Raw genomic sequence first — 230,686 nt, 5'->3', positions numbered from 1 at the left:
ACGAGCACTACCATGATAACGAATGGGGGCGGCCTACTTATGACGACCAACAACTATTTGAAATGCTCATGTTAGAGCTTATGCAGTCAGGATTAAGCTGGCTAACTATCTTAAAAAAACGAGAAGCGCTTCGAACAGCATTCGCTAGCTTTAACTGGGAGTCATTGGCCCGTTTTACAGAAGAAGATGTAGCACGCTTAAAAGAAATGAAAGCGATCATTCGTCATGAAGGAAAAATCCGTGCCGTTCTTACAAATGCGGCTGTAGCTCGTACACTTGCAAACGAGCACGGCTCCTTTGCGAATTTTATCTGGTCCTTTGCTCCAAATGAACGGGACAACCTTTCCGAACAAGCTAAATCGCTCAGCAAAGTGTTAAAATCTGCTGGTATGGCCTTTGTCGGGCCAACCACTTGCCAGTCTTTTATGGAAGCTGCTGGCTTAGTGAACAGCCATGAACAAGGCTGCTACCTTTATCAACCAGCAAAATAGCAGCTTCTAATTTAGTAGGCAACAAACAAGGTTGTCGGCAAATGCCGACAACCTCCACTGACTGGATCACTTCGCGCCTTGGTCTGTTTGCTTGGCTAGTACTTCAAGTGAAGCAGTATAAACAGCTCCTTGGTATTCATTGCCTGCATTCTCATCTAATTTAACGCCGAAATTAAGATCGATGTATTGGCCTTCATCCAGTTGCCAAAACTCGTTATCAGCTCCTTGCAAGCTGCCATCGCCAAGCACAAATTGATCTGCATTTTCGTCATAAGCTTGTTCATCAATTAAGGCAGCTACAACTTCAACGCCATTTGGCTCGGCAGTATGTGAAAAAGACTGGACTTCATTAGTAATGCCATTAAACAATTGGTCTAACTTATATTGTGCATCTTCATACACATCCCTACCTGGCGTTGTCGTATACTTAATCGCAATGTAGCCAACTTTATACGCATCGATTGGTACATTCAAGTCGACAGAGTGGTCATAGGTTGCTTGCAAATGAGTGTCGAGGGTGCCTGTATTTTCAATTGAAAGCCAATCGCCAAAGATCAGCTGTGAAGGAGCAAAACTTTCCGCTTTGACGATGTTGCCGTCAATGTCTTCGCCATGGTTAATTTCCAGCGTTCCATTTTTAATTTCCCCAGTAGCGGACGTTTCCCCTGTAAACCATGAAAACGACCCTCCTGATCCGAGAACAACAACTAACGCTCCTACAAAAGCTGTAGCGATCATGGCTAATTTCAATGATTTTACTTTCTTCATCAAGAAGCCTCCTTACGTTTTTTTTGGATGGTTTCATAGCACGACAACACCAAATACCCAGCAATCGGCACGACAATCAGCAAACCATAACCGATTGGTTGATTGATTTTTTCAGCAACTAAACCAATTTTAGGAATGGTTAACACATGGGTGCCAACAATTTGTTCTTTTACGATCGGGTTTTCATCTATAACGTTGTTGTTATCGCCTTGCGTCTTATAATACGTCTTTCCATCGCTTTCAAACTTCTCAACAATCCGGTGTGTGAACAAGCGCCGTTCAGGAGCCATAAACGTCACAACATCGCCAATGCTGGGCTCCTCATTCTTTTTCATGATGACTACATCTCCGGCGGCAAACGTTGGCTCCATGCTGTTGGACAAGATGGTATAGCTTGTCCAGCCAAACAGCTCAGGTCCTCTGCCGTCACTGCCTTTTCCTTGAAGGACAAAAAAGAGAACGAGGAAGAACAAAAACGATGCAATCCCGGTAATCGCCAATTTTCCGATTGTCCTCCACATGTTGACCATAAATAAACCAGCTTCCTCAAAAAAAGGGGAGCACCCCTTCTTTATTAAGATGCAAAATCAAAAGCATAGACGGGTGTGCCAATTGGCTGAGCAACCAATGCTTCTTCTGAAACATAAGTGCCAAACGGAATTCGATATACTTCACTTTGGTCATCGACGTTTGTCAACGTAATGTACCCTCCGTACAACCCTTCTGCCGCCGTTTTCGGTGCAATTAAAAATGCATTGTTCTCGACTGTCTCACCGGCAGGAACTGTAATCGCTGAATTGGTTTGCAGAGTCAGGCCATTCTCTCCAGCTGGAAGCGTGCCATTGACGGTGTGGAAGGATGCATGTACATTGAATGTCTTTGCTTCATCGCCGTTATTTATTAAGCGTAGGCTGTGACGCTCCCGAATATTGCCTGCATCCGTACTAACGAAACCAAAGCTTAGCCCGCCTGTTTTGTCTTGAATCACGGCTAAAAGGTCGTCCTCAACATGGTAACTGTCAATCGATGCCTGGATCATAACCGTTGATTCGATAGCAGCAACTGGGTTGATCCGCCCTGCCCCTATTTCAAACACATTGTATTCCTCTGTCATTGGCACAGCCGTATTCATTAATTTGGTCTTAATGTCGGCAGGCGTCTGTTCTGGATTGGCTTGAATCATGAGCGCCGCAACCCCAGCCACGTGAGGGGAAGCCATCGACGTACCTGACGAGCGTCGATAGGCAAACTCGTAATCGCCAGTAAACTCTGGTCCTGCCATATAGCTTGGCACAGTTGAATGGACATCGACCCCTGGAGCAACCACTTCTGGTTTAATTGCCGCTGTGTAGTTGACTGGCCCCCGAGAACTAAACTCAGCTAGCAAATCACCAGTAGTCACACTGCCACTCATTTCGCCAAACGTTACCGTTGCCCCGTCTTCCAATAATGAAGCGATAGCCTCTCCGTCCTCATAGGTTAAAGAAAAACTAGGGATATAGTTGTGGTCCGCGCCGGCATAAATCGGATTATGGCCATCCCCTGGAAGATTGTTATAAATAATAATGGCTTCTGCTCCAGCGGCTTTGGCGTTTGCGATTTTATCGACAAATGAAAGCTCGCCGCGTATGACAAAAGCGACTTTTCCGTTTACGTCTACTTGTTCAAATTCTGCGACGGTACCAAGACCGGCATCAACCAGTTCAAGCGTTTGGTCGCTGAAATCCTCTAGATTGCCTGCAAAAGATTCGGCAATGACACGGAGGTCGCCTGTCAGCTCTTCCTCCCCTAATTGATACGTACTCGAAAATTCAGGAATGGTAAGAGAAACATTGCTTGCTCCTACTGAAATAGGCAACGCTGCTGCCCCAGGAGCCCCCACAGTGCCGAGCCCATTACGGCCATTATTTCCTGCTGATGTCACGACCGTCACTCCAGCCAAAGCGGCATTGTTTGTCGCAATGCTCGTTGGTGCTATTGGATCGTTGGAATTGTTGCCGAGTGACAAATTGATCACATCCATGCCATCAATTACTGATTGCTCAATCCCAGCAATCACATCAGCCGTTGTTCCTGAGCCATACGGGCCAAGTACACGATAGGCGTACAAATCGACTTCAGGAGCCACACCAGTGACAGCATATTCTGAATCATTTTCTGCTGTTCCTGCCACTGTACCGGAGACATGTGTGCCATGGCTCGTATAGTATGAACTTCCATTGGCATTAAACTCTGGCATTCCTGAGTTTTGCCAGTCCTCATAAGTCGCTTCCATTGGGTCATCATCATCGTCGACAAAGTCATAACCGCCTTTGTAAACAGCTGTTAAATCAGGGTGTTCATAGTCAATGCCTGTGTCGATAACGCCGACTTTTACACCTGCTCCTGTTAGTCCATGTTCATGGAGCTCATGAATACCAAGGAAAGGAATGCTGTCCACCATCATCGCTTCCACAGGCTCATCAATGGCCTTTTCTTCGACGGGCTTGATTAACTCCACCACATCATTGCTATAAATTGCTTTTACGCCTTCACGTTCAAGCAACTCTTCCACTTTGTTTGCTGGCAAGTTGACAGAAACTCCGTTAAAAATTGCTGTATATTCCCGTTCTACATAAGAAGAAGCGCTTCTGGACGTATCCAGCACATCCGCCAATGTTTCTTTAAATTGCTCATGCGATTCTTGTACATTTTCCCGTGCTTCTTCCTCTGTCAAATCGTCTTCAAGTTCTTTCGAAACAGCAAGGGCTACTTGTTCTGGAAGTTCATCCAACTCGACAATAACCGAAACGTCTTCTTTACTGGCCAAATCAATATCATCAGCCAAAAAGAGCGATTGCGCCTCTCCCCTTTCAGCGATTGCCAACTGGGGTGCAACCGGTACAGAGCTTGCCACCATGCAAAGGGACAGCGCACTAAGGTACATCGTTTTTCGGCCGCTTAACGTACGCACTTTTTTCAAATAAAAACACCCTTTCTGAATCTTTTTGTCGTGCATAACCGAATTATATCGAAAATGCAGAAAACAACAACAAAATTCATAGGGCTTTTGTCTATTCTAAAAATCGGCATTCCTGTGAGAAAATAGAACTATTTTTTCATTTTCAGGCTCCATAAAAGACTATGCCAATACCCTTTACTATTTTCCCAACTCATCTTTAATTTTTAACTAAAAGAAAAAAACAAGTCCTTTTCCCTATTTATAAAACCCGGTCAAATGCATAGATTAATGGTTTTATTATCCAAATGGATATACCTTTGCACTCAATTCCGGGTCTACCCTCTACTTTCTCCCCTGCTCACGATACCCGCATTAAAAAAGAGCCTACCTTTTAGGCTCTTTTTTCTTATAAAATCACGGATTTCCGCTCTTTCCCAACAAAGAAAACCATCTCTTTAAATCCAATCTCCTTTAACATACGTTGAACTTCATGATAATCATCAGCAACACGCTCAGGCGTATGGGCATCTGAGCCAAATGACACAGGCACGCCATAATGGTGGGCACGCTCCAATATTTCATGAGAAGGATACCAACCACCACAATCTTTTGTTTTTCCAGACGTATTGACTTCGATGGCGACCTGTTCATCGGCAATCACTTTAAGCGTTTCTTCAATAATTGGTGTTTCAATTGCCGAGAACGCTGGATAAAATCCTTTCATGGCATCAATATGGCCTAGCACTTGAAACATTCCGCTTTTTGCAGATTGTTGAATCAGTCGATAATACGCCTCTTTCACTTCGACACGCTCTGCATGATTTAAGCCTTCCCAACGTCCTTTTCGAAAAATGTTGACCTCATTTACATAATGGACGGAGCCAATAATGTAATCAAAAGGGTATTTCGCATACATACGTTTGTACAGATCCTGGTGATCTGGAAAAAAATCGCTTTCCATTCCTAGTAGGACATGGATTTGTTGCTCGTACTTTTTCTTTAACGCCAGCACTTCCTCGACGTAGTTAGCTAATTCGCTTTTCCCCATCGCAATGCCAGGATACAGTTGGTCTTCGTCGCTATAAAAATACGGCGAGTGATCAGCAATGCCAATATAGTCCATCCCTTTTGCAATCGACGCCTTTATGTAATCCTCTATCTCTCCAAGGGCGTGGCCACAGCGATGGTGGTGTGTATGCAAGTCAAATACAACAGTCATCAAATCGCTCCTTTTCTTATTCTGCAGCCTTATTATACACAACTTTCCTTTCTTACGGTTTAGCTAAAAAGACCGCCCTTCTTAGAAAAGGGCGGAATAACTGCTCTATTTGTTTTCCAGGCCGGTGTATGGTCATTCGTTTATGATCACAAGTTTGCCAATCATGTTTCCTTGCTCCAACAGACGGTGCCCTTCTTTGAGCGTTTCTGCATTCATCGGTGAAAGCGTTTTTGTCATTGTCTGTTTTAACTCACCGCGATCAAACATAGCAGCTATGTTGGCTAACAAGCGATGCTGTTCGATTTGATCTTCAGTTTGGAAGATAGGACGCGTAAACATAACTTCCCAAGAAAAAGTGACGCTTTTCGAACGTATTTTTGTCATATCAAGAGTCCGTTTATTTTCGACGATCGCACATATGGCGCCTTGAGGCTTGATGCAGGCAGCCATCCCATCCCAATGTTCATTCGTATCAGCCATGCAGAAAATATAATCAACGTCTTTATAGCCAAGCTCTTGGAGTTGGGGAAGCAATTCCTGTTTATGGTTGATCGTATGATGGGCGCCCATGCTTTTGCACCATGCCGCCGTTTCCTGCCTTGAAGCAGTCGCAATCACATTCAGTTTCGCTTTAGCGGCCAATTGGACCGCAATTGAGCCAACGCCTCCAGCCCCGCCAATTAGCAAAATCGATTTCCCTGCATCCCCTTCGCTAATCCGCAAACGGTCAAACAATGCTTCCCAAGCTGTTATAGACGTTAAAGGCATCGCTGCCGCTTCTGCAAAAGATAACGATTTTGGCTTTGGGCCTACAATCCGTTCATCGACTAGTTGAAATTCGGCATTCGATCCTTGCCTCGTAATATTGCCAGCATAAAAAACTTCATCGCCTATATCAAATAACACACAGTCTTCGCCTACAGCCTTCACAACCCCGCTAGCATCAAAACCGAGAATGCGAAGGGCCTCCTCCGTTTTGTCTTTAGGAGCTCTTACTTTCGTATCAACAGGATTGACAGACACAGCCTTTACTTCGACCAGTAAATCCCGACCACTTGGCACGGGGTCTGGTACTTGTTCTTCTACGAAACTTTCCTTGTCTTCAATCGGCAAATAGCGGTATAACCCAACTGCTTTCAAGTGGACCAGCTCCCTTTTTGAGTTTATAAAACCATTCCCAGAAAAGCGAGTAGCAAACGTTTAGCTAATAGGAAAAGGAATCGATTCGTTAGCGCTCAACTGTCATTTTCTTGATCACTTGCTCTTGCCCGACAACTGGCCTGCCCTCTTGTGCTCCACCTGTTTCTGTCTCTGTCTGTTCGGCGATCTCATCGACAACGTCCATGCCGTCAATTACCTTTCCGAAGGCAGCATAGTCGCCATCAAGATTTAGAGCATCTTCATGCATAATAAAAAACTGGGAGCCAGCTGAGTCCGGTTCTTGCGTTCTTGCCATCGAAATGACGCCACGCTCATGGGAGAGGGGGTTATCAATACCATTACTTGAAAACTCGCCTTTAATTTCATAACCTGGACCACCTGTGCCATCTCCATTTGGATCGCCACCTTGAATCATAAACCCTGGTATAATCCGATGAAACGTCAGGCCGTCATAAAAACCATCTTCCACAAGCGCGACAAAATTATTGACTGTTTGAGGAGCAATCTCTGGATAAAGCTCTAATTTGACAATGCCGCCATTTTCCATTTCCATTGAGACAATTGGTGTCTCTGTCTCTTCCACAGACACGTCCGGTACGCCCTCTTCATTTTGTCCTTGCTCGCTTCCGGTTCCTCCGCACGCTGCAAGCGTCAACAAAAAGCAAGCCACAATGAACATGCCGATCCGTTTGTTACTTATCACTCATTTTCATCCCCTGTATCGGCAGAGCCCGTTTCCTGCTCATCCGTTTGATCATCTTCATCTTCTTCCGTTTCCTGCTCAAGGCTCTCTAGCTCTTCTTTATCCTCATCGACGACGACGACACGGGCAGCATCTGCTTCCTGTGGAATGCTTTCCTCTACATTCCCTCTCGGCACCACTTCTACGACGAGGCCACTCTCTAAGTCTTCGGATTTTAATGGTTCATATTCATCTTCATCGACAAGCTCTAGTACTTCCGTTGCTACGTCGTAATGAAAACGTGTGCCAGATTCATAATGGCCGTCTTCCCCTAAAACAAAGAATGTGTTTTGCTCCTCATTGACATTCGATACAATTCCTTTAATTGAATATTCTTTTGTTAAAATGACAATTTTTGTCGCATTCGTTTCTTCTGGCTGTTGAGACGTTGTTGGTTCCCCGTACACTTCTACTTCTAGCTCAGGCTTTAGAAAGGACTGATCGACACGTAAATAATCATTTAAGTGTTTGACATATATTTCAGTTCTTCTATTTATAAGGACATTCATTTGCGGATTTGCGTCTACATCAAACGAAGTGATCGTTGGTGCAGGTTCGCCGTTTTCACCAGACACGCCTACGTTTTTTTTGGCGTCTGCATTCGCTTGGTAATCACCCTCAAATTCGACGTCTACAATCGTCCCTTCCGTTTGAACAACATCATCTTCTGTAAAAGAGATGCCGTCATTTTGTCCGCAGCCTGCCAAACACCATAGCGCACCTACAGCAAACAGGACTTGCTTCAACGCATTTCACACCCCTCTTGCTCCTTTTTACCTAGTATAACCGATTCTATATTTGATGTAGCTGATTCAAGCAGATTTCATTAATATCACACAACCAATTTGACAAAAGCCCATAGTTTGCTTTCTGTTGGTCGTTGACAGTCACCATGCTATACTGTTTGTTAAACAAAAGCAATCACAATGATTTAATAGGAGTACATATGGAATTTACCGTTCAATATTTATCTTTTTATGCCGTTCAAGTCGACCATGAGACGGATACAAAACAATATAGCCATTACCAAACATTAGACACCAATGCTTTTGAAAAAAGCCCCCTTTCCGCCTTTTTAGAAGGGGAGCTAAAAAAAATCGTCAAACGAAAAGCACAGCACCATCCAAATTCAGACGCAGCGCCGACTAAAATCGGCCGCTTTGTAGCAGAGCCTGGCCATCCTTTAAGCTCTAATCCAAATTATAACCTCTTTCAACGTGCCTTAACGGCCGACTCAGTTGCTGCTTTCCATAAAGAAAGCGAAGCATTTGTCAAAACCTACCTACAGACAAGCGCCGTGCGCGGAGGCGTCTTTTTAGTTTGCAAAGCTGTGCCCAAAAAGTATTACAGTGACTTATTTTTATTCGTGCTCAAATGCGATTTTCAAGAGAACGTCGCCACGCTTGCCGATTCAAAAACACTGATTAAAAAAGTCGAACGGGCGATTACAACGAAAAATATGAAATCCATTCAATACCCACATATGATTGAGGAAGGCATGGTGGAACAAGCGGAAGTCAAAATCCACCAGTCTTCCCACGCCCGATATTTCGAAGATTTCCTTCCTTACGTCGAATATGGAGATTCAATGCCGCAAATTTTGCGGACACAGGTACAAACGATTATGGAAGAACACGCAGAGGAAGCATTTGCCCACTCTGTAGAAGAACGCAACGCTTTCTCCGAAAAAATCGAACTTTGGGCTTCGAGCGAAACGAGAGAGCTGCAAGAACAGTTTTCTACCCATGAAGTGATGGAAGCCTCTGCGCAAATCGCCGAACATGCTCCTGATGCTTCGACACGAATGAAGCTCGGCGATACAGACATTAAAGTGCCCATTGCTGAATTTGGTGAAACCGTCCATTTAGCAAAACTTGGCGACCGTTATGTGCTACTTGTGGAAGCAGATCAAGTCCAGTTTGATAAACATGTATCGCCAATTGAGTTTTTAAAGCCAGAAGATGTACAAACCGTGTTTAAGCGCATGAAAGCCAAGTCCTTGTCTATCCACCAATAAGGGGGGTTCTAGATGTTGACACATGAACTGGCCAACGAAATTGTCACACGGACAATGCAGATCGTTCCTTATAATGTAAACATCATGAATGCAGAAGGGGCAGTAATTGCAAGCGGAGAAAAAAAGCGGCTTTTTGACATTCATTCAATTGCGGTCGACGTTTTGCGAACAGGGAAAACGATCTCTATCAACCCAAATGGCGACTGTCCTCCAGGGACAAAACCTGGGATCAATTTGCCGATCCGTTTTCAAGGAAAATCAGTCGGCGTCATCGGCATAACGGGGAATCCCTTGGAGGTGGCGCCGTATGCTGAGCTTGTGCAAATGGCGGCCGAATTGTTAGTCAACCAAGCTTATTTAAGTGAGCAGCTTCGGCAAAACGAACGAATTGCCTATCAGTTACTACGTGCCTTAGTTGTTGGCGAAGTCGAAGACGAGCGTGCTTTTACAGAAAGGCTACAGGCAACTGGTCTTGACTCCCTTTTTCTGCCGTTGCGTGTTTGGGCGTTGTCAAAGGCGTTCGACCAAACCTTCCCGAAGGAACTTGGCCATTTTTTTCAATACGAAGAGCGAGGAGAACAGTTCTTTTTTGAAACACGACCTGAAGAAAAACGGTTCGAATCGTTTTTACAAAAAAACAACTGTCTGCTAATCGCCACTGCTGGGCCAGTCGCCGATTCCTTTGGCACAGTTGCTTCCTCATGCAACTTAGCTAGGGCAGCACTGTCTCTTTATGAAGAAGCCAGCTTCTCTGGAAAGCTGCTCTACTTTGAGGAAACAATGCTCGAAGGCCTTACATTTGAGTGGCAAAAATCAGGAACGATTCAACCTTTTTTGACGCTGCTCTCTCCACTGCTCGCATCCAATCAATCTGCTGAACTGATGGAGACAATCAAACAGTACTTTATCCACAATGGTGATATTAAGAAAATCGCCAATCACCAATTTGTACACAGCAATACAGTCCACCACCGTTTAAATAAAATCAAGGCGCTGACTGGAAAAAACCCAAAAGTAATTCGTGATTTAACTGATTTGTATATCGCCTGTGTGCTGTACCAATTAAATTGTCTACAAGAACAAGGAAAACTCTTGTAGACGCGTTTCCTTTGTGCTTCGCCACAGTGATTACAGGTCATCATTGCTTTATAATAGAGATTGTAACCGATTTCAAAAAATTGAATTGAACGCAACAGCGCCTAGCGTAACTGTGAAGTGGAACGTTGCTGACAGTGTAATGCCCCTTCACATGGTCTACTTGGCGCAATTGCATCTCAAAACGGCTGCACTCGCTAAAGCCCAACAGCGAGGGGCGTTTTCCACGATTCCATTCACGAAAGGAGATAACGATGCAGAAAATTTCAATTGCCCCTGATTCGTTTAAAGAAAGTTTGACTGCGCTCCAAGCGGCACAAGCGATTAAAGCAGGATTTAAACGGGTTTTCCCCAATGCCATTTACGAATGCATCCCTATGGCCGACGGAGGAGAGGGGACGGTTCAATCACTTGCCGATGCACTTGGTGCTACGATTCGTACTGCCACTGTAACAGGACCGCTCGGTAACCAAGTCGACGCAGCCTATGCTTTAGCCAAAAACGAACAAGTAGCAGTCATTGAAATGGCGGCAGCGTCTGGCTTGCATCTCGTGCCAAAAGATAAACGCGATCCTCGGCAAACGACAACATTTGGAACAGGCGAGTTAATAAAAGACGCACTGGAACAGGGCGCTAAACGGATTATTCTCGGTCTAGGTGGCAGCGCCACTAATGATGGCGGTGCAGGTTGTGCACAGGCACTTGGCATCCGCCTCGAAGACGCTGAAGGGAAAGAGCTTCAACGAGGCTGTAGCTCCCTTAGCAAGCTTGCTCGCATTCGTACAGAAACAAAGCACCCCCTGCTTGCAGGTGCTTCGCTTGAAATTGCCTGTGATGTCGACAATCCGTTGCTTGGGCCAAAAGGAGCTTCAGCCGTTTATGGCCCACAAAAAGGCGCTACTCAAGAAATGATCGCAGAAATGGAAAGAGCGCTCTCCCATTATGCCGCTGTCATTGAACAACAGCTCGGCAAACAAGTTCAGGACATTGCTGGCGCTGGAGCAGCAGGCGGTTTAGGAGCAGGATTGCTCGCCTTCTTTCAACCAAGAATCGAGTCTGGCGTTACCCTCGTTTTAGAAGCAACCGGTTTCCACAAGCGTATTGCTGGCTCAGAGCTCGTTATTACAGGAGAAGGGCGGCTCGATTCGCAAACCCCTTACGGCAAAACACCAATTGGCGTTGCGAAAGCAGCCAAAGCACAACAAATCCCCGTCATCGCTGTAGCTGGGCAACTAGGCGATGGTTATGAAGCGATCTTCGACCACGGAATTGACGCGGCCTTTTCTCTTGCCCCAGGCGCGATCCCATTGGCCGACGCAATTGCCAATGGTGCCGCCTACCTAGAAGCCGTTGCAGAGCAAATTGCTCGAACATACGCACTGCCCTTGGAAAACAACCGGAACGACTAATTTACATTGCATTCTCCCCTTCCTGTTTGCATACGTTGTAAGGAAAGGGGTTGTCTGTTTCTATGGCCATTTTGAGGCACTCATTTAACGCTGTAGCCGGCATCTTAGTTTTTCTCGCGTCCCTTTATTTAAGCTCCCATACAGAAAACGCGGAAGGCACCAGGCAATTCGCTCCTGCCTACTTGTTGTTATTTGTTGTATGGGTGTGCGGCTTCTCCCTCCAATTTCGCCAATCTACACGTCTTGCTGGCATTGCAATTACGCTCGTACCACTGTTTTTTTTGTTGTTTTCCTTTTTCTTTCATATTGAACAAGGCGGGCTTTTTTGACGATAGGAAGCAGGAAACAAAATAGAAAAAAAGGGTTCTGACTGTTCAATCAAAACCCTTTTCCCATTTTTTCAATGTGCATTCTTTTTCAGTCTGCAAAAAAAGGGAGCCGTTGCCATTTTGTCCTCCGCACCGAGCCCCCGACTAACGCTTGCACGTTAGATTTTTTTATACTTTCCTTCATAATAGACAAGCGGCTCTCGGTCTGTAACGAGCACATCCCTCACTTTGCCGAAAAACAACGTATGGTCACCTTGCACGACCGTATCGTGGACATCACAGGCAATGGTCGCAATGGCCCCTTTTATCGCGGGAATGCCCGCAAACTCGCTAAAGTCGACATGGGCCAACTCTTTCTGCCCTGCAAAATGCATGGACAAGTCTTCATGGCCTGTGGCCAATATATTGACCGAATAATTTCCGGATTGTTCGATAATCGGTTTCATTCTTGCTTTATTAGCAATTGAAACGACAATCAACTTCGGCTCTAGGGAAACAGACATAAATGCATTTGCTGTCATGCCATGGTTGTCATTTTCCCACTTCGTCAATACAACAGTGACGCCTGTAGCGAATTTTCCCATCGCCGCTTTAAACAAACGATCATCCATCGATATAACCTCCTCTAGCGCCAATTGCTGTATACGCCTTTCTTTCCAATCCATAATAGCCAGAAAGATTTAAACTTTGCAAGGATAAGGTCTTCTGCATTAGTAAACGAATTGTCAGTGAAACCCGCTCTTCTCCTATCATGCAGCGCATGTTGCCTGCCTACACTTACGTGTATGCAACATACAGGCTATTTACAACTCGTTTACGGCGTGAACGCTCGTTTAATCATTTACAGAAACATCGATGTTGTTCCCACAAAATTGGCAAAAACGCCCTCTCTGCTACCTACTTTTGCAAAAATGCGTTACACTATTGAAGAATGCATCGATGTTGTGAACGTGCCCAACCATAAGCACATATGTTAAGAAAGAAAGTAGGCGATACGATGATAACACTTAAATCGAAGCGTGAAATTGCGCTAATGCATGAAGCGGGGAAATTGTTGGCCGACTGCCATCTAGAAATTGCGAAACGGATCAAACCTGGAGTGACAACAGAAGAAATTGACCACTTCGTTGAATCCTACTTAAAAAAACATGGCGCAACCCCGGAACAAAAAGGCTATAACGGTTATAAATATGCCACGTGCGCGTCGATCAATGATGAAATTTGCCATGGGTTTCCACGAAAACAACCTTTAAACGAAGGGGATATAGTCACGATTGACTCGGTTTTTAACCTTAATGGCGCCCTTGCCGATTCAGCCTGGACTTACGCGGTAGGGACCGTATCCAAACAAGCTTCAGATTTGATGAAAATTACCCATGAAGCCCTTTACAAAGGGATTGAACAAGCACACGTAGGCAACCGCCTAGGCGACATCGGTTACGCGATCCAATCTCATGTTGAGCAAGCAGGTTATTCCGTTGTCCGCGACTTCACTGGTCATGGAATTGGACCGACGTTGCACGAGCCTCCACAAGTGCTCCATTTCGGTGCTCAAGGCAAAGGACTACGCTTACGAGAAGGAATGGTCATTACAATCGAACCGATGGTAAACATCGGCAAGTACAACAGCACTCTTGATGCTAACGGTTGGACGGCGCGGACAGTTGACGGTACGTTGTCTGCACAATACGAGCATACGGTCGCGATCACAAAAGATGGCCCACTGCTCTTGACTGACCAACAAGAAGAACGCCCGTTTTAGTCTGAGTGATAAGATTGACTTTGTCGACAACACAAAAGGCAGCGAAATTCGCTGCCTTTTTTGCATCTATATGTCTTGAGACAAGCGGATCATATCTACACATGGCAAACCATTTTCTTCAATTGGCTCCTCGTAATGGCGCACAAAGAAATCACGGTCCACATGAGTGATGCGAAACCCACATTTTTGATAAAGCATTAATTGGTTGGCTCCTGAGTTCCCTGTCCCTACTTCAATCGTTTTATAACCCTCTTTTTTGGCCGTTGCAACCGCATGAGATACAAGCTGTTTCCCGATTTTTTTGCCTTGGTGGGCCTCTTCCACAGCGACGTTGACAAGTTCAACCGTGTCTGGGCGGGTCGGCACTAACACATATTCGCCAATAATTGTACCTTCTTCATCCTCTGCTACATAGCATGTACCACGACGGCAATAGTCTTGGACAAGTTTTTCAGACGGGTCTGCCAAAAGCAAGAGTGACCATGGCAACGGTTCACCCGCCTTTAGCCTCCTAATTTTCATGCAGCTAATAACTTCTCCACAGAAGCCAGTTCGACACAAACAGACACGACTTCCATTGCTTTTTTCAACTCTTCAACAGACGGGAATGTTGGTGCAATCCGAATGTTGCGGTCACGCGGGTCCTTTCCATAAGGAAATGTTGCTCCAGCACCTGTCAAAATAACACCGGCTTCTCTCGCCAAAGTGACAACGCGCTTTGCACAGCCATCTAGCGTGTCAAGGCTAATAAAATAGCCTCCTTGCGGTTCGGACCACTCGGCAATGCCTTTTCCGCCTAACTCCTCTGTTAATGTGTGGTTGACTTGATCAAATTTTGGTTTGATCAGTTGGGCATGTTGTTTCATCAGCTCGCCAACGCCACCAATTTGCTCAAAAAAGCGAACATGGCGAAGCTGGTTGATTTTATCGTAGCCAATCGTTTGCACTGAGAGCTGCTTTTTAGCGTAAGCAAGGTTGGCTTCTGAGCTAACAAAGGCAGAAATGCCTGCTCCAGGAAATGTCACTTTTGATGTGGAGGCAAACATATAAACGCGATCAGGGTAGCCAGCCTGTGCACAAGCAGCAAAAATATCGGCTAGTTCATCTGGTGTATCTGTCAAATGGTGAAACGCGTAGGCATTGTCCCAAAAAATCCGGAAATCTTCAGCCTTGGTTTTCAATGCAGCTAGACGTTGAACGGTTTCATTTGAATAAGTGACTCCGCTAGGGTTGCTATATTTAGGCACGCACCAAATACCCTTAATCGTTTCATCGTTGGCCACAAGCGCCTCTACTTGGTCCATATCGGGCCCTTCTGCGGTCATATTAACGACAATCATATCGATATTAAATAATTCACAAATGGCAAAATGACGGTCATACCCAGGGGAAGGGCATAAAAATTTCACTTTCGGCAGCTTTCCCCACGGCGTCTGCCCCTCACCTGTCCCAAACAACACCGCACGGGCGACTGCGTCATGCATGAGGGATAAGCTCGAATTGCCGCCGACAAATACGTTGCTTGCTTGTACGCCGAGCAACTCGCCAAAAAGCGCTTTTGCTTCGGGAATTCCATCCAGTTGGCCATAATTGCGAATATCGCCGTTGTGGTCAGCTTTTACATCTTCTTCCGATAAAGCATGGAGGAGGCCATGCGAAAGGTTAAGCTGTTCTGGCCCAGGTTTTCCCCTTGACATATCCAGCTGTATGTTTTCCATTTTGTACATGTTGTATTGCTTTTCCAACTCTTCTTTTCTTAACTCAAGTTCGGCCGTCGACAAATTTTTCAAATCGCTCATGCTGTCCAACTCTCCTCGTTTTAACTTCTGTCTATTTCATTGTAGACCAGCTTTATTCAAATGTTCAACTGCATGATGACACTTTTATAAAAATCGAAAAATGAAAGTGCGATTGCGCACTTTAATCGGGAGAGGCTGGGCAAAGGTCGGGGATGTTAAAAAAACATGTACAGCGTTTCCATTACGATCATCTATGACATGTGAATAAATAGACCTTAGCAAACGCCTACTAGATGCCTTGCTTTTCATACACACCTATGTTATTTTTAGAGCGCTTTTTCATAGCCTGTTCCCATTATTAAAATAGGCTTGACGTATTCCCTAATAGAGTGGAGTGACATCCGATGATTCGCCAAGGTACCCTTAACGATTTGCCACAAATCGAGCAAATAGCCATCCGCGCAACCAAGCAAATGAACCTAGAAGGCAGCGATCAATGGTCGAGTGCCTATCCAACAAGTGCTCACTTTCAAGAAGACATCGAGCAAGGCACTCTTTACGTTTATCAAGAAAACGCACATATTGTTGGTTCCATTTCCATTGATCAAAACCTTCCAGCAGAATTTAATGGAGCACAGTTATGCTGGCAAACGCAACACGAGACAGCTGGAACGTTTCATCGTTTAGTTGTCGACCCAGCCGCACAAAAAAGTGGTGTTGCTGTAAAACTTATTGAATTCGCCGAATCGTATTGCCGCAAGCAAGGCTTGGTTTCTTTGAAAATGGATACTTACTCGAAAAACAATAAAGCGCAAAAGCTGTTTGCCAAACTCGGGTATAAACCAGTCGGAACATTTTACTATCCTAATAAAAAAGACCCGTTTCTTGCTTATGAAAAAGAATTAGTATGAATCTAGCAACTATAGAGGAAACAAAAAAAGAAGGGCGTCCCTTCTTTTAATGCTTTTCCAGTTTACTCATATCTAGCTCGTAGTCGCCCTCTTCTGCTTTAGCTGGTTTAGCGTTAAAGATGCTGTCGCGGTTAATGTTCAACTTTTCTGCTGCACGGTCAGCGTAAGGGTCGATCAACTCCGTATCTTCATTCAACACGAATTCCAATGCATTGATTTGCGTGCGCAAACGTTGCATCGTCCGGTCTAGGTAAATGTAAACTTGCTGCTCATGTTGGCTCATGTTTTTAAAACTTTGTTCGTCGACTTTCATTTCCTTTACCTTATTGATACACTTGCCTAGTTCTTCTCTTAAAATATTACGTTGTTCTTTTACGGTTAGTACGCTTCTCATTTCTGTCATCCTTTCAGAATGCCATTCGTTTTTTTGGGAAAGCCCATAGTGCATTTACTACAGTATAAATGTTTTATTCAAAAATATCAGCTCATTGCAGACATTTCCTTATAGATTTACAAAATCCGTAATTGACAGCCACCAAGAGCTGCGTTATTATAATTTCTAATTCGAGATGGTTAATTTCGAGGTGAATCCATTGAACCAAAGTCAAACAGACTCGCTGAAGCTGTTTACGGTGATGACGAAAGCGCTTCAATCTGTGCGCATAAAAGCGATTGCCGATATAAAAAAACACGGTTTTAATCCAACCGAATTTGCCGTGCTAGAGTTGCTTTATTCAAAAGGTGAACAGCCAGTCCAAAAAATTGGCGAAAAAGTGTTAATTGCTAGCAGCAGCATTACCTATGTTGTTGATAAGCTTGAACACAAAGGGATGATTGTCCGCAAGCCATGCCCAACAGATCGGCGTGTGACGTTTGTTTCTCTTACTGAAAAAGGGCATGATTGGATGTCTGACATCTTTCCCCGCCATGCTGAAGCAATCGACACCATCTTTGCTTCCCTTGACGAGGCGGAAAAACGCCAGCTCATTGAACAATTAAAGAAAATCGGTTACTATGCCGCTCAACTTCCTTGATGGGGCGGCATGAAAGCCCGCTTTTCCAAACAGCTCACAACAACACCCCGTTCCTCGTCAAGACTCGTCTTTCTACCACGTTCGTTTGCGCAAAATGGTTCTCTGCTTTCTTTTCCTGTTCTCGCTTTCTCTTTCATTCCATTTCCATTGCCTTTTCCGATTTTCAACAAAGAAACGATTGACATTGCCGCTTAACAGTTGTAAAGTGAAGCATGCAAGAAAACGATATATTCCTCGTTAGGTGAGGCTCCTGTGCAGGAGATACGCTGCTACCCAAAAATGTCCAAAGACGCCAATGGGTCAACAGAAACCATCGACATAAGGTGGTTTTTAATGTAGCTGGCAATAGCCTATGCCGCACAGTGCTAAAGCTCTACGAATGGAGGCTATTTTTACACATGCGCGATTATTCGCGTTTATTTATCATGTGTTCTAACACCTCCATAGAGGTGTTTTTTCATTTTCTTAAAAAGGTGGTGGTGTGGGATGGATAGTTTGCCCAATCCGAGGTTAGGCTGTTATCGAATGATCATTAAAAAAATAATGGAGAGGGTTCCTCCTGCGCCACAAGGAAGCAGCCCTCTCGTTTAGGGGAGGGATAACCATGGATCAATTAAAAACCGATCGGAAACGAAATGAATATAAAAAACAAATCGTTAAACACCTCGTCTCCCGGAATCTCCGCGCTTTTCGGGAAACCTTTCTAGAGCTTCATCCTGCAGACCAAGTCGAGTTGTTCCATGAAATTGAAGTGGCACAACAAAAGCAAGTGCTGCTATTTTTAAGCCCGGCGGAATTCGCCGATTTGTTTGAAGGGCTTGAGCTTGAAGACCAGCTCACGGTATTCCAAGGCCTAAGCTATCAATACGCCGTTTCGATGTTCAACAACATGTCTGCCGACGATGTTGCCGACTTCCTCGCTGAAATTGAACCGGAGCGGGCAAAAGACATTTTAAGTTCCATGGATATGGAAGAGGCAAAACGAGTCGAAGAACTAATGGCCTATGCGCCAAAAACGGCAGGCGCAATTATGACAAAAGAATTTGTGCGCTTGTCAGTCGAATCAACAGCCAAGGAAGTCATTGAAGAACTGCGTGAATCAGCCCCTGATGCGGAAACGATCTATTACTTGTACGTAGTTGATAAAGACCAACGTCTTGCTGGCGTTGTTTCATTACGTGACCTCATTATCTCCGTCCCAGAAATGACCGTTGACGAGATTATGAGCACACAAGTGGTATCAGTCAACGAAACTGAAGACCAAGAAGACGTCGCCCGTCTCATCCAAGAATACGATTTTCTCGCTGTTCCAGTCGTGACGCCAGATAAGCGCCTCGTCGGCATTATTACCGTCGATGACGTGATGGACGTCCTCGAGGAAGAAATCACGGAGGACTTTGGCGAGTTTACGGCTTCCCGGGGCGCCACCGATTTGTCGCTGACCGCCTTTACTGCCGCCAAAAAACGAGCGCCGTGGCTGATCCTTCTCATGTTTTTTGGCTTGATTACGGCTAATATTATTGGCCAGTTTGAGCAAACACTCGAGCAAGTCGTCTTATTGGCAGCCTTTATGCCGATGTTAATGGGCACGGCCGGCAACACCGGCACACAGTCCCTCGCTGTAGCCGTCCGCGCGATCGCCACCGGCTCTTTTGAGCGAGGCGGCGTTATGAGAACAGTGAAGCGGGAACTTGGTACAGGCGTCATGCTTGGCATTACATGCATGATTGTCCTCATGGGCATCATTAGTTTGTTTTATAAAGGGAACTTTCTACTTGCTTTCATTGTCGGCATCTCTCTTTTCTTTGCCTTAAGCGTCGCAGCCGTCATTGGCGCCACCGTCCCTATTATTATCAACAAGCTGAAAATCGACCCTGCTGTTGCGTCTGGCCCGTTCATTACCACAATGAACGACATCGTTAGCTTGCTAATTTATTTTACAGTAGCAACGACATTGATTGACAAACTGTAAAAACAATCTAGGTTTCTGCTTTTTCAAATGTCGAGTGAAAATGAGCATGACAACAACTTACCGTCCTGAACAAGGGCGGTTCTTTTTTATCCTTTTTGCCCCTAATTCGGCTCCTGTTCTGCCTATCTTAACCACCCTTTTTTCTTATAGTACGAAATCGCTTCAATCCGGTTGCCGACTTCGAGTTTATCGAGAATAACGGACACGTAATTACGCACCGTTCCGTTTGTTATCTTCAGCTCGTCAGCAATTTGCTGGGTCGTACGTCCTTCGGCAATAAGCTTAAGTACTTGCTCTTCTCGCTCCGTAAGCGGCGTTTCATTGTGGTAGACCATATCAATCAATTCAGGTGCGTAAACTCTACGCCCATCCATAATTGTACGTATCGCAGCAGCCAAATCTTCACTTGGACTATCTTTTAGCAAGTACCCCTCTACACCTGCTCGCCGTGCCCGTTCAAAGTAGCCGGGCTGTGCAAATGTGGTCAGAACCATGACCCGGCATGGGTGGTCTTTCAGTTCATAAGCAGCATCTAGCCCATCCATGACAGGCATTTCAATATCCATAATACATATATTCGGTTGTAACGCTTTAACTAATTTAATCGCTTCTTCGCCGTTGTGTGCCTTGCCAACCACTTTCATATCGTCTTCAAAATCAAGAAGCGCTCCCAATGCCCCTAACATCATTTGTTGGTCTTCTGCTATGACAATTTCAATCATTGTACACGTCCTTTGTCTTTTTTCCTGTACTAGGAATCGGAACACGCATCGCTAACAAGAATCCATCTTGTGACTCATAATATAAGTTTCCATTAATAAATTCTAGCCTTTCTTTCATTCCTTGGAGTCCGCCCTGTTTCGCATCTGCCTTGCTACTGAGGCCGTGTCCATTGTCTTTTATCTCCATACAAAACTCTGTCGGTGTCTGGGCAAACGTAATCGTACACCTATCCGCTCCGCTATGTTTCACAATGTTGGTGACCGCTTCTTTAAGGCACATACATAGAACATTCTCGAGAAGAGGTGGTTTTTTTAACAATGCATCATCCTCCCCTTTTATCTCCAACTCCACTTCCGCCGCAGCAAGAATTTCTTTTATCCGTTCTATTTCCTCACTTAAACGGCTACGTTTTATGTTAGATACAATCTCTCTGACCTCATTAAGAGTGGTTCGGGCGATCTTTTGAATTTCCTGTAGCTCTATATTGGTTTTTTCCTGATCGATCGGTAGCCATTTTCTCGCCAAGTCACTTTTAATGCCGATCAACGAAAGCTTTTGGCCAAGCGTATCATGAAGATCACGGGCAATCCGCTGCCGTTCTTCCGCTATTAACAGTTGCGATATTTTTTCATTCGCTGTCTCAAGCTGACTTTCAAGTCGCTCCCGTTTATGGCGGTTGGAAATGGTAAACGGCAATAAGAGAACGCCAATTAACGCAATGGCTATAAACGGGAGCTGGACCATAAACGTCTCATTCTGAATGTAAAAGCCAATTGTTGTGGCGGCGGCCGTAGTCGTTACATGTGCAGCATATAAAGCAAAGAATCCTTTTCTGTTTTGGACATTCCCGATGAAAAAGGCCAAAAACAAAGCGAAATAAATATACCCAAAATAAACCGTCATCCCAATGTTAATGGCCATTTCAATTGCCACCGACACATACATGGTCCAGCCTTTTTTAATGAAAGACAGTCGATATGTTGTAAAAAACAGCATGATCATGATGCTGCCGATTGTAATTTCAATAAACGTTGCAGATGAAATCACAAAATAAAAGGGCAAGACACAAAAGATAATCCAAACATAGAGGCTTAAGCCCGTATTTTTAGGAAAAATATGAAACCAATTTTGCATTGTATTCCCTCCTTGCCATAGTATACCAAGTAGCACGTTGAATAGCCTTCCCCGCAAACAAAAAAGGCTATTCTAATCGAACATTAGATAGCCTCTACACGGATTTGTTATAAGGAACGATTGGCCGCCAGCTTCATCTTTCTCATCTTTTTAAAGTCTCCGAAACTAACGAACGTCTTATTCTTCTCATCAAACAAGCGAAACTTTAGTGACGCTAAGCTTGTCGCAAGGGTGATGGTTGTGGCTTTTTGTAATGGTACAACTTGTTGGTGTGTCTTTTCCAGATTGTAATTTGGCACTTTAGGGCTTAAATGATGGACATGGTGGAAGCCAATGTTACCCGTTATCCACTGTAAAGGTTTCGGCAACTTGTAATAAGAGCTGCCCTCCACAGCCGCCTTCACAAAATCCCATTCGGCTTCATTTTCAAAATAGGAATCTTCAAACTGATGCTGAACATAGAAAAGCCAAATGCCGGCTGCACCCGCAATAAACATAAGCGGCCCTTGTACCAAAAGAAACGCTTCCCAGCCAAGCAACCAAATGCCGGCTGCATATAGCGCCACTATTGCAACATTGGTGACATGTGTATTGAGACGTTCCTTACGTTTCGCCCCTCTTTTATTTAAACGATTTTCAATTAAAAACAAATAGAGTGGCCCAAGACCAAACATGATAACCGGGTTGCGGTATAACCTATAAGCGGCTTTTTTCCAAATGGAGGCTTGTTCATACTCCTCAATCGTTAACAACCAAATATCGCCTGTGCCTCTCTTATCGAGATTTCCGCTAGTCGCGTGGTGCATCGCGTGGCTCCGCTTCCACTTTTCAAAAGGGAAATGGGTAATGATGCCCAAAAATGTCCCTAGCACCCGATTGGCCTTGGCGTGTTTAAAAAAAGAACCGTGTGTACAGTCGTGGAAAATGATAAACAACCTGACAACAAATCCGCCGCCTATTACCGAGAAAAGCAGCGACAGCCAAATAGACAGAGACAGGCTTTGATAAGCAGCCACCCATAGAAATGCTAGTGGAAATACCGTGTTACAAAGTTGCAGAAGACCAGCTCTTGTATCTGCTTGCGCGAATGTCGCCGCTTTACGCTTAAGGTTTATTTGTTTCGTTTGGCTCTTCATGGCTCACTCCTCCAGTCATTCTGTATGGATTCATGATATTAAAATCAATCAGCCATTTACAGTCACATCTGTCAGGAGCCTCACATGACAAATGTCATGTAGGTTAGGAAGGTTTGAAAAAAGCACGCGACAGCTAAGTGCGGATAATAAAGAACCATGCTCATAGAAACAGCAACATCATTCAAGTCTACTGTCAATGTTGCCTTTCTTACCACTCTGTGACAATGTAATCAATTAAATGGTTGTCTTCGTTTTTACGAAATTTGCTAGCAGATACGCCTACAGTCTTTTTAAAGACTTTTGTAAAATAATTGGGGTCATCCATTCCGACTTGGTAAGCCACTTCCGCAATGGTGTCATCGGTTTGCGCCAGCAAAGATGCCGCTTTTTTAATGCGAATAATCGTCACATAGTTCATTGGCGTAATGTTTAATTCTGTCTTAAACTGCTTAATAAAATAATATTTCGACCAGCCTGCTTCTTGTGCGATTTCCTCTAATGTCAGCGGTCTTGCATAGTTCGCTTCAATATAACGAATCGCTCTTGCAAGGGGTTCTTTTAATACTTGTTTCGGAGGAACTTCTAGAAACCGGAAACACGACAGTATAAATTCATACGCTTTTTGTGAGCCTGTATAGGAGTCTTGGATTTCTCCAGCAGCCGTTTCGGCATACAATTTAAACAAACGGCGGATTGGTTCGCTGTCTTTTTGCAAGGAAAAAACGGGCCCGTACTTGTTCTCCATATGCTTTTGCATGCGCAACGCTTCTTTTCCTTCAATCGTGACATAAAGAAATTCCCACGGCTCGGATCCCTCTTCTGGATAATAATAACAATGGGCACTTGGCAACGAAACGAAAAAAGCTTGGCCCGCTTCCACTTTATAAAGTGTTCCTTCATGGACCAATTCTCCGTAGCCTGAAAGCGTATATTGAAACACAATTTTTTCTCGTTCCATCCGTTTCGTGCCATCCCAACGATAAGCTTGATCCGTTTGTGTTTCCCAACCGATATTCCATAAATTCATAACAAACGGATAGGGCTGTTCCTGAAAACGAAAGCCATAGGACACGTTTTCATTCGTTTTCCGCAATGCGCTCCCCCCTTTTCCCCAGTATAAAGACAACCGTAATGAAAGCGCAATATTATCCATAAATCAAACAGCAATTTTCTACTGTTTTTTCAGTTGCCTCACTATACTATGGATAAACGGAACAAAGGGGGAAACGTCATGAAAAAGATTACGTTTATCGGCGCAGGCAGCACCATTTTTGCAAAAAATGTACTCGGTGATTGCATGCATGTGCCGGCGCTGCAGCAATTTGAATTCGCGCTCTATGACATTGACAAGCAGCGGCTTTCAGAATCAAAAACATTGCTTACACACTTAAAAAATAATTTAAACTCAACGATCATAATAAAAGCTTATGACGACCGCAAAGAAGCGCTGCGCGGCGCCTCGTATGTCATTAACGCTATTCAAGTTGGCGGCTATAAACCAAGCACAGTGATTGACTTTGAAATCCCTAAAAAGTACGGCTTGCGCCAAACAATTGGCGACACCATTGGGATTGGCGGCTTGTTCCGTTCATTGCGTACCATTCCAGTTTTGCTTGATATTGCTCAAGACATTGAAGAAGTGGCGCCAAATGCCTGGTTTTTAAACTATACAAACCCAATGGCTGTCTTAACTGGTACACTTTCACGCTACACAAACGTACAAAACGTCGGCCTTTGTCACAGCGTTCAAGTGTGCACACGGGATTTGTTTAAACATCTTGAGATGGACCACACGGGGATTGAGGAAAAAATTGCCGGCATTAACCATGTCGCTTGGCTCCTTGAAGTGAAAAAAGACGGCAAAGACTTATATCCTGAAATTAAACGGCGCGCTAAAGAGAAAAACAAAGAAAAACACCATGATATGGTGCGATTTGAGCTAATGGAACGGTTTGGCTACTATGTGACCGAGTCTTCAGAGCACAATGCTGAATACCATCCGTATTTCATTAAATCAGCCTATCCTGAGCTGATCGACGACTTCAATATCCCTTTGGATGAATACCCGCGGCGTTGCGTCAGCCAAATTGAAAGATGGGAGCAAATGAAGCAAGACCTTGTCGACAATGCTCAGATTACCCATGAACGTTCGATCGAATATGGGTCTCGAATCATCGAAGCAATGGAAACAGGTGAGACGTTTATGTTCGGTGGAAATGTCCTCAATACAGGTGGCTTAATCGCTAACCTTCCCGATAAAGCGTGTGTAGAAGTTCCATGCGTTGCCAACCGTTCTGGCATTTCGCCTACCTATGTTGGCGAGCTTCCTGAGCAACTGGCTGCCCTAAACAGGACGAACATTAATACACAGTTATTAACGATTGAAGCGGCAATAACCAGAAAACGCGAGCATATTTACCATGCCGCCATGCTTGACCCCCATACGTCTTCCGAACTGTCCATCGATGACATCGTCAGCTTATGCAACGATTTAATCGAAGCACATGGCAATTATTTGCCTGAATATCGGTAATGCAAAAGACGCGATTTGCAACATGCACAATCGCGTCTTTTATTTCCTTTTCTTGCGCAAGCGAATATACCATATTAGGATCGCTATCCCGATCATTGCTATTCCTACATAAACGACATCTGAAAAGACACTCATCGCCTCAACAATATCATGCCAGTTCTCACCAACAGAAGCCCCTAAATGAACAAGAATGGTATTCCAGACAGCTGTGCCAAGTGCCGTTAAGCATATGAATAGCCAAATATTCATTCCTGACATGCCAGCTGGAATCGATATTAAACTACGGATAAGGGGAATCAAGCGACAGAACAACACCGTCCACGGACCATAGCGATCAAACCAACGATCCGCCTTCTGTATATCCTCCTTCGTCAATCGCAATACATGCCCGTACCGGTCAATCAGCGCTTCCATCCGCTTCACATCAAGCCATTTGCCAACAGCAAACAAAATGAGCGCCCCGCACAACGAGCCGCCTGTGGCAGCGAGGACGACCCCTGTTTTACTAAGTTCCGTTTGCTGCGTCATAAACCCGCCAAATGTCAAAATCACTTCCGAGGGAATCGGCGGAAACACATTTTCCAATGCAATTAACGCAAAAATTCCCAAATAACCGAATTGTTCCATCAATTGAAGCAGCCACTCTTCCACTTCATCTCCTCCATCTCGTTCCTTCCTAAAAAAGTATAGCACGCCCTTTTCAGATTCTTTGTAAAAAATTGTGGTACAGATTTCCCAATCGAAAACGAATTGCATTAAGAACACTTGTTCGTTATACTCGATTATACGAAAGCACGTTCGCCTTTTTTCTATTTTCCTTTGATTTTTTCTGGATCGCTTTCTCTTTATACAAAAAAACTGACAAGGAGGCACTTTCATGGAAACGTATGAAGAAGAACTTTGCCGCAACCCGATCATTTCCAGGTTTTTAGAAGATCCGGAAAACAAACGGCTTTACATTCAGGCAGTTAACGAACCAACACTTAAAAACAAGCAAATCCTTGACGATGCTTTTAAACATTTTTTCGTCCGTGTTAAAGTAATCCATTATATTAGCCGCTTAATAGCTGGCTATTCTGTTGATTTTGACAAGCGTATCCGTAAAAACGAACAACAATTGCTTTCCTTAGACGCCCTCTTCCATAATGGACAAACGACATTGCTTGATATGTTGGCAGCTGGCGATGTCATTAAAGATGCAGAACTCGTTCAAGAAGAGGACGGGCAATATGGGGAGCTTTTTGAAAACGAGGTGCTGCAACAGGCCTTCCAAGAACTAAAGCCACTGCAGCGTGAAGTGCTCGTTTACTCGTTCTTTTATGGCTACCGGAATAAAGACATTGCCAAGCGGCTAGCTATATCGGAACAGCGTGTTTCTTACAACAAAAAACGGGGCCTCGAACTGCTGAAACAAAAAGTTGTAGGGCAAACGAAAAAACAAGGAGGCATGCCCTAATGGCGAAAGAATACCAGGACTATGAAACCATTTTGGCGGCCTTTGATTTAAAGATTAAAAAAAGCCTTTATTCAACAGACCCGGCTAACCGTGAAGATTTAGAACAGGAAATCAAGCTCAAAATCTTTGAAAAAATGCCTGTGATTGAAAACATGAATGCTCCTGGCTTCTACGAATTCGTCCATGGCGCTAATATCGCAGCGGAAACAAAAGCGCTGTATACGCTAAAAAAAGACGGGCGCCAATAGCGTCCGTCTCAGACTGTAGACAACCGCTACTCTTTTACCGAGCCAAGCACAATCCCTTTGACAAAGTACTTTTGCAAAAATGGGTATACGATGATAATCGGCAGTGCGCCAATAAAAATTTGAGCAGAACGGACTGTCCTTTCAGACAATGCTTTCACTTCGTCAGGATTGACATTGAGCTGGGAAAAATCATTTTGAACGATAATCGTTTGCAAAAATGTCGATAACGGATACTTGGTGGAGTCAGTCAAATAAATGAGCCCATCAAACCATGAATTCCATTGGCCCACCATGGTGAACAGCCCAACTGTGGCCAAGGCTGGCAAAGAGATAGGCAAATAAATTTTAAATAAAATTTGGAAGTGTCCCGCTCCATCTATAAAAGCCGCCTCTTCCAGTGACTTCGGCACGCCTGTTCGGAAAAAATTTAACAACAAAATCAGATTAAATACATTTACAGCTCCAGGTAAGACAAGTGCCCAAATCGTATTGATCAAGCCAAGATTTTGGACGAGGATATATGTGGGAATAAGACCGCCATTAAAAAGCATGACAAACACAAGTGCATACATGTACATTTTTCTGCCTTTAAACTCCCGGTCTTCTTTTGAAAGTGCATAAGCGGCAAGTGTAATCGTGGCGAGGCTGATTACCGTGCCAAGGACTGTCCGAAAGACGCCGTTCCATAACGCACGCAAAAAGTTTTGATTGCCAAACGTCTGCTCCCAGGCAGACACTGTAAAGTCAACTGGCCAAAAGCGGACAAGATTGGCATTGGCGGGAGCGGGCGCACTAAATGAGACGGCGAGTATATGGATAAGCGGCATAATGCAAATGGCGCTAAGCACAAGCAAAAAGACAATATTAAACACAGAAAAAATGCGGTATGTCCGGCTGTGGTAATGCATGCCACCCCTCCTAAAAAATCCGGTAGTTTGCGTATTTGTAGGCAAGGCGATATCCAATCACAATCAAGATGAACGCAATGACGGATTTAAACAAGCCTACGGCTGTTGCATAGCTAAAATTGCCGCCAATTAACCCTTGCCGATACACATACGTATCAATAATATCGCCTTTGTCATACACAAGCGGATTATATAAGTTAAAGATTTGGTCAAATCCTGCATTTAAAATATTGCCTAGCGCCAAAGTCGCTACTACAATCGTAATAGGCAAAAGCGCAGGCAACGTAATATAAAGCACTTGCTGAAAACGATTGGCCCCGTCAACGACTGCTGCTTCATACAGACTCGGGTTAATGCCTGCAAGCGCAGCTAAAAAGACAATCGCCGAAAAACCGAAGTCTTTCCAGACATCACTGGCAATGACGGTTACGCGAAACCAGTCGCCATCGCCTAGAAAGAAAATTGGATTGATGCCGATGCTAGCAAGTACTTGGTTCACTAAACCGCCGTCGACTGACAACAAATCGAGCAAAATGCCGCCTAAAATCACCCAAGAAAGAAAATGAGGCAAATACACGAGTGTTTGGATCGAACGTTTTAACGCCATAACCCTTACTTCATTTAACAGCAGGGCAAACATAATCGGAATTACCAGTTGAAAGACAATTTTAAAACTGGAAATAACAAGCGTATTCCAAATTACTTGCCTGCCTTCACTAAATGCAAAAATTCGCTGAAAATGTTCGAATCCAACCCATTCTGATCCAGCAAAGCCAAACCAAGGCTTGTATTCTTGGAAAGCCATAATGATGCCGCCCAATGGGATGTAGTTAAAAACGATAGCAAGTAAAATGGCAGGCATGACGAGGACATGCAACGGCCAATTCCGTTTCATGTCCCATGATTGTTTTTTCTTCAACAAAATCGGCAGCGGTTGCCCTCCTGTCTGAGCTGACTTCACGCAATTCACTCCTTTACCTGCTTCTAAACTCTTGTGGGGTCATATGAAACTCTCTCTTGAATACTTTGATAAAATAAGATGCATCTTTGTATCCAAGTTTTTTTGCGATTTGCGAAACTTTCATATTTGTCTCTGCGAGGAGTTCCACCGCACGATCCATGCGCAAACGATGGATGTAATCGCTAAACTTCTCGCCTGTCTCTTCTTTAAACCGCTTTGATAAGTAAGCCGCGTTTAAAAAGAGGTGGTCTGCTACTTCTTGCAAGCTAGGCTGTTCAAAAAAGTGTGCTTCTACATATTCATAAACGCGAACGGCCAGCTGTTCTTTTTTATGGCGTACTTCCTGAACCAATGGCGATGTTCCTGAAAGGAAGCTTTGGTAAATCTTAGGACCTTCTTCCCAGAACAAGAATGGCAGCGAGGTAGTTAATGTGATAGGTGCTTGGCATTGTTTTCGTAATTGCGTTTTGAGCGACAACATGTGCGGTTTCACCACGTTTAAAAGCGATTTATCCTTCTGCGAGCTCAATGGATAAAGCAAAACGGCATAGAGGTTTTTGTATAAATTGAACGTTGCTGTCGCCGTTATTCTCGTTAGATTACTGGCCATAACCGATTTAATCTCATCAACATCCTCCGTTGATGGCTCCTTATGAATATGAACGAATAACCATAGTGCTTGCACGTTTATATCTGTTGGCAAGCCGTAGCTCTTTAGCTCTTGTTCCGTTTCAAAAGTGCTCTTTTTGCTGGACAGCCACGGTGTTATGACCTGTTCAAAATAATCGCCAATGTTGTTGCGAATCGCTTCCATTGAACGCTTTTGCAACTGCAACTTCTCCAGTTCGCTTTTCCGTAGCGACAGAGCGCGGCTAACCGCTTGCATTAATTGCTCATCGCTGACTGGCTTTAGCAAATAATCGACTGCTTGGGCTTGAATGGCTGCTTGCGCATAAGCAAATTCTGCGTAACCAGATAGCAATAAACATTTTGGCGCATATGGACTCTTTTCCATTTCAGCGAGCAAATCAATTCCTGATTTCCCTGGCATTCTAATGTCGGTAACAACGACATCTACATTCCCTTTTTCCAAAGAGGCTAGCGCTTCGCTTGCTGAACATGCGCAATGTACACGGTCGATGCCAAGCGTTTCCCATGGCAAAGCCGATAAACCAAGCACCGTCGCTTCCTCATCATCAACAAGTAGCAATTCGAACGATTTCCCTGCATCATCCATTCAGACGACCCCCTGTTCGAATAAAATCTCGACTTTTAAACCGCCGAGCCCTGATTCCGATAGTACGAGGCCAGAGCGGCCAGCATATGTCTGTCTTAAACGTTGATGAACGTTGCGCATGCCGTAACTCTCAGAAAGGACGTCCTCTTCAAGCATCCGTTGTAATTGGTTGATTTTGCCCGTGCCAAGTTTCGGGCCATTGTTTTCTACTGTCAGGCGGCAGATGCTATCCCCACTTATTTCACCGGTAATATGGATGTATCCATCGCCTTCGATGTTTTCAATGGCATGGACAATCGCATTTTCAACAATCGGCTGTATAATGAGCCTCGGAATCGTGATCGTGTTCATTTCATCAGGCACCACAATATCATAGTGCAAACGCCTTTTTCGCAACGCATGGATCGCTAAAAAATTTTCAACAAGTTTGATTTCTTCTGCTATCGTTGTTTTTTCTTCCTCCACTTTTACACGATAGCGGAAATAATCACCTAAATGCAGGGCCATTGCTTCCACAGCATTGGTGTTATTCACTTTTGCCATATTTTTAATATAAAACAAGCAATTGTACAAAAAATGAGGATCAATTTGTGCTTGCAACAGCTTCAACGATGCCTCTTGAGAACGGATTTTTTCAGCAAGCACCTGTTCAATCAATGTCTGAATTTGTTCGGCCATTTCATTGAATCCATTCATGGCAATGGCGAACTCTTTTTGCTTAGGCACTTTCATCCGCACGCTATAATCGGCCCCTTTAAATGCCAAAATCCCATCTTTTAACCTATCGATTGGCCGATGGATTTGCGTGTATAAGAGCCAAGCAGCAGCAACCCCAAAGAGCAATAGCATTGCTACAGTCACATAAAACCACAGCCGCGTCGTTTTAATCGGCTCTAATACATTTTCCATAGGGACAACGTCTATTAATGCCCAGCCGAGTGAAGGGGATTGTACATAGGTGACAACGTATTCCTTGTCATCTTCTTCATACGTGAACATTCCGTCCCTTTGATTGCCGCCATGTTGGTTAAATTTCTCAATCACGGCCTCGTGATTACCAGCCGAGACAATCGCATGATGTTCTTTGTTGTAAAACAAAGCGGTTTCTTCCCCAGATGACTCCAGTGAGAGCAAATGGGCTCGAATGCTTTCTGCATAAAGTCTTGCTTCAATGACAACATTGTTGCCAACGGGTTTTCCTTGGCTAGGATATTGAAAATGTTGGATGAAGTACGGTTTGACGTGATCGATATTCGATCCAGCCTCCACGTACGTCCACGAAGGCGATAACGCTCTAGGCTGTTTTGGCAATTGCGGCATCGTTGAAATGGTTCGTTCGCCGTCGGGCAAATAAACACTTACATCGACAAGCATGTTACTAAGTTGCTGGTAAAGAAGGAGTTTCTGCTGTACGGCATCTTTAATCACAACCGCCTCGTATGGACGCATCAATTCGACATTGCGAAGCTTGTCTACATCTGAATCAATACTGAGGGCGATTAAAAACTGCGAAAGCTGCCAGATGTCTGCCTCCAGCCTGTTCATTGTGACTTCAAGACGACTTAAATTACGAGAGTGCACTTCCTCACGGACAACTTGTTCGCTCACATAATAAAAATACGTATAAAGAGCTATAACCGGAAGCAACAAAAAAACAATACTGGCCACCATTTTTTGGAATAGAGATAAATGCTTCATTTTATCGACTCTCCTCCTTCGCTTTTAGGATACAACCCATTTCGCTTGCAGAGGAGAGCTGTTTTTTTACTCTTGGTTTTCTTGAACCGATTTAAACCATTCATTCACTTCGGCTGTTAAATCATCGCCGCCTGAAGCTTCCCATTGTTCAACGAGCGCCTCAAAATCATCGATTGGTTTTTCTCCATAAATCATTTTGCTAAAGTTCTCCTTCAGCAACGTATCAAGGGTATCGCCTTTTTGCAGCATGGTTGCAGTAGGAGCGCCAGTAAACATGCTTGGAATTTGTGCATCCTGTCCGTCTACAACAATCCGTGCGCCCTCCCAGGCTTGTTCTGGATACTGCAAATGCATTTTCTGTTGGAACGGCGTTTCTGGCTCATGACCCCGTGCAAAATCAGCAAGTGTATTGATATAAAGAGATGGTATCCGCGCTCCATCAAATGTGAGTGTATATTTCACAGGATCAATGCGCCCGCCAGGAATGTCATCATCGCTGTACTTCACTTCTCCGTCTTTTATGACGTAGTCGTAGCCTTCTGCAAAGCCATATTCAAACTCGCTTCCTTCAGTTGGGTTGGCAAAATGGTCAAACAGATAATTTTGATAAACAAAGAATGCTTGGATTTCATCTTCTGTAGCGTCTGCATTAATCATCACTGCCCCATTGTGTGAAGTAATCCCGGTGGAACGCCCTTTTTGCCCGTCTGGACCACTTGGAATGTCATAAGCCCGGTACTCAGCGCCCTCTACATTTTGCTTTAGCTCGCTTAAAGGCCAGTCAGGCATCCAATGAGGACCAGCAATGATGCCGGCTCGCCCAGATGTGAACAGTTCTGCCGCTTTGCCCTCATCCCAAAGGCCTGACTCTGGATGGATATAGCCTTTTTCCATCCAACGCCTCATCGTTTCCAGCCCTTCTTTTATTTCTGGTTGAACCGAGCCATGTTCTAAAGTACCATCGGCAGCTAAATTCCACTGGTCAGGCATGCCGCCATAAGCGCCAAACACCCAATCAACTTCAGACATCCATGTGTTTAAAGCATTGGCAAATCCAACAGCTAGGCCATACGTTTTCTCTCCAGTGCCAGTCGGATCTTCATTGACAAATGCGTCCATCAATTCCTCGATATCATCCAGCGTTTCCGGGGGCTCGAGCCCAAGGGCGTCCATCCAGTCTTGACGGATAAACAAGACCGAATCGCCATTCATTTCGTAATCCAAAATGGGGATAGCCATCCGCCCTTCCTCGCGAATATAGGGATCCCAAGCGTGAGGATCAGCCGCCATCGCTTCTTTCCATGTGTCTGAGGCATACTTGTCAAACAGTTCACCAACTTCCATCACACGGCCAGAATCAATGAGATCTTGTGTAATATCGCTGCGCAATGCTAAAATCGACGGCAATTCTTCATTGGCTGACATGCTTAGCTGTAGCTTTGTATCAAAGGTTTCTCCTGGCCCGCTCGTTGTCCATAAATAATTCAAGTCAATATTAAATGTTTCTTTGACCCAATCTGTGTGGACATTGTCTTCTATCGTTTCCCCGTCGCGAAAGAAAATATCGCCCGACACATGCTTGATGACATTAAGCGTCACTGGCTCTTCAAACGTTTGCGGCAACTCATTTGCGGTTGCTACTGGTTCAACTGAGCTTTCCTTTTGGTTTGACTCTTCGCTACATCCAGCAAGCACCAGTGTGAGCATGCCAAAACACAAATAGGTGATTTTCGTCTTCATGCTTGCTCCCCCCTTTATTAATGAAAACCCTTTCATAAATGAGTGTACGCGCTTTTCTCGTTCGCATAAATAGGAGTTTTTTAAGCTTTACGGTATTTCTTTGTGGATGATCGTGCCCGCCTGCGTAAACGGAAAAAAGCCCCTAAGAGGGCTTTCAGATTAAGACAGTATATAGCAAAACCTTAAGTCTGATGGAGAACATTGCCTTTTCGTTATAAAGGTTATCTTTAGAAACAGAGCACTACTACAATAAGAAACTGAACCGCCCCGACAGTTTCTAGAATGCCAACTTTCATTGGTTTCATGCTTGTACCTGAAAACTTGAGGGCGCGCAGCAGCGGAAATAAATACGCCAGGCTCAGCCATGGATTGCCGAACAACAATGGCACCGCTAAAATGACAGCATGATAGATCTTCGAGTAGTATGTATACCGCCTGTTCTTCCGCTCACGAAACACAGATTTCACGAAAAACACCGTCCCGGTAAAATACAGGAAATTAAACAGAACCACTGCCGTAAGCCCGTTATCGAACCCACCTCCGCCTAGGAAATAAGCGGCTGCACCTCCAGTGCAGAACAGCAGAATCGCACAAATATCATTGAATAGCGCGCGTTCCGCTTTTCGGCGAACATGCCATATATGGACCATCATGAATGCAAGCAGAACAGGCGCGAATCCTAGTACCCAAGGCTCCATCAGCACGACCGGAATGAGAAAGGCAGCAGCGCTGGCGGCATAGCCGCCCCCCCATTTTAACCAGCTTTTTTTCTTGTTCCCTCTCCTTAAAGCTTGCAACAACGGATAAGAAGCTAAATACAGCAACAGCCAGGCAAGGAAGAGCGGCAGATGGAGCGCCACTGGCTGTGCTGCCATCATGCCGATAATATAAGGCACGCTGATCATCGCCCAGCCGCCATGCTCCCGGGGAATGACCACTTTTGCTTTTTTCATTTCATCGCCCCCTTTTTCAGCTAGGTTTAAGCGCCCATTCTCCAGTCGCCCCGATTGGCAGACCACCATGCCTATGTCTTGCTGCCATCGGTCGTTATACGAGAGCGTCATTTGCCCCCGGCGGGCGAGCTGTAATATCGCTGAACGTGCCGACATAATGAACGATGTCCCCCGTTTCATCTTTTACAGCATTGATGGTTAACAGTTCAAGATACTCTTCCCCATTCTTTCTGCGATTCCAAATTTCGCCTTGCCAGCTGCCCTTCTCCATAATCTCCGTCCACATGATTTGATAAAATTCCAATGATTGCCGCCCCGATTTAAGCAGGCTTGGATTCCTTCCTATTACTTCTTCTTCTTTGTAACCCGTCAATTTGGTAAATGCGGGGTTCACAGCATGAATGCGCTTTTTGGCATCCGTCACCAAAATGCCCTGACCAGTGGAGTTGAACACCTGGGAAGCAACAGTCAATTTGTCCTGATAATACATCCACACCACTAGCACAAAGCTCGCAAGCGCAACTTGGGATAAAGCCATGAACCCAATCGAGTATTGACCTGTCACTGAATGGATGAACGAGAGCATCAACGGCGGGAAAAATCCGCCCAAACCGCCCATCATCGATACGATTCCATTGACAATGCCTGCTTGTTTATTAAAATAAAACGGCACCAACTTAAAAATAATTCCGTTGCCAAGACCTGCACAAACGGCTATCGTCAGACATCCAACCGTATACAAAGCGAGTGATGGGGAAAACGCCAGCACCACTGCGGCCAATGTCAATCCGATAAACACCCCCATCAGCAGAAACAATGGCTTGAATTTATCCGCAAGCCATCCTCCCACGGGACGGAGAAACGTCGCAATCAGGATAAAGCCTGCGGTCCGCAGTCCTGCATCCACTTTCGGCAGTTCGAAATGGCTGACCAAAAAATTCGGCAAATATACAGTGAAGGCCACAAAGGATCCGAACGTGATAAAATAAAACAGTGAAAAATACCATAGTTTATCATTTTTATATACACCTTTGATCTGCTCCATAATCGGGGTTTTGACCTTCGTTTCTTTGCGGTCCCCTAAAACGGCGTTTAAAGCAACAAATAGCAGCAGCAGAATCAAGTATAGCTGAACGGTAGCTGACCAGCCGATCTGGGTAGCAACAACTGGCGCGGCAAATGTCGTTATTGCCGTCCCCAAATTGCCCATTCCATATATGCCGTTTACTAGCCCTAACTTTTCCTTCGGATGGTATTTGGGTAACGAGGTGACGCCTACCGAAAACACGGCTCCCCCGATGCCAAGAAACAATCCCCCGATCACGAGATGCGTAAAACTTGTCGCGATGCTGATAAAATAGACCGGGAACAACAGCAGAATAAAACTAGTGATAAACACCATTCGCGCGCCCACCACGTTGGCGTAATAGCCGAGGGGAATCCGTAGAACAGATCCGAGAACTACAGGGATCGCGGTCAGGATAGCAACCCGGTCGGCGGGAATCGCGATATCTTCCCGTATAAAGGGCAACAGCGCCGAGATAATTACCCACACCATAAACCCCAGCACTAAATTCATCGTTTGCAGCGGCAGCTGCAGCTTCTTGATCATTCTCATCACCTTTTCTGTGCAAAATGAATGGCTCTTCCGATTGATCCCCGTCTCTAATTGTAAGTGAAATTATTCACAAAAATAATAGGGAAGTTCCCTGATCCTTGCCAAGGAACTTCCCTATGATTGTATCAACAGACTCCCTAAAGCCCTTTAGAAGATTCTGCAAAACTTGTAGCTTAATCAATAGCCGTGTAGCACACGACTCTAAAAATCTAGCAATTTTTTCTTCAGTGCATATTCAACCAACTCCGGCCGGCTCTTCAGATTTAGCTTCTCCATGATCTTGGCTTTATGGGCCTCGACGGTTTTGACGGATACATACAGCTTCTCGGCAATCTCTTTGTTCCCGAATCCCTTCGCAATCAATGGCAATATTTCAACTTCTCGTCGGGACAAGCTGTTGAACGGATCTTGCTCGGCACTTTCGCTGTCTTTTTTGATGAATTCCCGCACTAAAGAAGTAGCCATTTGAGGATGAATATAAGTGCCGCCAGAATGAACCATTCGTATAGCCGATAGGAGTTCGTCATCAGGCGCGTTTTTGAGCACATACCCTGCTGCTCCATTTTTCAAGACATGGAACAGGTAATCCTCGTCATCATACATGGTCAAAATAATAATTTTCGTGTCTGGAAACTCGCTGCTGATTTTGCCTGTGGCAATGAGCCCACTTTCCCCGGGGGGCATGCTTAAATCCATTAGCAGCACATCTGGACGATGCCTCGCCACCATTGCGTAGGCCTCCAGGCCATCGGCTGCGGTGGCCACCACCTCCATATCCGGCTGATAGTTCAAAATCATAGAAAACCCGCTTCGAACGACAGCATGATCGTCTGCAATGACAATTTTCATGCCTCCACCTCCCGTTTCTCCTCTAGCCTCGGCAGCGGGATGCTTAGCTGAACGGTAGTCCCTTCGCCCACGGCGGAGTGGATTGTAAACTGGCCGCCCACCAGCTCGGCCCGCTCCCGCATTCCATATAAACCGAGCCCGGTTCCCTTTGCCTCGTTAATGACCATATCAAATCCCACGCCCTCATCTCTGACCACCAGTTGAAGTTGGCCGTGCTCCTCGCACAGCCGCACATATACCTCATCGGTTTCTGCGTATTTCAAAGCATTAAGCACAGCCTCTTGACATACACGATAAACAACGGTCTCGATCTCGCTGCCGTAGCGAGCTGCGGCAAGCTCTGCTGAGAACTTCACCAGCAGTCCATAATTCTTCTCCATCCACTTGAAATGGGAGCGAAAGGCTGCTTCCAGCCCGAGATCATCTAGCGAAGAGGGGCGCAGCTCCACCGACAAATGGCGGATATCATCCAGCAGCCGTGTCAAAGATTGCTCGGTATGCTGGAGCTTCTTCAGCACATCTTCCCCGACATCCATATATTTGACGACGCGCAGGTCGACGAGTGAGCTTAACAGTTCCTGGGCTACGCTGTCATGTAACTCTCGAGAAATCCGTTTACGCTCGTCCTCCTGTGCTTTGATGACATATTGAAGCATATGATTGCGCTGTAGCATCTCCTGTGTTTTCTGTTGCTTCGTCAAATCCAGCAGCATGAGCACCCGCACGCCACCTTCCTCGTCAATCGTATGGTAACTGGCAGCAAACGGAACGACACCCCCATCCTTTGTCTTAAGAAACAATTGAAAAGAGGAAAACTCTCCTTGGGGATAATTGAGATAGCAATTGGCACAAGAGATCAGTTCTTGCTCATCGGTGTAACCTTTGCAAGTTTGACAGAACGATTCGTCAGTTCCTGCGCGAATTCGCCTAATGACTTGCGGGTCAATAATCTGCTCCGCCGCGGGATTCATATCAATCACGTTGCCCTCTTCATCGATGAAGATCATAGCCTCCATGCTATTCCGGTACAGCTTGTTCATCAATTCGCTCAAGTGTGCTCCGGTCATCGCTTTCAAGGCTGTGACACCTCCCTGATCTGAAAAGCTCCAAACGTCGATCCTAAGCTTTCTTGGAAGCTCGCAAACGATGTTGGATTTAATCGATTTTCCTTGCGGAAGCCTACCAGCAGCACGCCTACGACACGGGCCCCTTCCCAGAGCGGCAACGCTCCGAGGCTTTTTAACTGTTCTGACACAATAATAGGATAATTGAACAAGTCCCTTGCGCCGATATCGCTGTTCACATTTTGGAGCAGCATCGCTTTTCCTGTTTTAAAAACGATCCCGGCAACGCCTTTGCCTGAATGGAGCACAATCCGCTTGTACCGGTCATTCATGTTCCCAGACACATACTGCCACGTTAATACAAACCGATCTTCGGCCGGCTGTACGAGAGCTAGGGATACAAAGTCAAACTTCCATCTCTTCCGGATGCCGTCAATCTCCTGTTGATAATCAATTGAAGGGAGATCCGCCATTGTCATAACCATAACTCCTCTGGCGTAGAAAAGAAGGCTGCTTTAGCCTTCTCTTAGCTACGTTCATATTTTACGGTGCTTTCTATAAAGGATATATCGTCTGCCGATATAATTCAACGGCACACTCCATACATGGACAAGTCTAGTAAACGGCCATAAAGCAAAAATGAGCAGGCCAGCAGTAATATGAATTTTAAATGACAGCGGCACGTCTGTCATTAAGCCTGCGTCCGGCTGGAAGAGAAAAAGCTGGCGGAACCAGACCGACACCGTCTCCCGGTAATTGAAGTCCGGCTGCAAAGCATTGGTGACAAGGGTGCTGTACATGCCTACCGCTACAATAAACAGCAGCAGTACATTCACAATCATATCTGAGGCGGAGCTGAGCTGGCGCACATTCTTCATCGTAAATCGTCGAAACGTAAGCAGTACCATGCCAGCGAGTGTCAAAAACCCGAACGCGCCACCAATATATACGGCTCCGATATGGTATAGATGTTCATTCACACCGACTGCCTCCATCCAGGACTGGGGTATGCCCAGTCCTGCCACATGGCCCATAATGACCGGGATGATGCCTAGGTGAAACATCAGGCTGCCTGCCCTCAGTCTTTTTTTCTCAACAAACTCACTCGACTTCGCCGTCCAGTTAAACTGGTCAGTTCGATACCGGTAGATATGTCCGACGACAAAAACGGAGAAACATATATAGGGGTAAATCACCCACAAAAACGGATCCATTATGCTCATGTGCCGGGAGCCTCCTGTATGACGCATGCCTTAAACGTTTCCCGCAGTCCCTTGATTAGATGAAAATAAGGGCTGTCTGCTTTTTCCAAAGCATTCAGCAAATGATAGGTTCCATCTTCCATTACCGCCAGCATCAAATCCAGGCTGCTTGCAGCTTGCTGCTCATGGCCCTGCCAAGGGGCGGCGTAGAGAAATTCACACATGAGCGGCAAGTAATCTGAGAGCTCGGTGCCTTCGATGGCAAGGCCGAACAGCTCATATGCTTGTTTGAGCCGTACGAGGAGCGCTCCCCGTTCCCGGCTGTCCTCATATTTGTAAAAGGTCATGTACAAGGTCGTGTCTTTTTGAAAATCAAACGTCTGAACATACATCTCTTCAATTTGCTCGAAGCTGTATTTCTGCATGAGATGCCAGTATTTCTGGAGCGAAGGATGGGCCGGATGTCCGGCAGTCAGGGCTTTCGTCCAAACATCAGGATGAAAATCCAGCTTCTCTGGGTACATAAGCTGTCGGGCAAAAAAGGCGAATCGTGACTTTTGCTCATGTAGTTTCTCAAGATCAATCACGCCAAATCCCCCCGTAGAAATTTTCTTCATACAGCTCTTTGCCGCTTTTGCCACTAAAGCCCGCTGGGCCGCAGCCCGTGCAACCGAGCCCGAAGCCTTCATCCCCTTGGGAGCGGTACACGTCCATGTGCGCTTCCTTATGCGAAGTGGGGATGACAAACCGATCTTCATATTTGGCAATTGCCAGCAACCGATACATTTCTTTCACCTGAGTCGAAGTGAGCCCCACACGTGTTAAGCGGCGTTCGTCAAAGTCAGCGCCAGAAGAGACGGCTCGCATCATCGATCTCATCATGGCCATTTTCTGAAGCGCTTCTTTTACCGTCTCGGTATCCCCTGCCGTAAGCAAGTTCGCTAAATACCGAATCGGCGTGCGCATCTCCTCGATGGCAGGGAATATTAAATCTGGATTCCCGATCGAATCCTTGCCTTCAAATAGATTCATGATCGGGCTGAGCGGCGGTACATACCATACCATCGGCAGCGTCCGGTACTCCGGATGAAGTGGAAACGCCAGCTTGTATTCAATCGCTAGCTTATACACAGGCGACTTCTGTGCCGCCTCAATCCATTCCTCGGGAATTCCGTCCGCCTGAGCCTGCTCGATAACGGCCGGATCGTTCGGGTCGAGAAATAAGTCACACTGAGCTTGGTACAAATCCTGCTCATCCGCTACGGAAGCCGCTTCTTGCACACGATCGGCGTCGTAGAGCAGCACGCCGAGATAGCGAATCCGTCCAGTACACGTTTCGGAGCAGACAGTCGGCAAACCGGCTTCGATTCTTGGGAAGCAAAATGTACATTTCTCCGCTTTATTCGTTTTCCAGTTGAAATACACTTTTTTGTAAGGACAGCCTGTCATACAGTACCGCCAGCCCCGGCAAGCTTCCTGGTCAACTAGCACAATTCCGTCCTCATCGCGCTTATACATCGCCCCTGACGGGCAGGAAGCGACACAACTTGGATTAAGGCAGTGTTCACACAACCGCGGCAAATACATCATAAACGTTTGCTCAAAGTTGAACTTAATTTCTTCTTCGATCTTTTCAATATTCGGATCGCGGGGGCCCGTTACGTGGCCACCCGCGAGATCATCCTCCCAATTGGGTCCCCACTCTAGGTCCATCGTGTCCCCGGTCACTACCGACTTCGGACGCGCTACCGGCTGATGCTTTTTCTCCCCGGCGTTTGTCAGATGTTCATAGTTATAAGTCCACGGTTCATAGTAGTCCTTCATCTCCGGCATATCGGGGTTGTGAAAAATGCTGCCGAGGGCGATTTTGGACAGCTTGCTGCCAGATTTCAGTTCCAGCTTGCCGTTCTTAAGCGTCCAACCCCCTTTGTATTGCTCTTGATCCTCCCAGCGAACCGGATATCCGATCCCCGGTTTTGTCTCCACATTGTTGAACCATATATATTCCGCCCCTGGTCGGTTGGTCCATGTACTCTTGCAGGTCACGCTGCAAGTGTGGCATCCAATGCATTTGTCTAGATTCATCACCATGGCCACTTGCGCTTTAATCTTCAAGCCAATCCACCTCTTTCATTTTGCGGACAGCCACGTACACATCCCGTTGGTTTCCGATCGGTCCGTAGTAATTAAATCCATAGCTGAGTTGGGCATATCCCCCGACCACTTGAGTCGGCTTGACATGAATTCGAGTCGGGGCATTGTGGCTACCGCCGCGGTTTTTCGTAATTTCGGAGCCTGGGACATAGATATGTTTGTCTTGGGCATGGTACATGTACATTGTCCCTTTTGGCATCCGGTGGCTAACGACAGCTCTGGCGGTGACCACTCCATTCCGGTTGTATACCTCGAGCCAATCGTTGTCCTGAATGTGATGAGCGGCCGCGTCGTCATTGTTCAGCCATACTGTCGGCCCGCCCCGGAACAGTGTCAGCATGTGCAGATTATCCTGATACGTGCTATGGATATTCCATTTCCCATGTGGAGTCAAATAGCGTAGTACGAGCGTTTCGTCGCTGCCGCTCACCTGACTGTCACGAGGCCCGAATACCATCGGCGGTAGCGTCGGTTTATACACTGGCAGCGCTTCGCCGAACTGCAGAAAAATCTCATGATCGATATAAAAATGTTGTCTACCGGTCAATGTCCGGAAAGGAACCAAGCGTTCAATATTAGTGGTAAATGGGGAATACCTTCTTCCCATCTTATTGGACCCGCTAAACACCGGTGTCGGAATGACCTCCCGTGGCTGGGCCGTAATGCTCTGGAACGTAATCCGCTCCGCTGCCCGATCGGCAGAAATATCCGTAAGCTGGACGCCGGTATCCTGTTCGAACGACTCCCAGGCACGCTGGGATACGCGGCCGTTGGTAGCGGACGATAGCGTCAATATGATCTCCGCCGCATGAGATGCCGTATACAATTTCGGAAGTCCTTGCTTAATCGTGTCATCCTCATAGATGCCGTTGATTCGCTTCAGTTCCTCGTATTCCTCGGCCACCGGGAAGCTGACGCCGTGCGCTCCTACCTTGCCATTGGCCAGCCCTGGCCCCAGTGAAATGTACTTGTCGTAAATTTGTGTATAGTCCCGTTCCACAATCGTTAGATTCGGCATCGTTTTGCCAGGCACCGCTTCAACCTCGCCCTTGCGCCAATCCTTGACGACACCATAAGGCTGGGCAATTTCACTCGCAGAATCATGGGCGAGTGGAGTAGCGACCAAATCCTTGTATACGCCAGGGAGATGCTCTTTGGCCATCTCCGAAAAGGTCTTGGCAAGGGTTCTGTAAATATCCCAGTCCGAGCGCGATTCCCAAAGAGGATCAACGGCCGGATTAAACGGATGGACGAACGGGTGCATATCGGTTGAAGAGAGATCGGTCTTCTCGTACCAAGTCGCTGCAGGCAGGACGATATCGGCATAAATCGGCGTCGCAGTCATGCGGAAATCAAGAGCAACTAGCAGGTCCAGCTTGCCGACTGCTTCTTCCCGCCAGACCATCTCCTCCGGCTTCTGCTCCTCGTTCGGAGAAGAGAGCAAATTATCCGATGTGCCTAGCAGATGTTTCATAAAATATTCCTGTCCTTTGGCCGAGCTGGAAATTAGATTAGAACGCCATACAAACATTGTGCGCGGAAAATTTTCCGGTGCATCGGGATCTTCGGCCGCAAATGTGGTTTTGCCAGAGGTGATCTGCTCATAAGCATGCTTGACGATGTCCTCATTGTTTGTTTTTCCCTGCTGCTTCGCCTCCTCCGCAAACGCTAGACTGCTCTTGTTGAACTGGGGATAGGACGGGAGCCAGCCGAGCCTTGCAGCCAGAACGTTGTAATCGGCAGGATGGGTGTAACGAGTCTCGCCACCGGTGGGCGATTTCAGCGATTCGGTGTCCATCTCCTCATACTTCCATTGATCGGTGGCGAAGTAGAAGAAGGAAGTCGCGTTTTGCTGCCGCGGTGGCCCTTGCCAGTCTTTCGCAAATGCTACGGTCGACCAGCCTTCGATTGGACGGCATTTTTCTTGACCGACATAATGGGCCCATCCACCTCCATTGACACCTTGGGAAGCGGTAAGGATAACCAAGTTCAGAATGGCCCTGTAGATCGTGTCGCTATTGAACCAGTGATTGATCCCAGCTCCCATAATGATCATGGAGCGTCCGCCTGTATCGAGCGAATTTTGGGCGAATTCCCGGGCGATTTGTACGACAACGGAGGCTTTCACACCGGTGATGCCCTCCTGCCAAGCAGGCGTGTACTTCGAGGTTGCATCCTCATAGCCGTCAGCCTCCCACTCGCTTCCTATACGCCTGATACCGTACTGGCTCAGCATCAAGTCGTACACGGTTGCAGCCAGACGCTTCGTTCCGTCGGCCAACTGGATCGTTCGGACAGGAATCACCCGTTTAAATGTGCCGCTGCCGGCGTTATCAAAGAACGGGAAATAAATCGTTTGAAACTCCTGTCCATGGGGTTCCACCGAGAGCGCAGGCGATATCAGCGAACCGTCTTCGCGCTCCAAAATCAAGTTCCACTGCTTCCCTTCTTCCCAACGCTGTCCCATCGTCCCGTTAGGTACCAAAACTTCTTCTGTTGTTTCATCAATAAGAACCGGCTTCCATTCCGCATGGGGGGACGTTTCCCCAAGATCACTTGCCCGGAGGAAGCGCCCTGCTTTATAGCCATCTTCAAACTCCTCTAGCAAAATTAGAAAAGGCATATCCGTATACTGCTTCGCATAATTCAGGAACATTGGCTCCTGGCGTTTATGGTAATACTCGTCTAAAATAACATGGGTCATTGCCTGAGCGATCGCTGCATCAGTTCCAGGATTGGGCGCCAGCCAGTTATCCGCAAACTTAACGTTCTCGGCGTAATCTGGAGCAACGGAGACTACCTTTGTTCCTTTATAGCGTACCTCGGTCATGAAATGGGCATCTGGCGTGCGTGTCAGCGGCACGTTCGACCCCCACATGATAAGATAGCCGGCGTTGTACCAGTCGCTCGATTCTGGCACGTCGGTTTGCTCTCCCCAAATTTGCGGAGAAGCAGGAGGCAGATCGGCATACCAATCGTAAAAGCTGAGCATCTCTCCTCCTAGCAGGGAAATAAAGCGGGCGCCGGAGGCATAGCTGATCATCGACATCGCCGGGATCGGCGTGAATCCAGCAATCCGGTCTGGACCGTATTTGCGTATCGTATAGATTAACTGGGCGGAGATTAGCTGTGTCGCATCCTGCCAGGTTACGCGGACATGGCCGCCTTTTCCCCGTGCCTGCTTGTATGATTTAGCCTTCTCTGGATCCTCAACAATGCTGGCCCAAGCGTCTACTGGATCATCGTGCTGCTTGAGTGCCTCGTTCCAGAGCCGCCACAGCCGTCCGCGCATATAAGGATATTTCACGCGCAGCGGACTGTACTCATACCAGGAGAATGACGCTCCCCTCGGACAGCCTCGCGGTTCAAATTCGGGCATATCCGGCCCGCAGGAAGGATAATCAATCTGCTGATTTTCCCACGTAATGATGCCACTCTTCACAAACACCTTCCAGCTGCAGGAGCCGGTACAGTTAACCCCATGTGTAGTTCTGACAACCTTGTCATGGGACCACCGGTTTCGGTACATGTCCTCCCATTCCCGGCTCTTCTCCTCGAGAATGGACCAATTGTCCGAATAGCTTTCTACTTTTTTAAAGAATGTCAATCCCTTGTTTCGTTTCATAGGACGCTTCAACTCCTTGTGCTTGAATGACGATGATTGGCGGGGAATCAATGCGTCGTCCATTCATATACCTTTATTATGAAGAAACCACCCCGGCCGCTCCTATTAGGGAAACTCCTATATTGCTTCGTGAACTCCCTTGTTTTGCGGCATGATCCGTTCTAATCAAATGCTTTTCAACAAAAAAACGCCGCTCGGATCTTATCGATCCAAGCGGCGTTTTTTAACCATTCTATTTTTAATTGCGTTTTTAGGCGTCACATCACTGTACGGACATTCCGAAATAAAATGTTGTTTTCCAAATGAATATGATCATACGTATCTTGTTCAAGGTGGGCAAGGCGCTGATACACAAGACGATAGGTGCCGCAAGCATCATCCGGAAGCTCAAAATCGCTCGTGACTTCCCGCAATTCTTTGAGCAAACAGCCAGCCGACTCGTGTTCATCCTCAAGCTCAGAGATATGCGGCCTCAACGCTTCCGTTGTTTCTGGATTGGGCTCATTCATAAACCGGGTGATTAATGGAAATACAACCTTGTCTTCATCATTCGTATGCTCCAGCAGCTCCTGCTTTAAATCCGTGAACAGTTCCTGAACGCGAAGCAGCTCGGGATGGGAGCCACCATGGACGCGGGCCAGCTTGGTTACATATGGCACAAGCGCAGGCAACTCTTCTTTTAGAAAAGCATGGTGCTTCTTTTGAATATGGTCGATCAGTTCCAGTTCTGTCAGATCAGCCGGGCGACTCTGCTCATATTTGGCAAACTTGCTTTCTACCAGTTTTACCTGTTCCAGCACCTCGTTTGGATCCAGCTCCCGCTTTAAAGCTGCCTGTTCCAGTGGGACTTGTCCACCGCAGCAAAAATCAATGCGAAGCTTGCGGAAAACATCCGCCGTCTGCGGTATAGCTGTCACAATATCGGCTACTTGAGATTGAAGTGTGAGTGAACTCATGTTGACTCCTCCATTCATATGGCTGTATGTCTCGCTTACGATCAAGTATATCGAAGCAAGCTCCATTGCAGCCATCCCAAATCGAAACGATCTGTGACAAAGTGGCTAATGACTCCATTAGAAAAACCCATCTTCGGCCGTCGGATGACATGAGCGAACTGTGTTGTTAAACAAATAGACGCGGCAAAAGTTCCGAAGGCAGATGTCTATTCCATGGCACCGCAGTACACAACCACCGCATCAAACGCCCGTTTTGCTTAGAGAAGCACTTCCCCACCATTCAGGCAGCATTGCTTATTTTGCTCGCTGAGCAACAAGATTGGCGATATTGACAATCACATGGACTGCTTTTTCCATATTGTCTACTGACACATATTCATAGCGGCCGTGGTAATTTTCTCCTCCAGTAAAAATGTTCGGTGTAGGCAACCCTTTATAAGAAAGTTGCGATCCATCGGTACCACCGCGAATTGGCCCTACTTTCGGCTCAATGCCAAGCTTCTCCATCGCCTCCAACGCGACCTCGACAATTTCCTTCTGTGGCTCTATTTTTTCCCGCATATTGTAATATTGGTCACGAAGCTCGATGGATACTTTTCCCTTTCCATGCTTTTCTTGCATTTCCCAGGCAATGGCCTCCATTTTCGCCTTTCTATTTACAAATTGCTGACGGTCAAAATCACGAATAATATAGTGGAGTTCAGCAAAATCAGCATTGCCTTCCATAGAAAGCAAGTGGTAAAAGCCTTCATAGCCTTCCGTGAATTCTGGCGCTTCGTTCGCTGGAAGCTGTGAATGGAATTCGATCGCCCGTTTAATCGCATTCACCATTTTATTTTTGGCCGTTCCAGGATGAGTGCTAACGCCATAAAAACTGACTTTTGCTGCCGCCGCATTGAAACTCTCATATTGGAATTGACCTAAAGGTCCGCCATCAAGCGTATAAGCAAAGGCAGCGCCAAAGGCGTCAACATCAAAATGGGCCGGTCCCCGTCCAATTTCCTCATCTGGCGTAAAGGCGACACGAATTTTCCCATGCTCTATTTCTAGATGCTTGATCAAATAATCCATCGCTGTCATTATCTCAGCAATTCCGGCTTTGTCGTCGGCGCCAAGCAGCGTGGTTCCGTCTGTGGTAATCAACGTATGACCTTTGTACCCTGCTAGTTCTGGAAATTGCTTAGGCGAGAGCACGTAGCCATGGCCAAGCTCAATATCGCCGCCGCTGTACTCGTGTACTTGCGGATTGACGTTCTTACCTGTAAATTCTGTCGCCGTATCAAGATGGGCAAGAAAGCCAATAGTCGGGACTGCCTTATTTGTATTGCTCTCCAATGTCGCCATCACATAGCCATTATCGTCCATCGTCACTTCTGTTAAGCCAAGCGCTTTCAACTCTTCTACAAGGAGGCGGCCAAGTTCCAATTGTCCTTCTGTTGTCGGAACAGCATTGCTCGCCTCTGTGGATTGTGTATCCACTTTAGCATAGCGAGTAAAGCGGTCAATGATTTCTTGTTTCATGTTTTGCAATCCCTTCACCGATTTGGTTTATTTCCTTCCATTATAGCAAAACCCCAGAAGAAACAGAAAAATGCACGCTACATTATTTTCTGGCTAACTGGAAACAGTAGCAGTGACCCCTACTCAAGTATTCAACGTACAGATGATAGAAGCTAGGGATAAATCGTTTAAAGCTGAGGAAAAATGAATTTAGCAAACAACAAAATCACCGCCACAGTTACATCAAAACAACTTTTCTTCTCATTCATCTATGAAAGAGTCAAACCGCTTTCATTTATTTCCATTGCCAAATCAGGAAAACAACTATATAATCTTTGTAAATAATTTACCTTAAAGGAGTGAAAATGATGAGTGTTTTCTTTGAAAAAGCACAACGGTTCGGAAAATCGTTTATGCTTCCCATCGCCGTTTTACCTGCCGCTGGTTTATTGTTAGGCATTGGCGGCGCTTTAAGCAACCCGAATACGCTTGTCGCCTATCCGTTTTTGGACCAGCCGTTTTTGCAAGGCTTATTTACTATCATGAGCTCAGCAGGAAACATTGTCTTTGCCAATCTTCCGCTTTTATTTGCGATTGGCCTTGCCATCGGTCTAGCACGGGCGGACAAAGGTACAGTCGGCCTTGCAGCCGTTATCGGCTACTTTGTCATGAATGCGACGATTAATGCCATGCTAACGATTACCGGCACACTCGCTGAGGACTCTCTTGCTGATGTCGGCCAAGGAATGAGCGTAGGCATCCAAACACTGGAAACAGGCGTTTTTGGCGGTGTGCTCGTCGGAATTATGGCGTATGTTCTCCATAAACGCTACTATAAAATTGAGCTCCCTCGTTTTCTTGGTTTCTTTGGCGGCTCTCGTTTTATTCCGATTATTACCTCTGTTGCTGCGATGGTTCTTGGTGTCCTATTGTTTTATGTATGGCCGTTTATTCAACAAGGGATATTCTCACTCGGTTCTTTAGTAGAAATGACCGGCTATATTGGAACATTTTTATACGGCTTTATTCTACGTTTGTTAGGGCCATTCGGCTTGCACCATATTTTTTACATGCCATTTTGGACAACAAGCCTTGGCGGCTCTATGATTGTCGATGGCACACTTGTCGAAGGCACACAGCGAATTTTCTTCGCACAGCTCGCTGACCCAAGCGTGACTCAATTCTACGAAGGAACTTCGCGCTTTATGTCCGGGCGTTTTATTACGATGATGTTCGGTTTGCTCGGTGCATGCTTAGCCATTTACCACACAGCCAAACCTAAAAACAAAAAGATCGTTGCTGGACTTTTGCTCTCAGCAGGGCTCACTTCCTTTTTGACAGGCATTACCGAGCCAATTGAGTTCTCATTCCTGTTCATTGCTCCTGCTCTTTATGTCGTTCACGCCTTTTTTGATGGTCTCGCCTTTATGCTTGCGCACATCTTTTCGATTACAATCGGGCAGACATTTTCTGGCGGCTTCATCGATTTTATTTTGTTCGGCGTGCTTCAAGGCAACGATAAAACCAATTGGGTGATCGTCCCGCTTATTGGTATTGTCTGGTTTTTCCTTTATTATTTCACGTTCCGCTTTATGATTAGGAAATTCAACTACAAAACGCCAGGCCGTGAAGACGAGGAAATCGCTGCACAAACTGCATCTGGCACAGAGAGGGCTGCCGCCATCGTCGCTGCACTGGGGGCTGCTGCAAACATTAAAGATGTCGATGCCTGCGCCACCCGCCTACGCGTTAGTGTCCATGATGGTGAGAAAGTGGATAAAGACCAATTCAAAGCGACAGGCGCCAAGGGCGTTATTGTGAACGGCAACGGCGTACAAGTGATCTATGGACCGGAAGTGACGGTTATTCGCAATGAAGTTGATGAACTGTTAGGAGATAAATGACATGCATGCTGTGTTAAAAAAAATTGAAAACAAACTGGTTGTTTCCTGCCAAGCATTAGAAGAAGAACCGCTCCATTCGTCCTTCATTATGGGGCGTATGGCTCTCGCCGCTAAACAAGGCGGCGCTTCAGGGATTCGTGCCAATTCGAAAGAAGATATACTTGAAATAAAATCAATGGTTGACCTGCCTGTCATTGGAATTGTGAAGCGCCATTATCCAGAAAGCGACGTTTATATTACAGCGACGATGACGGAAGTAGACGAATTAATGGAAGCCAAAGTGGACATGATTGCCATGGATGCGACCAAACAAAAGCGTCCCAAGCAATCGTTGGCAGAAATGGTAGCAGCAATCCGCAGCAAGTATCCGACCGTTGCCCTTATGGCGGATGTCTCCACATTGGAAGAAGCAATGGAAGCAGACCGCCTTGGCTTTGACTGCATCTCGACAACATTAGTAGGCTATACCGCTTATACGGCTGGCGCATCTGCGTCAGACAATGATTTTGCTCTTTTAAAAGAGATGACCCAAGCGGTTAAAGCGCCAGTCATAGCAGAAGGGAAAATGAACACCCCTGCCCTTGCCAAAGGCGCCCTTAAAGCAGGTGCTCACAGCGTTGTCGTCGGTGGAGCGATTACCCGTCCTCAGCAAATTACAAAGACGTTTGTGGAAGCCTTGCAATAAAATTCATTTATAGACAAAAAACGCCTCTGAGATCATTCTCAAAGGCGTTTTGTCTATGATAGCAGCTGTTAGATCTTTTTTAATTGGCTGAGCGCGTGAAGTGTTTTCCGGCGCGCTTCCGCTCGTTCTTCATTTTGGGCGAGCACAAGGCTGATTAAATCAAGCACGTGGACGATGGAGAGCTGGGCGTTGAGAAAGCCACGAGCGTAAAAAGGTTTAGGGCTGAAACTTAAGAGCAGCAAGTCTGCCATTTCGCTTAATGGGGTATGTTCATGGTTCGTCAACAAAATGATCGTTGCCCCATTTTCTTTTGCTAACGCCACCGCTTCCTGAATATCAACCGTATAGCCAGAATTTGAAATGGCGAGAACTACATCTGCCGCTGTCAAAAGCGAGGCGTTCATCACCATCGTATGGGAATCGATATGGCAGTCAACGCGCATCCCCATCCGCATTAGCCGAAACTTCATTTCCTGACCAGACAAGCCAGAGCTGCCGATTCCATAAATTTCAATCCGGTTCGCGTTCTCAAGCAATGTAGCAGCTTGGACAATGTCGTCCTGTTTAATCAGCTCCCGACTTCCGCCAATAATCGCTTTGTAAATCGACTCCATTTCAGCGATCAGCTCTCCGCCCTCTTCTTCTGTTCGAGTGCTGTCCCTTATAGACATTTTAAATTCAACGAAATTGGCCGCTCCGACTTTTCGGCAAAAACGGGTGATTGTCGCTACGGAAACACTGCATTTTGCCGCCAAGTCTTTAATATGGATATTAGCAAGTTCTTTTGGCGCGCTCATCACATAATCGGCAATACGTTTCTCCGCAGCGCTGAGCGCATGATAATTCACTTGGATTTGTTGCAGCATTGGTAACATGAGCGAAACCTCCCTGCCGTTCTTTCTCTATCATACACGATTTTTCGTCGTTTTACCCTTTATATCTCTAGTAAAGTAAACGTTAAAAATAGTGTACAGCCTTCCACACTGAAGAAACCTAGCAAGAAAAGAAGTGTTTCAATCGGAGACTCATTTATACGAACGTATATTCTTATCTACTTGAATATGGTATACTAAAACAAGGCAATTGAATAAGGCTTTGGAGTGGTCGTTCGCCCCCTTGCATGTTTTTTGCTAACGAAAGGGGGTGAGGCCTTGACAGTATTCGAAACGCTAGTTGTCACGTTTGCAGCGGCAAACCTACTCGTTGCCATACTGTCGTATAAGAAAGACAAATAACCACTCCTAAGCCCGGGAAGCTAGAGTGGTTATTGGAATCACTTAGGCGAACGCCCCTTTAGGGCATTCAATTGCCACTGGCCTCGGTGTTCGCGCACCAGGCCTTTTTTATCCTATGTCTTTGTAGTCTTATTATACCGGCGAATTGGCCTAAACGCAAACAGAGCTTATCAAAAAGGCGTTGTAGCGGCATTTGCCGTTCTAAACAGCTTCCCTCTAAGAAAGAGTTGATAGAGAAGAATGATCGAAGACCATCCACCCACCTTTACGAAAAACTCCGATTTGCTACTTGGTTGATCCAGTTCAAATCTGCTTCTAAATGCAGCAACATGCCTGTAATTAATAAGTACTTGTTTTCGTCCCCTTCAAGCAAGAACGTTGTTTTTAATTTCGTTAACTCCATTACTTCTTTAATCACTAATGCTTTTTGTTGTTCCAGCATGTTCTTTTCTTGGGCAAATTCGATTTTTCGCGCACAACTCCATTTAAAGAAAAAATCATCTTTTGTTGAATCGTACGTTACTGGTTCCAGCAACCATTTTTTTAGCTCTTTTTCACCGGCGGGCTCTAAGGCAAATAACTTCCGTTCCTGCTCATCCGCCCCAGGAGAGGAAACGAATTGATCCCGAATTAAGCGATCAAGGGTCGTATAAATTTGGCCAGGATTGATCTTTCCTTTAATCCCTAATAGCGAATCGAGTTCTAATTTCAATTCGTATCCATGGCGATGTTGCTGGCACAATAATGTTAAAATCCCATATTTAACTGACAAACGATCACCCTTCTTTAAGAGATGACTGTATATCCATTTTACTTGCACTGTGACTAGATATCCAGGCTGCACTAAGGCTTAACCCAATTCCGGCAATAATAGCTAAGATCATATTGCCGACAGGCAACTGAAAAGACATAAAGCCTTCCATTATTTCAGATTGGCTAGTAACAAAAATCAAGAGTACACCAATCGCCATCCCTATCACCACGCCTGCTAAACCAATGAGGAATCCTTCAGCCATGATCATTTTTCGAACTTGTTGCTTGGTGAAGCCAAGTGCACGCATCGTCCCAATCTCCGTTATCCGTTCCATTGTATTCATCACTAACGTATTCGCAGTGCCAATACTCGCTAATCCGATCATCATAAACAACATAACAGAAATCAGTTCATTCATGCCAGAAACCGCTGATGTCGTCGAGCGAATTTCCTCTTCTACCGTTTCCACTTTTGAAAGCTGCCCGCCAAACTCAGACCATGTCTGTTCGCGAATCGTAGTATACGCTTCCTGCTCAGCCGTAAGCAACAAATCAAAGCTATTGGTCCAGCCAAATTCGTGCTGAAGGTGGCTCTCATCCATAAAAGCGACATAGCCAGAATAGTGGGACGTCTGCACGACTCCAACTACTTCGAAAGATTGCCGGCCGTTTGGCGTGTTCATTTGTATATGCTCGCCTATCTGTCCGTCCCATTCTTTAAAAGCACGCTCCCCAAGCAATATAGAAGGGTTCCCGTTTAATTGCTTAAGCAGCTCTTTTTCATGGGGATCGGCAAATAAGGCAGGGCCTTCTTCACTGACAGCAAGAACAGAAAATTGCCTGCTCTCTCCGCTCGTCGTTTCCCACGTTATCGGCGTTGCTTCAGTAAACGGCTCAACCGCTTCAATCTCTTCATAAGAAAGGAGTTTGGCACGATCTTCCTCTGACCATGGCGCTTCAGACGTCATTTTCAAATCTCCGCCATACGTGTTTCGAATGTCGTTCTCGAAACCTTCTGGAGCAGATTTTATAACTGCACCAAGCAATAAAATAACCGAAATGCCGATAGCAAGAATCGCCGCTGTATGGGCATTGCGATTTAGCTGCTGGCTTATATGGTTGGCAGCCATGATCCCTGGATACTGAAAAAGCTTTTTCAATAGCGGTTTAAGTAGTTTGTTCAACCCTAATAACAGCAGAGGAAACAAAAGAATCACACCAGCTATGATAGCAGCGTAAGCGACGGGATGGTCAAAAAAACCTAAACAAAGAAGACCAGCTCCAACTACCGCCCGTTGCCACAACCGTTTCGATGATTGATTCGTTTCCGTTTCCATTTTTAATGTCAATAAAATCGACGTCTTGCCGGCGTGGTAAATGGGGAATAGCGAAAAAGCAATCGGGAACAGCACACCAATGATGAACGCTACCAATGCCGGCAGCTGCCAGTTTAGCGTATAGACCATATCAAAATCAAAAACACCAAGAAGAACATCCATGAATACATCCCCGAGCCATACCCCAAGCGGCACGCCTATTGCCGTGCCCAACAACGACAAAAGCAACATTTCCATAAGCACGAGTTTAGAAACAGCCCGTTGTGTGTACCCTAAGCTTTTCATAATCGCAAATTCTTTTCTTCTTTCAATAACGCTCGTATAAATCATATTAAATACAATGAACCCACTGATAAACATCGACAAGCCTGCAATTAAATAAAAGAACGTATAAAGTCCGCCAATATCATTGCTTTGAAGGTCATCGGCCACTACAGGTTGAATAAATACATGAGTATCTTGAAATTGTTGTTGCAATGTTTTAAACAAATCCTTGCCATCGCCTTGCACTTGAAAACGCATATAGGAAATGTCATGGTCGTTTCCTGTCCACTCTCTTAATAAGTCAAGTGGAGCCATAATCCGAAAACTAGAAGACTCGGCGCTTTCCCAATTATTAGGGCTTGCTAGCAGTTGCGTATACTCAACGACCGCAGAGACTTGCGCCTCTCCCATATTAGCTAGGCGAACCGTATCGCCAACCCCTACGCCTAAAAGATTGGCGACGTTTTTGGGTACGACCAATCCTTGATTGTCTAGTTCCCCTTCTATAACAGGCAGTTTCAGCAAAGGACTGTTTTGGTCACTGACACCTGTAATTCTTACAGCCCGTTCATTTAAAGAGCGGTCGCCCTCAAGCTCAAAAAAAGCGTGCTTGTCGAGCGCTTCCAATGTATGGGTGACAATCGGGTCATTTTGGATGGACGCAATCATTTCCTCAGGATACGTATGTTCATCGCTTAATACCCAATAATCAGCATTGCCGACATACATTTGCTCGTAGTAGTCAAAAACGTCATCTGTTGTTTTATCGGCTACTAGCATAGCCGTTACAAAAGACGTTCCAAGCATAATAGCGAGCAACGTCAAGCCAAACCTTTTTTTGTTATCGGTGATATTACGCCATGAAATTCGCCAAGTATTTAGCATAGTCACGATCCTCCCTCGAAATAACTTGGTCGATGACTCCGTCCCTAAAAAGAATGATGCGGTCTGCAAAACCAGCAGCAAAAATGTCGTGTGTCACCATCACAACCGTTTGTTTGTCTTTGCGGTGGAACGTTGACAGCAAGGCCAGTATTTCTTCTGCTTTCGCTCGATCTAAATTTCCAGTTGGTTCATCCGCCAACAAAACAGTCGGGTTATGAACAAGCGCCCTTGCTATCGCCACTCGCTGCTGTTGGCCCCCACTGAGCAAGTTCACCCGTTTGCGGTTTAGTCCCTTTAACCCAACTGAATCAATCAAATTATTGACCGCTTGGCTATGTTCACTCGTCCACTTACCGTCCGCATGGAGGGGAAATGCGACATTTTCTTCAACCGTTAACGTAGGCAACAATTGATAATTTTGAAACACAAACCCTGCCTTTTGTCGCCGAAAGATCGTTCTTTCTTTTTCTTTCATCTGATGCAACGGTTTTCCGTCTATCTCTATTTCCCCAGCAGTAGGGACATCCAGCCCGCCTAGCAGTTGAAGCAATGTGCTTTTGCCAGAACCACTCGGCCCCATAATTGCCACGAATTCGCCTTCCTTTATCGTAAAATCAACCCCTTTTAACACTTGCGTAGCCTCTTGCCCTTGCATAAATTCTTTCGTCAAATTGCTCACTTTAATCATTCTGTTCCCTCCTCTTAACAATCTCACTCATTATATACTAAGTATATATAAAAAAGGAAGTTTAAATTGTAAAATCTATTTCCTTCGCGTAATATACAATACCATTGTGTTAAAATTATTATATACTAAGTATCTATAGCTGGATTTTGAGTAGTGGTTTATCAAAGAGGACAAGAAAAAGTTTGCTTTCAAGCCAGTTGATAAAAGAAGAGTATCCTTGTGCGATCTTTTAAAACATCGGCTAGTTCTCATATAAAAGAGCCCCTCGAAAAGCATTTTACGCTTTAGCAAAGAGCTCATCACCATACTTATATGTCGTTTTAGTACGTTGCTTGTATTCTCGGCTTCTATCAGTGTCGATGGGCAAAGCGAAAACCAAACAACGACAGGACTTACGCTTTTTTAAATCTATCTCTCCTTTATTTCTATTAACCTCAACTAGTTACTCAGATCCGATCTCGACTATTTTGGTTCAAGTAATTGAAGATAACTCAATCGTTCAACACGAATATATAATTAAATTAAAACCGTTAAAAACACCATTACATTTTTGACATCCTCCCTGAGTATAAAATGAAGACAGTTATATATACCTGACTGAGCAACACAAAGCAGACATCTTGGTTGAAATCGATTTGCTGTATGCCCTAACTGTGTATGAAACATATCTCGTTGAGCCACTTGAAGAAACGGGCTTATATCAACATCTAGGCAATACACAAACAGAACAAACTGTATCCTTTCAAAATATCGAGACGTCCTTTGTCATTGATTTAAACGAATCAACTAGTAAATTTACATAACTTTGTCCATAGCGATATTAAACCATTAAAGACGTATTAGAAACCATAATGAGTTTCTCCACCAACGCAAGAGCAGACGTTATCCCTTTTATCAAAAAGACATGGCTTTTTGATAATGCTTCTTTAGTAATTTCAGGCACTAAAAAACGTAGCGGAAGCATCGCTACGTTTTTCCATTTACCCTTAAAGCGGTACGCAAAGTCTTGATTGCATACGGTCATATTACACATGAACATGGTATCTCCCTTTAGGTACGACCATAGGTGAGTGAGATACGGGATCTTGAACGACTTCGCAGTCAAGGCCAAAGACGTCTTTTACTAGTTCGCTTGTAATAACTTTGGATGGATCTCCCTCTGCGATAAGCTCCCCTTGACGAAGGGCAAAAAGATAGTCGGCATAACGGGCGGATAAGTTTATATCGTGGAGAACCATAACAATCGTTGTCCCGTGTTTCCGGTTAAGGTCTGTAAGCATGTCCAGAATTTCAACTTGGTAGGTAATATCCAAAAAGGTGGTCGGTTCATCCAGAAATAAAATATCCGTTTGCTGGGCGAGAGCCATGGCAATCCAGACTCGTTGCCTTTGCCCGCCGGAAAGCTCATCAATGTGACGATTGGCGAGCTCTGTAATGTTCATCATCTCCATTGCTTCAGCGACGGCTTCATTATCCTTTTTCGTCCATCCTTTGAGCAAAGATTGATGAGGAAATCGCCCTCTGCCAACTAGATCAGCAACAGAAATGCCCTCTGGAACAATAGGCGATTGGGGAAGTATGCCAAGTACCTTCGCTAGTTGTTTTGGCGGCATTTTATTAATGGCCTTGCCATCAAGCATGACGTTCCCCGAGGTGGGCCTGAGAAGCCTTGCCATCGTTTTAAGGAGTGTCGACTTTCCACACGCGTTTGCTCCAATTATGACGCTAATCCGGTTATTAGGAATGACCAGGCTTATCTCATTGAGAATGGTCTTTTGATCATACCCTGCTCTAATTTGTTCAGTTTGGAACGTATGTGACGATGTCATGATAAACTTCCCTTTCGATTCATGCGGATGAGTAAGTAGAGCAAAAATGGCGCTCCGAGCAAACCAGTAATAATGCCCACTGGAAATCTGACTTCAAAAGCAAACTGTCCAATTAGGTCAGCTGCCAAAACCAAATTAACGCCCACGAGTCCAGCGGGAATAGCATTCGAATAGCCAACTCCGACTAACCGTTTGGCGATTGGCCCTGAAAGAAAAGCAACGAACGCAATTGGTCCAGTCGTGGCAGCAGCGAGCGCAATCATAGCAACCGAACTGACAATTAGCATGACTCTCGTCTTATCTGTGTTCAGCCCGAGAGAAGAGGCTGACTGTTCTCCAAGCTCCAAAAGGTTGAGCTGCCTTCCAAGGGCAATGACAATAGGGGCACAGACAAAAACCGTAACGATAAGAGGAAGCAACGCATCCATTTGTGAACCATTAAGGCTGCCGCTGAGCCACCTGAGCGCTGCAGGGATGTCTTCTTGCGCGCCTACCATCAGAAGGTAAGAAATCAACGCACTTAGCATTGCCTGTATGCCAATGCCAACTAAAATCAGTCGGCCTACTGAAAACGATTTCCCCCGTGATAACCCATAAATAAGTGCGACTGTCGCAAGTCCAGCAATCACCGAAACAATGGAAACAACCGTATTGCTTGTTTGTAAAATGAGAATGCAACATAGTGCCGCGACGCTGGAGCCAGTAGTAATTCCAAGAACGTCTGGATTTGCTAGTGGATTACGCAACATTGTTTGGAACGTATTACCGGCCATACCAAAAGCAAAACCAGCAAATAAACCAGCTAGCATTCTAGGCAGACGGATTGTATTCACTGCAAAAGATACCCCGTCAAGCCGCTCACCTAATAATGCCCGGATGACATCTTCAACGGGATAAACTGTGCTCCCAAGCATGAGCATCGCGCAGCATAGCACACAAGCGAGCAACAACAGCAATATATTCATGACGATCCAGCGACGACGCCTCTGACGACGTCCGGCAATCATGATAGCAATGGTATTCTTTTTCATAGTGAACGCACTTTCATTCTCGTAGCTAATAGGATAAGGAACGGAGCTCCAATAAAAGCCGTAACAACGCCAACTTCAAGTTCTCCGGGACTGCCGATGAGCCTGCCGCTTACATCGGCGATTGTTAAAATAACAGCTCCTGAAAGGGCTGACATTGGAATGAGCACCCGCAGATCAGGGCCAAGTAAAAGACGGTTGAGATGAGCAGCTAACAGTCCAATAAAACCAATCGGCCCTGCTAACGCGGTCGCCGCACCGCACAAAATCACACCAGCAAACGCAGCGGTGAGCCGTAGCACCCCCGTCCGTACCCCCTGGCCGGTGGCAACATCATCGCCCAACGCCAACGCATTTAGTGCTGAAGCCGAGAGAACGGCAAGTAATAGCCCAATGAGCAAGAACGGGAGAAATGTCATAATCGCATTCCAGTTTCCTGAGCCAACACTTCCTACTTGCCAAAACCGAAATTGGTCCATGACATGAGTACGGGGGAGCATGATCGCACTAACTAGCGAAGAAAGGGCGGCGCTTGTAGCAGCGCCTGCCAAAACAAGTTTAAGCGGTGTCGCCCCCGCACGCCCCATAGAACCTATCCCGTAAACAAATACAGCTGTCACCATAGCTCCTGCGATCGCAAACCATATAAATTGGCTCGCTGTGCTAATGTTCAAAAAGGCAAGCCCAGCAACGACAAACAAAGCAGCGCCAGTATTGACGCCCAATATGCTTGGATCAGCAAGTGGATTGCGGGTAACCGCCTGCATCAATGCCCCTGAAACACCAAGTGCCGCGCCACAACATAAACTAAACACAGTCCGGGGGATCCGCTCACGAACGACACTTGCCCCATAAGAGTCCAAATCCGGATAAAACAGTCCGGTGATTAGTTCATTCCAGGTCACAAGCCGGGACCCTAAAAGAAGAGAAGCCAGTACACATGCAACAAGCAACATAACAGAGATGACAAGCACCTTTGGCAAATGCTTCGAAGAATACACACCTGGCCTTTTGATCATTTTCAACACACTACTCATCTAGATGACTAAGCGCTTCTCCAATTTGTTCTAAGTACTCATCGATCGTATAAGAGATGGAAAGGGGATTTGGCGTTCCAGAAGCGCCTAAAGGCGTACCAGCATCAATAAATACAACAGCCCCTCTTTCGATCGCTGAAATTTGGCCTAGTCGAGGATCGGCTTTTACAGCTTCGTAAAGGTTTTCATCCCCATATCCAATAATAAGATCGGCCTCATTAAGCACGTCAGCATTCTCAGCACTCAAACTCAAGGAATAGTCAGCATCGTTTTCTAGCAATTCAATAACGCTCTCTGGATAATCCATTCCTAGCTCCTCTGTTAGGAAAGACACGCGCGTATCCGCAGGCGTATACAAATGCAATCCAGACATGTCATTAGCGGAGAAGTTCACCCAAACCACTTTCTTCCCTTCCAATTCAGGGTATTCAGCTACTTTCTCTGCAATTAAGTTTTCGGTGTCCTCAATCAGTTGTTCGCCTTCCGCTTTCATACCCATCCCTTCTGCACTCAACAGAATATGTTCACGCCATGGCGTTGTCCAAGGCGAACTCGGATAGGCGACAACCGGCGCAATTTGCGTTAATAGATCGTAATCCTCCTGGGTGATGCCCGAATAAGCAGCAAGAATCACATCTGGATCGCTATCAGAAATGGCTTCAAAGTCTAGGCCATCTGTATCTTGATAAACATTGGGATCGCTAACGCCCAGTTCGTCCAACTTTTCAGCTGTCCAAGGCAAAAGTCCGCTTTCGTCCTGAACGCCAAAGTTTGCCGCTGAGAAGCCCACCGGCACAACGCCTAGCGCAAGAGCGACATCCTGGTTCCCCCACTGGATCGTTGCCACTCGTTCAGGCTTTGAATCAATAACGGTTTCGCCTAAAGCATGCTCAATTACAATGGGATACTCAGCATCCGTTTTTGTGCTAGCCCCATCGGCACTTTCCGATTGATCTCCGGCGGATGTATCGGAAGACTGGCCTGAGCAAGCAGCCAAGGCTGCTAACAGCGCAGCCGAAAAAAGGACTTTTGTTGACGTTTTTTGTCTTTTGAACATATCCATATCCTTCCTTATCTAATCTGTTTTTCACATCTGTCTGATTAATCGCGTAAAAAAAATATGTACCATGCCACCTTAGACAATAACGATAATCATTCTCAATAAGTGTATAGTTCTTTTCCTGTGTTGTCAATTAGACAGACAGGAAAAATGTCCATTCAGGGGCGATATAAGAGGAAATGAATGTCTCTCGCTAAGAAATGTTGTGAATAGCAGTTGCCTAGGATGTCTCATTGGGGGAAGTTTGTCCAAATTGATAAAAGCACTTGAGACGCTCGATTATATGGTTTTGAACCGATTCGGAAGACTAGTAAAAAAAGTTGTTGCCCTTGTTGGCGTTTGCAACAGCAATCCCTACTGTTTGGTTTGCTTTTGGTTTTCCTCTGTGAAAAGTTGGTCTCTCTTAACCATTGCGATTTGGACAAAATAAAACAAACCTCTATGGGCGTGTTCTCGTGTTTTGCCCACTGCAAACAAAAGCCACTTTTTTCCCAACTGTTTTCTCTTGTTTTCTTTTTTATAATGGGCATAGAAGCTTGATAACAGCCAAGTCTAACACCATTTTTCTTTTTAGGAGGATGGCTGATGAAGAAGACTATTGGTGCGTTGATTGTGGTGACTATGATGGCAGTGGGGATTTCATCTGAAGTCGATGCATCAAAAAATTCTGTCGAACAGGAAGGGTGGAGACTCGTCTGGAGCGATGAATTTGACGGCAATACTCTTGACGAGAGCAAATGGCGATACGACATTGGAAATGGCTATCCAAATTTGCCTGGTTGGGGAAACGAAGAGTTGCAATATTATAGTGATCACCCGAAAAATGTACGCGTAGAGAATGGCAAGTTAATTATTGAAGCCCATCAAGAAACGGTTTCCGACCAATATGGTACCTATGGCTATACATCAGGAAAAGTGTTAACAGACGGCCGCTTTAGCCAAACATACGGGCGGTTCGAGGCAAGAATGCGTTTGCCTGCCGGACAAGGGTTTTGGCCCGCTTTTTGGATGATGCCTCAACATGACCGTTATGGCGGTTGGGCGGCATCAGGCGAAATTGATATTATGGAGAACGCAGGCGCGACGCCACATAAAGTCGGAGGAGCAATTCATTACGGCGGTCCTTGGCCCGATAATCAATTTTCTGCTGGTGATTACTATTTCCCAAATGGGACAAACGCGACCGACTATCATGAGTACGCGGTCGAGTGGGAGCCAGGTGAAATTCGCTGGTACGTCGACGGGAACTTGTACCTAACACTAAACGATTGGTACACGGTTGGAGGCCCTTACCCTGCACCCTTTGACCAAGAGTTCTATTTGATTCTCAACCTTGCTGTTGGCGGTTGGTATGGCGGTAACCCAGATGGCTCTACCCCATTCCCTTCATCCATGGCCATTGATTATGTCCGCGTGTATCAGCGATAGTTTTAAAGCTAGGTAGCTTAAATGAGTTGCCTGGCTTTCACTTTTGTTTGTGGATAAACATAAGATGTCCTTGGTTCCGATTTATTTATTCAATGATCCCTTTTTCCTTTAAAAAATTTTCAAAGTTGTCTTCTTCTATATTCCATTATGGACATACAAATAAAGGCTTTCCGTTCCGCCTACCTCTTCTCCATTTGAAAGTACAAGAGGTACACTTCGCATTTCTCCAAAGCTTCTAGTAATTTCTTCATATACTTTCATCCAATTTCCTTCCTCTACCTCTTTCAGAGGAAAATCAATTGTAGGGAAACCTTTAGAAACGGCCTTCCAACTTTCCATCATCTCTTTTGTCCGTTTTGTAGGCGTTAACATAATATCATCAACATTTTCTCCTTTTCCATAATCACTAAAATCAATTTCCATACGTAAAAAGTCCGTTGTTTGAACATAAACTTTTAATTTACTTTCTTCTAACCACATTTGCTGTTGTGCTTTCTCTTGCTGTTGTAAATAAAGAAAAAATAAGGAACTTACACTTATAACAACGATTGTCACAAGGACTATCCATTTCGTCTTTGTCATTCAAAACGCCCCGTTCCGATTACTTCTTCAGTTTCTCACGTTCTCCCCCCAAGCCTAAAAGACGGACGCCTCGTTACGTGCAGCTCCATTTTTGAGAGGACCAGCTGTCACTTTTCCCTATTCTTAGTTGATGGTCGATCCTCTCTTGCCCAGCTTGATGCCTGCTCATTCGTTCGAGAAATTCCTACGGCAAACTCCTTTAACGCTATTCCTATGTAATATCGGATTCTCTCAAGACAATGCTTGTTGATGACTTAAGTTTCCTATGTTAAAAGAAGTAGTCTGCATAGATCGCTTCAACGATTTCCGCATCATTGATTTTCCATTCTCCATCCTCTTTTGTCATTTCGATGTCGACAAAATGGATGTTTTCATGAAGTCGATTGGTTGTTTGAGGGTGCAGTCGATACTGAACGGTTCCCTCTTGTCGATTGACTTTTGTAAAAAGCACACCATATTGACTATTTGCAGTCAATCCATCTTCCGTTCCTAACAAAAAGAACAACTTTAATGAGTTGCCGGATTCAATGCTTTCACTAACTTTGGCTTTGTACTCTTTGGTAAACCAATCACTAAATTCGTGATCAACAATCTCTAGAATCGGTTTATCACTACCTTTTTCTCGTAGCATTTTTCCATGTTCATGAGCTGAAAAAAATGCTTCTAAAGCTTCTAAACTATTACGTTCTGCAGCTTTTGCATTTACAATACAACCTGTTGCAAATAAAGCGATCACTGCGACTGAAAAAAACAACAGTATTCGTCTCACTTGAACCCCCTCTTCCCCCTCTACATGTACGATGATTGATCCTTGGTAAAACGATAAATCATAAAATTCCTTACTATGTTCTTTTACAACCCGATAGCTACTCGATAATCCCTTTTTCCTTTAATAGCTTTTCAAAGTTATCTTCCCTTATTGCTCCGTCGCGAACGTATAAATAAAGTCTTTCCCTCATTATATCTTCTCCTTCAGGGAGGTTGACTGAAAGAGCGCGTATTACTTCTCCCATCTCACCTTCGCTTTCAATTAACTTCTGATATACCTCAACCCAATCCTCTTCTTCGACTTCTTCCTCAGGAAACTTAATTGATGGGAATGCTTCAGAAACGGCTTTCCACCTTTCCATCGTGTGCTCAGTTTCTATGGTAGGCGTCAACTTAATATCCTCCACATTCCCTGATTGCTCATATCCTCTGTAATCAATTTCCATGAAAAGTGTATCCGCTGCACGAACATATTTTCCTAGCTCTCTTTCCTCGTTTTTCAACTGTGCCTTCTCTTGCTCCTGATGAGACCAATACCAAACTAACAGCGTTCCCACACTGATAACAGCTAGTGCTCCAAGGAGTATCCTTCTTAATCTCATCACTACTCCCGCTCCATTCTAATTCTTATATTCCTCATGATATTGTTTGTTCTCTTTCACTAATTCTTCCACTGTGGCATCTTCTCCCCTTTGATTACGAATAATATAGTCTTGCAAATCCGGATAAATGGTCGTCGTTGAACGATCACTGCTTCCTCTCAAACTATCGCTCACCGTTGCCCAGTCTTGATTTTGAATCGCTGGAAACTAGCACTTTGTCGTTTAGACGTGCTTGCAAAACCCCTATTCTCTAATTGCTCACGCTTTTCAATTGATTAATGCACTAGATTATAAAACTACCGTTCAAATTTCCAATGAAGTAGGAAAAAGGAAGCCATCTAGCCTCCCTAAGTTGTGTTTCTTATTAAAATTCGTTCTTCCCTCTACAAACATCTTTTCCTCATGTAGCACTAACAATCCCCACTACTCTAACCTTCTCTAGTCTGGCGCCTCAACTCCATTTTCTTCAAGAAATCCACGGAAATCGTCATTGTATACAGATCCTACATCGATGTAATCATTAATGACCATTGAATTCGCGGATCCATACTCTTCTCCTTCAGTAATCTCCTCTGACACGTCCATTGCTTCAAATCGATTATGCTCCAATGTTTTATAAACCTCAATTGCTTCTTCAGGATAATCAATTGTGGGAACCACTTCAGAGATCGCTTCCCAACGTTGTAGCAGATCATAGGTAAGGTCCGTTGGTGTTAATTCAATGTCATGGGGATCGCCTGTTTCATCATACTTACTGGTTTCTGCCTCCATATGCAAAGCCCTACCTGCATAGTTGTATTCCTCAATCAAGGCATACTTTTCCTCCAATTCCTTTTGTCGTTGCTCTTTATGCAAAAAGTAGAAGGTTATGTAGAGAATGATGGCAATTACAGAAGCTATTACAATTGCCTTTTTCGGTTCATTACTTCGGCTCCGTTTCGTCAGGCAGGTGTTTTTTGCTTGTCGTCCTAATAGTTCCTCAATTGTTTTTCCTCTTCTGGTAAACTACCATCGATGATTTTGGATAACCCTTCTAGAAAAATCATTAAAAGAAAAAGTCCGCATAGATCGCTTCAACGATTTCCGCATCATCGATTTTCCATTCTCCGTCTTCTTTTGTCATTTCGATATCGATATAATTTATTTTTTCAGGTGGTTGTACTTTTTGAGGATGGAGCCGATACTGGACCGTTCCTTCTCGTCGATTGACTTTTGTATGGAGGACACCGTATTGACTATTAGCAACCACTGCATATTCGGTTGTTCGTATTAAAAATATATTCATGCTTGGGGATTGACCAGCTTCTATTAATTCATTTATTTTATTTTGATAGTCTTCGGTAAACCAAGCGCCGTACTCCCTTTCAATTACTTCCTGTATTGGTTCACTACTGCCGTGCTCTCGAAGTATTTCCCCATCCTCATGGGATGCCAGTAGCGTTTCTAATGCCTCTAAACTTTCTCTTTCCGCGGCTTTTGTATTCACAATGCAGCCTGTGGCAAACAAAGCGATTGCAGCTAATAAAATAGGCAACCGTATTCGTCTCACTTGATCACTCTTTTCCACTTATAGCGTAAAGTATGAACTTTCATATCAATTTGCCTTCATCATGCTTATTCAATAATTTCTTTTTCCTTTAATAACGTTTCAAAATTTCCTTCTCGTATAACCCCGTCACGAACATATATATATATACTTTCTGTTCCCCCTAAATCTTCTCCTTCTGGTAATTCTTTAGATAGAGCGACTACTGTATCCTGCATGGTCTTTTGACTTCCAATCAGCTTTCGATACACCTTAATCCAATCTCCTTTATCGACTTCATCCCAAGGAAATTCGATTGAAGGAAACGCTTTAGACACAGCTTTCCACCTTTCCATCGTATGTTCTGTCTCTTCTGTAGGCGTCAGCACAATATCTTTCACGTTTCCTCTCTGTTCATAGTTACTATAATCGATTTCCATGCGAAGGATGTCTGCAGTAGTAGCATACATTTTCAATTCACTTTCCACTGCATGCATTTGCTGTCGTTCTTTTCCCTGATATTGTAAATAACAAAAAACTAAGACTCCTACACCGACAACCATTATTGTCACGAGAACTCTCCATTTCCATTTTGTCATTCTTAACGCTCCGTCCCCATAACTAATTTTCCTCATTATATCGTTTGTTCTGTTCAACTAATTCCGAAACCGTGACATCTTCCCCAATTTGGTTGCGAGTGATATATTCCTGTAAAGCAGGATAAATTGCCGTATTAGAATCATCGCCGCTTCCCCTCAAACTTCCACTGATCGTTTGCCAGTCTTGATTTCGAATCGCTTCTTCTGGATACTCAATAGTCGGATCAATTGCTTTTACTTCTTTCCATCGTTCTAGTATTTCATATGTTGCTTCGGTTGGTTGAATTTCCACAACAAATTGACTCTTCCCGTAAACATTTCGCTCTGAAATAAGCAACTCCATACCTAAATTGCCTGCTGTTACCTTTGCCTCTTTCACTGTTAACTGATTATCAAGCTCCTGTTTTCCCGTTTCGTGCCTAGTAACTACATCAGCTATATTAACCACTCCACCGACTCGCTTACTAAATTCCTCTAGTACTAGCTGCTGTATTTCTTCCCCAATAAAGTTTTCTGTATAATTTGCACGCTCTTTCATCAGTTCTTCATGCTCTTCCGCTTCTAAACTGTTTACAGCATCCGCACCAATATAATAGCTCACTGTCGATTCATTGATTCGGACTAAAACAGGGTACTCCATGTTAAGAAACTCTTCCCTTGTCATATCGCCGGCATATTGCGAGATGTTTAACGTCAGCTCTGTTTCAAAGGTATGAATATGCGGATCTACGTTTCGTTTATATGATAAATGGTCAACTTTGGCAAGGAAAGGGATATCGACACCGCCTGTTTTAGCCTCTGCTTCCAAATCCAAAATAGCAGTTTTGTATTGGGTTAACAACGACAAATATGCTCTCACTTTTTCAGTATTATACTTTTCCTCTTCACCACCAAAATGAGTGTTTGGCCCATTATTCCCCAAGTACAAATACGCTTGTAACATCGCTATCTCTTGATCAAGGGCTTCTTTGGATACTAACACTTTATCATTTAAACGAGCCTGCAAAGCCTCTACACCTTCGTTGCTAATCATGCTTTCGATTTCTTTAATTTCGGCGATGGTGGCCTCGTCCAACACCTCACTCTGTATATACTGGTACAGCAACTCTCGCTCAGCATAGTTGAGGGCTTCGCCGCTTTCCATTTTGATGAGCAGGCTGGTAATGAGGTTTTTGTCTTCGAAGATGGCTTGTTTTAGCTCATCCACGTTTAAGGTGGCGAGGCCTTCGCCATTTTGGCCGAGTCCGTTTGTGAAGGCGTTGAGGGAGGAGTCGAGGGCACTCAAGCCGGTTTGCGCGGCGGAAAAGTCGGCTTTTGCGGTTGAGTCGGCTGCGACCATGCCGTCCCAAAAGCGGTGAATGGCTTGGAGGTCTCCGTAAATGTCACCTTCTTCTACGACTGTAATATGCGGAGGGGAAAAGCCTCTATTTGCCAATAGTTCTTGCGTGCCTATACTCTCGGATTTTATACGCAACACGCTATCCATGTACTCCGCCATAATCTGTTTGTATTCCTCAATTAACCGGTTTAGTTCCTCGCGGTCGGCGCGATGGTTGCCCATAGGATCACCTTCCTCCTATTGATTTTATAGAGCACGGAGCTTGCTTTGTGTACTAGCGATGTTGGCTTTGACAGAGTGTATCGACGCTTCGTTGGTGGCGATTAGGCGCTCTAGTTGAAGGGTCGCCGCCCGTTGTTGTTCGATTTCCCGTTTGATCTGTTGGGCTTGGTGCTCTAGTTTTTCGATCATTTCTTGGATGTTTTGTCCTGTCGTTTGTTGGGTCATCCGCCGGGATTGTATTCGTTCTTGGATCTTTTCTAATGCTCGGCTTTCTAGTTGCCCCGTTTTGACGAATTGGACTGTGGCCATGGGAGATGCTTCGCCGCTAGTCAGTTCCTCGAGTCGTGCTTGTTCAAATGCGACGTTTTGTTGGTGTTGCCGAAGTTCTGCTAGCTCTTGTTCTAGTTTTTGGATGGCCATGATGCCGCTGTCGTAGCGTTGCTGGTAATCGGCATTTTGCCGGTATAACGATTGTAACTGGGACTGGTTCGCTGACAAGTGCGCGTTTAGTTTTGTCAGTTCTGCCTGTTTGTCCATAGTACCCCCTCTTATTGGCTTATTGATCGGCTAGATAATGGTTGACTTTCGTTTCAAATTTGCTGCTAATGTCTTCGTCTGTCTCGTTCATCTGCTCGATGGCTTGGTCGAGTGTTGCTAGCATTGCTTCCATCAATGCCTGCGTTTGCACAAGCGCCTTTCTCAAGTCTGCGCTTGCGAGGTCGTGCTCGGCCTTGGCATCTCCTTTCCAATCGGACACAGTATCGATTAAAGCGTCTAGTTTGCTAATCGCTTCTTCCATCCGTTCGCCTGGGATTTGTCTCGCTTTCTCGATTAGGCTTTGTACGGCAGCGGGGTCGACTTTGATTTCAAGTGACATGTGTTCACCTCACCCTGTAAATGGTTCAACTTCATTGATTTTTTGTTGGAATGTCGCAGCGGCTGCTTTTAATTCTTCTAGCGACAGGGAAAAGCGGGTTAGGAGATACTCTTTGATTAGCGCACTGCTTTCCGCAAAAGCGTCAGCGGACTCGCCTGTAAAGATGCCCTCGCTTTGCATCAGTTCAAAAGGGGTAAAAAAATCAGTCAATATGCTGGTGACTTCTTCTAACAGCTCTGCATACGTGTCGTTTAACTTGTTTAATTGCTCGTCGCTTATTTCAATTTTGTCTGGGCCGACCAACATCGTCTCTTCACCTCTATTCTCGCTTGCATGTCCGTATTTTCTGTTTTGACAAAAACATAGTTATTCGTTCATTTGCGCGGTTTTAGGAATAATATAAATCAATAAAACAGAAACGAGCACGGTGGCCACAGCTGCTAATATCCATGGCAGCACGTTTACTTTTTCTTCTGCCTGCACCACTTGGCGGGCCAACTCTTTTTCCTCTGTAAACAGCCCGGCGCTTGCGGCGAGGTTTTCCTCACGGTTTGCATCCGCACTACTCGCAAACAGGCTGTCTTGTAGTTCTGCGTATGTTTCTTCCAATGGCTGAGTAAATGTGAGTATTTTCTGCTCTTCAGGCACTCTGATTTCCCTCTGCTCCGCTTCTGGTTTGTATTGGCGCAGCTCTAACAGCACTTCCCGCTCTTTATAAACACCAGGTTCCACTCGTTCTTCTTCGGCAAAGCTTGGAGTTACCAAGGACAGGAGCAGCGTTACGCATGCTCCTGCCCCGGCAATGATGGCCTTACATTTCATAAACGTCATCCTCTTCTTTTCGGCTGTTAACGACCACATGGCGAATGATTGGCAAAGCAATCGTTGCCGCTGCAATGAGAGCTAATGGGATCATGCCTGCGAGAAACGCATTTTGCGGGCTCGCTTGAATGGAAATATACAGCTCCGCAATTGGGTTATTTGTACGGAAGTTTGGCATGGCCATATCAAGGAGCGGGCTTGTAAAGAATAGAATGAACGCGACACTAAGCAGCCATCCGACCCACGGGCCAGCCATAAAGGCAACGCGGATAAGGCCAGCTGTCGCTAAAATCAAGAGAACGGTAATGATCGTCCATTGGATCGACTGGCTCTCGCTCATTGTGTAAATCGTTAATCCATAAATGCTGATTACCAAACCAACAATGATCGATAAAATGCTAAACAACGCGATATTGACCGCAATTGGCACAGAATTATAATGGTGTGTCAAAAATCCAATCAGCAGGCTCGACAGCAGCACAATCACAAGAACGATGATTGGCGGTGTCATTCGTTCAGCAGGTCCTGTTACTTGCTCGCCGCTTACATCAACAGGGCTAGAAAGATGGTTATAGACATAGTCATTATGGTGCCCGTCTGACAGCGCATTGCCAAGAATCGTGTGAATGTCCTCGTATACTAGTTCAGTTGTTTGGACGTTGTCTGACCATCTCGTATTTAAATCATCAGATTTGGCTTGGACTGCCGTAACATTGCTGTGTAAGTCTTCCGTTTGGGCAATGATATCGTCTTGGCGGTTGCTAAGAGATTCAACTGCTGCTCCCAATTGTTGGACTTCGCCTAATGATGTTTGTTGATTGGTAACGACCATTTGCCCATTTAACCCTTCGACAGGCGCTGGGTCTGTTTCGATTGCTCCATAGCTTTCGGATAGGTTCGCGCCAATAGCGTTGCCCGTTTCCGCAATCGCCGCCACTTCTTCGCGAATGGCTTGTTGTTCTTCGGCAATTGCTTGTTCTAACTCGTTTAGCACGTTGTTTGCATCAGCGACAAATTGATTAAATTCCGCTTCTGCTTCTTCAACGGATTGTTGGGCTTCTTCCAATTGGGTTCGCTTGCCCATAAACGAATCGACTGATTGCCGCGCCTCGTCAATTTTTTCTTGAACCTCGCGGACACGGTTGTCTTCATCGACAATTTGCTTAATCCGGTCTTGATTCAAGTAGCCTTGCTGGCTGTATGCCCAATCCAATTTGGCCAGCTCGCCGTAATAGGTAAGCAGTTCCCGTACATTTGTCGACTGAATCGGACTGTTAATCACGGACGGAGATGCGCCTATTCGGTTGAAAACGGCTTGTTCTTGCTTGTGAACTTCCTCGATGACTGGATCAATCACTTGCGCTTCCAGTTTCTCAACATACTTTTCCAAACGTGTTGCATAGCGTTCCAGTTTTTCTACATAATCAAGGAACGCATCGGTCACTTCTCGATGGTCATCGATTTTCCACTGTGCCACTTCTAACGTTGGCTCCATACTATCAAGGAGCTCCATTGCTTCTTCCCACACGCTTTGCAGTTCTTCAGGAGTAAAAGTGACAAGCTGGGCATGGTACGGCGTAAAGGAGAGTGCTTCCTCTCTGTCTTCTTCTTGTTCGCTTTCTCCTGCTGGTGGCTCTTGCTCAGGATCCCCGTCGCCATCGCCATCTCCACCTCCATTGCCGTCTCCGTCGTTATCTTCATCTTCAGGAGGATCTGTTGGCTCTGACGGGGGTTCCTCTCCGCCGTTTCCATCGTCATCGCCATCGCCATCTCCTGGTTCAGGTGGTGTAGGCTGTTCATTATCGTCGCCGTCACCGCCATCTCCATCTCCATCTCCGTCTCCATCGCCTGGCTCAGGTTCTGGTGGCGGCGGCTCTGGAAATTCAATTTCTTCAGGATTTAACTTGCCGACTAGCTTTTCAATCTCGGCAATCGTTTCTTCTGCGTCTTTCAGTAGGTCTTCGTCAATTGGCTCTAGCGCTTCCTCTGGTTGTTCAGGGCGAAGGATGTTCGGTTGTGGCCGCTCCTCCTTTGACAAATGCCGGCGCACACTTAACGTTTGCCGGAACTGAGCTTCTGCCTGTTCTCCTTGCGTCGCATTTGCATATTTTCCAATTAGCTCTGCCTGTGCATTTGGCAGCCGATCGACGGCTAAATCTTGGGCAGCATATACTTGGTTTATTTCGCTATTAAACCCGTTCATGTCGCCATTAAACTTATAGGCGCCAATTGCCCAATCGTCAAACAAAGAAACCACTTTGTCGCCTTCATTGGAAAGCTGTGGCGTAAAAGCATGCTGGCCTTCCTGGACGTTGCCGCTTCCTGCCTGCAATGTCTGCTGGTAGTCAGCCACTGCTTGGTTGACAAGCTCCCCATTTTGAGCGTTCGCCTGCACCATCATCTCCGTTTGCTCATTGTGGTAAGCCATGTAGGTATCAATCGCATTGGTGAGTTCATCAAAGCCTGCTTGTGCTTCTTCTAAACTAGTGCGAGAGCTTTCCGACAAATTGACTGTGTCCGAAGAAGTGGCAAATAACTGGTCCAGACGGCCTCGCTGCGTTTCAATTTCATCTGCCAATTCTTGTGAGCTTGGCGAGTAAAATGAATACATTTCATTTAGGAAATCGACTTCCTTTTGTAGCACTTCATCAAAGTTGCTCCGGACTCGGTCGACTTCCTCAGACACATAGCGCCAATATTGGGTGCTAATTTGCTGGTTCATTTTTAGCTGCGCACTCTCTAGCTCTTTTTGCACCCGCTCTTGGTTTTCTGCATTTAAGTTATTATAAATTTCATATTGTACACTGGCCCGGTTCGGCAGTGAATCTTGAAAGGACATAATGTTCTCGGAAAAAGAGGAATCAATATAAACGATCGCATCATATTCCTGATTGGCTAGTCCTGCTTGGGCAGAGGCTCTGCTAGCCACTACCCATTCGTATTCCGAGTCATCTTGCAATGTTGGCACAATATCATTTCCTAAAATAAGTGGTTCATACTCCTCATATTGGTAGCCTTTGTCCTCATTGACAATCACGATCTTGCCAGACGCTTTTTTTTCTTCACGCATCGGTTCTTTCCCGATGTACTGAAAGAAGGCAAACGGTACGGCGATAATGATTGCCACAAGCAACAACAGTTTTAACATATGTTTTTTCCGCAATTAAACCACCTCGCTTGTTCTTTCGTTTATGGAGCTTCCGGTATTTTGATTTTCGTCTCGATTCCATTGACGACATAGTAGCCAAAACCTGGGGCAATCTCTTCTTCATTTCGCGTGAACGAAAGATTGACAAGGGTTTGGTCTGACTTTTTCATGACGATGATATAGTGGCGCACCAACTTCAATTCTGCAGTAAGAGGATCGAAGCCTTTCGTAAATTCTACGGAATTGCCACACACAATCATACGAAAGCCTAGATGGCTCGAATTTTTCATAAGCTTCGCCAACTTATCTTGAATGGCCGCATCAACCGTTTGTTGGAAGCGGATCAGGCTGTCGATTAATAACAGCACTGGCGCAAAAGCTGGAACCGTTTCTCCATTGTTTAACGCATCCATGTAAGCTTGTTCCCGAACAGCCATTTTTTCTTCAACCGCTGCCACCCAGTCTTTAATCTGTTCTTTTTGGTCTATATAGGAAATAAGCTTCTGTCCGACAAAAGCAGAGAGCTTGCGGTCTGTGCCGTCAAATAGCCCAATCTCGTCAACTTCCTGTTGCAAATAGTAGTTTAATAGTACTTTGGCAACGTTCGTCTTTCCTTTCCGCGGCTGGCCGACAACTAACAGATGAGGCTCTGACTTCGTTTGTAGGAATACTGGCTTGACCGTATCTTCGTCAAGAGCAAAGGGAATGCTGTCGCCTGGGTCGCCAACACGCGTTTGGAAAGAAGCCAGCGATAGCTGTGTAGGCAGCATCGCAATTTTTTCCGGCAGCTTGGCGTCTTGATAACGCTGGCCTAAATCGGCAATCGCTTTTCTTGTTGCTGCCATCATTTCCTGATCATCTTCACCGGCTTCTGGCAAATACATTTGCGCAAAATAGTGGCTGTCTTTCGCTAAAATGGCGCGGCCAGGTATCGGTTCGATTTCGTACTTGCTGCGGCCGAGCAGCGTGATGACATCGTTTCGGTCGTTCATAAAGTGGACAATCTTTGTTTTCATTGTATTCATGAGTGGCTGGCGCAAAGCATTCGCCCGCGTCGCTGTTAGACTTACATAAATGCCTAGAGACTGGCCATCTCGGGCAAATTGGATAAACGTTGATTCCAACTGCTCGTATTCTTCTTTGATCAAATCAAAGTTGTCAATGAACATAAACAGAACAGGCAACGGCTCTGTTGCTGTTTGGTTATACATCGTCAAACTATTGACTTCTTGAGCCAGGAACCGTTCGCGGCGATCGTCCATCTCCGCTTTTAGCAAGGCAATGGCCTTTTCGATTTTGCGTTTTTCATCGATTTTAAAATAATCAGCTGTATGAGGAAGTTGCCTAAACGGCAACAACGCACCATTCCCAAAATCAAAAATGTAAAAGTGAAGTTCTTCTGGGCTAAACGACTTTGCAAACTGGAGCATCAATGCCATAAGCGTTGTAGATTTTCCGTACCCGCCAGAGCCAAATACAGCAATATTGCCGTCTTTTAGCCATTCATAATAAACATTGAATTGCCTTTGTTCTTCTGGCTCATCAGCAAGCGCCAACGGAAACTTGTCCGCCTCTGTATCTGTTTGAACAGGGGGGAGCCATTCTTCAAGGGGGTCAAGCCATGGGCTTGAGGCTTTTTGAATGGACAGACGTTCAGTTGTCGCTTCAATCTCTTTAACAACAGCTTCAATCTCAGAGATGCTCTTTTGTTTTTTCCCAGTAGCAGCTTGGACGTTGGAAATGGGCACTAAGCCTGCATCAGTGACTAATGCAACATCTTCCTCGCCTTCATGGGTTTCGCGCAAATACGGTGCCCCGCTCCATGCGGACTGGAACAATTCATACAGCTCGTTATTGCCGACTTGCAAATAGGCGCGCCCTGTTACAGTCAAATTGGCGGCATCGGGATTTTTCAGAATTTCTTTAGAATCTAGAGCGTCTTGCACTTTTAATGCGACTCGGAAGCGGGCGTTACTCCAAATTTGGTTGTCAATAATTCCGCCTGGCTTTTGTGTGGCAAGAATGAGGTGGACGCCAAGGCTACGCCCGATCCGCGCTGCACTTACGAGTTCTTTAATAAATTCAGGTTCCTCGTTTTTCAATTCCGCAAATTCATCAGATATGATAAACAGATGTGGCATCGGTTCCAATACCTGCTTCTGTTTATACAACTCCATATAGTCATCGATATGGTTAACTAAGTTTTGGTCAAACAGCCGCTGCCGCTTGCGCAGTTCGCTTTTGATCGACGCCAACGCCCGCATACTAAAGTTCTTGCTGTCGTTGATGTTGGTAATGGTGCCGAGCAAATGGGGAATATTTTTAAACGGCTGTGCCATCCCCCCGCCTTTGTAGTCAATGAGAAGAAAAGCAACTTCGTGGGGATGGTAATGGACTGCTAACGATAAAATATACGTTTGCAGAAATTCACTTTTTCCCGAACCTGTTGTCCCTGCAAGCAAACCATGGGGCCCATGGGCCTTTTCATGGATGTTCAGCTCAAGAAGTTCATCCTTTGCTTTAAATCCGACGGGCACAGCGAGCGACTCGGCGCTGTTTGTCGTTTGCCACCGTTGTTCAATTGCAAGTTCTTTTGTATGCTGGACGCCAAACATTTCGAGAAAAGACGCCATTTCTGGTATAGAACGGCTCATGCCTCGTTGGTGGTTCAATGACGCCAGCAAGCGGGCATACCTTTCATTTGTCGTTGCATCCTGAGGGTCAAAGGTAAAGCGTTTATGTTCCGCTTTCCGTTCTCTGATGACAATCTCGCCTTCTTTTTGGTTGACGGCCTTGACGATCGTATGGACATATTCGGTTAAGTTTTCTTGTGCATCGGTGAGAAAAATAACCGACATGCCAAGAACTTTATCCGGCCCTTCCAAATATTCCATGATAGCATGGTCGCTTATCAAACTGCGATTGGCGACTAAAAAGACAAAGTGAGGGATGAAACGCTTTGGCTTGTCTTGGCTTTGTTCCAACTCCCGCTCCCGCACCATTTCATAAATCGATGTCAATAGTTGGTCTCGTGTCCGCTCATTGTAAATAAACCCTTTCGCGTACATATGGGGCAATTGAAAATGAGGGAGCCATTTCATCCATTCCCAATTTGCATACTGGTCTTCGCTGAAAACAGCAACGAAACGAAGGTCATGGTAGCTTTGAAAAAAGGCAAGTTGCCCAACCATTTGAGCGACTTCCCGTTGTACCGTCTTCAGCTGGCCGACATAGCCAATGGAACCGCTCGCTAAGCTAAGGCTAAGGGGCGCATCATTAATATGAGAATAGTGCTCTTTTAACTTTTCGCCTTCTTCTAGCAGCTCGTCACGATCTCGATTCGCTAAATCGCCACCTGGATCGGCAATATGAAAACTTATCGGGATCGACGATTTCCCAACACGGACATGCATAAAATCATCGTCACCAACTGTTTTCTCCCAGATACGGCCATTCAAGTTAGCTGCCATATATTTATTTTCCTCAAACGACGGAAAATGGTAATCGAGTACATGCCGTTGTTTGTCAGCCATTTCCTGAAGTTCGACGCGCTTTTCCTTCAAGTAGCGTGTATAAACACGTTGCCGTTTTTCCTCTTTTTGCTTGCGGATTTTCCGTTCGCGGAAATAGTTGACGGTCGAAGTGATCAGCGTTACGGTAAACATTGTGGCCGAAATAATGATAAAAATGCCCCGAGGGATGAGCAATGCGACAATTCCCATGACAATGAGCATCGCTAACGGCGGCAATACGATGAGCCAGAGGGCACGATGATTATCGTCCAACTCCTGGCCTGGAATGGAAAAAGTCACCCGGTCTTTTGGCTCTTCATAAATAATCCGCGGCGTTCGCCGGTACTCAGGGTATTTTTTTTTGCTTTCTGAAGTAGGAACCGCTATGCGCGCGAGTCGCGTTTGCAAAGGATCGCTTGATTCAATTGCCAATAAGTCGCCTTCATTAATGACAAGTGCTGTATAGCCAAGCAATAGCACATCGCCATTCTTTAATGGTTGCTTGTTTGTAAGGGCTTCGCCATTTACAAACACCTGACTGTGCTTATTTGGATAGACAAACCAATTGCCGCCTTTCTTTATGAGCGTACAAGAGGCAGAAGGCTTCTCACTAGGCAAAACAATATCGGCTGACTCCTCAGGCCCAATGGAAAGGAACGTTTCTTTACCAATAAAATACATCCGTTCGCTTACCGCTTCGTCTTTATACACAAATGTGACGGCAGAGTCATTTTCTTTATACTGGAATGATTCACCGGCCGCTAAAACTTGCTCGCCTGCTCCCTCTATGTCAAGCACACATTGCTTTTGGCCGCTAGCGATTTTAACGCGGATTTTAGCATGCAGAGGCGGAACGAGCAAATCAACGTCCTCGCTTGCGCCTAACAAACGCTCTGTTTGGCTTAAGTCAAGCTGCTGTACATACGAATCATAAAATACCCACAGTCTATCCATTGTTCCATCTCCTACGTGCGCACTTACTCATCTGCGTTCTCCTCTTCCTCGTTTTGCTCAGGCTCGTCCTCGTTTTCTTCGCCATCTTCCGAACGCTCTTCGCTTTGCTCTGGCTCTTCTTCAGGCGCATTGTCATCAGCAGCGGCGTCCGCTTCTTCCTCCGCTTCCCGTTCTTGTTGCTCTCGCATATAACGGTCAATATCAGCTTGAATATCGTTAAGCAATTCTTCACGCTCATCTCCTGACAAGCTGAGGTCTTGGCGAACGGCATCACGCCACTTTAAATTCGCATACATTTCTAGCTCTCCGTCCTGCAACTGGCGAGCGATTTCATTGGCTTCCTCATTTTCACCACGGCCAATTGCAATCCAATATTGGAAATAAAGCTCTTCAGCTTGAAGCGTCAACGTATTTTGCACATTTGCTGTCTGATCCACGTTCAAGTCTTCATTAGCAACATAGGATTGAGCCAACTGGTACTGGACAACGCGGGGCATTTGGCTCGGGTTATATGGTTCCAATGCAGTAATGACATCACTTGGCTTGCTGTTAATATAGGCCTCATTGCTGGCAATAAAGGCGTCGTGACGCGGATGAAGGAAAAAAAGCGCATAGACGGTAAAAACAATAGCCGGTATAAGCAGTCCTGTAACAGCAAAAAACAAACTTTTTTGCAAGCGCCATTTTTGCTTTGGCACCATATGCATCTGGCTAGCGCGTCGCTCTTCTTCTTGGATCCATGTCTCTACACAGCTCAGAAGCGCTTCAATTGAATCAGCCTCTAGCAATTTTTTTGCCTTTGCCGACAATTTCATTGTGTCAGTAAAATTCATGTACTCCACAAAGCGATGCTCGCCATCAAGCAATACAAGCAACGTTGTCTTAAGCTCAGCAAATAGCTTTTCCTCATTCTTTTCATAAGGTGGGAGGCTTTCTTTAATGCCATAATGGATAAAGTGAACATCAAGCCCCTCTGTTACTAGTAAATTTTCCGGACAGACAATTAAATGCAGCCTGGAACTGTGATGCTCGGCAACCGCGCGAATAAGTGAGTGGCCAATGATTTGTTTTGCGTAATCGCCTTTTTTCCGAAACTTGCTAAAAGGCAGCATTGTTTCTTGCGGATGAATGGTAATGACAAGCTCATCTTCTGCTTCAGCAATTGTACGCTCGAGCAGCGGGTCTTGTTGTTTTAACAACTCCGCTTCTAGCGAATTAGACAGCTTTATTTCTGCGGTTTGAAATGTTAATGTATATGTATTCGATTCTGCGTCCCTGTAAAAAGCTGCACCCGTTTGTTCTTCTAAATAAAATCGCTTCTTCTCCATTGCATGTCCGACCCCTTCAACCAGTGCTATAAGATTTCCAAGCGGTCTCCATTTGTTACACCACGTTCAGCAAGTATTTGGCTGCCGTAGACATGAGTTTCTTTGTTTTGGACACGGATCCAGCTCCCATCACGCCGTGGAACTTCCAGCTTCTCAATGCCCCAAACGAGATCAATGACTTTTTTGGCTGTATATTGATCAGAGAGGCGCAAATCAAACCGTTTCCCTGAGTATCGGTTCATGTCAACTGTTACAGTGATGTACATCAAATGTCACCCTTTCATAAGGAAGGACGCAATTGTAAGGAATTGCGTCCCAAAATGTTTCTATTCGTCGCCAATTAACCGCGAATGTTGCCCGCGATTTGTTGGTCTGTTTCTTCAAGTGTCCGCCCGCTGTTGCGAAGTTGTTCAGATACTTCGCCAAGCAAGTCGCCCATGCGGACAAAGGATGGCTTTAATTCATCGTACTGTTGAATGAACGCCTCTGAAGCTTGGCCATCCCACATTCCTTGAAGCTGGTCTCTGTAACCATCTAATCTGCCCACGAGGTCATGTATCTCACCACTTGAGCGGTTGTAATCATCAGCTTTTTGGTAAAGTTCTTCTGGAGTAACGCGAATAAGTCCAGACATAGTAAATCCCTCCTTAATGGTTTATATTATCATGGTAGCCAGTGGAGATTTTACCAGTCAACCATGATCTTACAAATTTATAGAAAACAGTTATATAGTACTGATATTATCAATTTTCACACACTGTAGTTAAGACCTTCTTCCTAGAACAACTTGGCTAGTTTTTTGCCGTTCTAAGGCTCAAGCCTTAACGATTTTGTTGTTAATTTCAAAATTATCCCATAAATATGAATAATCTTTTTTGTCATTGGCATCAACGCATCGAAAAACCCAGCCTGTTTGAGCTGGGCTTCACGAAACTTCGAAGCTATATTTCACTAAACTGACTGTTTAGCCTTTTACGCCAGTAAGGGCAATCCCTTCAATGATTTGCCGCTGAGCAAAAAAGTAAACAATCAGCACAGGCACGACGGAAATAGTCGCACCGGCCATCATTAGCGGCCAGTTTGTAACATAAAGCCCTTTAAATGTTGCTAATAGCAATGGGACAGTAAACAATGTCGTATCGCTTAAAAACACGAGCGGCTGGATAAAGTTATTCCAGATGCCGATAAATGAAAAAATAGCGAATGCTGCTAGTGCCGGTTTAATGAGTGGCAGCATAATTTTCGCATAAATATACAGCGGGTTGGCGCCGTCCATCACCGCCGCCTCTTCCATTTCTTTTGGTATCCCCATCATAAATTGCCTTAACAAAAACACGCCAAACGCATTAAATAGCGCATTCGGAACGATAATTGACAGATGTGTATTGACCCAGCCGATGTTATCCATAATGATGTACAGCGGAATGAGCGTTACTTGCATAGGTACCATCATCGTTGCCAAAAAGGCGATGAACAGTACCTTAGAGCCTGGAAATTTCAATTTGGCAAAAGCGTAAGCTGCCATTGAACAAGTAATGACTTGGCTGACGACAACAATGGTTGAGATGTAAAAGCTGTTAAAATAGGCACGCCCAAAAGGCATTGCTTGCAAGGAATCGGTGAAGTTGCTCCATACAAACGGATCAGGAATCCAAACAGGCGGAACGGCAAAAATTTGTTCAAATGACTTTAAGCTGCTAAGCGCCATCCAAATAAACGGGCCTGCCATAACGATCGAGCCAATGACTAAAGCCAAGTGCAACAAGATTTGTGAGATGCGGATCCGGCCGCGTTTTTTTTGCTTAACTGGCCCTGGGTTAAGAACTGGATTATCTGCCGCCGTCTTCATAATGCACCCACTTTCTAGATACAGAGAATTGGATTAAGGTAAAAATGAGGATGATCAAAAACAAAATCATGGCTGAGGCTGTACTTGGCCCAAATGCCGTACGTGTAAACGCCATGTCAAAGATATGGTACACAAGTGTATAACTCGCTTTCCCAGGACCGCCTTGAGTCATGACATAAGCTTGGTCAAACACTTGGAAGGAAGCAATCACAATCATGATCGCCACGAAAAAAGTCGTTGGCGATAATAGCGGAAATGTAATATGCCGGAATTTTTGCCACGGCGTCGCCCCATCAATGTCAGCCGCTTCATAATAGCTGCGGGAAATCCCTTGCAGCCCCGCTAAAAAGATAACCATGTTTGTCCCAAGCCCCCACCAAATGCTGAGCGCTGCAATCGAAGGCAACACAAGCTTTTGATCAGTCAGCCAGTTTGGTCCGTCAATGCCGACCATGGCAAGAAGCTGGTTGATTAAACCAATATCCCCATTTAATAGCCACATCCAAATAACTCCGATTGAAACAGAACTGGTTACAACAGGCATGAAAAACAGCATTCGATAAAAATCTTTGCCTTTGACTTTATTTAATGCAAGCGCAGCACCTAGGGCTGCAATGATGCCTCCAGGGATGACGAGCAACGAGTAAATCGTCGTATTTCGCAAAGCAGTCCGAAAAACAGGGTCTTGAAATTGTTGAATATAATTATCTAAGCCGACAAACGTCTGCTCCCCAAAACCGTCCCAACTCATGAAACTGAGGGCAAACGCGAATATGAGTGGAAGCAATGAAAACACAATCATGCCCAGCAGCTGGGGAGCGATGAACGCATAGCCCCACCATTTTTCCCGTTTTGTATACATCTCCAGCTCCTCCTTAATCGATGCGCAAGAATATCAAGGGGCACAAGGGGCCCCTTGGCTGTTACTCTTCTAACGCAGCTTTCGCAATTTCCGTCGCTTCTTTTAAAGCGTCTTCAGGCGTCTTGTCGCCAAGTAGCATCAATTCATACACATCATTTAAGTCCCTATGGAGTCCCGGCGATGTATACTCAAGACTGACGACACGCCCTGCTTCGCGGGCATCGAGTAAGTACTGGCCATGCTCTGGTTTTTCTTGGTTTAATACCACCTCATCAATTCCAGTAACGGAAGGAACAGCGTTGCCTTCACCATCGAGGCGTGTTTCCTGGCCTTCCTGGGAGGTGTAAAACGAGATAAACTTCATTGCCTCTTCGACGTGCTCACTTTTTGAGTTTGCAGCCATATACGCAGTAGCAATATTCGCCGTTTCTAACGTATTTTCTGTATTAGAAGGCCATGGAATATAATCAAAGTCAATGCTTGTTTCCAAAAACATTGGTGTCAGCCAGCGGCCTGCCCCTACAAAGCCGACTTGGTTGGACATAAACATGGCATCCATGCCCTGCCCTTCTGGCAGTGTGCCAGCAAAAATAAAGTTGCCTTCTTCAACCATACGATGGACAAACTCGAACGCTTCAAGCACTTTTGGATCAGTGTCGCCTATGACTTCATCATCTGTCGCAAATTCGCCACCATTTGTCCAAATCCAATTTAGTAAATGCGGGTGGCCACCCTCTTGCACAAATCCGTATTTTCCGTAATCACGTAATTTTGCCGTCACTTCTTCAAACGCTTCCCAGTTCCAATTGCCTTCTTCATAATATTCTTGTGGCGACTTTGCGCCGGCTTCTTCGAGCAATGTTTTATTGTAGTACATTAAATACGGATTACAATCAACAGGCAGTCCGTAAATGGTTCCGTCTTTCCTTGACGCTCCCCAAATGTCATCGGTAAACTCATCTGCTTTTACGTAAGAATCTTCTGTCTCTAAAAAGTCGGAGAGCGGTTCGATTGTTCCGTTTTCGATTAACGTAGAGATGTCCTCTGCCCCAACGTAGAAAATATCAGGCGCTTGCCCTCCCTGGAGGCGTGTTGTCAACGTTTGAAAGTAATTGTCATTCGGAATGCCAGTGAGCGTAACTTCAATATCGTCTTGCATGTCATTAAAGGCATCGACTGCACGATTGTACACTTTTAGCTCAGCTGGATTGCCCCATGCCGAAAATGTCAGTTCTACCTTTCCTCCAGCTCCTCCACCGCCTGAAGTATTACCGCTACAGCCGATGAGCAAACCAGTCGCAAGTGCAACAGACAGAGATGAGCATATAACCTTTTTCATTGAAAAGCCTCCTTTTTCACTTTAGAGTAAACGTTTACATAAACAATCGAGAACGACCAATTTTCTGACGCGTTCTTCTATACATCTGCGAAAGTTGGTATATAATAAGTATACAATGTTAGCGCTTTCTTTTGGCTAGTAACATTTTTGCGAAAGAGGGTAATATTTTGCGGTATAGACCATAATAAGGATGTATAAGGAGGCTCCCAAATGAATAAACAACAACCATTTACAAGAGGGTCCCATTCTTTTACCTTCCATTTATTCCCTGATACTGGCTTACTCAATTTATGGAACGTCGGGTGGGAAGTGCAAACCGACACAAGTTACTACTGGGACGGGAACAAGCGCGCCAGAGATAATGACAGCATCATTTTCCAATATACAATTGCCGGTTCAGGCGTGCTGGAAATCGGCAAGGAGCGTTACACCGTTGGCCAACATCAGGCTTTTATTGTATCTGTACCAAGTGACCATCGCTACTACTACCCTGAAAACGCGAAAGAACCATGGGAATTCATTTACATTTCTTTGCAAGGAGCATCTGTGCAAGAAATATGGAAACGGTTGATCCAAAAGTCAGGTCCGATTGTTTCACTGCCGCCAAACTCACCGCTTATTCGCTCCCTATATTCGATTTATGCGGACACAAAAGCGGACGGGCTGCGCGATCCTTATTTAGCTGCAACGCAAGGGTACCAATTTTTAATTGAATGTTTTCGGGCCATGACAGAAGAGCGGCCGCAAAATGAACCATACCATTACCAGCGCGCCCTCGCTTATATAGAAGCCCATTATCATGAACAAATTTGCCTTGACAATATCGCAGAGGAAGTAGGTGTTTCCCGTTATACACTAACACGTCTATTTAAAAAGCAATTACACACAACGCCAATCTCCTATGTGACAGACTTGCGCATGCGCAAAGCTTGCTCTCTTCTTCTTCATACAAACCGGACAATTAAACAAATTGCCGCTGACGTCGGCTATCCAGACGATAATTATTTCCATAAAGTATTTAGGCGCTACACCGGTTCAAGCGCAACCCAATTCCGGCGCAACGGCGATTTATCGCAATTATATGCCAGGAAAATCGTCAAATAAAAACAGAGGCTGCCAAAGATCGCGCAAAACGTCTTTGGCAGCCTTTGTAAGTTCTTCTAATGAAACGACTTTCTTCATTAAATATCGCAACGTTTTCTCAATCTCCGTTGTCTAGTCCGTTTGCAATGAGGTTGTTGCTTTTACCCATGGCCGTCCATTTGCCCATTCTACCGTAAGAGGCAGCCCTAACGCCTCACTTACAAGACTAGCTGTCAATACTTCTTCTTTCCTGCCTGCAGCTAGGACTCTGCCCTTTTTCAGGAGCAATACGTGGCTGATGGACGGAAGAATTTCTTCTGGATAGTGGGTCACATAAAGCAACGTTGGTGCTTGTTTTTTTGTCAACATGCGCTCTACTTCAGCGAGCAACTGCTCCCGTGCAGACAAATCAAGCCCGCTTGTTGCTTCATCCAAAATTAGCAATTCTGGCTCATTGATTAACGCTCTCGCCATAAAAGCTTTCTTGCGTTCCCCTTGTGATAGCTGGCTTAGAGGCGAAAAAGCAACGTGTTCTAAACCCATTGAGCGGGCTAGCGCTAACGCCCTTTCCCCATCTGCTTTTGTGATCGCTTCGTGAACACCAATTGAGGCATGTACACCACTGACAATCACATCTGCACACGGCATCCCTTCATGCATTTGATAACGCTGATCAAGAGAGGCACTGACCCAGCCAACCCTTTTCCGCAACTCATGGATGTTGACGGAGCCAAAAATAGACCCTAAAACCGATATCCTTCCAGCTGATGCCCATTCATATCCTGTAATCAGCTTTAATAACGAGGTTTTTCCTGATCCATTTGCACCTAATATCACCCATTGCTCCCCAGGCCTAACTTGCCATGAGATGTCCTGTAAAATGTGTTTTTTGGCTTTTTGAAACGAGACATTCTCTAAATCGATAACCATCTTTCTCTCCCCACCTCTTGTCCTTTTACCATTGGCACCACTTTACAAACAAGCCGATTTGGCCGCAACTGCTCGGCTTGCGTCAGGCAATTAGAGACTCCGCCTGAGCGTGGCCAGACGCAAAGTTTGACATGATTATATTGCTATTGGCCATTAGCACGATTATACAATAAAAAAGACAAATGTTTCCGAACAATTGTCCTTTAAGGGCGTAGCCAAACGCGTCAAGAAACGAACTTTTAAAAAGCATCCTCATAGCGGACAAGAAAAGGAGACCGGAATAACTCTCGGGCCTTGAGTGCGTCCACTTTTAAAACGGGCCTCCTTCGCATCCTTATTTGAATCAGTTTAAGTACGATCGATCTGCGAGATCGTGAAAAAGAAAGGGGAATCGACAAGGCCCTGTTGCTAGTGAATATTACGTTTTCTGAAATTGCCGCCCCTCACTTCTGCTACATCATATACAGTAACAAAAGCATCTTCGTCAATTTCTTGAATAATTTCTTTCATTTTACTTTCTTCCAAGCGGTTAATGACACAAGTGATTTCCCTAAATTTTTCTTTCGTATAGCTGCCGTACACTTCATTGTACGTTGCACTTCGGCCTAAGCGGTCACGTATCGTCTCCCCCATTAATTCAGGTTGAGTTGTAATAATCTTAAAGGTTTTAGAACCGCTTAAACCAACTTCAACGACGTGAATCACTTTAGAAGCAATAAAGTAAGCAATACCGGATAGAATGGCGCCTTGCAGACCAAATACGGTTGAAACAAAAATAAATACAAACAAATTTAAGAAAAGAATTAGGTCGCTTGTTCCAAACGGTAATTTTCGGGAAAGCAGCACAGCCAGCATATCAATTCCATCTAATGCTCCACCATTGCGCAACGCCAGTCCCATCCCAAAACCGAGGACAATACCACCAACAACGGTAACCAACAACGTATCCCCTTCAATAATCGTTGGAATATGGTGCATAAGACTGGTACTAACAGCTAAGGAAGCGATCCCGATAATCGAATAAATGGCAAAACTTTTGCCAATTTGTTTATATCCTAACCAAATAAAAGGGATATTGATGAGTGCTATTAGAACTCCTAGCGGCAATCCGAATAACTGTGAACCTACGATACTAAGGCCAGTAACGCCCCCATCAGAAACGTTGTTCGGGATTAATACCGCTTCCAGTCCGTATGCGGCAATAAATCCACCAATCATGATGGCCATTCCCCGCAAAATCTGTTTTAGTTTTTTCGCCTTATGATTTTTCATCGTGCTCATATGAAACCTCTCTCCACTATTTTTTCTCCGCTTTCAATAAAATGACGTTTTCTGTCCTGTTTTATAAAAAGGGATAAACTTAAAAAACCTTTCATCAAAGTTATGATATTTTTTATATCAAACCAAGCAAAGAATTTAAAGCAATATGTACTTTTTGTTATAATTTTATTACGGCAAGGAACCAATGTCCTTAGCTATTTTAATCTAAAAAGAGGGATAAACTATGGCAAAAGTAGCAATTGTAACTGGTTCTGCAGGCGGCTTAGGTAAAGGGATTGCGGAAAGATTGTGTAAAGATGAATTTAGCGTTGTTCTCCATGATATTAATGAATCATTATTAAATGAAACCGTCTCAGAGTTCGGTAAAAAAGGGTATAACGTGATCGGCGTAAAAGGAGACGTGGCTAAACGAGAGGACCAATTCAATTTGGTAAAAGAAGCCGTAAATACATTTGGTCGTTTAGATGTGTTTGTAAACAACGCTGGTATTGATGCTGTATCTCCATTTTTAGAAATTACCGAAGATCAGCTCAACAAATTATTCAGCATTAATGTAAATGGTGTTGTTTTTGGCACTCAAGCAGCGGCTGAACAATTTATAAACCAAAAATCAAAAGGGAAAATTATTAATGCTTGTAGCATAGCTGGACATGAATCTTTTGAAATGCTTGGAACCTATTCTGCAACAAAGCATGCTGTTAAATCTTTTACTCATTCAGCTGCTAAGGAATTAGCCAAACATCAAATTACAGTTAATGCTTATTGTCCCGGCATAGCTAAAACAAAAATGTGGGATCGAATTGATGAAGAAATGGTTAAGTATAGCGACGATCTAAAACCAGGTGAAGCATTTGAGCAATACTCCTCACAAATCGCCTTGAAGCGATACCAAACGCCGGAAGACGTAGCAAACTTAGTGTCTTTCCTTGCATCTGATGAAGCTGATTATATTACAGGCCAAGCAATCCTAACGGATGGCGGCCTGGTTTATAGGTAAGAACCCAAATGAAAGGCCTGCGGCTACGAGTCCCCAGGCCTTTCATTTTTTAAAGTCGCGCACCATTTTTTCCATAATCCATATGATAAAGCTTGCGATAACGTGCATTGGTTTTTATAAGCTGCTCATGTGTTCCATGCATCATGATCTTTCCTTCATCAAGAAAAAGGATGTGATCCATATTTTCAATTCCAATTAAATGATGGGAAATCATAATCACTGTTTTATCTTTTAATGTTGCAAACATAGTTGCCAATAAGTCTCTTTCTGTTGCCGGGTCAAGCCCTACTGTTGGTTCATCCAAAATGACGATTGGTGTATTTTTCAATATAATCCGTGCCAAAGCGATTCGCTGCCTCTCACCGCCTGAAAATCGCTGTCCGGTTTCTTCCATTTGTGTGTTCATGCCATTTGGAAGCAATTCGATATAATGATCCAGCTTAACTTGCTCAATCACCTTTTGGATTTCCTTTTCGCCCGCACTTTGATTGCCAAGACGAATATTATTAGCAACAGTTGTGGCAAATAAATATGGTTTCTGATTCAAAAAACCAATTCCTGAAAAGATATCATCCCCATAGTTTTCAGGGGAAATATGACCGATCTCCACCGTTCCAGCAGATGGTGTGATAACCCCTAATAAAAGCTGTAATAAGGTTGATTTTCCCGCACCACTCTTCCCCAAAAGGGCTATTTTTTTCCCAAAAGGGATCGAAAGGCTGATATCTTGAAGTGCTGGATTTTTCTCATCGGGATAATAATAGGTGACGTTTTTCAGTGTAATAGACGGCTGAACGGCTGTAAATGGCTGTGCGATTGTTTCCGGTTTCTTTTCCGCAAACTGTCTAACTTCCTCTATTCTCTGTATAGATTCTTGATAGGCAGGTGCTTTTTCAATCGCTTCCGATAGTGGAATCAGCCCCTCCAAAATAGGAAACACGACCAATGTAAACGCAGCTATATATGTTGGCATGATCTCCCCTTTAGCAGCTGCCGCTCCCGCCCATAAGCCAACGAACAGTAAAATGAATCCGGCTAATAATTGCAATTGAAAGGTACGAGATTGTTGCCAATACACGATCTCTTTTTCGATTTCACCGCTATCCATCGTTGTTTTCATAAATTTTTGGATGAACGCTGCCTTTCTTCCACTGACAATCCAATCATGTAGTCCGAATAACGCATCTGTTAATAATTGATAGGATTGCTTCCGTTTGGCCTTTAGCCTGACTTGTCTTTTCTTGAGCAAAAATAGTGATAGTAACGGATAAACAAATATGAAAAAACTAAGCAAAAACGCCATCCAACATGCAAACTTCCAATCAAATAAAGCCAATGCGCTGATGGAATAGATACATATAAACAGTGCCGTTGCCGTCGGAAAAAGGGTGCGAATATAGACATCCTGCAAATGCTCAATATCATCTGCTAATGTACCCAATAAATCACCTGTTTGGAAACGGGAGCGGACTAAAAGAGCCTGTGGTTCCAGCATTTCGTATAACGCAACACGCATATCTCCCAATATTTTTAGTACAGCATGATGTCCAAGCAAGCGCTCTGCATATCTTGTCACAGCTTTTGATATTCCAAATGCTCTTACGCCAACAATCGGGATATAAAGCAACAAAATGGTTTCAGGGCGTTCTGATGCTCTTGTAATTAAATAGCCGGACGTAAACGTGAGGAGTGAGGAAGCTAAAACGGTTAAAATACCTAAAATGACCGTCGCGAGCATCACTCCTTTGTATTGCTTCAAATGGGGTATAATATAGGAATAAAAAAGCTTCAACCTTCAGCTCCTCCTTTATGCGCTTGTTGGAGCCGCAAGTATGCCCCATTCTGCTTCATTAACTCTTCATGCTTACCACTTTCCACAACCTGGCCATTTTCAATGACAAGAACCAAATCCATATCGTCCATCCAGTGCAATCTATGTGTGGCAAAAAAGACGAGTTTCTGTTCCATTAATGGCAACATCGCTTGCTTCAGTTCATACTCCGTCTCTATATCCAAATGGGCTGTCGGTTCATCGAATAACAAAATCGGCCGATTTTGCAAAAGCCCTCTTGCCAAAGCGATGCGCTGTTCCTCTCCCCCACTTACATTCCGCCCTCCTTGGCCGATTTTTTCATGAAGGCCATTGGGAAAACGAGCAAGTAATGGCGCTAATCCTGCCTTCTTTGCTGCTTGCTCAATTTTTTCAAGTGATGAATCTGGCGCATACCAGCTTATGTTTTCCGCAATCGTTCCAGTAAATATATAAGGGTGCTGCGGAATATACGTTAGTTGACTTTGCCAATCCTTATAAGAAAGATGCGGGAAGACCTGTTCTCCTATTTGGATGTTTCCCCTTGATGGCTTTGAAAATCCTGATAGCAGATCAATTAGAGTCGATTTCCCTGCACCGGACGCACCGACAATTCCAACCTTTGTAAATCCTTGAATGGTAAAACTTATCTCTTTCAGGCGAAACAATCCTTCTTCTGACTGTTTATGAATATCGTTCATTTGTAAACTACTTGACTCTGTCCAGTTTGGTACAGCTCTCTCTTCCTGGAGACTGTCCAATGTTTCCATGGCGATGAGCCGGTGAATGGTATCTCCTGCTTCTTTCCCATCCATTGTGGCATGATAATCATTACCCAGTTCACGAACTGGCAGAAAGTACTCAGGGGCTAACATTAAAATCAAAAGGGCAGACCCTAATAAAAGATCGCCATGAATTAAGCGCAAACCTAGCTCTACCGCAACAATGGCAACAGAAAGACTTGCAAAAAAATCTAATGAAAAAGTAGATAAAAAAGAGACTCTTAATGTTCGGTTTGTCGCAATTCGATATTTATCGCTAACGGTTTTGATCGACTCTTGGTGAGCTTTGCTTTTCCCTAAATATGTCAACGTCGAAAGGCCGCGCAATGAATCAACAAAATGACGAGAAAGGAGTTGATAGGTTCCCCATTGCGCATCCATTTGTTTTTTGGCTGCCAGTCCGAGCAGTATTAAAAAAATAAGCATGATGGGCATCACAACAGCTAATAGGATGCCCGATTGTAGATCAATAACGGCTATATAAATCAACAAGCAAATCGGAATACAAACCATTGCAATCATTCTTGGGATAAACAAACGTAAATAAGTGCGAAATTGCGGAATTCCTTCCAAAGCTAGCGTGACTAGGTTGCCTGTCCCTTCCCTTCCGATCACCCTTGGCCCCATTTCAAAAAGCTTTTCCAACAAAACGTTTTGATAATGAGCAGCAGTTTTGTCTGCAAATTGGTAAGCCCATTTTTCTTTAATCCATTGTAAAAAATGCCGTAAAAAATAAGCAGCAAGAAAGACCGCAAAGGAAAAGAGGACTGCCTGCCAAGCAGTCCCTTTATACATTTTTACAATCGCGTCAGATAAAAAGTTGGCTTGCACAATCAAAACCATTGCTTGGATCACGGTAAGAAACCCAATCATAAAAATGAGGCGTTTACTTCCTTTATATTGAAGGAGATATTTATCCATCAGTATTCTAAATGCTCCTTATGAGAAACTCTTTTTCGGAATACATAATAGCTCCAAATTGTATAGCCCAAGACAATGGGAACCATCGTAGCTGCGACAATCGTCATTAACTTTAATGAATAATCACCTGATGCCGTACTATAGACGGTTAAATGATTGAGTGTGTCTGTCGAACTGATCATGACGTTTGGAAACAACGCAATAAAGAAAGAAGAGGTCAGCAGGATTAAGATCAACCCGGTTGCCGTAAAACTATAGCCTTCTTTTTTGTTTCGCAATAAAGGATATAGGAGTAGGTACAAAATAAGGACAAATCCATAAAGAGGATATAAAACCCACCCTTTTTCAGCAAATGCTTCCGTATAAATGGTTGTTAATATCATAAACAAAGCGACAACGAAACCTGTTGCCAAGTACATCTTTAAGCCAGCCCGCTTAGATTTTTCCCGCAAATGCCCAGTGGTTTTTAATGAGACAAACATTAAACCATGTAAATAGGACAGCATCACAAACACAAGGCCCCCAGCAATTGTATAAAGATTAACAATGTCGAAAAAGCTGGCGTGCATATTCATATCAGCATCAATTGGAAGGCCTTTAATTAAGCTTGCAAACATCACTCCCAATAAAAACGGTGGTAAAAAGCTGCCTAGAAAAATGGCCCAATCCCAGACTTTCGTCCACCGTTCTGATTGCACCTTCCCTCTAAATTCAAAACTAACGCCGCGGGCAATTAACGCGAGCAAAAGGACGACAAAAGGAAGGTAATAACCGCTGAATAATGTTGCATACCAATGGGGAAAAGCGGCGAACATGGCTCCACCTGCTGTAATTAACCAAACTTCATTAGCATCCCAAAAAGGACCAATACTATTAATCAGCATGCGCTTTTCCTTTTCATTTTCTGCTAAAAACTTTGTGCCCATCCCGACACCAAAATCAAACCCCTCTAAGAAAACAAAGCCTACAAATAAAACAGCAACAAGCAGAAACCAAAACTCACTCAGCTGCATGCTGTGCACCTCCTACATCAAATGGATCTGATGCTGTGACATCTTCTTTTGGTTTGGCATGAGGTCCTTGCTTAATGACACGAATAAATAAATAAACCATTACGATCGCTAAAATCGTATAGATGACGGAAAACGAAATGAGCGAGAATAAAATTTGCCCCGTCCCCACATTTGGCGATATTCCGTCTACCGTTTGCATCAAGCCATTAACCACCCATGGTTGACGGCCGATTTCTGACATAATCCAACCAAAGGAATTTCCTGCAAACGGTAAAAATATAGCTGGAATCAGCCATTTTAAATAACGCTTGCTCGTCACAATTCTCTTGCGCCATAATAACCACAAACCTGCAGCACTCAATAAAATCAGCAGCCCGCCTGTTCCTGCCATAATCCGGAAGCTCCAAAACACCGTCTTCACCGGCGGGATGTAGTTTCCTTCTCCATGTTTTTCGACCATCTGTTGCTGTATCGTATTCATTCCTTCTACTTTTCCCGCAAACTCATCATAAGCAAGATAACTTAATAGATACGGCAGTTCGAGTCGATGGGTACTCATTTGATTTTTTGTATCAATATTTGCGAAGAGCGTCCATGCCGCGGGATCTCCACTATCTTCCCAAAGCCCTTCAGCAGCAGCCATTTTCATCGGCTGGGCCTCCATTAAATATTGGGCTTGTGAATGCCCCGAAAACGCCAACCCTAAACCTGCTACCATCCCAACAATCAGCGACACTGTTAAAGAACGTTTAAATATTTCCAAGTCCTTTTTCTTAAGTAAATACCAAGCACTAACACCAGCAATAAAAAAGGCACCTGTAGCAAAACTGCCAAAAATGGTGTGGGGGAAAGCCACCAATAGCTTTGGATTTGTAATGACAGCCAAAAAGTCTGTCATCTCTGCCCGCCCATTCGCAATCGTGTAGCCAACTGGATTTTGCATGAAGGAATTGGCTGCTAAAATCCAGAATGCAGACAAAATGGTGCCAATTGAGACGAGCCAAATACAAGCTAAATGTAATTTTTTAGGTAATCGATCCCAACCGAATATCCACAATCCAATAAATGTAGACTCTAAGAAAAAGGCAAGCAATGCTTCAATGGCAAGGGGAGCGCCAAAAACATCTCCAACAAAACGGGAGTAGCTTGACCAGTTCATTCCAAATTGAAATTCTTGAATAATCCCTGTCACAACGCCAACTGCAAAGTTAATAAGAAAAAAGACACTCCAAAACTTTGTCATTTTCAAATAAACGTCTTTTTTCTTTATCACATACAATGTTTGCATAATCGCGATAATAAAAACTAACCCGATCGATAGCGGAACAAAGATAAAATGAAATAATGTTGTTGAAGCAAATTGCAGCCTTGCGAGAATAACCTCTTCCATTTTTGATTCCTCCTAAGTAAAAAAGCGAACAAACCATAGCAAAAAAATCCCCCCTACGGTTTGTGAAATATTGAACAATACGTGGTAAACGCTGCTGTTTTCATCATTCCTCCTTCATCCATCATTCGTCCATAAGAAATTTGTGAATAAGTGAGCATATCATACTATTATCATACTACAAAATGAACACCTAACTTGTTACAAAATCAGGAATGAAATATGATTTTTTTAGTTTTTATTACTATTTTTTATTTAGGAAAGCATGCTGCATTTATCTGCTTATTCCACTTTTTTTTCACTTATAGTAAGATAACTATGAAAGTTGAGGAGGAGTTTCCATGGTGACAATCGGAATTGACTTAGGAACAACCAATAGTTTAGTAGCCTACTGGGATAACGATCAGCCTCGCCTTATTCCTAATGTTTTAGGAGAATACCTTACTCCTTCTGTAGTAAGTGTAGATGAAAATGGCGAGGTATTAATTGGGCAAATTGCAAAGGAACGCCTCTTAACCCACCCGCATTTAACTGCTTCGATCTTTAAGCGGTTCATGGGTACAGATAAAACGTATACGTTAGGCGCCCACACTTTCACCCCTGAGGAGCTTTCATCGTTTATCATCCGAGTATTAAAAGCAGATGCGGAATCCTATTTCCAGAAGGAAATTACAAATGCCGTGATCAGTGTCCCTGCTTATTTCAATGATGCCCAAAGAAAAGCAACCAAACGAGCGGCTGAACTTGCCGGGCTTACAGTGGAGCGGCTTATCAGTGAACCGACAGCTGCTGCACTTGCTTACGGACTAAACCAAGAAAAACCGGAAACGAAATTTTTGGTGTTTGATCTAGGCGGTGGAACATTTGACGTATCCATTCTTGAATTATTCGAAGGAATTATTGAAGTCAAATCCATTGCCGGTGATAACTATCTTGGCGGCGAGGACTTTACCAATCTATTAATCACGTATTTTGTCGATACCCATCAATTAGATAAAAGCACGCTAGATGCAAAAACGATGTCGTTTCTCTATACACAAGCGGAACGATGCAAACTCGCCCTTTGCGAGTCATCCTCCAGTTCGATGAGCGTTACTATTGATGGCAAGATATATGAAACGACGCTTCGCAAGGAAGACTTTGAAAAACTTTCGAATCAACTGCTCTTGCGGCTGCGCTACCCGATTGAACGGGCATTGCGTGACGCGGATTTATTACCAGGCGACATGGACGCAGTCATCTTAATTGGAGGCGCCACACGCATGCCGCTTATTAAATCAGTCGTCTCCAAAATGTTTGGCCGGATGCCCTATACACATATACACCCTGATCAAACCGTTGCTTTAGGAACCGCTATTCAAGTTGCTTTAAAAGAAAGAGATAAAACGTTGGAAGAAGTGATTTTAACGGATGTATGCCCATATACCCTTGGAACACACGTCGTTGAAGACTTGGGAAATGGCAAAACAGAAAGTGGCTATTTCTTTCCGATTATTGAACGAAATACACCAATCCCGGTTAGCCGGGTAGAACAACTGTATACGGTCCAAGACAATCAAAAAGTCCTTAACGTCGAGGTTTATCAAGGGGAAAGCAGGAAAGTCGCCAATAACATCAAACTGGGAGAACTCTCTATCCAAGTGCCTCCAGCTCCCGCCGGGACACAAGCCATTGATGTTCGTTATACATACGATATCAACGGCATTCTTGAGGTTGAAGTAGTAAGTAAAGCGACTGGAGCGAAAAAAAGAGTCGTCATTGAGCAAAATGCTGGAGACCTTTCTAAGGAAGAGATTGAAGCCAGATTAAAGGAACTAAAAAATATTAAAATTCATCCGAGAGATCGGACGGAAAATAGGTTGCTGCTCGCTAAAGGAGAACGGCTTTATGAAGAAATGCTTGGAGAGGAACGAGATAAAGTAGCCTACTTTTTACGGGAATTTGAACGGGTCTTGCTGACTCAAAATGAAAAAGAAATCAAAAAAGCAGCAAAAGTATTCAATGAGCAGTTGGAAACGATTGAAAGGTGGATGTACTCTCGATGACCGCTTGGGAAACGTTAGAAATTGAACCAACGGATAATCTAACAGCTATTAAAAAAGCCTATGCGAAAGGGTTAAAAAAACATCACCCGGAAGAAGATCCCGAAGGCTATCAGCAGCTTAGGGAAGCCTATGATTTTGCCATGAGACAGGCTAAGCAAGGGATTGTACATACACCGATAAAGACGGCTGAACCTTTACAAGACTGGGTATTGGATGAGAAGGCAGTGATTCCAGAACACCCAGTAGACGAATTTATCAAAAAGGTTCAGAACCTCTATGATGATTTTTTCGCACGTCTTGATATTCGCAACTGGGAAACCTTACTACAGGCAGACATTATTTGGAACGTTCAACATTCCGAGCAACTCCAAGATGAGTTAATTGATTTTTTACAGGAACATCCTTATTTACGTTCCTCCGTTTGGCAGCTTCTTGAACAAACATTCCATTGGACAGAACAAAAGGAACAATTGCAAGAACGTTATGGGGAAGAAACGACATCCTTTTTGATCGAAAATATAGCCCATTATCAACAATTAGGCTATGATTGTTTCCAAAAAGAAGTCGATATGGATTATGAGCTCTACCTTCAATTACGGGCGGAAGCACAAGCTTATTTACGTAATGATCAATTAGAAGCCGCCAAAGCAGCAATTGACCAAGCCTGCCAACTGTTTGCCCGTGACCCTGACTTATGGCATTTAAAAGGGGTTTACTATTTACGAAAAAACGATTACCGAGCTGCTTTGCAAATGTTCCAGGAGAAGCTGGCATTATCTCCAGGAGACCCAGATGGACTGCTTTATAGCGCTCAGCTGCATTTTCACTTCAAAGACTTTCAAAAAGTCATTGCGGACTGTGATCAACTTCTTGCCTACCACGATCATCACGTTGAGGGATTATTTTTAAAGATTAAAGGCCATTTAGAATTAAACGATGAAGTAACAGCCCATCAGTGGATTGAGAAGGCGATTGAATTACATCCTGATCGGCCGGAATTTCTTCCCTATAGATCAAGAGTGCTCAATGAAAAAACAAGAAATGAACAAATTGAACTCCCAGAACCAACGTCTAAAAATAAAAGACGATTGAATAATATGCTCTTTTATTTATTTATGGTTCTACGGAGAGCATGGATATACGTATTCGTTTTTCTTATTATGCTTATTCCGCCCATCCCTTTTCACTATACTGCGCTTTTTCTGATCCCAATCCTTTGGGAATTTGGGAGAGTGTTACTGGTATTCCTTAAGCCTGCAGGGATGTTCACAAAAATAAAGAAAAAACGGCAAGCTCTTTATTTCCGATGTCTTTCAGCGGCTTGCATCGAAAGTGATTTTCTTAATCATTATTTTACTGTATACGATTTTGCCTATTTTAGAGATCGCCTAATCGGAAAAAAGTTTTTGCAAAAGGTGTTAGAAAAATGGGAGATTTCCAGTGCAGCCGAGTTAAAACAAAAGATTCAATGGTTGATGGACGTTGGGACCCGCCGGGAATTCGATCACTATCTCGATCAGCTAATGCCTTTATCAGAAGAAGCCAGGATCCGATTCGTCCAATCCTTAGCGAAGGATGATCCCGATTATCCGAAGTTCTTTATAGCGAATCGGGGAATTCATACTTTAACAGAAGCAGGAGTTGCAGCAGTAGACTGGGCTTGGAGTATTTACCTATGTCGCGTCGGCAGACGACTAGGCTGGTTATCAAAAACAGAAGCAAATGAGATGATGTTAAAGGCAGCCCAAGAATCGCAAAAGGTATATTTAAATTGGAATGAATATTTCACTGCCTTTCATTTGGCCAGTTATTTCAACGCCAATGATAGTGAACATGATAGATATGCGAAACATGGCCTTTCCATCATATTTACATTACTAATCAAAGGAAATTCTCCGTTATTAAAGCTCGACTGGAAGAATGACGAGCTTGTCAATAAATAAAAAATAAAGAAACATGCAAGCGTCTCGCTCTTGATGTCACAGACCGTGCAAACCTCGCATGAATCGATGTTTTATTCCTATCTTCCCCGTCTATCAGTTGAGTGCAGTGATTAACTTTGTCAACACAATTAAGCCTGTCAACAACGTTGACAGGCTCACTCAACTATTGAAATAGTAGAAGGTGGCTCCTTCTACTTCCCCGTTAATTCAGGCAAGAAACTTGTACCAAATTCTGGCGTCTGTACGCCTGTAAAATCACTCAGTGTCGCCGCAATATCCGCCATCGTGTCTCGAACACCTAAACATACTGGCCGAACATGTTTGCCATATGCCAGTATAGGGGTGTGCTCCCTCGTATGTTGGGAGTGGCCGCAAGTCGGGTCATTTCCATGGTCGGCTGTAACGATGAGTATGTCGTGTTCTCCCAGTGTCGGCAAAAACTCAGCCAAAAAATGATCGACCGTTTCAAGCACTTCTTTATACCAAGACGGATCTTCTTTATGACCGGCCAAGTCAGTTTCTTGGACATTCACGAGGAAAACAGCATCTTCTTCCGCTTCATTATACATTTTTTTGTATATTGAAAGCAATTCAGGCGTATGGACGACAGGGTTGGCAAAGCCTTGCGCCTGAATGACATCAGCTGTTTTGCCAATTCGATAAACTGGCTTTCCTGCTTGTTCGGCCAAATAGGCAAATTGCTTTTCAAATGTAACACCATAGCCTAAATGGAGCACTTGATACCCTTCGCCGTACACCCCTGTTTTAGGCGCATTAATGCCCCACTGGCCTGGTTTTCCTTCTTCTGCCGCTGCTACAATATCTGTTAGCGACACAGACTCATTTCCAAATACAATCACACGGCTTGTATCAACATGTTTTCTGACTACGGCAGCCATCTTTGTTGCCGCTTCAAAGGAGATTTGGGTCAAATCAGCTGTCATATTGATGATATTGCCGAGCGCTGATTCTAAATTGTCTCCTACGACAACAGCGCCGTCAACTAGCAAAATGGGCTTGCCTTCAATTAGTTCCTCTACCTGGTACCCATTTGCCGTTAAACCGTGGGCGATTTGCTGTCCAACTTCTTTCATGAGGCGCTTAGCTGGTTTTCCTGGCTTCGACCCCATTAGTTCTTGGTGGCCCATAAATGTATCGGCTCCGTGATGGGCAAGTTTGCTTTTGCCATAAGCGGCAATGGCTTCGCCTTCATTTTTGACAATTTTTCCCAATCCCATTTTCATGAGCGTAGGCACCTTTAGTCCGACGGTTTCCTGTAGATGGGCGTATGTGGAGGCGTGGATGTCTTCTGGTTTGGTTTCACGGCAATCTGCCATTGCGCCAACACCAAAGCCATCCAACACGAGCAACGTTGCTTTTCCCATATAGCTACATCCCCCTTTTTTGCTGATGAACAATAACTGGCTTGCCGTTTGCCACACCTCTGACAAAGGCAACGTGGGAACGAGTCACAAATACTTGCGATCGGTAGGCGTACACAACCGTATCACCTGTCTGCATTCCCTGTTCACGTTTTAATGCCCCATAATAATCAATATTGCCAGGTGAAACGAGATCAACTTCCGCTTTATTGAAAATCGTCCTAGGTGAATCACCGTAAAACGCATAAGCCATATTTGAGCGTGGGTAAAATCCCCCTGCAATCGTATAAGCATGAGTGTGGTCCTGGTGTGAAATTTCAGAGACGTAGACCATAGCCGGCAGCTCCGCTAAATCCTCGCGGTAGGCATGCAAAGGCGTTGTGCCAGTTAGGGCATGGCCTGGCTCTGCGTGTGTCGCGCCAAGTTGTTTAAGCATCGGGATCGTATTCACACTCGTCGCGCTTGGCGTATTGACATGCTTCACTTCCACTCCAGCTTGTTGGAGAAGACGGACGGCTTTGACAATCGTTTGCGCATTGCTTGCGTAATGGTAGCTATTGTCTCCAGGGGTATACGCTAAAACGGGAAAACTTGTCACGCCGATTAAGCGAATTCCTGTTAGTGCCGTTAGCTCTTGGATTGCTTCCGGCAATTCTTCCAATAAAAAGCCACCATATTGGCCTGGAAAGACAAAATCTCCTTTGCTTACAACACGGATAATGACATCTTGTACCACTCCAGCTTGTACAGCTGCTTGATTTAATTGTTTAGCCCGTTCAAGTGAGAAGAGCGTGACGACTTCCGGTTTCATTTCTGTTAATACAAATGGCCATTGGTTTTTGCCAGGTTGGACCAAATGCCCTAAGTTGCCGATCGCACAGCCGCCGTCCTTTAGTTGAATCGCTTCATCGATATCGACAGCAACGGCTTTGTGAATGCCGCTCTTTTCAATGTGTTTGCCGACAAAGCCACTTCTACCGATCTGCTTCGTCATGTAATATAACGTCATGCCATGTTCTTCCGCTGTCTTCGCAAGAATGGCGGCATTTCGTTCAAGCGCATCGAGATCGATTAAATGGGTGTTAGGCGCAAGAGCTCCGCTTTGATGAAGGCAGACGGCCGCTTCCACCAACTTCGGGTTACGCTTAGCGATCATGCTAGTAAACATCTCTTGCATTCATCCTTTCTGTGCTTCTTTCACAGCCAAGTGTAAGATGCGCAGAACAGTGCTTGCACTTGATTTCATTGGGTTAACACGCAGGCCATGCTTTTCTAACTTTGGATCTGCTTCCCTAAAGCTGCCAGATGGACGGTACACCATTGGTGCTAATTCATACCGAGACTCCGCGCCGACTGGATAGGTGGCTGCACCAAGACAAGCCGCGTTGGCAATGACTTGGCCTGCAATCGGTTCAGCAAGCTCAATCATCACGTTTTTAGACTGGGCATTGACCATGTAAACATCTTCAACTCCAGGCAAAGCACCATTTTTAATACGTTGGTAAAGTTCTTCGACTTGTTCATTTTGCGTCGCCAACATAACTGGCGCTAGCGTCAAGCTCCGTAAAAGCTCATGAGCTTCATGGCCTTGTACTTGGCCCCCTCCTGAATAATTGCGGGCATGGAGGCGTTCAATCGCTGCTGCTTTTCCAACAATCACGCCAATCCCTTCTGGCCCAAGCAATTTAAAACCAGAAAAAGTCGAATAATCCGCGCCATATTCACAGCCGATTTTTGGCATCTTTAAAGCGCAATAGTTGTCATCGACTACGACTGGCAAATCAGGGCGTATCGTTTTCGCAGCTTCAATAACTTCGCCAAGCTGATACGTATCATGAGGAGCCTGGCGTGCATGCTGGACGTAAACGAGCTTTGCTTCTGTAGCTGCCACGGCGCTCCTAAAAGCAGAAAGATCATTGTAGTCAACCGCTTCTTGCTTCAATCCAAGCTGCCTAAATGTTTCTTTTGTCGTCATATACATGGGCGCTGTATGAACAAGGCATGTATCGCCTGCTGCCACTAATTCTGCTAAAATGAGGCGAATCGCCCCTGTACCGCTACCACGGACAAGCGCACAAGCTTCGCTGTCAAATACTCGGGCTAACACACGCTCTGCTTTAGCTGTTGTTTGCGGGCGCCCAAAATCAGGATGCAGCCCGACATCACCAAGTTGATAAAATTCGTTGTCGGTAAACTCTTTTGTTATTTCATCGACTATTTTAAATTGAAGAGACTGCGCTTCTTCCATTGATCGATTTTTTAGCAGTGCTTCGCTGTATTTCATGATGTCCCTTCCCTCTTTGAAAACGCGTTTGCTGGGTTTTCAATCAAAAGTTTTCGTATTTCTTGCTGCGACAGCCCAGACGCTTCCATTCTCGGTTGAAACTCCCGTAGCGTGTAATCAAAGCCTTGCCCGCCAGCAGCAAAAAGGTGGGAATTTCTTGTGATATCAGTGGATAACATGATTTTGTCCCCATAGCCTGCTTCGATAAAGCGCAACAGCGAAGTGAGACGTTCCTGGTCAGAACGGTAATTTTCTTTGCCAATCGTATCCATAGCGACGTAACAGCCAGCTGTTAGGACTTCAAGCACCACTTCATCGTTTTCATTTAGATCCTGGTGCCCGATGATCACTTGGTCGAGCGGCAACCCTTCCTTAGCGAACAACTCGACTTGCTCAAGCGCCATTGTCCCCAATGTGGTGTGCGTCGCCAACGGTAATCCGCTCTCCTTCGCTGCAATGATTGCCCCATGAAACAGCTCTGTCTCCACCGGTTTGAATTCATTTAAACTGCTGCCGATTTCGCCAATAACACCGGGCTTGCTTGCAGAACCATCAATGCCTTCCTCAATCTCTTGCAACATAAACGCTGCAAATTGCTCCCGGTTCCACGAAAGGGCCTCCGACGGAATAAACGGGTCTTTGTAACAGCCTGTACTGGCCACAATATGCATATCGAGCTCTTCAGATAAACGTCGCATAAATTGGATGTTCCGCCCCATGCCGACATTGGTCATTTCAATAAAGGCTTTTCCGCCGGCTTTAATAAAACGGGCAACGTCTTCTTTTACACGGTCGTAATTGGTTAATGCTGTGTCATTTGACTTTTTAATAGGGCTTAAATCAATATGGACGTGCTCATGGCAAGCACATATGCCAAGTTCTTCGGGCTTAATCGGTCCCCTCACCGTTTCAATCATCGTTTTTCCTCTCCTCTATGCTGGTGGCGTGAAAATCCCTAGTAAGGCTAAGATGTTGCCAATAATTCCAACAGCTATCGCGCCAACAGGGCCTACTGCCATCCGTACAATTGGGCGGCCTCCGGCTTCGTTTAGTAAATAAAATCCGGCGATGGCAAAGAAGCCAAATCCAGGGACAATCGCATTTGCCGCATTGGCGCCGCCGATGAGCAATGCCACTTCAAGAACGCGCGTCATCGCGGTACGAATATTTTCCCCAGAAGCACGCACGCCTGGATAACGGTCAAGAAACTTCGCTAACTTTGATAACATCAGGACTTCAAGCAAGATCACAATCGCACCAATCGCCGCGGCAATAAACGGGTTTGGCGAAAAGATACCAACAGCAAAAACGAGTGTAAACCCGGCTGGGCCATACACGCCTGTAGCAATAGCGGTGCTGGCAATGAGTGGCACAAACCCAAGTGCTTTCGCTAGTGCGGCAATGCCTCCCTCATTAATCCGGCCATCTGCAAGCAAATTTAGTGTGATCGGATCTCCAGATACAATTAACAAGTTTGCAGCTGCAGCAAGCAACGCACCTGATGCCATCAGCACGACCGCAAACTTTTTAATCCGATTCACCCGGTCGACAAACAATGTCGCCATTTGTCCCATGCTCGTGTCTTCAGACTTTTCCTGCATCGCAAACGCCATTAAAAACACCATTCCTACAACGAGGGCAATCCCTTCCGGACTAAGGGTCACGGATGAACCGCCAATTTCAATAAGGCCGTTTTCATTGACAAATACAATCAGCTGTCGGGCAAGCGCTGCCACCAAAAACGTGACAACCCCTTTCTTGACAGAGAACTGCAAAGCAACAGCAATCGCTGGAAAGACCATAAACGCAACAACAACCGGTTCGCCAACCAAATTGAAGCCATCTACAAAGTTCAGCGGCAAGCGAGCAAACAAATCAACAACGACTTGAAGCCCATAATAGATGCCTGCTCCATAAAGTCCCCCTAACACACCTGCTGCCATTGTGGAAAATTTGCCTCTTGCGATCGACAGACCAATGATATCCGTTCCTAGCAAGATGCTATGAATCAAAATAATGCTACCAGCAATGGATATAGGAATGCCGTAGCCAATGACGAGCCCGAAGCTCATTGCAAATGCGGTTACTCCTAATTCTTTCCGTGACATTCGCCCTTCCAAGTTCTCTGGTACAATCGGGCGCAACCCATCATTAAAAACGGCGATTCCTAAATTGGCCATCACTGCGCTTAGCGCACCGATCGCAATGAGCAAAATTACATCTACCATGGTATCCCTCCGTTAGCTCCTTATATTAAGCTTTTAACGCATCGAGTAAATATTCGACCGCTTTTTCTTTATGATCGCCGGTGAAGCCAAACGCTTTGCCGCCTTCCTGCACGGCTTGTTCGACTTTTTCTTTCACAGGTGGTTTTCCAGGCATCGAAATGGTGTGGCAGCTTGCCTTGCCGAGCAACGAAATCGCCATAGCCAAAGCGCCGCCGCCACCAGTATGGCATGCGCCAAAATAGTAATCTGCTTGGCCTTGTTTGAGCAGCATCGCTGCTTCTAAATCAGACTTGATAACGGTTTCAATATCGGGATTCTTCTCTTTAATTAATTTTTCTATTTCCTTCTTTTCTACTTGGCCGCCAATAACAATTTTCATCGAAAACACTCCTTTAGTTTTTGGTTCATTTTCTCACCATACTACTTTACTTATGAAACGGACGAAAATGTGCTGACAAAATGCATATAGAGAAACTGCTGTTCTTCTTTAGGGAGCGGTTCGCCAACAAGGGATTCGATTTTTTCCACAGCCTCCTTAGCAGCAGGCAAGTGTGGGGAAGCAAGGACTTCCTCCATGACCGCATCCCCTGGACCAGTCAATGCTTCATTCTGTTCAATTCTTGTCAACGCCATTGCCAAATGGGTCACTAACATCGCATAATTCTCATGCAAGTCGTCAGGAACTTGCTCTTCCACTACTTGGGTAGTGACACGGTATGCTTTGTCCGTGATCGTCCCTGCTTCTTTTAAAATTTGCAAACGCGTATGCAATTCCATCTTCAACCCTCCTTAATTTAATGTACATTTTTTTGTATATTGAATGTGAAGGAAAGTTCCTAATAAGAAGGAATGATCTTCCCTTCAACGACTTGCTTCTGGATCGTTAACAGTTCTTGTTTGTCTATTAATCCTAGCAAATAAGAAATTGTTTGTTTATCTCCATGGGCGACAAGCGCCGTTTCACTAATCTCCTGCGAGTTTCTTACTGCAAGAGAAGAGGTAAGGTCTTTTGCATAAAGGGTCGGGCGCTGCACTTCATCTGCATTCCACACGGTCGCATCGATCACTCCAGCTTCTAAGCTTTGCAGCAAGTGCATGTACGTCGTATCTACAAATGTTACCTTTTTTCCTTGTGCTTCCGCTTCGGCTAACGTTCTTTGGTCAGCCGATTTTGAATCAATGCCAATTCTCATGCCATCTTCAATTTCGGTCTTGTCGCTGTCAGCAAAATAGATTTTATGCTTGCTGACGTAAGATTGGGCGCCTAGCCTTTTTTCGATCGTGATGTTTGCCTTTTCTACGGCATTTTTTGCAGCCATAAACGAAACAACGGCAAAATCATAGCGTCCTTCTTTGACCCCTTCAAGGCGCGGGTTGCTTCCTCTCATGAAGGCAAGGTTTAAACGAATACCCATGTTATGGAAAACAGTCGTCAGGGCAGTCGCCAAGCCTTCATATTTTTTCGAGTACGGCAACGGCATAACCGCAGTAATCGTATTGACACCGGCAAACTCCAATAATTTTGAGACATCTTTCTGTAACAGGAATGTGCCCAAATGACCACGGGACAGAAGCTCAATCGCGTTCGCTTCTTCAAGCATTTTTAAAGAACTCTGTATAGTGCCTCGCCCTACATTTAGCTCTTGTGCTAAAGATTCGACTTTCGGAATCCGTTGCCCTTTCTCTATCGTGAGTAACAGAGAAGCAACTTTAAGCAATGTTTTTCCTTTTTTTGACAGAAGCGCTTCGTTCATGTTCACCTCCACCAAACCAATATACTGTTTTTTGTATAATGAAACATTATCATAGAAAGCGCTTTTACACAAGTGTTTTTGTGAAGATTTCTAACGCACATTTTCACAGTTGCCGTTTCCCTTATTACAATCCCGTCACATCGCGATTTCAAGTTTTGTAACACTCTTCAAAAATTGCCGCAAACTACAAGCAAATGACTGCACTGCCCTATAGCCCTATGTAAGTTTTGCTCACAAGGTTTTTCGAAAACAGAGGATGTGTATACTAGCATTGTAGAGCCACACCTGGAAGTTGATACAGAAAGGGGTTGCTTTGATGGACAGGCGAATTAAATGGATCGACGCTGCAAAAGGGCTTGGTATTGTTCTAGTTGTTATGAGCCACGCGCCCATCGACGAAACACTTAAAGCCTTTTTGTTTGCCTTTCATATGCCTTTGTTTTTTTATTTGTCTGGGGCCGTATTTCGTCCTCAGTCCATGAGTATTTGGGCCTTTATCAAGAAAAAAGCACGAAGCCTATTGTTGCCATACTTCGTTTTTTCAGCGGTCTCCTATCTCATTTGGTACAGCATGACAAGACATTTTCCTTTCACTGCCGGTGAAGACGTCAATCCGATTAACCCGTTTATCGGCATCTTTTTATCGACACCTGGAAATTATCAACTTACGTACAACCCGGCCATTTGGTTTCTCACTTGCCTATTTGTTGTCGAATTGCTCTTTTTTCTCTACTATCGTCTGTCAAAAGGGAGATTCATTGCCACGTTTCTCGTTGTTGCCGCTATCGCAGGTTATGGGTCGACAATGCTTTCTTTTGCACTGCCTTGGAATGTATTCGTCGCTTTAACGGCAGTTGTGTTTTATGGCCTAGGCCATTTGACAAAACACTTCTGGAAAACGCTGCCATGGTCAAGCGTGCTGCCTATTGCGATACCCTTATTTTTATTGGTATTTTTCATTCAATCGCTCAATACAGAGCGTGTTGACATGCGGGCAAATGTGCTTGGCGAATTCGGCTACTTTTATTTAGCTGCGATAGCAGGCATCGCCGCCTTTCTTGTGCTCATTCCTAAGCTGCAGCACTCGAAGACGTTATTATTTCTCGGCCAAAACTCGATTGTGATTTTGCTTGTACACTTGCCGATGCTAAACTTTGTCCGCGCTGCCCTTTACTATGGGTTCCAAGTTGACTTAAGCACGGCTAACAGTTTGCCTTGGACGTTGTTTTTCACAGGCGTTACGATTGTGCTTGTCATCCCATTTATCTATTTGTTACAAAAATATCCATGGCTGCTTGGAAAAGCACCATTGAAAAAGCAGGGACGATTGCAGGAGCAACATGCCTTACAAGGAAACGCTGTGCCCCGCTAACAGGGCACAGCGTTTCAGACTGTAGACAAACGCTCGTTATTTCACATACGTCGTCGTATGACTTGGTCATATAGCATACAAAATTTTTTGTAATGTTAGCGGTACCCTTTGTATAAAGGGTTCTTTTGCATTTTCTCGTTTTTTATTCATTAAAATACCTTTCTATGGGTATTAATAGGAAAGGCGTTTCCTCTCTTAATAATACAACCTTCCAATTCTGAATACCAACAATCTTTTTGTAGACAAATCATTGATCAGCGTAATCGAATATTTCTCTAACGATTTTAGCTTCATCAGCATTTTGGACTAGCTTTTTATCGTTCACAACTTAACCAAACATTGGCGACCATTCCATTTCTTTAACTCTTTGTGTCATTCCCAATTTACACAATCCAATTTGATCTCTTTCTGAGCTTAGCCCTGTATAAAACATTTTTTCATGGTGTATATCAATGTTTTCCTAACTCTACCCAAAATAATTGGATTGGTCATCAAAAAACGTAATCGGTTACTAATAAAACAAGAAGAATAATTGCCTTTTCCATTAAAAAATATTCAGAAAAAGAAAATGAAATACTATAAATCAGACTGTAGATAAACGCTCTGCATACATCGTCGTTCATCTCGGCAACACGCCCATGAAACCTTGTTACACTCGTATTTTACCTCAATTTTACTTTTCTTTTACAAGCGTTCCCTATCAGTCTGTGTAAGGTTATAGACTTTGTCAACAACCTCTATTAAATTCGATTTATTTTTCAGATTAAATAAATATATTGACATTTAAGCGCTTTCAATATAACATTATTTACGTAACCGGTTACTATAAATTAGAATACTTATTCAGGAGGTAATGTATATGAAAGACAAAGTGAAATGGAGCGGCGTATTTCCGGCAGTCCTTATCCCATTTAAAGACGATTATTCTATTGATGAAGATGGATTTCGTGAATTAGTTCGTTGGGTGGCAAGCCATGAAGGCGTCAATGGTATCGTTGTAAATGGACATACTGGAGAAATTATGACACTGCTTCCTGAAGAACGTACGGAGGCTGTGCGAATTGCTGCTGATGAATTAAAAGGTCGTATACCCGTAATTTCCGGAGTATCTGCTGAGGGCACAATCGAAGCTATTCAACATGCTCAAGCTGTTGAAAGAGCAGGAGGAAATGGAATTCTTCTTATGCCTCCACATTCATGGTTAAGATTTGGTATGCAACCGGAATCACCAGTTCAGTTTTTTAAAGACGTTGCCGAAGCGATTAACATTTCTATCGTTGTTCACCAATATCCAACCTGGACAAAAACCTCCTACACAACTAGTCAGTTATTAGAAATGGCTGAGATTCCAAATGTTGTTTCAATTAAAGTTGGTCAAAGAGATATGGCGCAATATGAAGTAGATGTTAGAGAGTTGAAGAAGCATGCTCCGGATGTTTCACTTTTAACTTGTCATGATGAATATCTACTCCCTACATTAATTCAAGGTATTGATGGCGCACTTGTTGGTTTTGGTTGTTTTGTACCGGATTTAATCGCGGAATTAGTGAAATGTGTTAAAAATCAGGATTTAGTTGCTGCTAATGCTGTCTATGACCGTATCTTTGAATTAAAACATGCTGTATATAAAATGGATGAGCCTTCTTCTACTTCCCATTTACGTATGAAGGAAGCTATGTATCAACGTGGATTAATTAGCAGTTCTCTGGCTAGACGTCCAGTTTTACCTTTAACAGAAAAAGAAAAAGAGGAAATTCGTCAAGGGTTACTAAAAGTAGGTTTGATTGAGAGAGAAATAAACGCATAGTAAGATGATTTAATAAGAAAAAACATGCTCCAGATGTTCAAAATGAACGAGCCTTTCTGTTACGCATAAAAGAAGCAATGTGCCCGTGAGGATGTATTAGCAGTTTACTGAAATTAGGGATTTATTTTTGATAAAAAAGAGACTTTAAGCAACATCCTGCTTTGAAAATTGTTACTGACTTTTTCTTGCCGGCACTCTCATATTTGTTAGTGTACGTCCTACCCAGGAACATAAATGCTTAACAAATGGGAATAATGGAATAAAATATTCTTAAAGGAACAGTTAGGCTTAAATTGATCACTTTGTGTAAGGACCCGGCAAGGGAAAGGATTACTTTCTCAAAGCCTTTTTCAAGATTGAAAGTTTTCATAGTGCTGTTTAACTAATTTTCGACCTGTTCTTGTATCATAAATCTGTCAATGGGGAGATACAATTCATAAGCTTATTCTTCTTTGACCCGTGATGTTTATAGAGTTTCGCCGCAGGGATCCACAATTTACAAGATAAATGTTAGACACCGTTAACTTTTTAAGTTGGTTTTTCCTACTTGACATTAAAGCAGTCAATTTTAAGCAATAACCCTTAAGATTATGCAACAGTCTAATGGCAAATGGTAACATAAAGCTTCCAACATAAACTTTTCAAATAATCAGAAATCTATTTACACCTTTTTTGTCATTAGTTGGTATCCTAATGCCCGTTGATTAGCCAAAATAACGCTCAGGACAACCCTATTTCATTTCATTTAGTAACTTGTGCGAAGCGAAAGGAATGGTATGCTATGAATAAAAGTAGTGTTGCTACAGAAAAGATATCTGCGCAAATCAATGTAAAGAAGCTTCCTTTTAAAGAATTAATCAAGCGTATCGGCCCCGGAATTATTTTAACCGGTGTAGTAATCGGTCCAGGTGCCATTACTACGGCTTCCATGTTAGGAGCACAGTATGGTTATTCTTTACTCTGGATACTCATTCCCATTATCTTTATGGGGATCTCATTCTTATTAACTACTTACCGTATTACCCTTTTAACTGGTATGCCGTCAATTCATGCAATACGACATTTTTATGGTTCTTTTGCTGCAAAAATTGTGGGTATAGCAACCTTTCTTTCATGTGTGTTCTTTACAATAGGAAATATATCAGGGACAGGTGCTGGGGTGAATTTAATTTTTGGAATTGATTGGAAGATAGGCGTAGTATTGATGCTTTGTGTATTGGTGTATTGTTACTTTTCAAAAGGTGTCTATTCAAAGGTCGAAAAAGTATCAATGATTTGTATTTTAGGACTAATCCTTGCTTTTTATGCAACATTATTTACCACAGGCGGACCTGATGTAAGCAGCGTTGCTACAGGTTTTACAGATTGGTATTTTCCAGCTGGAAGCATGGTAATGGCATTAGGGTTTATTAGTACTAATGCTTCTATTAATACAGGACTCTACGGAACTTATTTAAGTGGCGAAAAAAAATGGAAAAAAGAAGATCTTTTCAATGGAGCGATGCTTACTGATTCGATCGCACATATTCTTGGTGTAATTCTTGTTAGTGGAGCAATTGTCCTTGTAGGTGCGATTGTCTTAAACCCACAACAAGTTTCTATTAATTCACCTGCTCAATTGGCCGATATGCTAGTTCCTTTTATGGGAAACGCGGCTAAATATACAATGGGAATTGCGTTGTTAGCAGCAGCATTTTCTTCGTTGTTAGGAAATACTCATCGTGCAGTTGTATTTTTAAATGCAGGCTTTAATAAACCTACTGGACTAGAAGAAAAAAGTATAAAATGGGGTTCTTTGATCGTGCTGGCTGTTTCAGCAATTATCAGTTTTAGCTATGGGGGATCCCCAGTCCAATTAATCTATATAGCTAACATAGCAACTGCAGTAGCCACTCCGGTAGCAGGTTTTTTTATGTGTTTATTATTGTGTAGGAAAGACATTAACGAAGGATATAAACAACCAAAAATTTTGCAATTCTGTATGATTGTAAGTTATGTATTTACTTTATTTCTAACAATCTTTGCTTTGATTGAACTAATTAAGAAGCTCGTATAAATAGATTTCCACGTTTATGTTTATGGTGTTTCAAATATATTGTAAGCGCTATCAAATTCTCTAATAGAAAGTGGATTTCTTCTTATGCCTCCACATTCATGGTTAAGATTTGGTATGCAAGACGTCCCGTTTTTCCTTTAACAGAAAAAGCAAAGAGGAAATTCGTCAAGGTTTACTATCAGGCATACTAAAAGAAAATGAAGTTAAATTATAACAAATTTTGTAGTAGTATTTAGATGGGGCTATATTATAATTATGGATACTTAATATATTTGACCCACGGAGGTATGTAATGAGTATACGTATAAAAGATGTGGCGCTTAAGGCTAATGTTTCAACAGCTTCAGTATCACGGGTATTAAGTGGCAAGCCGGGGGTTAGTGCAGAAACAGAGCAACGAATCCGCAAAGTAATTGAGGAATTGGATTACCGACCGAACGTCAGTGCAAGAGGGCTAGCTAAACGAACTACAGGAAATATTGCAGTAGTTGTCCCAAGAGGATCGTTTATTCTTAATAACCCATTTTTTTCTACAATTTTAGAAGGTATAGCAAAAGGGTTTGATCAAACCGATTATAATATTCTAATGTCGTTCACTTCTCTACAGCAAAAACGGCTGTTAGAAACTCGATCTGTAGATGGTGCCATTCTTTTTTCACCTAGAAATGAGGAACTAAGTTTAGAATGGCTAAAAAGTATTGGTATACCTATGGTTGTAGTCGGCAGTTATTTAGAAGACTCTCCATTTCCTTGTGTCCGTCCTGACGATGAAGATGGAATAAGACAAGCAGTAACAGCTCTTTATCAACTAGGACATCGAAACATTGGAATTATTAACGGACCAATCAGTTCTATGCATAGTGTAAGGTGTTTAAATGGATACAAACGTACACTGCTAGAACTGGGATTAGACTATTCTTCTGAAAATGTTATTGAAATTGATGAATTTGATGGGTTTAAAGCAACAGAAGTGATGGCTTCATTTTTAAGTGATCACAGAAAAATTACTGGTGTTGTCTGCTCATCAGACTATTTGGCGATAGGTGTTATTAAAGCTGCTACAATGATCGGATTATCAGTGCCTGAAGATCTATCTGTTGTTGGTGCAGATGATGTTCCTATTTCAAATTTTTTAACGCCATCTTTATCGTCTGTTCACGTAGATTTAGTGGGTATAGGAAAGAGAGCTACTTCAATACTGATGAACATGCTTCAAGGAAAACAGCTTAGAAAAAGAGATGTAGTATTTAAAATGGAATATATTAACCGATCCACAACTGCGCCTCCAAAGAATAACTAAACTCTCCATTCAAACTCTATTAGTCGAATTTAAATATTGGAATCAGTTTTCATTTTATATAGGGCATTGGAGTAGGCAGTGACGTTTTTGAGGTACTTGACATTATTTTTTAGGTGCAATAGGAGGGAGTTTCAAACATGTATAGAGGTAAAAATATGGAACTGCTAAAGGAAGAATATAATGATTAAAAAAATGGAACATGTAGCTATCATTGTAAATAATATGGATTATACTATTCGATACTACTCAGATACGTTTGGATTTAAAGTTCGGATTCGAGGATCTACTAAAACAAGGGAGCTGGCATTTTTATATCTGGAAGAACAGCCTAATATGGAAATTGAGCTAATTCAAGATATTGACCCTAATGGTAAATATAACAAAAACGGGATTGTTAACCACCTTGCCTTTACAGTAGAGGATATTAATCAAGCAATTAGCTATTATGAGAAAAAAGGAATTAAATTTTTATCGAATCAACCACAATTAACTCTTGAAGGTGGGCTTATGATTTTATTTTATGGGCCTAATGGTGAATTGTTACAATTGATAGAACGAGCAAGAAATTTTGTTTAATATAAAATGTTTTTAGTAAGTAAAAATCGTAACCTCAATATAAACGGAAAATGAAGTAGGAAGGGAGATTTATGGGAGTGTTAGTGAAAATTGCTCACCACATCCTCCAAAACTTTATCACCGTGCAAAATCTGACATAAATTAAAATAAATGGGTAGCAATTATCTGAATAAACATGTCATCTGGAAAGTAATTCAATCATTTTCTATCTATACACAAACATTAGGGTAAAGCCACTTAGCATGGCAATAATAACTATTCAATCGTGCTTTGTCTAGCCTCCTGTTAAAATTAATTAATAATACTGCAAATTTTAAACGACTTACTCCTGTTTTATTGCCAATTTTAATTGGTTCTACTACAAAATGTTCTAGCAACTCATCTTTATTCCAATTTCGTTTTATAAATAATCTTTCCTCTAACATTAGAATAATTACTTTTTTGAGTGAAATCTATTGAATAAAGGATGAAATCTCTACTTTGTTGGTCTAGAGCAGCATTATCACTAAGCCCATCAGTCTGAAGGATTGTTGCAGAAGACTAAAGCTGTGCCCCCGCTAACAGGGCACAGCATTTAACTGTAGATCCGCCTGAATAATGTTGTAGAAACCCTTAACCGATCGGCCAGTTTTCTTGTTTATAGGCCATGTCCCAAAACATATATTCATAGCGGCTTGTATTCATAAAGATCGTTTCAATACGGTCTAGCTCGGCCTCGCTCTTTTCTACAGCAAGCTCGTCTAGCTTTGCAATCAGCCAGTCCGCAATTGCGCCAAACTCAGGCGAGGAGTACATTTTCACCCATTCCCCGTATGCCTCATGTTCTGTGGCGCCAGGAATGTTCGCGAGCGCTGTGCCAATTTCATAATAGCTCCACGCACACGGTAAAATCGCGGCAATGAGTTCGGCAAGGGACCCTTTTTGCGCTTCAGCCATCATCGCGCTGCTATAAGCAAGCGTTACTGGTCCAGGAACTGTCTGTTCCAACTGCTCCCGTGTAATTCCGAGGCGCTTCGCATAAGCACGGTGCAGTTCCATTTCGCTGTTAAGTGTCTCATCAAGCGCTTTAGCAAAGCCAGACATTGTTTCTAAATCAGGTGCCAGTACTGTGCCAAGGGCAATGACGCGGGAATACTCGATCAAATATTTATAATCCTGGCACATATAATATTGAAATGCTTCTAGTTCAAGAGTGCCGTGGCCAATTCCTTGGACAAACGGATGATTGTGACTCGCTTGCCAAATCGGATCAGCGTTTTTACGAATACGTTCTGAAAACTTCATAAGTTATTCTCCCCTTTTTTCGGTATTGCACCATTTATAAATAAAGGCGACAAGCGCTTTCGTATAACGGACGAGTTCATCAATGTCAAGCTGTTCATTCACGCCATGTGCGTGTGCTAATTTCCCAGGCCCGTAACAAATCGTCGGCATTCCATATTCGGCCAACCAGCCACCATCATTCACGCTAGTCGACATTTCTATTTCCAATGGAGCCTCAAAAACAGTCTGATGGACAGTCTTTAAAACAGATAATGCAGGATGAGCTTCATCGATTGAAAAAGCAGGGAATACTTCCCCTTTGTCCTCAATCATAGAGGCGCCGCCCCAAGTAAAGGTTGGAAGATTGTCTTTCAACCACACATCTGCTTTAGCTGTGGCAAGAAGATGGGCTTCAATTTCGTTGGCCACTTCTTCTGCGGATTCATTTGGATAATAATGCACAGTTATCCACAACCTGCATTCATCGGCAATAAACGCTGGATGGCGCCCGCCCTCAATGACAGCTGGATTAATCGTATTGGTACCAGGCGGAAAACCTGGATACGACTTTGTCACAGCCCAGTGGCGCTCAAGTTCTTGTAAAGCAGCTATCAGTTTAGCCATTTTTTCAATCGCACTAGCACCCTGTAAGCCACCACCGGCATGGATCATATCCCGCCGCGTGCCATCATGGTAAGTCGAGTCACTTTTTACGGTAATCCAGCCAGTAATGACACCGCCTTGTCCATGAACACGGCAATTGCTTGTGTCGGCTACAATTGCATAATCAGCCGTATAGCCTCGCTCACAACATTGTTTCGTGCCAGCCTCGCCAACTTCTTCGCCTGTAACTGCTTCAAGTAGGACATCGCCCTTTAGTTCAATCCCATGATCATGCAAAAGACGCAACGCAAACAGACAAGCACCAAGCCCGCCTTTCATATCGGCGGCACCACGTCCATACAGCGTCCGTTCTTCTATCACAGGGGAAAAAGGAGCGTATTTCCATTGGCTTTTTTCTTCCTCTTCGACTGTAGCGACATCCACATGGCCATTTAAAAGGAGGCTATGGTACCTCGTTCTATCTGTGCCTTCCTTCATCGCTACGACATTCCAATCGCCTGGGTACGATTCCCACTTGTCGACAGTCATCCCTGCGGCTCGCAAATAGCCTTCAATATACTGTTGGATATCGGCCGTATTTCGGGCCGGGGGGGCGATGGTCGCATAGGAAATCAAATCAGACACGAGCCGAATGAGCTCATCTTCCCTTTCTTCCACTTGCTTAAGCAACGATTCCACCTATTTGTTGTCCTCCTTTTCCACACAAAAAAACCGCTACTTAAAAAAGAAGCGGGTGGCATGTCCAGAAAACGTGCCCGCTTCCCTCCGCTGGTCCGAACCAGATCAGGTGATAAGGGTTAAGGCTCGTTTGCCTCTCTCAGCTTCCATCATTCGAAGCACCCCTAGCGGTTTTAGTGATTGTGTTGTCATCCTTACGCTATCATATGGGAGCGATGACGGCAAGCTTTGTTTTGTTAAATTTCAGAGTTAGAATTGATAATAAAAACCCTTCTTCCGTGGCGTTTTTCCATTACCTATTATTCTCTTCACCCCTATTTAATTGAGGGAAATTCTCAATTATTAATCGAATATCTTCGACAAACTCTTTCTCTGTATATTGTCCGTCCGCGTGTTTTAAATTATCTAGTTTTCCACAAATAATTTTAATGATTCCCTTTGCGTGCTCTTCTTTCAGGGCGTTTACTTTATGGATCATCTTATCCAACTCAAGCATTCAATCATTTCCTCCTTCTGCTTATTCTTCACGCTAATAGTAACATACCACCCCAATTCGTCTGTTTAGGTGAAGGCCAATCAAATGAAATAGGACAAAATAATCTCATTCTCAATCCTTTCTATACAAGCGCTTTTAAGGCATTGTCTTGTTCCAACCTGTTATTGTCAAAAATAAACATGTATTATTTATTGAAAATACAGTATAGTATAATCTAAATTTATATTTTCATTGGTTCCAACTATTTTGTAAGCGCTGTCATACATGCCAATGATACTTAGAAGGAGGTTCCACCATGAAACGTCTTTTCTTCTTTTTCAGTGTGTCGCTCCTTGTCTGTTCTAGTTGTCAATTTGCCCCTATGTCTGGCGAAACTAAACCGGTCATTACACTTTGGTATTGGAACCGTAGCTTGAGTGATAATGTGATTGCGAAAGCGCAAGAAGCCTTTCCTCATGTGACGATTGATGCCCAAAAGATTGGCGGAGATGAATACAAGACGAAGTTGCATACAGCGCTTATTGCAGGAAGGGGCCCTGATATTGTCGCTATGAATGACTGGGCCTATGAGTATATCGCTTATGCCGAAGAGTTTGTCAATTTGCTTGATTATGGTGCAGATCAATTAGAGCAAGAGTACTTGGATTGGAAATGGCAGGCTGTACAAGACCCAGAAACCGGTGCCCTCATTGCCCTGCCAATAGACACTGGCCCAACTGCCCTTTATTATCGAGCAGACTTATTTGAGGAAGCGGGATTGCCTACTGAGCCTGACGAAGTGCATGCCCAGTTGCAGACGTGGGACGATTATATCGAGGCAGGCATTCAAATGAAAGAAAAAACAGGTGTCCATATGTTTGAATCGATTACAAAACCTTATTTGCAAGTGATTGAGCAGCAATCAGACAAATACTTTGCCGAAGACGGCACTTATATTGGCGATGGAGAAGCGATTCAATATGCTTGGAATACAGCTGTCCGGATCCACGAAGAAGGTCTGTCTGCACGTCTGACAGAAGGGCAAGAAGTCAATGCCGCTTTAAACGGTGGCGATGTCGCTTCACGGGTAGGAGCTGTATGGGAGTCGCAAATCTTACAGGATGCTGCTCCTGATACGGCTGGGAAATGGCGTGTTACGAGAGCCCCTGGCGGAGATGGCAATAACGGCGGTTCCTTTATTGGCGTTCTTGATAGCTCCGCCCACAAAGACGAGGCAGTGGCCATCACAAAATGGCTTGTATCATCAGACGCACAGCTCGACCATTTCTTAGATGTCAATCTTTTTCCTTCTGCGATTGAGACGCTTGAGTCAGAGCTTTTGCGTGAACCAGATCCTTTTTATGGCGACCAAGTAGTAGCGGATGTTTTTGTTGAGTCGGCGAAAAACGTCCCTCCTACTTTCTATGGAGAACATTACGGCAAGTTTCGCGCGATTTTTAATGATGAGATGGTGTTGATCGATCGAGCCAACAAAAATCCAGAGAAGGCTTGGGAGGATGCACAGAAAAAGGCGCAACGCGAACTGTCAAGAATCGATCAATAAGGAGGAATACACAGTGACCAATAAACCTCAAACAGAACTTGGCTATGAGATGCTCCGTGAACATAAGCCTTCTCTCTGGGCTGAAATATGGAAAAAACGCACCCTCTATCTGTTTATCTCTCCTTTCTTTCTATTATTTGCGGTCTTTGGCGTTTTTCCAATCTTCTATTCGTTGTATTTGTCTTTCCACAGTTGGTCTGGTTTAGGCGATAAGACGTTTGTCGGCCTGTCCCAATTTCAATATTTGCTTGGCGATGCTGAGTTTTGGCAAGCTGTCGGCAACACATTTGCGATTTGGTTTCTCTCAAGCATTCCTATGTTGTTCTTTGCTTTAGTCATCGCTTTTTTACTCAATCTCCCTTCCCTCAAAGGGCGGAGCACCTACCAAACGATGTTCTTTATCACGAATGTCACCTCCATCGTTGCCGTAGCGATCATCTTTGAAACCATTTTCAGCAACCAATACGGTTTAATGAACTACTTGCTCTCTCTCATTGGCATCGCGCCTCTCGAATGGCTGAACTCAGGTTTCTTAGTGAAAGTTGTCATCGCCTCAATGGTTGTTTGGCGATTTGTCGGCTATAATGCGATCATTTATTTAGCTGGCTTGCAAAACATCCCGAAAACCCTTTATGAAGCCGCGATAATTGATGGAGCCAATAAAACGCAAATTTTCTTTCGCATTACCATTCCTTTACTGCGTCCAATCATTTTGTTTACGGTCATCATGACAACAATTGGCTCGATGCAGATTTTTACCGAGCCGCAAATATTACTAGGCAATTCCGGCGGCGTTGGCGGAGCTGGCATGACGATGACCCTCTATATGTATAATGAAGGTTTTTTAAATAACCAATTTGGTTATGCTTCCGCGGTTTCATGGGCCATGTTTATCATCATCGCCTTGTTTTCGCTTATTAATTGGAAACTAGTCCAGAAAGCATAAGGAGGAAATCAGATGGCATCCGATAAATTTCTTACGAAAGCATTGACCCATTTTGTCTTGCTCATTGGCGTCATTATCTCGATTTTCCCGTTTTACTGGCTAGTAGTCATGGCCACGAATACAACAAGCGATATTTTAAGATTTCCTCCAAAACTGACTTTCGGCAATGAACTGTTTACAAATGTGAAGAATGTGCTGGCTTCGATTGACTTCTACCAAGCTTTTTTTAACACCTTTTTTGTTTCAACCATCACGGTCATTGGCGTGTTATTCTTTTGTTCCCTTGCCGGATTTACATTCGCGAAATTTCGTTTTCCAGGAAAAAACATGCTGTTCACTGCTTTGCTGTTAACGATGATGATTCCTTCACAAATGAGCTTTGTCCCTTCTTTCCTGTTGATTGCCGAGTTTGGCTGGGTCGATTCGTACAAAGCGTTGATCATTCCCGGCCTCGCCAGTGCATTTGGAATCTTTTGGATTCGCCAATTCTGTCAGGATGCTGTTCCTGACGAATTGCTCGAAGCAGGAAGATTGGATGGCTGTAACACGTTCCGTCTGTACTGGAATGTAGCGCTGCCCTCGCTCCGGCCAGCGCTCACCTTTCTCGGCATCTTTACATTCATCGGTGTGTGGAATGACTATTTATGGCCGCTCGTTACGATCAACTCACCAAGCCGTTATACATTGCAAGTCATGCTCGCACAACTAAACGGGGTTTATGACACTGATTACGCGATCATCATGACAGGCACATTGATGGCGACATTGCCACTCATTATCTTATTCATTATCTTCAGCAAGCAATTTATGAAAGGTGTCGCGGAAGGAGCTATAAAGGAGTAAGATACGGCTTTTAATCGTGCAAAAGGTAAAAAAAAACGGCTTTCCCTTCGTTATGGAGACAATGGGAAGGCCGTTGGCAAAAAGGAATAGAATGCAAGTTCAAGATCAATAAGTTTCCGCTCGTTAAAAATGGCTACTCCTCGCTACATCGTTTTTTTATCGTAATGGATTGGCTCGTTTACCTTTTTTAGCTTCAACCTTGCTAAAATAGCCAATAAAATTAAAATTGCACCACCTCCACTAAATAAACCTGAAATCGGCACAATTGCTACAAGGGCTGGCACTAGCAATAACGAGGATGAATCGCTTGCATAACTTAAGGAGCTTGAAGTGCTAAACACTTTTCCTAACAGATGTTCCGGCAAAGTTTCTTGAAAAAGGATAACCCTCGTCAATCCTTGGGCCGCTTGACCGATCCCTAAGAGCAAGGATGCAAACATAATCACAAGCAAATGTGGAAACATTCCAATCATTAGGAGCCCCATTCCCCAAAGGAAAACCCCTTTAATAAAAGTACCCTTAGGATTAAACCGTTTAGAATTTCCTAATGCAACTGAAGTAACCAGTGAGGAAAAACCTAATATTCCAATTGCATAACTGTAGGCGGTTACGTCTGCGTTTAATTGTGTATTTAATAAAAGTGGGAGCCCTACTCTCCATAAACCTGTATTAATGAATATACAAGTTGCAGATCCGAACATCGGTATAGATATTTCAGGGTGAGTTTTTATGTATTTAAGCGTCTCTTTTATCGCTTTTAGATCAGAAGCGTTTTCCTGTTCAACCGATTTAATCGGTTGATATCTTATAAAACAGTGTGCGATAAAAGTGAGCAAAGTAAAAAATGCCGCTACTGTAAATAGATGAATTTCCGGCATAAAAAGCAAAAAAAAGGCAATGCTTAACGGAACAAATATTTGGGCGCCTCTTTGTATAGAATCAAGTAGCGCATTCCCTTGTTTTAATTTCTTCCTTGGCAATATTTTTGGTAAGATGGAGCGAAAGCTAGGTTCGGAAAGACAATTTAATAAGGTGAAACCAATTGTCAAAAATACCAACCACAAAAAACTCAAGTTATTAAATAAATATAATACTGGTATTAGCAAAAGGATGGGGAAAGCCAACACATCACACAAAATCATTAACTTCTTTTTATTCCATTTATCGGCAAGAACGCCGCCATATATGCCAAATAGTATAAATGGAACCGTTTGGGCCATGGCCGTGATTGACAGATGCAGAGCAGAATTATTTGTCAGGTACATGGTAATCCAAACAACTTCAATGCTAAATAGTGTCATGGCAATAATCTTTAGAAGTCTACCCAGAGACAAAAATAGAAAATCACGCTCATTTAGTAAGCTGCGATACGAATTTTTTTCTGACAAAAGCCTCATCCTTTTCAATAAAGATCAATTATTCTCTCTATACCTTCTTTTAACTTAAGCCAATTTGTAGAACAGTTTATTCGGAAATAATGCTCTCCCTTATCCCCAAAATACTCTCCAGGAATTACTTGCACTCTTTTTCTATTTAACAAATCTATCGAAAAGTCCATAGAATTATTATATTTATCTGGTATTTTTAACCATAGAAAGTACCCTCCTTCAGGGTAAGAACAAGTAATATCAGCTGCTATAAAAAGCTTGGCCGCATCCATTACTTGCTTTTCCACAAATTCTTTGCATTTCTCTTGATAGTCAAGTGAATTTAAAGCACCTATCGCCGCTTTTTGTGCTATCATACTAGTACTTAAATGTATATCCCAATTATATTTTGATATGTACTCAACGCTTTTCTTTTCTGAGCTAACTACAAATCCTATACGAAAATCAGCTAAAGAAAAACTTTTTGAAAAACTAAATACTCTATAGCAATTAGAACACAGGCTCACAATAGGATTGTTATAAAAATAATAATTCTCAAATGAATCATCGCAAATGATTGTTAACTCTTTTTGTAATTCAAAAACCATTTTCCATTCATTTTCATTCAAACTAAGTCCGTTAGGGTTATTAGGAGAACATATAATAATTGCGGCATCTTTAAAGTTCTTCGCTATATATCTGATCTCTTCCATAAATACCTTTTTGTTCGAAAAATCATAGGTTAACCCTTCGATCATATGATATTCTTCTAGTTTAGAATATGGTGGAAATCCAGGATTGGGATAAAAAAGATGCTTTATATTTTTTTCCTTTACTAAGTAATTTAATACTGAATTAATTCCCATTAACCCGCCTGAAACAATTGATATTTGATCAGGTTCCGCCTCAAGGCCAAATTTATTAGTTAGGAATTGAATAATTTTCGCCTTTAATATGGCATCTCCTAGAATAGGTGCATAGCCGTTTTCCTCATTGTTTATATGCCGAATTACTTCCGCTTTTGCTGTAACTGGTTGTTGAAAGGCCGATTCTCCATAATCAAGACGAATGACGAGGCCAGAGTACATGCAGAATACCTCATTTCTTTTTTGTTATTGCAAGACCAAAATCATCGATGTTTAAATTTATTGAGTTTTTAAATTTACCACGATTAGCTATTACTTTTTTATAAGCAACCATATCTTCTTGAAATTTCTCTTCGTTAATATCATGAGCAATTATTATTCCATTAGCTGATATTTTTTCGTACGCCGCTTCTAGAATATCCACATATTTTTTCTTTCCATCATCAATTGTATCTACGTCAATATATAGAATGTCTATACTACCATCATATTGGCATAACCAAGATTCTGCATCAATATTTATACAGTTTGGTTTTGGTTTAAAGTTACTAAAATTATCAACCGCAATTCTTGTTGCTGCAGGATCTATATCTAGAGCATATACAAATTTTGCGTCACTTTCCGAAATAAGCCAGCTAATGGCATGTCCTGTATAAGTACCTGCTCCAACAATAGTATGGCTTGCACTGTTTAAACCTATAGAGTATAGTATTCTAGAAGCTAATTTTGTAATACTCGTTTTTGGTATATAAAAATTCTTTATAAGTTCCTTCTTTCTATAGTAACCCTCTCGATCATAGTATGCAGAATTAATGAATCCTTCTTCACATAACCTCTCTGTTATTTTTTCTGTAATAGTATCAAGCTTTTTTTCAATATCTATAGATTTCATTTTCAACCCTCATTCTTTATCAATTCTTTATTTATATCCCTTTGAGGTTTAAAGGTAAGGTCTAGAAAGTCAACATACGATCTAAGTTTTATACTAGGAAATTCAGGGGATAATTCTTCTTTCTTAACTTCTTTTTTTAAATACTCTTTCAACGACAAAAACCTTTTATTATTGGAGCAATCTCCTATCTTCTTAGATAACTCCAACCCTTCTTGAATATATTTTTCGGACAAAGAAAAATTATTTTTTGATAAACTGTTGTAGGCTAGACCATACAAAATAATTATTGAATCAAAGGAATTTTTCTCTATACGAGATAACTCCAAAGAACGTTTAAGGTAATTTTGCGCTGCTTCGAAATCCCCAATCTTTATATGAATTATCCCAAGACGATAACTGAGTGTTTTTTCTGCATCAATTGACTTAGAGTTTAACATAGGACTAAAAGCTCTTTCCCAAAAACGAATTGCATTTTTATAATCCTTGTTGATTTCTAATAAAAAAGCCATATTTGCTAAGATGTTATACTTCAAATATATATATTTGTATTCAACCTCCTTACTTATAATTTTATAAACTTCCATTTTCTTTTTGAATACTTTCTCAATCTCTTTTTCCTTCTCAATATTTGGTAGCTTCAATGCTTGAATTGTCTCACCTAAACACAAACCATTTGTAATCCAGCCTTCTTCAAATTTTAAATTAGACCTTTCCTCACTGTTTTTTATTTCTGTTAATGCTTTTTCCAAGTTTTTAATTGCAAAATTAGGATCGTCTTTTCTTTTTATATAACATATTGATTTTATATATATATTTCTGTAGTACTCCACAGAGTTACTGCTACTTTTTATTGCATCATTAAAATGCATTATGGCCTGGTCATAATAACCAAGATTAGCAGCAACTACTCCTAAATACCTATGGTAAAGAGAAGTATGAGCAAACCTTAGTGCTTTATTTAATCTTAATTCTTTAAAAGAAATAATGTATGCTAACTCGTAGTTCTGTTCTAATAGTGCAGCATTTAAAACTGCTAAGTCCTTATGTTTTATGTCCAGAACTGAGCTTGGCAGAGAATCATCTTTATTATTATATTCAAGGTCTAAACTATTTTTAACAGCATTAAATAAATCCTGGCGATAAACTATTAATTGACCAGACATTTTCTAGAGTGCTTACATTGTCACACATATTTCTAAAAGGAGTGATAGGAAGGGACTTCTTACTTCTTTTTAAACCAGAGAGCTTGACTAAAGTCCGTATCAAATTGTTATAAACCCTATTTCCCTTCTCCTCCTTTCATTTACATTAAGGAGGAAATTTGAACATCCCCCCTTTCTTGCTGACTGCCAAAAGAAAAAGCTTCCCGTATAGGAAGCTTTTTCAACTTAAACGAACATATTCGCAATTAATAACATAATAAGGGAGATAAACCAGGCAATCGTAGTCGGCACTGACCAGACAAGGATTTGTTCTTTCGCCTGTTTAATGCCAATTGTGCGGTTGACTACCCAGAATAAGCTATCATTAAAATAAGAAAAGAATAATGAGCCTAGAGCTGCTGCTTGTGCAGCAAGCACCATATTTACATCCATATCCGCTAAAATCGGCGCTGAAATCGAAGCGGCTGTAATCATGGCAACAGTACCGCTGCCTTGAATAAAGCGAACAAGTGTGGCGATAACGAAAGGAAGCAAAATTGCAGGAATCCCTGTATTCACTACTATTTCACCAATATGTTCGCCTACGCCTGTCTGCCTTAAGACAAAGCCAAGTGCACCGCCTGCACCTGTGACAAGCAAGACAATTCCCGCTTGCTTAATCCCTTCTTCCATCCGTTCCAATGCTTCTGAGCGTTGGATATGGCCGAACAGGCCGTAAATAGCTAGAAGAACAGCGATACCTACTGCAATGACAGGCGAACCAAAAAAGGTGATATAGTCGACAAATGGGCCTGATGCTTCCATTGCATTCAATGTTGTATTCATAAAAATCAGAACGATTGGCACCACAATAGGCAAAGACGAGCGCAGCAATGAAGGAAGTTCTTTTTGTTCTTTTTCTTCCAACCATTGTTCCACGTCTAGCTGTTTTTCCGGACGGATCCAATCCATTCCGTCCTCACTCGGAACCTGGTAAATCCGCTTGCCAAGCCACTTGGCGTAAATGACCATTGCAATGACCATTGGAATCGCAAACAACATACCGGAAATAATCATCCAACCGATGTCAATATCAAATATTCCCGCTACTCCGAGGGGACCTGGCGTCGGTGGGACAGCACTGTGAATGACAACTGCACCACCCGCAAGAGCAATAGCAAGGGCGACAATCGATTTCCCTGTTTTCTTTGACAACGCTTTCGCAAGTGGACTTAAAATAATAAAAGCAGAATCGACAAAGATCGGAAATGCAACGATATAGCCTGTAATCGCCATTGCCCACTCTTCTTTGCGTTTTCCAAGAACCTTAACGACCGTGTAGGCAAGCCTTTCCGCTGCGCCTGATACTTCAAGAATCCGGCCCATCATTACGCCAAAACCAATTACGATCGCAATTGAACCAAGGGTGCTGCCAAATCCTTCCGTAATGGCGTTCACCACTTCTGGAGGCGCCATTCCGCCGACGAGCCCAGTAATCGAAGCAGCAATAATTAAAGCCAAAAAGACATGAACTTTTGTTTTTACGACAAGAAAAATGAGCACAGCGATTGCCAGCACGAGGCCGACGATCATTTGTGTTTCGGATACTTCCATATATGTTGCCTCCTTCTTGTAAGCGCTTAATAATAAGATGAATAGCTGGGCTGCTCGTCGCAGCCCAGTCGGTTACGCCTGTTTAAAATGAGGCGCGTATTTAGCGGCAAGCTTAATGCTTTCTTCCATGCTGACTGAACTTGCAATTCCTTGACCAGCAATGTCAAATGCTGTGCCATGGTCGACAGATGTCCTCAGGAACGGAAGTCCATTTGTAATGGAAATCGTGCGATGGAAATCGGTCATCTTCGCGGCAATATGCCCTTGGTCATGGTAGAGGGAAAGCACGGCATCGTAACGTCCATTTAATGCTTGGAAAAAGACTGAGTCTGCAGGAACCGGACCGACAGCGTCTATCCCGTCTGCTTGAGCAAGCTCAATTCCTGGCTTGATTTCATCCACTTCTTCATAACCAAACAATCCATTTTCCCCACTATGAGGATTCAAGCCGGCTACAGCAAATTTGCGCTTTTCAACGCCAAGCTTTGCGAGCGCTGCATCACAACGAAGCAAATAGTCGTGGACACGTTCCTTTGTCATTTGCCCAATTGCATCTTTTAACGACAAGTGGCGCGTCAAAAAGAAAATGCGCATGTTGCGGACTTCAAACATCGTAAGCGGATCAGCGACATCGGCTAGGCCAGCAAGCATTTCAGTATGCCCGATGTATGGTACATTTGCCGCTTTAAGAGATTCTTTATTAATAGGCGCTGTTGCCATTGCTTGTACTTGGTTGGTTTTGCAAAGCTCAACCGCATGTTCAATATAAGCAAACGCTTGTGCACCGCATTCGGCGCTAACTTTCCCAAACTGATAATCATCGAGGTTTGGAAAATCAATGACATCGATTGTGCCATATTCACCACGCGCTTCAGCTGGGGTGCTTACTTTATTAATCGTTAAGTCCGCTTTGACTACGGGCAACAGTTTTTCTAGCACTGCTGCATTGCCAATCACGACAGGCGTGCAAAGATCATAAATTTCGCTCTTATTCAGTGAACCAATTGTAATTTCAGGTCCAATTCCTGCTGGATCGCCCATTGTTACCGCAATAATTGGTTTTGACATGTTATCCCTCTCCTTTGTTTACATGGCTTTTGTCTCAATAAATTTGACGCACTCGTAAATCGCTTTTTTATCGCCAATTAAGCCACCCTTTGTCACTACTGGCAAACCGTCAAAATAACCGCCATCAAATGTGCCATATGCAGCAAGGGGCATGACTTCGTCTTTTAAAGCAATGCCATTCGCGCGCCCGAGCGCACAAACGGATGCCGTCACATCACCGCCGCTTGTAAAACAGCCAGCAAACTGGACATGATCGCTTGTAAGCAATTTCCGACTAATCGTTGCCAGCCCATCGGTAATCCGTTTTGCAAGGGCATCACTGCTCTTTCCTTCTTCAACAGCTTTTGCCTTTAAATCGACTAATTCTTGGCCAGGCTTATGTGTTGTCACAATCAAGACGCGGTCTGTTTCAGCTTGCTTTAACGCAGCTTTTGTTGCTCGTTCCACTTCCTGTTTCCAAGAGCTGCTATAACTAGCAAGGGGCTCAGGGTTCACATACACTGGTGTTGAACCTGTTTTTTCAACCAGATACGCTAATTGTGTCCCTGTTAGACTTGTTGCACTGCCGACTGCCACTAAAATGTTTGCTTTTTTCGCATAGTCGCGGGACATCGCTCGAGCATAACTGGCTGTCAGCGGGCCAGGATCAGCACACAACACTGTTCGCCCACTAGACGCAAGTGCTTCGGCTACTTCATCAATCTGTTCATTGGTAATTGCATCAACAACGATGATTCGTGCGCCAGTTTGCAACTGGAGCGAAAGCTCATTTAAAAAAGACTCTTGCCCTTCCATGACCGCGCTTAGCCCGACATAGCCCACTTGATGATGGGATTGGCCCCCAATTAGATCAGGGACATAAGACTTTTTAATTGGTGCTATTGGGTCTTTCGATACATATGTTTCCTGAAGGGGGATGCCATCTAGCAACAAATAGCCCCCTGCCATCGCTCGGCCTGAATCTGGAAAAGACGGCATGACAATACTTATGGCATCTTCCGCCATTCCTTTAAGCATCTCATCGATCTCTGCGCCAATATTGCCTCTTAATGTGCTGTCAATCCGTTTTGTAAAAATAGCAGCGCCCCAGTTATGCAACTGCTCCATTGCCCGGGCAATCCGCTGTTTAGCGACGCTTTCTTCAATGTAACGGCTATCGGTATCCATAATGACCGCATCGTAGAAACTGTTGGCAGGCAAAGTGGCACTATGGACAATTGTTGTCGCTTGAAACCCTTGTCGAACCAGTTTCACGCCAGAAGCATTCGCCCCTGTTAAATCATCAGCAATAACGCCTATTTTCATTGTTCTCCCCCCGTTCGCCTACATCGGCGCCAACCGCATGTTCTCATGGCATGCTTCCATCTCGTGCCCTTGTATTCTCGAGTCGGTAATGATTCCTTCCAACTCATTCAAGCCACAAACACGGGCAAAAGAAGTTTCATCAAATTTTTTCCAATCGCATACAAGCCATGTTTTTGCTGCTGCTTCCATCATCAACTTTTTGATTTTCGCCTTTTCAAGTGTTGGCGCTGTGATTCCGGCCGATGCATGGACGGCATGGGCACCAAGCAAAAATAAATCAACATGAATATTGCGCAATAGCTCTTGGGCATGGGGGCCGTGCAGCGCACCGAGTTCGTGCTGAACTTCCCCCCCGGTTATAATACAACGCGGCTTTGCATCAATCAGTTGTGCAGCTATTTTTATATCATTGGTAATAATGGTTAAATCATTCCGGTCTTTCAATAACTTCACAATCTCGAGCGTGGTTGTCCCTGAGTCAATTAATACCGTTGACCCGTTTTCTACAAGTTGTGCCGCTTCCCGTGCGATTGCCTTTTTCGCCGCCAATTCTTTCGTTTCTTTATGGGCATAAGGCGTCTCCTTTACAAGTGCTTTTTGCAGCACGGCTCCGCCGTGAGTGCGAATAATTTGGTTTTCCGCCTCAAGTAAAGCCAAATCGCGCCTTACTGTCATGTGAGAAACATCGAGAGCCTTGGCCAATTCATCAATATCTGCTTTTCCGGTGGCCGCCAACAACTTTTGAATATGCAAACGTCTTTCTTTAGGATTCATGTTCTTTTTTCACACCCTATACTGTTAATTTAGAACAAAAAATAGCGATTGTCAATCACAAATTGTTCTCTTTTAACATAAATCAGCGTAAATTCTGCACATATCAAACATACTTATGGTTGTCTTCTCATTATACCTGATCGTTTTTCACAAGTGTACTAACGAAAAATCACGAGGGTGAAAAGCCGGTTAACGAGTAAAGAAAGAGAGGAAATGATCAAACGGAGCCATAGATTTGCATTTGATGCCAGAATAATGCGCATAGAAAGGAGTGGGATGTTACATACTACAACTATTCTCACTTCAGGCAGGAGGTGTCCCTCTTATCATGAAACAATCAGCACCGCCTCATGACTACTTAGCAAACAAGAAGCCTAGCTCTCATCTTGCTGATACGGTTGAATTTATTTTAACTACTACCGGACATAGCGACGATATACTCGTACGGCCTTTCTCGTTTGGGAGAAACCAAACGCTAAAAGCAGCTTTTCTTTATGTAGAGGGGCTTTGTAATGAAGAGGCCGTTGAAAAAATGATAAGCAGAGCGAGATTTTTTGCTGAAAAGGAACCTGACGTGTTTGAAAGAGCACAACAGTATTTAGAAGAAGTAGGCCATACAGAAACACTCAATCGTTTCCGCCCGCTAATAGACAAGCTTTTCACCGGCTACGCAATCTGTGTAATCGATGGTTTTTCTACCCCTATCGCTGTCGCTGTTCCCCTTTATGCAGAACGGCCTGTATCAGAACCAATGACAGAAAAGGTGGTCCGCGGCTCACGGGAAGGGTTTGTTGAAAATGTACGCACGAATATCTCCCTATTACGAAGGCGAATAGGCGACGAACAGCTATGGATTGAGACAAAAACAATTGGCACGCGCACCAAAACGAAAATCATGATTGCCTATATGAATGATATTGTTGACAAAAACATGTTGCGTGAACTACATACAAGACTAGATCGCATTTATACCGATTCGGTGTTAGAAGACGGAAACATCGAGGAATTAATCCAAGACCAAACATACACGCCTTTTCCAACTGTGTACTCCACTGAGCGCCCTGATACAACGGCAGCTCATTTATTAGAAGGGAAAATTGCGATACTGAGTGATGGTTCGCCAATGGCTCTTATTGTCCCGGCATTATTTGTGCAATTTTTCCACAACGCTGAAGACCATACACAGCGTGCCGATATCGGGACACTTATTCGTCTGTTACGGTTCATGTGTATTTTTATCGCGATGTTGGCCCCCTCTTTTTATATTGCGATTACAACGTTCCACCAAGAGCTAATCCCTACAGGGCTGCTTGGCAATTTAGCTGCGCAACAGGAAGGCACGCCGTTTCCGACTTTTGTTGAAACATTAATGATGGAAGTCACATTTGAAATTCTCCGTGAAGCAGGGATTCGCATGCCGCAGCCAGTCGGCCAAGCCGTATCGATTGTCGGCGCAATCGTCATTGGCCAAGCAGCTGTGCAAGCGGGTATTGTCTCTGCAGCAGTTGTGATTGTTATCTCGATTACAGCAATTGCCAGTTTTGTGTTTCCATCTTACAGCATTGGCGTGCCAATCCGTATTTTGCGATTTGGGTTTATGGCTCTTGCTGCTTCTTTTGGCCTTTTAGGCATTTGCATTGGCTTTACTGCAGTGCTTTTACATTTGTCTACTTTAAAATCGTTTGGCATCCCTTATTTAAAAGGCCTGTCTCCCTTTGTATGGAAAGACCAAACCGATACAATCTTCCGTGCGCCTAAATGGTTGATGGATGAGCGGCCAGAAGCAACGACAAAGTCTAATCAAACGCGGCAACGCACGCCAAAGCCCAGCCCTAAAGATTGAGTGAACGGAGGAAACCGCTTTGCAAGCAAAAATACAAAAAACGATGATCATTGTCGTCTCCTTTTTTCTTTTAAGCGGTTGCTGGGACCGTTGGGAGCTGAATCAGCTTTCCTTAATTGTCGGCATAGCCGTTGATAAAGAAGGAGATGATTATGTGTTGACGATGCAGGCGATGAACCCTGCAGAAATTGCTTCGCAGGAAACTGGCAGAGGCTATGCCCAAGGTATAGACGTCCGGGAAAAATCGAAAACAATTCATGAATCGTTACGGAAAATGATCCAAAAAAACCCAAGACGGTCATTTGTTTCCCAATTAAAAGTGTTGATTCTAAGTGAAGATGTTGCGAAAGACGGTCTAGACCATGTGTTGGATTTCTTTTATCGGGACCACGAAATGCGCTCTGATTTTTTTGTGTTAATTGCCAAGGATACGCCCGCTGAAAACATCTTAAATGTACTAACGCCATTAGAAAATTTATCTGCGCAAAGCCTTTTTGATTCGATTGAGTTTTCAGGCCGTTCTTATAGCAGTACAAAGAAATTGACAATGGATCGTCTGTTTTACGATATAAAGGCTGAGGGCATTGAGCCTTCAATTATGGGCGTAACGGTTTCCGGGGATTTACAGCAAGGGAGGACGAAGAAAAATGTGGAGCAAAACATGGCAGCTGCCTTTGTCGAAACCAATGGTTTAGCCATTTTTAAAGGCAGCAAAATGATTACTTGGCTTTCTCAACAAAACAGCAAAAACATTGAGTATTTAAACAGTGGAATCGAGAATAGCGTCAAAAGCTTTACTTGCCCTGGTGGCGGCAAAATAGCACTAGAAATCCATTCAATCGAACCAGCTCTAAAAATGGAGCTAATAGATGGGGCTCCTTCAGTGACATACGACCTTTCACTTGAAGCCACCATTTCAGAAGTAGATTGCGTTGATTTAGACTTGTCTGTCACTTCTTCCTATGAACAGGTCGAAAAACAGGCGCAAACCGAGATGGAAACTAACATTCATGAAGCCATTGTCGCAACCCAACAAGCAGGTTCGGACATCCTTGGGATCGGACAGGAACTATACCGAAAGTTCCCTGATTACTGGGAAGAAGTGCGGGATGATTGGTATGCAATCTACCAAGACCTCGATGTAAAAATGAACATTGACATCACCATTTCTGATAGTGGTAGTATTGTCAATTCTTTTTCAAAAGGTGATCATTAATGGTGCTGTCTTTTCTTTGCGTCCTGTTAGGCGCATTTGTGATCACTTGGATCAACTGGCGCGACTTAAAGGGCAATCGCAAGTTGCAGGTTGTCTTTTATACGGTTCTGGCAATTGCCACAACATACGGCGCCCTATACGCTTTGAGATTAGAGGTGCCAAGCATTGCCCGCTGGCTCACTTCACTCGTTAAGTCATTCTAAGTAGCAACGTGTACGGCAAGAAAAGGAGAGTCGGAATTGATGAAAACAGTGGAAACATTCTCATCGCGGTCTTTTGCTACTATGGTCCTTTATGCTACGATTAGCACAGCGATGCTCGGTCTTCCAGCATCAATAAGCTTTTTCATCCAGCAAGATGCTTGGCTTATACCGATCATTGGCAGCATTACAGGCATCCCGATTATTTTTCTTTACACGTTGCTTGCCCGCTGGATGCCTTCTGATGCGATTTTTGACATGAACAAGCGTACTTTCGGCAAAGTCGTAGGTTGGTTTGCTTCCTTTTTCTATATTTTGTTTCCCCTGCTTCATTTCCCAGCCATTATGAGCTATGCTGTCACCTTTATTACTCATTTTTTGTTGCCGTCGACGCCTTATTTTGTATGCTACTTGCTATGCTTGTCCATCATTGTGTTCGGCATCATATGCGGAATTGAAGCAATAGCCCGTACAGCATCGCTATGTTTGCTTTTCTTTTTCGTTCCACTCTTACTACTGATTGGCTTAACTTTGCATGATGTCGATATTGGCTACATTATGCCGATTGCCCATTCGCCAATAGCAGCTACGGCCAAAGCATTTGCGATTTATATGGGCAATGTCGTTTGCAATGTCGTCATCCAGCTATCCATTTTCCCTAAGCATATAAACGATAAAAAAGCAGCCGAAAAAGCGCTATGGCTTGGCTATTCCTTCGGTTGCCTTATTTTAGTGGTGTTTACATTCCTATGCATCACGGTTTTAACACCGCAAGTCGTATCTCGTGATTTTTATCCAGCTCTGTCACTTGCACAGCGAATCGATGTCGGCCAATTTTTTCAGCGAATTGAAGCGACGATCACCGTCGTATGGTTTATCTCGATTTACTTCAATTTACTTCTTTATTTCTATGCGATCTTAACGGGAATGGCTCATTTATTCAATTTGAAAAAGGCGAAACCGTTAGTCTTGCCAATCGCGATGCTGTTGTTGTTTCTTGGCGCCACTTATTTCACAAACATTATCGAAGAACGTGATTTTTTTCTATTCGTAAGCATTCCTCAATCGATTTTAACCGGTTTTTTCCTGCCTTTGTTTCTCGTTGCCGTCGGCCTATTCAAAAGACGCAAAAAGAAACAGCCCCTTTGGCCAAAGCACGCTAAAGAAAGCACAGGACCGCCTACTTCCTAAAAAAAGGCATTATGCCCATCGATTCAACCTCTAACATGAAAAGAGCTGCCCTTTTGTGGACAGCCCTTTTTGTTAGCTATTCGTTTCGAATTTCCCAGATGGCTTGCCCTGACAAGAGCAGCTCTTCAAAACGGCCCATAGTAGTCAGATTCATTCACATCAAACATCACCCTGCTACGTTTAAATTTCCGTTCGCAAATCCCATAGCTCAGGAAAAAAACGTTGCTCAAGGACACTCTTTAAGTAGTTGACTCCAGACGAGCCACCTGTGCCAACTTTAAAGCCAATGATTCGCTCGACTGTTTTCATATGCCGAAAACGCCATTGCTGTAACCAATCTTCAATATCAACTAGCTTTTCTCCTAGTTGATAGAGATTCCAATAACGATCTACATTTCGATAGACGACCAACCACGCTTCTCGGACAGAATCATTTGCCACATAAGGTTTTGAAAAATCCCGTTCTATTAAGTGTTGGTCAATTACTAGGCCGGCATTTGCCAATGCTTGAATGGAAACGTCATACAAACTCGGTGCATGATAGGCTTCGACCAGCTTTTGATGTAAATCATTGTCTTTTTCGTAGATTTTTAAGATCGCTCTCGTTTTATGGCCTAGAGCAAACTCTATGAGGCGATATTGATACGACTGAAATCCTGATGCCTGACCGAGCTGTTCACGAAATTCCATGTATTCAGTTGGTGTCAACGTCGAAAGAACATCCCACGCCTGAATGATTTGTGATTGTGTTTTCGAGACACGCGCTAAGCGCTTAAACGATGATGGCAAGTCATTTGCTTTAATAGAGGCAATGGCTGCGTAAGTTTCATGGAGGATCAGTTTCATCCAAAGCTCGCTTACTTGGTGGATAATAATAAAAAGCATTTCATCATGATGATTCGACAGTCGCTCTTGCGCGGTTAAAACTTGATCAAGTTTTAAATATTCCCCATACGTCATCCTGTTTTTAAAATCGGTATGGATTCCTGTTTCTTCCTGTGGCGCTTGTTGTTGAAAAGGCCTCTGTTCTTTTTTCATCCCCATGCTCCGCCTTCCTGTTTAAATTGCTCGAATGACAGCCCGTACTGGACTACCATCTGCATCTTCCATTGGCAAAGGCAAGGCAATCAACTCATAATCGCCTTCTTCCACCTTATCTAACATAAGGTTTTCTAAAATAGAAATGCCATTGTCTGCTAAAGCATGGTGCCCTTCTAGCTCTTTACTATCTAGTGGATCAACAGAAGGAACATCGACCCCAATGAGTATAATGCCTTTTTCCTTCATATAGGCAGCACCGTCTGCAGTTACATATGGAATTTTTTCAGGAAATGCAGTTGCCTGGTTCGGGACAGCTGTCTTAATCAACAACCTTTTTACTCCTTCTAAATGGAGAGAATGAAGCGCAGTTTGGTCGATTCGTTCATGTTTAGATAGATCAACGACCCTTGCTTTTCCTATAAACACCTCAATATCCAAGTCTGTTATTTTGGCACCATCGTTTTTAAAATGAAACGGCGCATCCACGTGAGTACCAGAGTGGACACTCATCGCGATTTGGCCAATATTAACAGAACCTGTTTGCTGTTTGGAACATGTCAGCTGGTACGAATAAGGCAAGTCACCTGGCCAGTGGGCAAGCTTTTTATTAAGTGGCTGTGATACATCGATCCAGCGGTTCACGTTATTTGCATGATTCATTAAGCAACCACATCCCGTTCATTTTTAAATTTTTTGTAGCGCTCTTCTTTCATAATTAGCTTTAAGACCTGAATGCTATTCCATACTTCCTCAAACGTATTATAAAGGGCAACCGGTGCGAGGCGAATGCCTTTCGGGCTGCGAAAATCAGGGATCACGTTTTCTTCCTTAAGCGCTTTGCAAATACGAGCTGCTTCATCGTGCTCAATGTAAAGATGGCCGCCTCGTCTTTCATCCCTTGGGTTTTGGATCGTAAAACCGTAATCGGAAAGCTCGTACTCGATTAATGTCATCATATATTCAGTCAGTTTTAACGACTTTTTGCGAATTTGTTCGATTCCTGCTTCTGCAAAAATGGCAAGAGACCCGATCAAAGGCGCGATACTTAAAATATGAGGCGTACCAATTTGAAAGGCGCCAGCATGTTCAGCGTGCGTTAACGTATGCTCCATGTCAAATTGTTTTTCTTTGTGTGAACTAAACCATCCAGCCAGTCCTGGGCGCCTACCAAAGTGCTTTTCGTTCACATATAGCGCCGCTACACTGCCCGGTCCGCCATTTACGTGTTTATACGTGCACCAAAAAGCAAAGTCCACATCCCACTTTCCTAATTGGTGGGGAATGGAACCAATCGAATGGCATAAATCAAACCCGATTAGAATGTTTCTTTGATGAGCGGCCTTTGTTAACCGTTCCATATCGAGGACTTGCCCGCTTCGATATAAAACACTCGGCAAAACGATCAAAGCAACCTCTTCTTTCATTTCCGCAATAATGTCCGTTTCATTTAAAATGTGGCCATTTTCGCTTTTCACTTGAATAAGGTGTTTTGCTGGATCCAGGCCTCGAAGGTAGAGCTGGCTCTTTAATGCATAAATGTCACTAGGAAAATTGAGTTCGTCTGCCAATATTTTCGTTTTCTTTCCTTCAGGCCGAAAAAAGGAGCTAACTAATTGGTGGAGATTTGTTGTCGTCGATCCAGTTACGATCACTTCTTCCCCTTTCACACCAACAAGGGAAGCCATCTTTTCTCCCAATGACTCAGACAAATAAAACCAAGGGTGCTTCCCTTTCGTCCAGCCGTCAATTCCATACTGTTTCCACGAATCCAACACGTCAAGCAATGACTGCTCTGCGCGTGTAGATAGCAAGCCGAGTGAATTGCCATCAAAATAAATGCTTTTTTTGTCTATGTAAAACTCATTGCGAAAGCGAGCAAGTGGATCAACTGCATCCAGTTGTTGCGCATAGTCTTTTGTGTAAACGCTATCAAAACAAGGCATAGACGCCCTCCTAGAAAATGTGTCTTCCCACTAATTTTACAGTTCGATCTGAGATCACGTCAATGATATAGCCCTTACCAGTAAACTTGAAAGAGGCGGTAACTACAAATAAATGTGCAAGGGAGAACACAATGGACAATCACTCCTTTATGATTCCGCCTTTAACCAACAAAAAAACCAATCCCGCAACTACAAGCAGGATTGGATTGTTTTTAGTTAACCTTTGCTTTTTTCTTCTCTTGTTTGCTTCTCAGTTGTCCGCAAGCCGCGTCAATATCCGTGCCATGCTCTAAGCGGACGCCGCAATTGATGCCCTTTTTCTTCAATGTGTCGAAAAACTGGGAAATGGCCTCAGGTTCGCTGCGTTGGTATTGGCTATGCTCATCAACTGGATTGTACGGGATCAAATTCACATAGGAAAGATGGCGTTTATCACCAATTAGCTCAGCTAACTGCAATGCCTCTTCTTTATGGTCATTGACATCCTTGATTAAAATGTATTCATAGGTCACGCGGCGGTTTGTTTTTTCTATATAGTAGTCAATCGCATCCATTAATTTTTCAATCGGAAACGCTTTGTTGATTTTCATGATCCGCGACCTAAGTTCATTGTTTGGAGCATGTAAAGACACGGCTAAGTTGACTTGCAGTTTCAAGTCGGCAAATTCATAGATTTTATGGGCAAGGCCGCTCGTCGATACGGTAATATGCCTTGCTCCAATTGCCAAACCTTTATGATCCTTAATGATCTCAAGAAAATCGACTGTGTTCTGGAAGTTGTCAAATGGTTCGCCAATCCCCATTACGACAACATGGCTCACGCGCTCTTCTTTTCCTACTTGATCCAAATGGAACTGGACTTTCATAATTTGCTCGACAATTTCACCACTGGACAGATCGCGGTTTTTGGTCAACAAGCCGCTCGCACAAAAGCTGCAGCCAATATTGCAACCGACCTGTGTGGTGACGCAAACCGAGAAGCCATACTTATGTCGCATTAACACCGTTTCAATTAAATTGCCATCTTGGAGGCGAAAAAGAAATTTAATTGTCCCGTCTTTTGACTCTTGCCGCACATGTTCGCTCATTGTCTCGATGGCAAAGTGTTCCTCCAACAGCTGTAGGCATTCTTTATTGACGTTGGTCATTTCTGCAAACGTCGTTACCCGTTTGCGGTAGAGCCAGTCCCACACTTGTGTGGCACGGAACTTTTTATGGCCACGTTCCATCAGCCAGTCAGTCAACTGAGGCATTGTAAGGCCGTAAATGGATTCCTTTGACATGTTTTTACCCTCATTTCGTTCGTTGCTTGCTTATTCGAAGTTTGCCTCATGACACGGCAAACGGATAGTCGTATTCTCAAACCCTAATTATAGCATAGAACATGAGAGAAAGAAAATTTGTTTTTTTAGGTTCACTTTTCTGGTTCAGGAAGGAGAAACTTACAAATGGTTGCCGCCACCAGCAACGCAATGGAAATATAAATGGCATACTGATAATGACCGTATTCCGAATAGAGCCAACCTGGCAAGTACGCTCCTAGAGCGGAACCAATTTGGTGGCTTAAAAACAGCCACCCAAGAATAAAGCCGACCGAATAGCGTTTAAAATACTGGGTGATTAACATTTGCGTAGGCGCGACCGTGGCAAAGCTGACTAACCCATAGATCATCGCAAATAGAAACAATAAGGCAGGGTTATGACTATTTAATAAAATGAACAACGCGACGGCTCTCGTCAAATACAACAATAGCAAAAACTTTCGGCTGCTAAAGCGGTCCGCGACAACACCTGACGCTAAAATGCCAATGACATTAAATGCTGCTAAAATGCTGACCGCGGTGCCGGCAACTTGGGTGGAAAACCCATGGTTATGGGAAAAAGGAATCAAATGTGTATCCATTAACCCCGTAGTCGTAAAGCCACAAATGGCAAATGGCAGCAAGACAAGCCAAAATTCACGCTTAACGATGACTTGCCTAAAAGAAATATCTGCTTTTTTGCCTTCTTGGCTAGTTTCTTCCTCTTCTTGCCTTTCTCCGCCAACCGGCGACAATCCTTTTTCACGGGGGTGGTTCCGTAAAAATAACATGATGATTGGAAAGACGACGACGATTAAAAACAAGCCAAGTAATACAACCGTCATCCGCCAATCAGACCAATGAATCAATGACAAAGAGACGGGCACGAGAATCATTTGCCCGGCGCCGAAGCCTGTCTCCATAATGCCAAATGCCAATCCTCGTTTTTCGTTAAACCAGTTCGTAATCACAACCGTTGCCGCTACATTGGAGGCACCACCAACACCAAGTGAAACGAACAAGCAATACAAGACAAACAGTTGCCAAGGTTGGTTAACAAAAGCGGTTAAAAAAATGCTGATGCCGACAATGAGCGTGCTGAATGAGAGAACAATGCGTGCTCCCCATTTGTCTACTAGCTTCCCAATAAGAGGTTGGGAAACGCCGTATACAACAAAACTCAACGTCGATATAAGCGATGTTGTCCCTCGATTAAGGGCAAAGTCTTTTTCCCAAGGTTCCACAAAAGCGCCAAATGAAAGGCGTAGCCCTTGAACTGCCAGAAATGTCAAAAAGATAATGATGACAATCATCCATGCGTAATGAACCTTTCTGTTCATTTTCTCCACCTACCTCCGATTCCATCCTACTCTCTTTTGAAAGCACAAACTATTTTTTGGCTATGTACCTGCCTATCTCCTTTTTTCTCCAGCTAAGAATTCATTGCATGCAAAGAAAACGCAACTGACTGCAACCAGCCTGATACGCTAATCAAAAAATGCATGTTTCCATTTAGGGCATCTAAAACACAGGCCACCGCTCATAAAAAATAAGGCCATAAATGGCCAGAAACTGTAGACAAACGGACGACATGGCGGTGTTTGCTTCGCTTATGTGCTTGATTTTGTCGAAGTCGACGACAAAATCAAGCAGCCCTACATGGACCGTTTGTCACTTAACTGTTTCGTTGATTATTTGCTTTAATAAAGCTGTCTGATTGTTCCATCATTCTATTAAATCAGATAACAGCTCAGCTGTAAAGAACATTTCTGAAATGTCCCTTTTTAAAGCGCTGGGCGAATAGCAACAGGAATATCGTCTAGTTGGACTTCTTCCCAGCTATCAACAAATGCTTTTTTTGTCTTTAACCGCAAAAATGCCCCTTTCCGCAAGTTTTTGCTTGCTGTAAATTCGACTGTCCTCTCTTGGCCTTGTTCGTCAACTCCCTGTATTTCATACACGTAGTCGCCCACTTCATTTTTAGTGCCGTCTTCATCTATTTCTACGTACACATCTGTCACTGCTACAAATGGATTTATTTTCAACACGACAACATTGTCCTTAAACAAAAGCCAACCAGCAATGATTAGAATGGCTCCTATACTGAAGGCGATAGCTAGTCTGCGTTTCAATTTGACTCACTCTCTTTCTTTTTTATTCAATTGTCTCGCTTCTCCCTATAGAGAACCATTGATCCGCCTTACAATTCGCGGCGCCTCGCTTACAATTTTGTCACCATCCATATAAATAGCAAAAAGCCTTCCTCACATAAGGAAAGCTTTTTTAATAGGCGAGACGGCGATTGCGAAATGCGGCAAAAAACCAAATCACATTCACAATTATCGACAACAGGCTGCAAACAACTGCCGCGACTCCAGCCCCCGCGAAAAATGTTGAGGTAATAAGGATCATGGATATAGTCAAATGAATAAAGATCCCAAAACCAGAAAGAATCGCCAAGACCACTTTTGAAAACGGCACTCCTATTCGATACAACCCAAGAGGAACCATATACATCCCAGCAACCATGGCTACAGCAAGCCACATACCAATACTATTAAACTCGTTTGCCGCATTCCCATACTCTACTAATGGCGTGAGCGATAGGAGTATCACTTGCACACAAAACAGCAACATCGACAACAACGTCCATCTTGTCACACTACGCTTTTCCATATCTTCCCCTCTCTTCCTCTACCACCTTACAACGAAAACCGTTTTCGTTCATCAGACTACAGTCGGAGAAGAAGCTACTTGAACAAGCAAAAAAGCCAACAATAGCAATTCGCCCTTGTTGGCAACCTAATAGCTGGCAGCAAGATTTAATTTCAGAAACTTGCCTTGTATGCCGTAGAATAGTTGTTTTTCCAAACGCAAATGATGGCTTAAAGACGTTTCCCCGTTTTAACTAAGTATGTTCACTTTTCGCCAAGCATTGCAAACATGCATATTTTTCACCACAGATTGAAAAGGTTATTCGCACTCTCCAAGCAACTTCCATACCCCCCATTCTCCTGTTGTTCCTGGTTCTTCTCCTGTCGTCCACCATTTGGCCTCATATAAATGTCCTTTATGCTGGACTTGGTCTCCCCCAGTGTAGACGGCTGTCTGTTCCCAGTTAGGAGCTGCACACGCCTCACCGCCGTTTTCTGCTTTCGTTGTTACGTTTAAAGCTTGTCCGGTGTGCCGGCTGCCATCTTCATATTCAGCAGAAACAGTAAATGTATACATCGTGCTTGGTTGCAGGTTGGTAATCGTTAAAGACGTTTCGTCTGTCACTTGTTCCTCCGTGCCATACTGAACGATATACCGTGCCGTTCCTTCGCTTGACGGTTCCCACGAAAGGGTGACCGATGTTGATGTAACGTCCACTGCGCGAACATGACGAGGCGCCAATGAAGGCTCTTCAGGATGCTGCCCTTTTCCCGGCTCAAATTCCAGTTGCTCCGCTAATGCTGTAAGGAGCGTTCCATTTCGATCCCCGCTTACCTCCCAAAACATCGAACCTGCCAGATTGTTCGCTTTAATAAAATCGGTCTTATGCTGGAAGGATTCGACGTCATCGTACGTAATAAAGCCGCCGTTTGCAGCATTGTACAAGAAAGGAACTTTCGCAACATCGTTCCAATAGCGTTGATAGCCATTTTTATTTACATAATTGTCTTCAAGGTCTGAGAAGTCAAATACGCCATTTTCCCATGTTCCTTCTTGAGGAGGAGAGCAGTGTTGATACTCGCCATGATTTGCCTCTTCACAATTCATCCAGCCTCTCCCATAAAAAGGCATCCCTAATACAAGTTTATTTGCTGGTACTCCTGCATGCAAATGACCGTCGACAGCGCTTTCAACATTAAATTGCTCAGGCGTTGGAAGCTCTGAATCGGCTGTCGCTGGATCAAAGTAGAGCGGAGCGTTGTGGCCGCTCGTATTTTGCCAACCGCCGTTAAAATCATAGGTCATAATGTTGATCCAATCGACCACTTCGGCAATTTCGGCAAGCTTGTTATTTTCTACATATTCAGGACTGGCTCCCGAGGCGATTGTCACTAAGTACTCTTTCCCGTCCTCTTGGCCCGCCTCGTTTAATTTGTTGCGTACTTCTTGTAAAAGCAGAAGATGATTCTCCTTATCTTCAGGGCGGCGGCTATTGCCTGGAAGCCCTCCACTTACTGGATATTCCCAATCAATATCGACGCCGTCAAACCCATATTGACGGATGAAATCAACTGCCGAATTTGCAAAGTTTTCTCGTGTTTCCTTTGTTGCCGCGACGTCAGAAAAACGGTTCGACCATGACCATCCGCCGACAGAGATCAACGTTTTTAAATGGGGATGTTCTTCTTTCAGTTTTTGCAACTGCTTAAAATTTCCCCGTAGCGGCTCGTCCCAAGTATCGCCTGGATTGGACTTTTGTGCATCGATCCATGGGTCGCCCATAACAATTGACCCGTTCGGCACATCGATGACGCCATTTTCATCTTGACATGACCATGTTTGCGGATTTGGACTAGCAGGGTCTGGATTGCCATGTCTACCATCCCAACAAATATTAGCAAATGCGTAATTAATATGACTTACTTTCGAAGCATCCATCTCCCAAACTTGAAAGTCTCGTCCATAGGCGCTCCAAGATGGGTAATAAGCGACAATTTTGTAAGGATCGTCATCTGACTTTGTTGCAGCATTTGCAGATTGTGCGCCTCCATCCGATACAAGTAGCAAGAAGACAGCAAATAGAGGTGTGAGCAGTTTCCCCAATCGTTTCCATTCCATTTGTACTCCCCCCAGTCCATTTATTAAGTAGCATCAACCACAAGTTGTTACTACTAATCCGATCATAAAGGTAATAACAATAACAATCAATGTCATTATTATAATTTTCGAAAAATAGTTCTTTGTATCTATATTGGACTTGTAAATTCATTGGTCATGCTAGTTACATACAATCGTTTTGCTATTTCATTATCTGATTTTTCGCTGTTACTACCTTTTAAACGTACGCAAATACATATTCATTAGAAAATGTTATAATAACTATTGACATAAAACGTCTTAGCCTTACCCACTGAAAGGAGTAACAACATTGAACGTGAATAAAAAAGGCACTGACCAGTCGCTCCATGCTTACGTTAAACAAGAGTTAGTTACCGCCATCCAACAAGGAGTTTATCCCGTTAAATCCCAGCTGCCAACGGAGGCAGAACTGTGCAAGATGTATGATGTTAGCCGGACGACGATCCGAAATGCCCTACAGCAACTTGTCATCGATGGGTATGTAGAACGTATCCAAGGGCGAGGCACCTTTGTCGCCAGCAGACGGGTCAAGCAAACGTTATCTGCAACGCAAGGGAATTATCGGGAGCAATTGCAATTGCAAGGAAAAAAACCAAAAATACAAGTGATTGATTTGAAAGTCGTTCCTTCTGATGAGTTCTTGTCTGCCATCCTTGAAATCGAGGAAAATGAACCAGTCCACCGCCTAGAACGAATCCGTTATGCAGATGATGCCCCCTTGCAATACGAAATTGCTTATTTGCCTTGGCGGAAGACGACTTGGCTAACGAAAGAAGGGGGAGAACACTCACTTTATCAACTACTGCAAAGCCAGCCGGATCTCTCGCTTCACCAGACAAAAGAACATTTGCATATCGCCCTCGCAAATGAAGAAGTAGCCGCAAAGCTAGGGATTTCAGTTGGTGACCCTTGCATTCAAATTGAAACACACGCGTATTTAGCCGACGAGTCTAAAATTGAATATTCAATTGCATATTTCCATGGAGAAAAAGCTAGTTTTACGATTGAACGAAATTATCAAAAACCGACCAAGACTTATTAAGTCTGAGTCGGTTCGTTTTTTCTAAGCAAGTGTCCTACCGTTTGTTTCACTTGTGTCAAAATCCTAAGCTCCCGGGCACGGTCGTCAATATAGGAAGAGTGTGTTCTTAACGTTTCATCTATGTATGCCGGGTGGCACATCACTTCGATGGTCCCATCATACCCTTTGTATTGTTGGGAGAGTTCAGCAAAATAGTCCTCGTTTACGCCTTCTTTATAAAAGTTTGTATCCAGTAGATCAGACCAGAAGCGAATGCCAGCAGGCGCTTGTTTAAAGCCAGTCCTTACAGGCAGGTCATACGTTTGTGCGAGGTGCTTGATCACTGGGATGACAGGCTCCCACGTATGGATATGGTGGTGGCTGTCAAGGTGCGAAGGCGTGATCCCTCTTGTATAAAATTGTTGAATTTGTGCGTTCCACTCCTTCTCCACTTCCTCCACGTCGATCTCATGTGTTGCTCGCTGAAATTGACTAGTAAGACGAAACTCGCCTTGTTGGTTGATTAATGTAGGGCAGTCCGACGTTAAGGGAGCGCCACAGGTCAAAGTTAAATGAACACCAACTTGCAAATCAGGATAACGCTCCATTAATTGGAATGCATGGTCTGCTGCAGGCATGTTTGTAAGCATAGTCGTTGATGTGACGATTCCTAGTTCATGGGCGTCCACAATCCCGTAATTGACACCCCGGGATAGTCCAAAATCATCTGCATTTACAATCAGCTTCACGGTATGGTCCTCCTTTTACTCTTTGTTTTCCCTTCTCTATTATATCACAAAATTGTAATTACGTATAAAAACAATCTCCAAAATAAGTAGTTACAAATTTAAGTTGATTAGTAATTACAAATGTGATATATATGGTTTAGAGGAAGCGCTTTCTCTGTGATCAAGGGAGGAGAAAACATGTCACTTAAAGTTGTTATCATCGGTGGTGGGTCGAGTTATACCCCCGAAATTATTGAAGGGTTTATTGATCGGTATGAACGAGTGCCCGTTAGTGAAATCGTTCTTGTCGATGTTGCTGCCGGCGCTAGAAAATTAGCGATTGTCGAAGCGTTATCAAAGCGAATGATCGAGAAATCAGGCTATCCCATCCACGTGCGCAGCTCATTTAACCGGCAGCACGCTTTAGAAAACGCTGACTTTGTTACGACGCAAATACGAGTAGGCGGGTTGGAAGCAAGAGAAAAGGACGAGCAAATTCCATTAGAACATGGCCTAATCGGCCAGGAAACAAATGGCGCAGGCGGCATATTTAAAGCGTTTCGCACCATTCCCGTTTTGCTTGAGATTGCCAATGACATTCATAAGATTTGCCCGCAAGCGTGGATGATTAATTTTACCAACCCAGCAGGCATCGTGACGGAGGCGTTGCTCCACCATAGCCTCCATAAAAAAGTAATTGGCGTATGCAACATTCCATTCAATATGAAAACAGGAATTGCAGAAATGTTCTCCTGCCCTGTGGAACAAGTAGAGATCGAGTTTATCGGGATGAATCACTTTGTCTTTGGAAAGCGTGTCTTTATTCGTGGTAAAGACCGCACCGATGAAGCATTAGCAAAACTCACGGCGGACAATGTCCATTACTCTCCTGCAAATATTGTCTCTCTTGGATGGTCTAAGGAGTTTGTTCGGGCACTACAGCTGCTTCCAAACCCGTATCATATGTATTATTTCCAAAAGGAGGAGGTGCTGAAAAGGGATCTTGCAGCCTTTAAAGAGCATGGGACGAGAGCGCAAATCGTCAAACAAGTTGAAGAATCGCTTTTTCTTACTTACGAAAATCCAGCATTGGCAGAAAAGCCAAAAGAACTGGAACAGCGCGGCGGGGCTTATTATAGCGAAGCAGCGTGCAACTTAGTAGAAAGTCTTTATACCAATAAACAAGATATTCAAACAGTAAACACACATAATAACGGAAGTATCCGAGATTTGCCTGATGATGCAGTCGTTGAAATCAATGCTGTCATTACGAGAGAAGGCCCTAGGCCTCTTGCTGTTGGAAACATCCCTCTACAAGTCAAAGGAATCATTTTGCAAATGAAAGCGTTTGAACAACTTGTCATTAAAGCTGCATTGTCTGGCGATTATGACGATGCGTACAATGCGCTTGTTATGAACCCACTCGTTGCCGATGAGAAAAAAGCCAAGACCATTTTAGACAAACTGCTTGAAGCCCATAAAGACCACTTACCACAATTTTATCGTAAAGGAGTTGTTAGCCAATGAATCCAGTGATGCAGTGGATGGAGAAACATTTTATTCCGATTGCGGGACGGATCGGTTCACAACGTCACTTAGTTGCGATTCGCGACGGTTTTGTCGCGATCATGCCGTTAATCATTATTGGCTCATTCGCTGTCTTGATTAACAATTTACCAATTGCATTGTTCCAAAACTTTATGGCCGACCTATTCGGCGAAAGCTGGACAACGCTTGGCGGCAACATCTGGGATGGGTCGTTTGCGGTCCTTTCATTGCTTGTCGTGGCAGGAATTAGTTACAATTTAGCTAAGTCTTATGATGTGGATGCTCTGTCTGCTGCACTTCTTGCTGTTGGCTGCTATATCATTCTGACGCCAACGACCGATGATTGGGGCCTTTCATATGCCTGGACGGGAGCGCAAGGTCTGTTTGTCGGCGTATTGACGGCAGTTATTGTAACGGAGCTTTTCCGGCTTTTGTATCACTCGAAATTTACCATTAACATGCCTGAAGGCGTCCCGACTGGCGTTGTCAAATCCTTCCGCGCCCTTATTCCAGCCGCGGTCACTCTCATTCTCGTCTCTAGCCTGCAAATGTTGATCACGGCATTGACAGACGGCAGCATTCACGAACTCGTCTTTGCCGTCATTCAACAACCATTGCAAGCATTAGGAAATACACTACCTGCCGCATTTATCATTACCTTTTTGAATCAGCTGCTTTGGTTTTTCGGTTTGCACGGCACGAACATTTTAGGACCCGTTATCGATTCGATCTACCTTCCTTTGCTCGAAGAGAACATTCGTTTATTTGCAGAAGGGACTAGTGCAGCCGATGTCCCTTATATTGTGACGAAACCATTTTTAGACGCCTATGTATTCATGGGCGGGTCAGGTACAACACTTGCCTTAATTGCCGCCATCTTTCTTGTAAGCGCGTCCAAACATTATCGAACGATTGGGAAATTATCCGCACCTGCAGGGGTGTTTAATATTAACGAGCCCGTCCTGTTCGGCTTGCCAATCGTGCTAAATCCCGTGATGCTCATCCCATTTTTAACGATTCCTGTGCTCTTAACACTCACATCCTATCTCGCTATTGCCAGCGGACTTGTGCCAAGGACTGTTGCGCTTGTCCCTTGGACGACGCCGCCCTTCATTAGCGGCTATTTGGTGACAGGAGGATCATTTGCTGGCGTCGTGCTCCAGCTTTTTAACATCACACTTGCGACCCTTTTTTATATTCCATTTATAAAAGCGGCGATGAGAGCCGAACAAAAGAATTTTGATGACAAAGGAGATACTGGCGATGACGACACAACCAAAGCCTCTTGAGGAAATTTCGTTTCAAATCATCCTTCATTCAGGAAACGCCCGTTCATTTGCGATGGAGGGAGTCCAGCTAGCGAAAAAAGGAGAATTTGCAGCAGCGCGCGAACGTCTCGAACAAGCAGACAACGAATTCTACCAAGCCCACCATGCACAAACGAGTTTGCTGCAAAGTGAGGCTAGAGGCGATCAAGTTGCCCCTTCTCTTTTGCTAATCCACGCCCAAGACCATTTAATGACATCAATGACAACGAAAGAGCTTTGCTTGGAAATCATTGAACTACACGAAAAATTTGCCAAGGAGCGTCGTTAATATGAATATTTTACTCGTTTGCTCTGCTGGAATGTCTACAAGCATGCTTGTTGATAGAATGAGAAAAGCAGCCGAAGAATTAGAGGTACACGCAACGATTACGGCAACGGCTGAAGCAGGGTTGGCTAATGAACTTGACACGACAAACGTCATTTTAATTGGACCGCAAGTACGCTATTTGGAAAACAAAATTACAAAAAAAGCAGAACCGCATGGCATTAAAGTCGCTGTTATCGATTCAATTGCTTATGGGACGATGGATGGAAAAAAAGTTTTGCAGCAAGCATTGGCTTTATGAACGTTGCCGACAAATTATGAGGGCGTTTGTCAACCCGACGCAAAATTGAGTAAAGTCTAAATCACACAGGGAAAAGAATGTTTAGCTAAAGTTTGGCTTGCCACGCACAATGGTGGCAAGTTTTATTTTCTCCCTGTTAGGAACTGGCGTTTACTTTTGCAAAGCTTGGTTGGTTTCTACTAAAAAGGAACCAATCGCCTTTTCGTTTACCACATAATCGGCAATTGTGTCCAATGGGGGAGGATCGCGGTTTACAATGATGAGCTTTGCCCCGTGTTCTTTCGCCATTCTTGGAAAAAGATTGGCTGGCGATACAACGAGCGACGAACCTAGCACGACGAAAACATCTGCTTCTATCGAATGCTGCTCCGCTAAGGCAAGTACGTTTGAGTCGAGCTGTTCTCCAAATAAGACAACAGACGGACGAATAAACCCGCCGCAGGAACAGTTTGGTTGGTTGTTTATGTAGCGGTCAACGTCGTACTGTTGACCGCATTGAATGCAGTATAGCTTTTGAATCGATCCATGGAGTGGGAGTACCGCCTGGTTTCCTGCTCGTTCGTGAAGTCCATCTGTATTTTGGGTAATGATCGCGCTGACCGGGAGCTGCTGTTCCCATAAGGCCAATACATCGTAGCCTTTATGAGGTTGCACATGCTGAAGCTGCTCCATACGCAGCCGATAGAAGTCAACAAACGTTTCGCGATTATCGGCCATTGCTTGTAAACTCGCCAATGCCTCTGGGTTGTTCCCTTTCCACAAACCTCGGCTCGAGCGAAAATCAGGGACACCGCTTTCTGTACTCATACCTGCTCCGGTGAAGACGACCATTCTCTGCGCTTCTTGTAACCATGTTGTGAGCAAGTGACCACCTCCATACTGAAAAAGTTCATAGTCTCCCTATGCGTTGTCCTCCCCTTCCATTCAGAACGGTGAATAGGGTTGGTTAAACACTGGCTTTTTGTTTTTCCATGAATTGCTCCATGTATGTAATAACTTGCTCTAAAGGAACCGAAATCCCCTGGGCTGGAATGTTGATTGGCGCTTCAAATCCTTGATTCATACGCATCGCCATTTGTTTAAACCCTTTTTGTTTGGCTAACACACGATCTATGTCTTTCGGAACAATGCCGAGAAAATGTTGCCCTAACACAGAGTAAATGAAGTACCGGTCTACTTCCTCCCAGCGAATCAGCCCGGCCCCTGCCGCTGATGCATTGTCTATAATCCCTTCTTGGTTAATATGCAACGAAGGCTTTGGCTTCACTACGCGGTATAAAAGATAGACAAAGCATAGACCAAAAAAGACGATGCCTACCGGTGCAACAATCGGAAAAAGCGTTGCAAAGATTCCCGCGCTCCCTGTACTTCCTTGTAACAAACTTTCCTGGTTTATCGCCAAAACAGCCGTCAACGCCGTAAACAGAAAGGCAAGTGTACATAACAAGACCAATTTAAACGGATTTGGATAAATAATGACTTGATTTTCCTCTACTATTACTTTCTTAGACATGCTCCAACTTCCCCTTTTCTGAAAAATCAATGGCACGAACGAGCGATTTTGACAAAAGATCATTGCTTATTCGCGTCCTGCAAATGCTTCATTCCTTGATACGGAAAATAAGAATTCGGCTATTTTCATTTTATCCCATCGTTTGCCAACATGGAAGAGCCTCATTGGGAACGACAGGGCAGCGTTCCTTTTCCTAACAGCGACATAGACTGAGCGAACTTTTGATGATAAGATGACAGCGAACAACGCGTATAAAAGGAGCACACGTTAAGTGGATCGATTGGAAAAATACCAGACTGTCATTTTGTTTATTGCGGTCATTATTGGCGTCTGCCTTGGCCAGATTGCCCCTATTGCCGCAAGCGCAGAAATGCTTATTCTTCCGTTCTTGCTGTTGATGTTATATGGTCTATTTTTAAACATTCCATTAAAACAAATAAAGCAATCGTTCCAACACAAGCGCTTTTTTTGGGCAAGCCTCCTTCTTAATTTTGTCTGGACGCCGCTTCTCGCTTGGGGGCTTGGAGCCGTCTTTCTCAAAGAACATCCAGCTTTATGGCTCGGTTTTATTTTATTGTTGGTCACGCCTTGCACCGACTGGTATCTCGTTTTTACAGCTATGGCCAAAGGAAATGTTCCATTAGCTGCTTCCTTATTGCCTGTAAACTTGCTTTTGCAATTGCTGCTGTTGCCGCTCTATTTGCTTCTTTTTGGCGGAACTACAGAGCTGCCTTCCCTTCAGGCTGCTGCCCAAAGCGCAATTGGCGTCTTGGTGATTCCGTTTGCATTGGCTTATGGGACAAGGAGGGTATTAAGAAAACGAAAACGAGTTTTAGAACAAAAACTGGTTCCGTTCTTTTCTTCCGCACAGCTGCTCTTTCTGGCATTGGCGGTTATGGCATTGTTTGCTTCGCAAAGCCAGAGTCTATTTCAGCACGCTCCGCACTTATTGGGCTTGCTGCTGCCGATTTTTCTTTTCTTTATCATTAACTTTTGCATAGCGCTAGCAACTGGAAAATGGCTTTCATTCTCTTATAAGGACACAGCTAGCTTACAGCTCACTGTTCTGGCCCGCAATTCGCCACTTGCTCTAGCTGTAGTAGTTGCCGCTTTTCCTGGTGAACCTTTCATTGCTCTTGCCCTTGTCATTGGCCCTTTGCTTGAGTTGCCAATCCTCGCTCTCGTAGCCTATGCGTTGTTGTATATAAAGAAGCGAACCCATGTTTTCATCTAAGCACAGCTCTTACGTTCGTATTCTAAAACAAAAAGTTTCGCCCCCTGCTGTTTTTCCCACGTGACAAAGACTATCGAGTTTTTATCAAATCGACAGGCTTTGTTTTTTATTTGGTTGAAATTGATTGTAGATCGACAAGCGTTAACCAGTTTGCAGCGTTTGCCCTTTGGACCAAAAACACCGTGTACCGTTGAAAGACGGCAGTGGCTACCGGCCCATCCACCCGCCATCGACAGTAATCGTTTCACCATTCACGTAAGACGAAGGGGCAGATGCCAAATAAATGGCCGCACCGACCATATCTTCTGGATTTCCTATCCGCAATCGCTACAAAGTATAAAAGCCGATCAACTTTTCATTTTAGTCAATCGGCTAATATGATGCTCTACTGTTTTGTTTATACATGACGATTTGCTGTGATTTTCGCGCATCTTTCCCTGACTACAATATTCAAGACCGAAACGGCTATCTGTCTTGGGCTTCGGTTACTTCACCAATGCTTGAATCAAATGTGCAAGCAGCACTGTCCGCTTTTCCAAATGATTAATGAGGATATGTTCATGCTCCGCATGAGGGCCTTTTCCGGCAGCTCCTAAGCCATCCAAAACGGGTATGCCTAATGCAGAAGCAAAACTACCGTCACTCCCTCCCCCTGCAAACACACCATCCACTTCATAGCCGATCTGTTTTCCAAATGAATGAACTAGTTCAAACAACTTTTTCGATTGGGAAGACTGCTCAAGGGTGGGGCGAACAATACCACCACTAACAGTCATTTTTGCTTCAGGATGGCAAGGTTGCAATGATTCTACGAGCGTTTGCATTCTCCTTGCTTCTGCCATTGTCGAAACACGCACATCAACAGAAGCTTCCGCTTTAGCTGGAACAACATTGATTCCTGTCCCCCCTTTTATTTCGCCTACATTCACAGTTGTGCCTTTGCTGTAATCGGTTTGTTGCGCCAAATATTGAATGTGATGTGTCAATTCGACGATCGCATTAATGCCTTTTTCATGGTTATTGCCCGAATGTGCTGCCCGACCAGTGACGGACAAAGTATAGCGCAAAATTCCCTTCCTGGCGACTTTTACAGTGTAAGGCTCGGCTGCTTCAGGGACGAGTACAGCCACACTCTTTTGTGCCTCTGTCTCAATTAATTTTCGCGAATCAGGAGACGATACGCCTTCATGGTCGCTGTTGCAAAGTAACACAATTTTTTTATTCAATGGGATGTTTTGCTCAATTAAGGTTTTTATTGCCCAAATTGCTTGAACGAGCCCTCCTTTCATATCCAGTATTCCTGGCCCGTACGCCCGGTTTCCTTCTTCCTTGTAGGCAAGATGCCCCTGGGGCCAAACTGTATCAAAGTGTGCTAAAATTAATAGTTGCTGCTCTCCAGACCCGAATGTGTATTTGAAGTGGTCTCCAAAAGCCTCTCGCTTAAAAACTTCCGCTTCTGCGCCTAGCCGCTGTTTAACTAGTTTGCGAATTTCTTTTCCGCACTCATCTACTAGCGCTTTATTCCGGGTAGGCGACTCTTTTTCGACTATCGTTTGGATGTCCGCTAGTATGTTCCGTTGTTTGTTTTGTAAAGCTTGTAAAATTGAATCACTCACGTTTCCACCTCATTATTCAATTAATAGGTCATTCCTTTTATAAATTTCTTCCACTTTTAAAAGGCGTTCGTGTATTTCTTGTTTCTCATTTTTACGGACAGCGACAATCAACATGTTTAATAAACTCAGTACAGGTGCAATTCCGTTATAACCACTCATATCCCGGTTCGTTTTTGTAAATAAATTGATAGAAGCCAACTTTGCAATAGGCGCTAATTCACCATCAGTAACGGCGACCACATAGGCGCCTGCCATTTTGGCCATCTCTGCAAACCGATAAGTTGCCTTATGGTAACGAGGAAAGGAAATGGCAATAACGACAGAATGCTTGTCGATATTCAATAGAGCCTGTTCAGCCATTCGTTCATCAACCAATTGGACATTGGGTACCATAAACCCCAATGTATACGAAAACCAAAATGCCGGGGCATAGGACGTTCGTTGTCCAATCACGTACACCTGGTTGGCGCCCTCGATTTTTTCAGCTATTCTTCTAAGGACTGCGCTATCCAATCTTTCTTTGACTTCTTGCAAAATGGCGATATCACGGTTTAAGACGGCGGCTAACTCATCATCACTACCTGATTCTCCTTCTTCGTTCCCTCCGTGTTGCCGCAATGCCATTACTTCTAGCTGAATCGCTTTTTGCATGGCAGAAAAGCCGCTGAAACCAAGGGAATAGGCAAGGCGAATAATGGTTGTCTCGCTTACGCCGGTGCGCCCTTGCAGCATTGCCATTGTACAATAGCTTGCTTCTTCCAAATGTTCCACAAGGTATTTAGCTGCCTTTTTCTTGCCCGCGGACAAGGAGTCATAGTGCTCTTTCACTAGTTGTTTAAACGTTTTTCCTCTCATATGGATCTCCTCCTATTAGAGTCATGTCCTACTCTTTTTAGGATACCGGATCAAGTAACTAAAAACCTATTAGAACGGCCCATACCCAATCCATACGGCAACAAGAACAAAAACGACTGCGATCATTGTCCATATCACTACCAAAGGCAAAATAAAACGGAGCCATTTCGTATAGGGCACTCCTCCTATCGCCAAAACAGCCATTAACACGCCAGAAATTGGCGTAATCATGTTTGTAATCCCGTCGCCCAACTTAAACGCGATCACCGCCGTTTGCCTTGTCAACCCAAGCATGTCCGCTAAAGGAGTCATCATTGGCATCACAACAGATGCTTGCCCACTGCCAGAAGGCACCAAAATGTTAAAGAAGTAATTAAAGAAAAACATCGCCAATGCTCCCATTGTAGGACCAAGTTCGCTCATCGGAATAAAAATTAAATTGACAACCGTGTCCAAAACCAACCCTTTTTCCATCAACACAACAATCGAACGGGCAAGCCCGATTATGAGAGCCCCATACAACATGTTTCTCGCTCCACCCATAAACGAGCGAACAAACTGATTTGGAGACTGGCGCGAAATGACAGCACTGCCGATGGCATTAATTAAAAATATTGCTGCAAGCTCATTAACACCCCATCCTAATGAAAGAGAACCATAAACAAACACGCCGATACATAGGAAAAAGAACAAAATCATCCACTTATGTGCCCTAGTAAAGGGACCATGTTCATGTTGACGCATATCCTTATCAGCAAACTTCTGTCCGCCCATGATGCTTGCCGATGGATTCGTAGAAATCCGTTTGACATAGTTCACTACATAAGCAATTGTAGCTAAAATGAGTGCAAGGAAAATGTAGACGCGAAACATTGCCCCCGAAAATAACGGAAGGCCGGCAATCTCCTGTGCCACTCCAAGAATAATGGGATCAAAAACGGCGGCTGCCGATCCAGCAAAGTAGCCTAAATAAATGATTGCCACTCCAGCTATTGCATCCAAGTCCAAAGCTCTAGCAAGGACAATGCCTAAAGGAATGAAGGCAATGACGGCATTCGATCCTACCCCCACGGCTGAAATAAGGCCGAAAATAAGGCTAACCGCGCCAATTAACAAGTATTTGCGGTTTTTAGTTTTATCAACAAGTACTTTTATGCCACTGTTGATCGTCCCTGGATGCTCAATTACAGCAATCGCACCACCCATAATCAAAACAAGGAAGATTAAGTTCGCTGAAGCGATCATTCCCTCTTGTATAGACAAAAATATATCTAAGAAGCCAAGAGAAGGTGCTTCCATTTCCGTATAACTATTTGGAATGACCGTCTCCATTCCATCATCGGATCTTAAAAACTCACCTGAAGGAACGATAAAACTAATGACCCAAGCTAATAGCAGCAAGAAAAACAAAATTACAAACGCATCTGGCATTGCCATTTTTCCCTTCTTATCCAACCGACACCCACCACCAATAGAATTTTTTAATTCATATTATTAAAAAGGAATTTTTTGCTTCATAAGCGTATCACATTCTCTTCAAAATGAAAACGCTTTTTATTGAAATAGACTGAAAATAATCCAGCTAAGCAATTACCATCACCCGAATCGACAGAAAATGTAGGAAATAGTAGATTTTTGTCATAACATCTCTTATACTATGAATGCGCTATCATTTTTTTTTAAAAGCAAGCTGCCTAAACACAAACCAGATCTAATCAATGGGAGGACGACGGGATGATTACATTTTTGCTAGGCATCGCTTTGTTAATCGTAGGCTACTTCACTTATGGAAAGGTCGTCGAGCGCATTTTCGGCGTAAAAGAGGAACGCCCGACACCAGCCTATGTGAATCAAGATGGCGTTGATTACTTGCCAATGAGCACTCCTCGTAATTCATTCATTCAACTGTTGAATATTGCCGGCACCGGCCCTGTTTTTGGCCCAATTATGGGTGCGTTGTACGGACCAGTTGCTTTTTTATGGATCGTTATTGGCTGCATTTTTGCCGGCGCAGTACATGATTACTTAACAGGGATGATTTCGATCCGCAATAAAGGTGCTCATTTGCCTGAGCTAGCTAGTAAATTTTTCGGCAAATCAATGCGCCATCTAGTCAATGCTTTTGCCGTATTATTGCTACTTTTAGTTGGAACCGTTTTCGTATCGACGCCGGCTAGTTTACTTCATGTGTTGATGGATGGCCAGGTGGCGCTGGGCATTTTGATTGCTGCTATTTTTATTTACTACATTTTGGCCACACTTTTGCCCGTTGATAAAATTATCGGCCGCCTTTATCCATATTTTGGCGCAATCCTATTAGTAAGCTCACTCGGAGTCGGAATCGGCTTGATTGTCACAGGGGCGCCAATTCCAGAGTTGTCGCTGCAAAATTTCCACCCTGAGAATATGCCCGTCTTGCCATTGATTTTCTTTACGATTACATGCGGCGCTCTATCTGGCTTCCATGCTACACAAACGCCAATTATTTCTCGAACGATACAACGGGAAAAGCAGGGCCGTAAAATTTTTTATGGAATGATGATAGCTGAAGGCATTATCGCGATGATCTGGGCGGCAGCTGCCATGAGTTTAGTGGGCAGCTACGGGGGATTGAATGAAATGCTTAATGCAGGAGGTCCAGGGGCAGTTGTAACGGAAGTATCTACGTTGTTGCTTGGCGCGATTGGTGGGACAATTGCCGTGCTAGGTGTTGTTGTGCTACCGATCACATCTGGGGATACAGCCTTTCGTAGCGCCCGCATGATTATTGCTGAGTATTTTCAAATCGCTCAAAAGAAAATTTCTCGCCGCTTATGGATTGCTTTGCCGCTATTCGCCGTTTCCGTCGCCCTAACACAAATTGACTTTAACATTTTATGGCGTTATTTTAGCTGGGCCAACCAAGGAACCGCTGTGATCGCTCTTTTTGTCGGCGCTATGTATTTGTATATCGCCAGGAAAAACTACTGGATTGCCCTTATTCCTGGAGCTTTTATGCTGGTCATGGTCATTACCTACATTTTAAATGCCGAAATTGGCTTTCGACTTCCAATGACCGCTTCGTGGATTGGCAGCTTTATTTGCTCAGGTGCCATTCTAATCCTCTTCTTTCGTGCAGCCAAAAAAGCGCGCGCCAACAATATGCCGCTAGAAGTGGATGTATCTGGATTTAAGCATAGTGCTTAGTCAGGAATTGAAAAAGGCGAAGTGCTTCTCTAAAGCCCTCCGCCTTTATCCTGGCCAAAACAGCTGGTCTAATGTTTTATCAAGCTCTTTGCAGATTGCCACGCATAATGCCAAGCTTGGATTATATTTACCTTGTTCTATTAAGCCAATCGTTTGCCTGGATACGCCGATTCGCTTCGCCAAATCGGCTTGTGTCATATCTTTTTCGGCCCGGGCCGCTTTGATTTTCGTATTTTTCATGGCTATTCATCCTTGGTAGATTCAGCGACCTTTTGGCTTTTGTTTTTTAAATAAAGATAGCTTAAAAGCACAATCCCTCCTATGATCCCTGTATAGATCATCATGCTTGTAATGAATACGAGAATAAAGTAATACCAGGCTTCTCCCGGGCCTTGTGCAAATTGTACAACGCTGTTGATCGCCATTACAATCGAGATAGCAACACCGCCAATAATTGCCGCCCCTGCCATTTTTCCATCAAAACTCCATTTGCTTTCACCGTCATGGACTTCAATTTCTTCTGAAAAGATGCCTGTTTTGGCCGAGCGCACTACGTAATAAATGGGTATACCTACAAGAATAAGAAGTTCGGTATAAATCGGAGCAGTCCCCCATTCAAACATAAAGAACTTTACGATTACCGACAAGACACACAAACCAATGACTAAATAATAGATTTCACGGTATATCTTGTTTTTCTCCTGCTCAATACGTTCGTCGTAAAAATTTTTCTTGTTTCGGCTAAATAGCATATATGGCTCCTCCTGGGTATGCGCTTTGCTATAATTATACATTAAAATCGTCATTTTGCAATATATATTTGTCATAGCAGACAAATTTCTATCCTTTTTACTTAACTACGAAGAGCACACTAGGTTGGAAAACACTTTGCCTATTTCGCTCTATCTCTGTTTTATTTATCATTTTGAAAATAAGCAAAGAACAAGTATACTTGCATGAGAGATTGGTGAAGCGGAGTGGTCCGAATGAAACTGATTATAGGTATGACAGGAGCTACGGGAGCTATTTTTGGCATTCGTTTGCTCTAGCAACTACAAAAAACAGAAGTGGAATCCCATTTGGTGATGTCGCCATGGGCTGCTGCTACGATCCAAGCCGAAACGTCTTTTACCGTAAAAGATGTTGAACGGCTTGCCAATTATACGTATTCGCCTAAAAATTTGCCCGAACGGCAGGAAGCTGCTATTTAGCCACCCTTCTAACCGAACCGATTCATACGGATTTGCCCACACATTTAAAGTGTATCGTGAGGACTGTTCAGACTGTCCGTTCCGCTCCCTGTGCACAAAGGCGAAGGAAGGGAATAACCGAAAGTTGTATGTCAACGAGAAGTGGGAACAGCAAAAAGCATCGATCAGGGAAAAGCTTTCGGAGGGAAAAACGGAAAATCGATGTAGAGCCAGTTTTCGGATTCCTGAAGGCTCATTTGCGTTTCACTCGTTTCTCCGTAAGAGGAAACGAAAAGATGAAAAAGGAATGGGGTTCGCCCTCCTGGCGGTAAACCTGCGAAAATATACCGCCAGGAACAATAACCAAGCAAAAGAGAACCAAAAAACTAGACAAAAAGGAGTGCGCTCATCGGTGTTTGATGAGCGTACTCCTTTTCATTTAATTTCTTGGCTGGTTTTGTCCCGGCCCCTTCCTTGTGCGATGCTTCTGCTTAAAAAATAATAATGCACTACGGAAAAGTTCGACAACCAAACTATTTGATGCTCGTGCCTTTCCCGTCTGTACAAGAAATATCGGTCCAACGGAAAATATATATGCATCACTGCAGTTTTTTATCCGCTGACTGCGCCGCCGAATACCGTGGCACCATGCTGAACAAAACAAACACGGCAATGATGGCGATGAGTACGCCAAGTATCCCGAACCAGGTAATGGATGCCAAAGAAACACGGTTAACGATCAGCCCACCCATTCCTGCTCCAACAGCCATGGAAAGCTGCATCATGGAACTGTTCAAGCTCAGCATTACCCCCGAGGATTCAGGAACAAGCGAGACCAGGTTAAATTGCTGCGCAGGTGCGGATGACCAGGCGGCAAAAGACCAGAGGATCAAAATTGCGAATACGGCAATGACCGATTGCCCGACTAAAGATAGCAAAATCAACGAAATGACGTGAAGCCCCATTCCTGAGACAAGCGTGTATTTGATACCACGTTTATCCGTGCTGTAGCCACCGACTTTTGAGCCAATCAAACTGGCAATGCCGAACACGAACAGAGCTGCACTTATCAATGATTCATTTATATGTGTCACCTCTAACAGAAAAGGGGTGATGTAGGTATAGGCGAGGGAATATCCTCCCAACCAGAAGAAAGTAATCGCTAAAGCTACCAAAACCTGAGGTTTTTTTAACAAAGCAAATTGGTTGATTAATGGAACAGGTTTGTCGCCCTGCATACGTGGAAAAACCGCAGCTATGACAAGCATGGAGATGGCCCCGACAATTGCGATGACCAGAAATATCGCTTTCCAGCCAAAAGCCGAGGCTACCATTCTGCCGAGCGGGACGCCGATGATGAGCGATGCGGTAATGCCCATCGTGACGTTAGCGATGGCGCTGGCCTGCTTGCCAGGCGGAGCGATTTTGGCGGCGATGCTGAGCGCGTTAACGGTGACTACCCCAGCGCCTATTGCCGTAATGATTCTCGCGGCAATGAAAAGGCCGAAGCCGGACAATATATATGTCAGCAGATTTGCGGCAATAAAAAGACCTAGCGAATAAAGGAGGAGCTTGCGCCGGTCCATCTTGGCCGTCAGCGCCATCAATATAGGTGTGACGACCGCATAGGCCAGGGAATAAACCGTAATAAGCTGGCCTGCTGTCGCAACGCTTGTTCCCAACGTCTCTGCGATCCGGTCTAATATCCCAGAAATGACGTAATTGGATGTTCCAACTAAAAAGCTAATCAAGGCTAGAACGTACACTTTCCATGCGCTCTTCATCATTCACTCTCCTGATGTGTTTTAAAGAACTATTTTTTAAAAACAATCTTTACATATTGTTATTCCTTAAGCATTTTGTTAAAGAAAGGGACATCATCGACTGCCAGCCTCACCGTCGGATGACCGGACTTCGCCGCCTTTTGCGCGGGCAACAAGCATGAGTGGCACCGATACTAGCACGTTATGACTCTCCAATCTTCGAGTACCACAATGACAGCCGAAGCCTCAACCTCTTTTGATTTGTGAAACCGACATGTTTCTCTCCTCCTTTTGGAAAAGAAGCATTCTAAATTCGTATCTATGCAACATTTGTTGTTTGAACAACATTCGTTGTATTCATATGTTATAATTCCAACCAGATGGTGAGCAATCATCAATAGCCATGAACCGTTGTATAAACAACACCCTTTCTATAATGTCGTTTTATTGGGGGAGATTTTAACCATGACAACTAAAAAGAATGAAGCTGATCCTCGTGTGATACGTACACGGCGACTTCTTCAAGACGCTTTTGCTTCATTAATTCAAGAAAAAGATTTTGAATCGATAACCGTTAAAGATATAGCAGAGCGGGCTACTGTTAACAGAGCAACGTTTTATGCGCACTTCATAGATAAATTCGAAATTCTTGAGGCTAGACTAATGGAATCATTTATGACAATCATAAATCGTAGAATATGCGGTCACGAAGTATTAAATGAAGAAACCATTCAGAGCATCTTTCTGGGTGTATGCGATTTTCACAAGGATCTAAGCGCTATGTGCAAAAGAAGGAATGCATCGCTCGGAGCTGTATTTGAAACTCAAATAAAGGAAAAAATTCAAACGATACTTCTTTCCTTTATAGACAAAGACAAGATGCTATCAAGTTCAAACGCGCAATTCTTAATCAATACAGCTTCTATTATGTTAAGTTGGGGGATGTATGGATTGGCTTACGTTTGGAACAAGGAGGGGCGTCAAATAAGTGCGGAATCATTCGTTAAACAAAGTATGCCCTTAGTAATGAACGGAGCCAAAGAACTGCTGGAATAGGTCCTGTCGCTATTGCTGTGGAAGAAACAAGATGCATACAAAAAAGACCCACTCCCACGCGAAGTGATACGCTCCCACCATCTAATTTATAAACGCAGCTATAGTATGATGGATTGGCTGCTACCTCTTTCTTGTTTAGCTAAAATCGATCATACTGAAATAGAAACGAAGAACACATATACTTGCATGAGAGATTGATGAAGCGGAGTGGTCTGAATGAAACTGATTATAGGAATGACAGGGGCTACAGGGGCCATTTTTGGCATCCGTTTGCTCCAGCAACTACAAAAAACAGAAGTGGAGTCCCATTTGGTGATGTCGCCATGGGCTGCTGCTACGATCCAAGCTGAAACGTCTTTTACCGTAAAAGATGTTGAACGGCTTGCCAATTATACGTATTCGCCTAAAGATTTAGGCGCAGCGATTTCAAGCGGCTCTTTTCAAATCGATGGCATGATGATCGCCCCGTGCAGCATGAAGACGCTCGCTTCAATCCGGACAGGCCTCGCAGACAACCTGGTTACACGGGCCGCTGATGTCATGTTAAAAGAGCGTAAACCGCTATTATTAATGACACGGGAAACGCCACTTAATGATATACATTTAGAAAACATGCTGGCTTTGTCGCGAATGGGGGCTCATATCGTCCCGCCAATGCCCGCTTTTTATAACCAGCCGCAAACGATTGATGATCTTGTTGACCATATCGTTTACCGCACCCTTGACCAATTCGGCATTCACTTGCCTGATGCAAAACGCTGGCAAGGATTAAAAGCAGAGCGCCGCGATCCTGGTTTTTAGGTGAACTATATGTAAAAGGAGCTGACACTGGGTGTCAGCTCCTTTTTTATAGTCATACCCTTAAACGCCTGAATACGCCATAAATCCTCCATCAACGGGGATCGTAACGCCTGTCACAAACCGCGAAGCGTCTTCATCGGCAAGCCACAAAAGTGTTCCAAGCAAATCTTCTGGTTTGCCGAAACGGCGCTGTGGTGTGTGGGCAATGATTTTTTCGGCCCGCTCCGTTAGCGAACCGTCTGGCTTTGTTAATAAAGCGCGGTTTTGCTCAGTTAGAAAGAAGCCAGGGGCGATGGCATTAGCGCGAATGCCTGAGTCAGCAAAATGAACGGCGAGCCACTGAGTAAAATTGTTAATACCTGCTTTTGCAGCGCTATAGGCTGGAACTTTCGTCATCGGTGATGGAGCAGACATGGATGAAATATTGATTACCGAACCGCCACGTCCGAGCATTTGTTTGACAAAGGCTTGTGTCGGAATGACGGTGCCTTGCAAATTTAACCGAAATACGGAATCAAAACCATTCGGCGCCAAATCAAAAAACGATTTTGCCGACTCGTTTTCCAAATCGCCTTCCTCATAAGTTTCCTTGTCAGTAATGGCGTCTGGATGGTTTCCACCAGCACCATTTATAAGCAAATCACAAGGGCCAAACTCTTCCTTGACCGTAGAGGCCGCTTGTTGGACCTGCTCTTCATTAAGCACATCACAAGCTAGCGCTATCGCCTTCCCGCCTTGTTCCCTAATTTCCTGGGCAACTGCCTCGCCTTTTTCTTTCGTCCGATTTAGAATCGCGACTTTCATGCCATGTATGGCAAGTTCTTTTGCCATTGCCCGGCAAAGAATGCCGCTTCCGCCAGTCACAACAGCGACTTTCCCCTTTAATGACTCATGCCCAACTGCCATTACGATTGCCTCCTTTTTGCTTCAAGCTCATATGCATCCCAAAGTCCCCACAAATGCATGATGCCAAGAGCACGGTCGTAGAGGCCATAGCCAGGACGGCATTTTTCATCCCAAATATGGCGGCCGTGGTCAGGGCGCGCATAGCCAGTATAGCCGTTTTCGTGGTAGGCCTTAACGACATCGGCAATATGAACAGAACCGTCTTGTGAACGATGAGATGTCTCGATAAAATCCCCATTATCATAGACTTTGACATTGCGGATATGAGCAAATGGAATTCGGTCGTGGAAACGGCGAATCATCTTTGGAATATCGTTTTCTGGGTTTGCACCAAGTGAACCGCTGCATAGCGTAATGCCATGGGCTGGGCTGTTTGACAATTGCAAAAAGCGCTCAACGGCGGCCTCACTTGTTATGATGCGCGGCAAGCCAAAAACAGACCATGGCGGATCGTCAGGGTGGATCGCCATTTGAATGCCATGTTCCTCTGCAACTGGAAGTACTTGTTCTAAGAAATACTGCAAATGCTCCCATAGATCTTCTTCTGTCACATTCTCGTAAGCTTTGAGCGATTTTTCAATATGAGCCAAACGCTCTGGCTCCCAGCCAGGCATGGTAAAGGCCGCGTTGCTTGTCGTTTGTCGTACCAATTCGTGGGGGTCCATGCTGTCCACTTTTGCTTTTTCATAGAAAAGAGCAGTAGATCCGTCTTCCATTTCTTTAAACAAATCTGTGCGTGTCCAATCAAACACAGGCATAAAGTTGTAACAAATCACCTTCGCACCGACCTTGGCGACATTGCGAATGCTTTCTTTATAATTCTCAATGTATGCATCACGCGTCGGCAAGCCTAGTTTAATATCTTCGTGGACATTAATGCTTTCAACCACGTCTAAATGAAACCCATAACGGTCGGCCTGTTCCTTTACTTTCATGATGTCTTCCAAAGGCCATACTTCGCCAGCCATTTTATCGTGCAACGCCCAAACAAGCCCTTCTACTCCAGGGATTTGTTTGATTTGCTCCAGTGTTACGCTGTCGTTGTTTTCTCCGTACCACCTAAATGTCATTCTCACTTGCTCTCATCCTCTCTATCAAAGATTAACACTGCTTTACGGACATTAGCAGGCTCCTTTTCAAGCAACTCGATTGCCTTTTTCACCTCATCAAAATCAAAACGATGGGATATAATCGAGGCTGGGTCAACCTTTTGTTCATTCACTTGCCTAATAACGCCGGGAAATTGGTTTGTTTGCAGCCTTGAGCCTGCTACAGTCAATTCTTTTTTCGTTAACAATAAAGACGGAATGCTCGACGGCGTTTCATTAAAGCCTAATGTCACTACCGTTCCAGCAACAGAAGCAAGCCTAACTGCTTCAGCAAATGTTGTATTCGTACCAACTGCATCAATGACAACATTCGCGAGTTCGCCATCGGTTTTCTCAAACAGGACTGTTTCCGGCTCTTCATGAGGCAAATGAATTGTAAAATCAGCGCCTACCTGTTTGGCATAATCGAGCCGGTTGGCTTGTAAATCAGAAATGAAAACCGTTGCGCCTTTTTGCTTCGCCATGATTAAACAAGCGATGCCTGTTGGTCCTGCGCCCATGATAAAAACAGTATCTCCAGGCTCAATGTTGCCACGATATGCGGCTTGGGCGCCGATTGTCATTGGCTCGACAAGAGCAGCTGCTTCAAAAGGCAAATCCCCTTTTACTTTGTGCCAGTTAGCTTCAGGAGCTACCATCCATTCACGCATCCCACCATCACGGTGTACGCCAAACACTTCCAACTTTGCGCAAACATTCGGGCGACCTTTTTTGCAAGCGTAGCATACGCCGCATGATGAAATGGGCTCAAGCGCTACACGGTCGCCAGGACGAAGGCCATGGACGCCGTTCCCCACTTCTTCAACAATGCCTCCGACTTCATGGCCGATAATGCGCGGGTAGACAGTAAACGGATTACTGCCATGGTAAATGTGCATGTCTGAACCACATATCCCTACAGCTTGCACTTTGACAAGTACATCCGTGTCATTTTCAAGCTCTGGCTTTTTTACTTCAACTATGTGAATGTCCCCTGGCTTTCTAACTTCAATTGCTCGCAAATGCGCCACTTCCTTTTCCGTTAGTCTGACGTCTTTTTTGAATCCGCTTACAGGATAGGCTTTGAAAATATCAAGTATGATGATAACAATGGAGCCTGCGCTCAAAGTTAAATATGATTCTACCATACTACCATACAAGTGTGGCAGTCAAGAAATTTGCTCATTCATGAGGCTAGAAGTCATGCCAAATTGGTATTTCCGAAAACGCATTAAAAGCAATTGACTAAGATCAGATCTGCGCCATTACGCCCTTTCACTGCGATAACCTCCGAAAACAGCCTGCGCGAACAAGCCCACCCATCGTTGACTTGACTGGGGCAACATTTGTTTATATCACACAGCTTGTTTATAGGGTCTCGTTCATTCCCTTCGAGACTACCTTTTGTATAGGTTGAAATAGGCGTTTTCCTTGTCGCACTTATCGGGAGAAGCTTTAATAAGTGGGGAAACGGTAATGGCTATCTCTTTGATTCGCCTTTAGTTTGCGAGAGAAAACAAAGACTAGGGACTCGCGTCTCCTAGCCTTGTTCTTGTCATAAGAATAATCATGATTTAGAGGATAACGGTTTTGTTCTGTTGCAGAAGGCAGCTGCTTGTTCGCCAGCAAGCCGCCCAAACACAGCGCCCACCATTAAGCCAGCACCACCAGGATAGTTATGGTAAAATAGCCCGCCAACCATTTCTCCGGCTGCAAACAAGCCAGGAACTGGGCGCTTATCATCGCCGAGAATTTCGCTTTTTGGGCTGATGTGTATGCCACCAAACGTAAAAGTAATCCCGCACGTTACCGGAAATGCATAAAACGGTGCTTTTTCAAATGTTAGCGCCCAGTTTGATTTAGGCGGAAACACTCCTATTGTACGTTTGCCGTCTTTTATCGCTGGATTGTACGGACCTGGTTGAACTGCTCGATTATAAGTACGGATCGTATTTAATAGCGCTTCAGGACAGACGCCTATTTTCTCTGCTAATTTCTCGACGCTGTCTGCTTGGTAACAGGTTGCTTCTGGCAGGTAGTATTCTTTGCGGAGGTTAGCGCTCACTTGTGAATCGAATAATTGAAATGCTTTTTGTTCGGGTTGCTTCAATGTTTCTTTTCCGTACTTTGCATACGTATAGTTACGAAAATCGGCTCCTTCATCTACGAACCGTTCTCCTTTCACATTCACAATCAACCCTAACGGATAAGACGATTTTTTATAAATGTCCCCTGGCTTGTTAAAGTCGCCTGTCTTCGGTGCATGATAATCCGTCGTATGAGCGTGGCAACCATCCCATTGCCCATATTGGATAGCCCCTGCTTTTAGGGCGAGCGTTAACCCTTCTCCTGTGTTAAACGCTGTACCGCGGACAACTGCTTTTTCCCATTCAATTCCTAGGTGGGTTTTGCGCATGTTTGCATTGGCTTCAAACCCCCCACAGGCAAAAATGACGGCATTGGCGTTAATTTCAGCAGGTTCTCCCGCTATTTCAACAACTAGTTTTTTTGATTGGTCTTCTTCTTGTTTTAACTCTGTTGTCTTTGCTTCGTAACAGATGTCGATGCCAAGTGCTTCGGCACGTTGAAACAAAGCTTGGACCAGCCCCACTCCTTTGTTTTTTGTCTTCAACGGAAGCCCTCCCCAAAAATGGCGCTTCCCGTCTTTCTCATAATATTGGTTCTCATTCACTGCAAATTGCACGCCTTGCTTCATCATCCATTGAATCGTATCAAAAGAGCGTGACACGAGCTGGTTCGCTAACTTTCGATCTGTCTGCCCCTCCGTCAAGCGCAGCAGGTCGGCCATAAACGCTTCTTCTCCATAGTCAGGCATGCTGATTTGCTCGACTTGCTCCTCATCCAAGTCCGGGAGAACGGCCCGCAAATCCTGAAAGCTACCATACGCACAACGAATTGCTCCGTCGGTAAAATACGAATTTCCGCCTCTCTTGTTCTTTGGTGCCCGTTCCAACATACATACGCTGGCCCCTTGCTCTTTTGCAGCAATCGCTGCACAAAGGGCGGCATTTCCTGCCCCTAACACAACCACGTCGACGTCTGTTTTTCTCATGATCATTCCGCCTCCTCGATCTTCTCGCAAACAACATCTGTAAATTGCTGCGTGCTTGCTGTTCCACCAAGATCCTTGGTACATACTCCACTTGCCAACGTGTCGGCAATCCCTTGGTTAATCCGTCTCTCGATAGTGCTGCATGATTGACTTTTATGTTTTTGGCCAATCCAACCTAATAACATCGCACTGGAACGAATCATTCCAATCGGATTGGCCACACCTAGGCCAGCAATATCGGGGGCTGAGCCGTGTGCCGCTTGTGCCATTGCTTTGCTTTCACTTGCATTGATCGAGCCGGCAAGCCCTAAGCTTCCAACAAGCTCTCCAGTAAGATCCGATAAAATATCGCCGAACATATTTTCTGCAACAATGACATCAAAGTCATCGGCGCGCCTAACCAAATGGGCACACATGGCGTCGATGTGGTAATCATCAACAGACACGTCTGGATAGTGTTGGCCTACCTCTTTGCAGACGTTTAAAAACAAGCCAGATCCAAGGGAAATCACATTCGCCTTATGCACAATCGACACTTTTTTTCGACGTTCCCGAGCAGCACGAAACGCGGCATGGGCAATCCGTTCAACCGCTTGGCGCGTAAAGACACCGGCTGTTACAGCAATGTCTTCTGTTACCATCCATTCGCCGATTCCTTTATACATATTGCGGTCAACATAAAACCCTTCTGTATTTTCTCTGTATATAACCAAATCCGCGCTTTCCACCACTCCTTTTATATAAGGCTCTGACTTAGCTGGCCTAATGTTGGCGTACAAATCGAAGCGGTGCCGCAATTCTCCACTTGGATTGCGTGTGCTTTGCAGCTGTTTTGGATACGACTGTGAATCATGGGGACCCATCAACCACCCATCGAGTTTGTCAAGAGCTTGTATCGTCTCCTCTGGTATGCTTGAACCTGTCTGTTTGATTGCTTCCAGCCCCATTGGTAACACACGCCAGCCAATAGCCACACCTGATTTCGCAGCGGCAGCGCTTACAATTTTTACGGAAGCACTTACGATTTCATAGCCGATTCCATCCCCGTATAATACACCTAGCTCTAATTGCCCCATGGTACCCTCCTTAACATGGACTTACCTTTAGGCTACTAGGAAAATGTTATAGAGGGAAATATTGATTTTCTTTGACATTCGATAAAAATTTTTTATGATCGTTTTTCCTGCCACTGGCGGATATAATCGATAAAATGCCTAACCACTGCCAGCTTTGCTGCCTCCCTGCTCGCTAATAGCCATGTCCGACGCAAAAGGGGGGACCCGTCCAAATAGTAGAGTGGCTCTATGTAAAGCTGGTCTTTTTCTGAAAGGGAGATTCCTGGCACAATCGCGTATCCAAGCCCGTGTTTGACCATTTCCTTGCATGTTTCAAACCGATCTAAATCCATTTCCGTGTACGGCGGCTCCTCAAATCGGTCGTTCCACCAATGCTGAATCGTATCTTTAAGCGAACTGTCTGTCCGGTAACTTAAATACGGCTTCTCAGGCAATGTGCCCAGTTCGAGCTTTTCCTTCGAAATAAGTGCCAGCTGTTCTTCTCCAAGTAGATGCTTTTCTCCTGGCCATGTAAAGTCACTGCGCAAAATACCGACATGAACAGAAGCACTTTGCAAATGTTCTAATACTTGCGTACTCCATCCTGTCCGGACTTGGAAACGAACGTTGGGATAGTGGCTTGAAAACCCTTTGAGCACTTTTGGCAGTAAGTATTGGGCATAATTGCTTGATGCGCCAATGCGAAGCGTTCCGCTTACATGCTTTTGCATGTGCAGCAACTGGTCTTTTGTTTGTTGGATTTTCTCTAGCATTTCTTTCGCGCATTCAGCAAGATATTCTCCTTCTGCCGTAAACCCGATCCCCTTTTTCGTTTTGAAAAACAGCTCCACTTGAAATTCCTGCTCCATTCGCTTTAATCGGTAACTCAAGGATGGCTGTGAAACAAATAGCTTTTCTGCCGTCTTGGTTAAATTTTTGTATTTATACAGCGCGTTAATTAATTCCCAATCTTTTTGGTCCATTATGGGCCCCCCTTGCCGTTTTTGTGTGCCTATTATACATGATTATTAAAAATATTTATCGGATTTTATAGAATTCTACTATTTTACTTATGTTTTGCAATCGCTTACAATTCGATTCAAGACATTGCAAACGAGGTGAAAAAATGAGAAAAACGTTTGGGCTAGTGGCCTATTCCGTATTATTGTTCGCAACTGCAGGCTGTAACACCATTCAGGCAAACGATAAGCAAGCCGACAGCGAGGGAAGCGAAGGGGCACTCTATGAAAATGAAGTGATCTCGTTTGTTGTCCCTTACCAGGCCGGCGGTGGTTCAGATGTATTTGCCCGCTTTATGGCCAACTACTTTCCTAAACATATCGAAGGCTCCCCCCGGGTTCAAGTGGAAAATATCCCTGGAGGAGGCAGCATCACAGGGACCAATGAATATGCACTTTCGCGGCAAGCGAATGGACGAAATATTTTAACTACAAGTGCTTCCACCCATATTCCGTATATTCTCCAACAGCCGTCTGTCCAGTACGACTTGTCGAAAATGACGCCAATTATCGGCGCTCCTACAGGTGGAGTTGTCTACACTTCTCCTGAATTAGCGGCATTAGGAATGGACGATCTTTCGAAACAGCAAGGGGAGCTTTTCTATGCCGGCATTTCGCCAACTGGGTTGGACCTTGTCACGCTATTGTCGTTTGAAGTCCTTGGTCTCGACGTCAAAGCTGTGCTTGGCTATGAAGGCAAGGGGCCAGCCCGCGTCGCCTTTGAACAGGGGGAAAGCAACATTGACTACCAAACAACAACGGCCTATAAACGGAATGTCATTCCTTTAGTCGAAGAAGGCAGCGCTGTCCCCCTTTACAGCCTTGGACAAATGAGTGAAGACGGTGATTTGGTAAGAGACCCCCAGTTTCCTGACCTGCCCACAATTGAAGAAATCCATTACGACCTATACGGAACTGGACCAACAGGAGACGCATGGGAAGCCTATAAACAATTTGTAGGCGCTTCCTTTACGATGCAAAAAGTTATTTGGGTCCATGAAGACGCGCCGGAACAGCATCAACAGCTTCTGCATGCATCGATGGAAGCACTTATTCAAGACGAACAATTTATCGCCCAGTCAGAGGAAATTTTGGAAAATTATCAGCCTTTAGTTGGTGAGGAGCTGCAAACAAGAATTGATTCGATGTTGACAATGTCCCCTGAAACATTAGAATGGGTTTCCCAATTTCTTTTAGATACCTATGATGTGGACATTACTAGGCTTTAATTTAACGGTGGCGCACTTTTCCTTATTTTACCTATTTCATTTCAACTGACACCATCCATAAAAAGGAGGCGACTGCTATGCTCGAAGCTGCATGGGAAGCATTGCTTATCGTGTTGCACCCATCTAGAATAGGCTTCATGTTTCTTGGCATTTTTATTGGTATTTTTGTAGGACTTCTCCCAGGTTTAAGCGGAACGGTAGGCATGTCCTTGCTGCTGCCCTTTGTGTTTGGCCTTGACCCATTTGTCGGCATGGCCTTGCTCATTGGCATGGTTGCTGTTGTCCATACAGGGGATACATTCCCGTCTATCTTGCTCGGCATTCCGGGGACGTCAGGATCACAAGCAACGATCATGGACGGTTTTCCCTTAGCCAAACAAGGGCAAGCCTCCCGGGCTATGGGCGCCTCATTCTTTTGTTCCATGGTAGGTGGCGTAATCGGCGGCCTTGCCCTTTACTTAACAATCCCGTTCGCGCGTCCGCTTATCACTGCCTTTAGTTCGCCAGAGTTATTTATGTTGACGATGCTAGGACTTAGCATGGCTGGGCTGCTTGCTGGCAAATCGCCGATGAAAGGGATCATTTCAGGATTGCTTGGCTTGTTAATTGGCTCAATTGGCAGTGCCCCAGCTGTTGCGGAATACCGCTATACATTCGGATCACTTTATTTGTCTAACGGCGTATCTTTACCTGTTGTGGCATTAGCGATTTTTGCTTTCCCTATTATGATCACGATGTTGACCAATAAAGGCGCCGTTTCCAGTCATGGCCCTTTAAAAAGAGGCGTTTTGACAGGGGTTATGGACGCGCTGCGCAACAAATTCCTTGTCTTCCGCAGCGCGGTTATCGGTACGTTGATTGGGTTTGTTCCAGGACTTGGAGGCAGTGTTGTTGACTGGATTGCCTATGGTGCTGCCCAAAAAACAGTCAAAGGAAATTCATTTGGAAAAGGGGACATCCGCGGCGTCATTGCTCCGGAGAGCGCCAACAACGCGAAAGAAGGCGGTTCCCTTGTGCCGACGCTTTTGTTTGGCATTCCCGGCTCTGGCACAACAGCGATTTTACTAGGCGGACTCACGCTAATGGGCCTAGAAGCAGGGCCGCGCATGCTTGGCGCCGATTTGCCGGTAACGTTGTCGATTGTATGGACGCTCGTTTTTGCCAATATTTTTGGCGCCTTGCTGTGCATGTTGCTTATCCGGCCAATCTCTAAGATTAGCATGGTGCCTGGAGAAAAAATTGTCCCGTTTCTCGTTGTTCTGCTCGTCCTTGGCGCTTACCAATCAAACTTCTCGTGGGGCGATCTCGTTGTTTTCGTCGCTATTGGCCTCCTTGGCTATGTGATGACGATTCTAGATTGGCCACGCCCGCCGCTCTTAATCGGGTTTGTCCTCGCTTTAAGTGCTGAGCGCTATTATTGGATATCGATTGAGCGTTACGGTTGGTCATGGATTAGCAATCCACTTGTCATTGCCCTTGCTATATTCATCGTTCTATTGTTGTCAGGCGGGGCGATTATGAAACGGTTCAGTAAATCCGTTGAGTCTGGAAAAGGGGTCTCCTCATGACAAAAGACTTATTTAATATTGGTTTCACTAGTTTCTTGTTGCTTGTTTTTGGATTCGCTGTTTTTGGCGCTTTGCAATTTTCACGGTTGGCGCAGTTTTTCCCACTTTATGTTTCGACTGCCGGGACCGTTTGTACAGCGATTTACTTAGTTGTTTTAATCATCCGGTATCGAAAAGAAAATGATCCAGACTCACAGGCGGTGGTCTCCATTGTCCGGCCACTCCGCTATATTGCATGGCTTCTTGGCTACATTGCCTTCATTTATCTTGCAGGCATGTTGATTGCCACTTCACTGTTCCTCGTCGCTTTCTTGATGTTTGAATCGAAAATGCCATTTATAAAGACTGCCCTTTCTGTCGCAATCGTGCTGCTCGCGATTTCAGCCGCTAGCTCCCTACTCGGTGTTTACTGGCCGACAAACTTGCTTGGGCTGTAAAAAGGGACATTGACCACTAGGAGTGAAGCAATGATGAGAGAATATGAACGCATACGCGCTGCCATTATTCGCGGCGGCACAAGCAAAGGCGTCTTTATTTTACAAAACGAGCTGCCTGGAGACCCTAAAGTCCGCGATCAAGTCATCCTGTCCTTATACGGCCAGGATGCACGGCAAATTGATGGCCTTGGCGGAGCAGACGCCTTGACAAGCAAGTTTGCGATGGTCCGTCCGTCTCCTTTGTCAGAAGCCGATATTGAGTATACATTCGGCCAAGTTGGGATTGGTACTGGTCATATCGACTACAATACCAATTGCGGAAATATTCTTAGCGGCGTTGGTCCGTTTGCCGTAGATGAGGGGCTTGTTTGCGTGAAGGAACCCTATACCAAAGTCCGTATCCATAACACCAATACAGATCGAATCGTCATCGCCCATGTTCCCGTAGAAAACGGCCGTGCCAAGCAAGTAGGGAACTTTCATATTGACGGTGTCCTTGGCGGAGGCGCTAAAATCATGCTTGATTTTCAAAACGCTGCTGGAGCAAAAACTGGCGCCCTTTTTCCAACAGGCGCACGAAAAGATTGGCTTGATTGCTCGTATGGCAAAATTGAAACGAGTATTGTCGATGTTACTACACCAGTCGCTTTTATAAAAGCTTCTGAAGTAGGAATGATAGGAGTAGAACTTCCTGAGCAGCTGAATCAAGAGCAACTGTTTCTGCTTGAGGAAATCCGTGGGGCAGCGGCAACAAAATTAGGTTTTGTCGCCCAGCCAGCAGACGCCGCACACTTTACACCTTCAAGTCCGAAATTGATTATCGTTGCTGAAGCACAAGACTACCAAACGACTGCCGGACGGGCTGTTCATAAGGCAGATATCGATTTCGTTGGCCGGGCGATGTCAATGCAACATATGCATAAAACATTCCCTGTCACAGGCGGACTGTGCACTGCTGTTGCTTCCAAGCTAGCAGGCACTGTCGTCCATGAGTGCTGTTTTTACCATGCTCAAAATCAGCAAATTGTCCGTGTTGGACACCCTTCCGGCACAATGGAGTTTCATGTATCCGTCAAAGAAGCAAAAGGAATCGAACCAACGATTGAAAAAGCAGCTGTCGCCAGGACGGCACGGCGTATAATGGAAGGGTTTGCGTACGCGCCGGCTGCTTTGTTTTGGGGACACTGATCTAAAAAAGGATATAAAGGAATATAGGCGTTTGTCTGTCTGAAGCAAATCAATTAGACGGACACGTCCCGAGTATAGAACACTACTCCAACTAAGATAACGCAAAGCAAATAATGATTATACGAGATCAAGCACCCAAGCATTTCGCTTTGGGTGCTTTTCTTTGCCAAAACATCGCAATTGAGTTTTTTAACCACTTGACAGCCAACTCCATTCCATATATGGTTAACTACATAACCAACTAACCAAATAACAAACTACAGCCCATCTTCATGCTCTCTAAAATTCCGAAAAAGGAGGGATCACATGAAACCTTCACTTGATGAAAACAAACCCATCTTTCAACAAATACGAGAGATGATTGAAGATGAAATTGTGAATGGCACATTGACAGAAGAGGCACAAGTCCCTTCAACGAACCAGCTAGTGGCTACTTATAAAATCAATCCAGCAACTGTTTTAAAGGGGTTCAACCAATTGGTTGACAATGGCATTCTGTACAAGAAAAGAGGCGTTGGCATGTTCGTCAAAAGCGGAGCCAGAAGCAAGCTTATTAAGAAGCGCAAACAAGCGTTTAAAGAAAATTATGTCCGAAGTATGCTGCAAGAAGCACGAAAACTCGGCATTACTGAAGGAGAGTTACAAGAAATGATTAAGTCAATAGGAGGAGAAATAGAATGATCGACCCTGTGATTGAAGCGAGACAGCTTACGCTACGTCTTTCGGATAAAACGATTATTGACCATGTCTCGTTTACACTTGAACAGAACAAAATCTATGGATTGCTCGGACGAAATGGCGCAGGGAAAACAACGCTATTGTCCTTGTTGGCGGGATTCCGAAACCCGACGAGTGGCTCGATTACCGTTAACGGCGAGGACGTCTTTGAGAACGGAGCGATTGTTGAAAACATCAGCTTTATTCGTGATGTCAAAATTGATTCAGATTCAGATCGTTTAGAGGAATATTTAAAAGGTGTTGCCCTCTTCCGTCCCCATTTTGATTGGGAGTATGCCATGAACCTTGTAGAACGGTTTAAACTGCCTATTCATTCGCCGATGAATGAATTATCACGGGGGATGCAGTCTGCCGCCCATGTCATAGCCGGACTAGCAAGCCGGGCACCGATTACGATTTTTGACGAAGCCTATTTAGGCATGGACGCGCCAGCTCGTGACATTTTCTATAAAGAAGTGCTCAAAGAATATATGGAACATCCAAGAACAATCATCCTGTCCACACACCTTATTTCCGAAGTGGCTTCGATGCTGGAAGACGTCCTCATCCTTCATCAAGGTTCCCTTATGCTCCATGATGATACGGAGTCATTGTTATCCCGGGGAACGACGATTACTGGCGATGTCGCAGCGGTTGATGAATTTACATTAGGAAAGAAAGTACTAAATGAACAGACACTAGGACAGACAAAATCGGCGATGGTCTATGGAGAATTAACAGAAAGAGAACGAGCCCTGTCCGAACAACAAGGTTTGCAAATTGGCCCAGTTGCTTTACAAGAACTATTTATCCATTTGACAGAGGAGGGGCATAATGAATAAAAGCACACTCGTTGCCAAGGCGACATTGCATACATTTGCGAAATGGAGTAAATGGTATACAGCAATTTTTATTGGCGTCTATCTTGTGATTATCATTTTGCTCAGTTACCAATCAGCCTATGACTGGTCCCTCTTACAAGGCTATCTGCAATCTACACGGATTTTCTTTTTAATTCTTGGTTTGCTGTCTATGAGAGGCTTCTTGGAATACTATGTATCCAACGGCATTACGCGCAAAGACTACTTTAAAGGGATGGTGTCAGCTAGCGCTCGCTTATCCATAATTATGACCATAGCCGGACTTATCTTGTACGGCCTGGAATCGCTCGTCTACTCCGTCGCCGGTTGGGAATTAAGTCGTTCTTGGCCCTTTATGGAACAATCGCTTTTCATCCAAACTGCAGCAATGCTATCCACTTTTTTCCTATTCTACTTGTTAGGCTGGTTCATTAGCGCAGGCTACTATAAATTTAACCCTTATGCCGGGTTTGGCATCATCATGCTTAGTGTGGCAGTCGTTATCGTCCACAACCACTTTTGGGGCTTAGACGTCCCTGATCCCGTGCTCATTTGGACCGGCGGCCTCTCGCCTTCTCCCTTCTTCTCGTTTTTTCTAACTGCGGCGTTGATTGCTGGGTTGCTGTGGTTGCTGCGGAAGATGACGAAAAATGCGGAAGTGACAGCTTGATTTTTGCTTTGCAACAAAGAAATCGCCACTAGGCTCCATGCTTAGTGGCGCTCCTTTTATTGATGAAAATCAGTTCCCGACTCGACTGCTTTTACATAACCTTTACGGATGACAAAATCGCCAAAACGCTCGCCTTCCTCTCGTTCTTTCGCATAAGCATACAAGATCGGCTCCAATGTTTTTATGATTTCCGCCTCGCCGATATTTTCTTTGTACATTTTGCTCAAGCGCTCCCCAGCAAATCCTCCGCCAAGATATAGGTTATACTTACCTGGCGCTTTGCCAATAAAACCGATTTCAGCTAATGCAGCACGTGAGCAGCCATTGGGACAGCCAGCCATGCGGATGACGATGTCTTCGTCGCGGATGCCTGCTTCATCGAGGACAAACTCCAGTTTGTCAATGAGTGAAGGCAAGTACCGTTCTGATTCAGCCATTGCTAAGCCACATGTCGGAAAAGCAACGCAAGCCATCGAGTTGCGGCGCAATGCCGAAACATGTTTGCCGTCTGTTAGCCCATATGTTTCAACAATTGCTTGAATCGCTTTTCTCTTCGCCGCCGTTACGTTACTGATAATTACATTTTGATTGCCAGTCAAACGAAATTCGCCTGTATGAATCTTGGCAATCTCCCGCAAGCCAGTCATTAGTTGATAATCGTCCGTGTCTTGAATCCGGCCATTTTGGATGAATAACGTCAAATGCCAACGTCCTTTTACTCCTTTTGTCCAGCCATACCGATCACCGTTATGATCAAACTGAAAAGGGCGTGCTTCTCCTAGCTCCCAGCCAAGGCGAGCGTGCAACTCGTTTTTTAACCAGTCTAAGCCATGGCGGTCAATCGTGTACTTAAATCGGGCATATTTCCGGACTGAACGGTTGCCGTAATCCCGTTGAATCGTAATCAATTTTTCAGCAACGTCAATGATTTGTTGGGGCTCGCAAAAGCCAATGACACGGCCCAGTTGCGGGTAGGTTTTCGTATCGCCATGCGTCATGCCCATTCCGCCACCGCAAGCAACATTAAAACCTGTTAGCTTGCCTTCTTCCAAGATGGCAATAAAACCAATGTCTTGCGAAAAGATATCCACATCATTTGCAGGTGGAACGGCAACACCAATTTTAAATTTTCTTGGCAAATAAAGAGGCCCATACATTGGTTCTACTTCATCTTGCTGAGGGGTGCCCGCGACTTTCTCTTCGTCAAGCCAAATTTCATGATAAGCACGTGTTTTTGGCAAGAGCGCTTCACTCAGTTTTTTTGCCCAGTCGTAGACTTCGCCGTGGACTTCCGATTGGTACGGATTGGGTGTGCTCATCACATTTCGATTTACGTCGCCACAAGCCGCAATCGTATCCATTAAAGCAGCGTTAATGCCTTGAATGTTTTTTTTCATATTCCATTTTAAAATGCCATGCATTTGGAACGTTTGCCGTGTCGTTAGTCGAAGCGTGCCATTGCCGTAGCGATGGGCCAGATCATCCATAGCGAGCCATTGTTTCGGTGTTGCGACACCACCAGGAAGACGGACACGCACCATAAATTGATAGGCAGGCTCGAGCTTTTGTCGGCGCCGCTCTTCACGCAAGTCGCGGTCATCTTGCAAATAGCTGCCATGAAATTTCATTAAACGGTTATCGTCGTCTGGGATGCCGGCGCTTAATGGTTCTTTTAATGTTTCAGCTAAAGTACCACGTAAATAATTGCTTTCTCTTTTAATGCGTTCGACATCACTAGGAGGTCCATCTTGCGTCGGTGCAACTTTTTGGTCTGCCATCATTTTCTCCCTCCATTAATATACGTCGCGCTGGTAACGGTTATTTTGCTGTAAGTTGCTGAGATAGGCTTCTGCTTCTTCTTCGCTGCGGTTGCCTTGTTTGGCGATGATCGAAACGAGGGTTTTATGGACGTCTTTCGCCATTTGTTTTTCATCCCCACAAATGTAAATAACAGCGCCATCTTCTAGCCATTGGAACACTTCATCTGCTTTCTCTAACATTCTGTGCTGCACATAGACTTTTTCGTCCTGGTCACGTGAGAAAGCGACATCCATTTTCGTTAGTACACCTTCTTTCATCCAGCGCTGCCAATCGGTTTGGTATAGAAAGTCGGTCGAAAAATGCTGATCACCAAAAAATAGCCAAGCTGGCCCTTCTGCCCCTGTCTCTTCCCGTTCTTCCAAAAAGGCTCGGAAAGGGGCTACTCCTGTTCCTGGACCGACCATTAAAATCGGTGTGCTCCCATCCTCAGGCAAGCGAAAATTCGGGTTGCGCTGAATAAAAATCGGCAATGTCTCCCCTGGCGCTTTGCGTTCAGCGCACTGTACGGAGCAAACGCCTGCCCGTTTACGTCCATGAGCGTCATAGCGGACAGCGCCAACGGTTAAATGGACTTCGTCTTCATTGGCACGGTAGCTACTAGCAATTGAATACAGACGTGGTGGGATTTTGCGGAGAATAGCAGTAAAGTCTCCTGCTGTTCCTTCCCATGGGGCGAAATCCCTAACCAAATCAAGAATGTCCCGTCCTTCTAGATAAGCTCGAAGTTGCTGTTCATTGCCAGCTGCCACTAATTCCTTTAAAGCATTGTTTTTGGAAAGCAGCGACGCTTTTTCAAGCAGAGGCTTTGTTAAAACCGTTATCTCGAAATGACGGATTAGTGCCTCCCGCAACGGCAACACATCGCCTTGCTTGCCAATTGGCACCGACTCATCACCGTTCCAACCCATTTCGGCAATCAACTGATCGGCCAAATCGCTGTCATTTTCCGGAAAAATGCCAACCGAGTCGCCAGGCTCAAATGTAAATCCCGACCCTTCAAGAGAAAGCTCCAAGTGGCGCGTCTCCTTGTTTGAACCACGGCCATTTAAATTGATATTTTCAAGTATTTCTGCTTTATAAGGATTGGTGCGGCTGTAAACAGTAGCCGTGGCATCTGTTAATAGCGGAGCTGCGGAACTCGCCGCTGACGGTATACCCGTTGCTTTTTCAAGGCCAGCAAGAACACCTTCCATCCATTCGGCTGCATCCTCGTCAAAATCAATGTCACAATCAACACGTGGATACAACCGCGTTCCTCCAAGCTCCTCTAAGCGCTGGTCCAACTCTTTCCCTGTTTGACAGAAAAATTCATAAGATGAGTCCCCTAAAGCAAGCACTGAAAAATGCACATCCGACAATTTCGGCGCCTTGCGCCCAAGTAGAAATTCGTGGAAAGCAATGGCGTTATCTGGCGGTTCGCCTTCCCCATGCGTACTAACAATAAGAAGTAAATTCGTAACGTCTTTTATGTTTTTTGGCTTGTATGTATGCATCGATGCCAGTGTCACATGATACGCTTTGTCTTCCAGTTTGCGGCTAATTTCTTCAGCGAGCTGTTGGCTATTGCCTGTTTGTGAACCGTATAACACAGTCACTTCTTTGTTTTCCTGGGCAGCTTCACTCGGTGCGCTAAGTTCAGCTGGTACCGTTATCGCTGCTTCACTAAGAGCCGCGTTTGCTGTTGCTGCCAAATAACCGCTTATCCAGCTTTTCTGTGTATCGGTTAGCGTTGGCAGCAACTTATTTAAAAGCTCTATTTGTTCTTGGCTGAATGGGCTGTTTGTCGTCTGGAGCTGCACCACAATCCACCTCTCGTATCGTCTTCATTTTTGTTTACCTTCGGCTATCCGTCGCAGTTGGTCAGCTAGCCATTGCTCGCGCCACTCATCTTGCAGACGTTCTGGTGAAGCGAGCTCTTGCAAAAGAGCGCGTTTTTCCTCGTTTTCCGCATTGCTCGCTAATACAAGCTCCCGTGCTTTCTGGAGAAACGCAAGTTCTTCAGCGGCATGCTCTGGCAACAAGTTCGCGATTTGCCCCTTTATCCGCTTGGTGTAACTTGGGCTTGCTCCTGCTGTCGAGATGCTAACTGTGAGCAACCCTTTCTCAATTTTAGCCGGCACATAAACATGGCCTGCTTGCGCTTGGTCGCCAACATAAACGAGCTGACGCGGTGCTCGGTTTCGCAACAACTGTTGGTGCACAAGTGGCTGATCGGTACAGAGGAAAAGCAAATCAGCGAGAAAGCATTCATCGCCGCTTGCATAGCGTGCTTCCCAGCGCAGTTTTTCGGCTAACGCTAACGCTTGGAGCTGCGGATGAAGTGTGGGCGCCACAACGGTTACGTGTCCACCTGCTTCAACGATGCTTAACGTCCGCTTATAGGCAAGCTGCCCCCCGCCGACTACCACGGTTTTTAACATGCTTAGCTCAAGCATAAACGGCAACGCACTCATCCACATCCCCCATTTATTTCACGAAGCGCCTCATTGACGCGGCCTATCAACACAGGCGCGAGCCCGTCATCGCTCCCAAGGAATTCGCATAACACATATGCAGTGGCTGTGTTTCCTTTTCTGTCTGCTAGCGTGTTGGCCAATTCGTTCATTAAAATGCCGGTAAAGAGCAAATACGGAAGCACATAAACACGCTGCGCACCAAGTTTCTCCACTTTGGCTAACCCTTGGGCAACTGTTGGCGTTGTTGCTGCCATAAAACACGTTTCGACGTTGTCACACGCTGTTTTCTCATAGAGTAGACGGGCAATTTTAGCGACATCACTTGGTTGATTGCCATCGCTTGACCCTCTGCCGACAACAAGAACGGTCGTACCGTCTTGCCGCTTGCCTTCCTCTGCAAGCAGTGGCAGCCCTGCATTAGCAAGCCGTCTTAAAGCAACATCAATGACATCGGCTTGAATGCCAAACGGCTTGCCATAGGCAAATGCAACATCAGGATATTTTCTCTTAGCCGCTTGTATTTCCTGAGGGATGTCCATATTCGCATGGTGGGCCGTCAATAACAATACGGGAATGATGGCAATTGCCGTTGCTCCGTTTTGTACACACCGATCAATCCCTTCGGCAATCGTCGGTTTACTAAGTTCAATAAACGCTTCCGTTTGGAAATAATCGCCGGAAAAATGGCTTTTGGCTTTTTTTAAAAAAGCACGAAACTGGTCGTTTCCTTCTTTGACGCGGCTACCGTGGCCCACATATAAAATCGCCTGCATACATCCCCTCCATCCATGACGACAGTACAGATTGCTTGACTTGCGGCGACAAACCATAGGAAATCGCTGCTTTTTTCGCTTCATCGCTTAAACAAAGCACATTTAACTCCCTTATTTCCTTCTCTCTGCCGATCGCAGCGAACGCTTCGCCAAAACATTCGACGGACTCACGGCTCAAAAAGACAAGATCGGTCAAGTGCCCTTCATCGAGTAGACGGTTGATCGTCGTTTGCGTGGACGGGGCAACGATTCGTTCCCTCGTTTGAACATGTTTCCAGCCAGGTTTGCCACCTAAGCCCCCACGGCTTAAAAAGAATCGGTCTGAACCTAATGGACTGCTCCCCTGAGTAGGGGCAAGCCCGCGTTGTTGAAGAGCTTCTACCGCCGAATCGGTTTCACCGCTAAATTGGGCAGAAAGGGTACGGATATCAAGTCCTCTTTCTTGGAGCCATCGAAAAAAGACAACGACATCCTCCTCTTCAAAGAAGGCAATGTCTGTGGCCGTTTCCCAATGAATAAGCGGGGCTTCTTCATCCACCTCATGGAAACGGGGGTATACAAACGTTTCAGCCCCTTCTTCTTTTAAGAGAGATGCAAGCTGAGAAGAACCGTCGCTATTGGCAATTAGCGGAAACGAGCCAAACAATGGTTTACGCTCAAACCAACTTTTTCCTTGATAAAGAGCTGCGACATCCCCAATGAGGGCAATAGCTGGGTTGGTAAACTGTTCAGCTTCTGCTTTTCGGGCTACCGTGCCTAAGTCAGCGATAAGAGTCCGCTGTTTGCTTGTTGTCCCCCATTGAATTAACAACACTTTTTCGTCCCTCCGGCGACCATGCGTGATTAAATTTTCAGCAATGGCTGGCAAATGTTTAATGCCCATATAAAAAGCAACCGTGTCGATGGAGGCAAGCCCCTTCCAATCGATTTCAGGCAAGCCGGTGTCTCTGCGGCTATGCCCCGTCGCAATGGCAAAGTTGGCGCCGTGAAGGCGATGGGTTACAGGAACGCCTGCATAAGCTGGCGCCGCCATTCCTGCTGTCACGCCCGGAACGATTTCGTAAGGTACGCCGTATTCGTCGAGAAAGGCTGCTTCTTCACCAACGCGTCCAAATACGCTTGGGTCGCCGCCTTTTAAACGAACGACGCATTTTCCTTTTTGGGCATGGCGCACCATTTCGTCATGAATCGCTTCTTGGCGAAGAATATGGCGGTTCGGCAGCTTGCCTGCATATAGCAGCTCAGCCCCTGGCTTTGTTTCTTCCAGCAAAAGTGGGTTGACAAGACGGTCGTATAATAAAACGTCCGCCTGGCGAAGAATGTCAAGCCCCTTTGCCGTCAATAAACCGCAATCGCCTGGCCCTGCACCAATTAAATAAACCGTTCCCTTTTGTGCCATTGCTATCACTGCCTTCCGTTTACTTTGCCTGCGTTTTTACCGAGTGAGAATATGATGCTTTTCTAGCCAGCCAATGATTTGTTCTACTGATTCTTCCACTGTTTGCACGCTCGTATCGACGGTAATTTCAGGCGTTTCCGGCTCCTCATAAGGGGAACTAATGCCAGTAAATTGAGGAATCTCCCCATTGCGCGCTTTTTTATAAAGCCCTTTGACGTCACGGCGCTCACACTCTTCAAGGGGGCATTTCACATACACTTCTACAAATTCGCCGTCTGCTAGTAGAGCCCTTGCCTGGTCTCTGTCAGACTGAAACGGCGAAATAAAGGCTGTCGATACAATTGTACCAGCATCGACAAATAATTTGGCAACTTCTCCAATGCGGCGGATGTTTTCCTGCCGATCTCTATCCGAAAAACCTAAATCCTTATTTAAGCCATGGCGAATGTTGTCTCCGTCAAGCACGTACGTTGACAGCCCCGCATCAAACAATGAACGGTCCAAAGCATTAGCAAGCGTCGATTTTCCCGAACCTGAAAGTCCTGTAAACCAAAGCACGCAGCCTTTATGGTTATGACGTGCATGCCTTTCCTGTTTACTGACGCTCGCTTCATGCCAGACGAGATTTGAATTCGTTTTTGTCATAGGAAATTCCCCTTATGTAAATTGTTTATATGCCTTCACCATCACGCATCGTCTGTTCTTTGTCTTGGCGGACCGACCGGTATAAGCTGATTGCACCTACTGTCGCGATAAAGACGCTGACAATCACAACAAGTGTATAATAGTCTTGCGAGCGGAAAAGCAAAATCAAACTATAGGAAACAGCCAACGCAAACAAAGGCGATACAATCCATACTTTTAGAATCCGCCTGATGACAGACTTCTGCCAAAGGACAAAACCGTTTTCCGCTGTGCCGATACCGACAATAGCCGCAGTCGTAATTTGCGTAAGGGGGACGGGCAAACCGAAAATCGAAGCAATGATGACAAGCCCTCCGCCGGTAAACGAGACTGTACTTCCTTGCAGCAGCGAAAGATTGGTAATATGTTTGCCATTGGTCTCCAGCACTTTTCCGCCGAGTAAAAGGGCGCCAAGGGCAACAAAAAATCCACCGGCAATAGCAGCCGTTGTCACATCTAGTGCCCCTACTCCGACAAGAGGGCCGACGGCATTGGCAACATTGTTCATTCCAGCTGAAAAAGCTTCGAGACAACCGCAAGCGATTAGAATGAAGGTGAGAGGCTTATGCCATTTTCCATCGCCACGCAAAAATGGCAAATGGGCTTGATGCTTTTTTATCGTTCTTCCAGCCCCGAGTGCGAGAAAAAACGCGGCAAACGGAATGACAATCCAAAAGCTCATAATTATGAGCAGCTGCTGCCAGTAAAGGGCTTGATACGCAAGGCCAGCCCCGACAAGGGAGCCGACAACAACCTCGCTCGTTGACAAGGGAATGCCGATTAGGTTAGCAAAAAATAAGGTTAAACAAGCTGCACCTAACACAATGACAACGACTTCCATTTGCATAATAGTAGGCGGCACAATCCCTTCGCCGATCGTCCGCACCACTTCGCCTCCTGCCAGCGCGCCAAGCCAAGCGCAAGCACCAACAAGAAGCATTGCTACTCGTTTCTTTTTAATCGCCCCGCTTCCGTAAGCAGGGCCCATCGCTGCTGCTGTTCCGCTTGCGCCGATATTCATTGCGAAGAAAAAAGCAATCGCAAATGCTGCCACCTCCATCATTGCCGCTCCCTCTTACTCTTTTTTTCTATCACCTATCCGCGCATCAACACTTCAACCACTTCTTTGCGGCTGAATTCTTGTGGAGGAAGCACGCCTTCTTTTAACATTTGCCGCACTTTTGTCCCTGATAAAATAACATGGTGCTCAGGCTCATGAGGACATGTTTTTTGCGATGCCATGTTACCGCAAGCTTTGCAATAAAAACTATGTTCAAAAAACAATGGCTTAATGCCAAGCTCGCTTTCTTCAAATTCTTTAAAAATTTCTTGTGCATCGTAGGTGCCATAATAATTGCCGACACCTGCATGGTCACGGCCAACAATAAAATGAGTACAACCGTAATTTTTGCGAACTAGCGCATGAAAAATAGCTTCCCGGGGACCGGCATAACGCATTGCTGCCGGGAACACCGATAAATGGACACGGTTTTTTGGATAATAGTTTTTAAGCAACACTTCATAGCTTTTCATTCGTACACCGGCTGGAATGTCCCCTGCCTTTGTTTCACCGACAAGCGGATTCAAGAACAGCCCGTCAACCGTTTCAAGAGCTGCTTTTTGGATGTATTCATGGGCGCGATGCACAGGATTGCGCGTTTGGAAGCCAACGACTGTCTTCCAGCCTTTCTCAGCAAAAATCCGCCGCGTATCGATTGGGTCGATATAGTAAGAGGCAAAGCGTTCATAATTTACGCGTTTTGTCAATACAATCGGCCCGCCTACATAAACCGGCGGTCGTGCATACATTTTTGCTACTCCAGGGTGGGCTTCGTCCGTCGTACGGTATACTTCCTGAGCTTCGACTTTTTTATCAGGCGTATAAATCGATTCGATTTCAATGACGCCGTAAGTTTCGTTCTTGTAAACGAGCTTTGCACGTTCACCAACACCCAAGGCAGAAGCCTCATCAGCGGTAACTGGCAGTGAAATCGGAATGCTCCAAGGCGCTCCATTCGCTAATCGCATTGATTTGACAACAGAATGATAATCATCTTCGTTTAAAAAGCCAGTTAGCGGTGTAAAACCGCCAATTCCAAGTAACTCCAAGTCAGAGAGGGCAAAACCATCAAGTGCAATCTCGTTTGTGATGCCTGTTGTATCATAAGCCGGATCATATAATTGAACAAGTTCTGTCTCTTTTACCGCTTCCATTCATGAATCCCCTTTCGTTGGTGCATGCAACCCGCATTCTGTTTTTCCTGTTCCCGCCCAGCGGCCACTTCGAGCATCTTCCCCAGGCATGACCGCCTTCGTGCAGTACGTACAGCCAATGCTCGGGTAGTGATGGTCGTGCAGCTCATTGTAAGGCAATTGATGCAATTTAATGTACATCCATATTTCTTCTTCCGTCCAATGGATCAACGGACAAACCTTCACCTTTTTAAAGCGTTTATCCTGATTAACAAACTCGGTATTTGCTCGTGTCGGAGACTGCTCACGCCTTAACCCTGACAGCCAAGCATCGTAAGGCTCAAGCTCACGAGCCAGCACATCCAATTTTCGAATTTGGCAGCACTGGTCTGGGTTTCTAAGCCATAGCTCCTCGCCGTAACGTTTCGCTTGTTCCTCTGGAGACAAAGCTGGCTTAGCCATGTTGATACGAAAATTCGGGTATCGTGCCTTTACACGTTCGATCAATTCATATGTTTCTGTAAAATGAAAATCTGTATCTAAAAATAAAATGTGGGCTTCTTTTTGCACCTTTGACAACAAGTCAAGCAGCACCATGGCTTCGGCTCCAAAACTGCAAGCGTACACGAGCTTTTCACCATACGTTTGATTCGCCCAACGCAAAATATCCAGGCTATCCCGATTTTCCAACTTGGTATTTACCTTTTCATAGTCGGTTGCCTTCATTTGCTCAAAAACGTAAGCCATTACTCTCCCCTTTCTCCTTTACAGACAAACCCATGTAAGTTGATATGATTTATAAAAATTCTAACTGTGTTCGAATAGACTGTCAATGGGTTAATTTGATTGAACACCGTTCAAGAAAATACAAACCTTTGTCGATCATGAAAAGTCAGTCCCTTATTGTTACAGCAAAATTCAAAAAGCCCGTCGATGTTCAAATGGAGCTAGAAAAAGTTTCGTTAGGGGGCAATCAAGCAACTTGTCTTGACAAAAGTCTAATTAGACCTCATACTCAGCGTTACAGTCTAATTAGACTGTCGCAATCAAAGAAAGAAGGTTTTACGATGAAATCAATTTTATTAATCGGACAATCAAATATGGCGGGAAGAGGATTTGTTGAAGACGTACCGCCTATTTATAATGAGCACATCCATATGTTGCGGAATGGCAGATGGCAAATGATGGCTGAACCCCTCCATTTTGATCGGCATGTATCTGGTATTGGGCCAGCCGCTTCTTTTGCTCAGGCTTGGACAACGGATCATCCAGGTGAATCCATTGGGTTAATTCCATGTGCGGAAGGAGGTAGCTCTATTGATGAGTGGACAATAGACGGTCCACTGGTCAGACATGCGATCTCTGAAGCAACGTTCGCTACGGAAACGAGTGAATTAATAGGGATATTATGGCACCAAGGAGAAAGTGACAGTTTCGGAGAACGTTTTAAGACATATGAGAATAAGTTGCTCTCATTATTTATACATTTGAGAGAAAAATTGAATGTACCAAATATCCCTATTATTGTCGGTGAATTAGGGCGTTATCTTGGAGAGAGCGGATTTGGAAAAAACGCTGTAGAGTTTAAGCAAATAAACCAGATTTTGTATAAAATTGCTGATAACGAAGAAAACTGCTACTTTGTAACATCAAAAGGCTTGACAGCAAATCCAGATGGCATTCATATTGATGCGACCTCCCAAAGGAAATTTGGACTACGGTATTATGAAGCTTTTTCAAAACAAAAACACGTTATAGATCCTTTGGACATCGAGGATGAATGGATTGCTAAGGAAGCAAAGCGTGAACTTACTAAAAATGAAGCCATGTTTGTTCAAAGTACGAAGTTTGCTTTAGGACAATTGAGTTTTAAAGAGTTTTCTTCTCATATTTCCAAAATCAATCAAAGCGAGGAGTGATCCATTGATCCCACTATTAATTTTAGGTTTGTTAAAAGAAAAACCAGGTTCCTACGGGTATGAGCTTCTGGCCATTATGAATGAGAGACATTACAAGTTTGTCGTCAATTACACCAAAGGGTCATTTTATTACAATATTCAACAGTTAGAGGAAAAAAGAATGATTCAACGCATTGTTGAAGAAAGAGAAGCTGAATCGAGAGAAAAAAACAAATACATTCTTACCGATTTAGGAGTGGAGGAGTTTAATCGTTTAATGACAAAGTACGGGTCAAAAACAGATTATATAAATCTATCTTTTTATAGCGCAATGCTTTTCGAAGGTGAATACGACAAAGAAAAGATGAAAGAACTCGTTCTTGTTCAAATTAAACAAACAGAGAAAAAAATTGCTCTCTTAGAGGACACTTTGACAAATCGGGCAAATCTTATGAAAAATTTCCGCCGTATGTTAGAAAATTCCCTTTCACACCATAAAGTGAACGTGGCCTGGTTTCATGAAATTTTAAAGGAAATCGATACAGAAATCACGGAGAACGAGTTATCATAATAGAACTTTACCGATTTTCTACCTACGCTGGTGTGGTTACTAATGAATAAAAGAACCCTCCGTTAATAAGGACTTTAGCGCAATCGTTAATTATCAGCCTCCATTGTTAGAGGCTGATTTGGTCAATTCCTTTTTCTGGGACTCTGCTTCTGGTTCGGTTCGGCAGGTGCTGAACTATACAGTTGGAGTAATGAGAATAACCGTAGCACCTGCAGAAGATATAGTCGTATCCACAAGATAGATCTTTGCTTTGACTTTTGCAGTCTTACGATTGCAACTTCGCCAACCTTTTTCGCATTTTCCCTTTCCATTCGTCCGCTAGAGCATCGACTGCTAAAATTCGTTCCATCGACTGCTTGTCTGTTGGCTTGCGGAAATACGTTTCACAGACAAACAAAACCGACACTTTGTCAGGATGAGGATCAAGAAGTGCAACTTCCCCATCAGTTCGTACAATACCTTCATGGAGCACACGGGCTAAATAACCAGTATATCCTGTTTCAACAATTCGTTTTAATAGCGAGTTAAACCCCGTGTGTTTGTCGATCGTGCTGCATGGGTTGCGTGCTTGTGTGATTTGAATGATCGCCTCTCCTAATTGAAAAATATCTCCTATGTGGACATCTTTTTCTAGCATATTCGTCACCGTCACGTTTTCGCCAAAAGCTGCTGGAGGAAGGGGCTTTCCAAATTCTTTTTCCCATTTTGCATAATGTTCGTACGGATATAGGCAAACCGCTCGATCTGGGCCGCCGTGGTTTTTCTTATCGGCAACATCATCCCTTTCAAAGCCATTTTTAGACAAAAACACCGCTTCTGTTTGCTGTTTCTGGATGCCGCTAACCATCTGTTTGCCGTCGCCATAATCGAGCGTTTTTGGCTTTCCAATCGACAGCCTCTCTATTTTTATCGAACTTGTCATCTTCTATTACACTCCTTTTCAAGACAAAACGTCGTTTTTTCGTTTGCTCCATTATCGCATGTTTTCTCGTTTTATACATATTTGGGCAACGTATGTCTTCCCTCTTCGGCTTTGCAACATTAAGGACAACAACCGTTCTTCCGTTTCATTCTTGCCTCATTTTTTTATCATTATCGTGATAATCATCAGATCACTATTGAAAAATATGAAAAATAAGGTTATAAACTAGTATAAAAGGTCCATTCCTTTATTCTCATTCAGGAGGTGCACTAATGTCAGAAGACGCCTTTATGACAAAACGCAATGGAGGAGAAAAAAGCTTGGTTTCTATCAACCAAGCCGAGAGTGAAGAGAGAGTTTGTCACCAGTCATTACGCCCAATTGAACGAGAGCCCAGTAAACAAACGTTGTCCACTTATCCTAGCTTGGCCGATGTACTAGGCTTAAAGCTAGATGAATTGCTGTTAGAAACGAAAAAACCAGTCGATGATTGGGTTTCCTTCATTCTGGAAGAGATTAGGCATGCGATCCGTCGTGATGACTTTGCGGCAGTGAAAGCACTTGTGGTTGAGCACCTGAATAACCCAACTTTTCAGTCACCTAAACTACGACAGTTTCTGCTTTGGCATCAAGCAATTATTGTTTACTATGTAGACGATAATCAACACGAAGCAATGCAATTGCTCAACAGCGCGTTAAACGCTACAGGATATGCTACTAAATCAACGCCTAGCGCCCAAGAGCTAGGGATTCTTATCCGTTTAGCGCTGCTCCATTCTGAAGAGGGCAACAATGACCAAGCGATACGCCTTTTTAAACAAGCCTTAAAAACACCTTGTCCAAAAACTGCCCATACAAACCTCGCCCTCTATTTGCGTATATATGACCATTTGGTACAGTTGTTATATGAAAGCAACGATTTCTACCAAGCGATTGAATATGCAGATAAAGGACTGAAACTCACGAGTGAAAACGACTATTTGCCTATTAAAGGAGAACTTCATTACATGCGCGGCAAATCGTTTCACCGCCTTGGCCAACAAGAAGAAGCGCTATTGGATTTGCAACTGTCCTTTACACTCTTTCAAACTGTTGGCTTGAAAAGCAAGGCTGAAATGGTCCAAAAACAGTTAGCACTTCTTCAAGAAGGGAAGGAACTGCCTTTTCACTGTTAACATTGCGTAAACCGATTTGCCCGATAGAAGTACGTCACCATTAGCAGCACGCCATGTATTCATGCAATCAACAGGCTACACACATAGGCAATCACAACAATAAACAATAAATAGCTAAAAGCAAACGCAACGTTCTTACGGATAATGCTGTACGGATTGGCATTTAGCTGCATCGCCAAAATCGTTGGTGTAACATTAAATGGGCCTATCATGACTGTGCCAAGTCCAACGCCAATGAGCAATAGGCTGATGCCGTAAGGATAGGCCGCAACTTGTTCTTGTAAAAACGGTGATAGAATCGCAATTGAAATAAGAGGATGGAAGCCGATAAGGGCAAAGCCAAAAACGCATAATCCAACAAGCAAATAAAACAAAAACAACGATCCTTCTTGATAAGTAAAAGCAAAAAAGGCATTCATATACTCAAACCAAATTGTGTAAGGAAACACTTCCACAAAAAAGCCTGCCGCCAAAAACAAGAAAAACAAGCTGTGAAGCTGTGTCGTATTGCCCTTTAAATAGAGAAAAGCAAGTTTTTTAAAGCGCCTTGGCCTTTTAATCACCACTGCCCATAAAAACGTGAATGGGATAATAAGCACGGTTACCGAAAATAAAAATGATTGCGGGATAAACGCATTTACAGCAAGAAGCAAAACGATAAAACCCGTAATCGCTATTGCGAGCTGCATTAATTTCCGCCGCAATAATTTAGGATTCCCTATTTGTTCCTGCTGTACAATAAGCTCGCCCCCTTTTAATTGGCGGTTGTGCAAAAACCAGTCAATTGAGAGAAACAGGACGCTTATTACAAGTAGCGTCGGCAACAACGCCACATAATTTGTACCTGTCAAATCAATCGTGGAAGCGACGAGAATTTCCGTAGGGCTCCATAACAAAACAAGGGCATATGCCCGCAATATACTGTGGGCAAAAAAGCGTTGGATGACAGCAGAGCTGACTTGGCTAAGCTTGCTCTTGACCGTCGCCACAACAACCGGGACAGTGGCCACATTTAAAAATAGCGTCAGCATATACGACATCACCGATGTGCGTCGATATAGCCGAACCATGTTTAATTTAGGAGGCTTGCTAATCATTTGCCCAAGTGCGCGGTCGTACTTGCCTGCTGCTATAATGGTGCTCATAAACGGTAAAACAAACAAAAGTGCCAACAATCCAGTCATTGAGCCAAACAAGTTAAAAAAAACAACTTCTTTTGGGACATAAATAAAATAAAAAAGAAACCCTAATAAGAAGAAAGAAAGGCCAGCCCATAAGTATAGCTGACGAGCTCTTCGAATATTAACGACTATAACAATGAATGCGAGAATACCACTCACCGTTTGAACCCATGGAGTATGGTATATCTGGTCAGTTATATATAGAAGGACGATTAGAAAATATAAATGAAAAATGGCTCGCACCTCCCTCTATCATCATTCTCATTCTATTCAGTATATCATCCATGATCGAATCACTTGAACCTGTCTGTGGCCACTAGAAAAAACGGATCCTGTTATTATTGGAAATGAAAAAACAGATTTCAAAAAAACAATGAATCGTTCATTCGTTATTGTCAACGCGTGAGAAATATGATATATATGTAAAAAGACTCCGTGAAAACGTTTTCTTCTGAATATTCCATATCGACTAATTGTTTGTTTATGGTCTACTCGTTCCTTAAAGGATTGCGAAAGTAATGGACAAGCCTTCAAAATAGCTATTATAAAGGAGACTTTTTGCCATGCCATTCCCTTCTTATGATGAATTCATGAGCATGAAAACAGCAGACCAACGCCGCTTGTTGGAAGAAGAGCGTAAGCAATACGGAAACACGCGCATCATTACAGTCGAAGGTTGGAATACAGCAAACTTAGCAAATGTCCTCAACATTCTTGGCTTGCCGAAGTTAGATAGAAAACCCCCTACTGGCGAAAACCATTCAAGCAAGATTAGGCAACTGCCATTTTTGCCAAAAGACCAGTTGGAAGAGTACAAAAATAATTACAAGAGAATGAAAGACTTCACAGAATGGGGAAAAATTAATATTGTAGACCGCAAGGAATTAATTACTGCCTGGATTGAAAAGAAAATCAAGCCTGCTGACTTAGCAAAGCATTTCGGCAAAAGCCCGAGCTATTGGTATAACTACATGCACCGTGTAAAACAATCACCAGCTTTGCGCCGTTCCTCCACCGAGAAACAAGTCTCAGCTACCATTGAAGAGGCAGGGGAATTTATTCATTCTGAACATAAGCTAGACAGCCAACACACCCAATTAGAAGCGATTCCATCTAAAAAAAATGGCCTCCATTATCACATCGAAGGCGAGTACTTCGCCAGTGAAGCGAGGCGGCGGATCAAAAGCCTCGACGCCCTTCTCGCAAGTTTGGATAGCAAATTTAAGCTCTCCCTTTCTTTAGAAGAAATGGATACAGATGAAAAGGACCCTGAATTTTCCGAGCAGGAAATTTTAGAGATCGCGCGCTTGCTCAAACGAAAACGGTAACGCATTGTATAAAAGGTGAATAGGCAGCAAAAACCAAGTTGGGTATACGACTCAACTTGGTTTTTGCTTGTATGAGACCATTTCATTCGCTATAGCGATTTATTGGATAAACGCATCTAAGTATTGGTCTTGATCTAAGATCATATAGCTGCCGCCAGCACGGTTTACTTCCACACTTACTTCGCGCGCTTCTGCCAAATGGTCTTCAGCAGCCACTTTTTCAAGCACACTTACCATCGCCTGAACGATCTCTTCTTCTGATGATTCTTCACTAATGCTGCCGCTGTTCAATTCATTTTGCAACAACAAATCAATTTCGCGCTGAATGTTATCAAGCATAACGCCTTCTACGCTTACTACAACTTCAAACGTGTCCTCGCTTTGGGCATTTGATTCTAGCATTAAGTAATTGGAGCCTTGCAGCAACTTCAAGTAGGCTGTAGACGCCTCCTCGATGACGTCTTCATTAACGTTCAACTCTTCCAAGCCTAACCCAAAAAACATTTTGAATAAGTCGCCAAATTCCTCTTTCTGCTTTGTCCCTTCTTCCTTTTTCTCATCCTCTGATTGATCTCCAGGAGCACGGGCTGCATATTCTTCTTCATTTTGGAAAACAGTTGCTTGAATCACGGCATCGACATAATCCGCTGCCTCTTGTTGATACTGTTCTTGCTGATCGTATGACAAGTTGCCAACAGCCGTTAAATCTTTGTCTGGCTTTTCAAGCGCTGCTACTTCGTCGAACGCAGAAAAGATATAACTGTCATCTGCTTCAAATTCACGTTCGTAGCCGTCGATGTCAATGGCATAATCAGCCTTGATTTTGTAGCTCATAATACGGTTTGTATCTTTATCAATATCAAAAGACAACTCAAATGAATCAGCAGTGACTTCATCAAATTCAATGTCTTCTGGGTCTTCTCCCCAAGTCCTTACATTGTAGTCAACATATGATTGCGCTAAACTTTCAATCAACAACAGCTGGTCATCCTCACTGCCGTTATACGTTAACACATAAGAGTTGTCCTTTTCTTCAAGCTCAAATTTGTCGAAAAGGTTTTCATCATACTCCTTAAAATGAGCGAGCGGATTTTTATGTTGGCTCGTCATCCTGTCTAAAAGGCTTTCATATTTCGCTTTTTCGTCTCGGCTATAAGAGCTATCGCCGATGAACAAAAACTCTTCACTGTCTTTAAACAGCGTTAATTTAGGCGACTCCGTTTCGATATTAGTAACGTTTCCGGCAAAATCATAGGAAGCAACACCCTCTTCTTCCCAACCAATTTCATCTATTTGTGAAAATGAAACTTCAACCGATTGCAGGTCTTGATGGGCCTTTTCAGCTGCGGTTAAAACCGATGATGCCGTAAGTTCCTCCTCTTTTGCCTTTTCCTCCTCTCCTCCAGCGCCTTGATTACATGCTGCTAACATACTGACTCCAATCAATACAGCTAACTGCTTTTTCATGTCCTCTCTCCTTTTTACCATGACAATAGTCCTTATTTTCACTAAATTTCACCTGGTCATCTTATCCTGCTATTCCTTTTGTTTCCTTTTCGAACCCCCTGTTGCAAAAAAAAATGACGCTAAACTGCTTTTTGATTTGCCACAAACCATGATTGTGCCTCTTTAATCGTAACGAATCATTGTTTTTTTCGCAACTACATATTTTATAAAAGAACGAGTTTTAAAGGGGCCTTTCTTTCTTTTAGGTGTTTTTTCAACGTAGTCTCGAAATCATCTGTTATGATATACTTTCCAACGTCCTAAAAGGTTTCACCCCTTTACGAGCACCCCGGGAAGGATTTGCCTTCCCATCAGCGAATTTACCAAACAACGAATTGCTCGATTTTGACAAGGAGGGACAATATGTTAATGAGAGAAGAGACAATCGGGAGTTTATTAGAAAGAATGGCTGAGGAGCACCCTTCCACCGAAGCGCTAGTTTACCCCGACCATCATTTACGACTTTCCTACAAAGATTTTAATCACTCGTGCAGACAGTTGGCAAAAGGGCTTATGCGCTTAGGCATAAAGCGTGGCGAACATATGGCCGTTTGGGCGACAAATTGTCCAGAATGGGTGACAACTCAATTTGCTACAGGGAAAATGGGGGCTGTCCTTGTTACCGTCAATACGAACTACCAGCAATCTGAGCTTGCTTATTTGTTAAAACAGTCTGATACGACCACACTGCTCGTAATGGAAGGATACAAGGGGACTTCCTATTTAGAAATGCTTTACCGGTTAATTCCTGAACTACAAGCTGCTGAACCTGGGAAACTGGAATCAGCTGAATTTCCCTATCTTAAGCATATTATTTACTTAGGAAAAGAACGCAAGCCTGGCATGTGGCTTTATGACGACATTGTCAAAATGGGCGACCAAGTAACCGATGCCGCCCTTGACCGCTTAATGAGTGAGCTGGACGTCGATGATGCCATTAATATGCAGTACACTTCTGGAACAACAGGCTTTCCTAAAGGCGTTATGCTGACACATCGCAATTTAATCCATAACGCAAGCAATATTGCTGCTTGCATGGAACTTTCTCAGCAAGACCGCCTCTGTATTCCTGTACCATTTTTCCACTGTTTTGGCTGCGTCCTTGGGACACTAGCCTGCGTTAGCGTGGCAGCAACAATGGTGCCTGTAGAAGAGTTCCATCCAGAGAAAGTCTTGCAAACTGTCCAAGCTGAAAAGTGTACAGCGCTTCACGGCGTACCAACAATGTTTATTGCTGAGCTGAACTTGCCGACATTCGATACGTATGACCTTTCTTCATTGCGTACTGGCATTATGGCAGGTTCAAACTGCCCTGTTGAAGTAATGAAAGATGTGATTGAGAAAATGGGCATCACTGAGATTACCATTGCCTATGGCCAAACGGAATCCTCTCCTGTCATTACGCAAACACGCGTAAATGATTCGCTAGAACGGCGAACAGACACGGTTGGGCGAGCTTTGCCAAATGTTGAGGTGAAAATTGTCGACCCTGATACACAGGAAGAAGTGGCTGCAGGGGTTCAAGGGGAACTGCTAACTAGGGGCTATCATGTCATGAAAGGCTATTACAAACAGCCTGAAGAAACAGCCAAAGTGTTAACTGGAGACGGCTGGCTTCATACAGGCGACCTTGCGATTATGGACGAAGACGGCTATTGCAAAATTACGGGCCGCTTAAAAGACATGATTATCCGTGGCGGGGAAAACATTTATCCACGGGAAATAGAGGAATTTTTATATACACATCCAGCAATTTTAGATGTTCAAGTTGTAGGCCTACCTGATCCTAAATATGGTGAAATCGTGTCTGCTTGGATTCGTCTCAAGGCAAACCACTCCCTTACAGCAGCTGAAGTCCAAGCCTATTGTAAGGGACAGATTGCCCATTTTAAAATTCCACAAGTCGTTGAATTTGTCGACCATTTTCCAATGACCGCTTCAGGGAAAGTACAGAAATTTAAGCTGCGTGAACAAAAAGAAAAACAAGGAGAAAATGCTTGAGTATCCTGTGATTTTTCACCTAGGCTTACAGACCTATATCATAGTGAAGGCTTCCGTCGAATGGCGGAAGCTTTCAAACTGTAGACAAACGCTCATATACGTCATCATTTGTCTCGGTCATATACTCATCCCCGTTTATTTCGCCTGCCTCATTCATCCTCCTGATTAGGTTGATTGTTTATCTTCGAGGGAGACGCCATTTGTACGGTAATGCATTTTGACGTTAGTTAGAAGTTCTTCAGCTCCTGCTTGGATCGCTTGTTGATGGACATCGCGCAACAACGCCATTAAGGAATCGAACTCCCCTTCCACTACCGTTTCAAGCGGGCCAACCCGGTGCCGCAAACCAGACTGTTCAATGACGTCAATCACTTTATTAGCAATGCCTCCTGTGTGGTCTTCTTTGCCATTTGGTATAAGTTGAATGCCCGCTAGCATCGTGGCCATGTAGAAAAACCTCCTTGATTTTTATGTCGTACTACACCATTTCCTGTTCCGGCCCGATTTAAACATCTGCCATGATTTAGGTTCATGTTTGTAGCATGCCCAACTTGTGATCGAACATTCGTCTTGTAATCTAGGGCAATTTCGACTTGCGTCAGTAAGGTTTTTCACGACTTTTATAAGCAATCTCGCTAGGATTGATCGCTCTCCTAAAGCTTCACCTAGTTGTAAGCAGGAGCTGGCACCTAAATGAATGAACCTGGGCCATTTAACAACAATACGAGCCGTTCTATCGATAGCAAACCGATTAGAAAAACAGCAAGCCACATGCGGCACCGACAACAACAACGGCCCATGGCGGCCATTTCCAATAAGCGAGCATGGAAAACAACACGGCGGCTAAGGCAAAGTCAGTGGCATGCTGGATCGTGCTTGTCCAAATCGGTGTATAAAACGCTGAAATTAATATGCCGACAACCCCAGCATTAGCCCCCATTAACGCCGCCTTCATTTTTGCGTTTTCCCGTAATGCGCTCCAAAAAGGCAATGTGCCATATATGAGCAAAAACGCAGGCAAGAAAATGGCCCCTGTCGCCAACAATCCCCCTGTCCATCCGTTCATAACTGCCCCTAAATAAGCGGCAAATGTAAACAACGGCCCTGGCACGGCTTGTGCTGCCCCATAGCCTGCCAAAAACGCCTCCTCTCCAATCAAGCCTGTTGGAACAAACTCCCTCTCCAATAGTGGCAAGACGACATGACCGCCGCCAAACACTAAAGAACCTGCCCGGTAAAAAGAATCGAACATGGCTAGCCACTGAGAGGGCATTGCCGTCGCCAACACTGGCAAACCAACAAGCAAAATGAAAAACAAGGAAAGGGACACGACTCCGATTGTTTTCGATAATGGAAAGGCGACAGAACGCTCTTGATTCGGGTTGACCTCATTTGCAAACATAAAATAGCCAAGCAAACCTGCAAGCAAAATGACGGCCACTTGCACAAATGCAGAGGGTACAAGCAAAACGGCAAGCAAGGCAAACAAACAAATCATTTTGCGGCGCAAGTCAGGAGTCAAGTTTTTCGCCATGCCGAGAATCGCATGTGCCACCACCGCTACGGCAACGATTTTCAGCCCGTGGATAAGTCCCATTTCGCCAACGCCAAACTTGCCGACGAACAACGCAAATCCAATTAAGGCAAGGACTGAAGGAAGAGTAAAACCAATAAATGAAACAATTCCTCCTAATGTACCTGCGCGGATAACGCCAATCCCTATACCTACTTGGCTGCTCGCCGGTCCAGGAAGAAACTGGCATAATGCAACGAGATCCGCATACCTTTCTTCATCAAGCCATTTTCGTCTTCGTACATATTCTTCGTGAAAATAGCCTAAGTGGGCAATGGGACCGCCAAAAGAAGTGAGGCCCAGCTTTGTGGAAACGAGTAATACTTCAAGTAATGATCGTCGTCTATTTTTCATTGCCAGCCCCCTTTAGCAGAACTTATTTAATGAATATGCCAGTATGAGTATAGCAAAAAAGCGTCCTCAATGCCTTTACATTTAGCCATTACCGAACACTTTTAACAATTCCTCAATAATGGTTTCTTTAAGGCGGAAAGACATTAAAAAATCCCCCTAAAGGCTGTGGTTCTACTACCTTTTAGGGAGATTGCTAATAAAGAATTCCGTACTCTCTTTTATTTTCCTGCTTTTCTTCGATCCGAAATTTGCTCAGCTCCTAGGCCATAGTTATCCATGTCAATTTCATCAATCACGACTACCGTTGATGCCGGATTTTTGTTTAATGTTTCAGCTAACAAATTGGTTACACCTTTAATTAAAGTATGCTTTTCTTCTTTTGTCAGACCTCCATTTTCTTTAGTGACTTTGATGTTTACGTACGGCATTTAACGTATCCCCTTTCTGATCTTTTATGAAATTTATGGTGATCAAAGCAGCTACAAGGACAACTGCTGAAATCATAAATGGAATGGTGAAATCATTTACAGAAATGAGTGTACCGGCCACAACAGGCCCCAATAATTGACCGATCGCGTAAGCTGCCGTTAATCCACTTACTAAATTTGGCCCTGCTGCCTCTAATGATTTCGCCAGAGTGAGCGTAAGTGTCGTGATTCCCATAAACGTAGCACCAAATCCTAACGCCGAAAGCAATGTCAGCAGCAGGTGATCTGTAAACACTGGTAGTAAAATACTAATGATTTGCGTCATATACGCCCATTTTAGCGCGCGAATCGAAGACACCCTTGTGCCGAGCCAAGACCAGAAAAGACAAGACGGAATGACGCCAACACCTACGATCGCCCACACATAAGAAGATTCAAATGTAAAAGATGGATTTTTGACCAACATAGCTGTTATAAACGTTCCGAAGATAATATAGCCAAAACCTTCACCTGTATAAGAAATATATAAAGCATACTTTGCTTTTTTTTGTTTTCGGACGACTTCCGGACGTCTATTTTTGGGTGTTTGATCACTTAAAGAAGCTGATACATCGCTGTTCCCTTGCTTCCACATCCCCAAAAAGACCGCAACCATAAAGGCGACGCTTAAAAGTCCTAAACTTAACCATGCCCCTTCCCAGCCATAATTGGATTGAATCGTTGGGATCGCTATCCCTGAAACGCATATCCCAAACCCTACCCCTCCATATAGGAAGCCGGAATAATACATTTTGCCGGTTTGATTTAAACGGGATAAAATCAAGTTAGAGACGATCACAAAAACCATGCCACTTGTAATGCCTGATAGCAACCGCCATATGGACCAGAGAATATAATTTTCCATCAAGCCCATTAATAGAGTCGTTCCAATATTGACGCCTAGCCCAATGTATAGCCACTTGTTACTTCGCGGTACATATCTAGCCCCTAATGCCCCTATAAAATAGCCTATGTAATTAAAGGTTGCTAACAGCCCTGCAGAAAAGGGGGTCAGCAATTGGTCCAATTCCATATAGGGAAAGATTGGTGTGTACGAAAACCTTCCAACCCCCATGACCACCGCTAAACTTAAAAAACCTGAAAGCAATAATCGGTTATGGTGATTTGCAATCGTATTCTCCATTTGTTGGCCCCTCGTTATGTCAGTCGTATCATCACACGGTCCGTACTAAATTTGCAAAGGTAGTTGTGTGTCCATTCCCACTTTGCAAAAAGTATCGCTTTTTTAAGTTTAACATTTTATTAGAAAGGGTTGTTGTCGAACTTCAACAAGCGGCACAGCAAAAAAAGCTTCTCCCTGTCTCCAGGCAGAAGCTTTTCCTTTATTGCACGATTTTTCCCTTTTCCAACACATGTTCGTCTCCAAGCCAAACACTTGGTGAAAGGGTAACACAGTCCAAATGGACACCGGCTTCAATTGTGCCACCGAATGTCTTGCTTGAACCAAAGGCAATGTGAATCGTACCGTATGCTTTTTCATCTTCGAGGATATTGCCAGTTACGCGGGCAGCTTCATTTGTGCCAATGCCAAATTCGGCAATGTAACGGCCATCGCCGTCACCTAGTAATTCTAACAATTTAGCTCCTTCGTTCCCACTAGCGCTCGCGAGCCGTCCATCTTTCACTGTAAGCAACGTTGGCTCTGACAGTTTGCCGATGCCAGCGATCGAGCCGTCCACCCAAAATTGGCCGTGTGAGCCTTCGATTTGCGGGGCAATATAGCTTTCTCCAGAAGGCAAGTTGCCTGACGCCCCTTGCCCTGGAAATACGCCTGTGCTGCTAATGCCGTTACGTCCGTTAAGATTTAGGAACAGTTCATATTCGCCATTTGGACCTGTCTTAATCACAGCTGAATCAATTTGGTTAAGGCGTTTCGTAAATGATTCTGTCAAAGCAACTACTTTCGTGTAGTCTGCTTTCATTGCCCCTTCAGTGAACATGTCCATTGTGATCCCTGGCATTGTCAGCACTTTGGTTCCTTGGCTACTTGCCGCTTTCCGGGCGCTTGTATGTGTTAAGGAGTGTTGGCAAATACAAAAACAAATGTCCGCTGCTTTCATCATGTCGGCGACTGTGGACGGCGGCTCTTCCCCTGAACGACTCCGTGTTTGTATTAACACAAAGTCAGTAGCGTAGCCGAGATCACACAAAGAGTCAAACACGCGCCGGCCAATTTCTTCTTTCTCTAAATCAGCTAAAACAACAACATGCTCGTCCCCTACTGCTTTTACATTTTGTTCCATCATCTTATTGACAATCTGTTTAAATTCCATTTTCAATCCCCCTTTCCTCTCCATACAGTATAAAGCGAATGGGCGAAATTCGATAGCGTTTCAATCAGACGCTCATGCTAGCTCTGCCGCTGCCCGGGCGACTGCACTGCGAGCAAGAATTACAGGCAGCCCCGTCGCCGCTTGAGCCCGCTGTTTATGGGCATTTGTATACCCCATGCAGTCGAGGACGAGCAACGTAGCCCCTTGTTCTTTTAGAGCTGCGGCCGCCCCTTCAATATCAGACGGCGCATATGGCGTCGCCGCTTCTGAAACAAGGGGGAGATCGCCCCATTTGCCAGCAAGCTGTTGTATTTGTTCTTCTAAAGGCACAATCGCGCCAAGTGTACCGTCACCGATAACGGCTTGGACAAAATGGCAGAGGATTTTGTCAGGGAACAACAGCGGCTTTTCATGTTGAATCGTTGGGAAGTGGCCGGTGCACACAATGATCGAGCTCGAGACGTGCCTCTCGACTTTTTGCAATTCCGCTTGCAAGTAAGGAAGCAATTTTTGTTTAGAAAGTTTGGCGCTGTCCCCGTTCCTGAGGCGCGAGACATACGTCTGCTCATCAGGATCGGGAGCGAGCGCTTTTATTTGCTCCGCTGATAACGAATCAAGAGCGCCTGCTTCCACAAACTCAACATCAGCGCCAAGAAAGGGGCGCATTTCAGGGGTCATGTCCACGCGCGGCGACTGTCCAATTGTGACAAGCCCTATTTTTTTCATGTTACTTGCCCTTTCCCATCGTTTGCAGCACATTCATCGGTCCATACAACTTCTGCAAATGGGCAAATTCATTTTCATCATAGAAACGGGTAGTTCCCGCCGTATATTCCTTCGCTGTCTCGATCGCAAACCGCACCGCTTGGGCAATGTCAACCTCATGACTAGCGCCTGTGCCACAACCAGGTACAGCAGAAGTGGCTGTAATCGCGAGGCCAACAACTGGCGCGTTTGTCGCAACAGCAGGTTGGAGAATGGAATTGATATGGTAAACATCATTTCCATAAGGCGTAATGTCCTGTGTCGTAATCGCAAATGTAGACGGAAGGTCGCCTGTCGTCATTTCCATAATACGCAAGAGGTCATCGCTAAACTTCAGAATATACCCTTCTTTAACCGTAGGCGAGATGGCGATCCCTTTATGTTTAATGATTTTATTTCCTTTCGTCGTGTCAATGGAAAGAATCGCTTCCATTTCTGGCAGCACTTCATGCTTGTTCATTGTTAAAATGTCAACAGGGGAACCCATGAAATCGACTGGCTCATGCGGAACCGTTGGCGCATTTGGGCAAATGTGTGTCGTGATTAACACATCTCCAGGAAGGCGATCGCCTTTTTCAGCCATCTCTGCTAACTTGAGCGCAGCGGCAACTGCTGCAACAGCGCCGTCTGCGTCAGAGACAAGCCCAATCCGGCTTGGACGAGCACCAATCCCGCCAAGGCGACCGACGATTCCAAAAGTCGGCGCATTTCCGCCAGATTGTTTTCCGTTTGTGCCTTCAATCTCGATTTTCACAAAATCAGTCGAGCCTTGTTCACCAGACACCGTTGTTGATTCTGCTTTTGCATAAGTATATCCGCTAAACAACGCCGCTACTTTCTCGCCATTAATAGCAGGATCGTCTAACATTTCAACTATTTGCATCGTATACGTCAATGACATCTTCGAATCTCTCCCTTAAGTCTGTGTTTTTTATATGCCTTCACACGATTGTCTTTTGAATAACTGGTTCAATCGTGCGTAGCAACCGTTCATTTTTCATCGTTGAGCTAAGAAGGAGCTCCGATTGCGGCACGCAAATGACCGCCAGTTTTTGGCCGTTTTTCACTTCAGCGCTTACGACAGGCTGCCCCGTATCGGCATCAAATGTCATAATTAAATCAGGAAACGTGCCTTTCCGTTCGCCGTTTTCTTCTAATGTCATAAATTCATTCCAAAATGTCAGTTCAATTCCGTCAACATCTAAACGGCCGACATCAAACCCACCTTCTGTTTTCAACTCAAAGTCGCTCACATGCCCAACTTTGACAACGCGGCCATGTAAAGCTGCTGTGACGGCCTCAATTTTGCTGCTGCCCTCTTTTTCTGCTAAAAAGGCTTTGCCGATTTCCATCGCTTTTGAGATTCCGCCGACTGCCCCATGGGCCTTTACATAAGCAACGCTGACTGGATTACGGGCAACGCCCACCATTCCACCGGCCTCCACTGACATGCGGCGAATGACATTTCCGACATAGTCAAGCGTCCCGGATACAAATCCGCTAATCGCACGGCTGCCAAATCCGCCCGCAGCGGCCTGGTACGATACATAATCTTGTTGCTCAGACAAGTTTAGCGCCCCCATCGCCCCGGTAGGGTGTGCTCGGCCGTTGCAAGGAGCGTCAATAACAGGCAGGCTAGTCAATGCTGCCTGAAGCCAGCCATTGACTGTCGTCGCTGCACCATTTTCATTAGTCATAATCGCTTTAATGGTGCCTGGATAATTTTTTTGCAACAATTCAACGGTCGTGAGCAATTGGGTGTCGTCAACGTACTGGTCTTTGGCGGCTGGTGCGCCGACGAGGGAGACGCATACGGCTTCATCATCGTCGTTCAATTCATCGATGCTAATGAGCTCTACTGTGCCTTTCGCCAGGGCGGCCCGGCCTTTTTCAAGCCCCTGGGCAATCCAGCCGCCACCGCCGCCGCCAAGGATCGCCCCGCCGTAAACAGCTTGCTCAACCATCTCTGCAGTCAATACTGTTCGTGCCATTCTCTCTCTCCTTCCAAATTACCGGGCTTTAAAGACAGAGCTAAAGAAACTGTATAGCGCATCTCCAGCAATGAATCCAGCTGCGGTTGTAAACATTGCCGACTCACCGGCTTCGCCTTTCCATTTCAAAATCACGATCCGTGCTAGTATGCCGACAAGAACCGCCCAACCAGCCCAAGGGTTCATGACCAGCAACCCAGTTGCTAGCATAATGCCAAGCTGGCGTTTGGCGCCGCCAATCAATTGAATGATCGCTCCAGGAATCGCCCAAATTAGCAAGTACTTTCCTGTTTCGCCAACAATGCCTTCTTGAATCGTTGCCGCAAATACGCGGTCGACAGGCGGAACCAAATCTTGGGCAAAGTACATTTGATGGAAGAGCAGCACCATCACAATCGCTACCACAAGCCCGATTATCCCAGCAATAAGCTGCAAACGCCGGCCGTAGAGTTCTTGTTCCCAATTGTCGCGGCCCCTGATTAAAAATCCTGTCTTTAAGTCAAATCCAAAATCGGCAAAAGCTGGTCCAGTAGCTGCCGTGTAACCGGTAAGCAACGCCAAGGCGATTGGCGGAAACCCGAGCATGATCCCAATTAACAACACGATCAACGTAACGGCAAAAGCCGGGAACCAGCCAGAGTGCATCGCAGCGACACCGACGATCATTTCTGAAACCAACGTTGCAAAAGCAGCAAAGAGAATAAATAGCACTAATTGGCCGATTGGCAATTCGGTGTAGAGTCCAGCCAGAAAAGCAACGAGCATAGCGCCGATGACATAGGCAAGAAATCCAAAGCCAAATCCTTTCGCTACATCAAGTTCACTGCGTGTATACACATGCTCGGCAGCTTGTTCTGATTTCTTGGTAATCGTCCGCTTTTTGCTCGTTTGCCCTTTGACAATCGTGTAAATGAACTGGAACAAAGCAACGAGGCCAGCGCCGATCATCATCCCGTGGGGAATGTAATAATCGTTGATATTGAAGTGAAACCATGGCTGTGAATAGCCGTTGATCAACAAACCAATGCCAAACATCGACAACGCCCAAATGTTGCCAATAAAAGCAACACCAAACGCGGACATAGGAATGCCTAACGCCGAACCTGCCAGCCCGCCAGCAATGCCGATGCCAAGGAATTTTGCCTTCTTTCCGCCTTCGTCTCCTGCACGAAGTGCTTCTGCTGTCGCAACGCCAGACGGCCATGCTTCATTGGCGCCAAACAGTTTGGAATCAAACACTTTGTATAAAATGAGGGCATCAATGATTAAAGCGAAACCTGCTCCGACAAGCATCGGGAAAACAAGTTCAGGTAGTCCCATTACAAAAGGAATCCCAATCGGGATAAGCAAACTGTTTGCTGCTCCAAATGTGGCCGCTGAAATCGTCGTCTGCACCAAGTTTTGCGTTTCCAATTGACGATAGCGGTGGAACATTTGCATTGGAATGCGAGCAATTAACATCGCAATCATTGCACCAATAATAGAAGTATTTGGTGTTACGCCAAGAGTGGTAATAATTTGCATGCCGATAATCGCTCCAAAAACAGCAATTAATACGGAAAGCAAAATCAAAGTCCAATCAAATGTGTGTTGTTTCATGTCGTCTACCTCCTCTGGCGGATCATAGAATACGCCATGCCTTGTGCTTCAACTAAATCAATCACAGGCACTGCGAGTTCCTTCGTAATCGTTTCTTTTAAATGAATGGTCGAATAGCCTGTACAAGCAAACAAGATAGCAGTCGCCCCTTGCTTAATAAGCTGCCGGGCCGATGAAACGGCTTCAGCCGGCGTTTCTTGTTTTAGCAAATCAGTTGTATTAGTGACGCCATTCGGGACCAGATGGCCAACTAGCCGTTCGCCTAAAACTGTTTCAACTGCCTCAGGTATTTTATTTGTTAAGCCAAGAACACCGATCTTGTCGCTGATCATGCATGCGGCATGCGCCCCTGCCTCTCCAGCACCTATAACTGGAATCGACACGGCTGCCCGACTTAAGTCAAGCGCGGGATCAGCTGCACAGCTAATGGAAATCGCATCGATGTCAGCATCGGCTGCCATCTCTTTAACTAGCGCTGTTATTTTCGGCAAAGCGGCTGCTTTTGATTCCTGGTTGTAAATGCCATATGGCTGATCTGGAATGCAATCGCTTTTAGAGTTGATGCCCATCCTTTGCTGCAATAGGACAGAATGTTCTTGCAATAATTGCTCGTCTTCGGTTGTCCATACACGAACGATGCCAAGCATATTTTCCACCATCCTTTTTAGACACTATAAATTTTTGATCCGATATTAAAAATGCCCAATGTGTGCAAAATGATTAAAGCGTTCATTGCACACATTGGGCAGATGCATTGCCAAAAAACGCGCTGTTGCTACGATTTAGCGCCTTCTTCATGTCATGTTTTCTAACATCTATTTTTTCATTTTTATAACAAAATAAAGCAGAAATCGAACTTCACTGTCATTAAGATCGACCATCAGCCGCTCTTCAATTTTTTCTAAACGGTATTTTAACGTACGTCGATGAACAAACAGTTTTTCCGCCGTTTTTGAATGGTTGCCGTTTTCACGGAGAAACACTTCTAGCGTGTGGAGCAATGCTTCGCCTGCATAACGATCCGCTGATTCTAGCGGTTTTAATGTGCTCTCGGCAAAGGCCTGAACATCGTCGTCATTTTTGAGCTTCGTCATGATCTGCTCAAACCCCATCTGCTCGTACAAACAAATTTTTTGAGTTTCCCCGCTCTCCCCCAAGGCAGTACGAGCCTCGAGATACGCTTGTTTGGCCAGCGGGATAGCGTCGTAAGCTAGGCTCACTCCGACTTGAAACGAAACATCCATTTCCTCTTCAAGCTCTTTTAACATAAGACCGATAGAAGAAATCGTTTCTGCACGGCCTTGATCACGAATAAACGTGTACAGGATGCAAAAGTTGCCGTCTTTGCAAATCAAGGTGGCATTTGAAAAATAACGGTCCAGTTTTTTATATAGTTGATGTAGAAATAGAGCAGTAATTGGTTCTTTTTCAACAGGCGCGCCCGCTATTCTTCTCATTGCCAAAAAGCCGAAATAGCTGGTTTTGTCGAGCAACGTACGGATCGAGGAATTGTCTGGCACGTCGTTTTTGTCAATTAGCTCCATTATCAATGCTTCTTCTTCATCGGCACGTTTATTGACTTGGTACAGCCGTTTCCGCAATAAAAAACGGATTTGTTCTTCTAAAAATGTTGCTGCCTTCTTTAATACAGATGTCCATACATGTTCCTTTTCCTGTGGCACGCCTATTACAGCCGAACAGCACAACCCTGCCTCAGCTTTTTTGAAAACGAGTCGAAGTTGCCGTTTATCAAAGCGCGTTTGTTTTGCCGGTTGCGAAAAAAGGATAAACGCTTGCCGTTCTGCTGTCACTCTGTTGTTCGCATAAGCGATTAGCCGCTTCTCTTCGCTTTCAAGCAACACATTCTCCCCTGTAAGCTTTCCTAATCCTTCCAAGAAATCATGTAACCCTCGCGCTTCACCAAGCTTATAGACCGCTTCCAGAAGTTGCGCTTCCTCAGACTGCGCTTCTTTAAACTTTGTCTCGAATAAGATGGTCAGTAAGCCCACAAAAGAAACTTCTACTGGAATGGCAATAATGGGCATATTATGTTCATCGGCAAGGCGCAGCATCGTTTCTGGCAATGTGTGAACATAACGGCCAATTTTGACAACAAGGCCGGCACCATTTACTTCAATTAATTTCCGAAACATGCTGATTTGCGCTTCGGGGTTGTCTTTAACCGAATAAAAGGTCGAAATAATTAAAATTCCTTCTGTCAGCCATTCATTAATATCAGGGACTTCCATCACTTCAGCTGCTTTAATTTTCCGATACAAACCACCTTCACCGGCAAGTACACGAGCGAGCTTTAAATCGCCTAACTGTAAAGCTTCGCCTACAATCATTTCCAACACCATCCTCTATCTAAATAGTATTTTACTACGGACCGACATATATCGACAAAATCTTTTGTCCGTTGTTAGCAAGATTAGCCAATTAGAGGTTCCGTATTTTGTTAAGGCAATCATGGATCATCCACATGCCATAACAAAAACCGCCTGTCTTGGTTTTGCACCGAGACAGGCGGTTTTGTCGTCTAATACATCCACTAACTCTTTACAAGCAGTTCCTCGACATTGACCCAGCGTTGCTGTTGAATCGATTGTTCCACGGCGGTAAGGACAGCTTGGTTGCGCAAACCGTCTGCAAAATCAGGTTTTGGCTGCTCGCCACGGGCAATGCCTTGGAGGAATTCGTACAACAAATGAACAAAGGTGTGTTCATAACCAATCATATGGCCAGCGGCCCAATAGGATCCAACATAAGGATGGCCGGCTTCGGTTACGTCGATCGTCCGAAACCCTTGCAAGCCTTCTTCATCATTCGCAAAGTACACATCCAACTGATTCATGTTTTCCATATTCCAACGCACGGATCCGTGTTCACCGTTGATTTCAAATTCATTTCGATTGCGATTTCCACCAGCAAAGCGTGTTGCTTCAAATGTACCGAGGGCCCCGTTTTCAAATTTGGCGATAATCGCAGTGGCGTCATCAACGGTCACGGGCGCCATTTTCCCTTCGCTTACTTTCGCGCTTAGCCCCCCTGTCATAGCTCCGATCGGTCGTTCTTTAATAAATGTCTTTGCGGTGGCAACCACTTCAGCGATTTCACCAACTAAAAAGCGGCCAATGTCGAGACTATGGGCAGCAATATCGCCAAGAGCGCCAGAGCCCGACACCTTTTGATCAAGACGCCATGTTAGTGGAAATGTAGGGCTCATAATAAAGTCTTGTAAATACCGAGCACGGAAATGATAGATTTCTCCAAGCTTTCCTGACGTCACGAGCTGTTTCGCTAGCTGAACAGCAGGCACATAGCGGTAATTGTGGCAAACCATATGGATCACATTATTTTCCGTGACCGCGGCATGCATGCGCTGCGCTTCGTCCAAATTCATCGCTAGAGGCTTTTCGGTGATGACATGTTTGCCTGCTTTTGCCGCGGCGATCGCGATTTCTGCATGTGTGTTGTTTGGCGTAACGATGTCAATGACGTCAATGTCATTACGTTCAACCACTTTGCGCCAATCGGTTTCGTAGGATTCGAACCCCATTTTTTCTGCCGCTTGTTGCACAGCTTCTTCATTGCGACCGCAAACTGCCTTTAAAACGGGCTTTGCCTCAACATCGAAAAAGAAAGGAATGTCACGGTATGCATGGCTATGTGCTTTCCCCATAAACTGATAGCCAATTAAACCAATGCGAAGTTCTTTTTTCTCCATTCTGTCCCCTCCAAACGATCATTTTGTTAACCAATTCCACTTATGTGCAGCGATTCCCTTTTTCCATTGACAAAAACGTGCTATCTAGCGGCCCAAACCATGCCATTCCTCATCAATTCCATTACTTCAGGCATGCGGACAATTTCAGCTACATGGCCAAGAGAGCAATAGTAGACGTTGCCCTTTCCCCATTGCTTTGTCCATACAACTGGCATTTCTATGCTGCCGTTTACAGCATGGGGGCCATCAGCAATTGGAAATGTGGTCGTCGCATGCACGGAAACGGCGGGATCGACATGCATATAATACTGCTCGGATTCTACTTCGAAATCAGCCATTCCGTTTGTTAATGGATGCGTACGGTCCTTTATCTGGACTTTATAACGAACTCCGTCATTGCCAGGATGGGCAACCCACTGCCCTCCTACCATAAACTGATAGTCCGTTGCCATGCGAAACGAATCGCCCATTCCGCCATGCAAACCGGCAAGCCCTGTTCCTGTTTCAATTGCTGCCATTAATGCCTTGAGCTGATCGTCTTCAATTTGCCCTTGTGTCCAGTTTGGGACAATTAAGTCGTATTCAGGCAAATGTTCTTCTGTTAGCACTGTCAATGAATCGGCTACATTAACGGAAAACCCTTCTTCAATAAGAATGCCTTCAAGAATAGAGGCGACTTGCTTTGGTTCATGTCCTTCCCAACCGCCTTGAAAGATCAATGCTTTTTTCACGTGTACACCCCTTTATCAAAAATAGTTTGTCACTTGAATAAGCAGCGCTAAAAAATCAGCCGCTTGTTGTAGACGCTTCCATTGCTTATAATGTTTATTATCTAAACAAAGTCAAGGAGTCCAATGGATGATTACCATCGACCACGAAACAATGAAAGACATGAACAAATCAACCGTTTTCCGCCTCATTCAAAGGCACGCTCCCATTTCCCGAGCTGATATTGCTAAGAGAAGCGGATTAAATAAAGCAACTGTCTCTGCTCTAGTCGCACAGTTAATTGAAAACCAATTTGTCTATGAAATCGGTACTGGCGACTCAAGTGGAGGTAGAAAGCCAGTATTGTTGTATTGCAACGATCATGCCAGCCATGCCATCAGCGTTGACATTGGCGTCAACGGCTTGCTTGGCATTATTACCGACCTCTCCGGCAAAACGATAGCCAAACGGGAAATGGCGCTGACAAGCAAGCAATTCAACATTGTCCTGGCAAACACAGAAGCAATCATTGAACAATTGATGCAAGAAGCACCGCCAGCACCATATGGGATTTGCGGGATTACCGCTTCTGTCCCTGGCATCGTCGATTCGAAAGGCAACATTTTGCTTGCCCCCAATCTAGGCTGGGAAAATGTTGACATCAAAACAGCACTTGAGGATAAATTTAAGCTTCCTGTTGTTGTCATTAATGAGGCAAATGCCGGAGCGCTCGGCGAAAAGCAATATGGCGTCGGCAAACCTTATTCGGCGATCTCTTATATTTCCGTCAGTATTGGGATTGGCACCGGCCAAATTATTGACGGCAAGCTATTCACAGGTGCAAATGGCTTTGCAGGCGAATTTGGCCATATGTCAATTGATCGCCATGGAAAACAGTGCCGTTGTGGAAATCAAGGCTGTTGGGAGCTGTATAGTTCTGAGAAGGCGTTACTTGAAATCGCCGCAAGCAAAATGAACCGTCCAAGTATTTCATTTGAAGAAGTGCTTGCAGCTGCCCGTTCCCAAAATCAAGCAGCTCTAGATGCCTTTGCCACAGTTGGCCATTCACTTGGCACAGGCCTTGTCTCGATGATTCATTCCATGAACCCTGAGGCAATCATCATAGGCAACCGTTTTGCTAAGTTAAAACCGTATATTCAAATCCCTATTGAAGAGACACTCGCAAAACAGCTTCCTTCCTATTATCAAAAAGCAGTCAAACTGTTGTTTTCAGAGCTTGGTCAGGAGGCACCTTTACTAGGCGGATCTCTTCTTGCAACAAGCCAGTTTTTCAACCGCCACCGCATCCACTTAACGGTTCATTAGCAACAAGCACTTCTTCATTCAGATTGTGTCGAGAAGCGATACACCGTTTCATGTTGGTAAATCGTACCTGGTTCAAGCCAAATTTGCGGCAAATCGTCATATTGGAGGGAGGCAGGAGATGCTTGCGCTTCTAAACAAAAACCGGCGTGTTTTCTTGAATGTCCGTCTGTAAGTTCTGGTTCTGAGCCAAGACTATTCCCTGTATATAAGACAAGACCAGGCTGTGTGGTTTCCATCGCTAGCACACGGCCGCTTTTTGGTTCATAAACACGGACGCTTTCATTTTTGGTGTGATCAAGTAAAAAATAATGATCATAGCCATTTCCGACACACTGGTTTTGCTCTATGCCGTTTTCTAATCCTTGCCGGAAAGTGCGACCTTGACGGAAATCAAATAAACTGCCTATTGCATCTACGATTTTTCCAGTGGCAATCAACTCATTGTCGAGCTCAAGGTAGGCAGATGCATCCATTTCCAGCACGTGGTCATGGATCGTTGCCCCTGTTTCACTGGCCAAATTAAAATAGGTATGGTTGGTTAACGTAAGCGGTGTCCGCTTGTCGGTCTCCGCTGTGTAGGAAAGAATCCATTCATTGTCATCCGTCAATGTGTAGACGATGTCGATGTCAACATTGCCAGGGTAGCCGCCATCCCCATTAGGAGAGCGGTGATGAAACCGCACGCCTGAGCCCCTGGCAGATGTAAACGTTTCTGTTTCAAAGCGAATTTGGTGAAGCCCACTAGCTCCCCCATGCAAATGGTTTGCCCCTTCATTTGCTTGTACGTGTATTTGTTTTCCCCCTGCTGTAAAGGAAGCGCCTGCAATTCTGCCAGCAACTCTGCCTATTAAGGCTCCAAAATAGGGGCTGTTGTCCGTATACTCACTCATATCCTTGTAGCCGAGGGCAACGTTTGCTAATTGTCCGTTACGGTCAAAAGCATCTATTCTCGTTACGATGCCGCCGTAATCTAGGCAGTCAAGGCGCATGCCATGTTTATTTTGCAAACGAATTTGTTTCCAGCCATTCTTTATTATGTTTATTTTCGGTTCCATCGTCTGTCTCCTCTTATTTGCGGAATGACGAAAGCGCTTTGCTAATGTCTGCTGTCGCCGGATAGACTTGTTTATACAATTCATATAACGACTCATATGTTTTTGCCCTGTTACGGTCTGGCTCAAACACTGCATCCTGTTTAATAAATGCCTCTGCACATTCCTTAAGGGAACCAAACCAACCAGCTCCGTATGCAGCCAGCATCGCCGCCCCCATGCCTGGCCCTTGCTCGCTTGTCTGCTTCACAATTGGCGTTTGAAAAATATCAGCTTGCATTTGTAGCCACGTCTCGCTTTTTACTCCTCCACCAATGGAGACAATTCTTTCAATTGTCTTTCCTTGTTCTCTGAACAAATCGAGTGACTCTCTTAATGAAAAAGTGATGCCTTCAAGGATCGACCGGGTAAAGTCGGCCTTCGTATGGCTGCTATCTGCGCCGACGAAACTGGCACGGATAGTGGCATCAGCGTGAGGCGTCCGCTCTCCAGCAAGATAGGGTGTAAACAACAATCCATTAGCGCCTGGGGGGATTTCCGCTACTCCTGCAAGCAATTGGGGAAATGTTTCTTCAGGAGCAAATGTTTGCTTAAACCAACTCAAACTATATCCTGCCGCTAATGTGACGCCCATTGTATAAAACGCATTTTCAGCTGCATGGTTAAAATAATGGACGCCTCCCCCAAATGTCTTCCCTTTTTCTTCCTGATACGAAAGCATAACGCCCGATGTACCAATGCTAGCCAACGTCTTGCCTTCTTCTAAAATCCCGGCACCTACCGCTCCGCACGCATTATCGGCTCCTCCTGCAAAAACGGGTGTTTTGTTAGGTAGCCCCGTTGCCAATGCGATTTCTTCCGTCAACTGGCCGACACAAGCATGTGATTCCACCAGCGGTGGACAAAGCAAGGGATCGATGCCAAATGCCGAACATAGCGGTTCGCTCCACGTTTTTCTTTCGATATCAAGCAAGAGTGTACCTGCTGCGTCAGAATAGTCGGTATGCAATGCTCCAGTCAATTTCAAGCGCAAATAGTCTTTTGGAAGCACGAACTTAGCTGCTTTCGCAAACACTTCTGGTTCATGCTCCCGGACCCACATCAGCTTCGGCAACGTAAATCCTTCAAGCGCTGGATTTTTGGCCAATTGTTGCAGTCTTTCAGTGCCTAGCTTTTCGTAAATCGCTTTGCATTGCGGGGACGTGCGTGTATCATTCCATAGAATCGCCGGACGCAACACTTCATTTTGTTCATCAAGCAAGACGAGCCCATGCATTTGCCCTGAAAAACTAATTCCTTCAATTTCAGTCGTTGCTTTTGGCAAGGCTGCTGCAATGTCTGCTAATCCAGCAACGGTTTCCCTGACCCAATCATTTGGGTCTTGCTCGCTCCATCCTGATTTAGGATGAGACAACGGGTATGGTTTCGACACTTCCTTGACCACTTCGCCCGCCTCATTAACGACAAGCAATTTCACTGCGCTTGTGCCTAAATCAACACCAATGACATGTTTCAATTGAATCGCTCCTTGCCGATCGTCTACTTTTTACGCGAATGCATTTAATAAATACTGGTTAATGATTGCTTTTATCCGCTCCACACGCCCTGAGCGGTGTTTGATTTCGCCAAGTGATAGCGCATGCGCTTCAAGTTGGTGAAAATCGGTATTTCCTAAAACAATCTCGCGGCCGATTCCTTCTTTGTAACTTTGATAACGGCTGTCAACAAACTGCTCAAGGACACGGTCATCAATAAGCTGCTGCGCGACTTTTAATCCAATTGCAAAACTGTCCATGCCAGCGATGTGGGCAAAAAACAAGTCATCGGCTTCAAATGAGCCGCGCCGTACTTTCGCATCAAAGTTCAATCCGCCTCTGCCAAGCCCGCCGTTTTGCAAAATTTCATACATCGCTAGCGTTGTTGAATAAAGGTCTGTCGGAAACTCATCTGTATCCCAGCCAAGCAAAGGATCTCCTTGGTTCGCGTCCACTGAACCAAGCATTTGATGAATCCGGGCATAACGCAGCTCATGCTCAAACGTGTGTCCTGCAAGGGTTGCATGGTTTGCTTCAATATTAAACTTAAATGAATCTTGAAGCCCATAATGCTGGAGAAATGCATATCCTGTAGCCACGTCAAAATCATATTGGTGTGTTGTCGGTTCTTTTGGCTTAGGCTCAATTAAAAACTGGCCATCAAAGCCTATTTCTTTTGCATAATCAACTGCCATATGGAAAAAACGGCCAAGATTGTCGAGTTCAAGCTTTAAGTCCGTGTTTAACAATGACTCGTAGCCTTCGCGCCCGCCCCAGAATACATAATTTTCAGCGCCAAGCTCTTTGCCGATTTCCAAGCCTTTCTTTACTTTTGCAGCTGAATAGGCAAAGACATCAGCTTCATTGGAAGACGCGGCACCGCCTACAAACCGGGGATGTGTAAAATTATTCGCTGTGTTCCAAAGCAGTTTTGTGTTGCTGTCTTTCATATAGTCCTTTATCATCGCGACGATGACATCTAAATTGGCATACGTTTCTTTCAAAGAACTTCCTTCAGGGGCGATATCGACATCGTGGAAGCAAAAGTATGGGACATTGATTTTCTCGAAGAACTCAAATGCTGCTTCAACACGCGCCTTTGCCAAGTCCATCCCTGTGTAGGAATTCCAAGGCCTTATCGCCGTCCCTGCGCCGAACGGGTCTGACAACGCTTCTGTAAATGTGTGCCAGTAGGCAATGCTAAAACGCAAATGTTCGGCCATTGTTTTACCACTGACGACCTCTTCAGGATTATAAAATTTAAATGCAAACGGGTTATCAGACTTAGCGCCTTCATAGGAAATGTTGTTTACCGCAGGAAAATAGCTCATTAGATGACCTTCTTTCATTATGTTTGTTTATTATTTAAACTAAGTTTAGCCTCTTTTTGTAAGCGGTGTCAATCAGATTATAAAAAAACGTCTAGGCGCTGTTAGGAAAGTTGTAGAAGATCGGACACGTATAAAATGGAAATTGGGTGAAAAGAAACTGTAAAACATGGAGCAGAAAATAGAGCGTGTGAAAAACAGCATAGAAAATGGGAATGCATAGAACGTTTGCATTCCCTCATAAAATATGTTTTTTGTTTTAGAAGCTCGGTCCTGCCTTGCCAGCCTGCGCGGTTCCTGCCTTCATTTCAGCACAATTTGGTACCGTTCCATTTTTTCGCTAATGTCTGTAATCGCTTCCCGTAATAGCGGCAAGCAGGAGTCAAAACGCTCCTCATTAAAGCGATAGGCTGGGCCGGATATCGTGATGGAACCGACGATCCGCCCTTCATGGAAAAGCGGCATCGCCAAGGCAATGACATCTTCCGTATATTCGCCATGGCTAATAGCATACCCGCGTTTGCGAATCGTTGCCAGCTCATTGCGCAATTCGATTTCGCTCGTCATCGTCTTGTCCGTATATGCTTTCAATCCTCCCGCAATCACTTCCTCGATTGCCTCGTCAGGCATATATGCCAATATGCTGCGGTAAGACGCACCTACATATAAAGGCGCCCGGCTGCCAGCTGAAACGGAAAACTTGACTTTATTGGCCGGTTCAACAACTTCCAGCGTAAGCGCTTCTTTGCCGTCCAAAATCGTTAGAAACGTGGACTCGCCTGTTTTCTCCGTTAAACGGGCAAGGCTTGGGCGGATCAATTCTTTTACATTTAACTGGTCATACATAATCGAACCTAGCTCCCATACGGCAAACCCGAGGCTATATTTCTTTGTCTCTGCATCTTTCGTGAGAAAGTTTTGGGCTTCCAATGTTTCAAGTATCCGATAAATTTTCGTATGATTGATCCCCGTAGCGTTGGACAGCTCCCTGCCTCCCCAAACAGGCTTTTCTTTCGTAAACATTTTTAAAATCTCCAATGCTTGATGTACAGTTTTTAACACAGCTCCTCCTAGGCCATTGCGGCAAGCTTAATCATTACTAGTTTACATCAAAACACTGCACATGGGTGACTGACGTTTCACTTACTGTTGGACAAAAAATCAATCACAGCAGCCACATACACTTTTGCACAAAGCACAACGTCCTCCACCTTTACTTTTTCATCAAAATTATGGATGCTTGGCAAGTATGCAGGCCCGTATTGGAGAACGGGAATGTAGTGATCACGGAAATGACGGGCATCGCTGCTTGCCCATTGCATCACGCCGTACGCTTCTTCTTTCGTTACATAGGAAATATTATCGATAATGGCTGTGCAAACTGGATCCGTTGCAGGCGTATGGTTGGCATTGCTGCGAAACCCAAATGGCGTAATTTCATAGTCAATCCCTAGCTCATCAAGGCGCGCTTCAATGTACGCATATACTTCCTTTTGCGTAATCCCAAACGGTAGACGGCAGTCGACTTCAACTGTACAGGTGTCGGGAATGACATTGGATTTCGTGCCACCGTGGATCGTGCCAATATTAACGCTTATTTTTTCGAGAATTTCTTTGTACTGCTCACGTTCGACTTCGACTTCTTCCATATATTTGCGTGAAACAGCCAGGAGCGGTTTCACGTCTTCAGGGATATCGACATCGATATCAAAAACGGTACGGATTGCTGCAATTGCCTTAATTGCATCTGTGATGGCATTTCGGCCTGCAAGAGGGGATAAGCTTCCATGGCCTGCTTCCCCGTAAACATCCAATTTAAACCAACAAGAACCTTTCTGGCCAATTGTCGGATGCAAGCGAGAAGAAGGCTCCGCAATTAAGCACCCGTCACCCTTTATTAAGCCCCTTTCTAGGAGCCAAGGAACTCCATACTCTCCGCCTGTTTCCTCGTCAGGGACGATTGCAAGCGTGAGTTTCCCAGGCAGTTTCACACCCATTCGTTTGAGCAAAGCAGTCGCAAAAAGCACTCCGCCCAGGCCTGCCTTCATATCGCTAGCGCCACGTCCTAGTATCCAACCGTCTTCGACAATGCCTGAAAAGGGGTCGAACGACCACTTTTCCCGGTCCCCAGCAGGGACAACGTCCGTATGGCCGCAATAAATCAGCTCTTTTCCCCCTTCTTCGCCAATGCTTGCAATCAAATTATACATCTGTTCATTCGATTGGTGCCAAGTGACATCGATCCCATCTTTGCCTAAATAATCGGCAATGAAGCGGCTTATTTCAGTGGTGTCGCCAGGGGGGTTTTCGGTATTGATCTGAATAAGAGAACAGACCAAGTCGATGAGTTCTTGCTTGTTTTCTTCTACAGCAACGATTAGTTCGTCTTTTACGTTCATTTTACAGCAGCCTCCTTCCCGAGCGTTTGCAAATGCGTCATTTTTCCGTACAGTTTTTCTAACAAGGCAAATTCTTCTTCATTATAAAACTGGCAGTTTCCTTCGCCATACGCTTTCGCCGTTTCAATCGAAAAACGGGCTGCTTGTTCGACATCTTCCAAATGGGTCGCACCAGTGGCACAGCCGGCAACCGCGGCTTGGGCTGTGATCGCAACACCAACAACTGGGCTGTGAGTGGCGACAGCGGGCTGCAAAATGCTGTTGATATGGTAAATCCCGTTCCCATAAGGGGTAATATCTTGAGTGGTAATTGGCAACGTAACAGGCAATATTCCTGTCGACTGGCTATATAGAAACAGCAAATCCTCGCTTACTCGTAACACGTACCCTTCTTTTACAGTCGGTGTTACTGCAATGCCTTTATGGTTTGTAATTTGGTTCCCTTTCGTCGTGTCAATTGACAAAATCGCTTCCATGGCTGGGTCGACTTCATAGTGATTCATAGTCAAGATGTCCACTGGGGAACCCATGAACGGCACTGGATCATGAGGCTGTGTTGGCGCATTAGCGCAAATATGCGTAGTCACGATAACGTCCCCGTCCAAAAAGTCGCCTCTCTCTTGCATGTCTAGAAGCTTCGCCGCTGCTGACATCGCTGCAAGAGCGCCGTCCCCATCGGAGACAAAGCCTGTCCGTTCTGGACGGGCTCCAATTCCGCCAAGCCTTCCAATGATACCCATGGTTGGCGCTGAACCTCCTGCTGAGCGACCGTTCCTTCCACGAACATGGACTTTAACAAAGTCTGTTGAGCCCTTTTCCCCATCGACGCGTGAAATGTCGACATCTGCATGAGGCGAAACCTCCTTTAAATAAGCAGCGACCTTCTCTCCTGATACACGCGGGTCATCCATAACGTCATACAAACGTAAAACATGGTTTAATGGCATATTGCTTCCTCCTCGATGTCGTTCATCAAATGGCAAGCGACTTGCTGGCCATTCGTTTGTTTAATGAGGGTGGGAACCACTTCCTGGCAAGATGGCATTGCTTCTGGGCAACGCTTGTGGAAGGGACACCCTGGCGGCGGATTGACCGGGCTCGGCACATCGCCTGATAAAATCGTTCTCTGTTTTTGTTCAAATGGGCTTTCTTTCGGAACAGCTGACAAAAGCGCTTTCGTATAAGGGTGTTTCGGTTGATGATAAATTTGTTCGTATGTGCCCATTTCCACGATTTTGCCTAAATACATGACAGCAATCCGGTCACACATATAACGGACAACATTTAGATCATGAGAAATAAATACGTATGTCAATTGGAACTCACTTTGCAAATCCTTTAACAAATTGATTACTTGCGCTTGGACAGAGACATCCAAAGCGGAGACCGGTTCATCGCAAATAATGATGTCGGGATGGAGCGCTAGCGCCCGGGCAATATTGATTCGTTGTCGTTGCCCGCCTGAAAATTCATGTGGATATCGTTTGGCGTGCCCTTCATTCAGCCCGACTGTTTCAAGCAACTCATAAAGCCTCTTTTTTTGGCTGTCCCTCGTGCCAACGCCATGGATGACAAGCGGCTCCATGATTAGTTGACCAACGGTTTTACGTGGATCTAGCGAGGCATACGGGTTTTGGAACACCATTTGGATATGTTTACGTACTTTTCGAACTTCAGCCGCTGAAAGACCAGCTAAATTTTTACCATGAAAGTGAACGGTCCCCTCAGTCGGCCGTATCAGTTGGTTGATCAACCTAGCTAGCGTTGATTTGCCGCAGCCAGATTCGCCAACCACACCAAGCGTTTCCCCTTTAAACAGGTCAAAACTGACGCCGTCGACAGCTTTGACTGTTTGGGTTTCCCGCTTTAAGAACGATTTTTTGATCGGGAAATGCTTCTTTACCTGTTCGACTTTTAAAATCGGTTCAGTCATGCCAACACTCTCTCCTTCCGTTCGAGCGTTTTGTCTTTTGTCTGGAAATGACAAGCGACTTGGTGCCCTTCCTCCGTCTCGATCAGCTCCGGCTTTTCCTCTCGACACACCGCTTTTGCATAAGGACAACGGTTTGCAAATGAACAACCTTTCATTTCAGCACGTAAATCAGGAGGCGATCCAGGAATAGGATGAAGCCGTTCTTGTTGGCTGACTGTTGATAAAATTTGCGAATCAAACAATCCCCATGTATACGGGTGTTGTGGATTGTCATAAAGCGTCTTAGCGGACGCTGTTTCCACCGCACTGCCAGCATACATGACAATCACTTTGTCGCAGCTTTCCCATACAACTCCTAAGTCGTGTGTAATCATAATAATGGCAGTATTAAATTGCTGCTGCAGATCTTTCATTAACGTTAAAATTTGTGCTTGCACCGTTACATCAAGAGCCGTCGTCGGCTCATCGGCAATAAGCAACTTCGGGTTGCATGCGAGCGCAATCGCAATCATCACACGCTGGCGCATCCCTCCCGAAAACTCATGTGGATACATCGAAAGCCTTTTTTTCGGCTCTGGAATGCCAACAAGGCGCAACATTTCCTCTGCCCGTTCTTTTGCTTCTTTTTTGCTAAGCCCATTGTGAAGGCGAATCACTTCCATGATTTGGTCGCCAACCGTAAATACAGGGTTTAAAGACGTCATCGGATCTTGGAAAATCATTGAAATCTCATTGCCGCGAATGCTGCGCATCCGTTTTTCAGGCAGCTTTAGCAAATCTTCATCGTTGTAACGGATTTCGCCTTTTGGATAATGAGCAGGAGGCGATGGCAATAGCCGTAAAAGCGAGGTGGCAGTCACGCTTTTCCCAGAACCTGACTCGCCAACAATGCCGACTGTTTCCCCGCGATGAAGCGTAAAACTGACACCATTTACCGCTTTGACTGTATGGGCGGAAGACCGAAAATGAACATGCAAATTGTCTACTTCCAATAAACGTTCTCGTTTTTCCATGATCTCCCTCCTATACTTTCATTTTCGGGTCTAGGGCATCACGAAGCCCATCGCCGAACAAGTTAAACCCGAGTACAGTCACTAAAATCGCTAATCCAGAAAACAATGCCATGTGAGGAGACAACACCAGATAGCTTGTCCCATCTTTTAAAATGCTGCCCCAAGATGGCGTAGGAGGCTGAACGCCTAAACCGAGAAAGCTAAGGGCAGCTTCAGAAATGACGGCGCCAGCAATGCTCATTGTTCCATATACAATTAAAGGGGCAAGGCAGTTTGGCAAAATATGAGAAAACATAATTCGGCCATTTTTAGCGCCAAGAGAGCGTGTTACTTCAATAAATTCTTCTTCTTTTACAGACAGTACTTGGCCGCGGATAATCCGGGCAAATCCCGGAACACTCGCAATGCCAATTGCGATGATGACATTGACAAGCCCTTGACCGAGAACGGCCATAAGTGAAATGGCTAGTAAAATAAACGGAAACGCAAATAGGCCATCCATTGTCCTCATAATGATTGAGTCAAGTTTCCCTCCATAAAAACCAGCAATTAAGCCAAGGAATGTCCCGACAAGCGCCCCAAGGACAATAGAACCTAAGCCAACAATGAGGGAAATGCGTGAGCCATAGACGATGCGCGAAAACAAGTCGCGGCCATAATTATCGGTCCCAAGCAAATGGCCGCCTGATCCTGCTGGTTTAAGCGAATTGGCTGCATCCATTGCATTCGGAGAATGAGTTGCAATCAAAGGTGCAAACAAGGCGAGAATGACCATCACGACAATAATCGCCATCCCTATTGCAGCCAGTTTGTTTTTAAGAAGTTTGCGAAAAAATCGGAATTTGTTTCTTTCTTCATACGAAACGGGTTGTTGTTCGATGACCGGCGGCTGTTCCATTAGGACGTTCCTCCTTTTGAGCCATTTAGATCAACCCTCGGGTTAACGACTTTGTACAATAAATCAACGACTAAATTCACCAATACGAAAATGAGGGCAATAAACAAGACAGACCCTTGGACGACAATAAAATCCCGTTTGTCGATCGCATCAACGATCATTCGCCCCATTCCTGGCCACGCGTAAATCGTCTCCGTCAACACCGCGCCACCTAGTAGCATCGACACTTGCATGCCGGTTACAGTCAGTAAAGGCGTCAACGCATTTTTAAACGCATGTTTACTGATCACCCAAAATTCTTTTAATCCTTTTGCCCGCGCCGTTTTAATATAGTCTTGCGCCCCTACTTCCAGCATGCTGGATCGAGTAATACGAGCAAACTCAGCCATTGGTATAGTCGCAAGTGTCACGCTTGGGAGAAGCAAGTATTTGAAGAAATCCCACAGACCGTTGTCAAGGGAACCCATCCCTGTTGCTGGCAACCAACCAAGCTGAACGCTGAAAAAAAGCACAAACATAACGCCAAGCCAAAAAACGGGCATCGATACACCGACAAGGGAACCGAATGTGACAAGATAGTCAATGACTGAATTTCGTTTTGCTGCGGCTATCATTCCAGCTGGTACACCAACTAACAAGGCAATTGTCAGAGCGAAGACGGCAAGCAGCAATGTGTTGGGAAAACGGTCCATGATTAAAGACAACACTGGTTCGTTATAATAAGCAGACGTGCCAAAATCAAGCTGGAGCAAATCTTTAAAATAGTGGAGAAGCTGCTGAAAAAACGGCTGGTCTAGCCCCAGTTCGACCCTTAATGCTTCCACGTCTTCTACACTTGCTTGCGGACCAAGCATCACGCTTGCCGGATCCCCAGGTAAGAGTCGGGTAATGATAAAAATAACCAATGAAACGACGAATAAAGTTGGGATTAAATCCAACAACCGTTTGCCGACAAATTGAATCATGACGATCCCCCTAGTAAAAATTGAATCATTGATTCGTTATCTGAAATTTAAAGCTGATTATAGCATAACAACGACCTTTGTAAATGGTTAATTTTCTGTATTTCAGAAAGTTTGATTTTCGTCGTTAGGAAATCTGACAGCAGAAAACCCTTTGTTTAATTGGTTTTTCAAATGAAAACCCTTAAAAATAAATGGATAAAATAAAAATCTGAAAAAATAACCATTTACTTTTCAGACTTCTTGCGCTAAAGTGAGCGTAGGAATTTTCAGAATCAATGTTTCACTATTAGAAACACACAAGGGGGATATCAGCAAAATGAAAAAAACAGCACTTCCATTTCTTTTGGCTGCTTCGCTGTTGGCATTAGGTGCTTGTGGCGGAGGGGGAGGCGATACGGCTTCAGAAGGCAATGCTAGCAATGGCGCTGGTGAAAATGCCGATGGCACGTTGACAATTGGTCTATCAGCAAACCCGAAAACATTTGATCCAGTCGATTACTCTGGCCAATATGAAAGTCATATTATTCGCAATGTCGCTGACACGCTCGTCGTCTATAACGAAGATTTAACCGAAATCGTCCCTTCCTTGGCAACCGAATGGGAAGCCGCTGACGACTTGATGAGCTACACCTTTAAGTTACGCGATGACGTTTATTTCCAGCCTGGCGATTACCAAGACGGGCGGAAAATGACAGCGGAAGATGTAAAATATAGTTTGGAACGTTCAGCGAACGAATCGGCTTTAAATCGCCTCCGTATGGTAGAAGAAGTCGAAGTCATTAACGACACGGAAGTCAAGCTCATTTTAAACACACCAAACTCTGCCTTATTGGCTGTTTTGACCGATGCTGGCAATGTGATTGTTCCGAAAGAAGAAGTGGAAGGCCACGGGGATAGCTTTGGCTCTCACTTGGTCGGAACCGGCCCTTTTACACTGGAACAATGGCAACAAGACCAAATGGTGAAGCTAGAACGCCATGAAAATTACTGGGGAGAGACACCTAACTTAGCCCAGTTGAACTTTCAAATCATTCCTGATCCAACAATGATGACAAATTCTTTACGTTCAGGCGATATTGATATCGCAACGGATGTGAAAGGACAAGACCGGGAATTGATTGAACAAGACGGCAACTTGGAACTTATATCTGTCCCAGGCTTGGCAACAACATACTTGGATCTAAACAACGTCGAAGGGCCGACAGCAGACCCGAAAGTACGCGAGGCTATTTACAAAGGCACGAACGTGCAAGAAATGGTAGACGGTGTTTACCAATGGGGTGGAGCAGAAGTTTCCTATTTGCCAATCCCGCGCCAATCATGGGGCTACGATGAAGCACAAGAAAGCTTAGCGCCTTCCTACGACCCAGAAGCAGCAAAAGAGCTTTTGGCAGAAGCAGGTTACCCTGATGGCTTTGATACCGAAATTTACGTGGCCGAGAGCCGCGTCCCATACGCGACGATTTTCCAAAACCAAATGGCAGAGATCGGCGTTAATGTAACGATCAATACAGTGGAATGGGGCACTTATTCGGACATCGTCTCCAAAGGCCAAGCGCCGATGTCGATTGGCGGATGGACATGGTATCCTGACCCTGATTTCTATTTGTACCAGCTGTTCCATAGCGACCAAATTGGCGCGCTCGGAAACGGAAAAGGCTACAAAAATGAGGAAGTCGATGCGTTGCTCACAAAAGCAACGTCGGAAACAGATGACCAAGAAGAACGTGCAGCGATTTACCAGGAAGCACTTGAGCTCATTATGGCTGATGTCCCACGAATCGAACTCGATAATACGGAAACAGCGGCTGGCGTTTCTTCCCGCGTACACGGCTTTAACGTTAGCCCAGACGGTTCTATCCGCATCGTTACGCCTTACGGTACCAATGTCTCCGTCGACTAATGCATCTAGAAGAGAAGCGCGTTTCCTCGCTTCTCTTCTTTTGTACATATCCTAAGTAGCCATAACTTTTTAGAAAGGATGTTCTGTAATGTATACAGCTATTCGTTCTACTCGCGTTTATGATTCCGATTTAGGAGCGTATCAAGCGAAAACGATTTTGCTCCAAGGCACGCACATTGAGGCATTGCTTCCCTATGACGAATCGCTCCCTGAAAACTGCCTTGTTACCGATGTGGGCGATCACTATGTACTACCAGGATTTATAGATGGATTTAGCCAAATTGGCGCAAAAGAAATCGGTATTCGCTGGGAAGGCGGGGATGAGACAGAAACCGCCCAAAGCGACGATTTGGCTCCTTATCGAATCCTCGACAGCATTTATCCTTTTGACGCTGCATTTAAAGAAGCGCTTGCTAATGGTGTGACAGTTTCCCATGTCGTTTCTGGACCAGGGAGCGTGATCGGCGCACAAACAACCATTGTGAAGCATGACGGGGCAACAGTGGACGAGATGGCAATTAAGCCTTCGTACGGTCATGCTTTTTCACTGGGCGACATCCCAAAACATATGTTTAAACAACAAACCAATAAACCATTAACAAGAATGGGCATTGCCGCTTCCTTGCGCCGTTACTTTGACAAGCACGGCACGCCAGCAAATGTGTTTATCCGCGCTTACCACGGGACTGACATTGACACAGCGTTGCGCCTCCAAGAAGAGTATGCATTTTCATTGACGCTTGTTCATGGTACAGGCGCCAATGAGCGTCAGCTGTACGAGTTAAAACAACGAGGAGCGTCTCTCTTTGCAGGGCCGATGTTCCAAGCGCGGGAACGTCACGAGCAACAAAAATTGTGCCCTTCCTTTCATAAAAAAGTCGTTTTATCAGGCATCCCCCATGCGATCATCTCAGACCATCCTACCACATCTGTGCGGAACTTAAAGTTAGAAGCCGCGCTGGCAGTACGAGAAGGTTTGGACGAAAAGCACGCATTAAACGCCCTTACGCTTGCCACCGCCCAATGTTTAGGCATCTCTGACAGAACTGGCTCAATTACGGCAGGAAAGCAAGCCGATATTGCCATTTGGAATGGCGATCCTTTATCGTTAACAAGCTCCGTTACCCACACGTTTGTAAGTGGCAAACTCTGTTATGAAAAGGAGAGGGAACAGCGATGAATACAGTATTTCGCGGCGCAGATTTGTATACAGTCGATACCGATTTTACGGTTATCCAATCAGGAGATCTCTACATCGCCAACGGCAAAGTTACAGCGATTGGCCGCCATCTGAATGTTCCAGCTGGCACAAAAGAAGTCGAGGCAAAAGGGATGGTTATTACACCGGGACTCATTGATATCCACACCCATGTAGGCATCTGGGCCGAAGTGATAGAGGACGTAAACGACGCCAATGAATATTCCGAACCGTTTACCCCTCTAATGGAGGCAACGGACGGCATTCATTTAGACCATTTTTCCTTCCAAGATGCTGTGCGAGGCGGCGTCACCACTGTACAAACAGGCGCTGGAAGTGCCAACCCCATTGGCGGCATTTGGTCCATTTTGAAAACAGCTGGCGCTACATTAGAAGAGCGTCTCTTAATAAAACGAAGCGGGCTGAAAGGTGCTCTAGGCGAAAACCCCAAAAACGTTTTCGGACAAACCTATCACAAAAAGCCATTCACACGCATGGCGGTTGCTTCGATTATCCGTAATGGCTTCTTGAAAGCTTTGCCTTATCGGCATTTGGCAAAAGAGGAACTCGGTGTTGATCTCCAAGAGCTGTGGCCGTTTATTGAAGTTTTAAATGGCACCATGCCGCTCCGCCTCCACTGCCATCGTGCCGACGACATTGCGACTGCCCTTCGCATTGCCGATGAATTTGGCGTCAAGCTCCATCTCGAGCATGCGACAGAAGGCTATATGATGATTGATGCGATCCAAAAAGCAGGGGTCGCGGTCACACTCGGTCCATTTATGATGTCTGCTTCTAAATATGAATTGCGGAACAGCACTCCTAAAAGCCCTGCCCTAATGGACGAAGCAGGCATCCCATTTGCGATTATGACAGACCATCCTTTTACGCCTATTCAATATTTATCCGTCTGCGCAGCGGAAGCAGTCAAATACGGACTTTCCTCAGAAACAGCACTCGCAAGCATCACTCGCACTGCTGCAGAATTAGCCGGCATCTCAAACCGCGTCGGCTCACTAGAAGTAGGAAAAGACGCTGACCTGGCGATTTGGACAGGCCATCCATTTGCGACAAAAACAAAACTTTGCGCCACCTATATTAATGGTAGCTGTGTTTACCATTCTAATCCACAGTAGATGCTAAAAAGCCGCCAAGTGATTGGCGGCTTCAGACTTGTAGACAAACGCTCGCATGCTTCGTTGCCTACCGTTCATAGACTTATGAACCTCCGTCTATTTGCATCGCTCATGTTAAACGACCTTGTTCTATTTACTACTGACGTTACGCCTCCAACTTTTGTATTCGCCTGCGGATTGCCCGGATCGCCACGTCATGTTCGCTCAAAATTTCATAGGTTGATTTTTGGTCTTCCATTAACTGTTTCACATTTTTGTTCGTTTCCATCACTGCTTGTTTGATCATGCCTTGTTCTTCTTTCAACTTATTCACGTCGTTTTCTACCCGTTGAAAACGAGTTTCTAACCCATCAATACGCCCTTCTAAACCGTCAAAACGCTTTTCTAACCCATCAATACGTCCTTCTAAGCCGTCAAAACGCTTTTCCAATCCACCCAAACGAGTAGTTAATTCCTTGACACTCTTTTCCGTGGCCACCGTTTTTTCCAAAATCAATTTTAACAGTTCTCTTTCCTCCAAGTAGATCGCCTCCTTTACAATTTGATGCCCGTCCATGTTGTTCACTCTTATTCTATTCTACCAGAAACAAAAGAAAAAGGGAACATTTGTTCTGTTTCTTTCTCATCACCAAACTTAATCAGACGAAACGCTTGTGAGGGCTGATCGACGGAAAGCGAAGGGGCGAATGACACAAACGTAAATGTGCAACGCCTATCAATCAGTGCTTTCTTCACGGTGAGGATGCCCCTAATCGTTGAATCGAAAGCGGTATTTGAGAGGTTTCGCCATCCCGAGTTTATGGCAAAAAAGAGCCGAAATCGCGTTGCGGTTTCGGCTCTTTTACTATTGATTTATCTTCCGAGATAGGCGATGGAATACTGGTCTGCGGCAACCATGGCATCAACGAGGTCATCGGCTGACGGAACGCTTGCTAAGTTATGGCTGCTTTCGCCTTCTTGCAAAGCCGTTTGTGCGACTTTTAATAACTCGTCGCGGCTAATTCCTTCAATATGGAGGTCTTTAAACGTCACTGGCAAACCAAGTTTTGACAGAAATTGAATGTAATGGTTAATCTCAAATTGATTGCGGTCTTCCCATGCTAGTTGTGTCAATATGCCAAACGAAACCTTTTCCCCATGGCTTAGATGATGGATATCGCCATCAAGCACAGTAAAACCATTATGGACAGCATGCGCCAACGCGAGACCTCCGCTTTCAAACCCGAGGCCGCTTAGCAGTGTATTGGCTTCTATAACTTGTTCAAGGGCATGGGAAACAACTCCCCGTTTATTCGCTTCATAAGCAAGCAACCCGTAATCAAATAAAACCTGCTCACACTTCTCAGCAATCGCTAACCCAGCAATAGTTGCTTTTCCTCCTGCCATTGTAGTGCCCCGTCCTTCAAAGGAAGCTCGAGCCTCGACCCAAGTAGCAAGAGCATCAGCAATGCCTGCTGCTAAAAATTTCGGCGGAGCACTAGCAATGACTGTCGAATCGACAAGGATAATATCCGGGTTCTTGCTATAAAAGGAATAGCGTTCAAACACGCCGTCTTCTGAATAGATGACCGACAAAGCGCTTGTCGGCGCATCGGTTGAAGCCGTTGTCGGAACAATGGCACAGCCGGCATCTTGTAAACGATCACGTACCCCTTTAGCTGTATCCAATGTTTTTCCGCCGCCGATTCCAACAATGATATCAGCGCCTTCGTTTTCGGCCTTTTTTACAATCCGCTTAATTTCCGCTTCAGACGATTCACCTTCAAATGTGACTTCCACCACGTCAAGGCCTGCTTCTTTCAAGCTGTCAGCCACTCGGTTTCCAGCTATCCCCCAGACAAATTCATCGGCCATAAGCAGCGCCTTTTTGCCTAAGTCTTTTACGTATTCCCCCGTCTTGTCTAGAACACCTCGGCCTTGAACATACTTGCTTGGACTAATAAAAATTTTCTCATCCATTCTTCCTATCCCTCCTATCGATCTTTCTACCTATATAATTCCACAGATCGACACGATTCAAACCTTTTCGAGAAAAATATACAAAACTACACCCTACTTTTTCAGCATTCTCGTTTAAGCTACCGTTCAAGCGCTGTCCCAAAAGGGCTTTTTTCCTATCTTTTGGTGCTTTTTCTATATAGGTTACGGTAGCACAAAGATCAATACAGGCAGAGGTGTATACTCGTGCTCGAAACTAACAGAAGACATTATCCTGTTAAAAAAAACGAGCACTATTCACGAGGCCAAAAAGAACGTTCGGTTGGTCATTAATAAGAAAAAAGAGCTTTTTCAAGCTCTCGATTGTTCTCCTTCTGGGGAAGTCGCCAAAAAATGGTCTTCAATATCTCCAAGAACCAATCTCATATTTAGTACGATCAAGAAAACAATCAAACTTCCTGTAAACAGGACAAAAAAATTAGTGGTAACAGCCGTGATGACTCCAACTATAAATAAGATCAACAAATTTCCTGTCGTTTGTTTCACTTTCGTAAAACCGTAATAAATCGACAATCTTAGCACATCCCGCACTCTGAATTTGTAGCGCGCATTGATTACTAGAATGTTTAACATTACCATTGTCCACATAATCAACAGAACAAATAGGATGATCGACCCAGCTTGGCTTATTTGTGATGACGATTGGCGGAGGTATTGGAAGTCGACTAATAAAATGAAGCAGATGACAAGCATAGGCAACCAGATGGAAAACGTATCTTTTAGGTTTTTTTTATAGCCTTCAAAAAAATCCCGTGTAGGTGACAACTCCTTCGTTCTCACCAGCTTCTCCATTGAATAGCACATCGCCGCAATCGCAGGCCCTGATGGTATCAATGCCAGAAAGTATAAAAGAATATTGGAGAAAGAAGGTTGCAATGTCATAAAGAAAAATAGAAATAGACTATTGGTTAAGATAAAGTAGACATTTGTCAAAAGAAACCAATAAATATAGTTTGTCACCGTAAATAAGATTCCTTGACCAAATTCCTTTCTTTCTTCCATGTCCGTTCACCGTCTTTCTTAGTGGTTTTACTTATCTAGTAGCTTGATGGGTATGCAGGCTGCCCTTCAAGTGAGAAGGACAACCTATCATAATGGATCAGTTATAAGACTGCTTATAGTCTTGGTATGTTTGGTTGGCGAGATCGACATACCTTTGCAATCCTTGGCCTTCCAACTCTGTTACAAACGTGTCAAATTCACTTAAATCACGCTCCCCTAAAATAAACTTTAATGTATTTTGATCTGTATAATCTTTTAGTGGCGTACTCAATAATGTCGCCTGTTCTCTATCCTCTGCTGTATAGGGAATGAGTGGTTCTAAAGGGATCGCCGTTTTTGTGTTTGCCATATCCTCTTGGAATTTGATCTCTTCTTCAGTAAACATCGAATGGAGCAGCTCCGTTGTCCCTCCGTAAGCAAAAACGCCACCAGAGAAACCATAATCAACACGCAAATCCGTCGTTCCGTCAGGGTTTAATCCATTGTAATTCACATCGTCTGCTAAATTTCGTACGCCCTCAGTTTTCGTATAGGTCGTGCCTTCAACACCCCATTTTGTAAATTCTTGCCCCTCATCACTGTAATAAAGCCAATCAATAAATTGCAACAATGCTTCGAAATTTTCGCTTTCTTTTGCTTTCGACGAAATCATAACGCCATTTTCGAAGCGACTTCCTGCCATTAAATGGCCGGCAGGGCCACCAGGCACCGTAATTTTTGCAATTGAATAAGTGCCCTCACCTAGTAATTTGTCCATGCTTGTTCTATATGTCACAACATCTTGGGCATTTCCATTAATAATAAATGAATTTCCAGAAACAAATTTTTGGGTAGCTTGTTCATCTCCCTGTGTAAAGCTTTCTTTATCTAAAAGGCCTTCTTTCACCAATTTATTGAAATACGTCAACAGTTCTTTGTATTCATCTGTCGTTGCGCTATAAACAAATTCATCTTTTGAGTCATCGTATGTTAAACCATTGCCAAAACCCCAGCCTGCCTTCGTACCAAAGCCTGTCGCGGCAATATTAAGGGTGCTATTAAATTCATAGCGGTCAGAAAACGGAGTCACATCAGGATAAATGTCTTTTAACGTCTTCATTGCCTCATATAAATCATCCCAAGTTGTTGGCAGCGGAATAGTATTTTCCTCAAAAATATCCGTTCGCACAATTAATGTATACTCTGGCCATACGTTCTCATGTAAGCCTGGAAGGAGATAAAATTCCCCATCACTTTGGCGCAATGTTTCTAATTCATCTTCCATTTCCCATTTCTCAATTTTGTCTTTGAAATGGGGCATTTTATCCATATAGTCACTTACAGGCAGAATCGCTCCAGAAGAGACAAATGAGGCCTCCTCTCCCGGGTACGTTTTTGGAATAATGAGTGGTGATTCCCCAGAACTAATTAACAAGTTTCGTTTTTGTGCGTAATCGCTCATTGGGATAATCGTCGGATTTAGCGTCACATTTGTGAGTTCTTCGATCTTCTCCCACAACAACCAATCCTCTTTATAAGGATAATTTGGGTGATCGCTGTACATCATTGAAAACTCAAGCGCTTCTTCGGCTTTAAATGTGTCGCCAACATTATACGATTCCATCGCCCCTTTAGATTTCATTTCTTCTTCGCCGTCAGAGTCTGTGCTGGAACAGCCGGCAATCACTAGTAAAAATAAAGCTGTTAGACAAAAAGCAGTCCATTTCTTTTTTAGACACTCTTTCATTTCTTTTCCCTCCCTTTTTATTCGAAAGCAATAAGCTTCTTCCTAACTTGATCGGTTAATGACTGTTAATAGATAGTAACCTTTCATTGCTCATTAGCTCTGGATTTACTTCACAGACCCTAGCATTACACCTGAGACAAAGTATTTCTGTACAAACGGGTATACGGTTAAAATCGGTAATATCGTAAGGACCATCGTAACTGATTTGATATTGGCGGAAATCTGTATTAAGTTATCTGCTGATGTTGCGCCCGTTGCCGCACTACCAGTAGCCCCAGCAATCATATTTCGCAAGTAGATCGTAACGGGGAACAAGTCCTTTTGATCAAGATACAAAAAGGCTGGAAACCATGAATTCCAGTGTCCAACTGCATAAAAGAGAACCATTGTTGCCATCACTGCTTTACTAAGTGGTAAGATGATTTTGAGAAGAATTCCATACGTATTCATCCCATCCATTGCGGCTGCTTCTTCTAGCTCATCAGGCATATTTTCAAAAAACGATTTCATAATTAGCATGTTATAAATACTAATCGCTCCGGGGATAACAAGCGCCCAAATGGTATTATGAAACCCTAAGTTATTGATTAGTAGATAGTTCGGGATTAAACCTCCATTAAAAAACATCGTGAATACAGCAAATAATGTTAAAAACCTGCGACCTACCAACCGTCTTTTTGACAATGCATAGGCAAAGATCGTTGTAAAAAACATGGAGATGGCTGTTCCCACGACTGTGTAAACAACGGTATTTTTATAGTTAATCCAAAACATCCTATCTTCAATCACTGTCTTATACGTTTCAATATTAAAGCCTTTTGGAATTAAATTAACCTCTCCCGCGCTAATATAAGCTTCACTACTAAAAGATTGTGCAACCACATTTAAAAAAGGGTAAAGTGTACAAAAGACAACGACTAGCAAAATAAACACATTGAATATTTTAAAAATCTTGTATTGGATGGATTCCTGCATATACTCCTCCTCCCTACCACAAGCTTCTTTCCGTTAACTTTCTAGAAATTCCGTTCGCTGTTAAAATCAGTACTAAGCCTATGATAGATTCAAATAAGCCAATCGCTGTCGCATAACTAAAGTTGCTCGATTCCAGCCCTACCCGATATAAGTAAGTTGAAATGACATCTGACGTTTCATAGGTTAATGGGTTGTATATAAGTAAAATTTTCTCAAAACCGACAGCCAAAAAACTGCCAATATTTAGAATTAACAATGTAATGATTGTTGGAAGAATTCCTGGGATGGTAATGTGCAGCGTTTGCTTCCAACGATTGGCTCCGTCGATTTTTGCAGCCTCATAGAGAGAGTCATCGATCGTTGTTAATGCAGCCAAGTATAAAATCGCTCCCCAGCCCATCCCTTGCCAGATGTCAGAGGTAATATAAATGGTCCGAAACCATTCAGCCTGCTGAATAAAGTTAATTTTTTCTCCAGTAAAGAACTCAACGATCACGTTAATCGAACCGTTAAGAGCTGTTAATTGCAAGATCATGCCTGCTACAATAACGATCGATAAGAAGTGAGGCAAATAAGAAGCTGTTTGAACAAATTTTTTGAATCTTTTAGCCTTAATTTCATTTAATAACAACGCAAAAATAATCGGCATTGGAAAGCAAATCAATAATGTAAGCCCGCCAAGCATGAGCGTATTCGTAAAGACCTTCCAAAAGGTAGGATCATTAATAAACATCTTGAAATAGTGAAAGCCTACCCATTCTTCCCCAAATAAATGGCCTCCAGGGACAAAGCGCCTAAATGCAATGACATTTCCAATCATCGGACCATATTTAAAAATAACTAAGTAAATAAGTGGTAAAAGCAGTAAGGAATAAAGTTGCCAATCTTTCCGAATAACGGTTCTTAATCGCGTCAGCGTACTCATTTTTGCCCCTGTCAAGACATGCGCATTTCTAGCTTTGTCAATCCCTGCCATGTAACCCTCCCCTAACTTTGATGAACGAGCTTTCCTACACTACTTATTTGGAAGACTGTGGGCACAGGTGCTTACGGTCCCCCTCCACCAAGAAAAGAACCGCTGTCACCTGATGAAAAGTGATTTTCATTAATGGAAAGTGCCTTTAACAGCACGGCTTTTGTGATTTTTACCAATAAATTTTTCTGCCCTGCTCGTCGTTTATCCCCGACATCCGGTAGTAATACGTATTTACTTGGTCGCGCCATTCGCGGGCATTCGCTAACTGAGCTTCAAGCCTTTCTTTTACATGCTTGTAAAGACTGTCAGGCATTGCTTCCTTTTGTCCCTCCCATGCTTCAAGAAACGCTTCAACCTCCTCTACACCTTCAAAATGGGCGTCATAAATATGTTGGATCACAGTCTTGCCACTTTTTAACATATGGATATAAGGAACATGGTGAAAAAACAACAACAATTCGTCTGGGCACGTCGCTACATTTCCATACAATTCGGCCACAGGTTGTTTGTATTGGCTAACGTAGTTGCTCCCGGTTTTGGTACGGTCAACCCCTAAGCCGTTTCGGTCAGAGAAATGGTACGTCCCCCATGGCGAGTATTCATACCCATTTACATTTGGCCCATAATGATGGCCTGTGTTGACCATCCAACCGACACCAAGAGGGGCTGTATAAGCTTCATAAACGTGCCATGACCGCTTTAAAATCGAACAAATTGTTTGCCGCACCTCAGCTGACAAGTGCCCATACGTCCGCTTTGCCCATTCTTCGGCAAGCTTTCTTGGGCACTGCTTTGGATTCCAGGCGAGTTGGCCATAACCGTATAAATTGGCTTGAGCAAATGCATGCCCCGTCCAGTTTTTATTGTTTCCTATGTTTATAACGGCTGTTACGCCTTTCCCCTTTCCGTGCTGTTGGCGGCTAGAAAGAAGATCGGCTATGTTTGTGCCCTCTCCATGTGCATGTGTGTCGAATGCCAATATTTCTTGCCATTGCATCGGCAAGTAACAAACATCGATTTGCTGCCCGGTATACTCCTGGGTCATTTGCAGTTCCATGACGTAGTTCGTTTGCGTTAATGCTCCAAATAGGGGCGAAACAGGTTCCCGCACTTGAAAATCCATTGGGCCGTTTTTAATTTGCAGAATGACATTGTCTGCAAACGCCCCATCCAAAGGGGCAAAATGCTCATAGGCCGCCTTAGCCCTATCGGTCGAACGGTCGCGCCAATCTTGCAAGCAATCATAGACAAAGCAACGCCAAAACACGATGCCACCATATGGCTTTAACGCATCAGCAAGCATATTAGCGCCTTGTGCATGCGTTCTGCCATATGTAAATGGTCCTGGTCGATGTTCGGAATCGGCTTTTATCACAAAACCGCCAAATGTAGGAAGGTACTTGTATACTTCTTCGACTTGCGTTTTCCACCAATGAACAACGCGCTTATCAAGGGGATCTGCTGTTTGCAAATGCCCCAGTGTCATCGGACTGGCAAAGTTTGCACTTAAAAAAAGCGTAATGTGGTAAGCATCAAATAGGTTTGCTACTTTTGCCAATTGTGGCAGCCACTTTTCTGTAATGAGTTCTGTTTCTTTTGCGTGGACATTTACATTGTTAATAGTCAAAGCATTGATGCCTATGGAAGAGAGCATTTCCGCATATTGGACGATTTCTTCGTCTGACGCTGCCCAGGTATTGTCCTCAAAAAAAAGCGATTTTCCTGCATACCCTCTTTCAACGGAACCATCCAAATTATCCCAATGGTTAATCATCCGCACTTCCATCGCAGGCTGCTCTTCCGCTTCCATCGCTAGCAACGGACACCCTTGTTGGCTTTTCTTTAGAAACTCGTAAAAGCCATATAGCACGCCGAATTCTGTATCAGCTGCAATGATTAGTTGACCGCCGTCAACGAATAAACGATACCCTTCTTGATGGCCAACCCGTTCGCTACGGCCCAAAGCGGCAAACGTTCCTACGATTACATTTGCAAACTCGGCATCTACTGTTTCCACATGGGCAAATATCCGCGGCAAATACGTCTGCGCCAACTTTTTAATCGTGTTCAATCTA

The 230,686-nt window shown here is 44.4% G+C and carries 209 protein-coding genes, 2 pseudogenes and 2 riboswitches (2 of these 213 running past the window's edge); of the genes and pseudogenes, 59 read left to right on the top strand and 152 right to left on the bottom strand.

Annotated features, from left to right (window positions below; translation table 11 throughout):
- Nucleotides 1-491, top strand: partial view of a DNA-3-methyladenine glycosylase I gene (locus tag N6H06_RS13620; protein ID WP_263707164.1) — the 3' portion only. Its footprint begins 40 nt before the window's first position; 491 of the gene's 531 nt are visible here — the last part of the coding sequence; its start codon lies beyond the left edge, outside the window; the stop codon is at nucleotides 489-491.
- 66 nt (nucleotides 492-557) lie between these two features.
- On the opposite strand, the gene N6H06_RS13615 is transcribed toward N6H06_RS13620, so the two are convergent.
- From N6H06_RS13615 to N6H06_RS13585, 7 genes are all read right to left on the bottom strand, one after another.
- Nucleotides 558-1,259 (bottom strand): TasA family protein, encoded by a 702-nt coding sequence (locus N6H06_RS13615; protein WP_062748031.1) that lies wholly within the window; start codon nucleotides 1,257-1,259, stop codon nucleotides 558-560.
- On the bottom strand, nucleotides 1,259-1,789 hold the full coding sequence (locus tag N6H06_RS13610; RefSeq protein WP_062748033.1) for a signal peptidase I: 531 nt from the start codon (nucleotides 1,787-1,789) through the stop codon (nucleotides 1,259-1,261). Before N6H06_RS13610 ends, N6H06_RS13615 begins: the two co-directional genes overlap by 1 nt.
- Before the next feature lie 44 nt (nucleotides 1,790-1,833).
- Entirely contained in the window at nucleotides 1,834-4,212 is a 2,379-nt protein-coding gene (locus N6H06_RS13605) for a S8 family serine peptidase (RefSeq protein WP_263707300.1), read from the bottom strand.
- A gap of 394 nt (nucleotides 4,213-4,606) precedes the next feature.
- On the bottom strand, nucleotides 4,607-5,419 hold the full coding sequence (locus N6H06_RS13600; RefSeq protein ID WP_062748037.1) for a histidinol-phosphatase: 813 nt from the start codon (nucleotides 5,417-5,419) through the stop codon (nucleotides 4,607-4,609).
- Between the two features lie 132 nt (nucleotides 5,420-5,551).
- Nucleotides 5,552-6,559 (bottom strand): zinc-binding alcohol dehydrogenase family protein, encoded by a 1,008-nt coding sequence (locus tag N6H06_RS13595; protein WP_062748039.1) that lies wholly within the window; start codon nucleotides 6,557-6,559, stop codon nucleotides 5,552-5,554.
- A gap of 88 nt (nucleotides 6,560-6,647) precedes the next feature.
- Nucleotides 6,648-7,283, bottom strand: coding sequence for a peptidylprolyl isomerase (locus tag N6H06_RS13590; RefSeq protein ID WP_238583326.1), 636 nt, complete (start codon nucleotides 7,281-7,283; stop codon nucleotides 6,648-6,650).
- The gene (locus N6H06_RS13585; RefSeq protein ID WP_263707159.1) at nucleotides 7,280-8,068 is read right to left on the bottom strand and encodes a hypothetical protein; all 789 of its coding nucleotides are present in this window, start codon (nucleotides 8,066-8,068) and stop codon (nucleotides 7,280-7,282) included. Before N6H06_RS13585 ends, N6H06_RS13590 begins: the two co-directional genes overlap by 4 nt.
- A 200-nt stretch (nucleotides 8,069-8,268) precedes the next feature.
- Between N6H06_RS13585 and N6H06_RS13580 the strand changes: the two genes are divergently transcribed.
- From N6H06_RS13580 to N6H06_RS13565, 4 genes are all read left to right on the top strand, one after another.
- Nucleotides 8,269-9,339 carry a DUF3900 domain-containing protein gene (locus N6H06_RS13580; RefSeq protein WP_062748043.1) on the top strand — a complete coding sequence of 357 codons (1,071 nt, stop codon included), beginning with the start codon at nucleotides 8,269-8,271 and terminating at the stop codon, nucleotides 9,337-9,339.
- 12 nt (nucleotides 9,340-9,351) lie between these two features.
- A complete protein-coding gene (locus N6H06_RS13575) occupies nucleotides 9,352-10,437 on the top strand; it encodes a CdaR family transcriptional regulator (protein ID WP_062748045.1) in 1,086 nt (361 codons plus the stop codon).
- A 251-nt stretch (nucleotides 10,438-10,688) separates the two neighbouring features.
- Nucleotides 10,689-11,843, top strand: coding sequence for a glycerate kinase family protein (locus tag N6H06_RS13570; protein WP_062748047.1), 1,155 nt, complete (start codon nucleotides 10,689-10,691; stop codon nucleotides 11,841-11,843).
- Nucleotides 11,844-11,905: 62 nt separating this feature from the next.
- Nucleotides 11,906-12,172, top strand: a complete 267-nt coding sequence (locus N6H06_RS13565; RefSeq protein ID WP_062748049.1) for a hypothetical protein — start codon at nucleotides 11,906-11,908, stop codon at nucleotides 12,170-12,172.
- A 158-nt stretch (nucleotides 12,173-12,330) separates the two neighbouring features.
- Here N6H06_RS13565 and N6H06_RS13560 read toward each other — a convergent pair whose 3' ends face one another.
- Entirely contained in the window at nucleotides 12,331-12,783 is a 453-nt protein-coding gene (locus N6H06_RS13560; RefSeq protein ID WP_062748051.1) for a flavin reductase family protein, read from the bottom strand.
- A gap of 386 nt (nucleotides 12,784-13,169) precedes the next feature.
- Between N6H06_RS13560 and map the strand changes: the two genes are divergently transcribed.
- On the top strand, nucleotides 13,170-13,934 hold the full coding sequence (gene map / locus N6H06_RS13555) for a type I methionyl aminopeptidase (protein WP_062748053.1): 765 nt from the start codon (nucleotides 13,170-13,172) through the stop codon (nucleotides 13,932-13,934).
- A 66-nt stretch (nucleotides 13,935-14,000) separates the two neighbouring features.
- On the opposite strand, the gene N6H06_RS13550 is transcribed toward map, so the two are convergent.
- Together N6H06_RS13550 and N6H06_RS13545 are read right to left on the bottom strand one after the other, a co-directional pair.
- Nucleotides 14,001-14,456 carry a GNAT family N-acetyltransferase gene (locus tag N6H06_RS13550; RefSeq protein WP_062748055.1) on the bottom strand — a complete coding sequence of 152 codons (456 nt, stop codon included), beginning with the start codon at nucleotides 14,454-14,456 and terminating at the stop codon, nucleotides 14,001-14,003.
- Nucleotides 14,453-15,733, bottom strand: coding sequence for an aminotransferase class I/II-fold pyridoxal phosphate-dependent enzyme (locus N6H06_RS13545; RefSeq protein ID WP_263707153.1), 1,281 nt, complete (start codon nucleotides 15,731-15,733; stop codon nucleotides 14,453-14,455). Before N6H06_RS13545 ends, N6H06_RS13550 begins: the two co-directional genes overlap by 4 nt.
- A gap of 344 nt (nucleotides 15,734-16,077) precedes the next feature.
- Between N6H06_RS13545 and N6H06_RS13540 the strand changes: the two genes are divergently transcribed.
- Complete coding sequence (locus N6H06_RS13540; protein ID WP_263707151.1) at nucleotides 16,078-16,584, top strand: GNAT family N-acetyltransferase; 507 nt, start codon at nucleotides 16,078-16,080, stop codon at nucleotides 16,582-16,584.
- Nucleotides 16,585-16,630: 46 nt separating this feature from the next.
- Here the strand turns inward: N6H06_RS13540 and N6H06_RS13535 are convergent, their stop codons facing one another.
- The gene (locus N6H06_RS13535) at nucleotides 16,631-16,978 is read right to left on the bottom strand and encodes a hypothetical protein (protein ID WP_062748061.1); all 348 of its coding nucleotides are present in this window, start codon (nucleotides 16,976-16,978) and stop codon (nucleotides 16,631-16,633) included.
- A 175-nt stretch (nucleotides 16,979-17,153) separates the two neighbouring features.
- Between N6H06_RS13535 and N6H06_RS13530 the strand changes: the two genes are divergently transcribed.
- Entirely contained in the window at nucleotides 17,154-17,618 is a 465-nt protein-coding gene (locus N6H06_RS13530; protein ID WP_263707148.1) for a MarR family winged helix-turn-helix transcriptional regulator, read from the top strand.
- A 226-nt stretch (nucleotides 17,619-17,844) separates the two neighbouring features.
- Nucleotides 17,845-18,009, top strand: a riboswitch (M-box (ykoK) riboswitch).
- Nucleotides 18,010-18,222: 213 nt separating this feature from the next.
- Nucleotides 18,223-19,590 carry a magnesium transporter gene (mgtE, locus tag N6H06_RS13525; protein WP_062748063.1) on the top strand — a complete coding sequence of 456 codons (1,368 nt, stop codon included), beginning with the start codon at nucleotides 18,223-18,225 and terminating at the stop codon, nucleotides 19,588-19,590.
- A gap of 122 nt (nucleotides 19,591-19,712) precedes the next feature.
- Here the strand turns inward: mgtE and N6H06_RS13520 are convergent, their stop codons facing one another.
- The 4 genes from N6H06_RS13520 to N6H06_RS13505 all read right to left on the bottom strand — a co-directional run bounded on the left by N6H06_RS13520 (nucleotide 19,713) and on the right by N6H06_RS13505 (nucleotide 23,676).
- Nucleotides 19,713-20,312: a response regulator transcription factor gene (locus N6H06_RS13520; RefSeq protein ID WP_213029281.1), complete on the bottom strand. Its 600-nt coding sequence runs from the start codon at nucleotides 20,310-20,312 to the stop codon at nucleotides 19,713-19,715.
- Nucleotides 20,305-21,447, bottom strand: a complete 1,143-nt coding sequence (locus tag N6H06_RS13515; protein WP_263707145.1) for a sensor histidine kinase — start codon at nucleotides 21,445-21,447, stop codon at nucleotides 20,305-20,307. The genes N6H06_RS13520 and N6H06_RS13515 overlap by 8 nt, the downstream gene beginning before the upstream one ends.
- 107 nt (nucleotides 21,448-21,554) lie before the next feature.
- A complete protein-coding gene (locus tag N6H06_RS13510; RefSeq protein WP_062748069.1) occupies nucleotides 21,555-22,583 on the bottom strand; it encodes a fatty acid desaturase in 1,029 nt (342 codons plus the stop codon).
- A 208-nt stretch (nucleotides 22,584-22,791) separates the two neighbouring features.
- Nucleotides 22,792-23,676 carry an AraC family transcriptional regulator gene (locus tag N6H06_RS13505; protein ID WP_062748071.1) on the bottom strand — a complete coding sequence of 295 codons (885 nt, stop codon included), beginning with the start codon at nucleotides 23,674-23,676 and terminating at the stop codon, nucleotides 22,792-22,794.
- 138 nt (nucleotides 23,677-23,814) lie between these two features.
- Here N6H06_RS13505 and melA point away from each other — a divergent pair, with 138 nt between their 5' ends.
- Entirely contained in the window at nucleotides 23,815-25,116 is a 1,302-nt protein-coding gene (melA, locus tag N6H06_RS13500; protein WP_062748073.1) for an alpha-glucosidase/alpha-galactosidase, read from the top strand.
- Between the two features lie 39 nt (nucleotides 25,117-25,155).
- On the opposite strand, the gene N6H06_RS13495 is transcribed toward melA, so the two are convergent.
- Nucleotides 25,156-25,767 (bottom strand): DedA family protein, encoded by a 612-nt coding sequence (locus N6H06_RS13495; RefSeq protein WP_062748075.1) that lies wholly within the window; start codon nucleotides 25,765-25,767, stop codon nucleotides 25,156-25,158.
- Between the two features lie 226 nt (nucleotides 25,768-25,993).
- Here N6H06_RS13495 and N6H06_RS13490 point away from each other — a divergent pair, with 226 nt between their 5' ends.
- The gene (locus N6H06_RS13490) at nucleotides 25,994-26,572 is read left to right on the top strand and encodes a sigma-70 family RNA polymerase sigma factor (RefSeq protein ID WP_263707141.1); all 579 of its coding nucleotides are present in this window, start codon (nucleotides 25,994-25,996) and stop codon (nucleotides 26,570-26,572) included.
- Nucleotides 26,572-26,820, top strand: coding sequence for a hypothetical protein (locus tag N6H06_RS13485; RefSeq protein WP_062748078.1), 249 nt, complete (start codon nucleotides 26,572-26,574; stop codon nucleotides 26,818-26,820). Before N6H06_RS13490 ends, N6H06_RS13485 begins: the two co-directional genes overlap by 1 nt.
- Nucleotides 26,821-26,846: 26 nt before the next feature.
- Here the strand turns inward: N6H06_RS13485 and N6H06_RS13480 are convergent, their stop codons facing one another.
- From N6H06_RS13480 to pepT, 16 genes are all read right to left on the bottom strand, one after another.
- A complete protein-coding gene (locus tag N6H06_RS13480; protein WP_263707139.1) occupies nucleotides 26,847-27,728 on the bottom strand; it encodes a carbohydrate ABC transporter permease in 882 nt (293 codons plus the stop codon).
- Nucleotides 27,729-27,738: 10 nt separating this feature from the next.
- Nucleotides 27,739-28,689 (bottom strand): ABC transporter permease, encoded by a 951-nt coding sequence (locus N6H06_RS13475; protein WP_062748082.1) that lies wholly within the window; start codon nucleotides 28,687-28,689, stop codon nucleotides 27,739-27,741.
- A gap of 13 nt (nucleotides 28,690-28,702) precedes the next feature.
- Nucleotides 28,703-29,926 (bottom strand): response regulator transcription factor, encoded by a 1,224-nt coding sequence (locus N6H06_RS13470; RefSeq protein WP_263707137.1) that lies wholly within the window; start codon nucleotides 29,924-29,926, stop codon nucleotides 28,703-28,705.
- Nucleotides 29,927-31,624, bottom strand: coding sequence for a sensor histidine kinase (locus tag N6H06_RS13465; RefSeq protein ID WP_062748089.1), 1,698 nt, complete (start codon nucleotides 31,622-31,624; stop codon nucleotides 29,927-29,929). It abuts the gene before it with no gap.
- Nucleotides 31,625-31,690: 66 nt separating this feature from the next.
- The gene (locus N6H06_RS13460) at nucleotides 31,691-33,364 is read right to left on the bottom strand and encodes an extracellular solute-binding protein (protein ID WP_263707133.1); all 1,674 of its coding nucleotides are present in this window, start codon (nucleotides 33,362-33,364) and stop codon (nucleotides 31,691-31,693) included.
- 227 nt (nucleotides 33,365-33,591) lie between these two features.
- A complete protein-coding gene (locus tag N6H06_RS13455; protein ID WP_263707298.1) occupies nucleotides 33,592-34,317 on the bottom strand; it encodes a YwiC-like family protein in 726 nt (241 codons plus the stop codon).
- 94 nt (nucleotides 34,318-34,411) lie between these two features.
- Nucleotides 34,412-35,929, bottom strand: coding sequence for a nitrate/nitrite transporter (locus tag N6H06_RS13450; protein WP_263707131.1), 1,518 nt, complete (start codon nucleotides 35,927-35,929; stop codon nucleotides 34,412-34,414).
- A gap of 207 nt (nucleotides 35,930-36,136) precedes the next feature.
- Nucleotides 36,137-36,784: a response regulator transcription factor gene (locus tag N6H06_RS13445; protein WP_062748095.1), complete on the bottom strand. Its 648-nt coding sequence runs from the start codon at nucleotides 36,782-36,784 to the stop codon at nucleotides 36,137-36,139.
- Nucleotides 36,781-37,851, bottom strand: coding sequence for a PAS domain-containing sensor histidine kinase (locus N6H06_RS13440; protein WP_062749064.1), 1,071 nt, complete (start codon nucleotides 37,849-37,851; stop codon nucleotides 36,781-36,783). The genes N6H06_RS13445 and N6H06_RS13440 overlap by 4 nt, the downstream gene beginning before the upstream one ends.
- Nucleotides 37,852-37,856: 5 nt before the next feature.
- On the bottom strand, nucleotides 37,857-38,327 hold the full coding sequence (locus tag N6H06_RS13435; RefSeq protein WP_153020536.1) for a GAF domain-containing protein: 471 nt from the start codon (nucleotides 38,325-38,327) through the stop codon (nucleotides 37,857-37,859).
- 57 nt (nucleotides 38,328-38,384) lie between these two features.
- Nucleotides 38,385-39,071 carry a respiratory nitrate reductase subunit gamma gene (gene narI / locus N6H06_RS13430; RefSeq protein ID WP_062748097.1) on the bottom strand — a complete coding sequence of 229 codons (687 nt, stop codon included), beginning with the start codon at nucleotides 39,069-39,071 and terminating at the stop codon, nucleotides 38,385-38,387.
- Nucleotides 39,068-39,637: a nitrate reductase molybdenum cofactor assembly chaperone gene (gene narJ, locus N6H06_RS13425; protein ID WP_062748099.1), complete on the bottom strand. Its 570-nt coding sequence runs from the start codon at nucleotides 39,635-39,637 to the stop codon at nucleotides 39,068-39,070. Before narJ ends, narI begins: the two co-directional genes overlap by 4 nt.
- Nucleotides 39,630-41,165, bottom strand: coding sequence for a nitrate reductase subunit beta (narH, locus tag N6H06_RS13420; RefSeq protein ID WP_062748101.1), 1,536 nt, complete (start codon nucleotides 41,163-41,165; stop codon nucleotides 39,630-39,632). The genes narJ and narH overlap by 8 nt, the downstream gene beginning before the upstream one ends.
- On the bottom strand, nucleotides 41,155-44,829 hold the full coding sequence (locus tag N6H06_RS13415; RefSeq protein WP_263707125.1) for a nitrate reductase subunit alpha: 3,675 nt from the start codon (nucleotides 44,827-44,829) through the stop codon (nucleotides 41,155-41,157). The genes narH and N6H06_RS13415 overlap by 11 nt, the downstream gene beginning before the upstream one ends.
- A gap of 257 nt (nucleotides 44,830-45,086) precedes the next feature.
- A complete protein-coding gene (gene ric, locus N6H06_RS13410) occupies nucleotides 45,087-45,785 on the bottom strand; it encodes an iron-sulfur cluster repair di-iron protein (protein ID WP_263707124.1) in 699 nt (232 codons plus the stop codon).
- A 294-nt stretch (nucleotides 45,786-46,079) separates the two neighbouring features.
- Complete coding sequence (gene pepT, locus N6H06_RS13405; protein WP_263707122.1) at nucleotides 46,080-47,306, bottom strand: peptidase T; 1,227 nt, start codon at nucleotides 47,304-47,306, stop codon at nucleotides 46,080-46,082.
- A 347-nt stretch (nucleotides 47,307-47,653) separates the two neighbouring features.
- Between pepT and N6H06_RS13400 the strand changes: the two genes are divergently transcribed.
- Both N6H06_RS13400 and N6H06_RS13395 read left to right on the top strand, forming a co-directional pair.
- The gene (locus tag N6H06_RS13400; RefSeq protein WP_062748108.1) at nucleotides 47,654-49,189 is read left to right on the top strand and encodes a PTS transporter subunit EIIC; all 1,536 of its coding nucleotides are present in this window, start codon (nucleotides 47,654-47,656) and stop codon (nucleotides 49,187-49,189) included.
- A gap of 1 nt (nucleotide 49,190) precedes the next feature.
- Complete coding sequence (locus N6H06_RS13395) at nucleotides 49,191-49,874, top strand: N-acetylmannosamine-6-phosphate 2-epimerase (protein WP_213029271.1); 684 nt, start codon at nucleotides 49,191-49,193, stop codon at nucleotides 49,872-49,874.
- A gap of 68 nt (nucleotides 49,875-49,942) precedes the next feature.
- Here N6H06_RS13395 and N6H06_RS13390 read toward each other — a convergent pair whose 3' ends face one another.
- The 4 genes from N6H06_RS13390 to N6H06_RS13375 all read right to left on the bottom strand — a co-directional run bounded on the left by N6H06_RS13390 (nucleotide 49,943) and on the right by N6H06_RS13375 (nucleotide 55,036).
- Nucleotides 49,943-50,749, bottom strand: coding sequence for a MurR/RpiR family transcriptional regulator (locus N6H06_RS13390; RefSeq protein WP_062748112.1), 807 nt, complete (start codon nucleotides 50,747-50,749; stop codon nucleotides 49,943-49,945).
- Between the two features lie 625 nt (nucleotides 50,750-51,374).
- A complete protein-coding gene (locus N6H06_RS13385; RefSeq protein ID WP_062748115.1) occupies nucleotides 51,375-51,881 on the bottom strand; it encodes a PadR family transcriptional regulator in 507 nt (168 codons plus the stop codon).
- A gap of 4 nt (nucleotides 51,882-51,885) precedes the next feature.
- A complete protein-coding gene (locus tag N6H06_RS13380; RefSeq protein ID WP_263707119.1) occupies nucleotides 51,886-54,348 on the bottom strand; it encodes an ABC transporter permease in 2,463 nt (820 codons plus the stop codon).
- Complete coding sequence (locus N6H06_RS13375) at nucleotides 54,317-55,036, bottom strand: ABC transporter ATP-binding protein (protein WP_263707117.1); 720 nt, start codon at nucleotides 55,034-55,036, stop codon at nucleotides 54,317-54,319. Before N6H06_RS13375 ends, N6H06_RS13380 begins: the two co-directional genes overlap by 32 nt.
- A gap of 620 nt (nucleotides 55,037-55,656) precedes the next feature.
- On the opposite strand from N6H06_RS13375, the gene N6H06_RS13370 reads away from it, so the two are divergent.
- The gene (locus N6H06_RS13370) at nucleotides 55,657-55,839 is read left to right on the top strand and encodes a hypothetical protein (protein ID WP_062748121.1); all 183 of its coding nucleotides are present in this window, start codon (nucleotides 55,657-55,659) and stop codon (nucleotides 55,837-55,839) included.
- Nucleotides 55,840-55,856: 17 nt separating this feature from the next.
- Here the strand turns inward: N6H06_RS13370 and N6H06_RS13365 are convergent, their stop codons facing one another.
- Genes N6H06_RS13365 through N6H06_RS13345 form a run of 5 tightly spaced genes read right to left on the bottom strand, consistent with a single transcriptional unit; the run spans nucleotide 55,857 to nucleotide 59,987 of the window.
- Complete coding sequence (locus N6H06_RS13365) at nucleotides 55,857-56,069, bottom strand: hypothetical protein (protein WP_062748123.1); 213 nt, start codon at nucleotides 56,067-56,069, stop codon at nucleotides 55,857-55,859.
- Nucleotides 56,062-56,865, bottom strand: a complete 804-nt coding sequence (locus N6H06_RS13360) for an ABC transporter ATP-binding protein (protein ID WP_263707115.1) — start codon at nucleotides 56,863-56,865, stop codon at nucleotides 56,062-56,064. The genes N6H06_RS13365 and N6H06_RS13360 overlap by 8 nt, the downstream gene beginning before the upstream one ends.
- On the bottom strand, nucleotides 56,862-57,896 hold the full coding sequence (locus tag N6H06_RS13355; RefSeq protein ID WP_062748127.1) for a FecCD family ABC transporter permease: 1,035 nt from the start codon (nucleotides 57,894-57,896) through the stop codon (nucleotides 56,862-56,864). Before N6H06_RS13355 ends, N6H06_RS13360 begins: the two co-directional genes overlap by 4 nt.
- The gene (locus N6H06_RS13350) at nucleotides 57,893-58,912 is read right to left on the bottom strand and encodes a FecCD family ABC transporter permease (protein WP_153020546.1); all 1,020 of its coding nucleotides are present in this window, start codon (nucleotides 58,910-58,912) and stop codon (nucleotides 57,893-57,895) included. The genes N6H06_RS13355 and N6H06_RS13350 overlap by 4 nt, the downstream gene beginning before the upstream one ends.
- A gap of 10 nt (nucleotides 58,913-58,922) precedes the next feature.
- Nucleotides 58,923-59,987: an iron-siderophore ABC transporter substrate-binding protein gene (locus N6H06_RS13345; protein ID WP_263707114.1), complete on the bottom strand. Its 1,065-nt coding sequence runs from the start codon at nucleotides 59,985-59,987 to the stop codon at nucleotides 58,923-58,925.
- A gap of 588 nt (nucleotides 59,988-60,575) precedes the next feature.
- Here N6H06_RS13345 and N6H06_RS13340 point away from each other — a divergent pair.
- Entirely contained in the window at nucleotides 60,576-61,418 is an 843-nt protein-coding gene (locus tag N6H06_RS13340) for a glycoside hydrolase family 16 protein (protein WP_263707112.1), read from the top strand.
- Between the two features lie 135 nt (nucleotides 61,419-61,553).
- On the opposite strand, the gene N6H06_RS13335 is transcribed toward N6H06_RS13340, so the two are convergent.
- The 20 genes from N6H06_RS13335 to N6H06_RS13240 form a co-directional block, all read right to left on the bottom strand.
- Complete coding sequence (locus tag N6H06_RS13335) at nucleotides 61,554-62,000, bottom strand: hypothetical protein (protein WP_263707111.1); 447 nt, start codon at nucleotides 61,998-62,000, stop codon at nucleotides 61,554-61,556.
- Nucleotides 62,001-62,268: 268 nt separating this feature from the next.
- On the bottom strand, nucleotides 62,269-62,769 hold the full coding sequence (locus N6H06_RS13330; RefSeq protein WP_263707110.1) for a hypothetical protein: 501 nt from the start codon (nucleotides 62,767-62,769) through the stop codon (nucleotides 62,269-62,271).
- Nucleotides 62,770-62,866: 97 nt separating this feature from the next.
- The gene (locus N6H06_RS13325; RefSeq protein WP_062748137.1) at nucleotides 62,867-63,370 is read right to left on the bottom strand and encodes a hypothetical protein; all 504 of its coding nucleotides are present in this window, start codon (nucleotides 63,368-63,370) and stop codon (nucleotides 62,867-62,869) included.
- 18 nt (nucleotides 63,371-63,388) lie between these two features.
- On the bottom strand, nucleotides 63,389-63,544 hold the full coding sequence (locus N6H06_RS13320) for a hypothetical protein (protein WP_263707108.1): 156 nt from the start codon (nucleotides 63,542-63,544) through the stop codon (nucleotides 63,389-63,391).
- Nucleotides 63,545-63,808: 264 nt separating this feature from the next.
- A complete protein-coding gene (locus N6H06_RS13315) occupies nucleotides 63,809-64,180 on the bottom strand; it encodes a hypothetical protein (protein WP_263707107.1) in 372 nt (123 codons plus the stop codon).
- Between the two features lie 235 nt (nucleotides 64,181-64,415).
- Nucleotides 64,416-64,919 (bottom strand): hypothetical protein, encoded by a 504-nt coding sequence (locus tag N6H06_RS13310; RefSeq protein ID WP_263707105.1) that lies wholly within the window; start codon nucleotides 64,917-64,919, stop codon nucleotides 64,416-64,418.
- Nucleotides 64,920-64,984: 65 nt separating this feature from the next.
- Nucleotides 64,985-65,494, bottom strand: coding sequence for a hypothetical protein (locus tag N6H06_RS13305; protein WP_193754494.1), 510 nt, complete (start codon nucleotides 65,492-65,494; stop codon nucleotides 64,985-64,987).
- A 22-nt stretch (nucleotides 65,495-65,516) separates the two neighbouring features.
- Nucleotides 65,517-67,055 carry a hypothetical protein gene (locus N6H06_RS13300; protein ID WP_263707102.1) on the bottom strand — a complete coding sequence of 513 codons (1,539 nt, stop codon included), beginning with the start codon at nucleotides 67,053-67,055 and terminating at the stop codon, nucleotides 65,517-65,519.
- A gap of 24 nt (nucleotides 67,056-67,079) precedes the next feature.
- On the bottom strand, nucleotides 67,080-67,592 hold the full coding sequence (locus N6H06_RS13295; RefSeq protein WP_263707100.1) for a hypothetical protein: 513 nt from the start codon (nucleotides 67,590-67,592) through the stop codon (nucleotides 67,080-67,082).
- Between the two features lie 19 nt (nucleotides 67,593-67,611).
- The gene (locus N6H06_RS13290; RefSeq protein WP_263707099.1) at nucleotides 67,612-67,932 is read right to left on the bottom strand and encodes a WXG100 family type VII secretion target; all 321 of its coding nucleotides are present in this window, start codon (nucleotides 67,930-67,932) and stop codon (nucleotides 67,612-67,614) included.
- 9 nt (nucleotides 67,933-67,941) lie between these two features.
- Complete coding sequence (locus N6H06_RS13285; protein ID WP_263707097.1) at nucleotides 67,942-68,238, bottom strand: hypothetical protein; 297 nt, start codon at nucleotides 68,236-68,238, stop codon at nucleotides 67,942-67,944.
- Between the two features lie 60 nt (nucleotides 68,239-68,298).
- Complete coding sequence (locus N6H06_RS13280; protein WP_062748153.1) at nucleotides 68,299-68,754, bottom strand: YueC family protein; 456 nt, start codon at nucleotides 68,752-68,754, stop codon at nucleotides 68,299-68,301.
- Nucleotides 68,744-71,917, bottom strand: coding sequence for a type VII secretion protein EsaA (esaA, locus tag N6H06_RS13275; protein WP_263707095.1), 3,174 nt, complete (start codon nucleotides 71,915-71,917; stop codon nucleotides 68,744-68,746). Before esaA ends, N6H06_RS13280 begins: the two co-directional genes overlap by 11 nt.
- 26 nt (nucleotides 71,918-71,943) lie before the next feature.
- A complete protein-coding gene (essC, locus tag N6H06_RS13270) occupies nucleotides 71,944-76,368 on the bottom strand; it encodes a type VII secretion protein EssC (RefSeq protein ID WP_263707093.1) in 4,425 nt (1,474 codons plus the stop codon).
- A 23-nt stretch (nucleotides 76,369-76,391) separates the two neighbouring features.
- Nucleotides 76,392-77,696 carry a type VII secretion protein EssB gene (gene essB / locus N6H06_RS13265; protein WP_263707091.1) on the bottom strand — a complete coding sequence of 435 codons (1,305 nt, stop codon included), beginning with the start codon at nucleotides 77,694-77,696 and terminating at the stop codon, nucleotides 76,392-76,394.
- A 26-nt stretch (nucleotides 77,697-77,722) separates the two neighbouring features.
- Entirely contained in the window at nucleotides 77,723-77,962 is a 240-nt protein-coding gene (locus tag N6H06_RS13260) for an EsaB/YukD family protein (protein WP_011245544.1), read from the bottom strand.
- Between the two features lie 74 nt (nucleotides 77,963-78,036).
- Nucleotides 78,037-78,330 (bottom strand): WXG100 family type VII secretion target, encoded by a 294-nt coding sequence (locus N6H06_RS13255; protein WP_062748159.1) that lies wholly within the window; start codon nucleotides 78,328-78,330, stop codon nucleotides 78,037-78,039.
- 330 nt (nucleotides 78,331-78,660) lie between these two features.
- Nucleotides 78,661-79,545, bottom strand: coding sequence for a carbohydrate ABC transporter permease (locus N6H06_RS13250; RefSeq protein ID WP_062748161.1), 885 nt, complete (start codon nucleotides 79,543-79,545; stop codon nucleotides 78,661-78,663).
- Entirely contained in the window at nucleotides 79,526-80,407 is an 882-nt protein-coding gene (locus tag N6H06_RS13245) for a carbohydrate ABC transporter permease (protein WP_062748162.1), read from the bottom strand. The genes N6H06_RS13250 and N6H06_RS13245 overlap by 20 nt, the downstream gene beginning before the upstream one ends.
- Before the next feature lie 61 nt (nucleotides 80,408-80,468).
- Nucleotides 80,469-81,746, bottom strand: coding sequence for an ABC transporter substrate-binding protein (locus N6H06_RS13240; protein ID WP_095237805.1), 1,278 nt, complete (start codon nucleotides 81,744-81,746; stop codon nucleotides 80,469-80,471).
- A gap of 210 nt (nucleotides 81,747-81,956) precedes the next feature.
- Between N6H06_RS13240 and N6H06_RS13235 the strand changes: the two genes are divergently transcribed.
- Nucleotides 81,957-82,850 (top strand): AraC family transcriptional regulator, encoded by an 894-nt coding sequence (locus N6H06_RS13235; protein WP_062748166.1) that lies wholly within the window; start codon nucleotides 81,957-81,959, stop codon nucleotides 82,848-82,850.
- Between the two features lie 111 nt (nucleotides 82,851-82,961).
- Here N6H06_RS13235 and N6H06_RS13230 read toward each other — a convergent pair whose 3' ends face one another.
- Together N6H06_RS13230 and N6H06_RS13225 are read right to left on the bottom strand one after the other, a co-directional pair.
- Entirely contained in the window at nucleotides 82,962-83,759 is a 798-nt protein-coding gene (locus N6H06_RS13230) for an ABC transporter ATP-binding protein (protein ID WP_263707083.1), read from the bottom strand.
- 408 nt (nucleotides 83,760-84,167) lie between these two features.
- On the bottom strand, nucleotides 84,168-85,040 hold the full coding sequence (locus N6H06_RS13225; RefSeq protein ID WP_062748171.1) for a YitT family protein: 873 nt from the start codon (nucleotides 85,038-85,040) through the stop codon (nucleotides 84,168-84,170).
- Nucleotides 85,041-85,263: 223 nt separating this feature from the next.
- Here N6H06_RS13225 and N6H06_RS13220 point away from each other — a divergent pair, with 223 nt between their 5' ends.
- Entirely contained in the window at nucleotides 85,264-86,037 is a 774-nt protein-coding gene (locus tag N6H06_RS13220; protein WP_011245536.1) for an acetoin reductase, read from the top strand.
- Nucleotides 86,038-86,086: 49 nt separating this feature from the next.
- On the opposite strand, the gene cydC is transcribed toward N6H06_RS13220, so the two are convergent.
- Genes cydC through N6H06_RS13200 form a run of 4 tightly spaced genes read right to left on the bottom strand, consistent with a single transcriptional unit; the run spans nucleotide 86,087 to nucleotide 91,953 of the window.
- Entirely contained in the window at nucleotides 86,087-87,829 is a 1,743-nt protein-coding gene (gene cydC, locus N6H06_RS13215; RefSeq protein ID WP_263707078.1) for a thiol reductant ABC exporter subunit CydC, read from the bottom strand.
- Nucleotides 87,826-89,550, bottom strand: a complete 1,725-nt coding sequence (gene cydD, locus N6H06_RS13210) for a thiol reductant ABC exporter subunit CydD (RefSeq protein ID WP_062748173.1) — start codon at nucleotides 89,548-89,550, stop codon at nucleotides 87,826-87,828. The genes cydC and cydD overlap by 4 nt, the downstream gene beginning before the upstream one ends.
- A complete protein-coding gene (cydB, locus tag N6H06_RS13205; RefSeq protein ID WP_263707074.1) occupies nucleotides 89,550-90,563 on the bottom strand; it encodes a cytochrome d ubiquinol oxidase subunit II in 1,014 nt (337 codons plus the stop codon). Before cydB ends, cydD begins: the two co-directional genes overlap by 1 nt.
- A complete protein-coding gene (locus N6H06_RS13200; RefSeq protein WP_062748175.1) occupies nucleotides 90,550-91,953 on the bottom strand; it encodes a cytochrome ubiquinol oxidase subunit I in 1,404 nt (467 codons plus the stop codon). Before N6H06_RS13200 ends, cydB begins: the two co-directional genes overlap by 14 nt.
- Before the next feature lie 338 nt (nucleotides 91,954-92,291).
- Between N6H06_RS13200 and N6H06_RS13195 the strand changes: the two genes are divergently transcribed.
- Together N6H06_RS13195 and N6H06_RS13190 are read left to right on the top strand one after the other, a co-directional pair.
- The gene (locus N6H06_RS13195; protein ID WP_062748177.1) at nucleotides 92,292-93,995 is read left to right on the top strand and encodes a molecular chaperone HscC; all 1,704 of its coding nucleotides are present in this window, start codon (nucleotides 92,292-92,294) and stop codon (nucleotides 93,993-93,995) included.
- A complete protein-coding gene (locus N6H06_RS13190; protein WP_062748179.1) occupies nucleotides 93,992-95,938 on the top strand; it encodes a DUF1266 domain-containing protein in 1,947 nt (648 codons plus the stop codon). The genes N6H06_RS13195 and N6H06_RS13190 overlap by 4 nt, the downstream gene beginning before the upstream one ends.
- Nucleotides 95,939-96,129: 191 nt before the next feature.
- On the opposite strand, the gene N6H06_RS13185 is transcribed toward N6H06_RS13190, so the two are convergent.
- From N6H06_RS13185 to yhfZ, 8 genes are read right to left on the bottom strand one after another with little or no spacing between them, the layout of a single operon-like run.
- Complete coding sequence (locus N6H06_RS13185) at nucleotides 96,130-97,323, bottom strand: phosphopentomutase (RefSeq protein ID WP_263707070.1); 1,194 nt, start codon at nucleotides 97,321-97,323, stop codon at nucleotides 96,130-96,132.
- Between the two features lie 4 nt (nucleotides 97,324-97,327).
- Entirely contained in the window at nucleotides 97,328-98,488 is a 1,161-nt protein-coding gene (locus tag N6H06_RS13180; RefSeq protein WP_062749068.1) for a YhfX family PLP-dependent enzyme, read from the bottom strand.
- 9 nt (nucleotides 98,489-98,497) lie between these two features.
- Entirely contained in the window at nucleotides 98,498-99,604 is a 1,107-nt protein-coding gene (locus N6H06_RS13175; protein WP_213029255.1) for an aminotransferase class V-fold PLP-dependent enzyme, read from the bottom strand.
- Nucleotides 99,601-100,521: a phosphotriesterase family protein gene (locus N6H06_RS13170; RefSeq protein ID WP_062748184.1), complete on the bottom strand. Its 921-nt coding sequence runs from the start codon at nucleotides 100,519-100,521 to the stop codon at nucleotides 99,601-99,603. The genes N6H06_RS13175 and N6H06_RS13170 overlap by 4 nt, the downstream gene beginning before the upstream one ends.
- 15 nt (nucleotides 100,522-100,536) lie before the next feature.
- Nucleotides 100,537-101,832: a YhfT family protein gene (locus N6H06_RS13165; protein ID WP_062748186.1), complete on the bottom strand. Its 1,296-nt coding sequence runs from the start codon at nucleotides 101,830-101,832 to the stop codon at nucleotides 100,537-100,539.
- A gap of 25 nt (nucleotides 101,833-101,857) precedes the next feature.
- Complete coding sequence (locus tag N6H06_RS13160) at nucleotides 101,858-102,211, bottom strand: DUF2620 domain-containing protein (RefSeq protein WP_062748188.1); 354 nt, start codon at nucleotides 102,209-102,211, stop codon at nucleotides 101,858-101,860.
- 50 nt (nucleotides 102,212-102,261) lie between these two features.
- Nucleotides 102,262-102,609, bottom strand: a complete 348-nt coding sequence (locus N6H06_RS13155) for a PRD domain-containing protein (RefSeq protein WP_062748190.1) — start codon at nucleotides 102,607-102,609, stop codon at nucleotides 102,262-102,264.
- A 59-nt stretch (nucleotides 102,610-102,668) separates the two neighbouring features.
- Nucleotides 102,669-103,586: a GntR family transcriptional regulator YhfZ gene (gene yhfZ, locus N6H06_RS13150; RefSeq protein ID WP_062748191.1), complete on the bottom strand. Its 918-nt coding sequence runs from the start codon at nucleotides 103,584-103,586 to the stop codon at nucleotides 102,669-102,671.
- Between the two features lie 316 nt (nucleotides 103,587-103,902).
- Here yhfZ and N6H06_RS13145 point away from each other — a divergent pair, with 316 nt between their 5' ends.
- The 5 genes from N6H06_RS13145 (at nucleotide 103,903) to N6H06_RS13125 (ending at nucleotide 110,697) form a co-directional block, all read left to right on the top strand.
- Nucleotides 103,903-104,958 (top strand): acyltransferase family protein, encoded by a 1,056-nt coding sequence (locus N6H06_RS13145; protein ID WP_213029251.1) that lies wholly within the window; start codon nucleotides 103,903-103,905, stop codon nucleotides 104,956-104,958.
- 859 nt (nucleotides 104,959-105,817) lie between these two features.
- Nucleotides 105,818-106,765, top strand: coding sequence for a dihydrodipicolinate synthase family protein (locus tag N6H06_RS13140; RefSeq protein WP_263707060.1), 948 nt, complete (start codon nucleotides 105,818-105,820; stop codon nucleotides 106,763-106,765).
- A 781-nt stretch (nucleotides 106,766-107,546) separates the two neighbouring features.
- Nucleotides 107,547-108,821 (top strand): Nramp family divalent metal transporter, encoded by a 1,275-nt coding sequence (locus N6H06_RS13135; protein WP_062748196.1) that lies wholly within the window; start codon nucleotides 107,547-107,549, stop codon nucleotides 108,819-108,821.
- A gap of 292 nt (nucleotides 108,822-109,113) precedes the next feature.
- Entirely contained in the window at nucleotides 109,114-110,121 is a 1,008-nt protein-coding gene (locus N6H06_RS13130; RefSeq protein WP_062748198.1) for a LacI family DNA-binding transcriptional regulator, read from the top strand.
- Between the two features lie 180 nt (nucleotides 110,122-110,301).
- Nucleotides 110,302-110,697: a VOC family protein gene (locus N6H06_RS13125; protein WP_062748200.1), complete on the top strand. Its 396-nt coding sequence runs from the start codon at nucleotides 110,302-110,304 to the stop codon at nucleotides 110,695-110,697.
- Nucleotides 110,698-111,309: 612 nt separating this feature from the next.
- On the opposite strand, the gene tenA is transcribed toward N6H06_RS13125, so the two are convergent.
- The 3 genes from tenA to N6H06_RS13110 form a co-directional block, all read right to left on the bottom strand.
- Nucleotides 111,310-111,981 (bottom strand): thiaminase II, encoded by a 672-nt coding sequence (tenA, locus tag N6H06_RS13120; RefSeq protein ID WP_062748202.1) that lies wholly within the window; start codon nucleotides 111,979-111,981, stop codon nucleotides 111,310-111,312.
- Nucleotides 111,982-111,984: 3 nt separating this feature from the next.
- Nucleotides 111,985-113,262 carry an acetylornithine deacetylase gene (locus N6H06_RS13115; RefSeq protein ID WP_213029250.1) on the bottom strand — a complete coding sequence of 426 codons (1,278 nt, stop codon included), beginning with the start codon at nucleotides 113,260-113,262 and terminating at the stop codon, nucleotides 111,985-111,987.
- A 65-nt stretch (nucleotides 113,263-113,327) separates the two neighbouring features.
- A riboswitch (TPP riboswitch) is annotated at nucleotides 113,328-113,438 on the bottom strand.
- A 116-nt stretch (nucleotides 113,439-113,554) separates the two neighbouring features.
- A complete protein-coding gene (locus N6H06_RS13110) occupies nucleotides 113,555-113,758 on the bottom strand; it encodes a hypothetical protein (protein WP_062748205.1) in 204 nt (67 codons plus the stop codon).
- A 295-nt stretch (nucleotides 113,759-114,053) separates the two neighbouring features.
- On the opposite strand from N6H06_RS13110, the gene N6H06_RS13105 reads away from it, so the two are divergent.
- From N6H06_RS13105 to N6H06_RS13095, 3 genes are read left to right on the top strand one after another with little or no spacing between them, the layout of a single operon-like run.
- A complete protein-coding gene (locus N6H06_RS13105; RefSeq protein WP_213029249.1) occupies nucleotides 114,054-115,301 on the top strand; it encodes an ABC transporter substrate-binding protein in 1,248 nt (415 codons plus the stop codon).
- A gap of 49 nt (nucleotides 115,302-115,350) precedes the next feature.
- Nucleotides 115,351-116,247, top strand: a complete 897-nt coding sequence (locus N6H06_RS13100) for a carbohydrate ABC transporter permease (RefSeq protein WP_062749069.1) — start codon at nucleotides 115,351-115,353, stop codon at nucleotides 116,245-116,247.
- Between the two features lie 12 nt (nucleotides 116,248-116,259).
- The gene (locus tag N6H06_RS13095) at nucleotides 116,260-117,090 is read left to right on the top strand and encodes a carbohydrate ABC transporter permease (protein WP_095336254.1); all 831 of its coding nucleotides are present in this window, start codon (nucleotides 116,260-116,262) and stop codon (nucleotides 117,088-117,090) included.
- Nucleotides 117,091-117,233: 143 nt separating this feature from the next.
- On the opposite strand, the gene N6H06_RS13090 is transcribed toward N6H06_RS13095, so the two are convergent.
- From N6H06_RS13090 to N6H06_RS13055, 8 genes are all read right to left on the bottom strand, one after another.
- Nucleotides 117,234-118,478, bottom strand: coding sequence for an MFS transporter (locus tag N6H06_RS13090; protein ID WP_263707052.1), 1,245 nt, complete (start codon nucleotides 118,476-118,478; stop codon nucleotides 117,234-117,236).
- A gap of 14 nt (nucleotides 118,479-118,492) precedes the next feature.
- Complete coding sequence (locus tag N6H06_RS13085) at nucleotides 118,493-119,545, bottom strand: pyridoxal phosphate-dependent aminotransferase (protein ID WP_263707050.1); 1,053 nt, start codon at nucleotides 119,543-119,545, stop codon at nucleotides 118,493-118,495.
- A 10-nt stretch (nucleotides 119,546-119,555) separates the two neighbouring features.
- Entirely contained in the window at nucleotides 119,556-120,215 is a 660-nt protein-coding gene (locus tag N6H06_RS13080; protein ID WP_263707048.1) for a class I SAM-dependent methyltransferase, read from the bottom strand.
- Nucleotides 120,216-120,217: 2 nt separating this feature from the next.
- Nucleotides 120,218-121,378: a tetratricopeptide repeat protein gene (locus N6H06_RS13075; RefSeq protein WP_263707046.1), complete on the bottom strand. Its 1,161-nt coding sequence runs from the start codon at nucleotides 121,376-121,378 to the stop codon at nucleotides 120,218-120,220.
- A 225-nt stretch (nucleotides 121,379-121,603) separates the two neighbouring features.
- Complete coding sequence (locus N6H06_RS13070) at nucleotides 121,604-122,971, bottom strand: GntP family permease (RefSeq protein ID WP_263707044.1); 1,368 nt, start codon at nucleotides 122,969-122,971, stop codon at nucleotides 121,604-121,606.
- Between the two features lie 72 nt (nucleotides 122,972-123,043).
- Nucleotides 123,044-124,039: a 4-hydroxythreonine-4-phosphate dehydrogenase PdxA gene (pdxA, locus tag N6H06_RS13065; protein WP_062748212.1), complete on the bottom strand. Its 996-nt coding sequence runs from the start codon at nucleotides 124,037-124,039 to the stop codon at nucleotides 123,044-123,046.
- Nucleotides 124,040-124,057: 18 nt separating this feature from the next.
- Nucleotides 124,058-125,344, bottom strand: a complete 1,287-nt coding sequence (locus N6H06_RS13060; protein WP_213029248.1) for a four-carbon acid sugar kinase family protein — start codon at nucleotides 125,342-125,344, stop codon at nucleotides 124,058-124,060.
- 18 nt (nucleotides 125,345-125,362) lie between these two features.
- Nucleotides 125,363-126,118, bottom strand: coding sequence for a DeoR/GlpR family DNA-binding transcription regulator (locus N6H06_RS13055; protein WP_263707039.1), 756 nt, complete (start codon nucleotides 126,116-126,118; stop codon nucleotides 125,363-125,365).
- Between the two features lie 328 nt (nucleotides 126,119-126,446).
- On the opposite strand from N6H06_RS13055, the gene N6H06_RS13050 reads away from it, so the two are divergent.
- From N6H06_RS13050 to N6H06_RS13035, 4 genes are read left to right on the top strand one after another with little or no spacing between them, the layout of a single operon-like run.
- Complete coding sequence (locus tag N6H06_RS13050; RefSeq protein WP_263707037.1) at nucleotides 126,447-127,961, top strand: spore germination protein; 1,515 nt, start codon at nucleotides 126,447-126,449, stop codon at nucleotides 127,959-127,961.
- Between the two features lie 19 nt (nucleotides 127,962-127,980).
- Nucleotides 127,981-129,177 (top strand): Ger(x)C family spore germination protein, encoded by a 1,197-nt coding sequence (locus tag N6H06_RS13045; RefSeq protein WP_062748220.1) that lies wholly within the window; start codon nucleotides 127,981-127,983, stop codon nucleotides 129,175-129,177.
- Entirely contained in the window at nucleotides 129,177-129,380 is a 204-nt protein-coding gene (locus tag N6H06_RS13040; protein ID WP_062748221.1) for a hypothetical protein, read from the top strand. The genes N6H06_RS13045 and N6H06_RS13040 overlap by 1 nt, the downstream gene beginning before the upstream one ends.
- Before the next feature lie 39 nt (nucleotides 129,381-129,419).
- The gene (locus tag N6H06_RS13035) at nucleotides 129,420-130,568 is read left to right on the top strand and encodes a GerAB/ArcD/ProY family transporter (RefSeq protein ID WP_263707034.1); all 1,149 of its coding nucleotides are present in this window, start codon (nucleotides 129,420-129,422) and stop codon (nucleotides 130,566-130,568) included.
- Nucleotides 130,569-130,748: 180 nt separating this feature from the next.
- On the opposite strand, the gene kynA is transcribed toward N6H06_RS13035, so the two are convergent.
- The 8 genes from kynA to N6H06_RS12995 all read right to left on the bottom strand — a co-directional run bounded on the left by kynA (nucleotide 130,749) and on the right by N6H06_RS12995 (nucleotide 139,626).
- Nucleotides 130,749-131,612 carry a tryptophan 2,3-dioxygenase gene (gene kynA, locus N6H06_RS13030; protein WP_193754495.1) on the bottom strand — a complete coding sequence of 288 codons (864 nt, stop codon included), beginning with the start codon at nucleotides 131,610-131,612 and terminating at the stop codon, nucleotides 130,749-130,751.
- A gap of 15 nt (nucleotides 131,613-131,627) precedes the next feature.
- Complete coding sequence (kynB, locus tag N6H06_RS13025; protein WP_062748225.1) at nucleotides 131,628-132,269, bottom strand: arylformamidase; 642 nt, start codon at nucleotides 132,267-132,269, stop codon at nucleotides 131,628-131,630.
- A complete protein-coding gene (gene kynU / locus N6H06_RS13020; RefSeq protein ID WP_062748228.1) occupies nucleotides 132,269-133,552 on the bottom strand; it encodes a kynureninase in 1,284 nt (427 codons plus the stop codon). Before kynU ends, kynB begins: the two co-directional genes overlap by 1 nt.
- A gap of 212 nt (nucleotides 133,553-133,764) precedes the next feature.
- On the bottom strand, nucleotides 133,765-134,835 hold the full coding sequence (gene rlmN, locus N6H06_RS13015; protein WP_213029243.1) for a 23S rRNA (adenine(2503)-C(2))-methyltransferase RlmN: 1,071 nt from the start codon (nucleotides 134,833-134,835) through the stop codon (nucleotides 133,765-133,767).
- A 131-nt stretch (nucleotides 134,836-134,966) separates the two neighbouring features.
- A complete protein-coding gene (locus N6H06_RS13010; RefSeq protein ID WP_062748231.1) occupies nucleotides 134,967-136,193 on the bottom strand; it encodes an MFS transporter in 1,227 nt (408 codons plus the stop codon).
- Nucleotides 136,194-136,637: 444 nt separating this feature from the next.
- A complete protein-coding gene (locus tag N6H06_RS13005) occupies nucleotides 136,638-136,985 on the bottom strand; it encodes a YxeA family protein (RefSeq protein WP_213029241.1) in 348 nt (115 codons plus the stop codon).
- 151 nt (nucleotides 136,986-137,136) lie between these two features.
- Entirely contained in the window at nucleotides 137,137-137,529 is a 393-nt protein-coding gene (locus N6H06_RS13000; RefSeq protein WP_263707025.1) for a DUF5391 domain-containing protein, read from the bottom strand.
- Between the two features lie 297 nt (nucleotides 137,530-137,826).
- Nucleotides 137,827-139,626 (bottom strand): glycosyl hydrolase family 18 protein, encoded by a 1,800-nt coding sequence (locus N6H06_RS12995; protein WP_062748239.1) that lies wholly within the window; start codon nucleotides 139,624-139,626, stop codon nucleotides 137,827-137,829.
- 316 nt (nucleotides 139,627-139,942) lie between these two features.
- Between N6H06_RS12995 and N6H06_RS12990 the strand changes: the two genes are divergently transcribed.
- Nucleotides 139,943-140,689, top strand: a complete 747-nt coding sequence (locus N6H06_RS12990) for a GntR family transcriptional regulator (protein WP_062749073.1) — start codon at nucleotides 139,943-139,945, stop codon at nucleotides 140,687-140,689.
- On the opposite strand, the gene chbG is transcribed toward N6H06_RS12990, so the two are convergent.
- Nucleotides 140,686-141,417, bottom strand: a complete 732-nt coding sequence (gene chbG / locus N6H06_RS12985) for a chitin disaccharide deacetylase (protein ID WP_062748241.1) — start codon at nucleotides 141,415-141,417, stop codon at nucleotides 140,686-140,688. The two genes, N6H06_RS12990 and chbG, sit on opposite strands and share 4 nt — an antisense overlap.
- 177 nt (nucleotides 141,418-141,594) lie before the next feature.
- On the opposite strand from chbG, the gene N6H06_RS12980 reads away from it, so the two are divergent.
- The 4 genes from N6H06_RS12980 to N6H06_RS12965 are packed head-to-tail and all read left to right on the top strand — an operon-like array spanning nucleotide 141,595 to nucleotide 144,838.
- Complete coding sequence (locus N6H06_RS12980) at nucleotides 141,595-142,923, top strand: 6-phospho-beta-glucosidase (RefSeq protein ID WP_263707022.1); 1,329 nt, start codon at nucleotides 141,595-141,597, stop codon at nucleotides 142,921-142,923.
- Nucleotides 142,920-144,233 carry a PTS cellobiose transporter subunit IIC gene (celB, locus tag N6H06_RS12975; protein ID WP_263707020.1) on the top strand — a complete coding sequence of 438 codons (1,314 nt, stop codon included), beginning with the start codon at nucleotides 142,920-142,922 and terminating at the stop codon, nucleotides 144,231-144,233. The genes N6H06_RS12980 and celB overlap by 4 nt, the downstream gene beginning before the upstream one ends.
- Entirely contained in the window at nucleotides 144,208-144,540 is a 333-nt protein-coding gene (locus N6H06_RS12970; protein WP_062748246.1) for a PTS lactose/cellobiose transporter subunit IIA, read from the top strand. Before celB ends, N6H06_RS12970 begins: the two co-directional genes overlap by 26 nt.
- A 1-nt stretch (nucleotide 144,541) precedes the next feature.
- Nucleotides 144,542-144,838 (top strand): PTS sugar transporter subunit IIB, encoded by a 297-nt coding sequence (locus N6H06_RS12965; protein ID WP_263707018.1) that lies wholly within the window; start codon nucleotides 144,542-144,544, stop codon nucleotides 144,836-144,838.
- A 150-nt stretch (nucleotides 144,839-144,988) separates the two neighbouring features.
- On the opposite strand, the gene N6H06_RS12960 is transcribed toward N6H06_RS12965, so the two are convergent.
- A complete protein-coding gene (locus N6H06_RS12960) occupies nucleotides 144,989-145,702 on the bottom strand; it encodes an NAD-dependent deacylase (RefSeq protein WP_263707017.1) in 714 nt (237 codons plus the stop codon).
- Nucleotides 145,703-145,784: 82 nt separating this feature from the next.
- Nucleotides 145,785-146,351, bottom strand: coding sequence for an STM3941 family protein (locus N6H06_RS12955; RefSeq protein ID WP_062748251.1), 567 nt, complete (start codon nucleotides 146,349-146,351; stop codon nucleotides 145,785-145,787).
- Nucleotides 146,352-146,622: 271 nt separating this feature from the next.
- Here N6H06_RS12955 and N6H06_RS12950 point away from each other — a divergent pair, with 271 nt between their 5' ends.
- Complete coding sequence (locus tag N6H06_RS12950; RefSeq protein ID WP_213029238.1) at nucleotides 146,623-147,585, top strand: arsenic resistance protein; 963 nt, start codon at nucleotides 146,623-146,625, stop codon at nucleotides 147,583-147,585.
- Between the two features lie 207 nt (nucleotides 147,586-147,792).
- On the opposite strand, the gene N6H06_RS12945 is transcribed toward N6H06_RS12950, so the two are convergent.
- From N6H06_RS12945 to N6H06_RS12930, 4 genes are all read right to left on the bottom strand, one after another.
- The gene (locus N6H06_RS12945) at nucleotides 147,793-147,909 is read right to left on the bottom strand and encodes an SDR family oxidoreductase (RefSeq protein WP_318527554.1); all 117 of its coding nucleotides are present in this window, start codon (nucleotides 147,907-147,909) and stop codon (nucleotides 147,793-147,795) included.
- Nucleotides 147,910-148,070: 161 nt separating this feature from the next.
- A complete protein-coding gene (locus tag N6H06_RS12940) occupies nucleotides 148,071-149,201 on the bottom strand; it encodes a M20 family metallopeptidase (protein ID WP_213029236.1) in 1,131 nt (376 codons plus the stop codon).
- Between the two features lie 12 nt (nucleotides 149,202-149,213).
- Nucleotides 149,214-150,056, bottom strand: a complete 843-nt coding sequence (locus tag N6H06_RS12935) for a MurR/RpiR family transcriptional regulator (protein ID WP_062748257.1) — start codon at nucleotides 150,054-150,056, stop codon at nucleotides 149,214-149,216.
- A 69-nt stretch (nucleotides 150,057-150,125) separates the two neighbouring features.
- On the bottom strand, nucleotides 150,126-151,511 hold the full coding sequence (locus tag N6H06_RS12930; protein WP_238583328.1) for a YfcC family protein: 1,386 nt from the start codon (nucleotides 151,509-151,511) through the stop codon (nucleotides 150,126-150,128).
- A gap of 279 nt (nucleotides 151,512-151,790) precedes the next feature.
- Between N6H06_RS12930 and N6H06_RS12925 the strand changes: the two genes are divergently transcribed.
- Nucleotides 151,791-153,242, top strand: a complete 1,452-nt coding sequence (locus tag N6H06_RS12925; RefSeq protein ID WP_263707007.1) for a carbon starvation CstA family protein — start codon at nucleotides 151,791-151,793, stop codon at nucleotides 153,240-153,242.
- A 45-nt stretch (nucleotides 153,243-153,287) separates the two neighbouring features.
- On the opposite strand, the gene N6H06_RS12920 is transcribed toward N6H06_RS12925, so the two are convergent.
- Together N6H06_RS12920 and N6H06_RS12915 are read right to left on the bottom strand one after the other, a co-directional pair.
- Nucleotides 153,288-153,482, bottom strand: a complete 195-nt coding sequence (locus N6H06_RS12920; RefSeq protein WP_062748260.1) for a helix-turn-helix transcriptional regulator — start codon at nucleotides 153,480-153,482, stop codon at nucleotides 153,288-153,290.
- Nucleotides 153,483-153,484: 2 nt separating this feature from the next.
- Nucleotides 153,485-153,994, bottom strand: a complete 510-nt coding sequence (locus N6H06_RS12915; protein WP_095237775.1) for a DUF6773 family protein — start codon at nucleotides 153,992-153,994, stop codon at nucleotides 153,485-153,487.
- Nucleotides 153,995-154,228: 234 nt separating this feature from the next.
- Between N6H06_RS12915 and N6H06_RS12910 the strand changes: the two are divergent.
- A pseudogene (locus tag N6H06_RS12910) lies at nucleotides 154,229-154,450 on the top strand (flavoprotein); the annotation flags it as partial.
- A pseudogene (locus tag N6H06_RS12905) lies at nucleotides 154,425-154,934 on the top strand (transposase); the annotation flags it as partial. The pseudogenes N6H06_RS12910 and N6H06_RS12905, both read left to right, overlap by 26 nt.
- A 97-nt stretch (nucleotides 154,935-155,031) precedes the next feature.
- Here N6H06_RS12905 and N6H06_RS12900 read toward each other — a convergent pair.
- Nucleotides 155,032-156,216 carry an MFS transporter gene (locus tag N6H06_RS12900; protein ID WP_095319407.1) on the bottom strand — a complete coding sequence of 395 codons (1,185 nt, stop codon included), beginning with the start codon at nucleotides 156,214-156,216 and terminating at the stop codon, nucleotides 155,032-155,034.
- Between the two features lie 444 nt (nucleotides 156,217-156,660).
- On the opposite strand from N6H06_RS12900, the gene N6H06_RS12895 reads away from it, so the two are divergent.
- Together N6H06_RS12895 and N6H06_RS12890 are read left to right on the top strand one after the other, a co-directional pair.
- The gene (locus tag N6H06_RS12895) at nucleotides 156,661-157,251 is read left to right on the top strand and encodes a TetR/AcrR family transcriptional regulator (protein ID WP_062748267.1); all 591 of its coding nucleotides are present in this window, start codon (nucleotides 156,661-156,663) and stop codon (nucleotides 157,249-157,251) included.
- Nucleotides 157,252-157,467: 216 nt separating this feature from the next.
- Complete coding sequence (locus N6H06_RS12890; protein ID WP_062748269.1) at nucleotides 157,468-158,052, top strand: non-oxidative hydroxyarylic acid decarboxylases subunit B; 585 nt, start codon at nucleotides 157,468-157,470, stop codon at nucleotides 158,050-158,052.
- Between the two features lie 60 nt (nucleotides 158,053-158,112).
- On the opposite strand, the gene N6H06_RS12885 is transcribed toward N6H06_RS12890, so the two are convergent.
- The 6 genes from N6H06_RS12885 to N6H06_RS12860 form a co-directional block, all read right to left on the bottom strand.
- Entirely contained in the window at nucleotides 158,113-158,958 is an 846-nt protein-coding gene (locus N6H06_RS12885) for an SDR family oxidoreductase (protein WP_062748271.1), read from the bottom strand.
- Complete coding sequence (gene uxuA / locus N6H06_RS12880; RefSeq protein ID WP_062748273.1) at nucleotides 158,958-160,034, bottom strand: mannonate dehydratase; 1,077 nt, start codon at nucleotides 160,032-160,034, stop codon at nucleotides 158,958-158,960. The genes N6H06_RS12885 and uxuA overlap by 1 nt, the downstream gene beginning before the upstream one ends.
- Nucleotides 160,031-161,068, bottom strand: coding sequence for a zinc-binding alcohol dehydrogenase family protein (locus N6H06_RS12875; protein ID WP_263707000.1), 1,038 nt, complete (start codon nucleotides 161,066-161,068; stop codon nucleotides 160,031-160,033). The genes uxuA and N6H06_RS12875 overlap by 4 nt, the downstream gene beginning before the upstream one ends.
- Before the next feature lie 545 nt (nucleotides 161,069-161,613).
- Nucleotides 161,614-163,119 (bottom strand): FAD-dependent tricarballylate dehydrogenase TcuA, encoded by a 1,506-nt coding sequence (gene tcuA, locus N6H06_RS12870; protein ID WP_263706998.1) that lies wholly within the window; start codon nucleotides 163,117-163,119, stop codon nucleotides 161,614-161,616.
- 2 nt (nucleotides 163,120-163,121) lie between these two features.
- A complete protein-coding gene (locus N6H06_RS12865; protein WP_263706996.1) occupies nucleotides 163,122-164,195 on the bottom strand; it encodes an isocitrate/isopropylmalate dehydrogenase family protein in 1,074 nt (357 codons plus the stop codon).
- A 92-nt stretch (nucleotides 164,196-164,287) separates the two neighbouring features.
- Complete coding sequence (locus N6H06_RS12860; RefSeq protein WP_263706995.1) at nucleotides 164,288-165,157, bottom strand: LysR family transcriptional regulator; 870 nt, start codon at nucleotides 165,155-165,157, stop codon at nucleotides 164,288-164,290.
- A gap of 143 nt (nucleotides 165,158-165,300) precedes the next feature.
- Between N6H06_RS12860 and N6H06_RS12855 the strand changes: the two genes are divergently transcribed.
- The 7 genes from N6H06_RS12855 to N6H06_RS12825 all read left to right on the top strand — a co-directional run bounded on the left by N6H06_RS12855 (nucleotide 165,301) and on the right by N6H06_RS12825 (nucleotide 171,862).
- The gene (locus tag N6H06_RS12855) at nucleotides 165,301-166,422 is read left to right on the top strand and encodes a Bug family tripartite tricarboxylate transporter substrate binding protein (protein ID WP_263706993.1); all 1,122 of its coding nucleotides are present in this window, start codon (nucleotides 165,301-165,303) and stop codon (nucleotides 166,420-166,422) included.
- Nucleotides 166,423-166,499: 77 nt separating this feature from the next.
- On the top strand, nucleotides 166,500-167,990 hold the full coding sequence (locus N6H06_RS12850) for a tripartite tricarboxylate transporter permease (protein WP_263706991.1): 1,491 nt from the start codon (nucleotides 166,500-166,502) through the stop codon (nucleotides 167,988-167,990).
- The gene (locus N6H06_RS12845; protein WP_263706989.1) at nucleotides 167,987-168,427 is read left to right on the top strand and encodes a tripartite tricarboxylate transporter TctB family protein; all 441 of its coding nucleotides are present in this window, start codon (nucleotides 167,987-167,989) and stop codon (nucleotides 168,425-168,427) included. Before N6H06_RS12850 ends, N6H06_RS12845 begins: the two co-directional genes overlap by 4 nt.
- A 30-nt stretch (nucleotides 168,428-168,457) precedes the next feature.
- Entirely contained in the window at nucleotides 168,458-169,615 is a 1,158-nt protein-coding gene (locus N6H06_RS12840; RefSeq protein WP_249413919.1) for a 2-methylaconitate cis-trans isomerase PrpF family protein, read from the top strand.
- A 306-nt stretch (nucleotides 169,616-169,921) separates the two neighbouring features.
- A complete protein-coding gene (locus N6H06_RS12835) occupies nucleotides 169,922-170,296 on the top strand; it encodes a GntR family transcriptional regulator (protein ID WP_062748285.1) in 375 nt (124 codons plus the stop codon).
- Nucleotides 170,293-171,174: an ATP-binding cassette domain-containing protein gene (locus N6H06_RS12830; RefSeq protein WP_213029229.1), complete on the top strand. Its 882-nt coding sequence runs from the start codon at nucleotides 170,293-170,295 to the stop codon at nucleotides 171,172-171,174. The genes N6H06_RS12835 and N6H06_RS12830 overlap by 4 nt, the downstream gene beginning before the upstream one ends.
- Complete coding sequence (locus N6H06_RS12825) at nucleotides 171,167-171,862, top strand: hypothetical protein (RefSeq protein ID WP_062748287.1); 696 nt, start codon at nucleotides 171,167-171,169, stop codon at nucleotides 171,860-171,862. The genes N6H06_RS12830 and N6H06_RS12825 overlap by 8 nt, the downstream gene beginning before the upstream one ends.
- A 56-nt stretch (nucleotides 171,863-171,918) precedes the next feature.
- On the opposite strand, the gene cysI is transcribed toward N6H06_RS12825, so the two are convergent.
- From cysI to N6H06_RS12780, 9 genes are read right to left on the bottom strand one after another with little or no spacing between them, the layout of a single operon-like run.
- Nucleotides 171,919-173,640, bottom strand: a complete 1,722-nt coding sequence (gene cysI, locus N6H06_RS12820) for an assimilatory sulfite reductase (NADPH) hemoprotein subunit (RefSeq protein ID WP_062749084.1) — start codon at nucleotides 173,638-173,640, stop codon at nucleotides 171,919-171,921.
- A gap of 15 nt (nucleotides 173,641-173,655) precedes the next feature.
- On the bottom strand, nucleotides 173,656-175,482 hold the full coding sequence (locus tag N6H06_RS12815; RefSeq protein WP_062748289.1) for an assimilatory sulfite reductase (NADPH) flavoprotein subunit: 1,827 nt from the start codon (nucleotides 175,480-175,482) through the stop codon (nucleotides 173,656-173,658).
- Between the two features lie 24 nt (nucleotides 175,483-175,506).
- Nucleotides 175,507-176,136, bottom strand: coding sequence for a precorrin-2 dehydrogenase/sirohydrochlorin ferrochelatase family protein (locus N6H06_RS12810; protein ID WP_062748291.1), 630 nt, complete (start codon nucleotides 176,134-176,136; stop codon nucleotides 175,507-175,509).
- Entirely contained in the window at nucleotides 176,133-176,912 is a 780-nt protein-coding gene (locus N6H06_RS12805) for a sirohydrochlorin chelatase (protein WP_062748293.1), read from the bottom strand. Before N6H06_RS12805 ends, N6H06_RS12810 begins: the two co-directional genes overlap by 4 nt.
- A complete protein-coding gene (gene cobA, locus N6H06_RS12800; protein ID WP_263706980.1) occupies nucleotides 176,881-178,311 on the bottom strand; it encodes a uroporphyrinogen-III C-methyltransferase in 1,431 nt (476 codons plus the stop codon). The genes N6H06_RS12805 and cobA overlap by 32 nt, the downstream gene beginning before the upstream one ends.
- Nucleotides 178,312-178,347: 36 nt before the next feature.
- Nucleotides 178,348-178,956, bottom strand: coding sequence for an adenylyl-sulfate kinase (gene cysC, locus N6H06_RS12795; protein ID WP_011245469.1), 609 nt, complete (start codon nucleotides 178,954-178,956; stop codon nucleotides 178,348-178,350).
- A gap of 25 nt (nucleotides 178,957-178,981) precedes the next feature.
- Nucleotides 178,982-180,058 (bottom strand): inorganic phosphate transporter, encoded by a 1,077-nt coding sequence (locus tag N6H06_RS12790; RefSeq protein WP_302475447.1) that lies wholly within the window; start codon nucleotides 180,056-180,058, stop codon nucleotides 178,982-178,984.
- Nucleotides 180,059-180,090: 32 nt separating this feature from the next.
- Nucleotides 180,091-181,209 (bottom strand): sulfate adenylyltransferase, encoded by a 1,119-nt coding sequence (gene sat / locus N6H06_RS12785; RefSeq protein ID WP_062748299.1) that lies wholly within the window; start codon nucleotides 181,207-181,209, stop codon nucleotides 180,091-180,093.
- Nucleotides 181,210-181,935 carry a phosphoadenylyl-sulfate reductase gene (locus N6H06_RS12780; RefSeq protein WP_404830351.1) on the bottom strand — a complete coding sequence of 242 codons (726 nt, stop codon included), beginning with the start codon at nucleotides 181,933-181,935 and terminating at the stop codon, nucleotides 181,210-181,212.
- A 320-nt stretch (nucleotides 181,936-182,255) separates the two neighbouring features.
- Between N6H06_RS12780 and N6H06_RS12775 the strand changes: the two genes are divergently transcribed.
- The gene (locus N6H06_RS12775; protein ID WP_263706974.1) at nucleotides 182,256-183,107 is read left to right on the top strand and encodes a sialate O-acetylesterase; all 852 of its coding nucleotides are present in this window, start codon (nucleotides 182,256-182,258) and stop codon (nucleotides 183,105-183,107) included.
- A gap of 4 nt (nucleotides 183,108-183,111) precedes the next feature.
- Nucleotides 183,112-183,657, top strand: coding sequence for a PadR family transcriptional regulator (locus tag N6H06_RS12770; protein ID WP_062749086.1), 546 nt, complete (start codon nucleotides 183,112-183,114; stop codon nucleotides 183,655-183,657).
- 265 nt (nucleotides 183,658-183,922) lie between these two features.
- Here N6H06_RS12770 and N6H06_RS12765 read toward each other — a convergent pair whose 3' ends face one another.
- Nucleotides 183,923-184,579 (bottom strand): MOSC domain-containing protein, encoded by a 657-nt coding sequence (locus tag N6H06_RS12765; RefSeq protein WP_263706971.1) that lies wholly within the window; start codon nucleotides 184,577-184,579, stop codon nucleotides 183,923-183,925.
- Between the two features lie 272 nt (nucleotides 184,580-184,851).
- Here N6H06_RS12765 and N6H06_RS12760 point away from each other — a divergent pair, with 272 nt between their 5' ends.
- Nucleotides 184,852-185,754 (top strand): hypothetical protein, encoded by a 903-nt coding sequence (locus N6H06_RS12760; protein WP_263706969.1) that lies wholly within the window; start codon nucleotides 184,852-184,854, stop codon nucleotides 185,752-185,754.
- Between the two features lie 59 nt (nucleotides 185,755-185,813).
- Here the strand turns inward: N6H06_RS12760 and N6H06_RS12755 are convergent, their stop codons facing one another.
- Nucleotides 185,814-187,094 (bottom strand): hypothetical protein, encoded by a 1,281-nt coding sequence (locus N6H06_RS12755; protein WP_062748307.1) that lies wholly within the window; start codon nucleotides 187,092-187,094, stop codon nucleotides 185,814-185,816.
- Between the two features lie 404 nt (nucleotides 187,095-187,498).
- Between N6H06_RS12755 and N6H06_RS12750 the strand changes: the two genes are divergently transcribed.
- Nucleotides 187,499-188,263 (top strand): hypothetical protein, encoded by a 765-nt coding sequence (locus tag N6H06_RS12750; protein WP_263706966.1) that lies wholly within the window; start codon nucleotides 187,499-187,501, stop codon nucleotides 188,261-188,263.
- Between the two features lie 99 nt (nucleotides 188,264-188,362).
- On the opposite strand, the gene N6H06_RS12745 is transcribed toward N6H06_RS12750, so the two are convergent.
- Nucleotides 188,363-189,730 (bottom strand): DUF6612 family protein, encoded by a 1,368-nt coding sequence (locus N6H06_RS12745; RefSeq protein ID WP_263706964.1) that lies wholly within the window; start codon nucleotides 189,728-189,730, stop codon nucleotides 188,363-188,365.
- A gap of 402 nt (nucleotides 189,731-190,132) precedes the next feature.
- On the opposite strand from N6H06_RS12745, the gene N6H06_RS12740 reads away from it, so the two are divergent.
- On the top strand, nucleotides 190,133-191,770 hold the full coding sequence (locus tag N6H06_RS12740; protein WP_404830350.1) for an AMP-binding protein: 1,638 nt from the start codon (nucleotides 190,133-190,135) through the stop codon (nucleotides 191,768-191,770).
- Between the two features lie 165 nt (nucleotides 191,771-191,935).
- On the opposite strand, the gene N6H06_RS12735 is transcribed toward N6H06_RS12740, so the two are convergent.
- From N6H06_RS12735 to N6H06_RS12675, 13 genes are all read right to left on the bottom strand, one after another.
- Nucleotides 191,936-192,217, bottom strand: coding sequence for a thiamine-binding protein (locus N6H06_RS12735; protein WP_062748312.1), 282 nt, complete (start codon nucleotides 192,215-192,217; stop codon nucleotides 191,936-191,938).
- Nucleotides 192,218-192,521: 304 nt separating this feature from the next.
- On the bottom strand, nucleotides 192,522-193,697 hold the full coding sequence (chrA, locus tag N6H06_RS12730; protein WP_062748314.1) for a chromate efflux transporter: 1,176 nt from the start codon (nucleotides 193,695-193,697) through the stop codon (nucleotides 192,522-192,524).
- A gap of 218 nt (nucleotides 193,698-193,915) precedes the next feature.
- Complete coding sequence (locus N6H06_RS12725; RefSeq protein ID WP_062748316.1) at nucleotides 193,916-194,125, bottom strand: 2-hydroxymuconate tautomerase family protein; 210 nt, start codon at nucleotides 194,123-194,125, stop codon at nucleotides 193,916-193,918.
- Nucleotides 194,097-195,308: a YbfB/YjiJ family MFS transporter gene (locus N6H06_RS12720; RefSeq protein WP_263706960.1), complete on the bottom strand. Its 1,212-nt coding sequence runs from the start codon at nucleotides 195,306-195,308 to the stop codon at nucleotides 194,097-194,099. Before N6H06_RS12720 ends, N6H06_RS12725 begins: the two co-directional genes overlap by 29 nt.
- A 199-nt stretch (nucleotides 195,309-195,507) precedes the next feature.
- Nucleotides 195,508-196,458 (bottom strand): aminopeptidase, encoded by a 951-nt coding sequence (locus tag N6H06_RS12715; RefSeq protein ID WP_263706958.1) that lies wholly within the window; start codon nucleotides 196,456-196,458, stop codon nucleotides 195,508-195,510.
- Nucleotides 196,459-196,530: 72 nt separating this feature from the next.
- On the bottom strand, nucleotides 196,531-197,184 hold the full coding sequence (locus tag N6H06_RS12710) for an AroM family protein (RefSeq protein ID WP_263706957.1): 654 nt from the start codon (nucleotides 197,182-197,184) through the stop codon (nucleotides 196,531-196,533).
- A 1-nt stretch (nucleotide 197,185) separates the two neighbouring features.
- The gene (locus N6H06_RS12705) at nucleotides 197,186-198,124 is read right to left on the bottom strand and encodes a DUF1177 domain-containing protein (RefSeq protein ID WP_263706955.1); all 939 of its coding nucleotides are present in this window, start codon (nucleotides 198,122-198,124) and stop codon (nucleotides 197,186-197,188) included.
- 40 nt (nucleotides 198,125-198,164) lie between these two features.
- Nucleotides 198,165-199,214 (bottom strand): DUF917 domain-containing protein, encoded by a 1,050-nt coding sequence (locus tag N6H06_RS12700; protein ID WP_263706954.1) that lies wholly within the window; start codon nucleotides 199,212-199,214, stop codon nucleotides 198,165-198,167.
- Nucleotides 199,215-199,232: 18 nt separating this feature from the next.
- Nucleotides 199,233-200,813, bottom strand: coding sequence for an OPT/YSL family transporter (locus N6H06_RS12695; RefSeq protein WP_263706952.1), 1,581 nt, complete (start codon nucleotides 200,811-200,813; stop codon nucleotides 199,233-199,235).
- 5 nt (nucleotides 200,814-200,818) lie between these two features.
- Nucleotides 200,819-201,460, bottom strand: a complete 642-nt coding sequence (locus N6H06_RS12690; protein ID WP_263706950.1) for an aspartate/glutamate racemase family protein — start codon at nucleotides 201,458-201,460, stop codon at nucleotides 200,819-200,821.
- Nucleotides 201,461-201,628: 168 nt separating this feature from the next.
- Nucleotides 201,629-203,161, bottom strand: coding sequence for a PucR family transcriptional regulator (locus tag N6H06_RS12685; protein WP_263706948.1), 1,533 nt, complete (start codon nucleotides 203,159-203,161; stop codon nucleotides 201,629-201,631).
- Between the two features lie 203 nt (nucleotides 203,162-203,364).
- On the bottom strand, nucleotides 203,365-204,540 hold the full coding sequence (locus N6H06_RS12680) for a Gfo/Idh/MocA family protein (protein WP_263706947.1): 1,176 nt from the start codon (nucleotides 204,538-204,540) through the stop codon (nucleotides 203,365-203,367).
- An 80-nt stretch (nucleotides 204,541-204,620) separates the two neighbouring features.
- A complete protein-coding gene (locus N6H06_RS12675) occupies nucleotides 204,621-205,271 on the bottom strand; it encodes a ThuA domain-containing protein (protein ID WP_062748340.1) in 651 nt (216 codons plus the stop codon).
- A 127-nt stretch (nucleotides 205,272-205,398) separates the two neighbouring features.
- Here N6H06_RS12675 and N6H06_RS12670 point away from each other — a divergent pair, with 127 nt between their 5' ends.
- Entirely contained in the window at nucleotides 205,399-206,574 is a 1,176-nt protein-coding gene (locus tag N6H06_RS12670) for an ROK family transcriptional regulator (protein WP_062748342.1), read from the top strand.
- 14 nt (nucleotides 206,575-206,588) lie between these two features.
- Here N6H06_RS12670 and N6H06_RS12665 read toward each other — a convergent pair whose 3' ends face one another.
- From N6H06_RS12665 to N6H06_RS12620, 10 genes are all read right to left on the bottom strand, one after another.
- Nucleotides 206,589-207,629: an aldose epimerase family protein gene (locus N6H06_RS12665; protein ID WP_263706945.1), complete on the bottom strand. Its 1,041-nt coding sequence runs from the start codon at nucleotides 207,627-207,629 to the stop codon at nucleotides 206,589-206,591.
- 13 nt (nucleotides 207,630-207,642) lie between these two features.
- On the bottom strand, nucleotides 207,643-209,142 hold the full coding sequence (gene xylB, locus N6H06_RS12660) for a xylulokinase (protein ID WP_263706944.1): 1,500 nt from the start codon (nucleotides 209,140-209,142) through the stop codon (nucleotides 207,643-207,645).
- Nucleotides 209,143-209,172: 30 nt separating this feature from the next.
- A complete protein-coding gene (gene xylA / locus N6H06_RS12655) occupies nucleotides 209,173-210,492 on the bottom strand; it encodes a xylose isomerase (protein WP_062748348.1) in 1,320 nt (439 codons plus the stop codon).
- A gap of 300 nt (nucleotides 210,493-210,792) precedes the next feature.
- Nucleotides 210,793-211,551, bottom strand: coding sequence for an IclR family transcriptional regulator (locus N6H06_RS12650; RefSeq protein ID WP_062748350.1), 759 nt, complete (start codon nucleotides 211,549-211,551; stop codon nucleotides 210,793-210,795).
- 77 nt (nucleotides 211,552-211,628) lie between these two features.
- On the bottom strand, nucleotides 211,629-212,888 hold the full coding sequence (locus N6H06_RS12645) for a M20 family metallopeptidase (protein ID WP_263706943.1): 1,260 nt from the start codon (nucleotides 212,886-212,888) through the stop codon (nucleotides 211,629-211,631).
- Nucleotides 212,885-213,835 (bottom strand): DUF1177 domain-containing protein, encoded by a 951-nt coding sequence (locus N6H06_RS12640; RefSeq protein WP_062748353.1) that lies wholly within the window; start codon nucleotides 213,833-213,835, stop codon nucleotides 212,885-212,887. Before N6H06_RS12640 ends, N6H06_RS12645 begins: the two co-directional genes overlap by 4 nt.
- Complete coding sequence (locus tag N6H06_RS12635) at nucleotides 213,826-214,821, bottom strand: ABC transporter ATP-binding protein (RefSeq protein ID WP_062748355.1); 996 nt, start codon at nucleotides 214,819-214,821, stop codon at nucleotides 213,826-213,828. Before N6H06_RS12635 ends, N6H06_RS12640 begins: the two co-directional genes overlap by 10 nt.
- The gene (locus tag N6H06_RS12630; protein WP_062748356.1) at nucleotides 214,818-215,834 is read right to left on the bottom strand and encodes an ABC transporter ATP-binding protein; all 1,017 of its coding nucleotides are present in this window, start codon (nucleotides 215,832-215,834) and stop codon (nucleotides 214,818-214,820) included. The genes N6H06_RS12635 and N6H06_RS12630 overlap by 4 nt, the downstream gene beginning before the upstream one ends.
- A gap of 10 nt (nucleotides 215,835-215,844) precedes the next feature.
- Nucleotides 215,845-216,732 carry an ABC transporter permease gene (locus tag N6H06_RS12625; RefSeq protein ID WP_202968021.1) on the bottom strand — a complete coding sequence of 296 codons (888 nt, stop codon included), beginning with the start codon at nucleotides 216,730-216,732 and terminating at the stop codon, nucleotides 215,845-215,847.
- On the bottom strand, nucleotides 216,732-217,697 hold the full coding sequence (locus tag N6H06_RS12620; RefSeq protein WP_062748358.1) for an ABC transporter permease: 966 nt from the start codon (nucleotides 217,695-217,697) through the stop codon (nucleotides 216,732-216,734). Before N6H06_RS12620 ends, N6H06_RS12625 begins: the two co-directional genes overlap by 1 nt.
- A 316-nt stretch (nucleotides 217,698-218,013) precedes the next feature.
- Here N6H06_RS12620 and N6H06_RS12615 point away from each other — a divergent pair, with 316 nt between their 5' ends.
- The 3 genes from N6H06_RS12615 (at nucleotide 218,014) to N6H06_RS12605 (ending at nucleotide 221,934) form a co-directional block, all read left to right on the top strand.
- Nucleotides 218,014-219,600 carry an ABC transporter substrate-binding protein gene (locus N6H06_RS12615; RefSeq protein WP_062748360.1) on the top strand — a complete coding sequence of 529 codons (1,587 nt, stop codon included), beginning with the start codon at nucleotides 218,014-218,016 and terminating at the stop codon, nucleotides 219,598-219,600.
- An 88-nt stretch (nucleotides 219,601-219,688) separates the two neighbouring features.
- Nucleotides 219,689-220,780: an amidohydrolase family protein gene (locus tag N6H06_RS12610; RefSeq protein ID WP_062748361.1), complete on the top strand. Its 1,092-nt coding sequence runs from the start codon at nucleotides 219,689-219,691 to the stop codon at nucleotides 220,778-220,780.
- Nucleotides 220,777-221,934, top strand: coding sequence for an amidohydrolase (locus tag N6H06_RS12605; RefSeq protein WP_062748363.1), 1,158 nt, complete (start codon nucleotides 220,777-220,779; stop codon nucleotides 221,932-221,934). Before N6H06_RS12610 ends, N6H06_RS12605 begins: the two co-directional genes overlap by 4 nt.
- Before the next feature lie 145 nt (nucleotides 221,935-222,079).
- Here the strand turns inward: N6H06_RS12605 and N6H06_RS12600 are convergent, their stop codons facing one another.
- The 7 genes from N6H06_RS12600 to N6H06_RS12570 all read right to left on the bottom strand — a co-directional run.
- Nucleotides 222,080-222,490 carry a hypothetical protein gene (locus N6H06_RS12600; RefSeq protein WP_062748365.1) on the bottom strand — a complete coding sequence of 137 codons (411 nt, stop codon included), beginning with the start codon at nucleotides 222,488-222,490 and terminating at the stop codon, nucleotides 222,080-222,082.
- A gap of 296 nt (nucleotides 222,491-222,786) precedes the next feature.
- The gene (locus N6H06_RS12595) at nucleotides 222,787-223,893 is read right to left on the bottom strand and encodes a glycerol dehydrogenase (protein ID WP_062748367.1); all 1,107 of its coding nucleotides are present in this window, start codon (nucleotides 223,891-223,893) and stop codon (nucleotides 222,787-222,789) included.
- A gap of 330 nt (nucleotides 223,894-224,223) precedes the next feature.
- Nucleotides 224,224-224,934: a YesL family protein gene (locus N6H06_RS12590; protein WP_062748369.1), complete on the bottom strand. Its 711-nt coding sequence runs from the start codon at nucleotides 224,932-224,934 to the stop codon at nucleotides 224,224-224,226.
- Between the two features lie 97 nt (nucleotides 224,935-225,031).
- Nucleotides 225,032-226,660 carry an ABC transporter substrate-binding protein gene (locus N6H06_RS12585; protein WP_263706937.1) on the bottom strand — a complete coding sequence of 543 codons (1,629 nt, stop codon included), beginning with the start codon at nucleotides 226,658-226,660 and terminating at the stop codon, nucleotides 225,032-225,034.
- A gap of 105 nt (nucleotides 226,661-226,765) precedes the next feature.
- Complete coding sequence (locus tag N6H06_RS12580) at nucleotides 226,766-227,635, bottom strand: carbohydrate ABC transporter permease (RefSeq protein ID WP_263706936.1); 870 nt, start codon at nucleotides 227,633-227,635, stop codon at nucleotides 226,766-226,768.
- 13 nt (nucleotides 227,636-227,648) lie between these two features.
- The gene (locus tag N6H06_RS12575; protein WP_062749094.1) at nucleotides 227,649-228,560 is read right to left on the bottom strand and encodes an ABC transporter permease; all 912 of its coding nucleotides are present in this window, start codon (nucleotides 228,558-228,560) and stop codon (nucleotides 227,649-227,651) included.
- Between the two features lie 220 nt (nucleotides 228,561-228,780).
- Nucleotides 228,781-230,686, bottom strand: partial view of an alpha-glucuronidase gene (locus tag N6H06_RS12570; RefSeq protein WP_263706934.1) — the 3' portion only. It continues 176 nt past the right edge of the window; the window shows 1,906 of its 2,082 coding nt (coding positions 177-2,082); its start codon lies off the right edge, out of view — the gene reads right to left on this strand; the stop codon is at nucleotides 228,781-228,783.

The sequence above is a fragment of the Shouchella tritolerans genome (assembly GCF_025770735.1).
Lineage (GTDB): Bacteria > Bacillota > Bacilli > Bacillales > Bacillaceae_D > Shouchella > Shouchella tritolerans.
Note: the sequence above shows the minus strand (reverse complement) of the source record. Positions and strands in the feature narration are given on the sequence as shown.

Excerpts from the sequence above, each read along its gene's own strand:
- N6H06_RS13105 (WP_213029249.1), top strand. The coding sequence starts at position 114,054 with ATGAAACGTCTTTTCTTCTTTTTCAGTGTGTCGCTCCTTGTCTGTTCT.
- N6H06_RS13575 (WP_062748045.1), top strand. The coding sequence starts at position 9,352 with ATGTTGACACATGAACTGGCCAACGAAATTGTCACACGGACAATGCAG.
- N6H06_RS13260 (WP_011245544.1), bottom strand. The coding sequence starts at position 77,962 with ATGTACATCACTGTAACAGTTGACATGAACCGATACTCAGGGAAACGG.
- N6H06_RS12595 (WP_062748367.1), bottom strand. The coding sequence starts at position 223,893 with ATGGATGAGAAAATTTTTATTAGTCCAAGCAAGTATGTTCAAGGCCGA.
- N6H06_RS13560 (WP_062748051.1), bottom strand. The coding sequence starts at position 12,783 with ATGGATGATCGTTTGTTTAAAGCGGCGATGGGAAAATTCGCTACAGGC.
- N6H06_RS13435 (WP_153020536.1), bottom strand. The coding sequence starts at position 38,327 with ATGACAATGGCGGATCTCCCTTCAATTGATTATCAACAGGAGATTGAC.
- N6H06_RS13375 (WP_263707117.1), bottom strand. The coding sequence starts at position 55,036 with ATGATTAAAGTGAGCAATTTGACGAAAGAATTTATGCAAGGGCAAGAG.
- N6H06_RS13485 (WP_062748078.1), top strand. The coding sequence starts at position 26,572 with ATGGCGAAAGAATACCAGGACTATGAAACCATTTTGGCGGCCTTTGAT.
- tenA (WP_062748202.1), bottom strand. The coding sequence starts at position 111,981 with ATGAAGTTTTCAGAACGTATTCGTAAAAACGCTGATCCGATTTGGCAA.
- N6H06_RS12920 (WP_062748260.1), bottom strand. The coding sequence starts at position 153,482 with ATGAAAAATACGAAAATCAAAGCGGCCCGGGCCGAAAAAGATATGACA.
- cysI (WP_062749084.1), bottom strand. The coding sequence starts at position 173,640 with ATGGCAGACCAAAAAGTTGCACCGACGCAAGATGGACCTCCTAGTGAT.
- N6H06_RS13190 (WP_062748179.1), top strand. The coding sequence starts at position 93,992 with ATGACCGCTTGGGAAACGTTAGAAATTGAACCAACGGATAATCTAACA.
- yhfZ (WP_062748191.1), bottom strand. The coding sequence starts at position 103,586 with ATGAACGAAGCGCTTCTGTCAAAAAAAGGAAAAACATTGCTTAAAGTT.
- N6H06_RS12585 (WP_263706937.1), bottom strand. The coding sequence starts at position 226,660 with ATGAAAGAGTGTCTAAAAAAGAAATGGACTGCTTTTTGTCTAACAGCT.
- N6H06_RS12580 (WP_263706936.1), bottom strand. The coding sequence starts at position 227,635 with ATGCAGGAATCCATCCAATACAAGATTTTTAAAATATTCAATGTGTTT.
- N6H06_RS12935 (WP_062748257.1), bottom strand. The coding sequence starts at position 150,056 with ATGAGAGGAAAAACGTTTAAACAACTAGTGAAAGAGCACTATGACTCC.
- kynB (WP_062748225.1), bottom strand. The coding sequence starts at position 132,269 with ATGAATCATGCAAATAACGTGAACCGCTGGATCGATGTATCACAGCCA.
- N6H06_RS12980 (WP_263707022.1), top strand. The coding sequence starts at position 141,595 with ATGTCACTTAAAGTTGTTATCATCGGTGGTGGGTCGAGTTATACCCCC.
- N6H06_RS12725 (WP_062748316.1), bottom strand. The coding sequence starts at position 194,125 with ATGCCGTACGTAAACATCAAAGTCACTAAAGAAAATGGAGGTCTGACA.
- N6H06_RS13565 (WP_062748049.1), top strand. The coding sequence starts at position 11,906 with ATGGCCATTTTGAGGCACTCATTTAACGCTGTAGCCGGCATCTTAGTT.
- N6H06_RS13580 (WP_062748043.1), top strand. The coding sequence starts at position 8,269 with ATGGAATTTACCGTTCAATATTTATCTTTTTATGCCGTTCAAGTCGAC.
- N6H06_RS13545 (WP_263707153.1), bottom strand. The coding sequence starts at position 15,733 with ATGAGCGATTTGAAAAATTTGTCGACGGCCGAACTTGAGTTAAGAAAA.
- N6H06_RS12620 (WP_062748358.1), bottom strand. The coding sequence starts at position 217,697 with ATGATTCAATTTGTCGGCAAACGGTTGTTGGATTTAATCCCAACTTTA.
- N6H06_RS12825 (WP_062748287.1), top strand. The coding sequence starts at position 171,167 with ATGAATAAAAGCACACTCGTTGCCAAGGCGACATTGCATACATTTGCG.
- essC (WP_263707093.1), bottom strand. The coding sequence starts at position 76,368 with ATGGATAGACTGTGGGTATTTTATGATTCGTATGTACAGCAGCTTGAC.
- N6H06_RS13480 (WP_263707139.1), bottom strand. The coding sequence starts at position 27,728 with ATGCATTACCACAGCCGGACATACCGCATTTTTTCTGTGTTTAATATT.
- rlmN (WP_213029243.1), bottom strand. The coding sequence starts at position 134,835 with ATGTCAAAGGAATCCATTTACGGCCTTACAATGCCTCAGTTGACTGAC.
- N6H06_RS13285 (WP_263707097.1), bottom strand. The coding sequence starts at position 68,238 with ATGTTGGTCGGCCCAGACAAAATTGAAATAAGCGACGAGCAATTAAAC.
- N6H06_RS13335 (WP_263707111.1), bottom strand. The coding sequence starts at position 62,000 with ATGACAAAGACGAAATGGATAGTCCTTGTGACAATCGTTGTTATAAGT.
- N6H06_RS13450 (WP_263707131.1), bottom strand. The coding sequence starts at position 35,929 with ATGATCAAGAAGCTGCAGCTGCCGCTGCAAACGATGAATTTAGTGCTG.
- N6H06_RS12845 (WP_263706989.1), top strand. The coding sequence starts at position 167,987 with ATGACAAAAGACTTATTTAATATTGGTTTCACTAGTTTCTTGTTGCTT.
- melA (WP_062748073.1), top strand. The coding sequence starts at position 23,815 with ATGAAAAAGATTACGTTTATCGGCGCAGGCAGCACCATTTTTGCAAAA.
- N6H06_RS12790 (WP_302475447.1), bottom strand. The coding sequence starts at position 180,058 with ATGATGGAGGTGGCAGCATTTGCGATTGCTTTTTTCTTCGCAATGAAT.
- map (WP_062748053.1), top strand. The coding sequence starts at position 13,170 with ATGATAACACTTAAATCGAAGCGTGAAATTGCGCTAATGCATGAAGCG.
- N6H06_RS13440 (WP_062749064.1), bottom strand. The coding sequence starts at position 37,851 with ATGACCGGAGCACACTTGAGCGAATTGATGAACAAGCTGTACCGGAAT.
- N6H06_RS13075 (WP_263707046.1), bottom strand. The coding sequence starts at position 121,378 with ATGTCTGGTCAATTAATAGTTTATCGCCAGGATTTATTTAATGCTGTT.
- N6H06_RS12970 (WP_062748246.1), top strand. The coding sequence starts at position 144,208 with ATGACGACACAACCAAAGCCTCTTGAGGAAATTTCGTTTCAAATCATC.
- N6H06_RS13465 (WP_062748089.1), bottom strand. The coding sequence starts at position 31,624 with ATGAAGCATTTATCTCTATTCCAAAAAATGGTGGCCAGTATTGTTTTT.
- N6H06_RS13060 (WP_213029248.1), bottom strand. The coding sequence starts at position 125,344 with ATGAAAATAGGCGTTATTGCTGATGATTTAACAGGGGCGAATGCTTCT.
- N6H06_RS12750 (WP_263706966.1), top strand. The coding sequence starts at position 187,499 with ATGCCATTCCCTTCTTATGATGAATTCATGAGCATGAAAACAGCAGAC.
- N6H06_RS13180 (WP_062749068.1), bottom strand. The coding sequence starts at position 98,488 with ATGTTTACTAGCATGATCGCTAAGCGTAACCCGAAGTTGGTGGAAGCG.
- N6H06_RS12715 (WP_263706958.1), bottom strand. The coding sequence starts at position 196,458 with ATGGAATTTAAACAGATTGTCAATAAGATGATGGAACAAAATGTAAAA.
- N6H06_RS13615 (WP_062748031.1), bottom strand. The coding sequence starts at position 1,259 with ATGAAGAAAGTAAAATCATTGAAATTAGCCATGATCGCTACAGCTTTT.
- celB (WP_263707020.1), top strand. The coding sequence starts at position 142,920 with ATGAATCCAGTGATGCAGTGGATGGAGAAACATTTTATTCCGATTGCG.
- pepT (WP_263707122.1), bottom strand. The coding sequence starts at position 47,306 with ATGAAACAAGAAATCATTGACCGCTTTACTCGCTATGCTAAAGTGGAT.
- N6H06_RS12925 (WP_263707007.1), top strand. The coding sequence starts at position 151,791 with ATGATTACATTTTTGCTAGGCATCGCTTTGTTAATCGTAGGCTACTTC.
- N6H06_RS12600 (WP_062748365.1), bottom strand. The coding sequence starts at position 222,490 with ATGGACGGGCATCAAATTGTAAAGGAGGCGATCTACTTGGAGGAAAGA.
- N6H06_RS13610 (WP_062748033.1), bottom strand. The coding sequence starts at position 1,789 with ATGGTCAACATGTGGAGGACAATCGGAAAATTGGCGATTACCGGGATT.
- N6H06_RS12710 (WP_263706957.1), bottom strand. The coding sequence starts at position 197,184 with ATGAAAAAAATAGGGCTTGTCACAATTGGACAGTCGCCGCGCGTGGAC.
- N6H06_RS13000 (WP_263707025.1), bottom strand. The coding sequence starts at position 137,529 with ATGGAAAAGCGTAGTGTGACAAGATGGACGTTGTTGTCGATGTTGCTG.
- N6H06_RS12610 (WP_062748361.1), top strand. The coding sequence starts at position 219,689 with ATGTATACAGCTATTCGTTCTACTCGCGTTTATGATTCCGATTTAGGA.
- N6H06_RS13165 (WP_062748186.1), bottom strand. The coding sequence starts at position 101,832 with ATGGTAGATGTAATTTTGCTCATTGCGATCGGTGCGCTAAGCGCAGTG.
- N6H06_RS13255 (WP_062748159.1), bottom strand. The coding sequence starts at position 78,330 with ATGTCTGGACTTATTCGCGTTACTCCAGAAGAACTTTACCAAAAAGCT.
- ric (WP_263707124.1), bottom strand. The coding sequence starts at position 45,785 with ATGAGTTCACTCACACTTCAATCTCAAGTAGCCGATATTGTGACAGCT.
- N6H06_RS12775 (WP_263706974.1), top strand. The coding sequence starts at position 182,256 with ATGAAATCAATTTTATTAATCGGACAATCAAATATGGCGGGAAGAGGA.
- N6H06_RS13510 (WP_062748069.1), bottom strand. The coding sequence starts at position 22,583 with ATGAAGAGCCAAACGAAACAAATAAACCTTAAGCGTAAAGCGGCGACA.
- tcuA (WP_263706998.1), bottom strand. The coding sequence starts at position 163,119 with ATGAGAAAAACAGACGTCGACGTGGTTGTGTTAGGGGCAGGAAATGCC.
- N6H06_RS13135 (WP_062748196.1), top strand. The coding sequence starts at position 107,547 with ATGAATAAAAGTAGTGTTGCTACAGAAAAGATATCTGCGCAAATCAAT.
- N6H06_RS12865 (WP_263706996.1), bottom strand. The coding sequence starts at position 164,195 with ATGGGGCAATTAGAGCTAGGTGTATTATACGGGGATGGAATCGGCTAT.
- N6H06_RS13040 (WP_062748221.1), top strand. The coding sequence starts at position 129,177 with ATGGTGCTGTCTTTTCTTTGCGTCCTGTTAGGCGCATTTGTGATCACT.
- N6H06_RS12680 (WP_263706947.1), bottom strand. The coding sequence starts at position 204,540 with ATGGAGAAAAAAGAACTTCGCATTGGTTTAATTGGCTATCAGTTTATG.
- pdxA (WP_062748212.1), bottom strand. The coding sequence starts at position 124,039 with ATGTCAAAACCAATTATTGCGGTAACAATGGGCGATCCAGCAGGAATT.
- cydD (WP_062748173.1), bottom strand. The coding sequence starts at position 89,550 with ATGGATAAATATCTCCTTCAATATAAAGGAAGTAAACGCCTCATTTTT.
- N6H06_RS13070 (WP_263707044.1), bottom strand. The coding sequence starts at position 122,971 with ATGGAAGTATCCGAAACACAAATGATCGTCGGCCTCGTGCTGGCAATC.
- N6H06_RS13220 (WP_011245536.1), top strand. The coding sequence starts at position 85,264 with ATGGCAAAAGTAGCAATTGTAACTGGTTCTGCAGGCGGCTTAGGTAAA.
- N6H06_RS13155 (WP_062748190.1), bottom strand. The coding sequence starts at position 102,609 with ATGGAATTGCATACGCGTTTGCAAATTTTAAAAGAAGCAGGGACGATC.
- N6H06_RS13085 (WP_263707050.1), bottom strand. The coding sequence starts at position 119,545 with ATGTACTCTGGCCTCGTCATTCGTCTTGATTATGGAGAATCGGCCTTT.
- N6H06_RS13455 (WP_263707298.1), bottom strand. The coding sequence starts at position 34,317 with ATGAAAAAAGCAAAAGTGGTCATTCCCCGGGAGCATGGCGGCTGGGCG.
- N6H06_RS12850 (WP_263706991.1), top strand. The coding sequence starts at position 166,500 with ATGCTCGAAGCTGCATGGGAAGCATTGCTTATCGTGTTGCACCCATCT.
- N6H06_RS12740 (WP_404830350.1), top strand. The coding sequence starts at position 190,133 with ATGTTAATGAGAGAAGAGACAATCGGGAGTTTATTAGAAAGAATGGCT.
- N6H06_RS13125 (WP_062748200.1), top strand. The coding sequence starts at position 110,302 with ATGATTAAAAAAATGGAACATGTAGCTATCATTGTAAATAATATGGAT.
- N6H06_RS12890 (WP_062748269.1), top strand. The coding sequence starts at position 157,468 with ATGAAACTGATTATAGGAATGACAGGGGCTACAGGGGCCATTTTTGGC.
- N6H06_RS12590 (WP_062748369.1), bottom strand. The coding sequence starts at position 224,934 with ATGGAAGAAAGAAAGGAATTTGGTCAAGGAATCTTATTTACGGTGACA.
- N6H06_RS13145 (WP_213029251.1), top strand. The coding sequence starts at position 103,903 with ATGGACAGGCGAATTAAATGGATCGACGCTGCAAAAGGGCTTGGTATT.
- N6H06_RS13290 (WP_263707099.1), bottom strand. The coding sequence starts at position 67,932 with ATGTCACTTGAAATCAAAGTCGACCCCGCTGCCGTACAAAGCCTAATC.
- N6H06_RS13470 (WP_263707137.1), bottom strand. The coding sequence starts at position 29,926 with ATGGATGATGCAGGGAAATCGTTCGAATTGCTACTTGTTGATGATGAG.
- N6H06_RS13570 (WP_062748047.1), top strand. The coding sequence starts at position 10,689 with ATGCAGAAAATTTCAATTGCCCCTGATTCGTTTAAAGAAAGTTTGACT.
- N6H06_RS13445 (WP_062748095.1), bottom strand. The coding sequence starts at position 36,784 with ATGAAAATTGTCATTGCAGACGATCATGCTGTCGTTCGAAGCGGGTTT.
- N6H06_RS13325 (WP_062748137.1), bottom strand. The coding sequence starts at position 63,370 with ATGAGATTAAGAAGGATACTCCTTGGAGCACTAGCTGTTATCAGTGTG.
- N6H06_RS13055 (WP_263707039.1), bottom strand. The coding sequence starts at position 126,118 with ATGAATCCTAAAGAAAGACGTTTGCATATTCAAAAGTTGTTGGCGGCC.
- N6H06_RS13390 (WP_062748112.1), bottom strand. The coding sequence starts at position 50,749 with ATGTTACCAATGCTGCAACAAATCCAAGTGAATTATCATGCGCTCAGC.
- N6H06_RS13095 (WP_095336254.1), top strand. The coding sequence starts at position 116,260 with ATGGCATCCGATAAATTTCTTACGAAAGCATTGACCCATTTTGTCTTG.
- N6H06_RS13300 (WP_263707102.1), bottom strand. The coding sequence starts at position 67,055 with ATGGGCAACCATCGCGCCGACCGCGAGGAACTAAACCGGTTAATTGAG.
- N6H06_RS13080 (WP_263707048.1), bottom strand. The coding sequence starts at position 120,215 with ATGAAATCTATAGATATTGAAAAAAAGCTTGATACTATTACAGAAAAA.
- N6H06_RS12720 (WP_263706960.1), bottom strand. The coding sequence starts at position 195,308 with ATGGAGAATACGATTGCAAATCACCATAACCGATTATTGCTTTCAGGT.
- N6H06_RS12765 (WP_263706971.1), bottom strand. The coding sequence starts at position 184,579 with ATGACAAGTTCGATAAAAATAGAGAGGCTGTCGATTGGAAAGCCAAAA.
- N6H06_RS13170 (WP_062748184.1), bottom strand. The coding sequence starts at position 100,521 with ATGATTGAAACGGTGAGGGGACCGATTAAGCCCGAAGAACTTGGCATA.
- N6H06_RS13345 (WP_263707114.1), bottom strand. The coding sequence starts at position 59,987 with ATGTTCAAAAGACAAAAAACGTCAACAAAAGTCCTTTTTTCGGCTGCG.
- N6H06_RS12685 (WP_263706948.1), bottom strand. The coding sequence starts at position 203,161 with ATGATTGTAGGCGAAGCTTTACAGTTAGGCGATTTAAAGCTCGCTCGT.
- N6H06_RS12840 (WP_249413919.1), top strand. The coding sequence starts at position 168,458 with ATGATGAGAGAATATGAACGCATACGCGCTGCCATTATTCGCGGCGGC.
- N6H06_RS13175 (WP_213029255.1), bottom strand. The coding sequence starts at position 99,604 with ATGAAATACAGCGAAGCACTGCTAAAAAATCGATCAATGGAAGAAGCG.
- N6H06_RS13600 (WP_062748037.1), bottom strand. The coding sequence starts at position 5,419 with ATGACTGTTGTATTTGACTTGCATACACACCACCATCGCTGTGGCCAC.
- N6H06_RS13540 (WP_263707151.1), top strand. The coding sequence starts at position 16,078 with ATGATTCGCCAAGGTACCCTTAACGATTTGCCACAAATCGAGCAAATA.
- N6H06_RS13250 (WP_062748161.1), bottom strand. The coding sequence starts at position 79,545 with ATGAAGACGGCGGCAGATAATCCAGTTCTTAACCCAGGGCCAGTTAAG.
- N6H06_RS13350 (WP_153020546.1), bottom strand. The coding sequence starts at position 58,912 with ATGATCAAAAGGCCAGGTGTGTATTCTTCGAAGCATTTGCCAAAGGTG.
- N6H06_RS12760 (WP_263706969.1), top strand. The coding sequence starts at position 184,852 with ATGTCAGAAGACGCCTTTATGACAAAACGCAATGGAGGAGAAAAAAGC.
- N6H06_RS13140 (WP_263707060.1), top strand. The coding sequence starts at position 105,818 with ATGAAAGACAAAGTGAAATGGAGCGGCGTATTTCCGGCAGTCCTTATC.
- N6H06_RS12605 (WP_062748363.1), top strand. The coding sequence starts at position 220,777 with ATGAATACAGTATTTCGCGGCGCAGATTTGTATACAGTCGATACCGAT.
- N6H06_RS13305 (WP_193754494.1), bottom strand. The coding sequence starts at position 65,494 with ATGACAAAATGGAAATGGAGAGTTCTCGTGACAATAATGGTTGTCGGT.
- N6H06_RS12830 (WP_213029229.1), top strand. The coding sequence starts at position 170,293 with ATGATCGACCCTGTGATTGAAGCGAGACAGCTTACGCTACGTCTTTCG.
- N6H06_RS13295 (WP_263707100.1), bottom strand. The coding sequence starts at position 67,592 with ATGGACAAACAGGCAGAACTGACAAAACTAAACGCGCACTTGTCAGCG.
- N6H06_RS13380 (WP_263707119.1), bottom strand. The coding sequence starts at position 54,348 with ATGCTAAATACTTGGCGAATTTCATGGCGTAATATCACCGATAACAAA.
- N6H06_RS13010 (WP_062748231.1), bottom strand. The coding sequence starts at position 136,193 with ATGAACAGAAAGGTTCATTACGCATGGATGATTGTCATCATTATCTTT.
- N6H06_RS13100 (WP_062749069.1), top strand. The coding sequence starts at position 115,351 with ATGCTCCGTGAACATAAGCCTTCTCTCTGGGCTGAAATATGGAAAAAA.
- N6H06_RS12860 (WP_263706995.1), bottom strand. The coding sequence starts at position 165,157 with ATGGACCAAAAAGATTGGGAATTAATTAACGCGCTGTATAAATACAAA.
- N6H06_RS12700 (WP_263706954.1), bottom strand. The coding sequence starts at position 199,214 with ATGGCACGAACAGTATTGACTGCAGAGATGGTTGAGCAAGCTGTTTAC.
- N6H06_RS13130 (WP_062748198.1), top strand. The coding sequence starts at position 109,114 with ATGAGTATACGTATAAAAGATGTGGCGCTTAAGGCTAATGTTTCAACA.
- N6H06_RS13280 (WP_062748153.1), bottom strand. The coding sequence starts at position 68,754 with ATGAAATGTAAGGCCATCATTGCCGGGGCAGGAGCATGCGTAACGCTG.
- N6H06_RS13395 (WP_213029271.1), top strand. The coding sequence starts at position 49,191 with ATGCATGCTGTGTTAAAAAAAATTGAAAACAAACTGGTTGTTTCCTGC.
- N6H06_RS12810 (WP_062748291.1), bottom strand. The coding sequence starts at position 176,136 with ATGAGTGCGTTGCCGTTTATGCTTGAGCTAAGCATGTTAAAAACCGTG.
- cobA (WP_263706980.1), bottom strand. The coding sequence starts at position 178,311 with ATGGCACAAAAGGGAACGGTTTATTTAATTGGTGCAGGGCCAGGCGAT.
- N6H06_RS12615 (WP_062748360.1), top strand. The coding sequence starts at position 218,014 with ATGAAAAAAACAGCACTTCCATTTCTTTTGGCTGCTTCGCTGTTGGCA.
- N6H06_RS13530 (WP_263707148.1), top strand. The coding sequence starts at position 17,154 with ATGGTTAATTTCGAGGTGAATCCATTGAACCAAAGTCAAACAGACTCG.
- N6H06_RS13230 (WP_263707083.1), bottom strand. The coding sequence starts at position 83,759 with ATGGTTATCGATTTAGAGAATGTCTCGTTTCAAAAAGCCAAAAAACAC.
- N6H06_RS12965 (WP_263707018.1), top strand. The coding sequence starts at position 144,542 with ATGAATATTTTACTCGTTTGCTCTGCTGGAATGTCTACAAGCATGCTT.
- N6H06_RS12895 (WP_062748267.1), top strand. The coding sequence starts at position 156,661 with ATGACAACTAAAAAGAATGAAGCTGATCCTCGTGTGATACGTACACGG.
- N6H06_RS13035 (WP_263707034.1), top strand. The coding sequence starts at position 129,420 with ATGAAAACAGTGGAAACATTCTCATCGCGGTCTTTTGCTACTATGGTC.
- N6H06_RS12705 (WP_263706955.1), bottom strand. The coding sequence starts at position 198,124 with ATGTCATTGACGTATACGATGCAAATAGTTGAAATGTTAGACGATCCT.
- N6H06_RS12995 (WP_062748239.1), bottom strand. The coding sequence starts at position 139,626 with ATGGAATGGAAACGATTGGGGAAACTGCTCACACCTCTATTTGCTGTC.
- cydB (WP_263707074.1), bottom strand. The coding sequence starts at position 90,563 with ATGCAGCTGAGTGAGTTTTGGTTTCTGCTTGTTGCTGTTTTATTTGTA.
- N6H06_RS12915 (WP_095237775.1), bottom strand. The coding sequence starts at position 153,994 with ATGCTATTTAGCCGAAACAAGAAAAATTTTTACGACGAACGTATTGAG.
- N6H06_RS12835 (WP_062748285.1), top strand. The coding sequence starts at position 169,922 with ATGAAACCTTCACTTGATGAAAACAAACCCATCTTTCAACAAATACGA.
- xylA (WP_062748348.1), bottom strand. The coding sequence starts at position 210,492 with ATGAGCTATTTTCCTGCGGTAAACAACATTTCCTATGAAGGCGCTAAG.
- N6H06_RS12640 (WP_062748353.1), bottom strand. The coding sequence starts at position 213,835 with ATGCCATTAAACCATGTTTTACGTTTGTATGACGTTATGGATGACCCG.
- N6H06_RS13200 (WP_062748175.1), bottom strand. The coding sequence starts at position 91,953 with ATGGAAGAGGTTATTCTCGCAAGGCTGCAATTTGCTTCAACAACATTA.
- N6H06_RS13365 (WP_062748123.1), bottom strand. The coding sequence starts at position 56,069 with ATGTGTAATATGACCGTATGCAATCAAGACTTTGCGTACCGCTTTAAG.
- N6H06_RS13225 (WP_062748171.1), bottom strand. The coding sequence starts at position 85,040 with ATGAGCACGATGAAAAATCATAAGGCGAAAAAACTAAAACAGATTTTG.
- N6H06_RS13110 (WP_062748205.1), bottom strand. The coding sequence starts at position 113,758 with ATGCTTGAGTTGGATAAGATGATCCATAAAGTAAACGCCCTGAAAGAA.
- N6H06_RS13195 (WP_062748177.1), top strand. The coding sequence starts at position 92,292 with ATGGTGACAATCGGAATTGACTTAGGAACAACCAATAGTTTAGTAGCC.
- narI (WP_062748097.1), bottom strand. The coding sequence starts at position 39,071 with ATGAGCATAATGGATCCGTTTTTGTGGGTGATTTACCCCTATATATGT.
- N6H06_RS13240 (WP_095237805.1), bottom strand. The coding sequence starts at position 81,746 with ATGAAAAAGGTTATATGCTCATCTCTGTCTGTTGCACTTGCGACTGGT.
- N6H06_RS12745 (WP_263706964.1), bottom strand. The coding sequence starts at position 189,730 with ATGAAAAAGCAGTTAGCTGTATTGATTGGAGTCAGTATGTTAGCAGCA.
- N6H06_RS12855 (WP_263706993.1), top strand. The coding sequence starts at position 165,301 with ATGAGAAAAACGTTTGGGCTAGTGGCCTATTCCGTATTATTGTTCGCA.
- N6H06_RS12885 (WP_062748271.1), bottom strand. The coding sequence starts at position 158,958 with ATGGCAGTTGGGCATGAGTCATTAAAGGGGAAAGTCGCTGTTGTGACT.
- N6H06_RS13160 (WP_062748188.1), bottom strand. The coding sequence starts at position 102,211 with ATGAAAATTGTTATTGGCGGCCAAGTAGAAAAGAAGGAAATAGAAAAA.
- N6H06_RS12695 (WP_263706952.1), bottom strand. The coding sequence starts at position 200,813 with ATGAAACAACACACATTTGATTGGACTTTGATTTTGCTTTCCGTATTA.
- sat (WP_062748299.1), bottom strand. The coding sequence starts at position 181,209 with ATGGAAGCGGTAAAAGAGACAGAACTTGTTCAATTATATGATCCGGCT.
- N6H06_RS12575 (WP_062749094.1), bottom strand. The coding sequence starts at position 228,560 with ATGAGTACGCTGACGCGATTAAGAACCGTTATTCGGAAAGATTGGCAA.
- kynU (WP_062748228.1), bottom strand. The coding sequence starts at position 133,552 with ATGCCTTGTTTTGATAGCGTTTACACAAAAGACTATGCGCAACAACTG.
- N6H06_RS12955 (WP_062748251.1), bottom strand. The coding sequence starts at position 146,351 with ATGTCTAAGAAAGTAATAGTAGAGGAAAATCAAGTCATTATTTATCCA.
- N6H06_RS13355 (WP_062748127.1), bottom strand. The coding sequence starts at position 57,896 with ATGAAAAAGAATACCATTGCTATCATGATTGCCGGACGTCGTCAGAGG.
- N6H06_RS13415 (WP_263707125.1), bottom strand. The coding sequence starts at position 44,829 with ATGAAACGAAACAAGGGATTGACATTCTTTAAAAAAGTAGAAAGCTAT.
- N6H06_RS12900 (WP_095319407.1), bottom strand. The coding sequence starts at position 156,216 with ATGAAGAGCGCATGGAAAGTGTACGTTCTAGCCTTGATTAGCTTTTTA.
- N6H06_RS13520 (WP_213029281.1), bottom strand. The coding sequence starts at position 20,312 with ATGATTGAAATTGTCATAGCAGAAGACCAACAAATGATGTTAGGGGCA.
- N6H06_RS13400 (WP_062748108.1), top strand. The coding sequence starts at position 47,654 with ATGAGTGTTTTCTTTGAAAAAGCACAACGGTTCGGAAAATCGTTTATG.
- N6H06_RS13050 (WP_263707037.1), top strand. The coding sequence starts at position 126,447 with ATGAAACAATCAGCACCGCCTCATGACTACTTAGCAAACAAGAAGCCT.
- cysC (WP_011245469.1), bottom strand. The coding sequence starts at position 178,956 with ATGACAAAAACGAATTCAAATCTCGTCTGGCATGAAGCGAGCGTCAGT.
- N6H06_RS13515 (WP_263707145.1), bottom strand. The coding sequence starts at position 21,447 with ATGCAAAATTGGTTTCATATTTTTCCTAAAAATACGGGCTTAAGCCTC.
- N6H06_RS13235 (WP_062748166.1), top strand. The coding sequence starts at position 81,957 with ATGAATAAACAACAACCATTTACAAGAGGGTCCCATTCTTTTACCTTC.
- N6H06_RS12630 (WP_062748356.1), bottom strand. The coding sequence starts at position 215,834 with ATGGAAAAACGAGAACGTTTATTGGAAGTAGACAATTTGCATGTTCAT.
- N6H06_RS13460 (WP_263707133.1), bottom strand. The coding sequence starts at position 33,364 with ATGAAGACGAAAATCACCTATTTGTGTTTTGGCATGCTCACACTGGTG.
- N6H06_RS13535 (WP_062748061.1), bottom strand. The coding sequence starts at position 16,978 with ATGAGAAGCGTACTAACCGTAAAAGAACAACGTAATATTTTAAGAGAA.
- N6H06_RS13490 (WP_263707141.1), top strand. The coding sequence starts at position 25,994 with ATGGAAACGTATGAAGAAGAACTTTGCCGCAACCCGATCATTTCCAGG.
- essB (WP_263707091.1), bottom strand. The coding sequence starts at position 77,696 with ATGGAGAAGAAGCGATTTTATTTAGAAGAACAAACGGGTGCAGCTTTT.
- N6H06_RS12665 (WP_263706945.1), bottom strand. The coding sequence starts at position 207,629 with ATGGAACCGAAAATAAACATAATAAAGAATGGCTGGAAACAAATTCGT.
- N6H06_RS12780 (WP_404830351.1), bottom strand. The coding sequence starts at position 181,935 with ATGGCTTACGTTTTTGAGCAAATGAAGGCAACCGACTATGAAAAGGTA.
- N6H06_RS12635 (WP_062748355.1), bottom strand. The coding sequence starts at position 214,821 with ATGACTGAACCGATTTTAAAAGTCGAACAGGTAAAGAAGCATTTCCCG.
- N6H06_RS13245 (WP_062748162.1), bottom strand. The coding sequence starts at position 80,407 with ATGTATACAAAACGGGAAAAATGGTGGGGCTATGCGTTCATCGCTCCC.
- N6H06_RS12690 (WP_263706950.1), bottom strand. The coding sequence starts at position 201,460 with ATGCTTGGCATCGTTCGTGTATGGACAACCGAAGACGAGCAATTATTG.
- N6H06_RS12625 (WP_202968021.1), bottom strand. The coding sequence starts at position 216,732 with ATGGAACAGCCGCCGGTCATCGAACAACAACCCGTTTCGTATGAAGAA.
- N6H06_RS13185 (WP_263707070.1), bottom strand. The coding sequence starts at position 97,323 with ATGGGAAAAGCAACGTTGCTCGTGTTGGATGGCTTTGGTGTTGGCGCA.
- N6H06_RS12670 (WP_062748342.1), top strand. The coding sequence starts at position 205,399 with ATGATTACCATCGACCACGAAACAATGAAAGACATGAACAAATCAACC.
- chrA (WP_062748314.1), bottom strand. The coding sequence starts at position 193,697 with ATGAAAAATAGACGACGATCATTACTTGAAGTATTACTCGTTTCCACA.
- mgtE (WP_062748063.1), top strand. The coding sequence starts at position 18,223 with ATGGATCAATTAAAAACCGATCGGAAACGAAATGAATATAAAAAACAA.
- N6H06_RS12805 (WP_062748293.1), bottom strand. The coding sequence starts at position 176,912 with ATGCAGGCGATTTTATATGTGGGCCACGGTAGCCGCGTCAAAGAAGGA.
- kynA (WP_193754495.1), bottom strand. The coding sequence starts at position 131,612 with ATGGGGATGAAAAAAGAACAGAGGCCTTTTCAACAACAAGCGCCACAG.
- N6H06_RS13340 (WP_263707112.1), top strand. The coding sequence starts at position 60,576 with ATGAAGAAGACTATTGGTGCGTTGATTGTGGTGACTATGATGGCAGTG.
- N6H06_RS13550 (WP_062748055.1), bottom strand. The coding sequence starts at position 14,456 with ATGAAAATTAGGAGGCTAAAGGCGGGTGAACCGTTGCCATGGTCACTC.
- N6H06_RS13360 (WP_263707115.1), bottom strand. The coding sequence starts at position 56,865 with ATGACATCGTCACATACGTTCCAAACTGAACAAATTAGAGCAGGGTAT.
- N6H06_RS12735 (WP_062748312.1), bottom strand. The coding sequence starts at position 192,217 with ATGGCCACGATGCTAGCGGGCATTCAACTTATACCAAATGGCAAAGAA.
- N6H06_RS12645 (WP_263706943.1), bottom strand. The coding sequence starts at position 212,888 with ATGAACGTAAAAGACGAACTAATCGTTGCTGTAGAAGAAAACAAGCAA.